Raw genomic sequence first — 229659 nt, forward strand, 5'->3', positions numbered from 1 at the left:
GAGCGCAAGTTCCGCGTGATGCTCGACTGGTTCTCCTCCCTCTTCGCGGGGCGCGACACCACCCCGCTGCAGGGCCTGGCGAACCCGCGCGCCGCCTTCGAGACGGCCGCACGCCCGGCGCCCAAGCCTGCAGCCCCGGCCTCGGTCGCGGCCCCGGCTGCTGCGTCCGACGGCGCCGGCGAGAAGGTTCCTGCCGGAGCCAAGTAGGCATTTCGCCGTCGAACTGTTCGGCGGTGACCCCGACGGCGGCCGTCTCCCAGCACGGGAGGCGGCCGCCGTCGTCGTGCATCACGGCCGCCACGGGCGGCGAGCCGCGGCCGGCCCGGCTCGGCGCTCCCGGAGCCGGTGGCCTCCGCGGAGCCAGTAGGCTGTGAGCACGCCCCAGTAGCCCAATCGGCAGAGGCAGCCGACTTAAAATCGGCACAGTCAGGGTTCGAATCCCTGCTGGGGCACCCCCGAATCGCCGTTCACCTACTTTTCAGTAGCCTTTCGGCGAGCTGTTACGAGTCTGTGACCGCAATCACTGTATTCCGGGTTAACCGTTCAATTAGCCTGTCTTGTAATCAGGAACACCTGGTTGTTCGCATCAGGGGTGCACACCATGCGCCTCGATGGAGGAGATTACGTATGATTCAACGTCACCAGTCGGCGCCCCGCGTGGCGAAGCTGGCTGCCCTCGGTGTCGGTGTCGCCCTTCTGGCGACTGCGTGCGGTGGCTCGTCCTCGACCCCGTCCGGGTCCAGCACCTCGAGCGCAGCGGCCGCCGGGATCTCGTGCCCGGCACCCTCGGGCAGCGCGAGCGCAAGTGCAGCGGCCGGGGGTACCACCGTCGCTCCGGCGGACGTCCCGAAGTCGCCCACCACGTCGGCAACGCCGCTCAAGCTCGGCTCGCTGCTCCCGCAGACCGGTGCCCTCGCCTTCCTCGGCCCGCCCGAAATCGCGGGTGTGAACCTCGCGGTCAAGCAGATCAATGACGCTGGCGGCGTGCTCAGCCATCCGATCGAGATCACCCACCGCGACTCGGGCGACACGACGACAGACATCGCGACCCAGTCGGTGACGAACCTCCTCGGGCAGGGCGTGAGCGCCGTCATCGGCGCGGCGTCCTCTGGTGTGTCCAAGACGGTGATCAACCAGATCACGGGCGCGGGCGTCATCCAGTTCTCCCCGGCCAACACCTCGCCGGACTTCTCGACGTGGGACTCGAAGGGCCTCTACTGGCGCACGGCTCCCTCGGACGTTCTCCAGGGCCGCGTGCTCGGCAACTACATGGCCTCCTGCGGCGCCCAGACGGTCGGCATGATCGTCCTGAACGACGCCTACGGCACGGGCCTGCGCGACAACGTCAATAAGGCGTTCGAGGGCGCTGGCGGCAAGGTCGTCGACGAGGAGCTGTTCAACGAGGGCGACTCGCAGTTCAGCTCGCAGGTGGACAAGGTCGTCGCGGCCAAGCCGGACGCGATCGCGGTCATCTCGTTCGATCAGGCCAAGCAGATCATCCCGCTCCTCGCGGCCAAGGGCGTCAAGCCCACCCAGATGTTCTTCGTGGACGGCAACACGTCCGACTACAGCAAGGACTTCGCGGCCGGCACGCTCACGGGCGCACAGGGCACCCAGCCGGGAACGTTCGCCAAGGACGAGTTCAAGACGCAGCTCAAGTCGATCGACGCGGGCCTCAAGGACTACAACTACGCCGGCGAGTCGTGGGACGCGACGAACCTCATCGCGCTCGCAGCCGAGAAGGCCAAGAGCACCAAGGGCGTCGACATCGCCGCGCAGTTCGTGGGCATCACGCACGGCAGCAACCAGTGCTATGACTTCCCGTCGTGTGTGACGCTCATCCGGCAGGGCAAGGACATCCACTACATGGGCAAGTCTGGTCCGGTGAGCTTCGCCAAGAACGGCGATCCTCAGGAGGCCTACATCGGCATCTACAAGTTCGATGACAAGAACGTGCCCCAGCCGCTCAAGGAGGAGTTCGGCAAGCTGAGCTAACCCGTTCAGCCTGACGTACTGCACCGTTCGAAGGCCCCGGCTCCCGAGAGGGAGTCGGGGCCTTCGCTTCGTTCGGTGGAGTTGGTGACCACGGACGACGGCGCCGCCCACCTGATGCGGTGGGCGGCGCCGTCGTGCGTGGAACAGGAGCGCTATGCCCCCTTGCCCTCGACGTCGTCCGCGAGCGTTCCGAGGTAGAGCTGGATGACCTTGGGGTCCTTGAGCAGGTCGCGCCCCGTGCCCGTGTAGGCATCGCGGCCCTGGTCAAGGACGTAGCCGCGATCGCAGATCTGCAGGCAGCGGCGGGCGTTCTGCTCGACCATGATCACGGACACGCCAGCGCGGTTGATCTCGTGGACCCTCAGGAACGTCTCGTCCTGCTTGACGGGGGAGAGGCCCGCGGAGGGCTCGTCGAGCAGCAGGACGGCAGGTTCCATCATGAGTGCCCGGCCCATCGCGACCATCTGCCGCTCGCCGCCCGAGAGGGAGCCGGCCCGCTGGGCGCGGCGCTTCCCGAGCTCGGGGAACAGCTCGGTCACGAAGTCCCAGCGCTGCTTGAAGTCCTTGGGGCGTTGGAACATGCCCATCTGCATGTTCTCCTCGATCGTGAGGGACGTGAACACGTTGTTCGTCTGGGGGACGAAGCCGATGCCCCGGCTCACGAGCTTGTTCGCCTTGAGCCCGGTCAGGTCCTGCCCGCGCACCACCACGGAGCCCGAGTGGACCTTCACGAGGCCGAACATGGCCTTCAGGAGCGTCGACTTTCCGGCGCCGTTGGGGCCGATGATGCCGATGAGCTCGCCCTTGCGGGCCACGATGCTGCAGCCGTTGAGGATGTTGACGCCGGGCAGGTACCCGGCGACGAGGTCGGTGACTGCCACGACGGCGTCTCCGTCCGACGGCGCACTGGTCGCCTCGGGCGTGGTCTGCTGGCTCATTCCGCCTCCTTGGAGGGCTTCTCGTGCTGGTCGACGGTGAGGGTCTCGGCGCCGTCCACGACGGATCCGGGGGCGAGGATGCCGGCATCCTCAGTGCCGACCACCGACTCCTCATCGGCGGCCAGTTCCTCCTCGAGCTCCTCGAGGCCGCCCGCTGCGCCCAGGTCGACGTCGTGGTGGGCGCCCAGGTAGGCGTCGATGACGGCCTGATCCCTCATGACGTCCCCAGGCGGCCCCTCCGCCACGATCTTGCCCTCGGCCATGACCACGACCCAGTCCGCGATGTGGCGGACCATGTGCATGTCGTGCTCGACGAAGAGGACTGTCATGCCCTCGGCCTTGAGGTTCTTGATGTGGTCGAGGAGGCTCTGCGTGAGTGCAGGGTTGACGCCGGCCATGGGCTCGTCGAGCATGACGAGCTTGGGGCTGACCATGAGCGCGCGTGCCATCTCGAGGAGCTTGCGCTGGCCACCCGAGAGCGAGGCGGCGTAGTCGTCCCGCTTGGTGTCGAGCTTGAACTTGGTCAGCAGGCCCTCGGCCTGCCCAGTGATGTCCTTCTCGCGCTTGCCCCAGATGCCGCGGAAGAGCGCGTTGCGCAGCTTCTCGCCGGGCTGCTCGGAGGCCCCGAGACGCATGTTCTCGATGACCGTGAGCTTGCCCATGACCTTGGTGAGCTGGAACGTGCGCACCATCCCGAGCCGGGCGACCTTGTAGGACGACATGCCCGCCAGATTGGTGCCTTCGAACTGCCACGAGCCCGTGTTCGGGGTGTCGAAGCCCGTGAGCAGGTTGAACAGCGTGGTCTTCCCGGCGCCGTTTGGGCCGATGAGGGCCGTGATCTTGTGGCGCGGGATCTCGAGGTGCTCGACATCGACGGCGTTGATGCCGCCGAATCGCCGGCTCACGTTGTCCGCGACGACGATCGGGTCCCTCTTCCTGCAGCCCGGGGCCCCGGGCCCCTCGGCGATCGGACGGGCGTCCGTCATGTAGTCGACGGTATCGACGGGAGCACCTGCGGTGCTGCTGGTCTCGCTCATGAGAACGCGAGCTCCTTCTTGTTGCCGAACACACCTTGTGGCCGGAAGATCATCAACAGCATGAGGGCCACACCCACGAGGATGTAGCGCAGCTGGCCTGCCTGCGTGGTGCTCAGGAACGGCAGGGCGCCGATCTGGATGAGCCCGTACAGCACGTTCTGGGTCAGCGAGAGCACGACCCAGAAGATCATCGCGCCGACGATCGGGCCGAGCACGGTGGCCATGCCGCCGAGCAGGAGGCAGGTCCAGAGGAAGAACGTGAATTCCGTGCCGTAGTTGGCGGGCTGGACCACGTCACGCGGGAGGGTGAACACGAGGCCCGCGAGGGAGCCGAAGATGCCGCCGAGGATGAGCGCCTGCATCTTGTACGCGTACACGTTCTTCCCAAGCGAGCGCACGGCCAGCTCGTCCTCGCGGATGCCCTTGAGCACGCGGCCCCACGGGCTGCGCATGAGCAGCCACACGACGATCCCGAGGATGACGACGAGGCCCCAGCCGAAGACACGGAAGAAGAAGTCGTTGCTGCTGTAGCCGAAGTAGACCGTGCCCTGGGGGAACGGGTTGAGCCGGAGGAAGTCCTGCCGGATGCCGGCGAGGCCATTGGCCGAGCCCGTGACATCGGTGAGCGTGTTCGTCGTGACGACATAACGGATGATCTCCGCTGCGGCGATGGTCACGATCGCGAGATAGTCGGCGCGCAGGCGGAGGGTCGGGATGCCCAGGATGAGGGCGAAGACCACCGAGGCGAGCACGGCCGCGATGAGGGCGAGCCAGAAGGGGAACTGGAGGTGAATCGTGGTCATGGCGAAGACGTACGCCCCGACCGCGATGAAGCCCGCCTGGCCGAAGTTGAGCAGGCCCGAGTAGCCGAAGTGCACGGCGAGGCCGAGGGCGGCTAGTGCGTAGGCGGCCGTCGTGGGGCTGAAGAGCTCCCCGACTGCCTCGCTGAGTATCTGTCCGAAATCCATGATGGCCTCCTCTAGCCCACACGCTCACGGCGGCCCAGGATGCCCTGGGGCCGGAACAGGAGGACGAGGATCATGACGACCAGCGCCCCGACGTACTTGAGATCAGATGTCAGACCGAACACGGTGGTCAGCTCGACGAAGACGCCCACGATGACGGAGCCCAGGAGTGCGCCGAACACCGTCCCGAGACCGCCCAGGGTGACGCCTGCGAAGATCATGAGCAGGATCTGCTGGCCCATGTTGAAGGAGACTCCGGGTCGGTAGTAGGCCCACAGTATGCCTCCGAGCGACGCGAGGAAGCCGCCCGTGATCCAGACGAGCCGGATCACGCGGTCGACGTCGATTCCGCTCGCCGCCGCGAGTGCTGGGTTGTCTGCGACCGCACGCGTCGCCTTGCCGAGGCGCGTCCGCAGGAGCGCGAACGCGATCAGGAGGATGACGACGAGCGAGATCAGCAGCGACCACAGGTTGTTGGGCGAGACGGAGATGGGTCCGAGCTCGATGTCCGTGGACTGCGAGTACGGCAGCTGCTGGGTCGCGCCGCCGAAGAAGAACAGGATGACGTAGCGGACGGCGAGTGCGAGACCAATGCTCACGATCATCATCGGCACGAGGCCCGTGCCGCGCTGGCGCAGCGGCTTCCACAGCCACGCGTCCTGAACGTAGCCGAAGGCGACACCGGCGGCGAGGCCCGCGATGATCGCAAGCCAGAAGGGCGCGCCGATGGCGCTGAGCGAGAAGACGACGACGGCGCCGAGTGTAACCATCTCGCCGTGGGCGAAGTTCGTCAGGCCCGTGGTGCCGAAGATGAGGGAGAGGCCGACGGCGGAGAGCGCGAGCAGCAGGCCGAAGCTCAGACCGGCGACGAGCCGGTTGGCCAGATTGGAGAAGAAGCTCTCCTGATGCACCTGGATGCCCGCGCCGAACGCGAAGATCGTGCTGGCGTTCGAGGTCTGGTTGAACGTCACGGTCCGGGGGTTGTCCTGGCCCTCGGCAAGCTTGATGCCATCCGGCAGCGTGGACTCGTCAAGGGTCACCTTGTAGCTGCCCTGGGTGGGCACGGAGATGGTCCACGCGCCCGACGCCCCCGAGGTCGTGCTGCCGGTGAAGCCTTCTCCCTCGGCGGTGATCTTGACGCCTTGGAGGGGCTGACCGGCGTTGCGCAGGAAGCCCGAGATGCTGTTCTGGAACTGGGTCTGGCTTGAGCTCGGACCGGGGCTGGGCGAGGTTGTCGCGTCAGCGGCTGGGGCGAGAGCCAGGAGCACTGCGAGGAAGGCGCCGATCAGGGCGCCAGCGGCCACCAGCACGCGTGGTACGCGTGGCCGGCGTATGGCCGGGGCTGTGCTTGTCACGTAGGAGCCTCCGTACTTTCCGGGGGGAGCGGCTGGCACGGCCAGCCGGAACGGTTGGTGCAACGGGTGCAGCCCATCGCACTGGGAACGCAAGCTCCGGAATGTGACGAATCTCACCCGTTGAGAGCAATGTTACCCGGGGGAAGCGTGGGGATTGCCGCGATGAGGCGCCGGTGCGCATCGCGATCGGATAACAACTGTGAAGGGACGCCTCCGTGTACTTTCAGTTCCAGTTAACTCTCGGCCCTCCCGATGGAATAGGCCTAAACCTTCGCCGCAGGCAGGCCAGAGGCTGTAGCGTCAGGGCAAGAAGCCCACCTCGGGGAACTTCCGGGCTTTCCTGTGCGTGGAACCGGCAGGGACCGCCGCAGCACCGGTGGTGGGCCATCGGGATCGAAACAGCCTCGACCCGCCGACGAACAAGGAGCCGACATGGCATTCGGGGGAAACCCTGTCTTCCGGGGGAAGACCTTCAAGGGAGCGGTCGCGACCGCTCAGCCGCCCGTTCCGCACGCCCAGGACCAGAGCCCCTACGTCAAAGGCCAGAACCCGTACGGCGCGAATCCGTACGGGCAGGGCACCTACGGCCAGACGCCCTACGGCCAGACCCCCTACGGCCAGGGCTTCCAGCAGCCGATGTCCGCCGACCAGCTGGATGCGCTCTACCGCTCGCCGGCGGCGAGCCCTGCCGAGACAGGGCGCATGACGTATGACGACGTCATCGTCAAGACGCTCGCCTGCCTCGGCTTCGTGGTGGTGGGTGCGGCGGTGACCCTTGCAGTACCCGCAGGTGCGGCGATGGGCCTCACCCTGCTCGGGGCCATCGGCGGATTCGTCCTCGCGATGGTGAATACCTTCAAGCGCGAGCCCGTGGCTGGCCTCATCCTCGCGTATGCGGGCCTCGAAGGGCTCTTCCTCGGCGGGCTCACGCGTCTCATCGATGCCCTCGCCCCGGGCGTGGGCCTCCAGGCGGTCCTCGGGACGCTGGTCGTCGCTGGCGTGACCCTGGGGCTGTACAAGAGTGGCAAGGTCCGCGCGACCCCGGGCCTCGCGAAGTTCCTGATGATCGCGCTCGTGAGCTACCTCGCGTTCAGCCTCGTGAACGTCGTCATCATGTTCGCCAACCCGAGCATGGGCGCGTGGGGCCTGCGCAGCAGTGTGCACCTGTTCGGCATCCCGCTGGGCGTGATCGTCGGCCTGTTCGCAGTCGTGCTCGCGGCCATCTCCCTCATCTTCGACTTCAACTCGGTCGAGCAGGGCGTCCGCGCCGGGGCACCGCGCGGCTACGCGTGGACGGCGGCCTTCGGACTGACCGTCACCCTCGTGTGGCTGTACACCGAGATCCTGCGCCTCCTGGCGATCTTCAACAGCAACGACTGAGCCAGGGACCCCGCAACGCCACGCCAGAGACCCCGCAACCGAAAGCAACGGTTGCGGGGTCTCTGGCGTCCGGTTGTGGGGTCTTTGGCGGGCTACAGGACCCGCCGTGCACCCTCGGCCGGGGACACGCTGAAGAGGTCCGGCGCCCTGTAGCCGGCACGGGAGAACGCTGCCGTGACCGCGTCGCCGACCGCTGCCGCGGCCTCGGCCGGAACGAGCGCGATGGCGGAGCCGCCGAATCCGCCCCCAGTCATCCGGGCGCCCACGGCCCCGGCGGCCCGGGCAGTCTCGACGGCGAGGTCGAGCTCCGGGCACGAGATCTCGAAGTCGTCACGCATCGAGGCGTGGCTTGCGTCCAGAAGGGGCCCGATCGCGGCGGGCCCTGCGGAACGGAGCACCTCGACCGTCTGGAGCACCCGCTCATCCTCGGTCACGATGTGCCGCACCCGTCGGAACGTGACCGGGTCGAGGAGCCCTTGGGCCTCGGCGAGGCCTGCAGTGTCCACGTCGCGCAGGGCATCGACGCCCAGCACCTCCGCACCGAGCTCGCACGCCGCCCGCCGGCTCGCGTAGCCGCCGTCGGAGTGGGAGTGCGCCACCTTGGTGTCGATGACCAGCACGGTGAGCCCGGCGGCGGATGCATCGAACGGAATGAGCTCGATGCTCTGGTCGCGGCAGTCGAGGAACACGGCGTGCCCTGCTGCGCCGCGCAGTGAGGCGGACTGGTCGAGGATCCCCGTCGGGGCGCCCACAAAGCCGTTCTCCGCCTGCTGCGTCAGCAGCACGAGGTCCTCGGCGCCGAGGCCCGCGCCCGCGAGCTCGGTCAGCGCGGTGGCGACGGCGCACTCGATCGCGTGCGACGACGAGAGGCCCGAGCCGGCAGGGACGCTCGAGTCGAGAGCGAGGTCGAAGCCCGGCACCGCGATGCCACGTCCCTGCAGCGCCCACACGACACCGGCCGGGTACACCGACCAGCCAACCGCGGATTCGCGGGTGAGGGCATCGAGGCCCAACTCGACCACGCCGCCGCCGTGCGTGGACACGAGCCGCACCGTCCGGTCGGGCCGGACGCGGACGGCCACCCGGGCGGCGAGGTCGATGGCGAACGGAAGGGCGAAGCCCTCGTTGTAGTCGGTGTGCTCCCCGATGAGGTTCACGCGGCCCGGCGCCTGCCACACGCCGTCGGGCGTCCCCCCGAACGCCGACGCGAAGGCGCGCAGCACCCCGGCGGTGGGACTGGGAGCGGGAGAGGGCGTGGTGCTCATGCGGAGGCCTTTCCGGCAGCGAGCACCTCGCGGAGCCGCTCGGCTACCTGCTCGGGGGTCGTGTCGTTGATGAAGGCGCCCATTGCGGCCTCGGATCCGGCGAGGAACTTGAGCTTGTCCGCGGCCCGGCGGGGCGATGTGAGCTGGAGGTGGAACCGGCTCGCGGGGCGCAGCACGGCGTCGAGAGGGGCCTGGTGCCACGCGGCGACGTAGGGCGTGGGTGTCGGGTACATCGCGTCCACGGCACCCAGGAGGGTGAGGTACGTGTGGGTGAGCTCGTCCTTCTCCTCCCCGGTAAGCTCGGTGAAGTCGGCGACGTGGCGATGGGGGACCAGATGCAGCTCGAGCGGCCAGCGCGCGGCGAACGGCACGAAGGCGGTGAAGTGATCGCCGTCGAGCACGACGCGTTCGCCCGAGTCCCGCTCGCGGTCCAGGAGCGAGCCGAGCAGCGTGGCGGTTCCTTCGGCGTCGTCGTAGAAGCGCCGGGCGGCGGCGCCGAGCTGCGCGGCCCGGGGGGCGACGTACGGGTAGGCGTAGATCTGCCCGTGCGGGTGGTGCAGGGTGACTCCGATGTCCGCGCCGCGGTTCTCGAACGGGAATACCTGCCGCACGCCGGGCAGGGCGCTCAGGGCCGCCGTGCGGTGGGCCCAGGCGTCGACCACGGTCCGCGCGCGCTCGTAGGGAAGCTCGCCGAAGGAGCCTGTGTGCTCCGGGGTGAAGGACACGACCTCGCAGCGGCCCACCGCGGGCACGGTGTGGCCCCAAGGCAGCGTTCGAGGCAGCTCGGTGAGATCCGGCCCGAGTGACGGGAAGCGGTTCTCGAACACGACCACGTCGTAGTCGGGATCGGGGATCTCGGAGGCGTTCCCCGGGGTGCTCGGGCACAGGGGACACTGGTCGGCGGGCGGCAGGTGGGTGCGGGACTGCCGATGGGCCGCCACGGCGACCCAGTCGCCTGAGAGCTCGTCGAAGCGCAGCTGTCCGTGGTCTGCGCGGCCGGGGAGCCCCCGCGCGTCGGCCAGGGGAGTGCGTGGTGCGGTGCCGGGATCGTCGAAGTAGAGCAGCTCGCGTCCGTCGGAGAGCCGCATCTGGGTGATCCGTGGGGTGGTCGGGGTCCCGGGGGCGATGGGTGCGTGGGTCATGAACGGCCGTCCTCGTGGTCGGTGCCATCCTCATCGACGGGTGCCACGATGAGGTCGGCGACATTCTGGCGGAGCTCTTCGAGTGCGCCGGTCGAGAGTCCGTCATCGGTGATGAGGGTGTCGACGGCGCTCAGGGGCAGGATTCGGGCGAGGCTTACAAGCCCGTACTTGCTGTGGTCGGCGAGGACCACGAGCCGGGCCGCGGACTCGGCGGCGGCGCGGTTGGTCTCGGCCTCGAGCATGTTGGGGGTCGTGAGGCCCCCGCGCGGGTGGAGTCCGTGGACGCCCATGAAGCACGTCTCGACGTGGAGCTGGCGCAGTGTGGACGTGGCGAGCGGACCCACGAGGGCCTCCGACGGCGTGCGCTCGCCTCCGGTGAGGATGGTGCGGATGCCGGGGTGGCCAGCGTCGCCCAACGCCTCTGCGACTTTGATGGAATTCGTCGCGACGGTGAGCTCCGGGATCCCCGCGAGGAGGCGGGCGAAGGCGAACGTGGTGGTGCCCGCCGTGACGAAGATCGTGGCGCCGGGCCGCACGAGTTCGACGGCGCGGGCGGCGATCGCGCTCTTCGCGTCCGGGCGGTGCGCACTCTTGACCGCGAAGCCGAGCTCGGTGAAGCCCACCTCGGTGGGCCGAGCGGCTCCCCCGTGGACGCGCCGCGCGAGCCCCTGCTCCTCGAGGTGCTCGATGTCCCGGCGGATGGTCATCTCCGAGACGCGCAGAGTGGAGGCGAGCTCCGTGACGCGCACGGCCTCGCGCCGCTCGAGCTCGGCGATGATATGTGCGTGGCGTTCTGCGGCCAGCATGCGATCCCCCTGACATTCTGCGGTGGGTGGACACCATAGTGAGAGCGAACAAACACAAACGAACAGATTTCTCACAAAATATAACATCAGTCCGAGAGTTCCCGCTAGCGTTAGCGCATGGCAATTTCTTCGGGCACATCGGGGACATCGGTTCCACCGGGACCATCGGGCGCCCGGCGCGCCGCAACCGGCCGCCAGCACGAGCTCCGGCACGGGGGTGCCGTCGCCGTGGTGACCGAGCTGGCAGCAGCGCTGCGCGCCTACTCGCGGGACGGCGTCGTGCTCACCGAGACGTTCGGCGACGACGAGATCCCGCCCGGGGCCACGGGGATCACGCTCGCCCCTTGGGCCAACCGCGTTGAAGACGGCCGCTGGATGCTGGACGGCGCCGTCCAGCAGCTCGACATCACTGAGCCCAAGCGGGGCCACGCGAGCCACGGGCTGCTGCGCAATGCCGGCTACGAGCTGCTGGGCCGGACGGAAGCCTCGGTCTCGCTCGAGGCCGTCGCCTTCCCCCAGCACGGCTACCCCTTCCTCGTGCGGCACCGCGTCGACTATGCGCTCGACGCCGAGGGCGGTCTGAGCGTGACCCAGACCCTCACGAACGATTCGTCCGCGCCTGCGCCGTATGTGCTCGGGGCCCACCCGTACCTCCGGCTCGGCGACACCCCGACCGAACAGCTCCTCCTCACGGTCCCGGCGGGCACCCGTCTCGTGGCCGACGACCGCCTCATCCCGCGGGCCTCTGAGCCTGTGGAGGGGGAGTGGGACCTGCGCGGCGGGCGGGCGGTGGGCGGGCTCTCGCTCGATTCCGCGTTCACGCAGCTGGACTTCGCGCACGACGGCGCTGGGGCGCCCGGCGTGTTCCGCGCGACGCTCTCCACGGAAGACGGACGCAGCGTCTGGCTGTGGCAGGATGACTCCTGCCCGTACGTGCACGTCTTCGTCACGGACACCTTCCCGGGGCGGCTCAAGGCCGTTGCGCTCGAGCCGATGACCGGTCCGGCAAATGCGTTCAACTCTGGAGACGGCCTCGGGTGGATCGCGCCGGGCGAGTCGGCCTCGATGCGCTGGGGGATCGGCTCAATCCTCTGAGGTCCGCGAGGGCCCGTGCCCACGGGCTGGCAATGGCAGGATGGGGGACATGGAGCCTGCCGATGAGGGACCCCAGCCCGACCATGTGACGCCGCTGCCTCCTGTTTCCAGGCCCATGAGGGCTGTGGGTGTCACGGATCTGCCGTTCGCACTCCGGATCTCGGCGGCCTGGTCGTGGCGCCTTGCGATCATCCTCGCGGTCGCGTGGGCGATTGCCTGGGCCCTCGCCCAGCTGAGCTTCATCGTGATCCCCGTCCTCGTCGCCGCCCTCCTCGCGGGGCTGCTCAGCCCGCTTGTCACGTGGCTGCGGCGAGTCGGGCTGCCGAGGGGCCTGGCCGTCGCTATCACCGAGCTGGGCTTCATCGCCGTCGTCGCCGGACTCCTGACGCTCGTGGGCCGCCAGATCTCCTCCGGCTTCTCACAGCTGTGGGGCGAGGCGCTCGCGGGGCTCGCCGAGGTCCAGAAGTGGCTCTCCGAGGGGCCGCTGCAGATCACCTCGTCCCAGCTGGACACCTACGTCAAGGACGCCCAGCAGATCCTGACCACCAACCAGGGCACGCTGGTCAACGGCGTCCTGAGCGTCGGCTCGTCCGCCGGGCACTTCATCACGGGCGCGCTCATCGCCCTGTTCGTGCTCGTCTTCTTCCTCCTCGAGGGCCAGCGGATCTGGGGCTTCCTCGTCGGGATGCTTCCGCGCCAGGCCCGGCCGGCGGCCGACGGTGCCGGCCGCAAGGGGTGGACATCCCTCGTGAGCTACGTCCGGGTCCAGGTGTTCGTCGCCGCGGTGGACGCCCTCGGGATCGGGGTGGGTGCGGCGATCCTCGGAGTCCCGCTCGCCCTGCCGCTTGGGATCCTCGTGTTCGTCTCCTCCTTCATCCCGGTGGTGGGCGCCCTGGTGAGCGGCGCCGTCGCCGTGCTCCTCGCCCTCGTGGCCAATGGCCTCACGAACGCCGTGGTCATGCTCATCATCGTCGTCGCAGTGCAGCAGCTCGAGTCGCACGTGCTCCAGCCGCTCGTGATGGGCCGTGCCGTGGCGCTGCATCCGGTCGCCGTGATCCTCGCGGTCGCGGCAGGCTCGTACATCGCGGGGATCGCGGGGGCGCTCTTCGCGGTCCCCACCCTCGCCGTCACGAACTCGGCGGTGCGCTACATCGCGTCCCGTTCGTGGGAGAACTCGTGGGAAACTGAAGGGGCGACCGCACCGGCTGATGCCGGGCGGACGCCCGTTTCCCCCGAAGCCCCCTAGGAGGCACAGAGCATGAATGCCCTCTCGACTCTCGCTGTGACGCTCGACGACGTTGTTGCCGCACAGGAGCTGCTCGAGGGCATTATTGCCAAGACGCCCATTGAGCAGTCCAGGGCGCTGGGGCAGATGGTGGGCGGCGACGTCTACTTCAAGTGCGAGAACCTGCAGCGCGCGGGGTCGTTCAAGGTCCGCGGCGCCTACGTCCGCATGGCGCGGCTCAGCGACGAGGAGAAGCGCGCCGGTGTCGTTGCGGCCTCCGCCGGCAACCACGCTCAGGGCGTGGCCTCTGCGGCCAAGCGTCTCGGCATCCGCGCGCGGATCTACATGCCGCTCGGCGTGGCCCTGCCCAAGCTCCAGGCCACCCGCTCGCACGGCGCCGAGGTCGTGCTCCACGGGCACAACGTCGACGAGGCGCTCGCCGAGGCCAAGAGGTACGCCGACGAGACGGGCGCCGTCTTCGTCCACCCCTTCGACAACGCAGACGTCGTTGCCGGCCAGGGCACGATCGGGCTCGAGATCCTCGAGCAGGTGCCCGAGGTGGACACGATCCTCATGGGGGTCGGAGGAGGCGGACTGCTCGCCGGCGTCAGCGTGGCGGTCAAGGCCAAGGCAGCCGAGCTCGGCCGGGAGATCCGCGTGATCGGCGTGCAGGCGGAGAACGCTGCCGCCTACCCGCCCTCGCTCGCCGCAGACGCAGTCGTGCCGCTGCCGAAGGTCGCCACCATGGCTGACGGCATCGCCGTGGGCCTCCCCGGCCAGATCCCGTTCAGCATCATCCGCGAGCTCGTCGACGACGTTGTGACCGTGAGCGAGGACTCCCTCGCCCGCGCGCTCATCTTCCTGCTCGAGCGCGCGAAGCTCGTGGTCGAGCCTGCCGGCGCGGTCGGCGTCGCCGCACTCATGGACGGCAAGCTCGCCGAGCTCGGCATCCACCCCAAGAAGACTGTCGTCATCCTCTCCGGCGGCAACATCGACCCGATGCTCATGCTCAAGGTCATCCAGCGTGGCCTCTCCGCGGCCGGGCGATTCCTCACGGTGCGCATGATGCTGGATGACCGTCCGGGCTCCCTCGCGACGATCTCGCGCATCATCGCCGAGAACGATGCGAACGTGACCGGTGTCGACCACACGCGCGTAGGCGGCTCGATCGCGATGGGGGACGTGGCGATCACGATCGACATGGAGACGAAGGGCCACGAGCACTCGGACCAGGTGCTCCGTGCCCTGCGGGCCGAGGGCTTCCAGCCGATCGTCATCCACGTCTGAGGACGCAGTGCCATGACGGCCGGCGCGCCGGGGACGAGGGGCCAGCTCGCTGGCCGAGCAAGGGCGGGACTCGCAACCATGACGGCCGTCACCGTGCTCCTGTACGTGATCGAGATCGTCAACATGGCCACGTTCGGCCTCCTGTCGCGCATGTTCGGCATCCGCCCGCGGGACGTCGGCAGCCTCCCCGACATCCTGACCTCGCCGCTCGTGCACGACTCGACCAGCTGGGCGCACCTGCTGGCGAACACCCTGCCGCTGTTCGTGTTCGGGCTCCTGGCTTTCCTCGCCGGGCTGAGGCAGTTCCTGACCGCCGTCGCGCTGTCCTGGGTGGCCTCGGGGATCGGCGTGTGGCTGTTCGGCGGGAGCGTTTTCGGCCACCCGGGCATCACCGTCGGTGCCTCGGGCGTGATCTTCGGGCTGTTCGGCTTCCTGCTGGTCCGCGGATTCTTCAATCGCAGCTGGTGGCAGATCCTGCTCGCCGTGGTCCTCTTCGCGGCCTATGGGAGCGTGCTCCTGGGCATCCTGCCTACGGTCGGGCGGGGAATCTCATGGCAGGCCCACCTCTTCGGCCTCGCGGGCGGCGTCATTGCCGCGGTCATGCTCCGTCCGCGCGGCCGAACCGCGAGCTGAGCCCTCACTTGGACCACGACGACGGCGCCGCCCACCTCGTGAGGTGGGCGGCGCCGTCGTGCGTGTGCGGGGTGCAGTCCGGGAAGGACCGATCAGCCGTTGTACGGGGTGGCCGAGATGATCTCGACCGCGATGTCCTTGCCGTTCGGGGCGGTGTAGGAGAGCTTGTCGCCCGCCTTGTGGCCCACGATCGCTGAACCCAGCGGAGACTTGTCGCTGAAAACGTCGATGTCGGTGCCGGCGTCGGCGATCTCGCGCGAACCGAGGAGGAAGTGCTCCTCTTCGCCGGCGATCTTGGCGACGACGAGCATTCCGGGCTCGACGACGCCGTCGTCAGCCGGCTTCTCGCCCACTTGGGCGTTGCGGAGCAGATCCGTGAGCTGGCGGATGCGGGCCTCGATCTTGCCCTGCTCCTCCTTGGCGGCGTGATAGCCGCCGTTCTCCTTGAGATCGCCTTCCTGCCGAGCTGCCTCGATCTTCTCGACGATCTCATGACGGCCGGGGCCCGAGAGGTGGTCAAGCTCGCCCTTGAGGCGGTCGTACGCCTCCTGGGTGAGCCAGGCGCCGCCCTGATGGGTCGTGGTGGACATGTCGTCTCCTTGTAGCGTCTTTCCAAGCAAAGACCCCGCCTGCGGCTGTCTCGTGAGGACTTCTCAGCCACCTGCGGGGCAATTGGTATTAGTACAGTCTAATGACTATGGGTCCGGATCCCAAGCCGGACGCAGGCCGTGTCGCTCTACGCCCCCTTGAGCCAGCACGAATCGACGACTCCGGAGACGGCCGCGGCCTCGGTGCGCAGCGGCACGCGCTGAAGGGTCGTCGTCATGCCCTTGGCGCCGTCCGTGGGGCCGATCTCGACCTCCTTGTAGCCGACGATCGCGAAGTCGTCCGCGAGGGCATGGACCGCGCAGACGGCGGTCGCGGACGCATCCTTGCTGATCTGGAAATCTATCTCGGCATGCCACGCGTCCGGTGTGGAGAAGCCGATGTCCTTCGAGTCGACGCCGCCGCCCGCGGCGTTGGAGGTGTAGGTGAGCCATCCGGCGATCGCGACGGCCACGACGAGTGCGGCAATGATGACGAGCCGGGCCGTGCGCCGGGTCAGGCGGCGCCGGGGGGCGCCGTAGCGGGCAGCGAGGGAATCGGTCACCCCACTATTCTAGGAGGCGTGTCAGCCAACGATTCCGCGCTCCGCCTCCTGGCCGTGCATGCCCATCCCGACGACGAGTCGAGCAAGGGCGCCCCGATGATGGCGAAATACCTCGCCGAGGGCGTCGATGTCATGGTCGTCTCGTGCACCGACGGCTCCCGGGGAGACATCCAGAACCCGACAATCCTCGATGCCCCGCACCCGCACCGGGACATGGCCGGCGCACGCCGCCTCGAGATGGCCGCTGCCCAGAAGGTGCTCGGCGTCCAGCACCGCTGGCTCGGCTTCACCGACTCGGGCCTGCCCGAAGGGGACCCGCTCCCGCCACTGCCGTGGGGCTCGTTCGCCTCGCTCCCGCTCGAGGAGGCCGCCGCGCCCCTCGTACGGCTGGTCCGCGACTTCCGACCCCATGTGGTCGTGGCGTACGACGAGAACGGGGGCTATCCCCATCCGGACCACATCATGGCCCACCGCGTGGCCGTCGAGGCGTTCCACGCCGCAGGGCGCGCGGAGGACTACCCGGACGCCGGCGAGCCGTGGGCTCCTGCGAAGCTCTACTACGACATCCCGTTCAATCCCGAGCGGACGCTGCGGATCCACGACGCGCTCATCGCCGCAGGGCTCGACTCGCCCTTCGCCGAATGGATCGCCCGGGCCACGGAGAACGACGCCGAGGGGCACCGCCCGTGGACGTCGCGCCATCCGGTGACAACGCACGTGGAGAGCGCCGAGTATTTCGGGGTCCGGGACCGCGCGCTCCTGGAGCACGCGACGCAGATCGATCCCGGCGGCTGGTTCTTCGCGGTTCCACTCGCCCTGCGCCAGCGCGAGTGGCCGTGGGAGGACTATGCCCTGATCGAGTCGACCGTGGGCTTCCCGGCCGAAGGGACGACCGAGACCGACCTCTTCGCCGGGCTACGATAGATCGGTGCAGAACCTCTTCGTTGCCCTCGCCCAGACACCACAGCCTTCCCCTGAGGGAACCCTGCGCCCCGGGCTGAGCGAGGACATGATCACCCCTGGAACGTGGGGGTTCATTGCGACCGCGTTCGTCGTGGTCCTCACGATCTTCCTCATCGTCGACATGGTGCGCCGCCTCCGCCGCCTGCGCTACAAGGCGCAGGTCGAGGAGGCCAGCGCCGCCACTGCAGCCCGCGGCGAGGCCGACACGCAGGCGGGTCCCGAGAAGGCCGCGGACGGAAATGCTGTCGACGCGACCGACGCCAGAGACCGCGAGACGGGCAGCAGCCGCTCCTAGCGCTGGTTCGTCGCCGGGACGCTGAGGCTCCCGTAGCGCTCCATCCGGTGCCAGCGGAGGTGGAGTCCCGCCATCGCGGTGAAGACGGACTGGATCACGACGAGGTACATGAGCTGGCGGTACACGAGCTGCTGGAGCGGCAGCGTCCACAGGGGGGCGAGCCTCTCCTTGTCGAGTCGGAATGCGTAGGCGGCCATAGCCAGCTGGGCCCCCATGAACGCGAGCCACAGGATCCCGATCCGCACCGGGTCAAGGAAGATGAGCCCGTAGACGGCGAAGACATCGACGATCGGCGCGAAGAGCGGCATGAGGACCTGCAGGACCAGCAGGTACCCGAGGCCTCTGCGCCCGAGCTTCCCGGCCTGGCCTCCCTGCACGACGGCGCCGCGGTGCTTCCACATGGCCTGCAGCGTCCCGTAGCACCACCGGTAGCGCTGCTTCCAGAGGGCGCCCAGGGTGGCCGGGGCCTCTGTCCAGGCCAGCGCGTCGTCCTTGTAGACGACCCTCCACCCCTCACGGCACAGGGACATCGTGAGGTCCGTGTCCTCGGCGAGGGTGTCGCTGCTGACTCCTCCGATGTAGAGGAGCGCGCCGCGCCGGAACGCGCCGATCGCGCCTGGCACGGTGGGCATGCACTCGGCCAGGTCGAACAGCCGCCGGTCGAGATTGAACCCGACCACGTACTCGATGTGCTGCCACGCCCCAAGGATTCCGCCGCGGTTCACCACCTTCGTGTTGCCGGAGACAGCGCCGACGCGTGGGTCGGCGAGCGGCTGGATGAGCGCGTGGACGGTGTGCGGCTCGAAGACCGTGTCACCGTCGACCATGACGACGATCTCGTAGGACGCCGCCCGCAGACCCGCGTTGAGTGCAGACGGCTTGCCGCCGTTCTCCTTCCGGATCACGAAGACGCCCGGGATCCCGAGCGACTCGACAAGGTCCGCCGTGCCGTCGCTCGAGCCGTCATCGACGACGATGATCTCCACCGGATGCGTCGAGGCGGCGATGGACCGGACCGCCGCCTCGATCCCTGCGGACTCGTTGTAGGCGGGCACAATGACGGTGACCGGTTCGGTGATCTCGGGCAGCAGCGGCACGTCGCGCCGCCGTCGGCCGCGCCGGGCCAGGCGGTGGTGGCGTGAGGCGACCGCGACCACGAGCACGGCGCGGATGAGCGTGACGATGCCACTGGCTGCGAGGAGCCACGAGATGACGTCGACGACGGTCCCGCTCGCACCCATGCCCCACACGAAGGCGGTGCCCAGGAGCTGTTCCGACTCGGGTGCCGGGCGCATGCTCGCGATCCCGACGGCGTCGCCGACAGTCGTCACCCGATAGCCCTTGCCCGCATCCTGCGTGAGCATCTCATCGAGGGCCTGGACGGTCTCGCTCCGGTCCCCGCCGCCGTCGTGCATGAGCAGGATCTGCCCGTGCGTCCCGCTGGGCGCGAGGTTCTGCTCGATCTGCGCGACCCCCGGCCGCGACCAGTCCCGGCTGTCCATGGTGCTGAGCACCGTGAGGTAGCCATCAGCGGCCGTCGACTGCATGGCGGCCCACGTGCCGGAGGTCACGGCGTCGTTCTCCGAGCTGTAGGGAGGGCGCAGGAGCGTGGCCGTCTCGCCGGTGATGCCCGCGAGGGCGCGCTGCGCGGTCTGGACCTCGAGCTGGCGGCGCCACTCGGGCGCTTTGCCCAGGTCCACGTGGGTGAGCGTGTGGAGGCCCACCTCGTGGCCCTCGGCGATCATGCGGCGAACGAGGTCGGGGTGGTCGATCGCGGCCGTGCCGACGACGAAGAATGTCGCGTGCACGTGGTGCGCTTCCAGCACGTCCAGGATGAGCGGAGTCCACACGGGGTCGGGGCCGTCGTCGAACGTCAGGGCTAGCGTGCGGTCCGCGGGCCGGGCCGTGTGCACGTCCGCGGTGCGGGCATCGACCACCGGCCCGCCGTTGAGGACGGATGCCGGGACGCCGGCCGCGCCGTCCCGCGAGGACGCGGAGTCGTCGCCGATCCCGGCGAGGTGCTGGGTGTAGCCCTGGACGGCGAGGGCGAGGGCGAGGGCGACGAGTAGCGCCGCGAGGACGATCCAGTGTGTGCGCACACGGCCCGGGAGGCGGGCGGCGCGGTGCGCCTTCGCCGGGGACGGGGCCATGGGCCGCCGTCCGGCCGTGCGTCGAGCCATCACGGGTGCGTGGGCTGCGTCGGGATGGTGCGCTTGTCCTGCCCAGGTGCCGAGGGGTTGCCCTGAGCCGAGATCGGGGTGGCCGTGGGCGCCGGTGCAGCGGTCGGTGCCGAGGCGGCCTGCGTCGACGCCCCGACAGGGACCCGTGCCGTCCCCGCCGGCGCCGTTGCCTGTGTGACATAGTTCGCGACGGTCAGCGGCGCCGATCCCGGGGCGTTGTCCGCCGCGCTCGGACTCGGAGTCGCGGCACTCGGGCGGCCGTCGGGGGTCTGCGCGGTGACAGTCGGGGAGGGAACGGCCGCAGCGGGGAGGAAGGGGGCCGCGGCGTTGGGGCCCCCGGTCATGAGGGCGATCCCGATGGTCACGAGGTAGCCCGCGACGAGGAGCAGTGCCACCCCGCCGATGAGGCGCATGAGGCGCAGCTTCCGGCCCGATGCGTCGACGAAGACAGGCCCGCCGTCCTCGTGTGCGGACGTGCCGGGACTGAGGGTGCCGCTGTCTGGGATGGCCATCGGTACCAGATTCTAGACGACGGGGCCTCGCGGCCGCACGCCAGGAGACGCCGGATGTCGCCGTCGCCGCCCGGTGCCGCAGTCGTGAGGGTGCAGACTCGGACTATGACGAACCGACTCGCGGGGCAGGCTTCGGCCTACCTGCGCCAGCACGCGGAGAACCCTGTCCACTGGCAGCCCTTCGGCGACGATGCGTTCGCGGAGGCGGCGCGGCGGGACGTCCCCGTCTTCATCTCGATCGGCTACGCGGCATGCCACTGGTGCCACGTCATGGCCCATGAGTCGTTCGAGGACCCAGCCACAGCCAGCCAGCTCAATGCCGGCTTCGTGAACGTCAAGGTGGACCGCGAAGAGCGGCCCGACGTCGACGGCGTCTACATGGCCGCCTGTCAGGCGATGACAGGTCAGGGCGGGTGGCCCCTGAGCGTCTTCGCTCTCCCGGACGGGCGCGCGTTCTACGCGGGCACGTACTTCCCGCCGGAGCCACGTCCGGGCCAGCCGAGCTTCAGACAGGTACTGACGTCCGTCGCGGCGGCCTGGGCAGATCGCCGCGACGCCGTCGAGCGCCAGGCCGACGCGCTCGCCGAGGCACTGGGAGGACTGTTCTCCGACCAGCTCCTGAGCGTCGGTCAGGCCCCGGAGTACGACGCCGGCGGGCTGGCCGCCGTGGCGAGCGGCGCCGTCGTGCGTCTGGGCCAGACTGAGGACCACGTCCACGGCGGGTTCGGCGGCGCGCCGAAGTTCCCGCCCTCGCCCGTGCTCGAGTTCCTCGTGCGTCATGCGGCCGGAGCGGGCGAGACGGCAGGCTACGCCCGGGCACTCGCCGGGCGCACGCTCGCCGCGATGTGCCGCTCGGCGCTCTTCGACATCCTCGGCGGCGGTTTCGCGCGGTATTCCGTCACGGCGGACTGGTCCCTGCCGCACTACGAGAAGATGCTCTACGACAACGCCCAGCTCCTGCGCGTCCTGGCCCACTGGACGCGGCTCGGCGGCTCTGCGGAGTTCCCCGCCGACGAGGCGCGCGATGCCGCTTCCCTCACCGCAGACTGGCTCGTCCGCGAGCTCGGGCTCCCCGGCGGCGGCTACGCGTCCTCGCTCGACGCGGACTCGGAGCGGGACGGGAGGCCGGTGGAGGGCGGCTACTACGTGTGGACGGGGACTGAGCTGGCCCGCGCCCTCGTGGACGCGCCGCACGACGGCGCCCGACTGGCGTCGTTGTTCGGCCTCCGGGTGGGGGAGCACGCCACCACGGCGGCGCCGCTGCACGCCGGGCGCCCCCTGGGAGCTGACGAGCGGGAGCTCCTCGAACGCCACCGCCCCGTTCTGCTCGGCGCCCGAGCGCGCAGGACACCGCCCGCGCGGGACGACAAGGTCGTGGCCGGGTGGAACGGACTGGCCATCGCAGCGCTCGCCGACGCCTCCGCCGTCTTGGACCGCGCGGACCTGCTCAACGCCGCCGAACGTGCGGCGGACCTCCTCGCTGGCGTCCATTGGGACGGAACCCGGCTCGCGAGGGTGTCCCACGACGGGAAGGCAACGGGTGTCGAGGGCGTGCTGGCCGACTATGCCGGGTGTGCCGAGGGGGCCTTCGCGCTGTACGCGGCAACCGGTGCGACCCGCTGGTATGCGTGGGCGATCGAGCTGGTCGACGCGGCGACCGGGAGATTCGTGGTCAGTGGGCTGCTCTCCGACGAGGCCCCTGCCACAGACGCCGGCAATGCCGGCAGCGCCGTGCGCACGGCCCGCGCGGGGGCCCGCACGCTCGATCCGCACGACAACGAGGCGCCGAGCGGCGCGTCGCTGCTCGCGGGTGCGCTCCTGACCGCGGCCGCGTACAGCGGTTCCTGGAAGCACCGCGCGCTGGCCGGATCGATCCTCGCGGGGCTCCCGAAGCTCCTGTCTCAGGGTCCGCGGCTTGCGGGCTGGCTCCTTGCGGTGGCCGAGGCCCGGCTGGCCGGACCGCTCGAGGCAGCGATCGTCGGGGCGCTGGACGGCACCCGGGCCCCCGAGACCTTGGCACTGCACCGCGAGGCGTTGCTTTCGCCGAGCCCTGGACTGGCCGTGGCCTTTGGCTCCACTCCGGGCACGCGCGGGTTGGCCCCGGCTGCGGGCGAGCCGAGCCGCGGGTCCGGCGGGCCGACTGCGGGTGGTGCGGAGTCCGGCGTCGTGCCCGTGACCGTGCCGCTGCTTCAGGACCGACCCGCGGCCGACGACGGCGGCCCGCTTGCCTACGTGTGCCGGGAGTTCACGTGCCGGCTGCCGGTCAATACCTTGGGCGCCCTGCGGGAGCAGCTCATGGGCGGGGGTTCGGCCCCAGCGGACGGGACCGGTGTGCAGTAGGCCCCGCAAGCCCTGCCGGCGGGCTGTTGCCGCCGGGGGGCCGTCGCCCCCGGCTCGTTCCCGAGGTGACAGTTACGCCGTCGGCGTGCCCAACACGGCGAACATGATGGCGATGTAGTGGGCCGCGAATGCCGCGACCGTGAACGCGTGGAAGAACTCGTGGAAGCCGAAGTGCCGGTACGAGAAGTTGGGGCGGCGGATCCCGTAGAAGACGGCGCCGGCAATGTACAGTGCCCCACCGACGCAGATGAGAATCGCCGCTGGGATGCTGGCCGCGAAGAACTGCGGCAGGAACAGCAGAGCCGCGCAGCCGAGGATCACGTAGATCGGCACGTAGAGCCATCGGGGCGCACCGACCCACAGGGTGCGGAACGCGACGCCAGCGAGCGCACCGGACCAGATGAGCGTGAGCAGGAGGATCGCAGTGGACCGCGGGAGCAGCACCCAGGACAGCGGCGTGTAGGTGCCCGCGATGACGAGCATGATGTTGGTGTGGTCGAGCCGCTTGAGGACGGCTTTGACCCGCGGGGTCCAGTTCCCGCGGTGGTAGATGGCACTCACCGAGAACAGCAGCAGCCCGGTGAAGGCATACACCGCCGAGGCGATCTTGCGGTCAGCTCCAGGGGCAAGGGCGATGAGCACGAGCCCGGCAGCCAGGGCCCAAGGGATGGCCGCGGCATGGATCCAGCCGCGCCACGACGGCTTGAGGGACAGGAGCTCGAGGCGGTCTGCCGCTTGGTGCTGCATGGACTGATTCTAACTTACGGTCCGGTAAGTTACTCCTGAGTAGCGGCTGTGAGGCTTGCGGTAGCCTAGAGGAAAAGCAGCGGTGTCGCCGTGTACGGGCATGGAATCGTACGGGCATGGAATCGACGGGCGGGAGGGGCATGGAGCTGCCCGTTTTCCTCTATGGCTTCTATGAGCGGCACCTCCAGCGTTCCCTGAGCCCGGACAGTATCCCCAAGCATGTCGGCGTCATGGTGGACGGCAATCGGCGCTGGGCCCGGCAGTTCAATGCACCCACGAGCCAGGGCCATCGCGCAGGCGCGGACAAGATCCACGAGTTCCTGGGCTGGTGCCGGGAGCTCGGCGTGCGGGTCGTGACGCTCTACATGCTCTCGACCGACAACCTGAACCGCTCGACCGAGGAGCTCGCCGAGCTCACGGCGATCATCGCGGACACCCTCGACCGTCTCGACAGCGACCCGGCTGTGTCCGTGCATGCCATGGGCGCCCCCGAGATGCTCCCGGACCACCTCGCCGAGCGGCTCGAGCGCCTCACCGCGAAGCCGAGCCCGTCGGAGCCGATCCACGTCAACGTCGCCGTCGGCTACGGCGGACGGCGCGAGATCGTCGATGCCGTCCGCGAACTCCTGCGCGACGCCCTGGCGCACGGCAAGGACATCGCCGAGCTCGCCGAGAACCTCGACGTCGATGACATCTCCCGCTACCTCTACACCGCCGGACAGCCCGATCCGGACCTCGTGATCCGTACCTCCGGCGAGCAGCGGCTCTCCGGGTTCCTCATGTGGCAGAGCGCCTACAGCGAGTTCTACTTCTGCGAGGCCCTCTGGCCTGCGTTCCGCAAAGTCGACTTCCTGCGGGCCCTGCGCGACTACGCAGGGCGCCAGCGCCGCTACGGGGCGTAGTGGCCGCAGGCCGCTGACGGCGGGGAGCCCTTCCGTGCACCCGTTTCCGCGCACGACGACGCCCGCCCGGCCCGGGCGTGCGCCCCGCCCCAGCCGCCACGCGCCGTCGTGAACTACACAGTTGTAGTTAACCGGACACTCCCCGCGATGTAACCCGCCCGTCATGTGACGCGGCGTACATTGGCCGCATCGGAGGCAACCCGCCTCCGGTGCGGGGAGGCCGAGTATGGGCGTTGCGTTGCAGCAGCTCCTGGAGGCCCGTCCCGGCCTCGCGGCCGAGCCGGACGTCAGGAGAATACCGGGGGAACCACCCGGGGGCTGGAGTCGACGTGACTAGCAACGAGGCCGCCAACGCTGCACTGCTCGAGGAGTCCGCAGGCGCACGCGCCACCGCCGATGGCGCACGCAGGACCTATGTTCTTGACACCTCCGTGCTGCTCTCCGATCCGCGGGCACTCCTGCGCTTCGCCGAGCATGAAGTGGTGATCCCCGTCGTCGTGATCACCGAACTCGAGGGCAAGCGGAACGATCCGGAACTGGGCTACTTCGCCCGCAAGGCGCTCCGGCTGCTCGACGACCTCCGTGTCCAGCACGGGAGCCTCAACCACCCCGTGCCGCTCGAGACCGACGGCGGCGCGCAGGGCGGGACGCTGCTTGTGGAGCTCAACCACATCTCGGCGGAGGTGCTCCCCGCGGGCTTCCGCAGCGGGGACAACGACGCCCGTATCCTGGCCGTCGCGAAGAACATGTCGAACGAGGGCCGCGCAGTGGTGCTCGTCTCGAAGGACGTCCCGATGCGCGTCAAGGCCTCGGCCATGGGCCTCGCAGCGGACGAGTACCGCAACGAGCAGATCGTCGACTCGGGCTGGACCGGCGTCGCCGAGGTCGAGGCGGATGATCAGCAGGTCGGCGCGCTGTACGGGCACGAAGCCGTCTTCATCCCCGAGGCCGCCGAGATGCCCGTCAACACGGGCCTCGTGGTCCTCTCGAATCGCGGCTCCGCGCTCGGCCGGGTGGGTGCGGACAAGCAGGTGCGGCTCGTCAGGGGCGACCGCGAGGTGTTCGGCCTCCACGGACGCTCGGCTGAGCAGCGGCTGGCCATCGACCTCCTCATGGACCCCGGGGTGGGGATCGTCTCGCTCGGCGGCAAGGCGGGCACCGGCAAGTCGGCGCTCGCGCTCTGCGCGGGGCTCGAGGCCGTCATGGAGCGGCGCGAGCACAAGAAGGTCGTCGTGTTCCGGCCGCTCTTCGCGGTCGGCGGGCAGGAGCTCGGCTACCTCCCCGGCACTGAGGCCGAGAAGATGAACCCGTGGGGCCAGGCGGTGTTCGACACTCTGGGGGCCCTCGTGAGCAAGGATGTCCTCGACCATGTTGTGGACGCCGGCATGCTCGAGGTGATGCCGCTGACGCACATCCGCGGGCGTTCGCTCCACGACTCCTTCGTCATCGTGGACGAGGCCCAGTCGCTCGAGAAGAATGTCCTCCTGACGGTCATGAGCCGCATGGGCCAGAACTCGAAGATCGTCCTGACGCATGACGTCGCGCAGCGGGACAACCTCCGGGTGGGCCGTCACGACGGTATCGCCGCCGTGGTCGAGACGCTCAAGGGACACCCGCTCTTCGGCCACGTGACGCTCACGCGGTCCGAGCGCTCGCCGATTGCCGCTCTCGTCACCGAACTGCTCGAGGGGGCCGAGATCTAGCCTGGATCGTCCCGGAGCGAGCCCAGCGTCATGCCGTCACGCTAGCGCACGCGTCGCGTCGGCGGAGGCAGCGTCCGATAGTGTCCAAGGGTGACGCACCGACTGCCCGAGCTCTGGGGAACGAGCCCGCTGGCCTTCTGGCTCGTTGTGGCCTGCCTGTGCTACTACGTGTGGATGGCCGCGCGGCTTGCCATGATCGACATCCGCAGCCACCTGCTGCCCAACCGGATCGTGCTGCCCAGCTACTGGGCTGCGGTTCCGCTCACGGTCGCCGCCGCGATCGCGGCAGGCGGATTCGATGTCGGGGCTGCGCTGCGCGTCCTCGGCGGCGGCGCTGTGCTGTGGCTCGTCTACTTCGTGCTGCGGATCGTTTACCCGGCAGGGATGGGTTTCGGTGATGTCAAGCTCGCCGGGGTGCTCGGCCTGTACCTCGGGTTCCTGAGCTGGTCGCACCTGTTCTGGGGGACCGCGGCCGCATTCCTGCTGGGCGGCCTCTTCGGCCTCGGGCTCATCGTCTCCCGCCGGGGCACAGCGAAGTCAGCCATACCGTTCGGGCCCTTCATGCTCGCGGGCACCGCACTGGCGCTCGCCCTCCCCGTCTGACCGGCTGGCGGTTCGCGCCGCACAACGCGGGGTCAGCCGACGTAGTGCGCCCGGCGCGCGGGATCCCGCGCCCACTCGATGGCGCGGCGGTGCAGCGGCGGCAGATCGGGCAGCGCATCGGCCTCGAACCAGCCGACCTCGAGGTTCTCGTCGTCGGCGACTCGCGCCTCGCCGCCGACATAGCGGCAGGCCATCACGACGTCGAGGTACTGCGCGTGGTCGCCATTGGGGTAGACCATCGGTGCTGTGGTCCCGACGCCAGCCAGATGGGTCACCTCGACCTCTACCCCGGTCTCCTCGAGCACTTCCCGCACGGCCGTTGCCGCGGGCTCCTCGCCGGGTTCCACGATCCCTGCCGGGACCGTCCACCGGCCGTTGTCGGCCCGTCGCACGAGAAGCAGCCGCGCGTCGTCGTCCGTCACGACCGCTTTGACCCCCGGGAGCCACAGGGGATGGACACCGATCTTCTCGCGGAGGGTCAGGATGAAGTCAGGCGTGGGCATGGAACCAGCCTAGGCGTTGCCGCGCGCGACGACGGCCGCCGCCTCGTGCGTGAGGCGACGGCCGTCGTAGTGCTCGTCCCACGTGACCCCGGGTCGCTGGGAGACGACCCCGGGTCGGGTGGGCCTACTTGTTGGGGCCCGTCATCGTGGTGACGTCGAGGGCGGCATCGAGCTGCTCCTCCGTGAGCTCGCCGCGCTCCACGTAGCCGAGCGCCACGGTCGCCTCGCGGATCGTGAGGCCTTCCTTGACGGCCTTCTTCGCGATGGCGGCGGCGTTCTCGTAGCCGATGAACTTGTTCAGCGGGGTCACGATCGAGGGCGAGGCCTCGGCGAGGAAGCGAGCACGCTCGACGTTCGCCTGGATGCCGTCGATCATCTTGTCCGCCATGACGCGCGCGGTGTTGGACAGGAGGCGGATGGACTCGAGCAGGTTCGCGGCCATGACCGGGATGCCGACGTTGAGCTCGAACGCGCCGTTGGTCGAGGACAGTGCGATCGTGGTGTCGTTGCCGATCACCTGGGCCGCGACCATGATCGCGGCCTCGCAGATCACGGGGTTGACCTTGCCCGGCATGATGGACGAGCCCGGCTGCAGGTCGGGGATCGCGATCTCGCCGAGGCCTGTGTTCGGGCCCGAGCCCATCCAGCGCAGGTCGTTGCTGATCTTCATGATCGAGTACGCGATGTTGCGCAGCTGGCCGGAGGCCTCGATGAGGCCGTCACGGTTCGCCTGGGCCTCGAAGTGGTTGCGCGCCTCGGTGATGGGCAGCGCCGTGTCCGCGGCGAGGAGGGTTATCACGCGCTGCGGGAAGCCGGCCGGGGTGTTGATGCCTGTGCCGACGGCGGTGCCGCCGAGGGGGACCTCGGCCACGCGGGGGAGCGAGGCCTCAATGCGTTCGATGCCGTAGCGGACCTGCGCCTCGTACCCGCCGAACTCCTGGCCGAGCGTCACGGGGGTGGCATCCATGAGGTGGGTGCGCCCCGACTTGACCACATCCTTAAACTCCTCGGCCTTGCGGCTCAGCGACGCTGCGAGGTACGTGAGGGCTGGGACGAGATCGTTCAGGAGCGCGTTCGTCGCGGCAACGTGGACGGACGTCGGGAACACGTCATTCGAGGACTGCGAGGCGTTGACGTGATCGTTCGGGTGGACGACCTTGTCGCTGCCCGCGTCCTTGAGCGCACGCGTTGCGAGCTCGGCGATGACCTCGTTCATGTTCATGTTCGAGGACGTGCCCGAGCCGGTCTGGAAGACGTCGATCGGGAACTGGCCGTCGAACTCGCCCTCGGCGACGCGGTCGGCGGCGTCGGCGATCGCGTCGGCGAGATCGGCGTCGATCACTCCGAGGTCCTCGTTGGCCCGCGCGGCGGCCTTCTTGACGCGCGCGAGTGCCTCGATGTGCTTGCGCTCAAGGGTCTTGCCCGAGATCGGGAAGTTCTCGACGGCGCGCTGCGTCTGGGCACGGTAGAGGGCCGACGCGGGAACGCGGACCTCTCCCATCGTGTCGTGTTCGATCCGGTATTCGACGGTGTTCGTTGCAGGGGCCTGCACTGCAGAGTCAGTCATGGCACCCAGATTAGACCCCTCGCGTGGGCCGATTCGAACCGAGACGGCGGCGTCCTGCGTCAGTGCATCTAGACGTCGCCGAGTCCCGAGACCAGCTCGGCCTTGCCCTCTGCAAGGTGGTAGCACACGCCGAGGACGGCCGTGCGGCCCTCCTGGACGGCCTTGGCGATGATCTGGGACGTCTCGAGGAGCCGGGCGCCGGTCTGCTTCACGTGCTCCACGACGGTGCTGTCGACGTCGGTCACCCCGTTGCGCTGGGCCGTGAGCACGCTCGGCATGATGCGCTCGACGAGGTCCCGGACGAAGCCCTGCGGCATGATGCCGGTCTCGTACGCATTGACGCTGGCCGTGACCGCGCCGCATGAGTCGTGGCCGAGGACCACGATGAGGGGGACGTTGAGGGGATCGATGGCGTACTCAAGCGAGCCGAGGACTGCCTCGTCGATCACGTGTCCCGCCGAGCGGACCACGAACGCGTCGCCGAGGCCCAGATCGAAGATGATCTCCGCCGCGAGGCGGGAGTCCGAGCAGCCGAAGATGACGCAGATCGGGTCCTGCTGGCTCACGAGCTCGGTACGGCGGGCGGCGTCCTGGTTCGGATGGCTGCTGCGGCCCTCCACGAAACGCTGGTTTCCTTCGCGCAGCTGCTGCCACGCCTGGGCCGGGGTAAGAGTCTGAGGCACGGGCCTAACTCTACGCACGCACGGCGCGCCGTCCAGTCGTGGGGCCTATTCGCGCGGGGCCTTGACGACGGCGTCCGCGACGGCGTCGAACTCGTCGAACCCCGCCGAGCCGCTCACCACCACGGTGGTTCGGCCGATCGTCGCCACGAGGCTCTTCTCGATCCCCGGCTTGTCATAGAGCGTCCAGTCCACCCCGGCCACCGTCCGCGTGCCGGTCGTCGGCGCCTTCTTGACCTGGTCGGCGAGCCACGTCGGGTTCGCGGTCGCCGTCTGCACGATCGAGACGAACTTTTGGGCAGGCGTGAGGTACCCGATGTCCCAGTGGGTCACGCCGTCCGTGGTTCCGGACACCCAGCGCGCGTAGTTGGGCGAGTAGCCAGACGGGAGCTGCGGGACAGCAGGTGTGAAATGCGCCACATCCTTGGCGTTGGCCGCGACGGCGGCGACGTCCACGTCGGGCCGGAAGGTGTCCGTCTTCTGCGACGCGTTCAGGAGCACGATGGGCACGATCGCGAGCACACTCACGAGCAGGGCCATGATCATCCCGATCACGGAGGCGTTGGCACGCTTGGCCGCCGCGGGGGTCAGGACGGGTTTGACGGCGGGCTCGGGGGCGTGGTCGGTGCTGCTCACCCGTCTATGGTCCCGCATGCGGACCCCCGAGGGCGAACGGACGTCATCGGAGCGGAGCGGAAGGCCCGGCAATACTAGGATGAGGGGGACAAGCCCGCTCGAAGAACCCGCTCGAAGAAGAGGTCCACAGTGTCCACTGCGCCCGAAGGCACCCAGTACTCGACCCTTTCCAGCTCGCTCCATGTCGGAGCTGATGAGCCTGACCGCAACCTTGCCCTCGAGCTCGTCCGCGTGACCGAGGCCGCGGCGATCGCCGGCGGCCACTGGGTCGGTTTCGGCGACAAGAACAAGGCCGACGGCGCCGCAGTCGACGCCATGCGCTCCTTCCTCCAGACCGTCCACTTCAACGGCGTCGTGGTCATCGGCGAGGGCGAGAAGGACGAGGCGCCCATGCTCTTCAACGGAGAGCGCGTCGGCGACGGAACGGGGCCCGAGGTCGACGTCGCGGTCGACCCGATCGACGGCACCCGCCTTACGGCACTGGGCATCAACAATGCGCTCGCCGTCCTCGCGGTGGCCGAGCGTGGCACGATGTTCGACCCGTCCGCGGTCTTCTACATGGAAAAGCTCGTCACCGGTCCCGAGGCTGCCGACATGGTGGACCTGCGCCTGCCGGTCAAGCAGAACCTCCACCTCATCGCGAAGGCCAAGGGCGTCAAGGTCAACCAGCTCAACGTCATGGTCCTGGACCGTGACCGCCACAAGCCTCTCATCGAGGAGATCCGTGAGGCTGGGGCACGCACCAAGATCATCTTGGACGGCGACGTAGCCGGTGCGATCGCGGCGGCCCGTTCTGGCACAGGCGTGGACGCCCTCATGGGCATCGGCGGCACCCCCGAGGGCATCGTCGCGGCCTGCGCGATCAAGTCTCTCGGCGGCGTGATCCAGGGCCGACTCTGGCCCACGAGCGATGACGAGAAGCAGAAGGCGCTCGACGCCGGCCACGACCTCGACCGCGTGCTGTCCACGAATGACCTCGTCACGAGCGACAACTGCTACTTCGCGGCGACGGGCATCACCGACGGCGACCTGCTCAAGGGCGTCCGCTACGAGAAGGACCGCGTCAAGACGCAGTCCATCGTGATGCGCTCCAAGTCCGGCACCGTCCGCTTCGTGGACGCCGAGCACCACGCGAGCAAGTGGGAGAGCTGGGCGCGCCGCTAGACTGGGCCGCGACCTGCCGCCGTACGACCCAGGAGGATCATGACCCCCGAGAGCCAGCTGGCCACGAATGAGCTGACGGTCCGTCCCTGCACTGACCGCACCGAGTGGGACGCACTGGTCAACAGCCAAGGGGGGCACCCGCTCCAGCTCTGGGGCTGGGGGCAGGTCAAGGCGGAGCACCATTGGCGGACGGAACGGCTGCTCGTCCAGGACGGCAGTAGGACGGTCGGCGGGGCGCAGGTGCTGTACCGCGCCCTGCCGTGGCCGCTCAAGTCGCTCGCGTACCTCTCCCGCGGGCCTGTGTGCGCCGTCGAGGACGCCGAACGGGTGCTCGGGGCCGTCGCGCGCTCCGTCCAGGCGTCCCACGGGTCCGTGGCCCTCGTGGCCGAGCCGGACTGGGATGCGGACTCGGAGGGCGAGCGCGGCCTCGCGGCTGCAGGATTCCGCCGCACGGACTCGACCATCCTCATCCCGCGGACCCTCATCCTCGATCTCGCGCAGAGCGAGGACGACCTCATGGCCGCGATGTCCCGCACCACGCGGGCCAACGTGCGCAAGAACCTCAAGGGCGAGCTCGTCTTCCGCAAAGTCGCGACGGACGGTGAGCTCGAGCAGGTGCTCACGATCTACCGGGAGACCGCTGCCCGCGCCGGCTTCGGCATCCACGAGGACGCCTACTACCGGGACATCTGGCGATTCCTCGGCGAGGATTCGCCCATCATCGCGGCGTTCGACGGCGAGAGTGTCGTCGCGTTCGTGTGGATCGCCAGGAGCGCGGGCACCGCGTTCGAGCTGTACGGAGGCGTCAACGAGGCCGGGCAGAAGGCCCGCGCCAACTATGGGGTCAAATGGGCGGCCTTCACGGCTATGAAGGCCGACGGCTGCACTCGGTACGATCTCAACGGACTCCTCAATGACGGGATCTCCGACTTCAAGAAGCAGTTCGCTCCGCATGAGAACCTTCTCGTGGGAACGTGGGAACTGCCGCTTTCGCCGTTCTTTTCCGTGTACGCCTCGGGAATGCCGCTCGCTCGCCGTACCCTTCAGCAGGGCCGCAGCGCCGCGAAGGCTGCAGTGCGCCGGATCAAGGGCGCGGCGGGCAAAGCCAAGGGGCTCGTGGGCCGCTAGCCCGACGCGGACTTAGCCCAGTCCGTTCAGCCCAGACCGGACTCCGGGCCGAGGCCGGTGGTCACCGCGAACGCGAGTACCCCCTCAGCACCAACATGGGCGAGCGCCGGAGCCTCGGCATCAGGGACGAACGCGCTCTCTCCGCGCGCAAGCGGGAGATCACCCTTGGGAGTGTCGAGTGTGAGCGAGCCCCGCACAACGAGCACGACGGCGGCCCCGGCCTGGGCGATGGGGACAGGCTCAGGTGTCGGGTCATCGACAGAACGTGCGACGTCGATGCGCTGGAGCTGGAACTCGGCGAACGGCGGGCGGTAGAGCTCCTGGCCGAGCTCGGACTCCTGAGGGGCAAGCAGCGGAACGCCAGCCGACTCGAAGACGACCGTGCGCAGCAGTTCGGGGATGTCGATGTGCTTGGGGGTCAGGCCGCCGCGGAGCACGTTGTCGGACGAGGCCATGACTTCGATGCCTAGGCCCTCGAGATACGCGTGGACGTTGCCTGCAGGGAGGTAGAGGGCCTCGCTCGGCGCGAGGCTCACGCGGTTGAGCATGAGGGAGATGAGGACCCCGGGATCCGAGGGGTAGGCCGCTGCGAGGTCGACGACGGTGGCGAGGGCTGCGTCCTGCTCCGGGCCCGGCCGGGCTGCCCTCCCAGCCGGACTGTGGGCGCTGATCGCGGCTGCCGAGGCGTCGACGCACTCGCGTACGTCCTGTCCGCCGGTGATGAGCCGCGCGAACGCCGCGCTGAGGGCCTCCGTCTCGTCTGGGACCCGCAAGAGCTCCGCGACCTGCTCCGTGACCTCCGCCGCATCGGACCCCGCCAGGAGCGCGGTCAGCCTCTCGAACAGAGCGGCGGCCGCGGCCGGTCGCCGGAAGCCCGAGAGTGCCTCGAAGCGGGTGAGCGCGAAGATCATCTCCGGCTTGTGGTTGTCATCCTTGTAGTTCCGATGCGGCGCAGAAGGGGCGACGCCGGCCGCCTCCTCCGCCCTGAATCCGGCCTTGGCCTGGTCGAGCCTCGGGTGGACCTGCAGGGACAGCGGAGAGGCCGCGGCAAGGACCTTGAGCAGGTACGGCAAGCGCGCCCCGAAGGACTCAATGCTCCGGGCTCCAAGCGCCCTGATCGGGTCCGCGGCGATGAGGGACGCGAGGTTCTCGCCGTCAGGTCCGTCGACAGGCTTGGACGACGCATCGGGGTGTGCGCCGATCCACATCTCGGCCTCGGGCCGTCCGCTCGGCTCATAGCCGAGAAGCCCGGCAATCGCGGTGGTTGAACCCCATGCGTAGTCGCGGACGGTGTTGCTGAGCAGGTACATGTGCGTCCTCGAAGGTGTCAGGTGCGGATGTCGGAGCTGTGCGTCAGCCTAGGGCGGTGGGTCGGCGTGACCGAACCGTCAGAGCGGTGTGCACTCCCCGTTGCCCGCCAGGATCTGGTTCAGCAGGTCGTTCTGACCCGTGCGGAACAGCGTATTGAGCCGGTCCGGGGTGACCTTGACGCCGTCCGGGCCGATGTCGTTGTATTGGCCCCTAGGCGTGAACTGGCGGGCCGGCCCGAACTGGCTGGCCGAGAGCACGGCGGCCACCGCGAGTCCCGCACCGCCAGCGAGCCCCGCGCCACCGGTGACCTCCGTCGCTGAGGCGAGCGGCGTCGTCGTGCGTCTCTGTGCCTGCGGCGATGGCGAGCTGGACGCCGAGCCGGTGGCGCTCTTGAGGACGTTCTGAACCTTGGCGTGGATGGCGCTGAAGTCCGGGTAGGTGGGGAAGGAGGCGTCGAAGTCCGGGGGTCCGATCACGAGGCGGCTCGTGGGCTGGCTCTTGCCCTTGAGGGCGAGATCGACGAAGCTGCCGAGCTGGGACGAGGAGATGTTCGACTCGACGACCTTGGTCCCCGCGTTGGCGATGTCCTGGAACTTGCTCAGGAGGGTCGCGGGGTTGAGCTGGTTGATCATCGCTTGCTCAATGCACTGCTGGCGTGCGATGCGGTCATAGTCGCTGACGAATTCGCGGCTGCGGCCGTACCAGAGGGCGTGGAAGCCGTCGAGCGTCTGCACGCCGGGCGCGATCCAGCCCACTGGCAGGGCATGCGTGCCGTTGTCATCGAGGGCCGCACCGCTCATGGGGACCCAGCCGCCGGCCTTGATCCGGATGCCGCCCATCGCGTCGATGAGCTGCTGGAAGCCAGCCATGTCGACCACTACGTAGGCCTGGACCTTGATGCCGAGCGTGCCAGAGGCGGCCTCGAGCGTTGCCTGCGCGCCGGGATCGTCCGCGCCGGGGTAGAGGTCACGGTACTTCTGGTTGACCTCGGTGTTGATCGCGTTGACGATGCACTGGTCGCCGCAGTTGTATCCGTCCGGGTAGACCTTGCGCATGGGCGAGTCCGCCGAGAACTGTGCGTTCTGGAGGTTGCGGGGGATCGAGATGAGCGCGGTCCGCCCGGTGTTCGCGTCGACGCTGACGATCGAGAGGCTGTCGGGGCGGCGGCCCACGCGATCGTCGCCCGCGTCGCCGCCCATGATCATGAAGTTGTAGCGCCCGTTGACTGGGCTGATCGCCGGTCCGCCGGCGAAGATCGAACCGATGGCTCCGCGGCCGACTCCGATGAGGTAGGCGGCGTAGGCCAGGCTCCCGCTCGAGAGGACCATGGAGACCACGAGCGCGAGGATGACGATCGGCCGCATCTTCTGGGCGAGCAGTGGCACGCGGATGAGCCTCAGGGTGTTGATGAAGAGCACCGCCCACCCGAGTGCGAGCGCAATCAGGACGATGATCAGCACGAGCGATATCACCGGATGGGTGACCATCGTCAGGATCGCGCCCCGGTTGATCAGGCCTACCACAAGGAGGATGAGAAGCAGTGCCCAGACCGTGATGGTCACGGCCAGGGCCCTGCGGGCCAGCCTCCGGTTGCCTGCGATCAGCTGGGCCGAGCCGGGCACGAGCAGGGTCAGGACCAGGAGGGTGAACGCCCGTCTGGTGCGCACCGACGAGGGGGCATCCTCGGGATGCCGGATCGGGTCAGTCTGGTGGCTGCGCTCGGGGGCGTGCAGTGCCATGGTCCTCCTTCGGCTCGCTGGTTGAGGTTGTGCCGGTCAGACCGCGCGCTGGTCGACGTGCTCTGACGCGAACACGCTGGCCGCCTTCGCGCGCAGCGCCTCGCCCTTGCGGGCCGCAGCGGCCTTGAGCTCGGACGCGAAGTCGGCAAGGCTCGCCGAGAGCCGACGGCCCAGATCGTCGTCGGCCGAGGCTAGCATCCTCACGGCAAGGAGCCCCGCGTTGCGGGCGCCGCCGATCGAGACGGTCGCGACCGGGACACCCGCCGGCATCTGGACGATTGAGAGGAGGGAATCCATGCCGTCCAGAGTCTTGAGCGGCACGGGGACTCCGATGACCGGCAGCGTCGTCACCGAGGCGAGCATGCCTGGCAGGTGCGCGGCACCGCCAGCCCCCGCGATGATGACGCGCAGGCCACGGGTGCGCGCGTCCTTCCCGTACGCGATCATCTCCTCCGGCATGCGGTGGGCGGAGACGACGTCGGCCTCGAAGGGGATGCCGAATTCTGCGAGGGCGTCGGCGGCCGCCTCCATGACGGGCCAGTCCGAGTCCGAGCCCATGACGAGGCCCACGAGGGGCTGCTGGGGTGCTGTCGTGCTCATGCGGTCTCCTGAGGCTTCTGAAGCGCGGACGCGGTCGTGCGGGCGGCGATGGGGGGAACTGGTACGCCGTCACGGACGAGGGCCGCGACACGAGAGGCGCGCTCGCGCAGGTCGACAGGGTCGGCGCCGGGGCCGCCCACGAGGTTCACGTGACCGATCTTGCGGCCCGGACGTACCGACTTGCCGTACGTGTGGACCTTGGCCGCCGGATCCGCCGCGAGTGCGGCCGGGAACGCGCTGTAGAGGTCCTGATTGGCGCCGCCGAGGTAGTTCTTCATGACCGCCCACTCACCGAGGACATCCGTGGCCCCGAGGGGGAGGTCCAGAACGGCGCGCAGATGCTGCTCGAACTGGCTCGTCACCGAACCGTCCTGGGTCCAGTGGCCGGTGTTGTGCGGCCGCATCGCGAGCTCGTTGATGAGGAAGCCCGGGCCGCGTCCCGGAGTCTCGAACAGCTCTGCGGCCATGACTCCCGTGACGCCGAGGCTCTCCGCGATCTGCAGTGCTGCGTCCTCGGCCGCCCGCGCAACGGCCGGGTCAAGCTCGGGCGCCGGTGCGATGACCTCGTCGCACACGCCCTTGACCTGGATGGTGTGGACCACGGGCCAGGCGCGCGATTCCCCACCGGGGGTCCGGGCGACGAGGGCCGAGAGCTCACGCGAGAACTCGACCATCTCCTCGGCCAGCAGCGGCGTCATGGTCCCGAACCAGTCGTCGGAATCGAGGGCATCCGTCGCGGAGCGGAGCACGCGCACGCCCTTGCCGTCATAGCCGCCGCGCGGGGTCTTCAGGACGATCGGCCAGCCGATCTCCGCGCCGAAGTCCGTGAGCTCCTCAACGTGGTGCACCGCGCGCCAGCGCGGGTTGGGCAGTCCGAGCGCGTCAACGGCAGCGCGCATCGCCAGCTTGTCCTGGGCATGGACCAGCGCCTCCGGGCCGGGCTGCACGTTGACTCCCTCGGCCATGAGCGCCAGAAGGTGCTCGGTCGGCACGTGCTCGTGGTCGAATGTCAGGACGTCAACCCCGCGGGCAAAGGCGCGCAGGTCGTCGAGGCTGCGGTAGTCGCCGATCGGGGCGAACGGGACCGCGGGCACGGCAGAGACGTCCTCAGCCTCGGCCAGAACCCGCAGCTCGAGGCCCAGGGCAGTTGCGGCAGGGGCCATCATGCGGGCAAGCTGGCCGCCTCCGACCACGCCGATTACAGGAAAACTCACTAGCCCAGCCTACAGAACACGGCAGTTGGCTCATTGGAGGCGGCCGCGTGGCCCCCTTCCAATCTGGTGCTGGGACGCCGCGCCCGGGCCGTACCCGGGCGCGGCGGTAGAATGTCCTGTGGCCTCGGCCGATTCTCAACGCCGAATCTCAACATATCCGTGGAGGAACATGATCTCGTCAATCTCCGACCGTCTGCACGGTCTGGCCTCGCTGTTCTGGCGTGAGGTCGCCAAGTTCGGGACGGTCGGCGGTGTGGCCTTTGTCATCGACAACGGCCTGACTTATCTGTTCATGCACACGATCATGTCCGACTCCGAGGCCAAGGCCCGGTTCTTCGGTGCGACCGTTGCCACGGTCTTCTCCTGGCTGGCCAACCGGTACTGGACGTTCCGGCACCGCAAGCAGGCCAACATCGTCCGCGAATTCGTCATGTTCGTCGTGATCAACGGCATCGGCATCGGGATCTCCACGGGATTCACGGCGATCGCGAAGTACTGGCTCAACGTCCAGGACAAGAATCTGCTCTTCCTCGCGGGCGTGGTGGGCATCCTCGTGGCCACGGTGGTCCGATTCTTCGCCTACCGCTTCTGGGTCTTCAACCAGGAGCTCGACACCGAACCCGGCTACGAGGAAGACCACGAGCTCTTCGACCACGAGCACGCCGGGCACCACCGGGACGGCGGCACCGCCGCATCCCCAGCGGTGCCGGGCACTCAGGCCAGCGAATTGAAAGCCGATCTGAAAGCCGATTTGAAAGCCGATCGGGAACAGTAGCCGCCCGCGCTAGCTGATCTCCTCCGCTGCGCTGGTCTTGTCCGCCGCACTGATCTTCTCCGCTGGACTGGTTTTCTCCGCTGCGCGGATTCTCTCGGTGTCCGTCTCCTCGACCGATTCGTGCACGAGCACCACCGAGCCGCCCGCTGCCCACGCGCCCAGCATTCGTGCGACGGCCCCGATGAGCCCCTGCCCCGCAGTGACGAGGATCCGGGCGCCATCTGCCTCAGCCGTTGCGAAGCGCCCGAGGAGGTCTGCCTGGGTGAGCGCGTTGTCCCCGGTCCTCAAGGCCTCGTCCTCCTGGACCGGCGGGTCGAACGGCTCGTACGAGTCCGCGAACTGCCGCACGAGCGCCGCGTAGTCGTAGGTCCCAGCGGCCAATGTGCCCGGGAATCTCATCTCAAGCGCCCCCAGCGCCACGGCGACGCGGGCGCCGGCGACCCCTGTGCCCGTGACCTCCCCGCCGGTGCTCTCCCCGCCGGTGGCGGGTGCGGCGTCGTGCGTTCCGTCCGGTCCGATGAACGTAATGTCCGCCGGGCCCTGGTCCGAACCCGCGAGCAGGACGGCACCCACCTGCCACGCCGCGAGGGCCACGACGGCGGACTTCCAGTGCGCGGGGAGCTCCAGGCGGATGCGCGTCCCCCGCTCGGCATCGAGCTCTTCGGAGAGGAAATTCGCGGTCTTCGCAACCCAGTTGTCGAGCACACGGCCGGACAGCTCGATGCGCTCTCCGCCCGGCCCGTACCAGGTCAGTCGGGGAGAGGAGGAGTGGTTGCCGCTGCGGAGCTGCTTGAGCAGGTCCGGGATCGTGGATGCCATGAGGTCATTGTCGCCGGTTCATGTTCGGTTTCTTCCCGCGGACCCGTGAATCACGTTCATGGAATTTGCTGCGCCGATATCGCGTCATGGACCGTCGGAGCCGGACTCATGGAAGGTGCAGGAGGGCGGCTGCCGCAGGAGGTCCGGCGCGGAAGGCCGCCCCGCTGCCGGGCGTGTCGTCCGCAGTCTGCTGGTGGAATTCTGGCTAGAATTTGCGGCCGCCGCTTGACTCGGAACGACTTACACGCATGTAATTAGGACTGGACAGTAACTGCGCCGGCGGACAGCGATGAACCGATCATCGCATGCCCGAGGGGAACCGGCACCGGGATTCTTCCTGGCGCTGGACTTCGCGGCTCGCCGCGCAGACACGACCCGAGGAGGAGCACCGTGGGACAGACGGAGCGTATCCAGTACGAGTCGACGGTCGCTGCGCATGCATCGACCCGTTATCGGTCGCGGGGGATTCCCTCCGACTGGTACGTCGACCCAGCGGACCCAGAGGCCCAAGAACGCTATGAGGCCCTGTCCGCAGAAGCCCTGGAGGATGCCGCCACGGCATTCCTCACGGCGCACGAGACGGAGGAGGCCGAGTCCGACTTCGACGACGAGCCCGCGGACGAGGCGATCGAGAGGGCGCTCGCGCTGCTCGCGAACCCCGCCCAGCACACGCCGAAGCCGGTTCTCATCGAGCTCGTCCAGCCGGGTGACCCCGAGGAAGGCGAGCTCGCGTGGCAGGCCGAGGCGCTGTGCGCCCAGACCGACCCCGAGGCGTTCTTCCCCGAGAAGGGCGGCTCGACGCGCGACGCGAAGAAGGTGTGCGGCTCGTGCACGGTGCGCGCCCAGTGCCTCGAGTACGCGCTCGCCAACGACGAGCGCTTCGGTATCTGGGGCGGCCTGTCGGAGCGTGAGCGCCGCCGGCTCCGCAAGCGGGCGGTCTGACCCTGGAGGCTGTACGCGTCACCGCAGTCGTCGTAGCGCACGACGGCGCCCCCTACTTGCCCGCGACGCTCGCCGGCCTCGCGGGCCAGACCAGGCCTGCCAACGTCGTGATGGGCGTCGACGCCGGCTCCCGGGACGACTCCGCCGAGTTGCTGCGTGGCGCCCTCGGCCCAGAGCATGTCACGGCGGTCCGGGCGCCCGGGGGATTCGGCGGCGCCGTGGCCCGAGGCCTGAGCGCCCTCTCGCCTGGCGAGGATTCGGGCGCCAGCGGGACCCAGGAGTGGCTCTGGCTCCTCCATGACGATTCCGCCCCCGCCCCGGACGCCCTCGCGGCGCTGCTCGAGGCCGTCGAAGCCGCCCCGAGGGTGGTGGTCGCCGGGTGCAAGCAGCTCGATGCCGAGTCGCCGCGGCGGCTGATCGATGTGGGGCTCTCCGTGAGCCGATGGTACGAGCGGCTCACCCTCGTCGACGTCGATGAGGTGGATCAGGGCCAGTACGACGCCCGCAGTGACATGTTCGCCGTCAACTCGGCCGGCATGCTCGTGCGGCGCGACATCTGGGAGAGGCTCGGCGGCTTCGACCCAGCGCTCCCCGCCACCGGCGACGACGTAGACTTCTGCCTCCGCGCCCGCCTGGCCGACAACCGCGTTGTCGTGGTCCCCGCCGCGCGGATGCTCCACACGATCCGGCCCGACGCCGCCGGGACGCCATTCGCCGCCCGCCGCGCCGAGGTCTACACACGACTCAAGCACACCCCTCTGGGGCTCCTGCCGTTCCACGCAGTCGGTGCCCTGCTCGGGGGGCTCTGGCAGTTCCTGCTCGGGATTGTCCTCAAAGAGCCCGCCCTCGGCGCGGCCAAGCTCGGCGCGAGCCTTTCAGCCCTGTCCTCGCCGGGCCGTCTCGTCAGCGGCCGGCGTTCTGCGCGCCGGACACGCAGGGTGTCTCGCTCCCTCCTCGGGACCCTGATCATTCCGCGGGCCGAGATCTGGGCGCACCGCCGCGCCCTCCTCGAGTCTGCCGAGCCGGACTCGGACGCCATTGTCGGCGACGGTACGGGCATCGCGGACGGGCCCAGCGAGCCGACCGGTGATTCCCAGCATGACTTCGCGGCCCTCGCCGTGGCGTCCCGGGGATGGATCGGTACGGGCGCGCTCGTCGTGACCGGCACCGCCCTCCTTGCCGCGCTCGTGGCCTTCGCGCCCCTGCTCGGGGCCGAGGCAGCCGTCGGCGGCGCACTCCTTCCCGTCTCGACGGCTCTCTCCGCGGTCTTCGCGCATGCGACCGGCTGGTGGACGGGCCTCGGCGCGGGCCAGCGCGGGCATGGCGATCCGTTCGACCTCGTCCTCTGGCTCTTCGGCCTGACGGGCTTCGGCGACACGAACCGTGCCGTCGTGGTGGTCCTCGTCCTCGCCGCGCCCATCGCCGGGATCGGGGCCTGGGCCCTTGCAGCGAACCTCACCGCACATCGCGCTCCGCGCACGCTTGCGGCCCTCGTGTGGGCCGCCGCGCCCTCGCTCATCCTCGCCCTCGCGCAGGGCCGTCTTGGCGCCGTCGTGGCCCACGCCGCCCTGCCGTGGGCTGCCCTCGGCATGCTGCGCGCCGTGGGAGCGGCCCGCGTCCGGGGGAGCGTTGGCCAGCATCACCAACCACGCAAGGGCTCGGGCGGCGCATCATCGTGGACCGCTGCCGCGGCGGGCGGGATCGCGCTTGCGTTCGCCGCTGCGGGGGCGCCCTCCCTTGTTCCGCTCGCGGGCGCCGTCGTCCTCGTGCTGACCGTGGCCCTGCGCGGCAGGGCCAGAACGCTGTGGTGGTCGCTCATCCCCACCGTGGTGCTCTTCCTCCCGCTCTGGGTCTCGGCGCCGAACAGCCCGCGGGCATGGATCACCGATCCGGGGGTGCCGCTTCCCGTGGACCCCGCCCCAGCCTGGCAGCTTGTCCTGGGCCAGCCGGTGGCGTTCGACGCCGCGGCGGGACTGGCGGCCATCCCGTTCCTCCCCGCGGGCGTGCCATGGTCCCTCGTGTCCGCGCTGCTCGTTGGCGCCCCCGTGCTGCTCGTCGCCGTGGCGGGAGCGGTCCTGCTGATCGGCCGCCGCGGCCTCGCGGCACGGCTCCTCCTCGTTCTGGGCATCGCGGGCCTTGCGTACGCCTGGGCCGTCTCACGGATCCCGACTGCCGTTGCCGGCGATGCCCTCGCGGCACCCTACGCCGGCCCGAGCGTGGCGGCGGCCTTCCTCGCCCTCCTCATCGTGGCCGTGCTTGCCGCGGACCGGCTTCTTGAGCATCGCCGGATCGCAGCGCATCGCCCGCCTCTCGAGGGGACGGCACCCCTTCAGGGCGCACGCCGGATCGCCTCTGGAGCGATCGTCGTCGCCTATGTGCTCCTCGCCGCGGGCCCTGTCGGAGTGCTCGCCCAGTGGGCAGCCTCAGGGTTCGCGCATGCCCCTGCGTCCGGCGGCCTGGGCGTCCAAGAGCTCGTGACGCCCGCGAGGGCGCGTGGCCTGCCAGCTACCGCGGCGGACCTTGGCGAAGGCGCCCAGCAGACGCGTACCCTCGTGCTCCGGGCTGCCGACGCAGGCGGGTTCACCGCGACCGTCATGCGTGGCTCCGGCACCACTCTGGACGCGCTGTCAGCGGTCGCCGCCTCGAGCCGCGTCGTGGGCGACTGGGGCAGCGAGCACGTCGCGGAGGACGACGCCGCCCTGGCCGCCGTCCGCCGGGCCGTCGCCACCGTCGGCGGTGGTGCCGCTGTCGACCCGGGCAGCGACCTCCGGGATCTCGGCATCGGATTCGTTGTGCTCCCAGACAGCGGTCCGGCCGACGACCTCACCGCGAGCCACATCGATGCCGTGCCGTCTCTCGTGGCCGTGGGCCATACAGACGCGGGCTGGCTGTGGCGAGTGACGCCTCAGAACGCCGCACCGGATGCAGGGTTCTCGATCAACCAGCGGGCCAGGATCGTCGACCCTGCGGGGGTGACGATCGCGGCAGTGCCCTCGGGACGCGAGAGCATCTCCGCCGACCTGCCCGCCGGACCCGACGGACGCAGGCTCGTCCTGGCGGAACGCAGCGACGCGGGCTGGGAGGCCACCCTCAACGGCGTGGCCCTCGCCTCCACCGCGCAGGACTGGGCACAGGCCTTCGACCTCCCGGCCACAGGCGGGCATGTGGAGGTCCGGTACGCCCATCCCGCAGCCATCCCGCTCGCAGTCGTGACGATCGTGGGGCTCGCCCTGACGCTTCTCCTGGCCATCCCTGCCGCCGCCCGCCAGACCGGCCGCACCGGGCGGGCCCGTTCTGCTCTACTGGTACCCGAGGGACTCGGCCGCCGCGAGCGCGGAACCGCCACTCGCACGGGACGGTCCCGGACCACCGAGGATCCGGACGCCCTCCCACCGCACGACGCCGGGTCCGAGGGACCTGCCGCACGAGAGGAGCCGGTGCATGACGAAGCCAGCCTCTGACAGCGCAGCCGGCACCCGTCGGCACCGCCTGCGCATCATCGCCGCCGCAGTGGCCGGAACGGCACTCACCGGCGTGTGGGCCGGGCTGACAGTTGTGGCCTCCACCGTGCCCGCGCCAGCGTCGCTCGGCACGAGGGAGGCGCAGTCCGTCAGGGTTCCGACCGGCGACGCCGTCCGTGCCTGCGCTGGGCCGGCGCGGCTGCTCGAGGGCTCCCCGGTGCAGGGCGACCCGCAGTTCAGCCCCGCGAGCAAGACTGCCCAGACGTCCGTGACCGGGATCGTGCTTTCGGACACGCAGGGCACCCTGCCTGACACGTCCCTCACCCCCCAGAGCGGATCGGCCCTGCGCACGCTGCCGGGGCAGCCGGCGCCGCCCGGTACGGTCGCGCAGCCGCGCGCGGCAGTGGTTGCGGGCCAGCGCGTCGACGGGCTGAGCGTCCTGACGGCGAAGCCCGTCTCCGGATCGGCGGCAGCGACCGGGGCCGCCGTGCGGTTCGAGGCGTCGGACGGCGACCTCCGCGGTCTGGCGGCCGCCACCTGCACCGCCCCGTCGAACGACCAGTGGCTCTCGGGCGGCGAGACGACCGTGGGACGTACCTCGGTCCTGACGCTTGCCAACTCGAGTGCGACGCCGGCGACGGTTGACCTCGAGTTCTTCGGCGACAAGCCGCTCACGCAGGCCCCGCCCTCGAGCCGCGGCCTGACGATCAAGCCCGGCAGCTCGGCGTCGTACGTCCTGAGCGGCTACATGCCCGGCCAGGCGAACGTCTCCGTGCATGTGCACAGCAGCGGCGGGCCCGTCGCAGCCGCCATCCAGCAGTCCACACTGCGCGGCCTCACGCCGGGCGGCGTCGAGCTGATCACACCGGCCGCGGCGCCGTCGTCGCGCCAGACGGTCTCCGGGATCGAGCTGCAGGAACCCGGCCAGGCGAACGCGCTCGCGGCGAAAGACGGGTTCGCCGATGCACGCGCTGCCGTGCAGATCACCGTGCCCGGAGCTGCCGACGCTGTGGTGCAGCTGCGCGTCTACGGCCGCAATGGTGCGGTGCAGCTGCCCAGCGGGGGAGTCGTGACGGCCAAGGCAGGCGCCGTCACCGAGGTCCCGCTCACAGGCCTGCCGGCGGGGACGTACAGCGTTTCGGCGTCTGCTGATGTCTCCTTCACCGCGAGCGCGCGCGTGCCGCGCGGGCTGTCGGCCAACGATCCACTCGACTTCGCGGTCGCCGCCGCCACACAGCGGATTGGGGACAACCACGTGGTGGCCATCGGATCCGGCGGATCGCGGCAGATGGTGTTCGGCGTTCCCGACGGGCGGGCGCAGATCCGCGCCGTGCCTGTCACGGATGACGGCGCCATGCACGCCCCAGTGACGCTCGACGTCGCTGGCGGCACCACCGCGGTCCTCGACGTCCCGGACAAGGTCGACGGTGCCCCACTCGCCGGCTACGTCCTCTCGGCGTCGGGCGATGCGGCCTTCGGGTCCATCCTGCTCAAGGGCGACGGCAACGCGATCGCCGCGGCGACGATCGTCCCCGCGGCCGCGGCGGCCCAGACCATGCCGGTGACGCTGGGCTATTAGCCCGGCGGCACTCCTGGCCCGGCACTCCTGACGCTGCGCTAGTAGCCGCGGTAGTAGGGATCGAGGGTCTCGGGGGCAACGCCGAGCATGAGGGCCGTGTATTCGACCACGATGTCGTGGACGAGGTCCTGGATCTCTGCGGGGGATCCCGCGCCCGTCTCGACGACCCGCCGGTAGACGGTGATCCGGGGTGCGCGGCCGCCCGCGCCCGGTGTGTAGTGGCCCTGCGGGGGACGGCCGCCGTCGCGGAGCATCTGCTCGAGCCCGGGAGGGATCTCCTCGACGGCGTACTCGACGCCGTCGAGCTTGGACCCGTTGAGGTCCTGGAGACGGTCCGCGGCCTCGAACACCCAGTCCTCGAAGCGCTCTGCGCGGGTCCGGCTTGCGGGCAGGACTGAGGGGAGGATCTCGCCCCGGAGCCCACGGCCGTGCCGATTCCTGCGGCGCGCACGGAAGGTCCTGTGACGGACGGCCTCCAGCTCATCCTGCGGCGGGACGGCCCGGATGCTGAGGGAGGGGCCGCCGGAATCCGGCGAATCCCCAACGATGGAACGATCCTGCATACATCGACTGTAGTCGTCGCCCCGGCGCGGTGCGAGCCACGCGGGCGGCACGGCACGGCCGCAGCGCAAGCAGTCAATGCCCCGGCACGGCATGTGCCGGGAGTAGGGTTCTGTGCCGTGGGTCCCCTACGCCATTGTTCTCGATCAGCCTGCCGCCAGGCCGCGGTGGCCACGCTGACGTATGTGTACGCCGAGTCGACCGCTGTCCTCGGTCCGCTCGCGACATACGCCGAGCCGCACAGCTATGACCTGTGCGCAAGCCATGCAGAGCGTCTCACCGTGCCGCGCGGCTGGGAGGTGCTCCGGCTGGCCCTGCCAGCAGCGCCGCCCCGCGGCTCAGATGACATCCTCGCCCTCGCCGATGCCGTCCGTGACCATGAGCAGCAGTCCGGACGGGCGCACGAGAGCGCGTCGCGCGACCGCGGAGGATCGAAGGCGCCGCTCGAGGCGCCTCCGGGAACGGACGCTGCCCCGCGGCGCCATCTGCGTCTCCTGCGCGAGCAGTCCTGACGTCGCGGACTCGGTACTCTTGAGGGCATGCCGAACCTCAGCCCCTCGCTGCTTGCGATCCTCAGGTGTCCCGTGACGGGATCCGCTCTCGTCCAGGACGGTGACACCCTCGTGGCGACCGTGCCGGGCCCGGACGGGACAGCACCCCGCTATCAGATCGAGGACGGCATTCCCGTTCTCCTCGCCCCGCAGACCTCTTCCAGCACGACGCCCGCGAACCAGGAGCACGCATGACCCTCGAGTACAAGGTGAAGGACATCTCCCTCCACGAGGCGGGCCGCCACCAGATCCGCCTCGCCGAGCACGAGATGCCTGGTCTCATGGCCCTGCGCTCGGAGTTCGGCGCTTCGCAGCCGCTCGCCGGCGCACGCATCGCCGGATCGCTGCACATGACGGTCCAGACGGCAGTCCTCATCGAGACCCTCGTGGCGCTCGGCGCCCAGGTCCGGTGGGCCTCGTGCAACATCTTCTCCACGCAGGACGAGGCGGCCGCGGCCGTCGTCGTCGGCGCGGGCACGCCCGAGAATCCGCAGGGCATCCCCGTCTTCGCGTGGAAGGGCGAGACCCTCGAGGAGTACTGGTGGACGGCTGAGCAGATCCTCACGTGGCCGGGCGCCGACCAGGACCCGTCCGTCGGTCCGAACATGATCCTCGACGACGGCGGTGACGCAACGCTCCTCGTGCACAAGGGTGTCGAGTTCGAGGCCGCCGGTGCGGTCCCGGCCGCGACTGATGAGGACTCGCACGAGTACAGGATCATCCTCGACGTCCTGCGCGCCGATCAGGCGGTCGACCCGCAGAAGTGGACGCGCATCGCGGGCGGCATCAAGGGTGTCTCCGAGGAGACGACGACGGGCGTGCACCGCCTCTACCAGCTTGCCGAGCAGGGCAAGCTCCTCTTCCCGGCCATCAACGTCAACGACGCCGTCACGAAGAGCAAGTTCGACAACAAGTACGGCATCCGCCACTCCCTTCCGGACGGCATCAACCGCGCCACCGACGTCCTCATCGGGGGCAAGGTCGCCGTCGTCTGCGGGTACGGCGATGTGGGCAAGGGCGCGGCCGAGGCCCTCCGCGGTCAGGGCGCGCGCGTCATCGTTACGGAGATCGACCCGATCTGCGCCCTCCAGGCCGCGATGGACGGGTACCAAGTGGCGCGCCTGGAGTCCGTGCTCCGCCAAGGCGACCTCTTCATCACGACGACCGGCGGCAAGGACATCATCCTCGCCGCACACATGGCGTCCATGAAGGACAAGGCCATCGTGGGCAACGTCGGCCACTTCGACAACGAGATCGACATGGCCGGTCTTGCCGCGGTCCCGGGCGTCCGCAAGGTCGAGATCAAGCCCCAGGTGCACGAGTGGGTGTTCCCGGCGTCCACCGGCGTCGACGGCGCCGTGCCCGAGCACTCAGTCATCGTGCTGTCCGAGGGCCGCCTGCTCAATCTCGGGAACGCCACGGGCCACCCGTCCTTCGTGATGAGCAACTCGTTCGCCAACCAGACGATCGCGCAGATCGAGCTGTGGACCAAACGGGACCAGATCGCTGGCGAGCGTGAGTACGAGAATCAGGTGTACGTGCTGCCGAAGATCCTCGACGAGAAGGTGGCCCGGCTCCACCTCGGTGCCCTCGGCGTAGAGCTCACGGAGCTGACCAAGGATCAGGCCGAGTACCTAGGCCTCGACGTGGCCGGACCGTATAAGGCGGACCACTACCGGTACTGACCGTACCGGCCTTGCACGTTGCGGCCGCCCCGATCGTTTCCCGATTGTGCTCGGGAAGTGATCGGGGCGGTTCGCGCCTGCCGGTAATCTTGAGAGAAGGCATTCGCGGCGAAGGGGGACTCATTCGTGTCTGAGCGGAAGAAACTCGGCAGGGGCGGGAAGATCGCCATTGTGGTGGCGGTCCTCACTGTTGCCGGGATCGGCGGCACGTTCGCTGCGGTCGGCCCGCTTGAGACAGCTCCTGTCGGCTCGGAGGCCGCCTCGCCTGTGCGCAGCCAGCCCGGAACCGCCTTCCCCGTCGTCAAGCCGGCCACGGCCGCGACGACTCCGTCTGCCGGTGCTAAGGAGGTCAATCCGGCCGTGCCGGTGAAGGTCACCGTGACGGACGGCACGATCGACAATGTGAGCCTGCGATCCTCGTCGGGGCAGGACGTCGAGGGTGCAGTCAGCGGCTCGCGCACGGAGTGGACGTCCAGCGGTCAGCTCGCTTTCAACAGCACGTACACCCTCAGCTACACGACGCTTGACCTGGCCGGCCGCACGTCGTCGGCGACGTCGACCTTCGCGACCGTCACGACGAAGAACGAGGCCGACGCCGCGATGTATCCGCTCGATTCCATGAGCGTCGGGGTCGCCCAGCCGATCCAGTTGACCTTCAGCGAGCCCGTGACCAACAAGAAGGCCGTCGAGAAGGCGATCACGATCACCTCGACCTCGGGCCAGACGGGCGCCTTCCACTGGTTCAGCGACACGATGGTGCGCTACCGGCCCGAGACCTTCTGGGCCGCGAACAGCACCATCACGGTCAAGATGGACCTGTTCGGCGTGGACCTCGGCAACGGACAGATCGGCAACTTCTCCAAGACGAACACCGTGCATATCGGCGACAAACGGACAGCCGTTGCCGATGCGCAGGCCCACACGTTCACCGCGTATATCAACGACAAGCCGGTGCAGACGTGGCCCGCGACCATGGGTGACACGCGCTTTCCGTCGGCCCGCGGATACCTCGTGCTCATGGAGAAGCAGCGGAAGGCTCACTTCGTTGCGGCGTCGATCGGGCTCAAGCCGGGTGACCCGGCCAACTACGGTGAGCTCGACGTCGAGTATGCGACCCGTCTCACGCCCAGTGGCGAGTTCATCCACCAAGCCACTGACAATGCCCTGCCCTACCTCGGTCAGATCAACCTTTCTCACGGGTGCATCGGGCTTGGGCCCGACGGCGCAGCCTGGGTGTTCAACAACATGACGGCCGGCGACGTCGTGCAGGTCATCAACACGGACGGCGACTACGCCAATTTCGATGACGGATTCGGAGACTGGAACATCCCGTGGGCCCAATACGCCAACGGGTGAGTCAGTCTGGCGGCCCCGCATAACGCTTCGGCCACATGAGGGCGCCGATGCCCCGACGCGGGGCAGGGCAACAGGTACCGTGGACGCTAGATCATGCAGACTTTCAGGCCCGCAGGGGCCGCTACTGGACGGTGACAGTGTTGACCGACAAGAGACCCGAGTCCGGCGAGGGCTTCGATGAGCTGCAGGACAGCGACGAGCCCGCCTTCGATTGGATGAAGCCCGCGGGGCCACGCCCCGACGCCGGGAAGCCGGCTTCGGAGGGCAAGGCGGCGATTGGCGAGAAGCGGGGTGCCGCGCCGGAGCCGGCGGCGGCCGAGACACGAGCGACGGAGCCGGCAGTGACTGAGACACGAGCGGCAGAACCGGCAGCGACCGAGACACGGGCGATGGAGCCGACGGCCGCCGGACCGGCAAGCCCCAGGCACACCGCCTCAGAGAAGGCTCCGGCCGCTTCTGAATCTGTGCAGACTGAATCTGCGGCGACCGCATCTTCGCCGACTGCATCGGCGACTGCTGAATCAGCGCCCACTGAGTCTGTGCCTGCGCCGCACACGGATCCTGCTCCGACCGGGGCGCTCAACGTGCGCCCGCCCGAGGCCGAGGTCCAGCGGCGCCGGAACCAGCGCGATGCGGTGGCACGGTCGAAGCCCGCAGGCCCGCGCTTCGTGCAGGTCCTCATGGCCATCCTCACGCCGTTCTTCCTGCTCATCGCCGCGGTACGGGTGGTAGCGAGCCCGGTGTTCCTCTGGATCGAGTACTACCGCCCTGGCTTCCCCGGGGACGGCTACGGGTTCAGCACCGACGATCGCCTCACCTACGGCTCCTACGCCGTTGACTACCTCGCCAACCTTGCGGGACCGCGGTATCTGGGCAGCCTGGTCCTCCCCTCCGGGGACCACCTGTTCAATGCCGGCGAGGTCAGCCACATGGCCGACGTCAAGGGGGTGGTCCTCTCGGCCTACGGGGCCGGGATCGTCCTGTTGCTCTTCTTCGTGTTCGCGTTCATCGGGCTGAGGAAGACCAAGGGCGCGTTCGTGCGGGGGGTGTTCGCCGGAGCCTTCGTCACGATCGGCATCATCATCGCCCTGGCCGTCCTCGCAGCGCTCGGCTGGGAGCAGTTCTTCACAGACTTCCACCGGATCTTCTTTGCCAACGGGACGTGGACGTTCCGCCTCGAGGACACCCTCATCCGCCTCTTCCCGGGCCAGTTCTGGGTGGACTCGGCGCTCGTGGTCGGCGTGCTCGTGATGCTCGTGGCGAGCCTCCTCGTCATCTTCTGCTGGCCCACGCCGCGGCGTGTTGCCCGACGCGAGGCCGTGCAGGCCGCCGTCGGGCCCGAGTAGGGACCATCCCGAACAGGGGGTCCCTCCGAGGAGGGGTTCAGCCCGACCGGGGAGTCAGTGGGAGTAGAGCTCCGGGAGCACCTCGGGGAACGAGTCGTTGAGCGACTGGCGCCGTAGCTTCAGTGATGGCGTCAGATCGCCGTCCTCGAGGGTGAGCTCCCTGGGCAGCACGATGAACTTGCGGATCGACTCGGCGCGGGAGACGGTGGCGTTCGCGGCGTCCACTGCGCGTTGGATCTCCGCGATGACCTCGGGATCGGATGCCGCTTCGGCGACGGTGAGCACGCGCCCGCGGCGACGCGCCCAGGAGCCGAGCTGATCGCCGTCGAGCCCCATGACGGCAGCGATGAAGGGCCGGCCCTCGCCGACCACGATCGCGTGTGCCACGAGCTCTGATTCGCGCAGTGCGTCCTCCAGCGGGCCCGGATGCACGTTCTTCCCGCCAGCCGTGACAATCACGTCCTTGAGCCGGCCCGTGATGGTCAGGAAACCGTCGTCGTCGAGCGCACCGAGGTCCCCGGTGGCGAAGTAGCCGTCCTCGTGGAAGGGCGAGGCCGGCACCGGGGTGCCGACCTGGTCCGCCGGATCTGAGCCGCCGTACCCGCGGATCACACCGATCCCCTTGACGAGCACCTCGCCGTTCTCCGCGATGCGGATCGAGGTGCCCGGCAGCGGCTGTCCCACACTGCCGACACGGGTGGCGGTGGGGGTGTTGACCGTACACGGTCCGGTGGTCTCTGTGAGCCCGTAGCCCTCGAGCACCGGTAGCCCTGCGCCGCGGAAGAAGTGTGCGAGCGAAGGACTCAGGGCGCTGCCTCCCGAGACGATCGAGGAGACGTGGCCGCCGAATGCCGCGCGGATCCGCCCGTAGACGAGCCGTTCGAACACGGCGTGCCGGACCCGCAGCCGGCGACCGGGGCGGTGACCTCGTCCGGCGGCCGCGTCGTCGAGTGCTTGGGAATACTCCCGCGCGGTTGCGGCCGCGCGCTCGAAGAGTGTCCCCCGGACACCCTCCGCAGCGCGCTCCTCGGCGGCCGCAAAGACCTTCTCGAAGACACGGGGGACCGCAAGGAGGAAAGTCGGCCGGAAGGTGGCGAGGTCCTCGAGCAGCGTGGACTGGCGTGAGTGCCCGATCACGACTCCGGCGGCCACACAGGTAATCTGGACGGCGCGGGCCAGGACGTGTGCCAGCGGCAGGAACATGAGCGTGCGCGCGCCCGGCCCCACGACCTCGGGCAGATGTGCGCGGAGGTTCACTGCGAGCAGCGCGAGGTTCCCGTGGGTGATCTCGCAGGCCTTGGGGCGTCCCGTGGTGCCGGAGGTGTAGACGAGCGTCGCGAGGGAGTCTAGGTTCGCGGCGGCGCGGTGCCGTTCGAGTTCCCGGGGAGACACCCCGAGGCCCGGACCCGTGAGGGACACGAGGTGCGAGCCTGAGCCGTCTTCGCTCATGAGCGTGACGGGGAGCCATGTGTTGGCCAGCTCCGGCGTCGAGCTGATGGCCTCCTGCACCGTGAGCGCAAGGTGTTCGTTCTCGACGAAGACGCGTCGCGCACGGGAGTCGGCGAGGATGTAGGCGATCTGCGACGTCGAGGACGTCTCGTAGATCGGCACTGGGACGCCGCCGGCGTACCACACCGCGAAGTCGACGAGGGCCCACGCGTAGCTTGACGACGAGAGGATCGCGACCCGTTCCCCGGCGTCGAGGCCGCTTGCGATGAGGCCCTGGGCGAGCAAGGTCACTTCGCGGCGGAACTGGTCCGCGCTCACTGGCTCCCAGCCCGTTTCGGTGCGCCGCGAGAAAAGCTCTGAGTCGGGGGCCTCGGCCACGCGTGCTTCGAGGAGATGAGTCACGTTGGCTTCGGGCGGGAGCAATTCGAGGAGCTCGGCGGACACCTCAGTCCGGGGTCGGCGCTGTCCCGGTGTGGGCCTCGCTTCGTCAGCCACGTGCTCTCCCTCTGTCCGCTCCGCGCTTCCCCCGGGACCCATCCTGCCATCTACCGCCGCATATCCCACGCGTCCGGAGTGCGGGATCCGGCTAGGTCCAGCTCGGCATCCACAGCCGCAGGCGCCACTCCAGGTAGGGGATGGGCTCCGCGGTCCAGAGGGGCATGAGGTAGGCGGACACCACGAGCGCGGCGAGCACGAAGACACCGACCGCGAGGAGGCCGGCCTGTCTGCGGCCGGGCGGGTCGGTAGGCCGGCCGAGCACCAACCCGAGGCCCATCGCGAGCGCGAGGATGAGGAACGGCTCAAAGGAGAGCGCGTAGAACGCGAACATCGTCCGGTCCGGGTACATGAACCACGGCAGGTAGCCGGCGGCGACCCCCGCGAGGACCGCGCCCGCCCGCCAGTCGCGCCGGCCGATCCACAGGAGGAGGACCACGAGGAGCGAGACGGTCCCGGCCCACCAGATCAGCGGGTTGCCCACGGACAGGACCGCGGAGGAGCAGTGCTCCACGCCGCATACCCCTGGCGGTTCGGTGTAGTAGAACGAGACCGGCCGGCCCTGGAGGAGCCAGCTCCAAGGGCTTGAGGCGTATGGATGCGGGGTCGAGAGGCTGTTGTGGAAGGAGTACGCCTCCTGGTGGTAATGCGCGAGCGAGCGCAGCGACGCCGGAACCCAGTTCCACGCGGGGTCGGGGTTCGCCTCCGCCCAGTGCCGGTAGAAGCCGTCGTCCGAGAGGAGCCACCCCGTCCACGAGGCCAGGTACACGGCCATTGCGGTCACGAGGATGCTCGCGGCGGCGAGGGGTGCATCGCGGAGAAGAGCCCCGGAGAACCACGCGCGCACCCCGGCCTGCCGCCGGGCCCCCACGTCCCAGAGGACCGTCATAAGGCCGAAGGCCACCACGAACGCGAGGCCCGACCACTTGACGCCAACCGCGAGGCCGAGGCACACCCCGGCGGCGATCCGCCACCACCGCACGCCGAGCCACGGTCCCGTGACGAGCGCCGTCGGACGTATCCTGCCGTCCGCTCCGGTGAGCCGCCCCAGGCGTGCTGCGAGGCGGCGGCGGCCGTCGTCGCGGTCGAGAAGGAGCGCGCAGAAGGCGGCGAGGAGCCAGAAGGACAGGAAGATGTCGAGGATGCCCGTGCGGGACATGACCAGATGGTGGCCGTCGATGGCGAGCAGCACACCGGCGGCGGCCGCGAGAATGTGCGAGCGGAACAGGCGGCGCGCGGCCCAGGCCGTCAGCATGACCGAGAGGGTGCCGACCGCCGCGGCGGAGAAACGCCACCCGAAGGAGCTTCCGGGCCCGAACAGCGCCATGCCGACGGCGATCATCCACTTGCCCACCGGAGGGTGGACCACGTACTCGGGCGAGGCGAGCAGGCCGGACATGTCGCCATTGACGAAGAGGTCGTTGGCGTTCTGGCTCCAGCTCCGCTCCACCCCCGAGAGCAGGTAGGAGTACGCGTCCTTGACGTAGTACGTCTCGTCGAAGACGAGGGCGTGGGGGCGGTCCAGCTGCCAGAACCGCAGGAGCCCGGCGATGAGGCCCACGACCGCGGGGATGAGCCAGACCAGGAGGCGGTCGCGGCTGACTGCCCGAGGCTCGACCCCACCCTCGGAGGCCGCGCGGGCGGGGTCGACGATGAGGGCGCGGGACGAGTTCCAGCTGCGAACCTGCGCACGGGTACGGGTCGGGGTGGCCATCCTGCCCCATGCTACCGGGGGTCGGCGGCCTGCTCTGGCGTAGGCTGGGGCGGTGCAGCATCCCGAGACCCCCGCCGATCCGGCAGACGAGCCCAGTGATCACGTCGGCGGGGCTGTGGTCCTGGCGGCGACGCCCATCGGCAACCTCGGCGATGCCAGCCGGAGGCTAGTTGAACTGCTCGGCGAAGCGGACGTGATCGCGGCCGAGGACACGCGGCGGCTCCAGCGCCTCGTGCACGGTTTGGGCGTGCAGCCGCGCGGGCGCGTGGTGAGCTACCACGAGCACAACGAGGCAGCGAAGACCCCCGAACTCCTGGACGCGGTGGCCGCCGGCGGGACCGTCCTGCTCGTCACGGATGCCGGGATGCCCGCGGTCTCGGACCCCGGCTACCGGCTCGTCGAGGCGGCAGTTGCGCAGGGGCTCGCGGTCACGGCGGTACCGGGGCCATCGGCTGTGCTGACGGCGCTGGCACTCTCGGGCCTGCCCACGGACCGATTCTGCTTCGAGGGCTTCCTGCCGCGCAAACAGGGGGAACGCGCCACCCGACTCGGGGAGCTGCGCACCGAGCGGCGCACGATGGTCTTCTTCGAGGCCCCGCACCGGCTCGCCGTGATGCTCAGGGCGCTAGCCGACGCGTTTGGGGCGGAGCGCCGCGTGGCCGTGTGCCGTGAGCTGACGAAGACGTACGAGGAAGTCCGCAGGGGCAGTGCCGACGAGCTTGCGGGGTGGGCCGAGGCGGGGGAGGTGCGGGGAGAGATCGCCATCGTGGTCGAGGGCGCCGCAGAGGCGCCGCCGGCTCGGACTGAGGATCTCGTCGAGCAGGTCCAGACCCTCGTCGCAGCGGGCACCCGCCTCAAGGATGCGGTGGCTGTGGTCGCCGAGGACGCGGGAGCCAGCAAGCGCGAGCTCTACGCCGCCGTCGTGGCTGCTCGCTGACCGCGGCAGACCCCGAAGCCCCGAAACCCGAAAACCCGAAAACCCGCAGAATCCCGCGGAAGCCAATTGTGCAAGTGCACAGGTGAAGTCCATCACAGCCGTGCTGGTCAGCATGGACACCCGGGCTCTCTGGGGCCTAGCGTGGAGGCAGTCCACCCCACGCTCGCCGTCGAGCGTGCCCACGAAGGAGTCGACGTGTCCGACAACATCGCTGTCACCCCCGAGCGCGAGCAGCAGCTGCTCGCGAAGGTTCCCACCGGCCTGCTGATCAATGGCGAGTGGCGCGAGGCCACGGGCGGGAAGAAGTTCGCGGTCGAGGACCCTGCGACGGGCAAGACCCTCCTCGAGATCGCGGACGGCACGAGCGAGGACGCCATGGCCGCGCTCGACGCCGCCGCCGCTGTCCAGGCCTCGTGGGCCCGCACCGCGCCGCGGGTGCGCGGCGAGATCCTGCGCCGCGCCTTCGACCTCGTGACCGAGCGCGCCGAGGATTTCGCGCTGCTCATGACCCTCGAGATGGGCAAGCCGCTTCCCGAGTCGCGCGGCGAGGTCACCTACGGTGCCGAGTTCCTGCGCTGGTTCTCAGAGGAAGCTGTGCGCGACTACGGCCGCTACCTCACGACGCCCGAGGGCAAGAACAAGATCCTCGTGACGCGCAAGCCCGTAGGCCCGGCGCTGCTCATCACGCCTTGGAACTTCCCGCTCGCCATGGCGACCCGCAAGGTGGGCCCGGCGCTCGCCGCGGGCTGCACGGTGATCATCAAGCCGGCCAAGTTCACGCCGCTGACCACGCAGCTGTTCGCCTCGGTGCTCGTCGAGGCGGGTGTGCCTGCAGGTGTGGTGAACGTCGTTTCGTCGTCTTCCGCGTCGAGCATCTCGGGCCCCCTCATGAAGGACCACCGTCTACGGAAGGTCTCCTTCACGGGCTCCACCCCGGTGGGCCGCAGGCTCATGGCGGACGCAGCCCAGAACGTGCTGCGCACGTCGATGGAGCTCGGCGGCAACGCGCCGTTCATCGTCTTCGAGGACGCGGACCTGGACAAGGCCGTCGAGGGTGCGATGGCCGCGAAGATGCGCAACATGGGCGAGGCCTGCACGGCCGCGAACCGCTTCCTGGTCCAAGACTCCGTTGCCGAGGAGTTCACCCAGAAGTTCGCCGCCGCGATGGCCGCACTCAAGCCGGGCCGTGGCACTGAGACGGCCTCGAACGTGGGACCGCTCATCGACGGTGGCGCCCGCAAGGACGTCCACGCGCTCGTGACGGAAGCTGTCGCCTCCGGTGCGACGCTCGCCACGGGCGGCGCGGTGGTCGACGGCGACGGCTACTTCTACCAGCCCACCGTGCTGGCCAACGTCCCCCACGACGCCGAGATCCTCCGCAACGAGATCTTCGGCCCGGTTGCCCCGGTCACGACGTTCGCGACCGAGGAGGACGCCATCCGCCTCGCCAACGCAAGCGAGTACGGCCTCGCCTCGTACCTGTACACGCGCGACTACGCCCGCATGTTCCGTGTGGCCGAGCAGATTGAGTTCGGCATGGTCGGCTTCAACGCCGGCGTCATCTCCAACGCGGCTGCGCCGTTCGGCGGCGTCAAGCAGTCCGGTCTGGGCCGCGAGGGCGGCTCCGAGGGCATTGCGGAGTACACGACGACGCAGTACATCGGCATCGCGGATCCTTACGCGGTCTGACGGCGATGCCCGACCCCGGCGGGCGGAGGGACAGCACCGCATCGCGGATCCCTACGCGGTCTGACGGCGATGCCCGACCCCGGCGGGCGGAGGGACAGCACCGCATCGCGGATCCCTACGCGGTCTGACGGGCGCTAGTCCCTCTTCCGCCGCCACGCGCGCCGCGCCATGGAGCGCACCCTGGCCCCCGCAGCCCTGGCCGCGGGGGCCAGTCGCGTCGCGGCACGCCGCAGCCAGGCGAAGGACGACGGCGGGAGCGCGGCGATGCGGGCGCGGTGCACGGGGCGCTGGGCGAGCCGCCCGGCGCGGTGCACCTCGGTGACGGCGGCGCGGGCTGCGTCCTCGTCGGCCTCATAGCCCGGGCGGCCGAACTCCTGCCGCTCGTATTCGGCGGTGAGGGTATCGAGCGCGCGATGCAGCCCGCCGTCGTCCGCGCCCCACGCACCGAGCCGGTGCGCATAGGTGCGCGGCGTGTCAGAAGGATCGGGAGCGAGGCCGTGGTCGAGCCCCACCGCCTCGAGCTCTTCCCAGATCCCCCTCAGGCCGCGGTTGAGCCGGCGCCGGCGCTGCGCTGCCCGGACGCCTGCCGGGAGCGCGACGACGATGGCCAGGGCCAGCACGCCCAGCGCCGCGTAGAGCGCGGGGATCCAGGGCGTGGGCTCGGCGGGACCGGACACGGCCGGCGGGGTCACGACGGGCGCGGGGGAGGACGTCTCGCCGTTCTGATTGGCGCGGAGACCGTCGTTGGGGTTGTCGAGATTGGTGCTTCCGCTGGCCCCGGCGGTGTCGGTGAAGGCGTACGAGGGGAGGACGCCGCGGGACGGGGTGGGTTCGAAGGGGACCCAGCCGAGCCCCTGGAAGTACAGTTCGGGCCACGCGTGCGCGTCGCGGCCGTCGACCTGGTACTCGGGGAGCGCCCCTTCTGACGGCACCGTGACGGTCTGGCCGGTGGGGTGCCCGGGGGCGAATCCCACGGCGATCCTGCTCGGGATGCCGACGACGCGGGCCATGACGGCCATCGCTGCGGCGAAGTGGATGCAGTACCCGGAGCGCTTCTGCAGGAACGTCTCGAGCACATCCATGCCTGTCCCGTCGTATCCGTCCTCGACGGGGGTCTTCTCGGAGTACTGGAAGGTGCGCAGCCATGTCTGGATCGCGAGCGCGCGCGCGTAGTTGGTCTGAGCCCCCTTGGTAACCTGCTCGGCGGCTGTCTGGACGCTCTGGGGGACGCCGCGGGGGACCTCGGCCGCGATGAGGTCGATGCCCCGCGGGCGCGTCGCTGCCGCACCGAGGGCCGCCGCCGTGAGCTGCGGCATGGCCGAGCGGACTGCGTAGAGCTGGTCTTGGCTGGACGCCGGCTGGCCCTTGACGCTCAGATCGCTCGGGTCCCACCCGAAGTCGCCGCGCACGCCGTCGAGCGCCTGCGGGGCGTAGGGGGCGGGCAGATAGGGGCTTGTGAAGTCGCCGGTGGTGATGACGGTGATCGTCGTGTTCGACGGCACGGTCGGGGCGGTCCCGTCCGTGATCTGAGTGATGGGCCGCTGGAGCTGGTCGTCGTGGTTCTCGGGTCCCCACGTGCTGCCGTTGAAGTCCTCCACCGTCACGGTGCGCAGGTACACCGGAGTCGGCGAATTGGTCGCGTACTTCAGGACGCCCAGGGCGTTGGAGCTGCGGAGGTCGCTGCCGAGGCTGATGAGGGGGTTCAGGCCCACGTTCTGGCCGATGCTGTGGAGCCGGGCACCTTCGGGGAACGTGCCTCGGTCAAACCCGGGGATGATCTGGGGGATGACGAGGGCGCCGGCCACCACTGCGGCGAGGAGCACGGCGAGGCGTCCGGGGGAGAGCGCGGCCGCGGTGCGCTCGCCCGTGCCTGCGCCACTGCCTGCGCTCTTCCCTGCAGGCTCTGCGGATCCCGCCGTGGCGAGGAGGCCGAGGTACCCCGCCGCGGACGCCGCGAACCCGACCGCCCCGACGCTCTCCGGCTTGAGGACCGCAGGGACCACGAGCACGGCGAGGATCGCCACCCCGGAGACCGCGGGCATGCGGCACGAGATGGCGATCGTCTCAGTGATGAGCGCAATGAGGCCGAGGGCACCGGCGGTGAGTGCAACGATGCCGATATTCGGAGACGCGGGAACGGCGTCGAACGCGACCGTGCGCCAGGCCTGGTCCAAGGCCTCCTTGACCGCCCCGAGCGTGTCCGCCGTCGGAATGACGCCGAGGAGGCTCGTATCCCGGAAGAACATCGAGTCCATGCCGACGGTCCAGCCCACGAGGCCGGCCAGAGCCACGAGCACAGGGTGCCAGCGGAGCGTGCGGGCCAGCGTCGTGCCGGCGAGGACCGCGCCCACTACCACGAGGACGGGGTACAGCCAGGTCCAGCCGCGCAGCACGCCGCCATATCCGACCGATCCGCCGCCGATCGCGACGGCAAGGAAGACCTCTGCCGGCACGTGCCGCCACTGGGCACCTCGGCGCCTCATGCCGAGCTCCTTTCTCCGCCGCCGTCCGTCATCCTTCCCTCGTTGGTCCGGCCCCGCGTCGGGGTGTCCCCGGTCAGAGCCGCCCAGACGCGGGCGGTCGACGAGCGGGGCGTCGCCTCGACGGCGAGCCATCCGCCGTCGCGCAACGCCTCGATGGATTCGCGGGAGGATCCTGTCCGTGGCGTGATGATGATAGCGAGAGCGCGTTCGGCAAAGCCGGCGGCCTGGACCAGCTGGAGTGCCTCGGCTCGCGTGGTCCGCCCCAGCACAGCCACGATCGGTCCGCGGTGCCGGTGTCCCTCGAGCCGGTCCAGGAGCCGGTCGCTGAATCCTTCCTCACCTGCGGACGCCTCGTGTGGGGTGAGGGCGGCGAGCCCCTCGGCGACCATAGCGAGGCCGTCGCGGCCGGAGTATTCGGGGAGGTCCGGTTCCGGCGCGGATGCCGAGCGGGCCAGGGCCAGCCCGCCGCTCGGCTCGAGGAGCCGCAGGGCATAGCCGAGGTCCGAGAGATGTGACGCTATGGACATGACAGCCGTCACCGCCCATTCGAACGCGGGGGAGTCTGGGCCCTCGAGGTCGTCGCGCCCCGGCTGGGGAAAGGCCGAGCGCCGCAGGTCGACGACGAGCGTCGCCTCGGGGGAGACGGCCGATTCCTCCTGCCGGACCATGAGCTCGCCCTGCCGGGCCGTGGCGGCCCAGTGGACGCGGCGCATGGGATCGCCGTGGCGGTATTCGCGGGTCATGACGTCGTCGTCGCTCGGCATCGACTGGATGCGGGCGGCAATGGGGCCCTCGGCGCCGCGCAGCCCCGCGAGGACGGACGTGGCGAGGGGCACGGCGGCGGGCGTGACGGTGAGCGGCGCCGTCGAACCGATCCGGCTGTGGCGCTCGGCAAGGCCGAACGGGTCGGTGTGCCGCGCCTCGACCGGGCCTAGGGCAAAGACGCCGCGGCGCGGGCACGCGAGCTCGTAGCGGTAGTGGCTCGATCCATCGCGGGCGATCGACCGCCCGGGGTAGACGAACGACGGGCCCGTTCCGAGGGAATCGGGCAGCTGCTCCGCCATCGACATCCGGCCGGACAGGAGGCCGCTGTGGGCCAGTCCCAGCACCACCTCGGCGAGCTGCCCGGCCTCGACGACCTCGGGGCGGGGCTCGCGCCGCACGGTCATCGACGGCCGGATCAGGAGGTTGGAGAGGAAGGCCGCGGTGGGGATGAGCGCGAGGAAGACAGCAAGGTGCAGGAGGTCCCGGCGGCCCATGATCTGGGCAGCTATGAGAGCCACGGCGGCCGCGGCCACGAAGCCCCAGCCGCGTGCAGTGAGGGTGCCCCGCCAATCGGTCCGGGGCGCCTCGCCCACGGTCCGCCCCTATCCTCGGCGGCGCACCGCGGGTGCCCCCGCGGCCGGGACTGGTACGGAATCCACGAGTGCCTTGAGGACCGCGGGGGCGGTGAGGCCGCTGCTGGCGGCACGCCGGTCCAGGACGAGGCGGTGGGTGAAGACCGCAGGTGCCATCGCGGCGACGTCGTCCGGCAGCACGAAGTCCCGCCCGGAGAGCGCAGCCCGGGCCTTGGCGGCGCGGAGCAGCTGGAGGACAGCGCGCGGGCTGGCTCCGAGACGGATGCGTTCACTTGAGCGTGTCGCCCTGCCCAGCGCCACCGTGTACTCCTTGACCGGGGCGGAGACGAAGACATCCTTGACGGTCGCCATCATCGAGCGGACTTCCGCGGCGTCGGCGACCGGCTCGACCTTGAGCAGAGGGGAGTCGGACTGGTGGTCCTCGAGCATCTCAGCCTCGGCGGCCGCGTCCGGATAGCCCATCGAGATGCGCGCCATGAAGCGGTCCCGCTGGGCTTCGGGGAGGGGGTAGGTGCCCTCCATCTCGATCGGATTCTGCGTGGCGACCACCATGAACGGCTCCCCGAGGGTGTAGGAGGTGCCGTCCACCGTCACCTGATGCTCCTCCATGCACTCGAGCAGCGCCGACTGGGTCTTCGCCGAGGCGCGGTTGATCTCGTCGCCGATTACGATGTTGGCGAACACGGCGCCGGGCCGGAATTCGAATTGCCGCGTGGCCTGGTTGTAGATCGACACGCCGGTGACGTCGCTCGGAAGCAGGTCCGGGGTGAACTGGATGCGGCTCACCGAGCAGTCGATCGAACGGGCCAAGGTCTTTGCGAGCAAGGTCTTGCCCACGCCGGGAACGTCCTCGACCAAGAGGTGGCCCTGGGCGAGGAGCACGGTCAGCGCGAGCCGAGCGGCCTCGGCCTGACCGTCGATGACGGTGCCGATCGATGCGAGGATCCGCTCGCACGTGGCTTTGAAGCGTGCCGCGTCCATGGGCTCGGGGCGACCAGCGGTGTGGAGCGCGCGGAGGGGGCTCACCGACGCCGTTGCCCGATCGGTGCCGTTCTCGTGACCATCCATGTGTCCCCTCCCGACCCGCCGGAATGTGCCCTTCGTCACGCCTAGCTCCACGTTACCCGCTGCCGCGGCTTCGCGGACGGGCGCACTAGAGTTGAGGCCATGTGTTCTGCCCATGCCCCTGCCGCCTACCGCTGGGCTGACGAGGCCGACGACGCCGCTGACGCTGCCGCCGGCCGCTCCGCCGAGGACAGCCCGGCCGGGCGCCGGGCGGCCACCGACGAGTCCGGACGCAGGCGGCGCCTCGAGTACCCGCCCGCGCCGGAGCCGCTGCCCGTGCCCGTCGTGGACAATCACACTCACCTGAACTTCCGGGATGGGCTCGTCGAGGTCGGCGTCAAGGAGGCGCTCGACGCCGCGGCCGCCGTGGGCGTGGACCGAGCCGTCCAGGTGGGCTGCGACCTTCCGTCCTCGCGCTTCACCGTCGAGGCGCTCGAGATCGACGCGAGGCTCCTGGGCGCCGTCGCCCTCCACCCCAACGACGCGCCGCTGTATGCCGCTCGCGGGGAGCTCGACGCGGCGTACGCCGAGATCGAGCAGCTCGCGCAGCACCCCCGCGTCCGGGCGATCGGCGAGACAGGCCTCGACTACTTCCGTTCAAAGGGCGATGCGCTCGCCGTCCAGGACAGCTCCTTCCGCTGGCACATCGACCTCGCGAAGCGGCTCGGCAAGACGCTCCAGATCCACGATCGCGACGCGCACGACGACGTGGTGCGCATCCTCACCGAGGAGGGCGCACCCGAGCAGGTCGTCTTGCACTGTTTCTCGGGGGACGAGGAGCTCGCGCGGACCTGCAACGAGAACGGCTGGTTCCTCTCCTTCGCGGGCACCTTCACGTTCAAGAACGCCGACAACCTCCGACGCGCCATCGCCATGGCAGAGCCGTCTCGGATCCTCGTCGAGACCGACTCGCCGTTCCTCACTCCGCACCCGTACCGTGGCCGGCCCAACGCGAGCTACATGGTTCCGTACACCGTGCGCTCGATGGCCGAGGTGCTCGGGGCCGACCTCGCCGAGCTGTGCTCGAGGCTCTCGGCGAACACCGAGGAGGCGTACGGGTCCTGGACCTGAGCCGGGAAGGCCGCGAGCGGGCCATCAACGTGGCCGATCCGTGATCCGATTGGCCGCTACATAACGTTTCGGTTACAGTGGATGTTCAATAGCCGGGGTCGGGGGATCCGCCGGACACATGCCCCTCCCCGGGCGAGGCAGAAGCAATGCCGCTGGTGCGCCGTCGTGCGCCCCAGCGGAGTCACGGCTGCCCGTGTCTGCGGCGATCCGTACCCGGACGGACCGACGATCGGACCCTTGTGAGCAGACACTCCGCGCGCCGCGCAGCACGCTTGGCCCCCACGCACCCGGCAGCCCGCCGCTCTCCCGTCCGCATCGCGGGCCAGGCAGCCGTCGTAGCGGCCCTCGCACTGGGGACCACGGCCTTTGTCGCGAATGGAAAGACCGTCACACTCACGGTGGACGGCCAGGCCAGCACGGTGACGACGTTCGCCTCGACCGTCGACCAGGTCGTGAAGAGCGCGTCCGTGGAGCTCGGAGGAGCAGACCAGATCTCGCCAGCGCTTGACGCCTCGGTCGACGACGGCGCGGTGGTGACCGTGAGCCGCGCCAAGCGCGTCACCGTGGACCTCGACGGCGCGCAGCGCATTGTGGACACGACCTCACCCGACGTCGCCGGACTCGTGAGCCAGCTCGGCGTCGCCTCCACGGCGCTCGTCTCCCTGGACCGCTCGGCCCATCTCGACTCCGACGGCGCCCGCATCGAGATCACAACCGCCAAGGACGTCACCGTGATCGTGGATGGCAACCCCGTCACGCGCACGACGACGGCCGCGACCGTCGCGGACCTCCTCGCCGAGCTGGGGATCACCCCGGGAACCGCGGACCGTGTCTCGGCCCCGCGCAGCGCGCCGATCGTCGCGAACATGGCCCTCAAGGTCACGCGCGTGGACACCTCCGGCGCGAGGACCGTCTCCGAGCCTCTCCCCTACAGCACCGAGAAGACCGACAGCGCCGACCTCACGGTGGGCGATACCAAGGTGGTCCAGGCGGGCGTAGACGGCACGGTCGACAAGACCTACCAGCTCGTGACCGTGGACGGCCGCGAGGCCCAGCGAACCCTCGTTTCCCAGACAACCACGAAGGCACCCATCACCGAGAAGGTCCTTGTCGGCACCAAGCCGAAGGCTGCCGGTGCAAACACGGGTGCGGCCGCCCCTGCCGTCATGAACGGCGCGATGTGGGACAAGATCGCCCAGTGCGAATCCGGCGGCAACTGGTCGATCAACAGTGGCAACGGCTACTACGGTGGCCTCCAGTTCGACATTTCCTCGTGGATGGCCAACGGTGGGGGCCAGTACGCCCCCAACGCCTCGCTCGCCTCGCGCGAGCAGCAGATCGCCGTGGCGAACACCTACTACGCCAAGGCTGGGCTCGCGCCCTGGGGCTGCCGGACCGCCGTCGGCGGCTGAGCACACGGTGTACCGGCGGATCCGGCCGGCCGCGACGGTAGGATGCTCGGGTGACTGACGCCCCCGGTTCCCGCCCGCTCTTCGGCGCTGCCGACATCCGTGCCCTCGCGGACGAACTCGGGATCCGGCCCACGAAGACCCTCGGCCAGAACTTCGTGATCGACGGCAACACGATCCGCCGCATCGTGGCCGCCGCGAAGATCGATCCGGACGAGACCGTCCTCGAGGTGGGGCCCGGGCTCGGCTCGCTCACGCTCGGCCTGCTGGACGCGGCCGCGCGCGTCGTTGCCGTCGAGATCGACCCCGTCCTGGCCGGCAGACTGCCGGCGACGGTCGCGCGGTGGCGACCGGACGCCGTCGGGCGCTTCGATCTCGTGCTCTCGGATGCGCTCAAGGTCACCGAGCTGCCCCGGGAGCCGAGCGCCGTCGTCGCGAATCTCCCGTACAACGTGGCCGTGCCGGTGGTCCTGCACCTGCTCGAGCATTTCCCGAGCCTCCGACATGGGCTCGTCATGGTCCAGGACGAGGTGGCGGACCGACTCGCGGCGCAGCCCGGGTCCAAGGTCTACGGCGTGCCGAGCGTCAAGGCCGCGTGGTACGGCACCATGCGCAAGGCCGGCGTGATCGGGATGAACGTCTTCTGGCCCGCCCCCAAGATCCACTCGGGGCTCGTGGGCTTCGTGCGGACCGAGCCGCCCGCCACGAGCGCGACCCGCCGCGAGGTCTTCGCGGTCATCGACGCGGCGTTCGCGCAGCGGCGGAAGACCCTGCGCGCGGCCCTCTCGGGATGGGCGGGCACTGGGGCGGAGGCCGAGCGCATCCTGCATGCCGCCGGCGTGGACCCGCAGGCGCGGGGCGAGGTGCTCGGCGTCGCCGACTTCGCGCGGATTGCTGAGCACAAGGACCCCGCGGCCGGGGCCGCGGAGACGGGCGCGGTCCGCTAGCGTGGGAGCCATGCGCACCCCTTCCGGCCCCGGCGGCCGTCCACGGTCCGTGAGGGTCCGGGCCCCGGGCAAGGTCAATGTCTCGCTCCAGGTCGGTCCGCTCCGCCCCGACGGATACCACTCGGTGGCGAGCGTGTACCTCGCGGTGTCGCTCTTCGAGGAGGTCACGGCCACGAGCACACCCGGGACGGGTGTCACGGTGAGCCTGAGCCCCGCCAGCACGCTCGACGTCGACGCGCTCGAGATACCCCTCGACGAGCGGAATCTGGCCGTCAAGGCCGCCCGTCTCATGGCCGAGATGACCGAGGACCCGACCGGCGTTCACCTGACGATCACCAAGCGTGTACCCGTCGCCGGGGGAATGGGTGGGGGATCGGCCGACGCCGCGGCGGCGCTCCTCGCGTGTGACGCACTGTGGGGCTCGGGCTTGTCCAAGGAGGAGCTCGCGCACGTTGCGGCCGAGCTCGGAGCGGACGTGCCGTTCGCACTCCTGGGCGGCGCCGCCGTCGGGCTCGGCGTGGGGGACCAGCTCTCGCCCGCGCTCGCGACGAGCCGGTTCGACTGGGTTCTCGTGCCCGCCGACTTCGGGCTCAGCACGCCGCGCGTGTTCGCCGAGCTGGACCGCCTCCGCGACGAGGAAGGGATCGCTGTGCCCGAGCCCATCGACGTCGAGCCCGCGATCCTCGCCGCCCTCCGCACCGGCGATGCGGGCGGACTCTCCCATCTGCTCGTGAACGACCTCCAGCGCGCCGCGATCGGCCTCGCGCCGCAGCTGCGCGACACGCTCGGCTGGGCGGACTCCCACGGTGCGCTCGCCTCGATCGTCTCGGGCTCCGGGCCCACCATCGCGCTGCTTGCGCCCGACGCCGCCTCCGCCGAGGATCTCGCCGCGGAGTTGGCGCATCGCGGCGTCGAGGCCGTGGCCGTCCACGGGCCGGTGCCGGGAGCCAGGATCGTGAGCGACACCGTCCTCTGATCGCAGCGGTAGGCTTCTGTAGTCCCAATTCCCGGTCTGCCGGTCTTCGCGGTGTGGCTGGGCCCCCTAAGTGAGGATCCTGATCCGTGGCACATCTCCTCGGCGGCGAGAGCCTGACCATCTCCTTCGGCACGCGGACCGTGCTCGACGGCGTCACGGTGGGCCTCGATGAGGGCGCCCGCATCGGGGTCGTCGGCCGCAACGGCGACGGCAAGTCCACCCTCATGCGCCTCCTCGCCCAGCGACTGACGCCCGACGCCGGGCGCGTCACCAAGCGCCGCGACGTCAACGTCGGCTTCCTCGACCAGGGCGACGTGCTCGACGGCGACCTCACGGTCGGCGCGGCGATCGTCGGGGACCGGGCCGACTACGAGTGGGCCTCCAACCCCAAGATCCGCGACATCATGGGCGGCCTCGTCGCTGATGTCGACTGGACCGCGCAGGTCTCGTCCCTCTCGGGCGGCCAGAAGCGGCGGGTGGCACTGGCCAAGCTGCTCATCGAGCCGCACGAGGTCATCATGCTCGACGAGCCGACGAACCACCTCGACGTCGAGGGGGTCGCGTGGCTCGCGCGGCACCTCAAGACCCGCTGGCGACCGACCGAGGGGGCCTTCCTCGTCGTCACCCACGACCGCTGGTTCCTCGACGAGGTCTGCACCGATACGTGGGAGGTCCATGACGGGATCGTCGATCCCTTCGAAGGCGGCTACGCGGCGTACGTCCTCGCACGCGCCGAGCGGGACCGGATGGCCGCCGTCGTCGAGGGGAAGCGCCAGAACCTCATGAAGAAGGAGCTCGCGTGGCTCCGCCGCGGCGCCCCGGCCCGTACCTCGAAGCCGAAGTTCCGCATCGACGCGGCGAACGAGCTCATCTCGGACGTCCCAGAGCCGCGGGACACCGTGGCCCTTTCGAAGATGGCCACCGCGCGCCTCGGCAAGGACGTCATCGATCTCGAGGGCGTCACCCTCGCGTTCGAGCCCGACGCGGCGGCCGGCGTTGCCGCGAAGCCTCTGCTCGACAACGTCACCCTCCGCCTCGCGCCAGGGGAGCGCGTGGGGATCGTGGGAGTCAACGGTGCCGGCAAGTCCACGCTGCTGCGGCTCCTCTCGGGGGACATCGCGCCGACGAGTGGCCGCGTCAAGCGCGGCAAGACCGTGGTGCCGGCAGTTCTGAGCCAGGACGTCAAGGAGCTCGACGACGTGTCTGACCTGCGCGTCATCGAGGTCATCCAGCGGGAGAAGCAGACCTTTGCCGTGGGGGGCAAGGAGCTCACGGCGGGCCAGCTCGTCGAGCAGCTCGGGTTCACGAACGAGAAGCAGTGGACGCGGGTGTCCGAACTCTCCGGCGGTGAGCGGCGCCGGCTCCAGCTGTTGCGGCTCCTCGTCGGCGAGCCCAACGTGCTCATGCTCGATGAGCCCACCAACGACCTCGACACCGACACCCTCGCCGCCGTCGAAGACGTGCTCGACGGCTGGCCCGGCACGCTCGTCGTCGTGAGCCACGACCGCTACCTGCTCGAGCGCGTCACCGACCACCAGCTCGCCCTCCTCGGCGACGGCAAGGTCCGCGGGCTGCCCGGCGGCGTCGACCAGTACCTCAAACTCCGCGAGGAGGCCCTTGCTGCCGACAGGCCGAGTGGTGGTTCGACAGGTCCTGCGGCTGGCGGCTCGGCGGCCGTGGGGGAGCCGGGTGCGGCGGCGGTGGGCGCGGCCGCGCCGGCTGCGGCTTCCTCCCCGCACACCGAGGCCGAGAAGCGCGAGGCGCGCAAGGAGCTCTCCCGGATCGAACGCCAGCTCGGCAAGCTGGCCGCGCAGGAGGAGAAGCTGCATGGCCAGATGGCCGCCTCCGCGGATGACTACGGCCGCGTCGGCGAGCTCAATACGCAGCTCCAGGACCTCCTTGGGCAGAAGGAGGAGCTCGAGATGGCGTGGCTTGAGGCCTCCGAGATCGTGGCGTAGGGGTGTTTCGGTCCTCCTGGGCCTACGGCCCAGGGGATCCGGGGAGTCCCGGCGGCGTCGACCGGTATCTGTGGCCGGTGGGCGTCCTCGTCTCTACCGTGTGATGCGTCTTCGAGGCGTCCCGTCTGGCGTTGCCCCGCGGACGCTCCCTCGTGGCAGCATGTGGACGCGGCCTGTACGCCTGCCCGTCAGCAATTCTCCTGCGTGTCTGCGGGCACGATGCGATCCAGGCCATTGACCGCATTGCAGGTGGCAATGCGCCCTCTACCCACACGCCGTGCTGCCTGAGGTCACCCGGTGTCTGGCTTTCCAGCGCCGGCGATGCGGGCGCGGGGCCAGACTCGACGACGCTTTGCTGCCAGCCCTGCGACTCCTTGGTCAGGTTGCAGAACGCACACAGGCACTGGCCGTTCTCGAGGGTCGTCGGGCCGCCCTCGGCGACGGGGACGACGTGGTCGAGGTGTCGTGCCTGCGCGTCGCAGAAGGACGTGCGGCACCGGTCATCGCGCAGCCTCAGGAATCGGCCCATTGGTGCCGGGAACAGGCGGGCTTTGGAGTCCATCGCGACGAGCTGGCCTGTCTCCGGGGCCGTGAAGAGGCGTTCGAGCCAGACTCGCTCGCGGGCCCTGAGCGGACGCTCGCCGGACGCGGCCGTAGGTTCTCCCAGCACACGGGCCACGAGTTCGCGCGCCCAGTCCGCGGGAACTGTGCCGTACCCCGGCAGAACGGCTGGCTCGGCGCCTCCGGCGAGGAGCGTGCGATCTGTCATGACCAGCCCAATCCGGAGCGGGATGCGGCCGCCATCGGCGAGGCCCGTGGCGCGCTCGATGAGCGTGTCAGCTGTCAACTGCCCCAGCGATCGATCGTCGCCTGCGGCCTTTGCCGTCTCTGCCGCGCTCACCAACGCTTCCCGGACTGCCATCGCCCCGGCGATGGGCAGGATCGCCGTGACCTTCGCCATGGCGTCTGGCAGCCGGCGGACTGAGATATGGCGGTCGGCCTCAGCACGCCGTATCCGCTCCGCCGCGGCCCCGCGGTCGACTTCCTCGACGACGCGCCGTGCCGCGTCTTCGACCGCCCGGTCTCCGAGATGAGCAAGTCGACCGGGCTCCGAGCAGAGCTTCCTGTCGACGTCGGCTCGGTCTTTGCTCGCGAGTCCGCGCGTTGCAGCCGCGATTGCGAAGGCGCGATGTTCTGTCAGCGAGCCCTCTGCCAAGGCATTCAGCGTCAGAGGCATCTCCCGGACGAGGATCTCCGACAACTCGACGATGCGCATTCCTTGGGAAGGCGCAGCCCTCCGGGCGAGGGCGATTTGGGCGCCCGTCGACCGCACGCGGGCGCGCCGATCGTGGTCGACCGTCTGGAGGTGGCGGCGGTCATCGTCACCGGAGTCCGCGCGACCGAGGCAGATATCGGAGAACTGCGCGGCGATCCGTACCTGTTCGGCAGCAAGCGCCGATGACAGGTGCTCAAGCAGCTGGGCCCGGTCGATAAGCGCAGAAGCGGTCAGCTGGGAGCTTCCGGTGAGGTTGGCCGAGACCACGATGGGCGCGGAAAGCCGCCGTGCCCATGCGCCGAGTTCTTCATTGCTCACCGGAGAAGGTGGTGCGTCCTCTGGTACTGCAAGACTGACCATGTCATCACCCGCTCCCGCTCGAGTCGAGGAACATTGCGCCGCGTGCCGGTTCAATGACCTGCTGGGTTCAACCCCTCACACGAGTCTATCGAAACTATGTTCGAATGACAATGGATTGTGTCGGGTTGGGCTAGAACAAAACTGTTAGGTATCCTGATTGTTTGCAGCAGGTTCCAGAAGCGTCCTCACAGCTATCCCGTCGGATGTTGACAGGGTTCGAGAGCACTTTGAGATCGTCGGCGCGGTCTATTGGCCTGGCTCCGATGCGCGCTCATCGGGCGTGCTGGCGGTGAGGCTCCCGATCTCGGCAATTACGGTTCTGCCGGAGGGGCACGTCCAGACTGGCCTGCCGTCGGCCACGCTGGCCGTGAGGGGGTGGTTCTGGAGGTGGAGCGGGCAGGGCGCCAATTAGTGGATCTGGTACCCCATAGCTGGTCGAACACCTACTCCTGCACCTGATCGCCTGTCCGGGCAATGAGGCACTCTTGTCGTTCAGCGGGGTCCAGGACGAACCCCTGTCCTGTCCCGTCCCGGGCGGTCAGGGTCACGGACCAGAGACCGGTCGAGCCGTAGCTGCTGAACCGCGTTGCTGGGATCGGTGCCCCGGTTGCTGCGATGTCCTTCAGCACTGGGCCGAGGACGTCCTCTGCTGTGATGCCCACACTGCCATTCTGTCGCGGTGCGTGAGCTGGGAGGCGGCCATGTGGACCGCCGGAATGTTCACGTGCGCTGGACGTCCGAGCCGAGCTGGGTGAAGTGCTCGTGCCGGTAGCCCAGGTCGGCGAGGCGGCGCAGCTGCGTCACCCCTCGGTGCGGATCATGGAGCCGAGCGCAATGACGCGCTGGCCAAAATCTCATCAGCGCCAGCATCCGGTCGGTTTGCCCGGGCTCGAGGCGCGCGCGCCCGATCCGGTTGTGGACCAGGTGCTCGGCACATGACGAGCCTCGGTCTACTCCCGGTAGCGCTCGGGGACCCCTAAGCCCATTGCCTTGAGGAAACTGGCGGTCTTCACTTCGACGAAGACGTCTTCTCCGTTGCCATGGTCGGGTTCATCCGTATCGGGTTCGGAGTCATCGGCGAGGTAGGTCCTCGCCTGCGTGCGAAGCTGGGCTTCGTCGCCGTCGACGTAGTCGGCGACCCAAGCTGCGAGCCCTTCCGTCTCCGCTTGAAGGTTCGTCGGAGCGGACGCCGATTCATCATCGAAGTACACGCGTGGCGTCATCCCGAGAAAGGCGATGCCGGTTCCGGCGCGGTTCGGCGCGTAGCGGATCGTGGCTATGTCGCTGTCGTAGATGTCCAGATGGAGCCATGGCCCGCTGCGGTCGAGAGGCGGCTCATCCGCTCGTGCCCACAAACCGTTCTCGAACAACCAAGATCCGAAGTAGCCCACGTCTGCAGTATTCACCGAAGGTGGGTGATCTTCCTTGAGGGGGAGCGGCGTGGGTCATCCCACGCGGAGGCCCCGATGACGCTTCCGAACAACAAGCCCTTAGCCCAGCGAAGAACATTCACCTCGCGGTCACCGTACGGGCACCGGCGGCCCCTAGGCTCGGGACCGTTGAGACCATGCCGACTGATCCAGATCGGCGCGCGGAAGGGGACACGCATGGGCGGCCGCAACGATGACTTCACACAGGTGGTGGCGGGGGACACCGTCACTGTCACCGCTCCGGGACGGCTCATGGTCACCGGCATAGTCGACGCCGTGGCGCCGGACGGCTCGGTGCTGTGGGTCATGGAGGACGGCGGCCAGGGACGCCACATGGTGCACCGCACCGACATAGCCCACGTCGAGCTGCACTGACCGGCGCCCCGCCGACTGGGCCGCGCCGGGCACCATCCACTCTGGCTGCTCCCAGACGCTGCGCCTACGATCGGCTAGGTGTCCTCTATCGTTGAATCCGTCCTGTCCATGCCGCCTCTGCTCGCGTACCTGTTCGTAGCAGCGCTGGTCTTTGCGGAGGACGCGATCTTCGTTGGCTTTGTGATCCCGGGCGAGACCGCGGCCGTGCTGGGCGGCGTGATCGCGAATCAGGGCAAGGCGGACATCTGGGTCATGGTGCCACTCGTCGTCGCCGCGGCGATCATCGGCGACACGGTCGGCTACGAGATCGGCAAGCACTTCGGGCCGCGGCTGCTCGGATTCAAGGTCTTCGATCGGCACCGCAAGCGGCTCGAGGACGCCCAGGCCTTCCTGCGCACGCGCGGCGGCTCCGCCGTGTTCTTGGGACGCTTTGTCGCATTCTTCCGCGCGATGATGCCGGCTCTGGCGGGTGCATCGCAGATGCGCTACCGCCGTTTCGTCACCTTCAATGCGCTTGGCGGCCTGGTATGGGGCACGGGTTTCACGCTCCTGGGCTACGCGGCGGGAGCCTCGTACCAGGCGGTTGCAGGGACGGTGGGCAAGGACGTTGCCGCCGTCGTGCTCGTCATCGCCGTGGTCGCCGTCGTCGTGTGGCGCCTCCGCAAGGGCCGCTCCGACCGGCGCGACGAGCGGGCGTTCAGGAGCCGATCAGCTCCGGATCCTTCTGAAGGCCAGTGAGCCCGTTCCACGGGAGGTTCACGAGGTGCGCGGCGAACGCCGATCGGCGCGTGCCATCCTCAGGTGGCTATCCGTGGCAGAATTGACCATTGTGCCGCGGCCCCAGGGCGACACGCGCGCACTCCGCCCTGGTGTAATGGCAGCACGCCGGCCTTTGGAGCCGTGCAGTCTAGGTTCGAATCCTAGGGGCGGAACGAGGCGTGGCTAGAATGGCCGTCAGCCCCACTCGCGCGAGCCGATCGATCAGGAGAGCCAGCGACAGTGAATGCGGATACCCCCGGACAGAGCGCACCATCACAGCACTTCCAGGAGCCGCAGGGGCCGGCAGCCGTCGTGGTCCTCGCGGCTGGTGCCGGGACGCGCATGAAGTCCCGGACGCCCAAGATCCTCCATCTCTTGGGCGGCCGCTCGATGGTCACCCATGCGCTCGACGCCGCGCGGGGCCTCGCCCCGGGCCGGCTCGCCGTCGTCGTGCGTCACGAACGCGACCGAGTGGCCGAGCACATCGTGGACCACGACCCGGCCGCCGTCATTGTGGACCAGGACGAGATTCCGGGGACGGGCCGCGCCGTCGAGGTCGCCCTTGAGGCCCTCGACGCCGATGCCACGGGCGGCAGTGTCAGCGGGACCGTCGTCGTGACCTACGGCGACGTTCCCCTGCTCACCACCGCGCTCCTGAAGGATCTCGTTGCCGAGCATGAGGCGGGCGGAAACGCCGCCACGGTGCTGACCGCAGTGCTCGACGACGCGACCGGCTACGGCCGCATCCTCCGCGACGAAGACGGTACGGTCGCCGGGATCCGCGAGCACAAGGACGCGACCGACGAGGAACGTACGATCCGCGAAGTCAACTCCGGGATCTACGCGTTCGACGCGGATGTGCTGCGCGACGCGCTCAAGCAGGTCACGACCGACAATGCCCAGGGCGAGAAGTACCTCACAGACGTCCTCGCGATCGCCCGCGGAGCCGGCGGGAAGGTGTCGGCTCTCGCGACGACCGACCGCTGGCAGGTCGAGGGCGCCAACGACCGGATCCAGCTCCAGGCACTCGCCGCCGAGCACAACCGCCGCACGGTCGAGGCGTGGATGCGGGCCGGCGTCACCGTGATCGACCCCGCGACCACATGGATCGACTCGACGGTGACGCTCGCGGAGGACGTCACGGTCAAGCCCAACACCCAGCTCCACGGCGCCACAGCCGTTGAGCGCGACGCGGTCGTCGGCCCCGATACGACCCTCACGGACTGCACGGTCGGCGAGGGCGCGACGGTCAAGCGCACCGACGGGACGAAGGCCGAGATCGGCGCCGGCGCGACCGTCGGACCGTTCACCTACCTGCGCCCGGGCACCAAGCTCGGACCCGAGGGCAAGATCGGCGCGTTCTACGAGACGAAGAACGCGGTGATCGGACGCGGCGCCAAGCTCTCGCACCTCGGGTACGCGGGCGACGCCGAGATCGGCGAGGGCGCCAACATCGGCTGCGGGAACATCACCGCCAACTACGACGGCGTCAACAAGCACCGAACGCAAATTGGCGCCCACGTGCGCACGGGCTCCAACACCGTGTTCGTGGCCCCAGTGACGGTGGGCGACGGTGCCTACACGGCCGCCGGCGCGATCGTTCGCAAGGACGTGCCTGCTGGGGCCTTGGCGCTCACGGTCGCCCCGCAGCGCAACGCCGAGGGCTGGACCGAGGCGAACCGCGCAGGCTCGCCCTCTGCAGCGGCAGCTGCAGAACACCGGGCCAGGGCGGCACAGACTCTCCCCGCAACCCCCACGGCTTCCTCCGCAACCCCCACCGAGAAAGAAGAGGGCAAGTAGATGTCCGAGATCACGGCCCACGGCGAGAAGCGACTGGTGCTCGCCTCCGGGCGAGCGCACCCTGAGCTCGCCCAGGAGATCGCCAAGGAGCTCGGCACCGAGCTGCTGCCAACCTCGGCCTACGACTTCGCCAACGGCGAGACGTACGTCCGCTTCGAGGACAGCGTCCGCGGCACCGACGCGTTCGTGATCCAAGCGCACCCCGCGCCGATCAACAACTGGATCATGGAGCAGCTCATCATGATCGATTCGCTCAAGCGCGCGAGCGCCAAGCGGATCACGGTCGTGTCCCCGTTCTACCCTTACGCCCGGCAGGACAAGAAGCACCGCGGACGCGAGCCCATCTCGGCGCGGCTCATGGCGGACCTCTACAAGACCGCGGGCGCGGACCGGCTCATGAGCGTGGACCTGCACACCGCGCAGATCCAGGGCTTCTTCGACGGCCCGGTGGACCACCTCATGGCGATCCCGCTGCTGGCCGACTACGTGCGGACGCGGGTCGACCTCAACAAGGTCACCGTCGTCTCGCCGGACACGGGCCGCGTACGGGTGGCCGAGCAGTGGGCTGATCGCCTCGGCGGCGCGCCGCTCGCGTTCGTCCACAAGTCGCGGGACGTCAACGTGCCGAACTCGGCTGTCTCCAAGACCGTGGTGGGCCAGATCGAGGACCGCGACTGCGTGCTCATCGACGACATGATCGACACGGGCGGCACCATCTCGGGCGCTGTCTCTGTGCTCAAGAACGCAGGCGCCCGTTCCGTGATCATCGCCGCGACCCATGCCGTGTTCTCGGATCCGGCCACGCAGCGGCTCGCTGAGTCAGGTGCCCGCGAGGTCGTCGTCACCAACACGCTTCCGATCCCCGCGGAGAAGCGCTTCGAGTCGCTCACGGTCCTCTCGATCGCGCCGCTCATCGCGCGCGCGATCCACGAGGTCTTCGACGATGGCTCGGTCACGAGCCTCTTCGACGGCCGCAGCTAGAACGCTGCGGGCGGCAGAACCAGCACGACGGCGCGTGCCCGCCTCAGGTGGGCACGCGCCGTCGTGCGTCATCACCTCTGATACGATGGATGGCGAACCTTGGCGAGGGAGCGCCCCCACCTCGGGCCCAAGACAGCGGCCGCCTCCGTTATCGACTGGGTCTGACAACTCCTTCGCAGCGCTCCAGCAGCCGGTCGGTGGAGGTCGTGCAGACCTCGCGCCAATGCACCGATACGAAGGAGACACCATGAGCGAGAAGCTCGCAGCAGAAGTCCGCACCGAGTTCGGCAAGGGCTACGCCCGCCGCACGCGCGTTGCCGGCAAGATCCCGGCCGTCATCTACGGGCACGGCGCCGATCCGATCCACGTGGCTCTCCCGGCCCGCGCGACGACGCTTGCCCTGCGTGTCGCCAACGCGCTCCTCACGCTCGACATCGCGGGCGAGGAGCACCTCGCGATTGTCAAGGACATCCAGCGCAACGCCGTGCGCCAGGAGATCGAGCATCTGGACCTCCTGACCGTCAAGCGCGGCGAGAAGGTCACCGTCGACGTCCCCGTCCACCTCACGGGTGAGGTCGCCGCGGGCGCCGTCGCGAACCAGGAGGCCATGACCGTCTCCATCGAGGCCGAGGCCACGCACCTGCCTACCGCGCTCGAGGTCAGCATCGAGGGCCGCGAGGCAGGGCAGCACGTCCACGCCTCCGACATCGAGCTCCCGAAGGGCTCCATCCTGCTGAGCGACCCCGAGACCCTCGTGGTCAACGTCTCCGAGCCGGTTGCCGAGGAGCCCGAGGCAGAGGCCGCCGAGGCTTCCACCGAGGCCCCCGCCGAGGCTCCTGCCGCAGAGTAATCCCCGCCGCAGAGTAGGCTCAGACGTCGAAGGGCGTGAGGCGGCCCGCCCCACCGGGGTGGGCCGCCTCTTCTCTGCGTTCCCTGCCTTCCCCGCCCGACGCCCCACCTGACTGAGGAGTGCATCCATGACTGAGACGTGGCTCATCGTGGGCCTGGGCAATCCGGGACCCGAGTACAGCGGCAACCGCCATAACGTCGGCCAAATGGTCCTCGACGAGCTGGCGTCCCGAATGGGAGCCAGGTTCGCCGCGCACAAGGGTGCACGCGCCGTCGTGCTCGAGGGTCGGCTCTGGGTCGGTGGGCCCCGTGCCGTGCTCGCCAAGCCGCTCACCTACATGAACGTCTCGGGCGGGCCGACGTCATCGCTGGCGAAGTACTACGGGGTCGACCCCGCGCACGTCGTCGCTGTGCATGACGAGCTCGACATCCCGTTCAACACGGTCAGGCTCAAGCTGGGCGGGGGAGAGGGCGGCCACAACGGCCTCCGGGACATCTCCAAAGCCCTCGGCACCAAGGACTACCTTCGCGTGCGGGCCGGGGTGGGCCGGCCGCCCGGCCGGATGGACGCCGCGGACTTCGTGCTCCGCGACTTCTCCGCCGCGGAGAAGAAGGACCTCCCCTTCCTTCTCGATGAGTCGGCCGACGCCGTCGAGGCGCTCGTGCGCGACGGCCTCGCCGCGGCGCAGCAGAAGTTCCATCCGGCCAAGGCGTAGTTGGCGCCCAGAATGTGACGTCGGCTCCTGCCCGGGCCCGTGGGACCGCGGTATCGTGTCCCCAGCAACGTTCCGAAGGAACGTACCGACGCATGGGGGCGAAGGTCATAGATGGGGATTCGATTGGGGCTGTCCGGGGACAGCCAGATCATCCACGACGCGCAGGCACGCCTCAGCGACAGGCTGGCGTGGGCCCGCGTAGTCCGTGCGAAGGAGATCGCCACGGCCGAACAGGCCTTGGCTGATCCGTCGACGTACGGCGTTGTGGTCACCGGCGACGCGAGCTTCGGCAAGTCGGCGGTGGCCTCTGTGCTGCTCAACGACCTCGAGGCAGTCGCCTACACCGTGCGCCTGCGGAGCACAATCATGGGCACCGAGACACCGTACGGGGCGCTCAACGTGCTCCTCGCGCGGCTCCCCGAAGACGCCCAGGACGATCCGGGCACGATCATGCGCGGGATCCTGCAGCTGCTCGCCTCGGATGCGCGCGGCCGCGAGGCGGTCATGTCGCTCGAGACCTCCCACAACCTCGACGAGCTGAGCACGGCGACGCTCGTGAACGTCATGGTCACCGGCACCGCGAAGCTCGTGATCGTCGCCGATCGGGCGAGCGAACTGCCCACCGACTTCCACTGGATGCTCTCCGAGGAGCGCTTGCGGGAAGTGCCTTTGGCTGCACTTGATCCCGAGGACACGCTGACTGGCGTGCGCGAGCTCCTCGGGGCGCTCGTGCCGCAGACGGTCGCGCTCCAGCTTCACGGCCTCTCGCGCGGCAATCCGCAAGTACTGCTGTTGACGGTCTCCGAGCTCCTCCAGCGGGGCGCGCTGACGGTGGCCGACGGCGTGTGGACGCTTCCGCCCGACACTGACACGAGCGGGATCCGGCAGCTCGACGACCTCGTGAGGGCCCGCTTCCAGCGTCATCCCGCGCAGATCCAGGAGATCATCGAGGCGCTCGCGTGCGCCCGGCGCATCCCGCTCGTGCGGCTCGCGTCCACGTTCCGGGGCGAGGACCTCGCCCAGATGGAACGCGACGGGCTCCTCGCCATCGATGAGGGAGGCCGCCAGTCTGTCTCCCTCGCCGACGCGCTCATGGGCGACGTCGTGCGCGGCTGGCTCTCGGTGCCGCGGCGGCGCGAGCTGCGCGCCCTCCTCATGGCTGACGGTGAGCCGCCGCTCGACACCATCACGAACCTCGAGCTGCTCGGACTCGCGGCGTGGGCCCGTGAGTGCCACGCGCTGCTGCCCACGGGCCACGCTATCGCGGCGGCGGCCGAGTCGCTGCGCCTCTATGACGCGAAGTTCGCCCTCGAATGCCTCGACGGGGTCGAGCGGGACCCGAGCACATGGCCCACCGTCCAACGGCTGAGGGCCAGGGCGTTCCTCGTGCTCCAGCTGCCCCGGCAGTCGCTCGCTTGCCTCGATCAGGTGTCCGCGGCCGAACTGGACGCCGAGGGGCCAGTCGAGATGGCCACGTTCGTGGCGATCAGAGCCGAGGCCCTGCGCTGGGTTCCGGAAGGTGCCCGGGCGACGCGGGACCTCCTCGCGGACGTGCGCGGTGAGCTCCTCATTCGTGCCGGGACGGGCGCCTCATCGGACGCGGAGAACGCCAGGGCCGCCGCACTGCTGGACCTCGCCGAGTTCGAGTACTGGGCCTTCCTCGGAGAGTTCGGGCGCATCGTGGGGCGCCTCGAGGCGACCGTGGCGGATCCCAACCCTGTCGACGAGGAGACTCGCCTGATGGCCGCCTCCATACTCATGGAGGCCCGCACCGTACTCGGACGGGAGCAGGAAGGCCTTGCCCTCCTGCACGAGCTCACTGCGCAGATCAACCTGGGCAGCGGGCCGCTGCGGATGCGCCGGGCGTTCGCGACGAGGGCTTTCGACGTGCTCCTCCTCAACGGACACTGGCGCCAGGCCCTCGCCCTGCTCAAGGCCGCACCGCAGTGGTCGCCCCACTACCTGAGTACGTCTGGGGCATCGGTCGAGCTGGCCGTGGGGCTGGCCTACGTCTACGCGGGCCGAGGGCACGAGGCGATCGGCTCGCTCCTGTCAGCGACCGCACTGTTCGAGCGGACGCCGGCGAGCAGATGGCTCGGCCTCGCGTGCGCAGCCACAGCCTTCGCCTATGCCCAGCAGGGTGATACGCCCTCGGCACGGAAATGGCTCAGCAGGCTCGAGGACTGTGAACCTGCCGCCGGGTATCGCACCGCTTCCTACATCGACTTCTGCTCCGCGATGGCCAGGCGGTGGATCGGCGAGCCACACGCTGCCGCGATGCTCGTCGAGTCCGCGCGCGAGGACATTGCCCACGGCCGCTGGAACCCGGCCGGAATCAAGCTCGTGGGCGCCACCGTGGAGGGCAGCGAGGACGACCTGCGCCTGCTTGAGGACGTCTGCGCCCATCGTCAAGGCCCGCTCGCCGAGATCGGTGAACGCCTCGCCCGCGGCACACGGACCGGAAGCCTCGATGACCTCGCTGCGGCCGCGGATCTTGCAGCCAGCCTCGAACTCGATGCCCTCGAATCGCGCTGCGCGGCGGTGGCCTTAGACGTGGCCCACGAAATCAACGAGGTCGTGGTGGCCCGATTCATGCAGGCACGCCTCGACACCCTCGCCGGTCGTGTCGTCATCCTGCCGGTCGTGCCCAGCCGGGCCCCGCGGGTACTCACGCAGCGGGAACGAGAGGTCGCCGCCCTTGCGGCGATGGGCGAGTCGAACAGGCGCATCGCGGAGGACCTCGGACTCTCGGTGCGCACGGTTGAGGGCCACCTCTACCAGGTGTTCAGCAAGCTCGCCGTCTCCACCCGCACCGAACTGGCGGAGTTCCTGTGACCATTGGCGACTGGGACCGCCCGTGAACGAGGAGCCTCCCGGGCCGCACGTGCTCCCTACCACCGCGCGCGTCGTCGAGCTCGTCCAGCGGCCAGGAACGGCTGCTGTGCTCGTCCTCGGCGAGATGGGCGCGGGCAAGTCCGCGGTGCTCGACGGCGCGGCGCGGCTCCTCGACGGCGCGATGGAACTTCTCCGCCTCCACGGCAGCCCCTCGCTCGCGAAGGTGCCCTACGGCGTGCTCGCGCCCTTCCTTGGCGCACTTCCTCCCGAGGGGGCCGGATCGCGCGTCGAGGTGCTACGGGCGTTCTGGCGCGCCGTCGAAGCCCTCCGGCGGGATCGCAGAAGAGACCTCCTGCTCGTGATCGACGATGCACACGAGCTCGACCCCGCGTCGAGCGAGGTGGTCGCCGAGCTCGTTTCGGCCCGATGGACCAAGGCATTCGTCGCGGCCCCCAGCGGTGCAGCGCTGCCCCGGCCGCTCATGGAGCTGTGGCTCGACGGCGGAGTCGAACGCGTGGACCTCGCTCCGCTGAGCGTCGACCAGGTCCGGGAGTTCATCGAGTCTGCCCTGGGCGGCCGCGTCCTGGCCTCGGTGCCGCGGCTCTTCTGGCAGGCATCGGAGGGCAATCCACTGGTGCTGGGCAGACTCGTCGATGAGGCCCGACGAGCCGGATCCCTCGCGCTGCGCGGGCAGACCTGGGTCATCACCGGCGAACTCCCGCATCAGGGCGTTGGACTGGTCGGCCTCGCACGGGCGCAGCTCGCGCGCCTGACGGCGCCCGAGCGGGAAGCGCTGAGCCTGATTGTCGTTGCCGAGCCGGCGCCGCTCGAATTGATCGAACGCGAATACGGCGCAGAGACCATCCAGCGTCTTGTCGCGACCCGCCTCGTTCGTCCGCCCGAGGGGCCCGATGGAGTGCTCCGCCTGCGGCATCCCGTGTATGGCAACGCCCTCCTCTCGCTCATCCCGCGCACCACGTCGCTCGAGCTGAGGCAGCATGCGACCGAGTACGTGGCCCACCAGACGTCGACAGCGGAGGGCCTGCTGCGCGCCACCACCTGGGCTCTGGACTGCGGCTTCACGATGGAGGACGCAACGCTCTTGGCCGCCGCCCAACTGGGGCTTCGCCTCTATGAGACCTCGCTCGCCGTGCGGGCTGCCCGCGCCGTCGGGGACCCCGAGCTGCGCCCCGCCGCCGATGAGGTGCTCGGCCAGGTCGCCTACAGTCGGGGCGAGTACGCTGAGGCCGCTGCGCTGCTAAGGCCGAGCGGAGGCCTCGACGGCAGGACCCACGCCTGCCTCACGGGAGGTCTCGTGTGGATCTTCGCCCGCACCGCGTTGGGCCACTCGGCTGGGGCCATCCGCGACGACGTCGACCGACTGGAGGATGGAGAGGTCAGGGAGGTCCTCGGCCTCGTGCTCGATTCACTCGTGGGTGACTCCGCGCGGGTCGCCGAGCGTCTGGCCCGGAGGCAGGCCGCGCGTGCGCACGACGCTCGCGCGGACGATCTGGCAGAGATCGTCGTCCAGTCTGTCCGGGCTGAGCTCCTCGTCGGCGCGGGCCACCCAATACAGGCGCTCGCTGCCGTGCGAGGCCGGCTCACCCGGGCCGTGGAGGGCAACATCGTGACGCCGTTCGTTCAGTCCTTCGCGACCGCACGGCTGCTCATCGCAGATCTCACTGCAGGGCAGTGGGACGCGGCCGACGCCGACGTCCAGCGATTCCTCATCGCCTCCAACGCCGGTCTGGTTGCAGACGGCGCCGCCGCTGAGACGGCGCGGGGCCTGAGCCTGCTGCGCAGGGGTATGTTCCGCGATGCCCTCGCCGCGCTCACTCCGGCCGTCGACGCGCTGCGGGGACGCGATCCCCAGCACGTCGTCGGCCTCGCGGCGTCGACCGCTGCCTACGCAGGTGTGCGACTCGGGGAGTACGACGTCGCGCGCGGGCTCCTCATCGACGTCGAGAATCCCGCGAATCCCGGAGTTTCCCTTCTCCGGCCCTTGGTCGACCTCTTCGCCGCGGCCGCGAGAGCCGGGCTCGCCGGACCGGGCGCACTGCCGGTCGCCGAGGCTGGCCGGGACCTCGAGGCAGTGCTGGAGCGGATGTCCGGCAGGGGTCGGCTCGACCTTGAGATCCAGGGCGAGATCCTCTGGCTCGAAGCCGGGCACCGTAGCCGGCTCGACCGGCTGCGGGACGTCGCGGAGAGGATCGAGGGGGCGTGGGCTGCGTCGGCTGCCCGCATGGCCTCGGCGCTCATCGACGGCTCCCCAGCGACGCTGCTTGAAGCAGCGGAGTCCCTCTTTGCGGCCGGTGCGGTGTGGAACTCACGGGAGTGCTTTGCGGATGCCTCGCGCGCCCTCGACAGGATGCTGCGCCGCGCCGACGCGCGCGAGGCCTGGGCGAGGAAGACGGACTGCGACGCCATCCTGGGGGACGAGGGCCCGGCGCTCGCCCCGCCGGAGGTGAAGCGCCTCACCCGCAGGGAACGCGAGGTCGTGGCCTTTGCCGTGTCCGGGCTCAGCGACCGGGAGATCGCTCAGAGGCTCACGGTATCGGTGAGAACGGTGGAGGGGCACCTCTACAGGGCCTATGCGAAGCTCGATGTGACGAGCCGCGAACAGCTCACGTCTGCCGTGGGCAGAACACGCCGGAGCACACCCTCGGCGCGCGCAATCGAGTACACCTCGAACGGGACCAAGTACTCTGTCTCCGACGGGGTACCGAAATACGAGTAGCGGCTACGCATGTGGCACTAAACGCCCAGTGCCACAGTTGAGATGTGGCCGGAGTCGACAAGACTCGTGGCCTCGTCGCCCCAAGGACTGGGTCGGCGGCGTCGGAACCTCCCCGAGACCAAGGTTCCTCCCCCCAGCCGCCGCCGACCCGACCTTGGGTCCCCTACCGGAGAATGGACCCCTGAGAGTCCTCCGGCGCTGCCTGCCCTCCCGGCGTGGAACAATAGATTCCGGCACGTCTTCGTGCCGTAATTCAGGTAGTCTGCGAAAGCAGCTTCGTTCCACCCCGAAGGAGCCCATCCCGTGGCCCTGGTCAAGACGCCGCCGACCCTCGTGCCCTCCCCAGCCGCGCTGGATGATGCCGAGGTGGAGCGCATCCGCAACGACTTCCCCGTGCTGGACCAGACGATCCACGGCCACCCGCTGGTCTACCTGGACTCGGGCGCCACGAGCCAGCACCCCCGGAGCGTGCTCGAGGCCGAGCAGGACTTCTACGAGCAGCGCAACGCCGCCGTGCACCGCGGAGCCCACGAGCTAGCTGTGAGGGCTACCGACGCGTACGAGGATGCGCGCGTTGCCGTGGCGCGGTTCGTCGGAGCGGCCCCGGACGAGATCGTCTGGACCTCCAATGCCACGGAGGCCATTAACCTGGTCGCCTACGCACTCGGCAACGCCTCCGCGTGGGCCGAGCGTGGCCGCGGCGGAGCCGGGATGCGGGAGCTCGCCGTCGGGCCCGGCGACGAGATCGTCGTCACTGAGCTTGAGCACCATGCGAACCTCATCCCGTGGCAGGAACTCGCCTTCCGGACAGGCGCGACGCTGAGGTGGATCCCCATCGACGACGCTGGCCGGCTCCGGATGGACGAGGCCGAGAAGATCATCGGGCCCCGGACGAGAGTGGTCGCGTTCGCGCATGCGTCCAACGTGCTCGGCTCCGTCGCGCCCGTCGAGGAGCTCGTCGGGCTCGCCCGCCGTGTGGGCGCACTCACGGTCCTCGACGCGTGCCAGTCCGCGCCGCACATGCCCCTCGACCTCGCCGGGCTCGGAGTCGACTTCGCGGCCTTCTCTGGCCACAAGATGCTCGCGCCCACCGGCATCGGCGCGCTCTACGGGCGCCGCGAGCTGCTCGACGCGCTTCCGCCCGTGCTCGTCGGAGGATCGATGATCACGACCGTGACCATGGAGCGGGCCGAGTATCTCCCGGCACCGCAGCGATTCGAGGCGGGCACCCAGCGCATCTCCCAGGCCGTGGCCTTCGCCGCGGCAGTCGACTACCTGAACCACGTGGGCATGGACCGCATCCACGCGTGGGAGGCGGGGCTGGGCGCGCGCCTCGCCGAAGGCATCGCCGCGGTTCCCGGCGTGCGGCTCCTGGGCCCGGCTCCCGGTGCGGAATGGCACGGCTCCGGCCGGATCGGTCTGGCAGCCTTCAACGTCGAGGGGGTACACGCGCACGACGTCGGGCAGTACCTCGACAGCGCGGGCATCGCCGTGCGCGTGGGCCACCACTGCGCCCAGCCGCTCCATCGGCGCCTCGGTCTGACCGCGTCGACCCGTGCGAGCGCCTACCTGTACACGACCACGGCGGAGGTCGAGGCCTTCCTCGGCGCCCTCGCCGAGGTCCGAGCCTATTTCGGAGTGGCCCGATGAGCCTTGATTCCCTGTACCAGCAGCTGATCCTCGAGCACGCCAAGGCCAAGCACGGCAGCGGCCTCGCGTGGAAACCGGGGGCCGAGCCGCTCCCTGCAGGGACGGGCCAGTCGCACCAGCTCAACCCGGTGTGCGGTGACGAAGTGACGGTCCGTGTTGAGGTGAGCGGCGGCGTCGTGAGCTCGGTGCGTTGGGACGGAGCCGGCTGCTCGATCTCGATGGCGTCCGCGTCGGTGCTGCACGACATGGCCGAGGGGCTCACGGTGGCCGAGTTCGGCGAGCTCGTCGGGGCCTTCCGCGAGATGCTGCGCTCTCGCGGCACCATCGAGGCCGATCCTGAAGTCCTCGGCGATGCCGCGGCCTTCTCTGGCGTGTCCCGCTATGCGGCACGGGTCAAGTGCGCCATGATTGCCTGGGTTGCCGCCGAGGACGCCGCGCGCCAGGCAGCATAGACACCCGGACTCGGTCAAAAGTCTCTATTCGAGGGCCGGGCCTCTGACGTACGCTAAGCCCTGATTTGGGCGGACGAGCTGTTGCCGCCTGGGCTGTGGGGTGACTTGGCATGCAGAGAGATACCGCTGCATCGATGACCTTCGTCCACGCTGACGATGCACCGGCTGGATCAGCGGAACGCCAGGCCGATCGGCTTACGTGGGCGATGCTCGTCCGTCAGGAGGAACTCGCGCACGGGGTCCACGCATTCAGGGACCCGGCCTCACTGGGGGCGGTCGTGACTGGCCCGCCCGGCGTGGGGAAGTCATTCCTTGCGAGCGCCGTCCTCTCTGCCCTCGGCGCCGGGGTGTACCCACTGCGGATCCGGACCCCTTCCGTGCCGTCGGATGTGCACTTCGCGTCCCTGGGGCCCCTTCTCGCCCGTCTCCCGAGAGGTCTGGCCGACTCGCCCACCAAGCTCTTGGTCGCCGTCCAGGAGATCCTCCGTGGGGATGCCGGCGGGCTGCCGGTCGTCCTCGTCGTCGAGTTCGGCGCCCCGCTGGATGAAGGCACCGTCGGAGTGCTCCTCCACCTTCTCCACGGAGGGATGGCGAGGCTGCTCGCGATCGCCCCGCGCACCACCGACCTGGCGGCCGACTTCCTGCGTCTCGTCCGCGACGGGAGGCTCAGCGAGGTCGCCCTGCGCGGCATCAGCATCCGCGAGACCCGAAAGCTCGTCTCCGCCCTCATGGGTGGGCGCGTTTCAGCCTCGGTGGTGGCCGAAGTCCATCAGGCCTGCGGAGGCAATCCCTCGACGGTCCAGGGCATCGTGCGGCGCGAGCATGCGTCCGGCAATCTCCATCGGAGAGGAGCGGTCTGGACCCTCGACGGTCCGGTCGAGGGCGAGGTCGGCGCGGGAACGGATGAGATCATCCGTGCGCGCTGGGCGCGCGAGCCCCAGGATGTCCGTGAGGTGATCGAGCATCTCGCAGCGGCCCGGCGAATCCCGATTTCAGGGCTCGCCGGGCTTTTTGGTACCGAGGTCCTGGTTGACATGGAGGAGCGGCACCTCCTGGCCGTCGACGGGACCCCGCGCCGGTGCGCGTACCTCCGGGAACCGCGGATGGCCGAGCTCGTGCGGGGGCGGCTTGGGCCCGACCGCCACCGGGAGCTCGCGTCGCTCGCGACGCGCAGCGGCGCCCCCGAGGAGGACGGGCTGGACGCGGAAGATCTCATCTCGTACGTCGAGTGGGCCTTCGCGAGCGGGGGATCCGTGGGCCCGGACCTCCTGACCCGCGCGGCACATGCCGCGATGGGACTCTTTGAACCGCAGCGGGCACTGGATCTCTTGGACCGCGGCGGGAGGCCGACTGGTCCTGCGGCCGTCGGGGAGACCCTCGCGAGGGCCGACGCGCTCTCGATCCTCGAACGGAGGGAGGAGGCGCTCGCGGTCATCACGCACTTGCCGCCGGCCGCGCTCGACGGGGTCGGAGCGGTCGAGCGCGCGCGCGTCGCGGCCACGGAAAGCGAGCTGCTCACGTGGCTCCCCGAGCATGGCGACCCGCTCGGCCCACTTCGCACCGAACGGGCAGCGCTCGCGGCCGAGAGCCACGCGGACCGGCACGTCCTGCGAGACGCGGCGGAAGTCCTCGACCTTGCCGAGTTCCGCGCCCAGGCGTTCCGGGGCGAGTTCGTCCCCGTCCTCGACACGCTTGAGGAGGCCGCGCGGCGGGCTGACGCGAGCGAGGGGTTCCGCCATGAGACTTCGCTCCTGCTCGCCCTCGCGTGGGCGGCCTGCGGACGGGAGCTGGATGCGGCCGCGCTCCTTGCCGCGGTCGAGTCGAGGGCGGCCCAGTGCTGCGAGGATGACTCCTTCATCTCCGCTGCCTGCTTCGTCTGGATTGTCAATGGCGACTGGAAGCGGTGCCTTGAGCGGCTCGAGACCTACATGGAGCGCGGTGGGCGGCGGCTCAGACTGCGCGGAGGTCTCCTCGAGCTCTGGGTGGGCCTCTCGCTCGTCATGGCGGGGCAGGGAGGACCTGCCCTCGAGCCGCTCCTGAACGCGCTGGCCCAACTCGAGGAATTCCCCGCCGCCAATGCGGAGCGGGCCGCGTCGGCTGCGACGGCGCTCGCGTACGCCCAGATCGGGGACTCGGGCGAGGCCGCGCTGTACCTCGAGCGGGCGGCTGCCGCGGCCGGGCATACCCCGTGGCGGCTCGAGTTCTTCGCCGATTTCTGCGAGCTCCTGGCCCGTCGCTGGCTCGGGGAGGGCGCGGCCACCGAGCGGCTTCTCGCCCACGCGGCCCTCGACGAGGAGGCGGGGCGTGTCGCAGCGGCTGGATTGAGGGTCTTCGCGGCGTCCGTGCCCGGCACCGATAGCGAGTTCCTGTGGATCGAAAGGCTCGGGCAGCAGCGGCAGGGACCTCTCGCGCACCTCATGACGTCGGTGGCCGCCGCATCCCGCTGCTGTGAAGCCGAGGCGCTGCTCGCGGCGGCCGAGGAGGCGCACGCGATGAGCCTCGACAGCGTCGAGGCCCGATGCGCCGCTCTCGCGCTCGATGCTGCGCGCGACCACGGCGACGCAGGGGCCGCAGGCCGCGCGCAGACTAGGCTCGACCGCCTTACCCGGATCCTCCCGGTCCTTCCCCTCGTCCCGCAGGTGCCCGCGCCAGTGCTGACGAGCCGCGAGCGCCAGATCGCGGACATGGCCGCATCGGGGTCGTCGAACCGGGATATCGCGGAGGCGATCGGCGTCTCGGTGCGCACCGTCGAGGGGCACCTCTACCAGGTGTTCATGAAGCTCGGGGTGTCCTCGCGCAGCGGCCTCGAGGGGCTGGTCTGAGGTGCGGGGAGGGCCTGAGGCTATGGGGGATCGGGGGTGACAGGGCAGGCGGAGCTCCGACGGGAGACTGCGGCCGCAGGTGGGCCCACACGTCAGGGGATCGCGTCCGCGGCCGCGGACCTGCTGCGCCGCGAGGGCCCGACCGCGGTGTTCATCGTCGGCGAGCTGGGATCAGGACGGTCGCATCTGCTCGACGCGATCCTGGCGGAGCTCGCGGGCGAAGTCACGCCGTTCCGCCTCTCGACGGGTCACAGTCTCCGCGACATCCCGTACGCCGCCCTCCTGGCGCGCCTCCCTCAGCTCACGGTCGACGACGTGCAGGACCGCGTCGGGGTCCTGCGCGCGCTGTGGTCCGAGCTGCGCCGCACGACGGGGGAGACCGGCCAGCCCGTCCTCGTGGTCGTCGACGACGCCCAGGACCTCGACGACGGATCGGCAGGCCTCATCGCGGAGGCGGTCGCGTCGTCGTGGGTACGGCTCCTCGCTGCAGGGACGGCGAGAAGCGGCCTCCCCGGCGACCTGCTCGAGATGTGGCATGACGGGATCGCTGAACGGATCGAGCTCCCGCCGCTGAGCCTTGCGGAAGCCAAAGGCCTCGTGGAAGGACGCCTCGGCGGCCGGCTGTCCGCCACCGCGGCCCGCGTGCTGCACAGCATCGCCGGCGGGAATCCGCTGCACCTCGTCTCCCTCCTGGACGAGGCGCTCGAGGGGAAGACGCTCGTGCGTCAGGACGGCCTCTGGCTCCTGACCGCACCCTTCCGCAGCCGCGGCGAAGCCCTCGCGGAATATGTGCGCAGCGGGATGGAGGCCCTCGCGCCCGCGGAGCGCGAGGCGGTCATGCTGGTCGCGCTCACTGAGCCGCTGCCCAGGGCAGCCGCACGCGCCCTCATCATGCGCGACGTGCTCGACCGCCTCCTGGAACTCGGCTGGCTCACCGAGACGGCGGGGGACGGGCTGCGTGTGCGGTCGAGACTCGAGGGCGATGCCGTTCGCCGGATGACGACGGCGACCCGCCGCCTCCACCTCTACCGGCGTGCCGAGGCCGCCGGCGACGACCTCCGGCAGCCCGCCAACGAACTCAGGCTCCTCGAACTGGCGCTCGGAACCGGCACGGTGCTGCCCGCAGCCGAGCTGCTCGCCCGCGCCTCGACGGCCGTGCGCCGCTTCGACAGCGAGCTCGGACTCAGGGCGGCGGCCATGATCGACGGCGACGCTGAGCGCTCCCTCGTCCGGGGCGTCGTCGCCCGAGCCCACCTCAATCTCGGGAGCCCGGAAGCGGCGCTCGCCGCCGTTGCCCGCGGCCCAGCAGATCCCAGCGATGCGGCCGATGTGCTCGCTGGCTCCCTCGTGAAGTTCATGGTGCGGCTCGCCCTCGGCGACCTCGAGCGCGTGGAGGAGGACGCCGTCGCGCTTGAGAAGGCGGCGGCGAACGTCTCGCATGGCGACGCCCGGGTGATCGGGCCAGGAGCCAAGGAGGCCGTCCTGCGGCGCGCGCGGCTCCTGCGGGCGCTCGCCTCGGCGGAGCGTGCTGACTTCGGCGCGGTCGCCGCCGCGCTTGAAGAGGACGGACGGTCGGCCCGTGCCTCTGCGGCGCCTGAGATCGAGAAGTACCTCTGGATCCTCCTCGACTCGGAGGTCCAGCTCGCGGCAGGGCGCTACGAGAGGGCCGCGCACTCGGCGGGCGTCGTGCTAGCAGGCAGAGTCATGGACGAGGAGCACTTCCCCCTCGCCGAGCACGGATTGGTGCGGTACTTGGCCGGGGCAGTGCTGGCGGGTGATTGGGAGGACATCGACGGTGTCCTTGGCTCCTCTGAGCGCGGACACCTGCGCCCGGTCGTGGTGTACGGGCCTTGCCTGGACTGCGCGCGCTCGTATGTCCTCCTGCGCCAGGGGCGGGCCGAGGAGGCCGACGCCGTCCTTGCCGACGTCGTGCAGAACCTCGAGCTCCTCGATCCGCTCCGGCTGCGGGGCCTCGCGTGGTCTTTCGCTGCGTGGTCCGCAGCGGCGATTGCGCACCCCGATGTAGCGCGTGCCCGACTGGCCCGCGCCGAGCAGACAGCCGGCGTGGGCAGCGCAGCGATGCGCCACCTCGCTGCGATGCACCGTGCGGGCGCCCTCGAGATGCTCGACGCCGGGGCCGGGCTCCCACTCCTGGCGGCCATGGCCGAGGAAGACCATGCGGCCTCTCGCCCGGGCTGGGAACTCGTGGCCCGCATCATCGGATTCGAACTCGGGGCCTCGGACGACGACGGGCGGGGCGCCGGGCTTGCCGCCGAGGCCGAGGGGTCCTGGGCAAGTGCCTGGGCTGCCTGGGCCAGCGCCCAGACGGCCGAGGGACCCGCAGGTGCCGCGAACCCCGGATCTGGTGGCGCGGCCGAAGGCTACCTGGCTGCGGGAGAGCTCTTCCGCAGCCTCGGCATGCTCCGGCGTGCCCGGGCCGCCTTCGCGCGGGCAGCCGCATGCTCCGACTCCGCCGGGGACCGCGCCGCCGCGCGTCGCGCCGCGGCCGCCGCGGGCACCTGTGAGGGCCTGCCCGGATCGGGAGAGGCGGGCGAGCGGGAGGAGGCCGTCCTTGCCTCGCTGCGCCTGAGCCGCCGCGAGCAGGACGTCGTCGACCTTGCCCTCGATGGCCTGAGCGACCGGCAGATCGCGGACAGGCTCCACCTGTCCGTGCGGACCGTCGAGGGCCACCTCCACCGCAGCTACGCGAAGCTGGGCATCCGAAGCCGCGAGGAGCTACGCGCCGCCGTGCTCGGCTGAACGGGCGCCGCTACGGCGGCCTTTCCGCCGCCCTGCCGCGGGCTTCATGGCGACCTCCCCGCCATCGACCCGAGTAGTCGCCTGCCTCGGTGCGCACGTACGTGGATCGGGACACGTAGGGGAAAGGTGCCTGCCTGCGTACCGGCCAAGGGTTCGCCCGTGGGAAGCCTTCTCCAGCTCGGGTACCCACTACTGGTGACCCCCACAGGGCGCTCGCGCTGTACTGGTGGAGGTGAAGGGCCCGGGTTCGATCGGGCCGCCATGGGGAAGCCGAGGAGCGTGTCATGTCCGTTGGCGCCGAGCAGCATCCAGCAGCACGCACGGCCGCGTTCCGCGGCGGCATGAGGGTCTTGTCCGACCTGCATGGCCGGTCCCAGACCCGGATCGCCCGGTCCCTGCGGGCGCAGGCGTGGCCACGGCGATACGCAGGCTACCTCCGCGTCGCGGATGCCCTCGTGGTCCTCGCCGCCGCGGCGAGCGGGATCGCGTTCATCGACGGCACCCCGCGATCCGTCGCCTCGATGGCGGTGCTGGCAGCCGTCTGGCCGGTCGCGCTGGGCGTCTACGGGAGCCGCGACCACTCGGTCCTGGGGATCGGCGTCGAGGAGTACCGTCGGCTCGTCGCTGCGAGCGTGCACCTGTTCGCGGCGGTCGCGATCGGCGTCGTGATCCTTGACGGATCGCTTCCGGCACGCGTCTTCGTGGCGGTCTTCGGCGCTGGAATCATGGGGCTCCTGGCCATGCGCTGGACCAGTCGCCGCTGGCTCAATCGGCGGCGGCAGGAGGGGCTGTACCTCACGCCGGCCGTCGTGGTGGGGGAGCCCGAGGACGTTCGCTACGTGGTTCGCCGGATCGCCGCGAGCGAGGGCGCGCCGTACGACGTCCTCGGTGCGATCCTCCCGGGCGGCCGACGTGGGCAGTCCCTCGCGGTGGACGATGAGCGGCTGCCGGTCCTGAGCTCGACGGACGACGTCGTCCGGACGGTCGCGCTCAAGAGGGCCGGTGCGGTGATCATCGCCGGCCCGGTCCCGGGTGGCAGTCAGTACCTGCGCGAGCTCGGCTGGAACCTCGAGGCGCATGACGCCGAGCTCGTCCTCGCGTCGTCCCTCACCAACGTTGCGGGTCCCCGCATCCACTGGCGGCCCGTTCAGGGGCTGCCCCTCATGGAAGTCGAGCTCCCGCACTACTCAGGTGCCAAGCACGTGGTCAAGCGGGCCATGGACCTGGTCCTCGCCGCGGCCGCGCTCGTGGTCCTCGCGCCGGTCCTCGGCGTGCTGGCGCTCATCGTTCGGCTTGACTCGCCCGGGCCCGTCTTCTTCCGGCAGGAGCGGATCGGCAAGGGCGGTGAGCCGTTCGCCATGCTCAAGTTCCGCTCGATGGTGCGGGACGCCGAGGCAGGGCTGAGCGTCCTCGCCTCGCTGAACGAGGGTGCGGGCGTCCTATTCAAGGTCAAAGACGATCCCCGCATCACCCGCTGCGGACGATGGATGCGTCGTTTCTCGCTCGACGAACTCCCGCAGTTCATCAATGTCCTCAAAGGCCAGATGAGCCTGGTCGGCCCGAGGCCACCACTTGCGAAGGAGGTCGGCGAGTATGAGCGGTACACGCGCCGTCGGATGCTCATCAAGCCCGGCATCACGGGACTCTGGCAGATCAGCGGACGTTCCGACCTCCCGTGGGACGACGCCGTCCGGCTGGACCTCTACTACGTGGAGAACTGGTCGATCACGGGTGACCTCATGATCCTCTGGCGGACGCTCCGCGCCGTCTTCTCGAGCACCGGCGCCTACTGACGCCGGGCCCGCCCACTCGTCACGCACCCAAGGAAGAAGGGCCACCAGGTGGATTCCCAGAACTCCATCGTCCGACTCAAGGACCGCACCCCGCGGCCGCTCGGCGTCGCCGTTGTCGGCGCCGGGTACTGGGGGCCGAATCTGGCCCGGAACTTCGCCACGGCCCCGGACTGGGACCTCAAGGCCATCTGTGACCTCGACACCGAACGGGCTGCGGTGCTCGCGGCCCGGTTCAGGGTTCCGGCCGTGGGTTCGCTCGACGAGGCGCTCGACACCTTCGACATCGACGCCGTCGCGATCGCGACTCCGGCACGTACCCACCACGGGATCGCGCTCACGGCGCTCGGCGCCGGCAAGCATGTGCTCGTCGAGAAGCCGCTCGCCGACCACTGGGACAGGGGGGTCGACATGGTGACAGCCGCCGAGTCGCGCGGGCTCGTCCTCATGGCCGACCACACATACTGCTACACCCCGGCCGTGCAGAAGATGCGCGAGGTGCTCCACGACGGCGATCTCGGCGAGGTCCTCTACATCGACTCCGTGCGCATCAACCTCGGCCTCGTCCAGCCGGACGTTGACGTCTTCTGGGATCTCGCGCCCCATGATCTGGCCATCCTGGACTACATCCTCCCCGAGGGGCTCGCCCCGGAAACGATCTCGGCCCACGGTGCGGATCCCCTCGGCACCGGCCGGGACTGCGTCGGCCACTTGTCCTTCGACCTTCCGCTGGGGGGCATGGCCCACATCCACGTCAACTGGCTCAGCCCGACCAAGATCCGCCAGATGGTGGTGGGAGGGACTAAGCGGACTCTCGTTTGGGATGACCTCAACCCGCAGCAGCGGCTCAGTGTGTACGACCGAGGCGTCCAGCTGCCTCCCCGCGGCGCGCGGCGGGCACTGGACCGCAGGGACGTCGCGATCTCGTACCGCCTCGGCGACACATGGTCGCCCGCCCTTCCCGAACGGGAGGCACTGGGCAGCATGGTGGCCGAGTTCGCGACGGCCATCCGCGACGCCCGCCCGTCGGTAACGAGCGGAGCGTCGGCGCTCCGCGTGCTCGGGGTCCTCGACGCGACGACGCGGAGCCTCCAGCTCGGGGGCGCCCAAGCCGCAGTCGCCGAGCCGCCCGTCGCGATCGCGACAGGCGGGTATGGACAGGAAACCGCAGGGGAGATCGGGATGGGCAGGGGGGCCGAGGCGTGAGCGTGCTGGCAGGGGCGTGCGCCCTCGTGACGGGCGGGGCTGGGACCATCGGATCGACGGTCGTCGACCAGCTGCTCGACGCCGGCGTCGACCACGTGGACGTTCTGGACAATCTCACGCGGGGTCGGCTCGCGAACCTCGACCATGCGCTCGCGACGGGTCGGGTGCGCCTCATCGACGGCGACCTCCGCGACCGCGACGTGGTCCACGATGCGACGGTTGGCAAGGACCTCGTGTTCCACGAGGCCGCGATCCGCATTACCCAGTGTGCCGAGCAACCTCGGCTCGCGCTCGAAGTGCTCGTCGACGGGACGTTCTCCGTCCTCGAAGCGGCAGCGCAGCACGGGGTGGACAAGGTGGTCCTCGCTTCGAGCGCGTCGGTGTACGGGGCAGCGGACGACTTCCCCACGGCGGAGCGCCACCACCACCACAACAACGACACGTTCTACGGCGCGGCAAAGAGCTTCAATGAGGGGATGGCGCGCAGCTTCCGCGCGATGCACGGGCTCGACTACGTGGCCCTGAGGTACTTCAACGTGTACGGGCCACGGATGGACGTCCACGGGCTCTACACCGAGGTGCTCGTCCGCTGGATGGAGCGCATCGCGGACGGGCGCCCACCGCTCGTCTATGGCAACGGCGAGCAGACGATGGACTTCGTCTACACCGCCGACGTCGCGCGGGCGAACATCCTCGCGGCCGAATCCTCGGTGCGGGAGGGCGTGTACAACGTTGCCAGCGGTTCGGAGACGAGCCTCCTCGCGCTCGCCGTAGCACTCCTGGAGGCCATGGACTCGAAGCTCTCGGTCGAGTTCGGTCCCGAGCGGACCGTCAACGCCGTGGCCCGTCGGCTCGCCGACACGACGGCCGCGGCGCGGGATCTCGGCTTCCGCGCGGAGATGCCGCTCGGGCTGGGGCTTCGCCGCCTGGTGTCGTGGTGGTCGCCGCTGCGCGAGCAGATCGCGGCCGCTCGGGTGGTGGCGGCGTCATGAGCCAGCAGGTGGAGCCCAGCGTGGAGACCGGCATGGAGCCGGGCGGCCGTCCCTCCGAAGACGGCGGGCGCATCAACGTCATGAAGCCGTGGGTGGGGGCGGAGGAGGCCCGCGCGGTCGCCGACGTAATCGCTTCCGGGTGGCTCGCGCAGGGGCCCCAGGTGGCGAATTTCGAGGACGCGTTCGCCGCGTCCCAGGGCGTGCGGCATGCCGTCGCGACGTCGAGTTGCACGACGGCGCTCCATCTTGCCCTGCTCGTCGCCGGGGTGCGAGCAGGGCAGGAGGTCGTCGTGCCGTCGCTGTCCTTCATCGCGACGGCGAATGCGCCGCGGTACGTGGGCGCGGACCCGGTCTTCGCGGATGTCGACCCCGTGACGGGGAACGTCACCGCCGAGACCGTGTCCGAGGTGCTGGGCCCACGGACCGCGGCCGTCGTCGTCGTCGATCAGGGCGGCCTGCCGGCCGACGTCGCACCCCTGCTGGCGGTGTGCCGCTCCCGGGGGATCCCACTCGTCGAGGACGCGGCCTGCGCCGCCGGGTCGACCTACCGCGGGCGACCCGTCGGGGCGGGTGCCGATATCGCGGCGTGGTCATTCCACCCGCGCAAGCTCCTGACCACGGGCGAGGGCGGAATGCTCACGACCTCCAACGCAGAGTGGGCCGAGCGGGCACGACGTCTTCGGCAGCACTCGGCGAGCGTCTCCGCGGCCGAACGGCACGAGGCCGTGCGGGCCCCCGCCGAGCAGTACCTCGAGCTCGGATTCAACTACCGGATGACGGATGTGCAGGCAGCGATCGGTCTCGTCCAGCTGGGGCGCCTGCCCGAGATGGTGGCGCGGCGCCGCGAGCTGGCCGCGGCCTACCGCGCCGCGCTCGACGACCTCCCCGGCTTTCGCCTCGTCGAAGACCCTCTCGACGGGACCACGAACTACCAGTCCCTGTGGGCCGAGATCGGCGACGAGTTCTACCTGGACCGGGACCGGCTGCTCGATGCGCTCGCTGCGGAGGGCATCTCGGCGCGGCCGGGGATCATGGCCGCGCACCTCGAGCCGGCGTTCGTCGGGACGGCGCGCGTCCCCCTGCCCGTCACCGAGCGGCTCACCCGGAGCACGATCATCTTGCCGCTGTACCACGAGCTGGGCCTCGATGGGGTGCAGCGCGTCGCCACCGCGATCCGTCGGGCGTCGGCTGACGCTGGCTCGTCCAGTGCGCGCTCAGGGGCCAGACATGGCTGAGCTGCTCCTCGTCGCCGCGAGCGGTCTGGCCCGCGAAGTGATGGCCCTCGTCCGCGCGAGCGACGACTTCGACGTCCTCGGCATCCTCGACGACGATCCGCTCCGCACGGGCAGCGTCCTGGACGGCGCACATGTCCTCGGCCCCCTCGCCGAGGTGCGCAGGCACCCGGGCGCCCGCGTCGTCGTGTGCGTGGGAAGCGGAGTGGTGCGCGCGGACATCGTGCGCAGGCTCGGGGCGATGGGTTTCCCTCCCGGCAGGTACGCCACCATCATGCATCCGAGCGTCCAGGTGCCCGAGGGGTGCAGCGTGGGGGAGGGGAGCATCCTGCTGGCGAACGTCGTCCTGACGGCCGCAGTGACCGTGGGGCGGCACGTCGTCGTGATGCCGGGCGCGGTGCTCACGCACGGAGACTTTGTGGACGACTACGCGACGTTCGCTGCGGGTGCAGCGCTCGGGGGGTCCGTCGTCGTCGGCCGGGCAGCCTATCTCGGGATGAACAGCAGCGTCCGGCAGCGCACCCGCGTCGGAGCGCGCGCGGTGATCGGCATGGGCGCGGCCGTGATCTGCGACATTCCCGACGGCCAGACCTGGGTGGGCGTTCCCGCCCGGCGCATGTCCCAGAGCACGGACGACGCCCCGGAGGAGGAGTCATGACTGCGGAGGTACAGGCCAACCGCCTGCAGGCGCCCCCGCTGCCGGTGCCGTTCGTGGACCTCGCGGCGCAGCAGGCGGAGATCAGCTCGGACGTTGTCCCCGAGGTGCTGCGGGCCCTCGAGACGGGCGACTTCATCGGCGGGGCGCACGTCGCGGCATTCGAGGCGGAGTACGCCGAATTCGTCGGCACCCGCTCGTGCGTCGGGGTCGCGAACGGGACGGACGCGCTCGAGCTCGCGTTGCGCACCGTAGGCGTCGGACCGGGCGGCGAGGTGATCCTGCCTGCGAACACCTTTGTCGCCACGGCCGAGGCGGTGGTTCGGGCCGGGGCGCGTCCGGTACTGGTCGACGTCGACCCCGAGTCCCTCCTCATCGACACGAGCTTGGTGGGCCGGGCGGTGGGTCCTAAGACGCAGGCCATCGTCCCGGTCCACCTATATGGCCAGACCGCGCCCGTGGAGGAGCTGTTGCCGATCGCGCTCGATGCCGGGGTCGCCGTGGTCGAGGACGCCGCCCAGGCGCAGGGCGCGCGCCGGTACGGCCGTGCCGCGGGGTCCCTCGGCGACATCGCCGCGACGAGCTTCTACCCGGGCAAGAACCTCGGTGCCGCAGGCGACGCCGGCGCTGTCACCACTGACGACTGCTCGCTCGCCGACCACGTGCGCCTTCTCGCGGCGCATGGGAGCCGGGTCAAGTACGTCCACGAGGTTGCCGGGTGGAACTCGCGGCTCGACGCCGTGCAGGCCGTGGTGCTGCGCGCCAAGCTTCGGCGTCTGGAGGTCTGGAACGCACGACGGCGCGCGGCGGCTTCGCTCTACGGCTCGCTTCTCGAAGGGGTGCGCGGTCTGGTGTTGCCGCGCTCCCTGGCCGGCAACGAGGACGTGTGGCACCTGTACGTGGTGAGGATCCTCGGAGCGGGGCGGCGTGATCGGGTGCAGTCGGCGCTCGCCGCCGCAGGGATCGGTTCGGGCATCCACTATCCGACGCCCGTTCACCTCACCCCAGCCTTCCGATTCCTCGGCTACCGGGCCGGCAATTTCCCGGTAGCCGAGGCCGCCGCCGGGCAGATCCTTTCGCTGCCGATGTTCCCGCACATCACGCCGGAGCAGGTGGCGCGGGTCGCGGACGCGCTGCAGGGGGCGGTGGGGTGATGGGGAGGAGGGTGAGGTGGAAGCAGCGGAGGACGAGCGTCAGCGTTGGTTCCGGAGCCGTGTGGAGCGGGTTGAACACCATCGTCATGAAGGCCTCCAACATTGCGGTCACCGTGGTCGTAGTCCGGCTCGTCTCACCCCATGACTTCGGTGTCTTCACCGCCGCGCTTGTCGCCGGCACGATAGCAACGGCGATCTGCGAGCTCGGCGTCGCGTCCACCCTCATCCGCCGGGATCTAGACCTCGGCCGACTTGCGCCGACCGTCGTGGCGATCGCGTGGGTTTGGGCTGTCCTCCTCGCCGTGGTCATGGCCTCCGCCGCCGAACCCATCGGGATCGTTCTGGGGAGTTCCGAGGCCGCCGAGCCCATCCGGGTGCTCGCGCTGGGCGTTGCGCTTTCCGGATTCTCAGCGGTGCCTGGTTCATTGCTCGCTCGTGGATTCAAGCAAGGGTCGCTGTTCCTCGCGAGTGCTCTGGCCTTCGTTCCGTCCAGCGCGCTCCTGCTCTTCCTCGCGTCGGGCGGCGCCGGGGCGATGGCCTTCGCATGGTCGAAAGTTGTCGGCGGCCTGGTCTCGGCGACAGCGATGGCCATCTTCGCGAGGAGATGGTTCTGGCCGAGATTCGACCGTGTCGCCTTCGCTGAAGTCCTGAGGATTGGAATCCCCTTGGCAGGAGCGAATCTCATCGGCTACGTGCTGCTGAACGCCGATTTCGCCTTGGTTGGACACAGCCTCGGGCCCGCTCAGCTGGGGATCTACTCGGTCGCCTTCACCGTCTCGTCGCTGTCCGTCTCCGTGCTGTCCTCGGTGCTCAACTCAGTGGCGATGCCCGCGTTCTCCGAGCACGCGGGGGACCCGGCCGGGATACGTTCAAGCGTTGGGAAGTGGCTTCACGCGGTGTTTCTCATGGGGGCGCCGGTGTGTGGCCTCACCATGGCCTTCTCACATGAGATCATCTCAGTCCTCTACGGCACTTCCTGGGCTCCTGCCGCAGCCGTTGTCGGCATCCTCGCTCTCTATGGGATCCCCATGCTTGTCGAGCTCATGATGTCGAACCTTCTCGTCGCCCTGGGGAAGACAGGGACCGTCCTGCTGGTCCAAGGGGTGTGGCTGGTGGTACTGGGCCTCGCGATGGCCGTCGGGCTGCAGCTCGTTGGTCTCACGGGAGTCGCGTGGGCACACGTGGCGGTTCTGCTGGGCGTTGTCCTCCCGCTTCAAGTGGGACTGCTGACGAGGGCCTTGCCCCGGGTGCTCGCAGGCCTGTGGAAGCTTGCCATCCGCCCGATGGTCGCCACTGTTGCCGCCGCAGCGATCGGGACAGCCCTCGCGATTCCGATGCCTACCGACGCGTCGAGGCTGTTCGTGGGCGGTGCAGCCGCTGCTCTGGTCTACGCCGGCGGCCTCCGCCGCGAGTGGGCGGTGTACCTTCCCGCGCTGCGTCCCGGGCGCTCCGCCCTTCGAGAGGAAGCCTGATGCAGAAACTGAGAGCGCGTCCGCTGAACGGCCGACCCGTCGTCTCCGTGGTCATACCCTGCTACAACTACGGCGCATTCTTGCCGATGGCCGTCGACAGCGTGCTCGGTCAACCCGGAGTAGACGTAGAAGTCATCGTTGTGGACGACGCATCCTCGGATGGAAGCGGAGAGGTGGCTCGCTCCCTGGCACGACACCGGCGACAGGTGACGGCGGTGGTCCATGAAGTCAATATGGGCCACATCGCCACCTACAACGACGGATTGGCACGCTGCACCGGTGACTATGTCGCGCTCCTCTCCGCTGACGATCTGCTCGCACCCGGATCATTGGCCCGCGCAGGTGCCGTGTTCGAGAGATTCCCCGGGGTGGGCCTCGTGTACGGCCATGCCCCGTCCTTCGAACGGGAACCGCCCCGGATGAGCGGGCGCGGCCCTGTCACGTGGTCGGTCTGGGCCGGGCACGAGTGGACATGGCGGGTATGCGCCGGGGGCGTCAACGTCATCAGCAACCCCGAGGCTGTCGTGAGACGGGCCGTGATCGAGGCGATCGGAGGATACGAACGATTGCTGCCGCATACGGCCGACCTCCACTTCTGGCTGCGCGCCGCATCCGTCTCTGACGTGGCCAGGGTGAACGGACGGCATCAGGGCTACTACAGGATCCACGGCCAGAATATGCATTTCGAGTCTGATGATGTCCAGGACCTCATGGAGCGGTCTTCCATGTTCGAGTTCCTGTATGCGCCACGGGACCCCGGAACGTCCCGGGCGGCGGAACTCTACGCGGCTTCGCGCCGAGCGATCGCGTCCGAGGCCCTCCTCCGGGCCGCGCGGGAGTACGATCACGGTCGGGGACATGGCATCGTCGCTGGACGTTTCTGCTCGCTCGCGGCCGATCAGGGAGTCGATCTGAGCGTCCTTCCCGCGTGGGAGGTCCTCCGGAAGGAGAAGAGGCGCACCGGTCTCGGCCCAGCTGGCCGCGTGCTCTCCCTCGCATCCCGCGCAGGACGCCGAGTGAAGTACCACGTTCAGTATGAGCGCTGGCGGCGTACAGGAGTGTGGTCCTCGTGATCTCGCAGCGGGCGGCCGGCGGTGATCTCGTGGTCCTGTCTGCTGCAAATCGTTGGGACGGCATCCGCTTGGCTGACCAGCAGTTGGCGGTCGGACTCTCAAAGCTGGTGCCGGTCATGTACGTTGATCCGCCGGAATCACCGGCCGTGAGGGTCCGATCCGGGGGCTGGCGCGCGATCGCCCGCCGAGAGCGAGTTCGATGGCTCAGCCCCACCCTCCTGCGCTTCACACCGGAGGGCATGCTCGGGGTGTCGAGGCCGAGGATAAGGGACGTGAATGCAGTATGGTCTGCGCACCAGGTTCGCCGCGTCGTCGCCGGCCTCGGGGCCAGGGTCGTCGCGTCCCTTGAAGCGAATGTCCTCAGTCCCATCTCGGGGCGGATCGGCGAGGAGCTCAGGGTCTACTGGGCCCAGGACGATTTCGCCGGCATCGCTGCCCTGATAGGCGGCAGCGCTGAAGCGTACGCGCGCGCAGATGCGAGCCTTGCACGGGCCGCCGACATCGTGATCGCCGCGAACCCGCATGTTGCGGGTGAGCATGAAGCCAAGGGCGCCCGGCCCCGGACGATCCCCTTCGGATGCGACGCAGATCACTTCGCTGCTGCCGCGGATTGCGCCCCGGCCCGGGACGTCATCCGACGTCGTCCGCTCGCAGTGTTCATGGGTCACCTAGGAGACCGGATCGACGTGACGCTTCTCGAACGCCTCGTGCACGATGGTGTCGGCCTGCTTCTGGTCGGGCCGCGGCACTTCCGCGCTGACTTTGCGCGGTTCGACGCCCTCCTCGCGCATCCGAGCGTTCAATGGGTCGGAGAGCAGGCGTTCGATTCTCTGCCAGGCTACCTAGCGTGTGCCGATGTCGGCCTGGTGCCCTACAACCACTCTCGCTTCAACATCGGCAGCTTCCCGCTCAAGACGCTCGAGTACCTCGCAGCGGGTCTGCCCGTCGTCTCGACGTCGCTGCCCGGTGTCGAGTGGATTGGCTCCGAGGACATCACCTTCGCCGATGACCCGCAGAGTTTCTCATCCGCCGTCCGGAGCGTGGCGTCGGCCGGCAGGAGTGCCGCAACCGACCGTCGTCGGCGTGAGCTTGCGGCCAGACACAGCTGGGATGCCAGAGCACGCGATTTCGCATGCGTCATGGGCATCACGCAAGCCGCTCGCCACGACAGGGGCGCACTGAGGAGCCCCCTCGGAAGGGTGGGAGAACCGTGAGGCTGAGAACCGTTCTAAGGGCTCTGCTGCGCAGATGGTATGCGGTCATTGCAGGGCTTCTGGGTGTGGCAGGTTTGTGCGCCTACCTCTACGGCGTGGTCCCTGCGGACTACAAGACCTCCGGATCCATGGTCCTCCTTCCCTCCTCCGAGGCGGTAGGTCCCGGCGGGAACCCGTACTTGTACCTCAACGGGCTCGGGCAGGCGATGGACGTGCTTACCCGCAGGCTTTCGGCACCTGATGCGGTTGAGCGCCTCACCCAAGGACATCCGACGGCGTCCTATGTTGCAGCAGCCGACATCACCTCAGGCAGCTCCATCCTTGTTGTTGCAGTCAAGAGCAGGTCGGCGAACGAAAGTGCCGATTTGGTTCAGGCCATCCTCGCTGACGTTCCGTCCGAGCTCGCCTCGATGCAGGACGAGCTCAGGGTCCCTACACAGTCCCGTATCTCCTCTATGAGAGTCGCGCCGCCGCCGGCTCCGGTGATCGATTCGAAAACACGGATCCAAGCCGTAGCCGCTGCGGGCGTGGGGAGTCTCCTTGCGCTTGTGCTCCTCATCGCGATGCTTGACAGTCTGCTGTTGCGGTATGCACGACGTCGGTCCGCACAGGCGCGCATCGAACCGACCGGCGCGGGCACGGGTGAGACGGTACCCCTCTCGACCGACGCCCTTGTGCTCGTTCCTGTGACGGCGGGCGAGGCCCGGATCGAGGAGGAGATGCGGGGCCTGGAACCCAATACTGCCCCGCGGAGGCGAGATCGGCGGGCATTCGGTGTCCAGCGCTGACGTTCTCATGTCTCTCAGGCGCCGCTGGTACGTAGCGCTCATTGGCCTCATGCTGACGACCGTGGGGTGGCTGGTGCTCTCACCAGGACAGCACGTCTACTCGGCGCGTGTCACTGTGACGTTCCTTCCGCCGGGTCAAGGGCCCGTCTCCCAGTCGGATGACTCCAAGATCCCCACCCTCGTCAACTTCGCCGCCATGGTGCGCCTGGCCTTGCCGTCAGACACGGGAAGCGCCGCGGACCGTGAATCCTTCGGGGGCTCGCTCGTCGGCGCAGGAGTCAGAAAGGGCTTCGCGGTTCTGCTTCCCAATGCAGGAGGCCAATGGTCCAAGTGGTACAACCAGCCTGTACTCAGCGTTGAGGCCGTCGATGCTACGCCGCAGGACGCCGAGAGCCAGGTGCGCCAGCTCACGGGCCAGATCGTCGAGGCCTCGGCTGATCTCCAGACGAGACTCCAGATCCCCCCCGCGTCGCGGGTGACAACCTCATTGAGTGCGGTCGAAGTGGTCGATGGCGGAGTGAGGCCGTCCACGCGGGCGCGGGGTGCCTCGGGCCTGATGGGGCTGGGGGCATTTCTCTCTGTTCTGGGCGCTGTGTCCGTCGACCGTTGTGCGCGGTGGGCGGCCATTCGCCGGCTCGCGAGATCACCGATCCCCTCGACCTCCAACCTCACGGGCGCGAGGCGATGAACATGCGCGGTTTCGCAGCACTGCGTCAGCACCTCGATGCGGTGAGCATGCTCACCCTGTTCCTCCTTGCGTGCGCCGTGCCCTCCTATCTGTCGTTCACCGTGATCGGGTCAGTCGGCAGGCCCAGCGTCCTCGTATGCCTGCTCATGTTCGCATGGTGGCTCGCCCATCAGCTTCAGCGGCCGTTTGCCGGCCACATCGAGCTGCAACCGGTGCGTTGGATGCTCCTGCCTTTCGTCGGTGTTGTCCTTGCAAGCTACATCGGCGCGATGTTCAGGGGCCTCCCGGAGGCGGAGGTGAGCCCTGCGGACAACGGGCTGCTCAGGGTCCTTGCGTGGTGTGGCCTCTTCCTCGTTGCCCATGATGGTCTGCGTACGTGGGAGCACATTGTCGTGTTGGTTCGGCGCGTCGCGTTGGCGGGTGGTCTGATGGCGCTCTTGGGCCTTCTGCAGTTTGGGACGAAGAGATCGCTCCTGTCGTGGCTGGTCATCCCGGGGATGAGCGGTGACTACGGTGGGGTCGATCAGCGGGCGGGATTCGTCCGCGCCGCAGGCACGGCTACGCACCCCTTAGAGTATGGTGCGGTTCTCTCCATCACCCTGCCGCTCGCGGTCGCGCTTGCTGTAGCGGATACAAAGCGCGGTCCCGTCCTGCGCTGGGGACCCGCCGTCCTCATCGCCAGCGCATCAATTCTCTCGGTGTCGCGCTCAGCGCTCATCGCCGTGGTCATTGCCACGGCGGTGCTCGCGGCGTCCTGGACGGCGAGGCAGCGTGTGATCGTTGCCGGAGCGGGAACAGTCCTCTTCGCTGCCGTCTATTTCCTGGTCCCGGGGATGGCCGGAACAATTGTCGGGATGTTCAGCGGTGCAGCCGACGACTCAAGCGTGGCATCGCGTGTCAATGGGTATGACGTCGCGTTCGGGATGGTCCAGCGGCTTCCACTCTTCGGGCGTGGGTTCGGCACCTTGATGCCGAGCTATGTGTACTTGGACAACCAGTACATCGGCGTCGTCGTGGAGCTGGGCCTCTTCGGCCTTGCAGCCGTGCTGGCCTTGTTCATCGCAGGAATTGTGACGCCGTGGCGGGCGCGGAGGTTCTCCCCCGATCGCCTCACGGAGCAGATTGGGGCGGGGGTTGTTGCCAGCGTTTCGGCGGGCGCGGTGACTTTGACTTTCTTTGACGGACTCGCCTTTCCATTGTCCTCTGGATTCCTCTTCCTCGTCCTGGGGGCGGCGGGGGCCTATCGCCGCATTTCACGGGCTGGCCGAGCGTGGCATGCGGTGGGCGGCTCTAAGGCAGCCGCCCACCCTGCGGAAGAGATGCCATGACTTGGCTCATTGACGTGATCGTCACCCATCCTGGAGGGTTGGGCTCTCCTGGCACGGCTCGCCGGGCGCGGGTCACGGGTGCTCGATGCGCGGCCGCTTAATACGGCGCCTCTTTGAAGGTATGCCGTTTCCGATCGGGTCCACGAATCCGCCTATACGCACACGACCTCGATGTGCCGTCGCCCGTGCTGGAGGACCAGCTTGCACTGCTGGGATCTGATGCGGACTGATGGGGGTTCGGGATCTCAGGGAAGGGATGCCTTCAGCCAGAAGATGTCGTTAGCCGGAACCGAAATGGCCAGGCCCCCGCCTCGCACGGACGGGATGGCCGCATGTGCCACGGCGGAGTCCGGGCCGAGAAGGGCCAGCTCGGCGCCGTGCAGCTGTGCGCCACCCGCCGCCACAACGAATCGCTGCGCCGACCGGGTGGGGTTTGCTCCCACGATGTTGACCTGTCCGCTCGGTTCGTCCAGGAATGCTTGGACTTCGAGTGCGGGTGCTCCACTCGCGCCCACATGCACCGTGCCTGATGGTAGTGCCCTGATGAACAGAGAGAGGACCGAGAAGGCGCTTCGGGGGGAATAGGTGCCCGAACCGGGATCATACTTCAGCGCACCCCAGTACCCCATCGCTCCGTGGTGCTCATAGTAGCCGTCCCAGGCGTCGTACATCTGCGCCCCGTTGACGCCCTGGCCGACGAGGCTCAGCAGCATGCGGGCCATGCCGAAGGCTTGGTCCCAGGTGTCGGCCGGCGCGGCACCCGAGTCGCAGCCGTCGCACCACGCGTTGAACTCAGTGGCCCACACGCCTGCACGTGCGGCGGCGCCTTTCGACACGGCGTCCGGGACTGATGCCGCATCGCCGGAATACGTATGGATGCCGATGCGCGCAATCTTGCCTGAGACGTACGCGTCTGCAACGAGCGCGGGGACATAATCGTCCCGCGCGCCTTGAGCGCTGGACGTGTCCGGGACCACGAACCGGACGTCTCCCATTCCGAGGGCATCGAGTCGGCGTCCGAGCTTCCCCAAGAGCTCCGTCATCTGGGCAGGCCCCACGTTGGGGCCTTCGATTCCGTTGGTATCGGGCTCGTTGAGAGGGCTCACGAGGGAGAGCGTGAGCCCTCTCTGCCTCCTCCCGTAGTCGAGGAGCGATGCAATCATGCGCACCCAGAAGTCCTCCTTCTCGGGGAGGACCTTTGTTCCACCCATCCACGGCGAGACGGCCCCCATGACACTCAGCGAAACCGTCTGGCCCTTGGAGGACTCGATATAGGCAATGGTGTCCCAGAGGTCTCTCATCTTCGGCGTCTCGTAGATCCGGCGGTAGTAGCTGTCATCGATCACGTCGGCAGGGCCGATTTCGGTCGGCTCCCAGTCGGCCTTCTCGATGATGACTCGCCAGACCATAGGTCCGAGTGCTGTGTACCGGTCGATCGCTGCTCTGAGCTGCCCGCCTTTCCAACTGTGGACGTTCGCGTCGACCCCGAGTCCAGTCAGAGGCTGGAGCTTCTGAGACAGATCAACGGTGAGCGGTTCCGTCGTGGACGGTTCACCGTCCTCGGCGGAGGAAGACGATGGCTGCACGGTGGGCAAGGTGTCGGTCGGGAGGACCTGCGGCGCCGTCGGAGGCGGCGACGCCGACGAGGGCGACTCCGGACCAGGCGCTGGTCCGTGACAGCTGCTCAGGAGGAGGAGCCCCAGTACCGCCACCGCGAGAGCATGCCGTCGCACGCTGCTGTGTGCGTTCCGAGTCATGGAGTGTTCAAGACCAGGTCGACCCAGTAGTTCGTCGCGTTGTAGCTGCTTGTCGGGAACCCGGACGTTCCGTACTTATACAGGCCGTTGAGGTGGCTCGCGGTGCTCGCAAGCCCGTGCAGTGGCGGCGCATCCGCCGATGTCGCGAAGAAGTTCCCAGTGGCCGAGTAGAAGCCGTTCGGTGCGTAGTACGAGACCACGTAGGCAGTGTTCGCCGAGATCGCGACCGGGCCTGAGAGCGTAGCGGTCTGCCAGCCGCTCGAGGTCTCGCCACTGAAGGTCACTGTTGCGAGCAGTGTGCCTCCCGCCGTCCAGAGGTGCCCGATGTGTGTCCCCGTATTCTGGGAGCCCTTGTAGAACTTGATAGCGGTGACCGACCCGGCGACATCGGATGTGAATTGTGTACCGAGCTCGACCGCATTCGTGTCGTTGACGTTGACCGTGGAGGGAAGGGACGAGGAACTGAAGATGCTGCATGGGCAGCTGTACACTATGGCTCCAGTCGTGAAGCTCCAGGAGTACGCGGACGTCATAGTCTGGCCGGTTGCGCTCTTCACCCCGGACACGGCGGCGGTGTAGGTCGTGTTCGCCGCGAGCGCTGCACTCGGGGTGAGGGTGTACGTCCCTGTGGCGGAGAGGTTGCCGGTGCTGCCCGCGACCGCGGTGCCGCCGGTGGGCGTGAGCGTGAACGAGGCGGACGATGTGTCGACGGCCTGGTCAAAGGTGGCTGAGACTGGGGAACCCGTCTGGACCCCGGTGACTCCCTGAGACGGTGCGGTGCTCAGGACGACGGGCGCGGCTGGGGAACCCGGATTGAGGACGGCGTCGACCCAGTAGTTGGTCGAGTTGTACGTCCCGTTCGGGAAGCTCGAGGCCGAGCCGTAGGCATAGACCCCGTTGCCGCCGCTCGAACCGCTGGCAAGTCCTACGATGGGCGTCGCCCCCAGCTGGGTAGAGAATCCGTTGCCGGTGTCGGAGTAGTTGCCGTTCGGGGCGTAGTACGAGACCTCGTAGGTCGTATTTGCTGTCACCGCAACCGGGGCGGAGAAATAGGCCTGCTGCCACCCTGATGCCGATTCATTCACGAAAGTCACGGTCGCGAGTTTTGTGCCGCCAGCTGACCAGAGGTTGCCGACGTGCGTTCCGGTGTTCTGGTTGCCCTTGTAGAAGCGGACGCCCGTGATCTGCCCATCGATCGTGGTCTGGAACTTCATGCCGAGCTCGACCCCGCTTGTGTCGCCGGAGTTCGCCGTGGCGGGCGTCGCGCTGGACGGGAACACGGTGCACGGGCAGCTGTATCCCGGAACAGTGGTGAAGCTCCAGCTGTAGGGAGACATGGTCTGGCCTGTCGAATTGGTTGCCCCGCTCACCGACGCCGTGTACTGGGTGTTGTTCGCGAGGGGAGCCGACGGGGTGAAGGTCGCCGTCGTCGTCGTGCTCGAGTAGGACATCGAGCCGGGGATGCTCGCTCCGGACGCGTCCTTGAGGACGAACTGGATCGAGGAGGACGATACATCCTGACTGAAGGTCGCGGTCACAGCCGACGTCACGGCGACGCCTGTTGCGCCGGGGGGCGGATTCGTCGAGGAGACACTTGGGGCTGGCGGCGCGCTGGCCGTCGTGAAGGTCCACGAGTATGGGCTGGCCATGGTCTGCCCCGTGGAGTTCGTTGCGCCGCTCACGGTCGCCGAGTAGGTCACGCTGTAGGCAAGTGCGGTGGACGGCGTGAAAGTCGCCGTGGTCCCATCACTGCTCAGCGCCGTTGTACCCGAAACCGAGGTCCCGCCGCCGTCTTTGAGGGTGAACGTCACCGAGGATGCTGTCACCGCCTGATTGAACGTCGCGCTCGGCGTGATGGCAACTGCGATGCCTGTCGCCCCCGACGCCGGCGCTGTCGACGTGACTGCGGGGGCAGGGGGCGGCGCCATGGTCGTGAAGGTCCAGGTATAGGGACTGGCCATGGCTTGTCCGGTCGAGTTGGTGGCTCCGCTCACGGTGGCGGTGTACTGGGTGCTGTACGAGAGGGCGGACGACGGCGTGAAGGTCGCTACGGTTCCGTTGCTCCCCAGCGCCGTAGTTCCAGAGACGGCTGCGCCGCCCGCGTCCTTGACCGTGAAGGTCACCGAGGACGCTGTGACGGCCTGATTGAACGTTGCGCTCGGCGCGGTACCGATCGCCACGTTGGTCGCACCCGCGGCCGGCGCGGTCTGCGTGATAGCCGGTGCTGCGGTCGCCGAAGGCGTGAAGACGGGGTCCACCCAGTAGTTCTCGGCATTGTAGATCTGGTTGGGGAAGCTCGAACTCGGGCCGTAGTTGTAGAACCCATTGGGCGATCCCGGGACGCTCCGGGTGAAATGCAAGGGTGCGGAGTCAACCGAGTCGCCACCAGCGGGCTGCGGAGACGGGTTGTTGTAGAACCAGCCCAAGTCCTCGGAGTAGTGGCCCTTGGGGGCGTAGTAGGACACGATGTAGCGCGTGCCAGCGGTGACTGTCACTGGCTTGGAGAACGTGACTGACTGCCAGCCGGAGGCCGTTTCTCCCGTGAAGGTCGCGCTGGCGAGGAGTGCCCCAGCCGTGGTCCACAGGTTGCCGACATGGGTCCCCGCGTTGGTGCCAGCCTTGTAGAACCGGACGCCGGTCACCGTGCCAGTGACGTCGGAGTAGAACTGCGAGCCGAGCTCCACCCCGCTCGGGTCGCCCGCGTCGGCGACTGCGGGCTTCATGCCAGTCCCAAGGATCGAGCAGGGGCACCCCACACTCACGGAGCGTCCCGACCCGGGCGTCTCGAGGTTGCCGCTGTCGTCCACTGCGCGCGTCTGGAGAGTGGTCGACGGGCTGCCGTGGGCTACCCACGAATAGGTCCAGTTCGTCGTGCCCGTGGCGGGGTGCCACGAGGTTCCGCCATCGGTAGACACTTCCACTCCCGCGACCACGCCGCCGCCCGTATCGCTGGCGGTTCCCGAGACGGTCACCGTGGTGCCGTCGGCCACGGAGGCGCCCGATGTCGGAGAAGTGATGGTCGATGTCGGCGCCGTTGCGTCCGTCGACCCCGCGGCGGCCTTGATGCCGGGCAGCGGGGTGACGGGCTGGGAAGCCATGTCCGCCAGCAGGTTCACCGTGGCCTGCTGCATATTGAGGTCGGTGTTTCCGTTGGTTGTGAAGTTGTCCAGCCCCCAGGACCATTGCACCGTTCCTGCCCCAAAGACGAGCGCGCCGCTCTTGGCCCGGTATTCCGTGAGGCTGTGGGTGGCGGTCTTTCCGGTAGCCGTTGTGCTTCCGTAGTCCGTGAAGACTTCCGCGTTGGTGTTGGTGGTCGAGGACAGCGCGAACAGGCCGGCTGGCCGGGAGCCGTTGTCGGCGTAGATGTCCCACTCGTATCCAAGCGTTCCGAGCCCAGATCCGAGGGTCGCGGTCTGGCTTCCGGTGAGTGATGAGATGGTTGTGTTGCGCCACATCCGCAGGCTGGCGTATTTGGCAGGGACCGTGATGTCGGTCGTCCCGGAATTCACGTTGTAGAACTGGCCCGTCAAGGCATTCTGGGGATTGCCCCCACCGCCTGAGGTTCCGAACCGGGGGTCAGCGTAGGTTCCGGTCCACGTCACAGGGTCTGTGGGCGCGTTGAAGTGGGTGTCCTTGTAGGTGACCAAGGTCCGCCCGGCCGTCGTGGTGCCGGCCTGGCTGGACTCCCATCGGGTGCGCCAGAACAGCTCGTTGCCCGAGAACATGGCCAGGTTGACGCCATGGTCTCGGGCCGCCTCGAGGTTGGTCCGCTGGTCGTACGAGACGTACTCATCGTGCCCAGAGGTGACAATCGTCTTGTGGTTGAGCAGAAGGGATCCGCGTGAGGCCGTGTCAATGCCCGCCATGTAGCTCATGTCGTAGCCATTGGCCTCAAGGAATCGGATCATCGGCAGTTCCGTATAGGTCAGCCAGCTACGTCCCTGATCGTCCAAGCCTGTGTGGAAAGGACGGTTGTACGAGACCTTGAACGCGGCCTTGTATGCAAGGGGGTTCCCGGGCGGGCAGGCGACATTGCACTGGTAGAGGCTGTTCCCGCCGTAGGTGTTGTAGGCCTGCCAAGTCTCATCCGAGGTCTGGAACGCGATAGCGGTGGTTGCCGCGTCGTTTCGTACGACGAACGTGATCCAACTGCTGCCACCAGTGTCATTTCGGATGAGATGGGCGATGTAGACGCCCGAAACAGCTGTGGTGGGAACGGTCCACGAGGCGGAGACGGCCCAGTTGCCGCAGTCGATGAGCCCGGTGTCGGAGAACGTCTGACAAGCGGGCTGGCTCTGCGGCAGTGTGGCGCTCGGGAGAAGGTTGGCGGCGACCTTGCGCGCGCCGTTTCCCTGATAGTAGCCGAGCCGGAGGACATCGAAGTGGTAGGCCTTGGCGTTGGTGTTCACCTTGAACTGCACGGTTTCACCCACGTTGACGCTCATCTGCGTCGCGTAGCCCTGGATGGTCGAGTCGCCCGCGCCGGAGATCATCCAGTCGCTCTGCGGCGTTCCACCCTGGGTGTTCTCGCAGGCGACGGCGCTGGCTACCGGGGCGGCGCACGGATTGGAGGCCGCCTGAGCTGTAGGTGCCGAGACGACCGGCTCAATCCCGACGAGCAGGGCAGAGATGAGCAGCGCGGGCACCCAGACGGCGGCAGCCCGATGCACGGTCCGCCACATGGGCCCCCGGAGCGTGCGGTGGTGTGAACGGACTGCTACTGGCTTGCCCACGGTGACTCCTCATAGGACCGGGTGGAGCTCTCTGACACATGGGGACTCGCGTCCGTGGAGCGAGCCAATCCGCGGGGACCCAGCACCCGCAGCCAAACGATGAACGCGAGCATGCCGATGAGGGCGCCCGTCGTGTTCGTAACGACATCCCGGACGTTGCCCGAGCGCTCGGGAAGGAAGAATGCCTGGACAGCCTCGATGGTTGCGGACACCCCGCAGCAGATCGCGACGGCAAGCCAGCGCCTCCCGCGTGGCAGGAGCTGCGCGACGAGGAAGCCACCGGGAACGAAGATGGCCACATTGGCCGCGGCATCGATGGCACCCGCATGCAGCCACCCAGGGAGCGGAACCCCCTTGAGGCTCGGCCCGACAGGGGCGAAGACGACCGCGGCGACGGCCAGACCGTACACCGCAAGCGCCCACCACGCCGTCCGCCGCCTCATCGCCGGCTGCTCTCGTCGCGCTCCCAGGCGCGCTCGCCGCGTGAGCCGATCGCGCCGGGCTGCCGCCGCCCGGCGAGGGCGAACATCGCGTACACAGCGGCATCGATGGCCGACGCCGGCCCCCGCACCGAGGCGAGGAGCCCACCCACGGTGCGCCCCGGCGTCGCCCGTCCCCCAGAGGCGGACGGCGCCCGGTAGACCCGATGCAGGGTGGAGACAAGCGAGCCCGCCGTGCGAGGGGGGCGCACCACGACGGGCTCGCAGCTGATGAAGGTCTTCTGATCGGGTTCGAACACGGTGTCGACGAAGTAGTCGTCCGCGGCGTCGTAAGGAAACGCGCCGAAGGCCGCATGCCCCGCCTCAGTCATCGCGTAGCAGCCGGCGCCCCAGAGCGCGGCACGGTTCGAGGGGACTCGGACCCGCGCACGGTAGTACGCGGCGACGAGCGGCCGGCATGCCGAGGTGTCGTACCGGAAGTCCGGACGACCGGCCAGGTACCGCCCGCGGCCCAGTTCGGTTAGCACGCTCTTCAGGGCCGCGGGCGGAATCTCGATGTCTGCGTCGAGGTAGACGCGGGGCCAGCGCGTTGCGATGGCATCGGCCGCGTTGAGGGCACGAGCCTTGCCAGGCTCGGGAAGATCGAGCACACGCACGGCGGGGAGGCCCCCAGCGATCTGTGCGGTCCGGTCCGTGCACGCGTTGCAGGCGACGATCACCTCGACCTGGCCGCTCGCGAGCGCGGGGCGGAGGCCTTCGAGCGTCCGCGCGATGACGCGCTCCTCGTTGTGCGCCGGGATGATGACGCACCCCTCTGGATGTCCACCGTCGGGCGGGCTCGGGTACGGCTCTGCGTGCGGCAGCCCGCTCCATCGGCCAGGCCGAAGGATGACGCCGAGCGTGTGCCGGTGCCCGGCGTCAGCGGCCCGGAGCGTCTCACGCATGACGACGGCGGCCGTCGCCAGGGCGGTGGGCACCCCTGGGTGGTTCTTGCGCATGTAGCGGATCCTGTTGACGGCCATGAGGTCGGCGAGTCCGCGCGACGAACCGCTTCCGGCCCCGGAGTGCATGACCCGCGCGCCCGGCTCGAACCAGACGTCGAAGCCGCGCTCGCGCAGCGCCCGGCAGTAGTCCGTCTCCTCCGAGTACATGAAGTACCGCTCGTCCCACGGCCCGACGGCGCGCGCGGCCTCCGCGGAGACCATGAGCGCCGCGCCGGTGGCCCAGTCCACCGTGTGGGCGTGGGCGTAGCTCTCCGGGTCGTAGTCGGTTTCAGCACTCCACTGCGGACGACGGGGGAGCCGGGCCCCGAAGAGCGCGTCGCCCCAGGCCCGTGCCGCGGTCGGTTCGCGGCGAAGCGACGGGTGGGGCGCGCCGTCGTCCCCCAGCATGAGCGGCACCACGGCGCCAGCCCCGGCCCGCAGCCGCGCAAGCATCGCATCGACGGCCCCGGGCAGGACGGTCGTGTCGGGGTTGAGTACGAGGTACCCCCCGGCGTCGCCTGCGGCGGCCATCGCGGCATTGATCCCGCCGGCGTAGCCGAGGTTGCCGCCGGTCTGGAACGCGACGACGTCCGTGAAGGCCTCGCTGCCGTGGGCGAGCGCGTCGAGCGTCTGGGAATCCGGGGAGTTGTCGGCGACGACCACGCGCAGCCGGACGCTGCGCGCCGCGCTGCGCAGAGAGTCCAGGAGCGGCCCGATTGAGTCGGCGTTATTGTAGGTCACGACGAGTGCGGCGACGTCGGCCGGCTCGTCTGCGGGGACGAATCTGCCGTCGGGAAGGGTCCGTGGGTGGAGGGGTTCGCGCCCGCGGCTGGCTGGATGGGCGGCCAGAGCCGCCGTGCGCGCAGCGGAAGCGCGTGCTGCGTCCGAGAGCGCGATTCGCGTGCCAGCAGCCGAGGCGCTGTTCCGCCGCAGTCGTGTGTAGGCTTCGGGCCCCTGGACGAGATACCGCTCCGAGAGCCGGCCCGGCTCGAGGGCGAGCCTCCACGCCCACTCGAGCCCGTGCTCCGCGACCCACGACGGCGCCCTCCGGACCCGCTCGGCCAGGAAGTCGACCACAGCTCCGAAGGCGAGCAGCACTCGCGCACCGGTCTCGCTGCCGTGCTCGGCGATCCAGAGCTCCTGGCGGGGCTTACCGAGACCCACCACGAGCAGGTCTGTCCTGGCGTCGGCGATCGATCGGGCGACGGCGCGTGACATCTCCGGGTCCTCGAGCTCGCCGCGGCTGGGGGTCCAGAAGCCTGCGACGCGCAGGGCCGGGCGGCGCTCGGCGAGGCGTCCGCGGAGGAGGATATGGGACTCCGGGCTCCCGCCGAGGAACCCGACCCTCAGCCTGTCCTCCTCAGCCCGGTCAAGGACGGGCCCGATGAGGTCGCTGCCGGCGAGCCGTGGCCACGGCCGCCCCGTGATCCGCTCAGCTTCAGCGGCGAGCGGCGCGCCGTCGAGCAGCGTGAGCCACTCGAGGTCAGTGGCGCCCTCAAGGCAGTGCTGCCAGCGCCCACCCGAGCCGAAGTGGTACACATGGTCAAGGTTGGCGGAGACGACTCCGAGGGGAACCCGCCGGTCGAGGCACCCTCCGAGGATCGCCTCGACGGCACCTTCGGCATCCAGGAGCGTCACCGTGGTGCCGCCGAGCACGACGGTCCCGCCGGGCACGACGGCGCGGTCCCCGTCTTGTGTGGTCCGGCCCGGCTGGACCTCCGCGCTCACGGCCCGACCCTCCGCAGGTGTCCGTCCGTCTCCTCATACCGGACCCCGGTGGCAGGGCACAGATAGGCCGAGCCGCGCTCGGTGGGGCCCTCCTCCTTGAGCCGCTGCCCTGCCTCGCCGACCCAGCCGATCCGGCGTGCCGGCACGCCCGCGACGAGCGCGTAGTCCGGGACGTCCTTCACGACGACGGCGCCCGCCGCCACCATGGCCCACGCACCAATCTGCACGGGAGCGACGCACACCGCCCGCGCGCCCACGGAAGCGCCCCGGCCGAGATGGACGCCCACCGACGTCCAGTCGTCGGTGTCCTTGAGCGTCCCGTCGGGGTTCACCGCGCGCGGGGTGAGGTCGTTGGTGAAGATCGCACCCGGCCCAAGGAACGCCCCGTCCTCGATCACTGCGGGCTCATAGACGAGTGCGTAGTTCTGGATCTTGCAGCGGTTTCCTATCCGAACGCACGGGCCCACGTAGACCCCGCGGCCCAGGATGCATTCGGCACCGACCTCGGCGGCCTCTCGGACGTGGGCGTACTGCCACACCACGGTGTCGTTGCCGATAGCAGCGGTCTCCGCGACCTCCGCCGTCGGGTGGATCCGGGCCATGGCGCCCCTCCAATGCCGGTCTGATGGGAGGTCTCTGCCCTCCCGTATCCACGGTCCGAGGCCGGAACCGGGGCGGACAAGGAGGTGCGGGCGAAACGCGTCCTTCCGGAGCGGGAATCGCGTGGTGGCGGCCCCCGGAACCCTGCACGGACAAGTAGGACGCGGTGCCTGTCCAAGTAGTCACGCGTAGCCGTGTGCGCTGCCCTGCGTACCGGAGGCGGAGGGCGCGACGGGGCGGGCCGAAGAAACCGTAGAGGTCATTCCAATTGCCCGTGGCGCCTCCTATCCTGATCGAGTCCCACATCGTGGCTCCGAAGTCGAGCCGCCGCGCGGAGGGGGTCGCTTGGTGACAGCTCGCGTCATTCAGACACCGGAACGTCGGATACAGCTCCGTTCAGCGTGGCCGGTCCTTATGGTCCTCGCTGCTGCGGCCGCTCTGCGGTTCTGGCAGCTGGGCAGCCAGCCGCTGTGGATGGATGAGATTGCCTCCCTGCGCAATGCCGAAGCACTGACGTCCTCGGGCCTATCTGGCTTCGCCGCACAGGACCACGTGGCTCCCCTCTCGGCTGTCCTCGACAGCGCCTCGATTGCTGTCGGTCGAACGGGGGAGTTCTGGATGCGGCTGCCGGCGGCAGTGGCCGGAACCTTGGCGGCGGGGGCGACATACGTTGTCTCGCGGCGGATCCTCGGGGACCTGGGCATCGCATTCGGGGCCGGATTGTTCGCCGCCGTCGCGCCCTTCGCCGTCTGGTTCGGTCAGGAGGCGCGCATGTACTCGCTGCTCCTGCTCATTGCCAATGCATATGTGTGGGCCTGCTGGGGGCTCATTGACGGAAACATCCGGCGCTGGGATTGGGCCCTGATGGCCCTTACCGCGGGCTTGGGCCTGTGGACCCATCACTACATGGCCCTGCTCATCACCGCATTCGGCGTGTTCGCCCTTGCGCGGCGGGGGTTCCGCAATCGAAGCCTTTGGATGTGGGCGGCGACCCAGGCCGTCGCTCTGGCCGCCTTCGTGCCATGGCTGGTACTCACCGGTGGCCAGGGCAACGCGACGGGCTTTGAGAAATCGGGACAGTTGTTCTGGTTGCCCTATACGCTCTTCTCGGACGTGGCGGGAATGAGCCTTGGCCCCTCGACGCGTGATCTGCGGCTCAGCAGCACGGCCCAAGTGATCATGCAGAACGCTCCGTCCATCGCGTTGGTGAGTGCCGCCCTTGCGGCGATTGCGGTTGCCGGCATGCCTGTCCTCTGGCGGCGCAGCAGGGCCGCGGCGGCCTGGATTCTCTGCTGGGGCCTGCTTCCGCCGACCGTTGCCATCGCGTTGACCTTCGTCGCTGACGTCAGCTACAACACCCGGTACGCCATCACCTCTTTCCCTGCAGTGGCCATTCTCGTTGGTGCCGCGGGCTCACGCCTTGCCACCGTCTGGTCTGCTCGGGTCGCGGTCGCGCTGACCGCCTGCGTCGTGGCCTGTTCGCTCTCGAACTGGTACACGGACCCCCACTATGCGAAGGACGATCTCCGATCACCGGCCGTGACGCTCGCACAGCAGATGGGGCCGAACGATGTCCTGGTGGTGGACAACATGCACGCCCTGCCCTCGCTCGAGTACTACGGCTGGCGCTGCAGGCCGTCGGATGTGGTGGTGAGCTCTCCCGAGGGCACGAAGGCGGCTGCCCGGGACCTGTCGACCCACATGGAGCCTCGCACTACATGGCTTCTGGTCTTCCGACCCTGGGAACTCGATCCTCAGGGGTCGCTGCTGGCTGCGCTGGGCGAGGGGCGAGGCGTCGTCGCCGGCGCGTGGCCGGGCAGCACTCTCATCCGGTACGCAGGGAGCGGCCCGGTGTCGGCGGCCAGCGGGGTAACCGTTGGTTGCCTTGACTGAAGGGATCCGAAGGGTGCGGCGCTCTCGACCCGCTGCTCCCGACCGGCCCCTTCGCCGGCGCTAGCCGCCCGGTTTCTGGATCGGCGTTAGCCGTCCGCCTCCCGCTCGAACGCATCCGGCACGCCGTCGCCGTCGGCGTCGCCGGCTTCGACCGACTCGAGCTGCTGGACGCTCCGGTAGTGCCGGTTGCGGGCGCGGAGCACGACGGCGGCGAGCAGCGCCGCGGTCAGGGAACCGGCGAGGATCGCGGCCTTGGCGTGTTCCCGGTGGGCCGACGCCTCGTCGAAGGAGAGCTCAGCGATGAGGAGCGAGACCGTGAAGCCGACGCCCGCGAGCAGGGCCAGCCCGAGCACATCGACCCAGGCTAGGTCGGGGTCCAGATCGGCGTGCCGCGTCTTGGTCACGAGCAAGGTCGAGCCGAACACCCCTACGGCCTTGCCGACCACGAGGGCCGACGTGATGCCGATCGCCACGGGGTCCCGCACGGCCGAGGCCACGCCGTCCCACCCCCCGAGGGCCACACCCGCGGAGAAGAACGCGAAGACTGGCACCGCAATGCCGGCGGAGAGCGGCCGCAGGCGTCTCTCGAGGTGCTCGGCGAGGCCGGGCCCGGCGTCGGGACCACCGGCCTTCTCGCTGCGCAGCACCGGTACCGTGAACGCGAGGAGCACCCCGGCCACGGTCGCGTGCACGCCGGAAGCATGCACGAGCCCCCACGTCGCGAGTGCGAGCGGCAGAAGCAGGTACCACGAGCGGATGCGCCGCTGGACGAGGACCGCGAACCCACCGAGTGGTACCAGCGCCAGCGCGAGGTAGAGGGGCTCGAGGCCGGAGGAGTAGAAGAAGGCGATGATGCCGATCGCGATGAGGTCGTCCACCACGGCGAGCGTGAGCAGGAACGTCCGCAGCGCCGCCGGCAGGTGGGTGCTGATCACCGCGAGCACGGCGAGTGCGAAGGCGATGTCCGTGGCGGTGGGGATGGCCCAGCCCCTGAGCCCGTCCAGTCCCTGCCCGGCTGCGCCGGCGCCCAGGCTGACGCCGATGTAGATGAGTGCGGGAACTGCCACGCCGCCGCACGCCGCGACGATCGGCACGATGGCCTTGGCTGGCCGCCGCAGGTCTCCGGCCACGAACTCCCGCTTGAGCTCGAGCCCTGCGACGAAGAAGAAGAGCGCGAGCAGTCCGTCCGCGGCCCAGGCGCCGAGGCTCAGGTCCAGATGCCATGGCGCGTAGCCGAAGCGCAGGTCCCGCACGGTCGCGTAGGCGCCGCCCGCCGGGGAATTGGCCCACACGAGCGCGGCGACGGTGGCGATGAGGAGGAGTGCACCGCCGACGGTCTCCTTCTGCAGGATCTCGGCGATGCGGCGGTACTCGGGGTAGCTTCCGCGGGTCAGTATGCGGGCGGACGGACGACGGCGCGCGGCCCGGTGGTTCATGCCTGGTCCCATCGGTCGGGGGTTTCCTCGCGGGGAGGACGAATCACACGCCGACCAGACTTCCCGGCACACCTGACAATGATTCTATCGCCAGATACGCAGGATGCTCCGGCCGCCGCACGCGGTGGCCGGAGCATCCTGTTCGCCTTCGGCATCGTCCCGGACGTCCCCCGCCCCGGAACAGCCGTCTCTCTCCGAGCAAACCCCTCAGGGTGGGTCAGGAGAAGAGCGTCCTGACGCCCACCACGGCCACCGCGACACCCAACGTCACGGAGACCGACACGAGCAGCAGGTGGACGGTCAGGAACCGCGTTGCGCGGCCCTGCTCATCCTTGGCCCGCGGATCCTTCATGATCCGGCGGAGGAACTGCGGCCACACCACAAGGTTCCACACGCCGGCCACGATGAGCAGCCAGGACAGGGCGACGGGGAGCTGCATCAGCCGATCTCCCCGGCGAGCCAGGCCTCGGCCTGCGTCGCCTGGAGGTTGAGGGCCTTGCCGACCATCGGCTCGGCCGCGGAGGCGATCTTGCCGCCGAGCAGCGGCACGGAGGAGGTCACGGTGCCGTTGAGCTCGATGCGGGTTGCCGCACCTTCGGCCGCGAGGCGCTGGACGGCGGCAACGTCGACCGGGGCGCCGGCGACCTTGACCTTGATGTCGGCCTGACGGGAACCGTCGGCCTCGGGTGCGCCCCAGGTCTCGGTCTGCGTGACGTTGAGGAACTCGCCGACCACCTTGCGGGCGATCTCGGGCAGGCGCTGGGTGGGGAGCTTGCGAACGACCGTCGCGGTGAACGCGCCGGCCACGTCGCCGTCGACCGAGAACGACTCGAGGCGGCCGCCCACGAGCTCGCTCACGTGGCGCTGGAATGCCTCGTCGGCGAACACCGCCGCAACGCGGTCGACGGAGAAGTTGAGGGTCTGGCTGGCTGACAGTGCCAAGGGGGTCCTTCCGTAGCATGGGGTGTTCCGGAGGTGATCCGGGGTGGGCGCGGGGGCGCGCCGAAGACCATCCTAGGGTGCCTAGCGCGCCCTCCCGGACCCCGTGACCGGCAGGGCCGGACCAGTGGCGGCTGCATTGGCTAAGCTGGAACCGCCCCCGCCACTCACGCCAGTGCCGTTCTCCCGTGGCGGGGTTGTCGTGTTGTCACCTGCGCGGACCGCATCCCGTGCGAGTTGAGGAGCCAAAGTGTCTGTTGACGTCGTGCGCCCAGCGAGCCGTGAGGGCGCGCCCATCCTCGAGGGGCTGCGGCGCGCCGTCGCCGAGGACCCGAGCATCGCGCGGCTGCAGGGGTACGCGTCGAAGCCCGGGGCGAGGCGGAGCCAGGACCTCCAGATCGTGGCTCCCACGGGTCTGCGGCCCGTGGTCCTGGCCGACGTGGTCGAGGCTGTCCCGGAGCCGGGCGCCGTCGTGCTCGCCGTGACGGCGACGGAGCGCGAGGCGGAGGATCTGGTCTCGGCCCTCGGCGCCTACCTGCCCGCGGGATCAGTCGCGCTGTTCCCGAGCTGGGAGACCCTTCCGCATGAGCGGCTCTCGCCGCGGTCCGACACGGTGGGCCGGCGGCTGGCCGTCCTGCGCCGCCTCGCGCATCCGGAAGACGACGCCGCGCACAGCACACCCCAGCAGCTCCGGGTTGTCGTTGCACCCGTGCGGGCGGTGCTCCAGCCGCTCGTCGCCGGCCTGGGCGACCTCGTGCCTGTCTCCCTCGCGGTGGGCCAGGAGGCACCGTTCGACGACGTGGTGCGCGCGCTCGCGGATGCTGCCTACGCCCGGGTCGACATGGTGAGCCACCGGGGCGAGTTCGCCGTGCGGGGCGGCATCATCGACGTCTTCCCACCCACCGAGGACCACCCGGTGCGCGTCGAATTCTTCGGCGACGAGGTCGAGCAGATGCGCCTCTTCGCTGTGGCGGACCAGCGCTCGCTGACAGGCCCGAACGTCCACCACCCCGCCGTCCTGTTCGCGCCACCGTGCCGCGAGCTGCTCATCACCCCGGCCGTCATGAGCCGTGCGGCGAAGCTCAAGGACCGCCTGCCCGCCGCGGCGGACATGCTCGAGAAGATCGCCGGCGGGATCGCCGTCGAGGGCATGGAGTCGCTCGCGCCGTTGCTCGTGGACCGCATGGTGCCGTTCATCGGCCAGCTCCCGGAGGGCTCGCTCGCGTTGGTCATGGAGCCCGAGAAGGTGCGTTCCCGCGCCCACGATCTCGCGGCGACCAACGAGGAGTTCCTGGCCGCGGCGTGGGCCACGGCGTCCGACGGCGGCGCCGCGCCCCTCGACGTGACGCTCGCCGCGGCGGCCGGGGACGGCCAGGACGCCGCCGAGCATGCCGGCCGACTCGAGGACGCAAGCTTCGCGACCCTGGGGGAAGTCCGGGCCGAGGCCCAGGAGCGCGGCGTCACGTGGTGGTCCCTGACGTCCCTCGGCGTCGATGCCGAGACGGTCCTCGATGTCGACGTGGTGACGGTGGCCGCCCGCGAGCCGCGCGGCTACCAGGGCGATGTGGCCGAGATGATGGACTTCATCGGCGGGCGTGTGCGGGACGAGTGGCGGACCGTCGTCGCGACCGACGGCCCCGGCCCGGCGCAGCGTCTCGCCGAGCTCTTCCACGATGCGGGCATCCCGTGCAGCCGCGTCGACGGCCTCGAGCGGGTCCCTGATCCGGGCATCATCGAGATCACGACGGCGCCTGCGGGCCACGGCTTCGTCCTCGACGGGCTCAAGCTCGGGCTGCTCACGGAGACGGACCTGCTCGGGCGGGCGAGCGCTGCGGGGACCCGCGACATGCGGAAGATGCCCTCCCGGCGGCGCAACGCCGTCGACCCCCTCTCGCTCCACACGGGCGACTTCGTGGTCCACGAGCAGCATGGGATCGGGAAGTTCGTGGAGCTCGTGCAGCGCAGGATAGCCGGCGGCGGGCACAGTGGCGGCCACAGCGGGGCAGCCGGCTCGAGCGCGACGCGCGACTACATGGTGCTCGAGTACGCCCCGTCCAAGCGCGGGGCGCCCGGCGACAGGCTCTTCGTCCCGACTGACCAGCTCGACCAGGTGACCCGCTACGTGGGCGGGGACACGCCGTCGCTCTCCAAGATGGGCGGAGCGGACTGGGCCTCGACCAAGTCCAAGGCCAAGAAGGCCGTCAAGCAGATTGCGGGGGAGCTCATTCGGCTCTACTCGGCGCGGATGGCGTCCAAGGGCCACGCCTTCGGGCCGGACACGCCGTGGCAGCGCGAGCTCGAGGAGGCATTCCCTTACGTCGAGACGCCGGACCAGCTCGTGACCATCAACGAGGTCAAGGCGGACATGGAGCGCGAGGTGCCCATGGACCGGCTCGTGTCCGGGGACGTGGGCTACGGCAAGACGGAGATCGCGGTGCGGGCCGCCTTCAAGGCCGTGCAGGACGGCAAGCAGGTGGCGGTCCTCGTGCCCACCACTCTGCTCGCGCAGCAGCACTTCGAGACGTTCTCGGAGCGCTTCTCGGGCTTCCCCGTGCGCGTCCGGGCGCTCTCCCGGTTCCAGAGCTCAGCGGAGTCGAAGGACACGCTCGAGGGGCTCAAGAGCGGCTCCGTGGACGTTGTGATCGGCACGCACCGACTGCTCTCCAAGGAGGTCCAGTTCAAGGACCTCGGCCTCGTGATCATCGATGAGGAGCAGCGGTTCGGGGTCGAGCACAAGGAGGAGCTCAAGAAGCTGCGCACCAACGTGGACGTCCTCGCGATGTCCGCAACGCCGATTCCGCGAACGCTCGAAATGTCCCTGACCGGGATCCGCGAGACCTCCACGCTCGCAACCCCTCCCGAAGAGCGCCATCCCGTCTTGACGTACGTGGGCCCGTACACCGACAGGCAGGTCTCGGCCGCGATCCGGCGCGAGCTCATGCGGGAGGGCCAGGTCTTCTTCGTCCACAACCGCGTCTCGACGATCGAGAAGCAGGCGGCCGACATCCGCGAGCTCGTGCCCGAGGCGCGTGTCGAAGTCGCGCACGGCCAGATGTCCGAGTCGCGGCTTGAGCAGATCATCGTGGACTTCTGGGAGAAGCGCTTCGATGTGCTCGTGTGCACCACGATCATCGAGACCGGCCTGGACATCTCCAACGCCAACACGCTCATCATCGACCGCGCTGACTCGTACGGACTCTCCCAGCTGCACCAGCTGCGCGGGCGCGTCGGCCGCGGCCGCGAGCGGGCCTACGCCTACTTCCTGTACCCGGCGGAGAAGCCGCTCGGCGAGGTGGCGCTCGAGCGGCTCAAAGCTGTCGCCGCGCACAACGAGCTCGGAGCGGGCATGCAGCTCGCGATGAAGGACCTCGAGATCCGCGGCGCAGGCAACCTGCTCGGCGGGGAGCAGTCGGGCCACATCCAGGGCGTCGGCTTCGACCTCTACATCCGGCTCGTGGGGGAGGCCGTGGCCGACTTCCGCGGCGAGGCCGAGGAGAAGGTGGCCGACATGAAGATCGAGCTGCCCGTCAACGCCCACCTCCCGCATGACTACGTCCCGGGGGAGAGGCTCCGGCTCGAGGCCTACCGCAAGCTCGCGGCCGCGACCGATGACGCCGGGATCGATGCGGTCATGGAGGAGCTCACGGACCGGTACGGCGAGCCGCCGGCGCCCGTGCAGAACCTCGCCGCCGTGGCCCGCTTCCGGGTCCGTGCCCGCGCGGCGGGCCTGACGGACGTCGCGCTCCAGGGCAACATGGTGCGCTTCGCGCCCGCCGATCTTCCGGAGTCGAGGCAGATGCGGCTCACCCGCATGTACAAGGGCGCGCAGTACAAGCCCACACTCAATGCGGTGCTCATCCCGAAGCCCAAGACCGCGCCTGTGGGCGGACGCGACCTGGTGGACGGCGACATCCTCGCGTGGGCGGATCAGGTCATGGAGGCGATCTTCGCCCCCACACCGGCCCCGGCCGCGTGACCCCGCTTCACTGAGGCCGGGTGAGATCGCACAGAAACGCCCGCCGGCCCCCTCACGGAGAGGAGGCCGGCGGGCGTCAGGCTGCGGCGGCGCCCGTCAGCGGCGGTGCTCGTCGCCCGCGTTGTTGTGGGCGAAGAACGTCATCGGGATGCCGAAGGTCGCGGCGAACAGGAAGATGAGCACAGCCATGGGCCACACCGTCGTGAAGTCGAGGAACTGCACCACGTACAGCCCGACCAGGAAGATGACCATGAAGATCACGAAGAGGATGATGCTGCCGCCCAGGGGGTTCGGCTCAAGAGGGCGGTTGTACTGTTCGTCGGACATGTCTCTCCTCAACGCTTTGTCTAGTAGCCGGCTGTCAGTATCCGGCTGCGCCGGAGCCACCGGTAACAATGGCCACCCCGGAGCTCGCGCCGATCCGGGTGGCACCTGCTGCAATCATAGCCCGCGCATCCTCGACGCTCCGCACCCCGCCGGAAGCCTTGACTCCGATGTCGGGACCCACCGTGGCACGCATGAGGGCGACGTCCTCGACGGTCGCCCCGCCCCCGTTGAACCCGGTCGATGTCTTGACGAAATCCGCGCCAGCCTCGACGGCTGCCTCGCAGGCGAGGACCTTCTGCTCATCGGTCAGGAGCGAGGTCTCGATGATGACCTTGAGGATCGAGGAACTGCCGTGCACGGCCTCGGCGACGGCCTGGATGTCTTCCACCAGCGTCCCGCGGTCGTTGGCCCGCGCGGCGGCGATGTTGATGACCATATCCACCTCGTCCGCGCCGTCGAGCGTGGCCCCGCGTGCCTCGAAGACCTTCACATCGGTCGGCGTCGCGCCCAGCGGGAAGCCCGCCACAGCACACGTGAGCACGCCCGAGCCGCGCAGGGCCTTGGCCACGGTCTTGACCCACACGGGGTTCACGCACACCGACTTGAACCCGTACTGCACGGCCTCGCTGCACACCGCAAGGATGTCCGCCTCGCTCGCCTCCGGCTTGAGGAGGGTGTGATCGATGTAGCCGGCAAGGTCCGCGGCAGGCAGTGCGGGCTCGGTAGACACGTCGGCGTCCTTTCGCTTGGGTCATCCCATACTGGCACATCCCCGCGCGCGGACCCCGGCGACATTCGCCCAGGACATGATTGCCACGCCTCAGGGAGTGTTGACCCGCAGACGATAGCCGCGCTTCACCACGGTCTGGATCAGGTCCGCCGACGGAAGAGCGCTGCGCAGCCGGTTGACGGCCATGTCGAGAGCGTGGTCGGACGCCGAACTGGACACGAGTCGGGCGAGCGTCTCCCTCGAGACGACCGCGCCCCCAGCATCGAACAGGGCTTTGAAGAGGAGCATCCCGGTGGGGGCGACCTGGAGGCTGCGCCCGTCGATCGCCATGGTGCGGCCCCGCAGCTCGACCACGCCCTCCGGGGTCTCGAGCCGCGCGACCTGCCGCAGGGAGAGATGATCGGTCACGAGCTTGATGAGGGCGCCCATGCGGAAGCGGTCAGGCACCCAGGGACGGAGGCCCGCGGCCACGAGGGGAGCGGCCGTGACTGGACCGACCGCTGCGGTCGCGACGCGCTGCCGGAGCGCGGTGATGAGCCGCGGATAGACTCCCAGCTCGTGCGCCGTGCTGAAGAAGGCGTCGACGGCGGGAGCGCTCGTGAACGTCACGACGTCCAGCTCGCCTTCGCATACGGCCTCGATGAGGCCCTGGAGCCGATCGGCACCCTCAGGCCGCACCCAGCGGTACGGCGTGACCGTGATGAGCTCGGCACCCGCGTCGCGCAGCCGGTCGAGCTGGACCTTGTCGGTGTAGCCGTGCAGCTGCATGACGACGCGCTTGCCTTCCAGGACGCGGCCCTCGAGCCCGCTGCCGTCACTTCCGCTGCCCTCGAGCCGCCCGCCCGCGTCGTGCAGCACGAGGTCCACGAGCTTCGCCGTCGTCTCGTCGGAGGAGATCCCGACATCCGTGAGCCCCGCCGCGCGCACGGCTCCGCGCGCCTTGGGCCCGCGCACATAGATGCGGGATGCGCCCAGCGCGTCCTGGAGGTCCTCGCCGAGGCCCGCCGCGTCGGCGACCTCGAGCCAGCGGCGCATGCCGTAGGCGGTCGTCACGATGGTCAGATCGGGCCGGGACGCGATCGTGAGGCGTGTGTCGTCGAGAACCGCGAGGTCCTGGCCGACCGGTGCGATCGTGAGGACCGGGGCATGCATCACCTCCGCACCACGGCGCTCGAGCGCCTCGATGAGGTCCTGCGAGCGCCGGTGGGACGTGACGCCCACGCGGAACCCCGCGAGCATCGTGCCGAGCTCGGGATCGGGTGACTGTGCCATGCGCGTTGCTTCCCTCGGAGGCGTAGACGTCAAGGGGTGACTCCCCCTGACTCCATCATGAACGCAGCCGCCATCCCGCGCAGCTGGCCGGCAGCTGCCTCGTCCGCCGTGCTTCCGCTCCCCGCGAGCCGGACCACCTCGCCGATCACGATGACGGCGGGGTTCGCGCACCCGGCCGTATCCGCCTCCGCGCTTCCGAGGGCGGTGACGGTGGTGCGCTGGCCCGCAAGGTGGCCGCGTTCGACGACGGCGAGCGGCATCTGCGCGGACAACCCGGACCGTCGCAGCCCGGCGGCGAGGTGGGGCAGGTTCGCAATGCCCATGAGCACGACGACGGTGCCTCCTTCCGCCGCAAGCCCGGCGAGGTGGAGGTGCTCCGCGTCGGTGAGCGGGGCGTGCCCCGAGATGACGGTGAAGGAGTGGCTCACGTTGCGGTGCGTCACCGGGATGCCGGCCGCCGCCGGGACCGCGATCGAGCTCGAGATCCCTGACACGATCCGCACGGGGACCCCGGCCTCGGCACACGCTGCCGCCTCCTCCGCCCCCCGGCCGAACACGAACGGGTCCCCGCCCTTGAGCCGCACCACATTGGCGGGGCGCCCGTTGATGCCGACCAAGGCATACTCGACGATGAGCCTGTTGATCTCCCCTTGCGGCACCTTGTGGTGGCCGGGGAGCTTGCCGACATCGACGAGGCGCGCTGTCGTGAGCTCCTCGAGTTCGCGCCACGGGGCGAGCCGGTCGAACAGGACGATGTCTGCGTCGCGCAGGGCCTCGACGGCGTCGACCGTGAGGAGGCCGAGCGAGCCGGGGCCGCCGCCCACGAGGGCAACGTGCCCGCGGAGGCCCGCGGGCGGTTCCGTGACGAGTGGCACCCCGAGCCTGCGGTAGTGGTCCAGCACGGTCGACCACGCGCCGTCGTGCGCGGCGTGGCTCCTGGGGGACCGGCCGACGACGGCGACGAGCGCGGGCCTCGGCGGGACTGCCGCTGAGCTCATGTAGGACTCGGGCGAGTCGAAGAACGTGATGTGTGCGCCGGCCTTCCGGTAGCGCGCGAGGACCTGGCGGGATTCGTCGGCGTCGCCGAGGACGACGACGGGAAGGCCCTCGAGTGACAGGGTGAGCTCCATGGTCAGACTCCTTCGCCGAGGGCCGCAGCGCGGACCGGGATCGTCGCGCCGAGGGATACCCGCGCGCCCTCCCTCTCTGCCTGCGTCGCGGGGCGGATCTGGTCGCGTTCGGGGACGTGGACGATCGAGTCGTCCTGTTCCTGCGGGGCGTTGACGAAGGAGCGGAACCGGCGCAGGCGCTCGGGGTCCGCCAGGGTCGCGGCCCACTCGTCCTCGTAGTGCTCCACATGCGTGGCCATCGCGGCCTCGAGTTCGGCGGCGATCCCGAGGGAGTCCTCGACGACGACCTGGCGCACATGCTCGAGTCCGCCATCGAGCTCTTCCTGCCAGCGTGCGGTGCGCTGGAGGCGGTCCGCGGTGCGGATGTAGTACATGAAGTAGCGGTCGATGTAGGCGATGAGCGTCTCGTCGTCCAGGTCCTTCGCGAGGAGCTGGGCGTGGGCCGGGGTCGCGCCGCCGTTTCCGCCCACGTACAGGTTCCAGCCGTCGGCAGTGGCGATGACGCCGACGTCCTTGCCCCGGGCCTCCGCGCACTCGCGGGCGCAGCCAGAGACGCCGAGCTTGAGCTTGTGGGGGCTGCGGAGGCCGCGGTAGCGCAGCTCGAGCTGGATCGCCATCCCCACGGAGTCCTGCTGGCCGTAGCGGCACCAGGTCGAGCCGACACAGCTCTTCACGGTGCGCAGGCTCTTGCCGTAGGCCTGCCCGGACTCCATGCCCGCGGCGATGAGCTCGGCCCAGATGTCGGGGAGCTGCTCGAGGCGCGCCCCGAACATGTCGATGCGCTGGCCACCCGTGATCTTCGTGTACAGGCCGTACTTCTGGGCAACGGCTGCGATCACGCCGAGCTTCTCCGGCGTGATCTCGCCGCCCGGAATGCGCGGGACCACGGAGTACGTGCCGTCCTTCTGCATGTTCGCGAGCGCGCGGTCGTTGGTGTCCTGGAGGGTGCCGCGGCCGGCGTCGAGCACGTAGGCCGAGGTCTGGGAGGCGAGGATCGAGGCGATGGTGGGCTTGCAGATGTCGCACCCGGCGCCAGTCCCGTAGCGGGACATGATGTCCTCGAACGAGGTCAGCTGCAGGACGCGGATCGCGTCGAACAGTTCCTGGCGCGAGAGGGCGATGTGCTCGCAGAGCGACTTGCTGACGGTCACGCCGGACTTGGTCAGCTCGGCCTCGAGGAGCTTCTTGATCATGGGCACACACGAGCCGCACTGGGTCCCGGCGCGGGTGCAGGCCTTGAGGCCCGCGACGTCCTGGACTGGATCCTTGCCTTCGCAGGTCCCGCAGGCGTTCACCGCGTCGCGCAGCGTCCCCGCGGCGACGTTGTTGCACGAGCAGAGGATGGCGTCGTCGGGGAGCTCGGTCTCGGGAGCCTCTCCGCCCCCAGCAGCGGAGAGGAAGGCGCCGGGCTCGGCCGGGAGCTCGCGGCCGAGGAGCGGGCGCAACGCCATGTAGGGGGAGGCGTCGCCGACGAAGATGCCGCCCAGGAGCGTGCGCGCGTCGTCGGTCGTGACGATCTTCTGGTACACGCCGCGGGCGGGATCCGCGTAGACGATCTCGAGGGCGCCCGGCTCCGCTGCGAACGCGTCACCGAAGCTCGCGACGTCCACGCCCGAGAGCTTGAGCTTCGTCGCCGTGTCGAAGCCAGGGAACGTCGCATCGCCGCCGTGGAGGCGGTCTGCCACGATCTCGGCCATCGTGTTCGCTGGGGCCACGAGGCCTAGGCACATGCCGCCGAAGCTCGCGACCTCGCCGATGGCCCACACATTCGGCGCCCCGGTGGCGCACGCCTCGTCGATCACGACGCCGCCGCGCGGGCCGAGCTCGAGGCCGGCGCTGCCGGTGCTGTTCGCGCGGCCCGCCTCGACGGACGCATCGACCGCTGCGCGGATGAGCTCGTCGCGGGGGCGGACGCCGATCGCGACGACGACGAGGTCAGCGTCAATGACGCGTTCGTCGGCCATGACGACGCCGGTGACCCGGCCGGCGTCGTCCGTCTGGACCTCGGAGGGGAACACGCCGCCGTGGATCGTGAAGCCCTTGGCCCCGATGAGGCGGGTGAGCGCCTGGCCTGCGCCCTCGTCGAGCTGCCTGTTCATGGGCCACGGCGAGCCGTCGATGATGATGGACTCGGCGCCCAGGGACTGCGCGCCCGCCGCGGCCTCGATGCCGAGGAGGCCTCCGCCGATCACGGCGACGACGGGCGTGCGGCCCAGATCCTCGGCCAGGCGGCCGATCTCGGCGCGGAGGAACCAGACGTCCTCGAGCGTGCGGTACACGTATGACTTGTCGGCGCCGGGGATCGGGAGCCGGGCCGCATTCGAGCCGGTCGCGAGCACGAGCTCGTCGTACGCGTGCCGGTCGGTCTGGCCGCGGCCGTCCTCCGTGTAGACGATGCGGGCGTCGGTGTCGATGCGCACGGCGCGGGCCCCGGTGCGGAGCGTCACGCCCGCCAGATCCCACATGGTGGGGTCGCCGAGCGTGAGGTCGACGTCGGCCGGGTCGCCGGTGAGGGCCTTGGAGAGCGCCACGCGGTCATAGGGGAGGTGCGCCTCGTCGGCGATCGCGGTGACCTCGAAGCCGTCGAGGCCGCGGGCGACCATCGCGTCGACGAAGCGGTGCGCGGCGGGACCGCCGCCGATCACGACGACGCGTCGCGGAGCTGGGCGTGCACCAGCCTCCGGGGCCGGGGATGGTGCGTTCTCGGGCTGAAGGGGAATGCTCACGTGCGGGGCCTTCCGTCGAAGTGGGCGCCGACAAGGCGCCGGCGAAACGATTTCCTCCAGCGTAGGAACCCGCAGTTTCGGACCAGTTGCCCGTGTGTAACGGCCGATTAACTTCGCTGTCACGAGGATGTTTCGGTCGGTGTGAGGGCGGTTTTACGTGGCTGTGACACAGACTCAACCCCGCCGAAATCGCCCACTCCGTAGCGTTGAGGCATGACGATCACCGCAGACTCACCAGCCCCCGCCGCCCCGACGGACGACGCCGCCCTCGCCCTTCCGGCGGGCGCGTGGCACAGCGTCTGCAACCTCACTGACCTTGAGCCCAACTGGGGCGAGGCGGCGCTCATCGGTGGACGGCAGATCGCCGTCTTCCGTCTCGCGACGGACGAGGTCTTCGCCGTCGAGCAGCGCGATCCCGCGACCGAGGCCCATGTCATGGCGCGCGGCATCGTGGGCTCGCGCGGCGAGCGCCGCACGATCGCCTCCCCACTGCACAAGCAGGTCTACGACCTGGCGACGGGGGAGCGGCTCGACGCGCCCGGCACGTCCATCGCTGCCTTCCCGACGCGCGTAGTCAACGGCATCGTGCAGATCGCGGCCTGAGTACTCCCAGTGCAAGCTGTTCCTGTCAGTTTGCATTGACACGGCCTACCTGTCAGTTTAGATTGACAGGTATGGAGGAACAGCAGATCTCACACTCCCTGCAATCCGAGGACCCCGCGGTGGGCCTGCGCGCCGTCGGCGCGCTCCATCGACTCGCCGAGTCCACGGAGACGCGCTACGTGGCCCTCGCCCGCGAGCGCGGCTGGACCTGGGAGCAGATCGGGGACGCCCTCGGGGTGTCCCGCCAGTCCGTCCATACCAAGCACGGCAAGGCCCGCTGAGGCGCGCCCTGCCCATCTGAAGGGCGGACGATATGTTCGAACGATTCGCAGCCGCGGCACGCACCACCGTGACCGAGGGGGTGCACGAGGCCGAGCGCCGGGGGGACCGGCGCATCGGCACGCAGCACCTCCTGCTCGGCCTCCTCCACGATCCCGACAGTGCCGCGATCCTCGGCACCGGACTCGAGGATGCACGCGCCGCCGAGGCGGCCCTCGACCGTGAGGCTCTCGCCGCCGTCGGCATCGATCCGGGGCCGGGACCGCTCGCCCAGGTCCCGGGGAGGGTGGGGCGCCTGCCCTTCGCGTCGGGGGCGAAGGGCGTCCTTTCCCGCTCTGTCGGGTACGCGGCTTCCGAGAAGTCCCGCACGATCACAGGGCGGCACCTGATCCTCGCGCTCCTGGACGCACCGGAGCCCGACCCCGCGGCCTCGCTCCTCGCGCGCTTGGGCGTTGACCCGCGCACGGTCCGCGCGCGGCTCGCTGCATGAACGCGTGGGTCGTTCATTTGCGGATGACCGCCCTTGGGCGAGATGACCCTCCCTGGGCGGCATAACCGTTGTTGCCGCGGGCCGGAGTGTCTTGCCCGCGAGCGACGGCGTGGGCGGGCCGGAGTGTTTGCCCGCGAGCGACGGCGTCCGCGAGCATAGCGCCGCCCGGTCAGAGCCCGAGGGCCTCGCGCACGTCGTCGATCGCCGCGTCCAGCGCGTGCCGCGCTGCCTGGCGTGCCTCGCCGAGCTCCGCCGAGTTGTCCACGGGACGGATCACCTCGAGATAGCACTTGAGCTTCGGCTCGGTGCCGCTCGGGCGGATGATGACTCTCGTCGCGTCCCGCGTCACCCATTGGAGCCCCTCGGTGGGAGGAAGCTCCTCGGAACCGGTCGAGAGGTCCAGGGCCGTCTCGACGGGGGAGTCGGCGAAGGACGCCGGCGGGTCGTGCCGCAGGCGCGTCATCATCGCGTCCAGCAGGCCGAGGTCGGCCACGCGTACGCTCAGCTGGTCAGTCAGATGCACGCCGTGCAGCACGTGCAGCGCATCGAGCCGGTCGAAGACGGTCTGGCCGTGGGCCTTCGCGTCCGCGGCCAGCTCGGCAACGAGCAGGGCCGCGGAGATGCCGTCCTTGTCCCTCACGAGACCGGGTGCGACGCAGTAGCCGAGGGCCTCCTCGTATCCGTACACGAGGCCCGGCACGCGGGAAATCCACTTGAAGCCGGTGAGGGTCTCGCGGTGGCCCAGACCGGCCGACGCCGCGATCCTGGCCAACAGTCGGGAGGAGACGATCGAGTTCGCGAAGACAGGCGCGGCTTCTGAGGCCGCGAGATCCCCGTCCGCCGCTGCCAGAGGATCGGCGGCGGGTGAGCCGTCGGCGGGCGGCAGGGGGACGTCGTCGTCCGTCAGGCCCTGGGCCCGCCCGAGGCGGCGCGCCACGTGCGAGCCCAGGAGTGCGCCTACCTCGTCGCCGCGCAGCATGCGCCACTCGCCGGTCGCCGGGTCCGGGGCGGCCACGGCGCAGCGGTCGGCGTCGGGATCATTGGCGATCACGAGGTCCGCGCCGGCGGACTTCGCGGCGTCGATGGCCAGGTCCAGAGCACCGGCCTCTTCGGGGTTCGGGAAGGCGACCGTCGGGAACGCGGGGTCGGGCTGCGCCTGCTCGGGGACGAGCGAGACGTCGGTGAATCCGGCCGCCGTCAGCACGCTGATGGCCGTCTCGCCGCCCACACCGTGCATGGGCGTGAGGACCACCCTGAGGTCCCGCGCGGGGAACATCTCCGGCTTGGCGAGACGCACGACGGCGCCGCGGTAGTCCGCGGCGATGCTCGCCGGGAGCACGGTCCAGCCGCTCTCGGCCAGGGCGATGTCCCCGACCGGACCGACGCTCCCGATGAGCTCGGAGATCTCCGCGTCGATCGGGGCGACGATCTGTGCGCCGCGCCCGGCCTCCTCCACAGCGCGGCCGCCGAGGTAGACCTTGTAGCCGTTGTCCTGCGGCGGGTTGTGGCTCGCGGTGACCATGACGCCGGCATCGCAGCCGAGAGCCCGCAGCGCGTACGCCAGAACGGGCGTGGGCAGCGCCGACGGCAGGAGGCAGGCGTCGATCCCGGCCGCGGTGAAGATCGCAGCTGTCTCGGCCGCGAAGACGTCGGAGTTGGTGCGCGCGTCGTAGCCGACGACCGCGCGCGGCGGGGCGCCGTCGTCGTCCGCCGCAGAGACCCGGCGCGTCAGGAAAGCCGCGATCCCGGCCGCGGCCCGGCGCACCGTGACACGGTTCATCCGGTTCGGCCCGGGCCCGAGCGCAGCCCGCAGGCCGGCGGTGCCGAACTGGAGCGTCCCCGAGAAGGCGTCCGAGAGCTCCTGGACGGCCGCATCGCGGGCGGGCGAGGGATCCGCCTCGGAGGCCCGCGCGAGGGTCTCGCGCAGCTGCGCGGCCGTCTCGGGGTCGGGGTCTGTTGCCGCCCAGGCCTCTGCCAGCGGGGCGAGTTCGGCGAGGTCGGGCGTTCCAGGGGGGAGCGTGCTCATGGGGTGCAGTCCTTCAGATCGCGGCGATGACGTCGGCGAGGAGGCGTGAGATGCGCGGTCCCGCGGCGCGGCCCGCCTCGAGGACTTCCTCGTGGCTCAGCGGTTCGGTGCCGATGCCTGCCGCGAGATTGGTCACAAGCGAGATTCCGAAGACCTCGAGCCCGGCATGGCGTGCGGCGATCGCCTCGAGTGCCGTGGACATGCCGACGAGGTCCGCTCCGATCCGCTTGGCGTACTGGACTTCCGCCGGCGTCTCGTAGTGCGGCCCGGTGAACTGGGCATAGACGCCCTCGGCGAGGCTCGGGTCCACGGAACGTGCCACGGCCCTCAGCCGCGCGGAGTACAGGTCCGTGAGGTCCACGAAGGTCGCGCCCTCGAGGGGGGAGGCGGCCGTGAGGTTGATGTGGTCGCTGATGAGCACTGGGGTGCCCGGCGCCCAGTCCGCATTGAGCCCGCCGCACCCGTTGGTCAGGACCACGACCCGGCAGCCGGCAGCCGCGGCCGTGCGCACACCGTGTGCGACCGCGCGCACGCCCTTGCCCTCGTAGTAGTGGGTCCGGGCTCCGAGGACGAGGGCGCGCTTGCCGTCCGGGGTGAGCGCCGAGCGGACGGTCGCTACGTGCCCCTCGACGGCCGGCGCCGAGAATCCGGGGATTTCGGACGCCTCGAGCGTTGCCGTGGTCTCGCCGACGAGATCCGCCGCGCCGCCCCAGCCGGAGCCGAGGACCAGCGCGATGTGGTGCTGCTGAACGCCGGTTGCCCGCGCAATGTGGTCTGCCGCGGCATGGGCCAGTTCGAAGGGACTGTCCATGATCGCCGTCCTCGCCGTTGTCGTCACAGGAAGAACCTACCAATCTGCACGACCCGGAGCACGCGCGCACGCGGGGCGGGAATGGCCCACAGCGCGCAGCCGGGGCAGAATGGGTGTCCGTGACGATGAATCCTGACTTCGCGGCTCCTCATATCGCAATCCTCGGCGGCGGCCCGGGCGGCTACGAGGCGGCATCGGTCGCGGCCTCGCTCGGCGCCAGGGTGACGATCGTCGAGCGTGCCGGCCTCGGCGGCTCGGCGGTGCTGACCGACGTGGTCCCCTCCAAGACCCTCATCGCCACCGCAGACCTCATGACCCGCGTCGAGGAGGCCTCTTCGGCGCTGGGCCTGCGCCTCGCTTCGGAGGGGGGCGGACCGCTCCAGCGCTCCGACCTCCACGCCGACCTCCGCATCGTCAATGACCGGCTGCTCGGGCTCGCGAGGCAGCAGTCCGAAGACATCCGGGCGGGGCTGGCGGCCCAGGGCGTGCGGATCGTCATGGGCTCCGGTCGGCTCGTCGACGGCAGCGTGATCGAGGCCACGACGGTGGACGGCGTCGAGCGCATCGAGTCCGATGCCGTGATCCTCGCCGTGGGCGCACACCCCCGGGAACTGCCTACGGCCCGCCCCGACGGCGAGCGCATCCTCAACTGGGCCCAGATCTACAGCCTCGAGGAGATCCCCGAGGAACTCATCGTGGTGGGCTCGGGCGTGACCGGCGCCGAGTTCGCCTCGGCGTACAACGGCCTCGGCTCCAACGTCACCCTCATCTCGTCCCGCGACCGGGTCCTCCCCGGCTCCGACACGAACGGGGCCGAGGTGCTCGAGAAGGTCTTCGCCCGCCGCGGCGTCCGCGTCCTGTCCCGGTCCCGCGCCGAGGCGGTCGAGCGGACCGGCGACGGCGTGGCCGTGACCCTCGGCGACGGCACCAAGGTGACGGGCACCCACTGCCTCCTGTGCGTGGGATCCATCCCCAACACCGACGGGATCGGCCTCGCGCAGGCCGGCGTTGCGGTCACCGAGAGCGGCCACATCAAGGTCGACGGCGTCTCCCGCACCACCGCGACCAACGTCTACGCCGCGGGGGACTGCACGGGTGTCCTCGCGCTGGCCTCGGTGGCCGCGATGCAGGGCCGCATCGCCGTCGCGCACATTCTCGGCGACCAGGTCACCCCGCTCAACCTCAACCACGTCGCGTCCAACATCTTCACCTCGCCCGAGATCGCCTCGGTGGGCGTCTCGGAGGAGGACGTCACGAGCGGTCGGGTCGCCGGAGACGTCGTGATGCTGCGGCTCAAGAGCAACCCCCGGGCCAAGATGCGCAACACGACAGACGGTTTCATCAAGGTCATCTCGCGCAAGGGCTCGGGGACGCTCATCGGCGCGGTGGTCATGGGCTCGAACGCCTCGGAGCTCATCTTCGGGCTCGCGATGGCCGTCGAGCAGAAGCTCCACGTGGACGACGTCGCGAACACCTATGCCGTGTACCCCTCCCTGACCGGGTCGATCGCCGAGGCCGCCCGCCGCCTGCACGTGCACATGTAGCAGGGGCCCTCCACGGAGGTCTTCGGGTCCGTGGTCCCTTGAGGACTGTCGGTGGTGCGCGGGACGATGGCGGCATGGCACACACCGATGATGGACACGCGCACTCCCACTCCCACTCCCACGCGCATTCGCACAGCGCGTTCGACAACGACAACGATGCCCTGGCAGCCATCGAGGAGCACCACACCCACATGCTGCACCGGGTGACGGCGCTGTCCGATGCCCTGATCGCCGCCGTCGCCGGGGGAGACGGCGGCACCGCGTACGACGAGCATGCCAACCTCGTTGCCTGGTGCGAGGACGAGCTCATTCCGCACGCCGTGGCCGAGGAAGGGCCGCTGTACGGCCCGGCGCGAGAGACGCCGGAGGGCCGGCTCCTGGTGGAGGGGATGCTCCTGGACCACCGGACGATCATCGGCCTCGTCGAGGAGCTCCGGCCCGCCGAGGGTGCGCGGGCTGCTGCGCTGGGCCTCGTGATCACCCGTGCGTTCGCGCTCCACCTCCGCAAGGAGAACGAGCTGCTCTTCCCCTACATCGCGCGGAACCCGGACCTCTCGCTCGCCAAGGCGGTGGCTGGGCTCGAGGAGGTCGTCGGGCAGTAGGCCCGTGGCCCCCTCGGATTGAGACGCACGGAGTTTCGGCCCATATCCGCCCTCTGAGCTACCGTGGCCTCCGTCACAGGCAAGGTCGCAGCGCGAGGAGGGACCATGACCAAGACCGCAGAGGAACTCGCCAGCGGCGAGGGCGCCGGCGTCGGTGGAGGCTCAGCGGCGGAGGGCACAGTGCGTCTGCGCGGGCAGGGGCTGCTTGCGGCGGCGTCGTTCTCTGCCGTCGCCGCCGGCTTCATCGCCGTGTCGATTTCGTACGCGGGGCCCATGGTCGTGGTCCTGCAGGCCGCCCAGGCCGCGCACCTCAGCGCCGAGCTGACCGCGTCGTGGGTGAGCTCGATTGCGATCGCGAGCGGGATCACGTGTGTCGTCCTGAGCCTGCTCACGCGGCAGCCCGTCGTCGTGGCCTGGTCCGTGCCGGGTGCGGCCCTCCTGCTCACTGCGCTCGGCCACTACTCGTACAGCGATGCCCTCGGCGCCTACATCGTCGCGGCGGCAATGGCGCTCGTACTCGGCGTGACCGGCCTGTTCGGGAAGATCCTTGATGCGGTCCCCAAGCCCGTGGTGGCGGCCGTGCTGGCGGGAGTCCTGCTGCCGTTCGTGCTCAAGGCGAGCGGCGCCGTCGTCGATGCTCCGCTCGTGGCCGGCGGGCTCGTCCTCGCGTTCCTCGCCGGGCGTCGGTTCGCGCCGCGCTACGCCGTCCTCGTGGCGCTCGCGGCCGGCGTCGTGCTTGCTTCGGCGACGGGCGGCATCGCTGCGCCGAGTGTCGCGTGGGACTTCGCCGGTCCCGTCTGGACCACCCCGACGTTCGGCGCGCCGGCCATTGTCGGCATCTCGGTGCCGCTGCTCGTCGTGACGATGGCCGGTCAGAATGCGCCGGGGCTGGCGATGATGCGCCAGCTCGGGTACAGCGCCGGGGACCGGCTCATGATCGGCGGCGCGTCCCTCGCCTGGCTCGTCTCGGCACCCTTCGGCTCGCACGGGATCAACCTCGCGGCCATCACGGCAGGGATCTGCGCGGGCCGCGAGGCGCACCGGGATCCCTCCCGGCGCTACGTGGCCGGCGTCTCGTGCGGGGTCTTCTACATCCTGTTCGGGCTGTTCAGCACGGCGGCCGTGGCGCTCGTCGCCGTGGTGCCGGCCGCGCTCCTGACCGTCTTGGCGGGCGTCGCCCTCCTCGGGGCGACCCAGGGCGCGATCATCGACGCCGTGACCCACTCGCGCGACGGCGCCGCGGGGCCCCACTCGATCGAGGCTGCGGTGATCACGCTCGTGGTCACGGCCTCAGGAGTCAGCGCGTTCGGCATTGTGGCGCCCTTCTGGGGGCTCCTGGCCGGGGCGGCAGCGTACGTCCTGCTCGGTGCACTCAGGCCGCGACGGCCGCGAAGTGCCGTTCGATGAGCTCGCGCACGTCGTCGCGGCAGCCGCCGCAGCCGGTTCCCGCACGCGTTGCGCCCGAGACCTCCTCGGTCGTGGCGCACCCTCCGGCAACGGCCTGCTCCACCGTCCCGCGGCTCACGCCCGCGCAGCGGCACAGCGTGGACTCCGGGCCCGCCGCGGCCGCGATGCCGGGCAGCCCGGCGCCCACCGTCGCCTCGGGGCCGTCCAGACGCAGGATCACCGAGCGGTCTGCCGGGAGCTCGGCCCCCGACTCGTACAGGAGCGTGAGCTCGGCGGCGGCGCGGGGCATGCCCAGTGCCACGAACCCCGCGAGGACGCCGGACCGGGTGGCCATCTTGACGTAGGCGCCGTGCTCGGGGTCGGACCACACTGAGACGCTCAGCGGCGCGGGGCCTCCCTCGCCGACCGCGTGGTCGAGCGCGAAGGCGTCGAGGGGATCGGCCATGACGTCCCCGGCAGTGGCCAGGTTCACCCCCCGGGCCTTGAGGAGGATGACGCTAGGCCCCTCGGCCGCGAGCGGGGCGGGCGCCGGCGCGCCGAGGAGTTCGTGGCGGAACCGGGCCGCGAGCCACTCGGCCTGGCGCCACCCGGGGCCGATGAGACCGCTCGGGGCGGTCTCGCCCGGCTGCGCGCAGTCGCCGATCGCGAACACGTGCTCGGTGTGCAGCGCACCGAGGCCTGCGTCGACGAGGACCCCGGGGCCGACGGCGAGTCCGGCGCCCTCGGCGAGCTCCGTCCGGGGCCTCGCCCCGCAGGCGAGGAGCAGCAGGTCCCCGTCGACCGCAGACCCATCCTCGAGCAGGAGGGCGCGGAACGATCCGTCCGGCCCGGTCTCGAGCCCCGTCGACCGGGCGTTGCCCGCCACGCGGATCCCCCGGCGGCGCAGGACCGCGGCAAGGGTTGCTCCGCCGAGCCCGTCGATCGAGCGGCCGAGCGGCCGGTCGCCGTGGTGGACCACCGTCACCGTGGCCCCCTCCTCGCTCGCAGCGAGTGCGGCCTCGAGGCCCAGGACACCGCCGCCGAGGACCACGATCCGCCCGCGCGCCTCGACCGCCGCAGCCAGCCGGGCGGCGTCGTGCGTGTCGCGGAGCGCCGTGACGCCCGGCGGAAGGACCGGGTGGAGCGGATCCGGGTTGAGGCCGGTCAGGTTGGGCACGACGGCGCGCGCACCCGTCGCGAGGACCACGCGGTCATACGGGATCGTCTCCCCGCTGGCCAGATGGACGAGCCTGCGGGAGCGGTCGAGGCGCACCGCGCGGGTTCCGACGAGGACGCGCACGTTCTCCGCCGCGAGCTGGTCCGCGTCGGCGAGGCCCATCAGGCCCAGATGCGTCCTGCCGACGCCGAGGTCCGCGACGAGGACCCGGTTGTAGGCGGCGTGCTCCTCGTCGCCGACCACGGTGACCTTGACGGCTCCCGTGGCCGCCGCGGGGAGCATCTCGTCCACGAACCGGGCGGCGACAGGTCCGAAGCCCACGACGACGATGCGCGGCGGCCGTCCCGTGGGCTCGGCGCTCTGGGGGAGCGGGCTGGTCACGGTGCCTCCTGGAGGTCGGGCGCTGCGGCGAGGGTGGGGCGCGCCGCGGGGACGAGGACGGGGCCGGGGACCGGCGCGCGCTCGACGATCACGTGGGTCGTCTTGAACTCGGGCATCCCGGAGATGGGGTCGGTGCGGGCCTCGGTGACGCGGTTGGCCGCGGCGGAGCCGGGGAAGTGGAACGGAAGGAAGACCGTGTCCGGCCGGACGCCGAGGGAGAGCTCGGCGCGGACCAGGACCGCAGGGCCCGCCGACGAAGCCCGCGCAGCCCCGGCCTCCCCGGAACGCCGGACCCGCACCCAGTCGCCGTCCGCGATCCCGAGCCCCGAGGCCGCTGCGGGATGCAGCGAGAGCCGGCCCTCGGGCTGGGCGGCCGAGAGGGAGGCGACCCTGCGGGTCTGCGTGCCGGACTGGTACTGCTCGAGCACTCGGCCGGTCGCGAGCACGAACTCGCCGCGCCCGGACGGACGCACGGGGGCGGCGGCACGGACGGCGACGAGCCGCGCACGGCCGTCGGCGTGTGCGAAGCGCTCTGCGAAGAGCCGGGGGGTCCCCGCCGACGGGAGCCCGTCCGGTCCCTGCGGGCACGGCCAGTGCAGCGCCTCGCCGGCGTCGAGCCGCCCATAGGTGATCCCCGAGTAGTCGGCGGGCCCACCCGCCGAGGCGGCGCGCAGCTCCTCGAACACCTCGCGTGGGTCTTCGGGGAAGCCTGACGGGGCGTCCAGGAGCGCCGCCAGCCGGTTGAGGATCCACAGCTCGGACCGGGCCCCGGCGGGAGGGCTGACGGCCTGCCGGCGCCGCAGCACGCGGCCCTCCAGATTCGTCACGGTGCCCTCCTCCTCGGCCCACTGCAGGACGGGCAGCACGAGGTCCGCCTCGAGGGCCGTTTCGGAGAGGAAGAAGTCGCTCACCACGAGGAAGTCGAGCGCCTGCAGCCCGCGGCGGACTGCGGTGGCGTCCGGGGCGGAGACCACGATGTTGGCACCGTGCACGAACAGGCACCGCACGCCGCCCGTCTGGCCCTCGGCCGCCGGCGCGCCCAGGGACGCGAGGAGCTCGACCGCCGGCAGCCCGGGGCCGGGGATGCTCGCCTCGGGGACGCCCCAGACGCGGGCGAGGTGCTCGCGCGCCGCGGGGTCGGTGATCTTGCGGTAGCCGGGGAGCTGGTCCGCCTTCTGCCCGTGCTCGCGGCCGCCCTGGCCGTTGCCCTGGCCCGTGAGCGTGCCGTAGCCGCCGCGCGTCGATCCGGGCAGGCCGAGCAGGAGGGCGAGGTTGATGGCAGCAGTCGCGGTGTCCGTACCGTCCGCGTGCTGCTCGATGCCGCGGCCCGTGAGGATGTAGCACGAGCCGGTGCGGGCCGAGTGCGCGAGGCGTGCGGCAGTCTCCCGGAGGAGGGCCGCGGGGACCCCGGTGGCCGCCTGCACGCGCTCGGGCCACCATGGCGCCACCGAGCGGATCAGGTCCTCCATGCCATCGGTGCGCTCGGTGAGGTAGCCGCGGGCGGCATAGCCGCCGTTGATGACCACGTGCGCGAGCCCGAGGAGCAGGATGAGGTCCGTGTGCGGGGCGGGCTGGAGGTGGAGCCCGGCGCCGTCGGCCGTGAGTGCCGCCGTCGCGGAGCGGCGGGGATCGACGACGATGAGGCCGCCGGCATCCCGCGCGCTGGCGAGGTGCTGCACGAACGGAGGCATGGTGTCCGCCACGTTGGAGCCCAGCAGGAGGACCGTGTCCGCACCGGCGAGGTCCGCGACGGGGAACGGCAGCCCGCGGTCGAGTCCGAACGCGCGGTTCGCTGCCGCCGCGGCGGAGGACATGCAGAACCGGCCGTTGTAGTCGATGCGCGAGGTGCCCAGCGCGACGCGGGCGAATTTGCCCAGCAGGTACGCCTTCTCGTTCGTGAGGCCCCCGCCTCCGAACACGCCGACCGCGTCCTTCCCGTACCGGTCCTGTGCCGTCCGCACCTCCGCGGCAATCCTCGTCAGTGCCACGTCCCAGCTCACGGGGCGGAGCTCGCCGTCGTCCGAACGGAGGAGCGGCTCGGTGAGGCGCTCGGGGTGGCCGAGCAGCTCGGCGGCCGTCCAGCCCTTGCGGCACAGCCCGCCGCGGTTGGTCGGGAACTCGCGTCCTGCCACCTCGGGTGCGGCCGCTGGCGGGCCCGTGGGTGGGCCCTGCGGCGCCGCCACCACGGACATCGCGCACTGGAGCGCACAGTAGGGGCAGTGCGTTGCCGTCACCGTCACACCCCTGCCCGTGCGGCGCGTGCGCCGCGGCGCAGGTAGCACGCCCACGAGACCGCGAGCATGAGCACGTACGCGCCCACGAACCCGAAGAAGGCGGGGACATAGGAGCCCGTCGAGCTGCTCGAGGCGCCCAGTACCTGCGGGATGACGAACCCGCCGTAGGCGCCGATCGCCGAGATGAGTCCGAGGGCGGCGGATGCGAGCCGGGCGGTGTACGACGGCGCGGTGCCGGCGCGCGCGGCGCGGCTGGAGGTCGCGAAGATGGCCGGAATCATGCGGTACGTCGAGCCGTTGCCGATGCCGCTTGCCGCGAAGAGCACCAGGAAGAGACCGAGGAAGAGCCAGAAGCTCTTGAGCGGCAGCGTGGCGATGACCGCGAGCGTCGTCAGCGCCATGGCCGCGAACGAGGCGACCGTGATCCGTGCGCCGCCGAAGCGGTCGGCGAGCCTGCCGCCGTAGGGCCGGGCGAGCGAGCCGACGAGCGGGCCGAGGAAGGCGAGCGAGAGGGCCACGGGGACGCTCGCTGCGTGGAGTGTGAAGGTCGAGTAGGCAGGGAAGATGTCGTGGATGAGCTTCGGGAAGACTCCGCCGAACCCGATGAATGAACCGAACGTGCCGACATACAGGAACGCGATGACCCACAGGTGCGGTTCCTTCAGCGCGGCGAGCGAGCCCGCGACGTCGCCCTTCGCATGGGAGAGGTTGTCCATGTTCCGCCACGCGCCGAAGGCCGCGACGAGGATCAGCGGGATCCACATGAGGCCCGCCACGGCGAGGGTTGCGCCGTGCGCACCGGTGAGGAGGGCTGCCGTGAGGCCCACTGCGACCGGGACGGCCAGCTGTGCGACCGCCGCCCCGAGGTTGCCGCCCGCCGCGTTGAGGCCGAGCGCCCACCCCTTCTCCTTCGCGGGGAAGAAGAACGTGATGTTGGCCATCGAGCTCGCGAAGTTGCCCCCGCCGAACCCGGCCAGGCCCGCGACCGCGAGCATGAGCCAGAACGGCGTTGAGGCGTTCGAGACGCAGGCCGCGAGGCCCATCGCGGGGATCAGCAGGAGCAGCGCGGAGACGATAGTCCAGTTGCGGCCGCCGAAGCGGGAGACCATGAACGTGTACGGGATGCGGAGCGTCGCGCCGACGAGGCTCGGCATCGACAGGAGCCAGAACGTCTGCGCGGTGTCGAAGGCGAAGCCCGCAGCCGGCAGCTGGACGACGACGATCGACCACAGCTGCCACACCACGAACCCCAGGAACTCCGCGAAGACCGACCACCGCAGGTTGCGCCGGGCCACGGTGCGGCCCTCGCGCTCCCACTGGTGGGTGTCCTCGGGATCCCAGTGCTCGATCCAACGGCCCTTGCGGACGTCGAGACGGAGCGAGGTTTCCCGGGTAGATGCGGGTGCGGCGTCGTGCGCCGTCTGGGATTCGGTGCTCACTGGTCCTCCTCGGGAGCGGGGTCTGTGCTTGCCTTCCACGGTAGGAACGTGGCGTTTCGCGGAGCCGCGCCAGCCGTAAACAGGTTGTGACATCCACCTCTCCGCGACCCGCGGGATCCCGTGAGGCGGGGGACCCCGCTGTTTCGCCGAGGTTTCGGCGTCTCACTATGCGGACAATTTGTCCGTTGCGTGGACGGGCCGGACGTAGGATGGCGTGTACTCAAACCCAGGGCCGAAAGTCAATCCTCGGTCCAGCATGTGAAAGCGAAATCATGTCCACCACTTCTGCGGTGACGGAGCCCTCGGCCGGCCAGGCGGCCAACACCAAGGGCCGGGTCATCTTCTCGAGCCTCATCGGCACGACCGTCGAGTTCTTCGACTTCTACGCGTACGCGACCGCCTCGGTCCTCGTGTTCCCGAAGCTCTTCTTCCCGAACGCGTCCGACATCAACGCGATCCTCTCCTCGTTCGCGATCTTCGGCGTGGCCTTCATCGCCCGGCCCGTCGGGTCGATCCTCTTCGGGCACTTCGGCGACAGGCTCGGCCGCAAGGGAACGCTCGTCGCGTCGCTGCTCACGATGGGCGTCGCGACGTTCCTCATCGGGCTCCTGCCGCCCGCGACGACGCCCGGCTGGATGGTCCTCGCCCCGTTGGTGCTCGTGGTCCTGCGGTTCCTCCAGGGCCTCGCACTCGGCGGCGAATGGTCCGGCGCGGCGCTTCTCGCCACCGAGAACGCACCCGCCAACAAGCGCGCCGTGTGGGGCACGTTCCCACAGCTCGGCGCCCCCATCGGGTTCATCATCGCCAACGTGATGTACGTGGTCATGAACTCGTTCCTGACCACGGCGCAGTTCGAGGCGTGGGGCTGGCGGATCCCGTTCCTGTTCAGCATCGTCATGGTCGCGATCGGCCTGTACGTGCGCCTCAAGCTCGTCGAGAGCACGTCCTTCAAGAAGGTCGTCGAGGAGGAGAAGGTCGCCAAGGTCCCGCTCGCGGCGACCTTCAAGTACCACTGGCGCGAGGTCATCGCCGGCACGTTCATCATGCTCGCGACCTATGTGCTCTTCTACCTCACCACGAGCTTCACCCTGACGTACGGCACGGCGACCGACAAGGTCGAGGTGGCCAAGGCCGCCGCCGAGAAGGCCGGGAAGACGTTCGACGCCGCCTCGTTCGTCCCGGGCCTCGGGATCGACCGCGGGCTGTTCCTCTGGATGCTCATCATCGGCGTCGTGTTCTTCGGCATCTTCACGGTGCTGTCGGGCCCGCTGGCCGAGAAGTACGGCCGTCGGAAGTTCCTGCTCTGGGTTACTGGGCTCATCTTCGTGTTCGGCCTCGCCTGGGGCCTCATGTTCGGCCCGGGCACCGGTGCCGCGATGGTCGGCCTCATCGTGGGCTTCACGCTCATGGGCTCCACGTTCGGCCCCATGGCCGCGATCCTGCCCGAGCTGTTCCCGGCGAACGTCCGCTACACGGGCTCAGCGATCGCCTACAACCTCTCGTCGGTGCTTGGCGCGGCTCCGGCGTCCTTCGTGGCGATCGCGCTCTGGCAGTTCGGCAAGGGCAGCACGGTGTGGGTCGGCGTGTACCTCGCGGCCGCTGCGGTCCTGACGTTCGTTGCGCTGCTGCTGACCAAGGAGACCCGCGACCGCAAGTTCGAGGACAACGTCTCGGCCTGACCCCGCACGGCTGAGAGCTGACCCCGCATCGGAATCTTCCGATGCGGGGTCACCTTTCGCGGTTGGGGCGTCAGTCCTCGATCGTGGCGATGACCGCGCCCGCAGCCACGGTCTGGCCCGCTTCGGCCGTCAGGCCCCGCACGGTGCCTGCCTTGTGCGCCGTGAGCGGCTGCTCCATCTTCATGGCCTCCAGCACGACGACGAGATCGCCTTCCGCGACCACGTCGCCGTCCGCAACAGCGACCTTGACGATCGTTCCCTGCATCGGGGCCGTGAGCGCATCGCCGCTCGCCGCCGCCGTCGCGGGACCGCGGGAGCTGCGGCCCTTCTTCTTCGCCTTGGGTCCCTTGGCCATGCCCAGCGACAGCCCGGCCGGGATCGTCACCTCGAGGCGCTTGCCGCCCACCTCGACGACGACGCTCTGCCGCGCCGCGTCGTCGTCCGCGTCCGTCCCGGCGGCGACCGCACCCGCGAAGGGCGGGATCTCGTTGACGAACTCCGTCTCGATCCACCGCGTGTGCACGCTGAAGGGCCCCTCGGCGGGGGCGAAGGCCGGATCGCGTACCACCGCGGCGTGGAACGGCACGACGGTCGGCATGCCGGTGATCTCGAGCTCGTCGAGGGCTCGGCGCGAGCGCTCCAGTGCCTGCTGTCGGGTGGCGCCGGAGACGACGAGCTTCGCGAGCATCGAGTCGAAGTTGCCCGAGATGACATCGCCGGCCACCACGCCGGAGTCGACGCGCACGCCGGGCCCGGTCGGGTAGACGAGCGTCTCGACCGTGCCGGGAGCCGGCATGAAGCCGCGGCCCGCGTCCTCGCCGTTGATGCGGAACTCGAATGAGTGCCCGCGGACCTCGGGGTCGCCGTACCCGAGCTCCTCGCCGCGCGCGAGGCGGAACTGCTCGCGCACGAGGTCGAGGCCTGTGACCTCCTCGGACACGCAGTGCTCGACCTGGAGGCGCGTGTTGACCTCGAGGAAGCTGATGGTGCCGTCCTGGCCGACGAGGAACTCGCACGTGCCCGCGCCGAGGTAGCCCGCCTCCTTCAGGATGGCCTTCGACGCCGCATACAGGCGGCGGTTCTGCTCTTCGGTGAGGAACGGGGCCGGGGCCTCCTCGACGAGCTTCTGGTTGCGGCGCTGGAGCGAGCAGTCGCGCGTGGAGACGACGACGACGTTGCCCGCCGCGTCGGCGAGGCACTGGGTCTCGACGTGGCGCGGAGCGTCGAGGAAGCGTTCGATGAAGCACTCGCCGCGGCCGAAAGCTGCAGTCGCCTCGCGCACCGCCGATTCGTACAGCTCGGGGATCTCCTCGAGCGTCCGGGCGACCTTGATCCCTCGGCCGCCACCGCCGTAGGCGGCCTTGATCGCCACGGGCAGCCCGAAGTCCTGCGCGAACGCGAGGACCTCGTCCGCCGATTGGACTGGATCAGCCGTCCCGGGCACGAGCGGCGCACCGACCTTCTCGGCGATGTGGCGGGCGCGGACCTTGTCGCCGAGTGCCGCGATGGCCTCGGGCGAGGGGCCGACCCACGTCAGACCGGCGTCGATGACGCGCTGGGCGAACTCGGCGTTCTCCGAGAGGAACCCGTAGCCCGGGTGGACGGCGTCGGCGCCCGAGCCGCGGGCGGCGTCGAGGATCTTGTCCATGACGAGATAGGACTCGGCCGCTGTTGTGCCGCCCAGCGCGAACGCCTCGTCGGCGAGGCGGACGTGGAGCGCGTCGCGGTCCGGCTCTGCATACACGGCGACCGAGGAGATGCCCTCGTCCCGTGCCGCTCGGATGACGCGGACGGCGATCTCTCCGCGGTTGGCGATGAGCACCTTCGTGATGGGACGGCCGGCGGATTCGTGGGCAGCGCTGAGGGACGCGGCATTGGGAGACAAGGGCAACTCCGTTCTGTACTCCGGGAAGCCTAGCGCCCCATTGGTGGGATCGCCCATATTGGTGGCGGATTCCGTGCGTAGACGGCCGATCCGTTGTAGGAGACCTACAAATCCGACTCTGCGCTGCGCGGTGAGGCGTTCAGTCCCCGACGGCGGCCGCCCACCAGTCCGTGAGCCGCACCCCGACTCCCGTCAGGAGCATGCGCAAGGTGGAGACGGACAGGCCCACGACGGCGTGCGGGTCGCCGTCGACGCGCGCAAGGAACGCGCCGCCGAGCCCGTCGATCGTGAACGAGCCCGCGCACTGGAGCGGTTCGCCCGTGGCGACATAGGCCGCGATCTCCCGTTCGCTCATGCTCGTGAACTCGACCGTCGCAGAGGCGACCTCTCCCGCGCCCGGCGCGCGCGCGGCGTCGTGCGCGCCGTTGTGCGAGGCGGCGCGCCGGTCAACGAGCCAGTGTCCGGTGTGCAGCACGCCGCCGCGCCCGCTCATGGCCGCGAGGCGCTCGCGGGCAACGTGCGGCGTGTAGGGCTTGCCGAGCGCCTGCCCGTCGAGCTCGAAGACCGAGTCGCAGCCGAGCACGAGCGCCCCCGCGGCTGCGGGCAGCGCGGCCACGGCCTCGGCCTTCGCCCGCGCGAGGAGCAGCGAGGTTTCGGCCGGGGTTGCGGTGGGGTGGGCCGCGGCGAGGGCCTCCTCGTCCACGTCGGAGACCAGGACGCGGTGCGGGATTCCGGCTTCCTCGAGCAGCTTGGTCCTCGCTGGCGACTTCGAGGCGAGGATGAGGCTGGGTGGGGTGGCAGGGGCGGTGTGCACGGTCACGCCGCCAAGCGTAGCCCGGGAGCGGGTGGAGGGGTCTCCCGCAGCCTCCGGCGATTCAGCCCCGGCCTAGGAATCGGTTCCAGATCCCGCGTCCTGGGTCGACGTGTGGATCCTTTCGGGCCGGGCTTCGGCCGCAGACCAGTGCCGCAGGATGAGCTGCGCCGTCTCCTCGGGCACCTCGAGCGGCAGCAGGTACGCGGCGTGGGGAAGGGCGACGGCCGTGCCGTGTGGAAGGAGGCGTGCCGCCTCCGCGGCCAGTTCCGGTGGCCACGAGTTGTGCTCAGTTCCGGTCGCGAAGACCGTTGGCGCAGTGATCCTCGGCAGGAGTCCCGTCAAGTCGGGACGACGCACCGCGAGTGACCGTATGGCCCGTCCGAGGAGCCTCGGGTCGGACGCGGTGAGGCATTCCTCGACGTACCCGACGGCCTCAGGATCGTGCGCGCGGGTCCGTTCCGAGAGGAGCACACTCACGATGGCCTGCCGCAGCCAGCCCGTCATTCCCATCAGCGCCCTTGCGGGCAGGATGGCCGCCTCTTGGAGGCGGAAGGGCAGCGTCGGAGCCTGGACAGGAGCCCCCAGCGTGATGAGCGACCGTATCCTCTCGGGATAGTGGGCGGCGGCGAGGATGCCCGCATGGCCCCCGAGCGCGTTGCCCACCCAGTCGGCTGGGCCCGGTGGGATGCGCTTTTCGGCGGCCAGACCGTCGAGGATGCCGAGAGCGGCCGCCGCGATCTCGTGGATCGAGTACGTCCGGCCAGGGTCCCCGCTTGGCCCGTGCCCGGGCGCCGTGATCGCCACGAGCGTCCGTTCTGAGGCGAGGCGGCCGCGGACCCGGTCCCATGACCGCGAATCGACAAAGAGACTGTGCATGAGGACGGCCGCGGGCCCCACGCCGTCAACCGAGACCTCGAGCCGGCCGATCGGGGTTTCCATCATTCGGGATTGCATCGTGGATCACGACCTTGACAGTGTCAACTGGGGGTGTGGGTAAGATGATCCTCTTGGGACTTGACAGTGTCAACCAGAGAGGATGGGCACCTCGATGCAACCTGATGCCAGCAGCGTCGGTGGGCTGGACTCCCGGCTCATCGGACTCGCCCTGACGGCGCTCGAGCACACCCCGCCCGATCGTCTCAGCATCCGCGAGATCGCACGTGCCGCCGGCGTGAGCCATCAGGCGCCGTATGTTCACCTTGGCGGCAAGCGCGGATTCCTTGCGGCCGTGGCCGGCGTCGGTCTGGAGGCCGCGGCCCAGCGCGCGCGGGCGGCGGTCGACGCCGCCGGGCCGGGCGCCGTCGAACGTCTCCATGCGCTCGTGGACGCCTACCACGGCTTCGCAACCGACGAGCCGAACCTTCACGACCTGGCCTTCGGGCCGCTCGTTGCCAAGTCCGACCATCCGGACCTGCAGCGCGCCGCGATCCACTATTGGCGAGTGATGCAGGAGGCCGTGTCCGCCTGCCAGCCGCCGGGGATCGATCCTGGCGAGCTCCTGAGGCGCTGCGCCGCCGCGTGGGGGCTCATCCACGGGCTGAGCCGGCTGAGCGCCGTGGGCCAGATCCCCGCGATTGTTCCGGGGGACCTGCACCGGCTGATGCACGACGGAATCGACACGATGCGGAGAGGCTGGACACCGTAAGGCACGCGCTGACCCCATCGGCTGCTCTACTGTCCCGGGACAGTACAGCAGCCGATGGGCGCGGTGCGGGTCAGCGCACGCTGTCCGCCGCAGGCTCCGGTTGGCCCCCGCCGTCGACATGCGCCCCATGAGGCGCCGCCGTCGCGCGCTCGAGCTTGGCGCCTTCGATGTCGAGGTCGGGCAGGATGCGGTCAAGCCAGCGCGGCAGCCACCACGCCGCCTTGCCGAAGAGGCGCATGATGGCGGGCACGAGCGTCATGCGCACCACGAAAGCGTCCAGGAGCACGCCTAGGGCCAGCCCGAAGCCGAGCGGCCGGACCATCGTGAGGTGGCTGAAGATGAAGCCCGCGAACACGCTCACCATGATGATGGCGGCGGCCGTGATGACCCGCGCCGCGTGGTGGAACCCGGTCCGGATGGCGAGGTGCGCCTCCTGGCCGTGCGCGTACGACTCCCGGATGCCCGAAGTGATGAACACCTGGTAGTCCATCGCGAGGCCGAACAGGATGCCTATGAGCAGGATCGGCATGAAGCTCAGGATCGGACCCGGATGGGTGATGTCGAAGACCGGGCCGAGCCAGCCCCACTGGTACACGGCGACGACTGAGCCGAACGCCGCGCCGAGCGAGAGCAGGAATCCAGCCGTGGCGAGAATCGGCACGAGAAGCGAACGGAACACGAGCAGCAGCAGGAGGAACGAGAGGCCGACGACGATCGCGAGGTAGACCGGGAGCGCGTCCGCGATCTTGGACGTCACGTCGACGTTGGCCGCGGTCTGGCCCGTGAGGCCGATCGAGACCCCGGTACGGGACTGGATCGCACTGCCCTGGGACCGCAGGTCGTGGACCACCTGGACGGTGCTCGCGCTGGCGGGGCCCTCAGTGGGGATCACGCGGAACACGGCTGTGTGATGGTCCGGGCTCAGCGCGAGCGGGACGGCGGCGACCACGCCCGGCACGGCGCGGAGCTGGTCCGCGACGTCGAGCTGCTTGACCTTCGCCGCCGCGTCGTCGAGGCCCGCCGGGAGTTCGCCGACCACGACGATGGGCCCCGTCATGCCTGCGCCGAAGTACTTGCCCGTGGCGTCGTAGGCCTTGAAGGACGTGGAGTCCACGGGGTCCGCGCCGCCATCCGGGAGCGCGAGGTGCAGCTGGGACGCCGGGAGCGTGAGCACGCCCAGCAGGATCACCGAGGCGACGACGGCGATCCACGGGTGCCGCGTGACCCACGCGCCCCAGCCGCGGTTGGACTTGGCGAGGTCCTCGCGCGCCTCCACGACCCCGTGCCCGGGCTGGGTGTTCTCCCGGGCAGCCTTGGCCCAGCGCCGCTTGGAGATGATGTGCTTCCCGACGAGGCTCAGGAGTGCTGGAAGCAGTGTGACGGCGATGATCACGGCCACTGCGACCGTCGCCGCGGCGGCCACGCCCATGACCGCGAGGAACGGCAGCCCGGGCACCACGAGGGCGACGAGTGCGATGACCACGGTGAGGCCGGCGAATACGACGGCAGTGCCGGACGTACCGATCGCGAGTGCGACGGACTGGCGGGGATCCATGCCGCCGAGCAGCTGGTTGCGGTGCCGGTTGAGGATGAACAGCGAATAGTCGATGCCAACGGCCAGGCCGAGCATGAGGCCCAGCATCGGCGTCACGGAGCTCATCTCGATCACGCCGGTGAGGGCTATGGTCCCGCCAACGCCAACTGCCACGCCGACGAGCGCCATGACGAGTGGCAGGCCGGCCGCGACGAACGCGCCGAGCATGACGACGAGCACGAGTGCCGCGACGGTCACGCCGATGGTCTCGCCTGCCCCGAAGATCTGGTTGATGTCCTGGGTGAGCTCCTTGCTCGCGTGCCCCTGCACTCCGTCAACGCTCGAGGCGATGTCCTGGATCTGCGTGCGGAGCGAGGTCGGGAGGCTGTCGGTGGACTTCGTGAACTGTACCGGGGCAATGGCCGCGCGATGATCGGAGGAGACGAACCTCAGGCCTGCCGAGGCATCCGCCTGACGCTGGCCGAGGGCAAGCTCCTGCTTCTTCTGGGCGATCGTCGCGGCACCGTCTGCCGCCTTCTTCGCGCCGGCGTCGTACTGGGCCTTGCCGGCGTCGTACTGGGCGCGCCCGGCATCGAGCTGTGCCTGCGCGGAGGCGGTCGCTTGGGCGATCGCGGCGGCCGACATTCCCTGGGCCGCGAGGGCCTGCTTCTGGGCGTCAAGCTGCGCCTGCCCGGCATCGAGCTGTGCCTTCGTCTGGTCGAGCTGGGCCTTGGCGGCATCGAGCTGGGGCTTGCCGGCGTCGAGCTGGGCCTGCGCCGCGGCGAGCTGCTTCTCGCCGTCGGCGATCTGCGCGCTGGCGCTGTCGAGCTGCGCCTGGGTCGCGAACGGGTCGGTGACGCTCTGTACGCCGTCGAGCCCCTTGATCTTCTCCAGCGCGGCGCTCAGTTGCTTCTTCTGCGCGTCCGTGAAGGGGGCATCGGGGGATTCGAAGACGAGCGTCGCGTTGCCGCCCGCGGCGGACGGCAGGTCCGCCTTGAGCTTGTCGAGCATCCGCTGCGTCTCGGTGCCGGGGATCTGGAACGTGTTGGTCGTGGTGCCGTGGAACGCGGCGGCAGAGCCTCCGACGGCCGCGATGATCACGAGCCAGAGGGCTATGACGAGCCACCTGCGGTCGTAGGCGAACCGCCCGAGGCGGTAGAGGAGCGAAGCCATGAGGGTCTCTCTCTGGGGTGGGACGGAAGGGCGGAAGGGGTGGGGACGGAAGGCTCAGCCGGTGCGGAACGGTTCAGCGGGCTCAGGGCATGGCGAAGCCGGCCCTGAGGTGGGTGATCGCTTCGCGGAGGAGGGTGCGGAGTCTGGCGAGGGACGACGGCGAGAGGTCGCCGGAGCGCTCGGCGAGCCAGACCTCGAGTGCGGATTTCCCGCACGCGATGACGCTTGCGGACAGGGCCGCGACGTACAGGTCGCCGAGCGCGGGTTCACGGGCGCGGATGGCAGCTGCGATCTTCTCGCCGCATTCGTCGAACGCCTGGAGCTGGTAGCGGGTCACCGGGTCGTGGCCCACGGCCAGGAGGAAGGACTGGGCCATGGGCGCGATGAGGTCGTTGTCCGCGAGGCCGGTGAGCACGTGCAGGGCCGAGTCGAGGAGTGCCTCGTCCGCCGGGCGGCTCGTCAGCTTGCCGAGCGCCGTGTCGAGGAAGCCGAAGGTGGGCGCGGCAATGGCCTCTTCGACGCTGCTGAAGTAGTTGAAGAAGGTGCGACGGGAGACGCCAGCCGCGTCGGCGAGTTCCTCGACCGTGAACCCGCCGAGCCCGCGCGCGGTTGCGAGCGAGAGCCCGGCTCCGATGATCGACTCCCGGGTGGCGGCCTTGTTCTGCTCACGGCGGGACGGGGTTTCTGTGGTCACGTATTTACACTAGGTGCAACTTTGCACTCAGGGCAAATTTTTGCGCGCGGTTTCTCTCAATCAGACAACGCCGCACCCGGACCTACCGCTGTCTCCGAGGGGAATGCGGCATGCCCAGGTGCGGCGTCATGAGTGGCTGCTGCGCGAACGAGGTGACCCCCGTCGGGGGCGGGTGGTCAGTGTGAGGCAGCCAGCTCGCCGTCGTGCGCGTGTCCCTCCGCCGAATCCGACCCAGTGGCCGAATCGTCGTTGAACGGGTCCCCGTGGCGCGGGGCGTTGTAGAGGTCCAGATCGAGGATGCCCTGGCGCTTGGCGACGATTGCCGGAACGAGTGCCTGGCCCGCGACGTTGACGGCCGTGCGGCCCATGTCCAGGATCGGGTCGATCGCGAGCAGCAGGCCCACGCCGGCCAGCGGGAGGCCGAGGGTCGAGAGCGTGAGGGTCAGCATGACGACGGCGCCCGTGGTGCCGGCCGTCGCGGCCGAGCCGAGGACTGAGACGAGCACGATCAGGAGGTACTGGCTGAAGTCCAGCGGGATGCCGAAGAACTGGGCCACGAAGATCGCTGCGACCGCGGGGTAGACCGCCGCGCAGCCGTCCATCTTGGTGGTCGCGCCGAGGGGCACGGCGAAGGACGCGTAGCCGGAGGGGACCCCGAGGTTGCGCTCGGTGACGCGCTGTGTGAGCGGCAGCGTTCCGATCGAGGAGCGGGAGACGAAGCCGAGCTGGACCGCGGGCCAGACCCCGGTGAAGTACTGCTTGACCGAGAGCCCGTGCGACTTGACGAGGATCGGGTAGACCACGAAGAGCACGAGGACGAGCCCGGCGTAGATCGCGACGGAGAACTTGCCCAAGGCGCCGATCGTGTCCCAGCCGTAGACGGCGACCGCGTTGCCGATGAGGCCGATGGTTCCCAGAGGGGCCAGGCGGATGATCCACCACAGCACCTTCTGGATGATCTCGAGGGCCGACCGGTTGAAGGTCAGGAAGGGCTCCGCCTTCGCACCGATCTTGAGGGCGGCGACCCCTACGGCGATGGCGATGACGAGGATCTGCAGCACGTTGAAGCTCACGCTCGTGGTGACGGTGCCGCCGTCGGCAACCGCGGAACTAGCCGACAGGCCGAGGAAGTTCTTCGGGAACAGGCCGACGAGGAACGCCCACCAGTCACCGGTCTTGCCGGCGTACGTGGCCTGCTGCGTGATGCCGGTGTTGGCACCCGGCTGGAAGAACACGCCGAGGCCGATGCCGATCATGACGGCGATGAACGCGGTGATCGCGAACCACAGGAGCGTGTTCCACGCGAGCTTCGCGGCGTTGGAGACCTGGCGCAGGTTGGCGATCGAGCTGACGACTGCTGTGAAGATGAGGGGGACCACAGCGGTCTGCAGGAGGCTCACATAGCTGCTGCCGATCATGGCGAGGGTCGCGCCGAGGCCGTTCGGATGCGCCTTCGTGCTGCCGGTGTACTTGGCGAGGAGGCCGAGGGCGAGGCCGATGACGAGGGCGGCGATGATCTGTGGGCCGAATGAGGTGGCCCACTTCGGAAGTCGGCGCTCTGCGCGCTGGGTGCTGGTAGAGGTGCTCACCGAGCTACCGTAGGGCGAAGGCTCCTAGCACAGATAGCTTGTGTTTCGCAGTGTGACGTTGAGTGTGACGGCGCGGATTCGAGGCTTAGGCCGATAATCCGCGCCGTCACGCCACTTTTGTTACGCTATTCCGCGCTCGTCTATGGGATATGTCACCCGCTCAGCCCACAAGGGCTCGCCGCAGCGTGTCCAGGCCTACGGAGCCGAGGTTCAGTGCCCGCATGTGGAACGCCTTGACGTCGAACTCGCGGCCCTCCGCCTCGGCCTCTGCCTTGAGCTCCGCGCGGATCTGCTCCCAGAGCCGCTGGCCGATCTTGTACGACGGCGCTTGGCCAGGCCAGCCGAGGTAACGGTGGTACTCGAAGTCGAGCTGCCCCTCGGAGATGTCGAGGTTCTGCTTCAGGAAGTCGTAGCCCTTCTCAGGCGTCCACGTCCCGGAGCCCCAGCGCTCGGGAATCTCGAGGCCGAGGTGCACTCCGATGTCGAAGACGACGCGTGCCGCGCGCATCCGCTGGCCGTCGAGCATGCCCATGCGGTCTCCCGGGTCGGAGAGGTAGCCGAGCTCGTCCATGAGACGCTCCGCGTAGAGGGCCCAGCCCTCGCCGTGGCCGGAGACCCAGCAGATGTTCCGGCGCCAGTTGTTGAGGAGCTCGCGGCGGTAGACCGCGGTGGCGCACTGGAGGTGATGGCCGGGGACTCCTTCGTGGTAGACGGTGCTGGTCTCGGCCCATGTGGTGAACGTGTCCTCGCCCTCGGGTACGGACCACCACATGCGGCCGGGCCGTGAGAAGTCGTCCGACGGCGCGGTGTAGTAGATGCCGCCGTCCTGGGTCGGAGCGATCATGCACTCGAGCTTGAGCATGGGCTCGGCGATCTCGAAGTGCGTGCCCGCGAGACCCGCCACGGCCCGGTCGGAGAGGCCCTGCATCCATGCCTTGAGAGCGTCGGTTCCCTTGAGCTGGCGCTCCGGGTCGGCGTTCAGGATCGCCTTGGCCTCGGCGATCGTGGCGCCGGGCTTGATCTGCTCGGCCACCGCCTCCTGCTCGGCGATGATGCGGTCCAGCTCGGCCACGCCCCACGCGTAGGTCTCCTCGAGGTCCACGGTGGCGCCGAGGAACCGGCGCGACGCGAGGATGTAGCGCTCGCGTCCCACGGCGTCCTGCTGAGGTGCCTGGGGGAGGAGCTCTTCCTCAAGGAAGTCGGCGAGCCTGAGGTAGGCGGCGGATGCTGCGGCGCAGCCGTCCGAGACGGCAGAGGCGACGTCGTCGGGGAGGGGAGCGCCGCCGTCGAGCTTCGCATCCTTGGCCAGCTGCGCGAAGAAGCCGCCCTCTTCGGCGCCGTACTTGCGGCACTGGCCGATCACTGCCTGCACCTGCCGCGCTGCCGCGACCTTGCCGTCCGCGGCGGCCGAGCGCAGCGAGGCGATGTAGCCCTCGATTGCGGCCGGCACGTTGGCCGCGCGGCCGGCAATATGGCCCCACTGCTCTGAGGTGTCGGTGGGCATGAGGTCGAAGGTCGCGCGGATGTGCTGGGCGGGGGAATCGATGTTGTTCAGCTCCGCCGCGACCCAGCCGCTCTCGTGACGCTCGACCTCGAGGCCGAGCCGCTCACGCATCGCGTCCACGGTGACCTCGTCGATCCCGTCTGTGGGAGTCGCCGACTCGAGCCCGGCGAGGGTGTCCCTGGCGAGCGACAGGAGCGCGTTGAGGCCGGCGGGGGAGTAGTCCGGGTACTCGGTCTCGTGGCCCGGGTAGCCGAGTTCGGTGGCGAGGGCCGGTTCGAGTTCGAGGAGCTTCGCGGTGAACTCGTTCGCGATCCCGTCGACGGCGGTGGGCTCGCGGTGGGTCGTGCTGGTCTGAGTGTTCTCGTCAGTGTTCTGCGTCACGTGACGAGCCTAGCGCGCAGCACCGACATCTGAAAGAACCCGTGCACATCCGTCCCGCGCAATAGCGTTGCGGAGTCATGTCTCACCGAAGAGGGGTCAGCTCTCTGGGATGCGGGGTCGCGTCTCTGGAAGAGGCATTCGCCACTCGAGACGGGTGACCCCGCATCGTGGGGAGATGACCCCACATTGGGCTTACTGCCGGCCGCGGCGCTGGGCGATCATGTGCCGCGGGCGCAGCGTCGCCTGGCGGATGCGCTCGCGGCGGGTCGGCGCGGCGGCCTCCTCCTGCGCCGGTGGCGCGCTGACCGCCGCGATCACTGCGGTCAGCGCGGCGAGCTCCTCCGGCGTCGGGTGCCCCTTCGTGACGGCGAAGAGCAGCGGAGCCTCCTCGCCGAGGGACGCCTCGGAAGCGGACGGCGCGGTGGGAACCGGACCAGTGCTCACAGCGGGATGTTCCCGTGCTTCTTGGCGGGCATCGACGCGTGCTTGTCGCGCAGAGCGCGGAGCCCGCGGAGCAGTTGGACCCGGGTCTCCGAGGGGGCGATGACGGCATCGATGTACCCGAGCTCGGCGGCCTGGTAGGGGTTGAGGAGCTCCTCCTCGTAGTCCCGGATGAGCTCGGCGCGCTTCGCATCGACGTCGCCGGCTGCTGCTCCGGGCTCGGCCGCGACCGCCGCCAGCTCGCGGCGGTACAGGATGTTCACGGCGCCCTGGGCTCCCATGACGCCGATCTGAGCGGTGGGCCACGCGAAGTTCAGATCCGCCCCGAGCTTCTTCGAGCCCATGACGATGTACGCGCCGCCGTAGGCCTTGCGGCAGATCACGGTGAGCTTGGGGACCGTGGCCTCGGCGTAGGCGTACAGGAGCTTGGCCCCGCGCCGGATGATCCCCTGGAACTCTTGGTCCTTGCCCGGCAGGAACCCCGGGACGTCCACGAGCGTGATGATCGGGATGTTGAACGCGTCGCAGTGGCGCACAAACCGCGCGGCCTTTTCCGAGGCCGCGATGTCCAGCGTCCCGGCGAACTGGATCGGCTGGTTCGCGACGATGCCCACGGTGTGGCCCTCCATGCGCCCGTAGCCGATCATGACGTTCGGCGCGTAGAGGGCCTGCATCTCGAGGAAGTTGCCGTCGTCGACGATCCCCGCAATCACGGCGCGCATGTCGTAGCCCTGCGTCGCTGAGTCCGGAACGAGCGCGTCGAGCGTAGCGTCGTCGTCGGTCTCCTCGAGCTCCTGGTCGGCATCCAGCACCGGCGCCTCGACCAGGTTGTTCGATGGGAGGAAGTCGAGGAGCTCGCGGACGAACTCGATGGCGTCCGACTCGTCGGAGGCGAGGTACGTCGCGGTGCCGGTCGTGGCGTTGTGCTGGCGCGCGCCGCCTAGCGTCTCCATATCCACCTCCTCGCCCGTGACGGTCTTGATGACGTCCGGACCGGTGATGAACATGTGGCTCGTCTTGTCCACCATCACGATGTAGTCGGTCAGGGCGGGGGAGTACGCCGCGCCCCCGGCGGACGGGCCCATGATGAGGGAGATCTGGGGTATGACGCCGGAGGCATGGACGTTGTTGCGGAAGATGTCCGCGAACATCGCCAAGGACGCGACGCCCTCCTGGATGCGCGCGCCGCCGCCGTCGAGGATGCCGACGACGGGGAAGCCGTTGCGGAGCGCGAACTCCTGGACCTTGACGATCTTCTCGCCGTTGACCTGGCTGAGCGAGCCGCCGTAGACGGAGAAGTCCTGGCTGTAGACGGCGACCGGGCGGCCGTCCACGGTGCCGTAGCCAGAGACCAGCCCATCCCCGAGCGGCTTCTTCTTCTCCATGCCGAACGCGGTGGAGCGATGCACGGCCAGCGCGTCGAGCTCGACGAACGAGCCCTCGTCGAGGAGCATGTCGATGCGCTCGCGGGCCGTGTTCTTGCCGCGGGCGTGCTGCTTCTCGATCGCCTCCTGCCCCGAGGGTGCGAGCGACGCCGCCCGCCGGTCGCGGAAGTCCGCGATCTTGCCTGCGGTCGTGGTCAGGTCGTGGGTCACACTCACTCCAGCTTGTCGGTCCGTGCTCACCCGTGGTGGCTTTCGTAGGTTCCGCACAATCGGCGGAGACGTCACCTCAGTCTAGTGAGGCAGGCGTGGCAGGCGTCTGTAGGAACCCTACAATTTCCGCCGGTGCTCAGGGGCGCGGTGCACGACGGCGCGTCGCGCGCCCGCCGTCGCGACCGCAAATTCTTGTCCTTCTTCATTTCCTTGGGACCGCCGGGACGTACAGCCCTGACCCGGCCGGGCGGCATCGGTACCATGCATCCATGGACGATCACGCGCAGCCAGAGCCCCGCGGCCCCCTCGACAGGACGGTTCTGGGCCCGGACCTGGTGCGAGAGGCCGGTCTGTCCCGGCTCGACGTCGTCGACGAGATCGACTCGACCAATGCCGAACTCGTGCGCCGGGCCACGACGGACCCCGCGGGCTGGGGCGACCTCTCCGTCCTCGTGGCGGAGCACCAGTCCGCAGGCCGAGGGCGCCTCCACCGTGCGTGGGACTCACCGGTGGGGGAGTCGGTTGCCGTCTCCATCGTGCTGCGGCCGCACAACCGCGACGGCCGGCCCCTGCCCACCCAGGGCTATTCGTGGTTTTCGCCCCTCGCCGCCCTCGCGCTCCGTGAGGCGCTCGCGGTGCTGGCCGGCATCGAGGCCTGCCTCAAATGGCCCAATGACGTGATCGTGCAGGGCCGGAAGATCTCCGGAATCCTCGCCCAGCTTGCGCCGGGAGCGAACGGCGCCCCGCCCGCCGTCGTCCTCGGAACGGGGATCAACGTGGCCCAGACCGAGGAGGAGCTGCCCGTGCCCACCGCGACGAGCATGCTGCTCGCGTGCGGCCGGGAGGTGCGGCGGGAGGACATCCTCACCGCGTACCTCTCCGCCTTCGCGCGGCGGTACCGGGAGTTCTGCGAGGCCGACGGCGACCCGGAAGTGCCTCTGTCGGGCGGCCGCGGTCTGTGGGGCCAGGTGGAGGACGCGACGATCACGCTCGGCAAGCGCGTCCGGGTCGAGCTGCCAGGCGGCCAGACGCTCGTGGGCCGCGCGACCGGGCTGGACAGCCACGGCGCCCTGCGCGTCGTCGAGGAGGACGGCTCGCGCCACTCGGTCGCAGCAGGGGATGTGGTCCACCTGCGCCCCGCCGACGGCGGCTATGCGTAGGGTCCTGTCCCCTGGGGAGCAGCTCATCGTCAGGACACGGCGGCACGGAAGGATGCTCCTGCTGCCCGCCGTCGTGCTCGTCGCCGTCAGCGGCGCGGGAGCCTTCGCGGCCGGCTGGCTCTCACGCGGCCACCTCGAGCAGGCGTTCCCCTGGCTCCCGCCCGCGTCGCGGGTGTGGTTCGAGCTCGCCCCGGCGGCCCTTGCTGTGTGGATCCTGCTTGGATACTGCCTGCGCGAGCTGTTCGTGTGGCGCTCCGTGAGCTACGTGCTCACGAGCCGGCGCGTGCTCAGGCGTGAGCGGGGCCTTACCCGCCAGGACCGCGAGATGCCGCTGTCCCTCGTGCGGGATGTCAACGTCCGCCAAGGTTTCGTGCAGGGGATGTTCAGGTCCGGAACGATAATCTTGACCTCGGGCCAGTCTGCGCAGCTCACGTTCGCCGATGTCCCGGAAGCGCGGCGCTTCAGCCAGTTTGTCCTCGACGCCATCGAGGAGCTGCCCGACGACGAGTGGGGGCCGGGCAATGAGATCACTGACGTCGGCGACGAGTCGCTTCCGTGGGAACTGAGGGAGGACTGATGGACGAGCCGATCGAGGATTCCGACGTGGAGTCCGCCGAGGATCTCTCCGACGAAGGTCCCGGCGCCCTCGCGGCCCCCGCGGCGGCGCTGGCCCCGGTGCCCGCCCGGCGTGGCTCGTCCAAGGACCTCGAGCTCCTCCTGCTCGGAGGCGACCGCACGCTCAAGCGCCGTGAGGTGGCCTCCGCGGTCGGCCTCTCCCTCTACTCGGCGCGCAAGCTGTGGCGCGCGCTGGGCATGCCGAACTTCACCGACGACGATCTCGCGTTCACCCGGACCGACCTCGAACACCTCAAGGTCATGCCGGCGCTCGTGCGCGAGGGCGTCCTCACCGAGGAGGCGGCCATCTCGGTCACGAGGGCCATCGGCCAGATGACCGACCGCATGGTCGTGTGGCAGGTCGAGGCGCTCGTCGAGGACATGATCTCCTCAGAGGGCATGACCGACGCCGAGGCACGCGTCGCCCTCCTGGACCGCATCCCGACCCTCATCGAGCCTCTTGAAGAGATGCTCGTGTACTCGTGGCGGCGGCAGCTGACCGCCGGCGTCCAGCGGCTTGCGCTGAGGGCCCGGGAGGGCCTCGAATCGAGCGCCGAGGGCCGCGACGGCACGGAGGACGACGCCCCGCTGCCGCTCGCGCGCGCCGTCGGCTTCGCGGACCTCGTCTCCTATACGTCGCTGTCCCGGCGGATGAACGAGCGGACGCTCGCCCAGCTGGTCCAGCGCTTCGAGAACCGGTGCTCGGAGATCATCACGGTGGGCGGCGGCCGGCTGGTCAAGACCATCGGCGACGAGGTGCTCTACATCGCCGAGACGCCGGCCGCGGGGGCGCAGATCTCGCTCGCCCTCGCGAAAGAGTTCGCGGACGACGAGATCCTCCCCGAGTGCCGTGTGGCCATGGTCTGGGGGCGGGTCCTCAGCCGGCTCGGCGACATCTACGGCCCCACCGTGAACCTTGCGGCACGCCTTACCTCGATCGCCGATCCCGGGCAGGTCCTCGTGGATGACATCACGGCCAAGGCCCTCGCAGGTGACGAGCGCTTTGTGCTCGAACCCCAGGAGCCCGAGATGGTCCGCGGTTTCGGGGAGATCCATCCCGTGTCGCTCAGCCACGGTGCAGGCCCGGGAATCGTGCTCGACTGACCCGGCCCGAGGCGGACGCGGGATGTCGCTGCCGGGTGCGCCGGGCGGAGGCCGTCGGTGTGTCACGATGGTCCGGCAGACGGCGAGGGGAGGGCTGGGACGATGGGCAAGGCACTGGATCGTGAGCGTGGGGTGCGGATCTCGGTGGGTTTTGGCACCGACCGGGGGCTGCGGCGTGAGCTCAACGAGGACTCGTTCTTGGCCCAGGATCCCGTGTTCATGGTCGCGGACGGCATGGGAGGCCACGAGGCGGGCGAGGTGGCGAGCGGGCTGTGCGTGCAGACGCTCATCGAATCTCCGGTCCTTGCCCCGGGCACGCACCACGCCACAGCCCAAGGCGTGCAGCAGGTCATCGAGCACGCCGACTGGCGGATCCGCAGGGCCACCGGCGCCCGCGCAGGGACCACTCTGACGGGGGCCGTGCTCATCGAGATCTCCTCGTCTCCCTATTGGCTCGTGGCCAATGTGGGGGACTCACGCACCTACCGCGTGTCCAGGGACGGCCAGCTCCTGCAGATCACCGTCGACCACTCCGAGGTGCGCGAGCTCGTCGACTCCGGGCAGATCACCCCTGAGGAAGCACTCGTCCATCCGCGGCGGCACGTGATCACGCGGGCGCTTGGTACCGGCGAGGACGCCGAGGCCGACTTCTGGCTCTTGCCTGTAGAGGATGGGGACCGGCTCCTCATCTGCTCGGACGGACTGACCTCCGAGCTCCGGGATCCGGAGATCGAGCTCCTGCTGGTGGGTCGGGAGGACCCGCAGGACGCCGTCGAGGCCCTCGTCGAGGCGGCCATTAGATCCGGCGGTCGGGACAACGTGACGGTCATCGTCGTCGACGCCCACGACGTCGGCCCTTCGTCGCCGTCGACCGGGATCGGCTGACCGACGCCACCGGCCGGATGACCCGGAAGGGGCTGTCGCCGGATGCCCCGACGTGCCGCCGGGGACCTGATGGAGTGTCGGAGCCATGGGGCAAGATAGACACCGTGAGCCCAGAACCAGCGAGCCCCCCAGCACAGCGCGTCGAGCCCGAGACGGCGATCCCGTCCGAGTCGCTCCGCGACGAGTACGAGGCACTCGCGGACGAGGTCCGCCGCCACCGCACGCTCTACTACAACCAGGACGCCCCCGAGATCTCGGACGCCGAGTACGACGTCCTGTTCCGGCAGCTCGAGGAGTTCGAGGCGCTCCACCCCGAGATGATTGCGAACGACTCTCCCACCCAGGAGGTCGGCGGCGAGGCCACCGCGGCCTTCGCGCCGGTCGAGCACCTCGCGCGGATGTACAGCCTCGAGGACGTCTTCTCGGTCTCGGAGCTTGAGGCGTGGATCCGGCGTGCTGAGGCGAATGTCGCCGCGCTCGGGCTGGTCCCGGCGAAGTGGCTCACCGAGCTCAAGATCGACGGCCTCGCCGTCAACCTGCTCTACCGCAACGGCGAGCTGGTCCGCGCCGCCACGCGCGGGGATGGGCGCACGGGCGAGGATGTCACGCACAACGTCCTGACCATCAAGGACGTCCCCCAGCGACTGTCCGGCGAGGGACATCCCGAGGAGGTCGAGATCCGGGGTGAGGTCTACATCCCGACCAAGGCATTCATCGAGTACAACGAGGCACTCATCGAGCGGGGCAAGGCCCCGCTCGCGAACCCCCGCAACGCCGCCGCTGGCTCGCTACGCCAGAAGGACCCCGGGGAGACCGCGAAGCGCCCGCTGAAGATGTTTGTCCACGGCATCGGCGCCCGCGAGGGGCTCACGGCGACGAGCCAGGCCGAGACCTATGACCTCCTCAAGGCCTGGGGTCTGCCCACGAGCCCGTACTACGAGGTCCTCGAAACCTACGAGGAGGTCTTGGCGTTCATCGAGCGCTATGGGCAGAAGCGGCACAGTCTCATCCACGAGATCGACGGAATCGTGGTCAAGGCCGACGATTTCGCGACCCAGCGCGCGCTCGGCCACACCTCCCGTGTTCCCCGCTGGGCCGTCGCCTTCAAGTACCCCCCGGAGGAGGTGCACACGAAGCTTCTCGACATTCTCGTCAACGTAGGGCGCACGGGGCGCGTGACCCCCTTCGGGGTCATGGAGCCGGTCAAGGTTGCCGGATCCACCGTCTCGATGGCCACCCTGCACAATCAGGACGTCGTCAAGGCCAAGGGCGTCATGATCGGCGACATCGTGGTGCTCCGCAAGGCGGGGGACGTCATCCCCGAGATCGTGGGCCCGGTGCTCGCCCTGAGGGACCAGCAGGACCCGCCCGTGCGCGACTTCGTCATGCCCACGGTCTGCCCCTCGTGCGGGACTCAGCTCGCGCCGTCGAAGGAGGGCGAGGTGGACATCCGCTGTCCCAACGCCCGCTCGTGCCCTTCGCAGCTGCGCGAGCGCGTGTTCCACCTTGCCGGGCGCGGGGCGTTCGATATCGAGGCCCTGGGCTGGGAGGCCGCGATCGCCCTGACCTCCGGGCCCGGCCCGGACCCGGCCACGATCGGCGGATACCCGCGGCCCGAGGGCCCAGGGGTCCTCGACGGCGAGGCCCAGATCTTCGAGCTCGCTGCGGACTGGCCGGATTCGAACCTGCGCGATCGTCTGGCCGACGTCGCCGTGTGGCGCGAGAAGCGCGTCAAGGGCGTTGGCACGGGGCAGTGGGACCTTGTGCCGTACTTCTGGACCAAGCCGACGGCCAGGAAGCCCTCGGTCCCGACCGCTTCGACGGAGAAGCTCTTCGCGGAGGTGCAGAAGGCCAAGACCCAGCCGCTGTGGCGTGTGCTCGTGGCGCTGTCGATCCGGCACGTGGGCCCGACGGCGTCGCGCGCCCTCGCCACGCGGTACGGGTCGATGACCGCCCTGCGGGAGGTCCTTGCGACCGAGAACGCGCGGGAGCAGCTCGCCGACGTCGACGGCGTTGGGCCGATCATCGCGGATGCGCTGATCGAGTGGTTCGCCGAGGACTGGCACCGCGAGATCGTTGCCCGCTGGGCCTCCGCCGGCGTGAAGATGGAGGACGAGCAGGACGCCTCGGTGGGCCGCTCGCTCGAGGGCCTCACCGTCGTCGTGACCGGGAGCCTCGAGAGGTTCAGCCGGGACGAGGCGAAGGAAGCGATCATCATCCGCGGAGGCAAGGCCTCCGGGAGCGTCTCGAAGAAGACCGATTATGTGGTGGCGGGCGAGAACGCAGGCTCCAAACTCGACAAGGCCGAGCAGTACGGCGTCCCGATCCTGGACGAAGATGCCTTCCGCAGGCTGTTGGAGAACGGTCCGGGAGAGTGGCGTCCCGCTGCGGGCGAGCAGCCCGAGTCCGGCCCCGAGGACGACGGCGGGGCCGCCCCGCCTGAACAGCTCGCTGCGGAGATTGGCGAGGCCGAGTCGGACGGAGACGAGAGATGAACGCCGCGGAGTACCCAGCTGAGTTCCTGACAACCCTCCTCGACACCGCCCGGCGCGCCGCGGCGGCGGGTGCCGCGGTCCTCGCGGGTCGCGATGCCGGGGTCCTGACGCGTTCGACCGGCCTCGCGGAGACGAAGAGCTCGGGGAGTGACTGGGTCACGGAGTTCGACCTCGCAGCCGAGAAGGCCGTGCGGGCCGTCCTCACGGCCGAGCGCCCGCACGACATCGTGACCGGCGAGGAGCAGGGCACGAGCCGCGTCACCGAGCCGAGCGGCTTCCGCTGGTCCATCGATCCGCTCGACGGGACCACGAACTTCATCCGCGACATCGTCTACTACGCGACGAGCGTGGCGGTGGCTGACGTCGACGGTGTGTGGCTCGCTGGCGTCGTGAGCGCACCTGCGCTGCGCCGCGAGTACTGGGCCGTTCGCGGCGGCGGCGCATGGCGCCTCGACGCCCCGCGTTCGGCCGGCGGCGAGGGCGCCCTCGAGGCCTGGCCCATGCGGCTCGAAGGTCCGGCACCTGGCCGGGCCGAGGCAGGATCCGCGCTCCTCGCGACCGGATTCAGCTATGACCCGGGCGTCCGCGCCGACCAGGCGGCCTTCCTGCCCGGTCTCATGGACGGCTTCGGCGACATGCGCCGCCTCGGATCCGCAGCCCTGGACCTGTGCCTCGTGGCGGACGGCACCCACGACGCGTACGGCGAGCGGGGTCTCAACGAGCACGACTTTGCCGCCGGCGCCCTCATCGCCGAGGAGGCAGGCTGCTGGGTCCGGCGGCCCGTGCTCACGAGCCCCCTCGACGGGGGTCCGAGCGACGCCGAGCGCCTCGGTGCGTGGACCTGTGCCGGCGGCATCGAGTTCTCGGGCAGGTTCCCGATCGTATGAGGCCCCCGGTCACGATCCGGGAGGCCACCCCGGAGGACTACCCGGACATCGCGCGCATCGTCGAAGCCGCCTACCTCGGCGCGGGCTACTTCGAGGGTCCGGAGCACCCCTATATGCGCCAGATCGCGGATGTCTCCTACCGGGCTGCGCGCGGCACGGTCCTCGTCGCGGAGCGGGACGGGCGCGTCATCGCGTCCGTGACGGTCATGGCGCACGGTGATGGCTTCGAGCAGGTCGCCGGCGCGGGCGAGTACGAGTTCCGGCTGCTCGTCGTAGACCCGGACGTGCAGCGCACGGGCGCGGCGTCCGCCCTCGTGGCCGACGTCGAGGCGAGGGCCCGGCGCGCGGGCGCGACCGCCGTCGTGCTCACCACGGGAGAGGGCTGGGAGGCGCCGAATGCGCTCTATCCCCGTCTCGGCTACGAGCGCGCGCCCGAGCGCGACTGGCCGATTCCGGAGACCGACATCATGCTGCCGGTGTACATCAAGCGGCTCTGACTCAACCCGCACCCTCTGGCCGTCCTGGAGGCGCTGTCCCGCCCCGGCACGCCGTAGCGGTGTTCGGGGCGCGACTAGACTGGACCGCGAACCTTATTCACCTTCACAGGGGAGATCCATGGCTGAGATCACTCGCGACGACGTTGCGCACCTCGCGCAGCTCGCGCGGATCGAGATGAGCGAGGCGGAGCTGGACAAGATGGCGGGCGAGCTCGCCCACATCGTCGACGCCGTCAAGAGCGTGAGCGAGGCCGCCGGGCCCGACGTCCCGGCCACATCGCACCCGATCCCGTTGCAGAACGTCTTCCGCGAGGACGTCGTGGGCCACGTGCTCACGCCCGCCGAGGCGCTCTCCGGGGCCCCCGATGCCGACGAGGGCCTCTTCAAGGTCCCTGCGATCCTGGGCGAGGAGTAACCCATGAGCGCCAATGAGAAGAACCTCAGCGAACTGATCACCTCCACCGCCTCGGCCCTCGCCGAGAAGCTCACCGCCAGGGAGGTCTCCTCCGAGGAGGTCGTCCAGGCGCACCTCGACCGGATCGCCGAGGTCGACGGCGGCGAGCGGGGAGTCCACGCGTTCCTGCACGTCAACACCCAGGAGGCGCTCGGCGTCGCCCGGGAGGTCGACTCGGCCCGCGCCGCCGGCGGGGATGACGCTGCGGCCCTCCATCCGCTCGCGGGCGTCCCGATCGCGATCAAGGACCTCATCGTCACGGTAGGCCAGCCCACGACGGCGGGCTCCCGCATCCTCGAGGGCTGGATGAGCCCCTACGACGCCACCGTCATCAAGAAGATCCGGGCCGCCAAGCTCCCGATCCTCGGCAAGACCAACCTCGACGAGTTCGCCATGGGTTCCTCGACCGAGCACTCGGCGTTCGGTCCCACCCGCAACCCGTGGGACCTCGACCGCATCCCGGGCGGCTCAGGTGGTGGCTCGGCTGCGGCCGTTGCGGCCTTCGAGGCGCCCCTCGCGCTCGGCACCGACACCGGCGGGTCCATCCGCCAGCCCGGCGCCGTCACCGGCACAGTCGGCGTCAAGCCCACCTACGGTGCGGTGTCCCGCTACGGCGCGATCGCGATGGCCTCGAGCCTGGACCAGATCGGCCCGGTCTCGCGGTCCGTGCTCGACGCCGCGCTCCTCCAGGAGCTCGTCGGCGGCCACGACCCGTTCGACTCCACCTCGCTCACCGACCGGTTCGACACCCTCGTCGCGGCGGCGAAGGCCGGCGCAGCCGGAGGGGCCCTCAAGGGGCTGCGCATCGGCGTCGTGAAGGAACTCGGCGGCGAGGGCTACCAGCCCGGCGTCGAGGCCCGCTTCCGCGAGGCGCTCACTCTGCTCGAGGGCGCCGGTGCGCAGATCGTCGAGGTCTCGTGCCCCAACTTCAAGTACGCGCTCGGCGCCTACTACCTCATCATGCCGAGCGAGGTCTCCAGCAACCTCGCGAAGTTCGACGGCGTCCGGTACGGACTGCGCGTCACGCCCCAGGACGGCCCGATGACGATCGAGCGCGTCATGGCCGCCACGCGCGCTGCGGGCTTCGGCGACGAGGCGAAGCGTCGCATCATCCTGGGCACCTACGCCCTTTCCGCCGGCTACTACGACGCCTACTACGGCTCGGCGCAGAAGGTCCGCACCCTCATCCAGCGCGACTTCGACGCCGCGTTCGCCCAAGCGGACGTGCTCATCTCGCCGACGGCACCCACCACGGCCTTCAGGCTCGGCGAGAAGCTCGATGACCCGCTGGCGATGTACCTCAACGACGTTGCGACCATCCCGGCCAACCTCGCAGGTGTCCCCGGACTCTCGCTCCCGAGCGGTCTTGCCGACGAGGACGGACTGCCCGCTGGCCTGCAGATCCTCGCCCCGGCCCGCGAGGACGCACGCCTGTACCGGGTGGGTGCGGCCCTCGAGGCCCTGCTCGAGGCGCAGTGGGGCGGCCCGCTGCTCGCCCAGGCCCCGGCACTCTAAGAAGGAGAGAGAAATGGCATCCACTGACGAGATCCTGTCCTTCGACGAGGCCATGGAGAAGTTCGACCCGGTCCTCGGCTTCGAGGTCCACGTCGAGCTCAACACCAAGACCAAGATGTTCTCCTCCGCCCCGAACGTGTTCGGCGACGAGCCGAACACGGACGTCAACGAAGTCGACCTCGGCATGCCCGGCGTCCTTCCCGTGGTGAACAAGGCCGCCGTGGAGTCGAGCATCAAGATCGGCCTCGCGCTCAACTGCAAGATCGCCGAATCCTGCCGGTTCGCCCGGAAGAACTACTTCTACCCGGACACGCCCAAGAACTTCCAGACCTCCCAGTACGACGAACCGATCGCCTACGACGGCTGGCTCGACATCGAACTCGAGGACGGGACGGTCTTCCATGTGGAGATCGAGCGTGCGCACATGGAGGAGGACGCAGGCAAGCTCACCCACCTCGGCGGCGCGACCGGCCGCATCCAGGGCGCCGACTACTCCCTCGTGGACTACAACCGTGCAGGCGTGCCGCTCGTCGAGATCGTCACGAAGCCGATCGTGGGCGCCGGCTCCCGCGCGCCCGAGCTCGCGAAGGCCTACGTCGCGGCAGTCCGCGAGATCGTGAAGAACCTCGGTGTCTCGGACGCCCGCATGGAGCGCGGCAACGTGCGCTGCGACGCGAACGTCTCGCTCATGCCCAAGGACGCCACGAAGTTCGGCACGCGTTCGGAGACGAAGAACGTCAACTCGCTCCGATCCGTCGAGCACGCGGTGCGCTTCGAGATCCAGCGCCACGCGGCCGTTCTCTCCGCGGGGGAGAAGGTCACCCAGGAGACGCGCCACTGGCACGAGGACACGCGCACGACGACGGCCGGTCGCCCCAAGAGCGACGCCGACGACTACCGGTACTTCCCGGAGCCGGACCTCGTGCCCGTGGTTCCGAGCCGCGAGTGGGTCGAGGAGATCCGCGCGACACTGCCCGAGCCCCCCGCCGAGCGGCGTAAGCGCCTCAAGGAGGCGTGGGGCTACGCGGACGCCGAGTTCCGCGACGTCGTCAACGCCGGCGTCATGGACTCCATCGAGGAGACCATCGCCGCGGGCACCACCGCGCAAGCCGCCCGCAAGTGGTGGATGGGCGAGATCGTGGGCCGCGCCAAGGTCGCCGACGTCGAGCCCGCTGACCTCGGCGTGACCCCGCAGGCGATCGTCGAGCTCAACGGCCTCGTCGAGGGCGGCAAGCTCAACAACAAGATGGCTGGCCAGGTGCTCGACGGCGTCATTGCCGGCGAGGGAACCCCGACCCAGGTCATGGAGGCCCGCGGACTCGTGCTCGTCTCCGACGACGGCCCTCTCCTCGAGGCCATCGACGCGGCGCTGGCCGCACAGCCCGATGTCGCGGACAAAATCCGCAGCGGCAAGGTCCAGGCGGCCGGCGCGATCGTGGGCGCGGTCATGAAGGCCACGCGCGGCCAGGCTGACGCGGGCCGCGTCAAGGAGCTCATCCTCGAGAGGCTGGGCGTCCAGGTCTAACGCGAGGGCACGCTCGCGAGCGTTACGGGCAGCCTGAAGCTCGCGAGTGTGGCCTCCTGGAAGTGCGTGATCCCGCGCAACCCATCGCGTCCCGGGGTGAGCACGATGACGCCGATCGACCGCCACAGCCCGGTGGTGTCGTCGTGCACGTAGGGCGCGATGGCAGGGTCCCCGTTCGCACGCGTGCGCACCACGGCGACCTGCCGCGCGGCCCGAGGCCGTATCGATGCGAAGAAGCGCTCGGCCGCCGCCGTCCCTTTGTACTCGAACGGCATGGGCGGCATCGATACTGTGGCGTCTTCGGTGAGGAGCGCGACGAGCCCGTCGACGTCGTGCACCGTGAACGCGTCCACGAACCGGTCCACCAGCGCCCGCTCGGCCGCCGATCCCGGCGCGGGCCGCTCCGCCTCGCCGCCTCGGCGGGAGGCGAGCGTGGCGCGCGCCCGCTTGAGGGCGCTCGTCACCGACTCCGCGCTCGTGCCCAGCATCCCCGCCACCTCGCGTGCCCTATAACCTAGGACGTCGCGCAGGATCAGCACCGCGCGCTGCCGCGGCGGCAGAAGCTGCAGTGCGGTGATGAATGCGAGCGCGATCGACTCCCGCGTGTTCAGGGCGGCCTCGGGTCCGGGCACAGCGGGGGCGGCCTCGAGGAGTGAGTCCGGGTACGGCTCGAGCCACGCCACTTCGCCGAGACTGCTGGGCTCGGGCGGTGTGGTGCCGCGGATCGTGGTGACCGCGGGCGGCCGACGCCGGGCGGCCCGCAGCGCGTCGAGGCAGCTGTTCGTGGCGATCCTGTAGAGCCACACCCGTACCGAGGAACGTGCCTCGAAGCGGGGCATGGCCCGCCACGCGGACAGCAGTGCCTCCTGGAGCGCATCCTCGGCATCGTGCACTGAGCCGAGCATCCGGTAGCAATGCGCGTGGAGTTCGCGCCGATGCGGGGCTACCAGCTCGTCGAACGCACTCTGGTCTCCGGCCTTGGCACGTCCAAGGACGTCGGGGTCTTCCTCCATGAGTTTCTCCTCCGACCGCCCACTTTAGGCACCGGCCGGCGTCTGCACCATTGGACGCGGATCCGTCGAGGGACCCGCCGCGGAAGACGGAGGATGCCATGACCACGCAGGTGAACTACTTCGAGATCGGAACCCAGGACCCCGAGGGCTCGAAGACGTTCTACAACGGCCTCTTCGGCTGGGGCTTCGGAGAGCCCTCGCCGGTCGGCTATCGGATGATCAATACGGACGCCGGCGGCATGTGGGACAGCGGGGCGGTGGGCGGGGGCCATTGGGCAGTGTTCTACGTCCAGGTGGACGATGTCGCGAGCTCGCTCGCCGAGGCCGAGCGGCTCGGGGCTACCGTCGTCATCCCGCTGACGAACAACGGTGCGATCGAGTTCGCGCACCTGGGCGATCCGGAAGGGAACCGGTTCGGAATCTGGCGGCCACTCGGGACGCCCCCCGAATGACGACGAGGCACCTCAGCGGGTCTGCTCGTCGACGAACCCCGAAAGGGGCCCACGGACATCTTCCGATGGTGGCTCCGAAGTGAATAGTGTGAGCGCATGGCGTCACTCATCCAGTACCACGCGACGGTCCTCGGAAGCCCCGAACCGCAGGCTGCGGCCCGCTTCTACTCCAATCTCCTCGGGTGGGAGCTCGGCGACGATGAGCAGGAGTGGGCCACCGTCCTCGACCCTGCGGGTGGCCGGCAGCTCTCGTTCCAGTTCGAGGAGGGCTACGAGCGTCCCGTCTGGCCGGAGCGGCCAGGGAAGCAGCAGATGATGATGCACCTCGACCTGCTCGTGACGGATCTCGCCAAGGCCGCGGAACACGCCGAGGACTGCGGCGCCCAGCGCTCGCCGCATCAGCCGCAGGAGGACGTCATGGTGTTATTCGACCCGGATGGCCATCCGTTCTGCCTCTTCGAGAACTGACCTCGCGGGTACCGGCCCCACGGGTGCGCGGATCTTAGGAGATTCTTAGACGGCGGTTCCTACGCTGGAGTCAGCTTCACGCGACCGATCCCCAGCAGGAGGAACTCCATGTCCGCACCGTCCCCTCACCGTTCCGGAACCCCGGCGCAGACCCTCATTGAGGGCACCCGCGCGGCACGGACGCTCGGGCTGGACTTCCCTCGCGGCGCCAACCAGCCGGCCCTGGGCCGCTGGGTGCTGGCCAGCCTCGTGGCGATCGCTGCCTCGGTGCTGGCGTGCGCCGTCCTCGCGGCCGCCGGCATCGCGGCGTTCCCGGACACGGCCGGCTACGAGCACTTCCAGTTCGCCGACTACTTCAAGCTCACCGTGGTCGGCGTGGGGCTGGCCTGCCTCGCCTGGCCAGCGGTCGCATGGATCTCCTCCCGCGCCTGGAAGCCCTTCCTGTGGCTCGCCGTCGCGGTCACCCTGGTCGGACTCGCCCCGGACGCGTGGATCCTGGCCAAAGGCCAGCCGCCGGCCGCCGTGGGGGTGCTCGTGCTCATGCACTTCGCCCTCGCGCTCATCACGTATCCGGCGCTGGTCTTCATCGCGCCCCAGCGGGCGGCGTCCCTCAGCCCCGGTCGCTGACGAGCTTCATCATTTCCCGTGAGAACGCGGCGATGTCCATGGGCCACCTCGACGTGACGAGATTGCCGTCGATCACCACGTCGGCATCTTCCCACTGGCCGCCTGCGGCAGTAATTTCCTCCGGCACGCCGTCGCCCCAATAGGAGGTGAGCCGCCGCCCCTCCACGACGCCTGCGGAGACGAGCAGATAGGGGCCGTGGCAGATCGCCGCCACCGGCTTGTCCTTGGCGAAGAAGGAACGTGCGATCTCCCGCGCGTGGCTGTTGTTCCTCACCGTGGTGGGCGCGCCATGGGGCTTTCCGCCGGGGATGACGAGGAGGTCGTACCCGTCCGGGTCGATCTCATCGATGCTCTTGTTGGCCATGATGTAGTACCAGTTGCTCTCGCCGGTGATCTTCCCCTTCTCGGGGGCGGCGATGTCCACGGTCCAACCGGCTTCGACGAGGCGGAAGACCGGCACATAGAGTTCCAGATCTTCGAAGGCGTCCGCGGAGAGGACAACGGCCCTCGGTGCCCTGTCATCGGCGGCCTGGGGAATGACGCCGTATTCGCGTGCTGCCATGGCCACAGTGTAGGTGCGGCGTCAAGGGCCGGTCTTCCTGCCCTCGGCCTCGGAGACGAGGTCTCCGACGAGGTCCCGCAGAGCGTCGGCGACTGTCTGCACCGACCGCCGCCGCGCATTCTCAGGGCGCACGAGCAGGTCGATGCTGCGTTCCGTGCCTATCCCCGCGAGCGGCCGCAGCACGACGCCGGTCGGCAGCCCGATCGCCGCGGTGTACCGGGGCAGGAGGCCGACCACCCCGCCGCCGGCCACGACCGCTGCCACTGTCGAGTAGTCGTTGATCCGGTGGGCGACCTCGGGAGACCGGCTCGCGACGGCTCCGATCGCAGAGAGCACGTCCGCGGGCGAGTAGCCCGGACGGCTCGAGACCCAGCGCTCTCCCGCGACGTCCGCGGGGGTGAGCACCGCGCTCGCCGCGAGCGGGTGTGCGGCGGGGAGCGCTACGTCGAACGGCTCGCGCACGAGCGGGACCACTACGAGCCGGTCCTCGGGCCACGATTCGCTGTGCGCGAGGCGGTGGGCGAGGACGATGTCATACCGGGCGGTGAGCGCCGGGAAGCCGTGCTGGGGGACGTCCTCGTCGGCGAGGAGCAGCCGCGGTGCCGGCTGCGCGGCGGCTTGAGTCGCGCCGTCGTGCGTCACGTCGTGATCGGGCCCCGCGAGGCGTGCCGTGAGCCGACCGAACAGCGCCTGCGCGGCCGAATGGAAGGCGCTCACGCTCACGATCCCCGCCGGGTCCTCGTGGTAGGCGCCGATCGCGGCGCGGGCGTCCGCCATCGCGCGGACGACGGCGCCCCCCGCCTCCGCGAGGACCCTCCCCGCGTCGGTGAGGACGAGGGTGCGGCCCTCCTTGCGGGTGAGCGGCACCCCCGCGCTGCGGGCCAGGAGTGCGAGCTGCTGCGAAACCGCGGACGGTGTGACCATGAGCTCCTCAGACACGGCCTTGACGCTTCCGAGCTCCCCGAGCTCGCGAAGGATCTGCAGCTGGCGGATATCCATTAGTCGATCCTAAACCGTCCGTTGAGAAACATCCGGTTGTTCTAAGCTGTTCGACAGCGTTGAATGAGCCTCATGAAGGCCCTGTACAAGCCCGGCCCGCAGGCCGGCTTCGAATTCACCGAGCGACCCGAGCCCGAGACCGGCGCCGCGGACGTCAAGATCCGCGTCCTCGCCACCGGCATCTGCGGCACCGACCTGCACCTGGAGTCGTGGGACGCGTCCGCCCAGGCGATGGCCACCGCCCCGTTCATCCCCGGCCACGAGTTCTACGGCGAGATCGTCGAGACCGGCGAGGACGTCAAGGTGGTCAAGGTCGGCGACCGCGTTTCGGGCGAAGGCCACATCGTGTGCGGCATGTGCCGCAACTGCCGCGCCGGCCGCCGGCAGATGTGCATCAACGTGGTCAGCGTCGGGGTGCAGCGCGACGGCGCGTTCGCCGAGTATGTCGTCATCCCCGAGGCCAACGTGTGGGTCCACCACGACCCGCTCATCACCCCCCAGCTGGGCGCGATCTTCGACCCGTTCGGCAACGCCGTCCACACCGCACTGAGCTTCCCCCTCGTCGGCGAGGACGTCCTCATCACCGGCGCGGGGCCGATCGGGCTCATGGCCATCTCCGTCGCGCGGCACGCGGGCGCCCGGAAGATCGCGATCACCGACGTCTCCGAGCGACGCCTCGAGCTCGCGCGGCAGATGGGCGCAGACCTCGCGGTGGACGTCTCGTCGATGAGCGTGCGCGAGGCGCAGCGTGAGCTCGGCATGGTCGAGGGCTTCGACATCGGCTTCGAGATGTCCGGACGCCCCGCGGCCCTCTCGGGGATGATCGAGAACATGAACCACGGCGGCCGCATCGCGCTGCTGGGGCTGCCGTCCGAGTCTGCCGAGATCGACTGGACCAAGATCGTCACCCACATGCTCACGCTCAAGGGAATCTACGGCCGCGAGATGTTCGAGACCTGGTACGCCATGAGCGCCATGCTGTCCTCCAATCCCGTGCTCCGCCGCAACGTCGCGTCCGTGGTGACCGACGTCCTCCCGGCCGAGCGCTGGGCGGAGGGGTTCGCCGTCGCCCGCTCTGGCAGCGTCGGCAAAGTGGTGCTGGACTGGTCGGAAGTCTGAGAGGAATCGCATGTTCACTGGTATCAAGGAGCAGCTCGCCGCCGAGCTCGAGGACATCCGCACCGCCGGGACGTTCAAGGAGGAGCGGCACATCGACTCGCCGCAGTCGGCGCACATCCAGGCGGGCCCCCTCGGCGCGCCCGCCCAGGAGGTGCTCAACTTCTGCGCCAACAACTACCTCGGGCTCGCCGACCATCCCGACCTGATCGCGGCGGCGAAGCGTGCCCTCGACGAGCGCGGCTTCGGCATGGCCTCGGTGCGCTTCATCTGCGGCACCCAGGACACCCATCTGGCCCTCGAGCGCCGCGTCTCCGAGTTCCTCGGCACCGAGGACACCATCCTGTTCTCCAGCTGCTTCGACGCGAACGGGGGCGTCTTCGAGGCGCTCCTGGGCCCTGAGGACGCCGTCATCTCGGACGCCCTCAACCACGCGTCCATCATCGATGGCATCCGGCTCTGCAAGGCCGCCCGCCTCCGGTACGCGAACCGGGACATGGGCGAGCTCGAGGCGCGCCTGCAGGAGGCGAAGGCGATGCACGACGGCGCGGGGGCGCGTCGTGTCCTCGTCGTCACCGACGGCGTCTTCTCGATGGACGGCTACCTCGCCCCCCTGCGCGAGATCTGCGACCTCGCGGACAAGTACGGTGCGATGGTCATGGTGGACGATTCGCACGCCGTCGGCTTCATGGGCGCGACGGGCGCGGGCACCCCGGAACATGCAGGGGTCTCGGACCGCGTGGACATCTATACCGGGACGTTCGGCAAAGCGCTCGGCGGCGCGTCCGGCGGGTACGTCTCGGGCCGTTCCGAGATCGTCGCGACGCTGCGACAGAAGGCCCGGCCGTACCTGTTCTCGAACTCGGTTGCGCCCTCCATCGTCGCCGCGACGATGCGCGCCCTCGACCTGGTCGCCGAGTCCGCCCAGCTGCGCGAGCGGCTCTTCGCGAACGCCGCCCGCTTCCGGGCACGGATGGCCGAGGAGGGCTTCGAGCTCCTGCCGGGCGAACACGCGATCGTCCCCGTCATGTTCGGCGACGCAGCGCTCGCGGGCCGTATCGCGGCCGAGATGCTCGCCCACGGTGTGTACGTGACGGCCTTCTCGTTCCCTGTGGTGCCTCGGGGCCTCGCACGGATCCGCGTGCAGCTCTCGGCAGCGCATTCAGCCGAGGACGTCGAGGTGGCGGTGCGGGCCTTCACCGCGGCGCGTGACGCAGTCGGAGGGAACGCAGTCGGGGGGGACGCCCTCGGGGCATGACTCCGCGGAGGTGGGCCTGCGGTAGGGGCGGAGTTCCCCTCCCCGCCCGCGCGCGGCGCGGGTAGGGTGGGGCCATGCCGGGCACCACGAACAGCACCCATGACGTCGACGTCCTCATTGTCGGAGGCGGTATCGCCGGCCTCTCGCTGGCCTCGCAGCTCGCCGGGAAGTGCCGGGTGGCACTGGTCGAGGCCGAGCCCTCGCTTGCCTACCACACGTCCGCCCGCTCGGCCCAGCAGCTCATCCCGAGCTATGGCCCCGAGCCCGTCCAGGACCTCACGCGGCGCACCCTCGCGGTGCTCGCGGATGCGGTGGACGCCGCCGGCCGCCGCCTCGCGTGGCCGAGCCGCTTCCTGCTCGTGGGCACCGCGGCGCAGGTCGAGGCCGAGGCCCACGCGGGCATGCGGCGCCTCACCCCGGACGAGGCCCGCACCCTCGCTCCGACTCTGCGCGCGGGCGCCTTCGAGGCGGCGGCGCTGGATACCGGGTCCGTCCGGACCGACGCCCTCGCGCTGCTCGCCGACCATGAGGCCAGAGCCCGGGCCGGCGGCGTCACGATCCATCCCGGCAGCCCGGTCCACACCGCCCAGCGGGTGGGGGAGGGCTGGCTTGTCGGGGCCGGAGCCGAGGGCTTCCACGCGACCAACGTGGTCAACGCGGCGGGCGCCTGGGCCGACGACCTCGCGATCCTCTTCGGCGTAGAGCGCCTCGGCCTCCAGCCCTACCGGCGCACGGCCGCGCTCGTCTCCCTCGCACAGCCGCTCGACCCCGATTCGCCCATGGTCTGCGCTGCCGACGACTCGTGGTACTTCCGGCCGGATGAGGCGGGCGCGCTCGTCTCGCCGTCGGAGTCCGAGCCGTCTCGCGCCGAGGACGCCGTGCCGCGGCCCGGGGACGTGGAGAGGACCATCGAGCTCATCCGCAGGGTCGCCGACCTGCCCGTGACCGGGATCGTCAGGGCGTGGACGGGGCTGCGGACCTCACCCCAGGACGGGCTGCCCATCATGGGGTACGACCCCGAGGCCCCGGGGTTCTTCTGGCTCGCAGGGCAGGGCGGCTACGGCTTCCAGACGTCCTCCGCCCTCGCCGAAGACGCCGCAGGCCAGCTCCTGGCGGGCCAGCAGGCGGTCCGAACAGGGGAACATCCGGTATCCGAGACAGCAAGGGCGCTTGATCCGCATAGATTGTCGGTGCGGCGGTAGAGGATAGCGCCATGAGCAAGCGTGGCCGAACCCTCCTCATCGACAACATCGGTGAACTGTCCACCCAGCATCTTCCGGACGGTGACGGCCAGGCTGTTCTTGGCGCGGGCGGTTCCGAGGCTGGCGTGATGCGGGACGCCGCCGTCGTGCTCGACGGCGAGAGGATCGCCTGGGTCGGCCCGTCGTCGTCCGCCCCGGAAGCCGACGAGCGATTCGACTCGGCTGGCCGCGCCGTGCTTCCCGGGTGGGTCGACTCGCACTCGCACCTCGTGTTCGCTGGCGACCGCACGGCGGAGTTCGAGGCGCGGATGGCCGGAGAGGCGTATGCCGCGGGCGGGATCGGCGTCACGATGGGCGCCACGCGGGCCGCGTCGGACGACGAGCTGCGCCGGCTGCTTGCTGCACGCGTTGCCGAGGCCGTCGCGGGGGGAACGACGTATCTCGAGACGAAGACGGGCTATGGGCTCGATGTCGCGAACGAGCTCCGCAGCGCCGCGTTGGCCGCCGAGTTCGTCGATGAGGTCACGTATCTGGGCGCGCACCTCGTGCCCGCCGGAGCGGACGCCGACGAGTACACGGCCCTGGTCTGCGGCGACATGCTCGCCGCCGTGCGGCCGCACGTGCGCTGGGCCGATGTGTTCTGCGAGACCGGCGCGTTCTCGGAGGAGCAGTCGCGCCGGGTGCTCCTCGCGTGCCGCGAGGCGGGCCTCGGAGTGCGCGTGCACGGCAACCAGCTCGGACCGGGCCCGGGCGTGCGGCTCGCCGTCGAGCTCGGCGCCGCGAGCGTGGACCATGTCAACTTCCTCGACGACGCCGACGTGGAGGCGCTTGCGGGAAGCTGGGCACGGTGGACGGGGCCGGCGTCGGCCGATTCCGCAGCCATGGCCGGAACCGTCGCGACCGTCCTGCCCGCGTGCGACCTCTCGACCCGCGCGCCGCTGGCGCCCGCGCGCCGTCTCATCGACGCTGGCGTCCAGATCGCGATCGCCTCGAACTGCAACCCCGGCACGAGCTACACGAGCTCGGTGGGCTTCTGTGTCACGACCGCGGTCCTGCAGATGGGGCTCTCCGTCCAGGAGGCCGTGCGCGCCGCGACGTTCGGAGGAGCGCTCGCGCTTCGCCGCCACGTGGGCAACGACGTGGACGGGCAGCGCGCGGTGGGCTCGATCGCCGTCGGGCATCGCGCCGACCTCCACATGCTCAACGCTCCGTCGGCCACGCACCTCGCGTATCGGCCCGGCATGCCGCTCACGCACGCCGTGTGGCGCGCGGGCCAGCGCGTGGTCTGATCGCAGTCTGGCCGCGCCGGCCCTAGAGCCGCTCCCGCATCGAGCTCAGGACCGTGTCCGTCGCGGTGCGCGGCGTCCACTGGGTGAACGGTGCGTCGAGCTCGTAGCGGCCGTCGGGCTGCCTCACGAGCGTGTGGATGCCTGCATTGTCCGGGTTGTTCAGCGACTCGAAGTACTCCACCGTCCAGTGGAACCACCGCATGCACAGCAGGCGCATCGTGAGGCCGTGCGTGACGAGGAGCGTGTTGGGGGCGTAGGCGGGCTTGTTCCAGTGCCGGTGGAGGGTCTCCATGAACGCCGAGACGCGGTCGTAGACGTCGCTGCCGGACTCGCCCTCGCGGAACCGGTAGAAGAAGTGCCCGTACGAGTTGCGCAGCGCGCGCTCCTTGCCGATCTCGTCGGCGTCCTGGAAATTGGCCCAGTCCTGCTCCCGCAGGCGGGGCTCCTCGATGACCCGTTCGGTGAGGTCCTCGATGCCCAGCGCCTCGAGGGTCTGGTACGCCCGGAGGTATGGGGATACATAGACGCAGACCTGCTCGCCCGCGAGCTGGGCGCGGATCTGGCGCCCGGACTCGCGGGCCTGGGCGATCCCCAGGTCCGTCAGCGGGATCCGGTAGTCCGGGACGCGGTCGTAGATGCTCGTGTCCAGGTTCGCGGCCGACTGGCCGTGCCGGACCAGGATGATCTGCCGCGGCGCGCTCATAGCTCCCCAGCGTAGAGCAGGCGTGCGGCCCCGGCGGCAGCGAGCACCGCCGCGAGGCGCACGGCATGATGGGAGGCATGCCCCAACCACGCGCCGTCGTCCGTCCCGTCTCCCACGCCCGCCGGCGGGCCCAGCTGCTCATCGTGCTGGGGCTCTCGCTGGGGCAGTCGGCGGTCTACTCCGTGGTGCAGCTGATCGACAAGGCCACCCAGGCGCCGCTGTCACAGGGGACCAGCACCCTCAACCGGTCACTCAACGCTCGCGAATACTTCGATCTCACGTATCAGCTGCTGGACATCGTGTTCGCGCTCGTCCCCGTCGCGCTCGCGCTGTACTTCGTGTGGGACGCTGTTGCGCGCACGAGCGGCGGCCCGGTGGAATGGACCGCGCCGTTCCGTCGCCTCGGGCTCGATCTCGCACGGCCCGGCCGGGACTGGCTCTGGGGTGTGGGGCTGTTCCTCGCGATAGGCATCCCCTCGCTCGGTCTGTACTGGGCTGGGCGCGCGCTCGGGATCACGACGGCGATCATCCCCAGTGGGCTCGACCAGCATTGGTGGACAGTGCCCGTGCTCATCGTGTCCGCCATGCGCCACGCCGTCCTCGAGGAGGTCATCGTCGTGGCGTTCATGTTGGGGTGGCTGCGGCGGCTCGGGTGGGCCGTTCCGGCCGCGGTGGCGGCGAGCGCGCTCTTGCGGGGGAGCTACCACCTGTACCAGGGGATCGGGCCGTTCGTCGGGAATGCCGTGATGGGGCTCGTGTTCGCCCTCGTCTACCGGAAGTACGGGCGGGTGATGCCGCTCGTGATCGCTCACGCGCTGCTCGACATCACGGCGTTCGTGGGCTTCAGCCTTGTGGGCAGGACGATAGGCCTGGGCTGACCCCGCAATGCCGAAAGGTGACCCCGCATCCAGATCTCCAGATGCGGGGTCACCTTTCGCGGATGCGGGGTCAGATGATGACCGCGCCGTTGGTCGTGTCGAACGTGACGGACATGATGCCCGGGGTGCCCTTCGGGGAGACCCACTCGACGTCTACGTCCTCGAGCGGCTTCTCGACCGGCTCGCCGAGCCACTCGGTGACGCGCTCCGCCGAGCCCGCGATCGTCAGCTTGCTCATGCGCACGGTGGCCGGGTAGGCGTTCGACGGGTGGAGCGACGGGTCGCCCTCCCACTTGAGCATGTACGGCACCTGGGGGTCGGCGATGAGCCCGAGGATGCCGATCTGCTTCCACACGAGCTCGCGGCCGTCGGGGAACTTGCGGTTGCCGGGCACGGCCTGGCGCCCGAGGCGCTCCTCGAACGGCGCGAGGTCATGGACCTCGACGCACCAGCCCATCCAGCCCCCGCCAGCGGCGCTGCGGGCGCGCACGGCCTGGCCGAAGGGCGCCTTGTCCGACGCCGGGTGGTCCAGGACCTCGACGACCTCAAGGTAGTGGTGGTCCGCGAGGGGGATGATCATGTTGCGGGTACCGAATCGCGGGTGGACCCCGCCCTTGACGGCCTCGACGCCGAGGGCCTGAGCGATCCGCTCCGTCGTGGCCAGCAGGCCGTCGGCTTCGCAGGCATAAGAAACATGGTCCATACGCATAAAAGTCATGGTGCCACTTTGTGATCGGGCACTCAGCTTAGGGTACCCTTACCGAGGTGGGATGACCGTCGCGGGGTCGCTTCCGCGAGCGGCAGCGTGACCTCCATGGTCGTCCCGCCCGCGCCGGTGGAGGCGATCCGCACGGCGCCGCCGTTGCGCACGGCGATGTCCCGCACGAGGGCCAGGCCGAGGCCGAAGCTGCGGCGCCCGGTGTGAGAAGCCGTCCCGCCACCGGCATACCGCTCGAACACGCGCTCCGGCGCCGGCCCCGCGATCCCGGGCCCGGTGTCCGCGACGGTGAGTACCGCCGTCGGGCTCCGCCTGTCGGTTCCTGTGCCGCCCGCGACGCGGACGCCCACGGTGACCCGCCCGCCGTCGGGCGTGTATTTGAGCGCGTTGTCGGCCAGCGCCACGATCACGCGGCGCAGGGGTGCGGGGTCTACCGCGACGGGGACGGGGATGGTCGGGGCGTCCGCGGCGAGCGAGATGCCGCGCTCGGCCGCGAGGACGGAGAGGTCGCGGACCACGTCGCGTGCGAGCGAGCCGAGGTCCGTGGGCGTTTCGGGGATGTCGGGTCCGCCCGAGACGGCGTGGAGGAGGTCCTCGATGACGGCGGCAAGCTTCGCCGAGTCGCCGCGAAGCTCGGCGAGGACGCCCGCCGCGTCGCTGTCCGGGCCGAGGCGCCGCTGGGCCAGCTGGATGCGCGTGTCGATGACGGTCAGCGGGGTGCGCAGCTCGTGGCTTGCATCCTGGACGAAGCTGCGCTGGAGCGCGAGCGACTCGCCCAGGGGGCGCACTGCCTGCCGGGCGACGAACACTCCAACAATCCCGGCGAGCACAATCCCGGCTAAGCCGCCCACGATGAGCGCTCCGAAGACGTCGATCGGGTCCAGGACGATCTGCGGCCCGCTGTGGGACAGGTGCGCGACGACCTCGGCCGGCTGCGACTTGACGGCAACGAAGATGGCCGCCGCCGCGATCATGAGCACGACGACGACCGCGACCGCCGCTGCGATCTGCACCCCGACGCGGACGGCAGCGCGCTGCAGCGCCGCCTCGTCCGAGTTCGCGGGGACACGCCGCATCCAGCGGAGGGCCGATTGGGACGGCCCGGTCATTCGAGGCCGCCGAGCTGGTACCCGACGCCGTGCACGGTCCTGATCACTGTCTTCTGCGTCTTCTTCCGGAGGTAGTGGACATACGTGTCGACGACGCCGGGCGTGTCGCCCGCGTCGAACACGGACTCGAGGAGCTCGGCCCGCGAGTGGACGCGGCCCGGATCCGCCGCGAGGCGCCCGAGGAGCGCGGACTCGGCCGCGGAGAGCTCGACCCTGTGCCCGTACGGAGAGGTGAGTACCCGGGCGGCCGGGTCGAGGTCCCAGGCACCAATGGGGAGCAGGCCGGGCTCGGAGGTGGCAGCAGCAGCGGATGTCCGGGTGAGCGCACGGAGCCGGGCCGCGAGCTCCTCTACGTCGAAGGGTTTGACGAGGTAGTCGTTGGCGCCTGCGTCGAGGCCCTCGACCTTGTCCGGCACGCTGCCGAGGGCCGTGAGGACGAGGATCGGCGTCATGAGCCCCTTCGCCCTGAACGACTTGACGAGGGACACACCGTCCAGCGACGGCAGCCCTCGGTCGACGACGAGCGCATCCCACTCCCGTGCCAGCGCGAGCCGGAGCCCCTCGCGGCCATCTGCGGCAAGGGAGACATCGAAGTCGTCACCGAGCAGCTCGGCCAGGAGTGGCCCCAGCTGACGGTCGTCCTCGACGAGCAGCACGCGGGGAGGCTGTGGGGTGTCCATGGCTGTCATTGTGTCAACCGGCGCGGGCATAGGCCCCGTTGCGTGGCCAGTTCCGCGGGTCCAGACCCCGTGGAAGCGGCCACGCACGGTGCGCGGTCAGCGCGAGTAGTCCTCGGCGTCGGCCGTCTCCTCGTCGTCCGCGGGCACGGTCACCCGGACGGGCATGGCCTGTGCGGCCTTGCGGCGCCGGCGGATGACCTCGATGCCGATCGGTATGACGGACGCGGCGACGATGAGCACGGACAGGATGTCGATGTTCTTCGCGATGAACTCGACGTGCCCGAGCCAGACGCCGAGCAGCGTGACTGAAATGGACCATGCCACGCCGCCGAGCACGTTCCAGCCGAGGAACTTGCGGTACGGGTAGTGGGCCATGCCGGCGGCGAGCGGCACGTAGGTGCGCACGATCGGCACGAACCGGGCCAGCACGAGGGCCCGGCCACCGTACCGGCCGAAGAACTCGTCGGCGCTGTCGAGATAGCTGAGCTTGAGGATCCTTGCGTCTTCGCGGAACCAGCGCTTGCCCACGAACCGTCCGATGAGGTAGCCGGCCTGATCGCCCGCGACGGCCGCGATCGCCACCACGAGCATGAGCACGGGAAGGCTCAGTCCGAGCTGGGCATGGAGGAGTCCTACGGTGAACAGGAGGGAGTCGCCCGGCAGGAACGGGAAGAGCAGGCCGGACTCGATGAACACGATGAGCGCGACGACGCCCAGGACCCAGGGTCCGGCGCCGACGAGGAGGGCAGTGGGATCAAGCATTGGGGGATCAGCGGCTCTCGAGTCGGGAAATGAAGGGAAGTCGGTTCAGGATGGGCGGGGCAATCCGGTTCCAGACGCCGGACCACAGGAAGACGCCCGCGATCGATGCCGGGAAGGAGGCCACGACGTCCATCGGGTAGTGGACACCGACATAGACCCGGGTCCAGGCGACGAAGGCCGATGCGATGAGGCCGACGACGAGGACCCACGTGCCCCACTTCGTATGGCGGAACAGGAAGTACAGCGCGATCGTGAGGGAGACGGCGAAGCACACATGGCCGCTCGGGAAGCTGTTCGGGTCCATGTCCGGCGAGAGGGGGTTGGCCAGCAGATTCGGGTCCGGGCGGTGCCGGTGGACCGCGTACTTGAAGATGAGGCTGTACACCCAGCCGAATCCGGTCACGGTAACCACGGCGATCGCGTCGACAGGTGTGCGGCGCACAAACCACAGGACAATGAGCAGGAGGACCAGGATCACGATGGCGCCCCGCGGGCCGAGGATCTGCTCGAGGGCGAGTGCCACGGCGTTCATCCAGCCCACGTGCTGAGTGCTCATCCACTGGTTGATCGCGAGCTCAGAGTTCTGGTACGAGGGCGTTGTGGACGCGAAGCCGAGTGCCAGGAGCACGATGCTCATGGCGATCGGCACGACGATCCAGTGCTTGATGGTTGGCAGCCGGAGGAGGCGGCTCCGGATGGGCAGCTGGGTCCACCCGCCGGCGGTCGTCTTCGCGTGGTCCGAGGCAGTCATGGTTCTATGGTGGACCCCGGAATCTAAGACAGTTCTAAGAAACTCGCGCAGACAGGCCATATTCTCGCGAAATAGGAACGTTCGTGCCGATCGGATGGCTCGGTCGTGCCTTGACTCACACTCCCTGCCAGCGCAAGCTGGGAAGCGGAACGTTCGTGCCGTTTCGGTGAGCGGTTCGGCGAGCGGGGAACCGAAGGCCGTCTCACCCGACTCCGGGAGGGGGGCGTGTGGAGCGCCTGAGCCGTGAGATTGCCGCCGGGGTGAGGGAGCGGCGTCGTGCGCTCGGGCTGACCCAGCAGGATCTGGCCGAGCTAGCCGGGGTGAGCGAGCGGTTTGTCCGCTTCGTCGAGCAGGGCAAATCCAGCGTCCAGCTCGACGCCCTCGGAGCGGTCCTCGATGCGCTCGGCCTCGAGCTGCGCGTCGCCACGCGAGGATCCGCGCGATGACCCGGCACCGCATCGCGGATGTCTACAAGGCCGGGGTCCTGGCCGCCCGCCTCGAGCGGTTCGAGGGCGGCACGCGCTTCACCTACCTCCCGTCCTATCTGGCCTCGGGCGTCGACGCGGTGGCGAGCACCCTCCCGCTCTCGTCCCGCCCCGTGGTGACGGGCGCCGGCGCCGTCCCGCCGTTCTTCACCGGGCTGCTGCCCGAGGGCCGCCGGCTCGCGTCCCTGCGCCGCGCCGTCAAGACGAGCGCGGACGACGAGCTCGGGCTCCTCATGGCCGCGGGCTCGGACCCCGTCGGCGACGTCCAGATCGTCCCCCACGGCGAGCCCCTCCCCAGCGAAGCCGCGCACCCGGGTGACGCCCACGCCGTCGTGCTCGATGCCCGCCGTACCCCCGATTTCGCGGCACTCCTGAACGATCCCGCCCTCGTGGACCCGAAGGCGCTCGCCGGGGTCCAGGACAAGGTCAGCGCCGGCATGATCTCCGTGCCGGCGGCGCAGTCCGGGCGGCGGTACATCCTCAAGCTCAACGCCCCCGAGTTCCCTCACGTGGTCGAGAACGAGCGCCTCATGTACCGGTATGCCGCCAAGCTGCGGATCCCGGTGAGCCCGGTCAGGCTCGTGCACGACGTCGCGGGGCGGGCGGGGCTGCTCGTCGAGCGGTTTGACCGCCCTCCCGACGAGGCGGGCGGGGGGACACGCCGACTCGCTGTCGAGGACGGCTCCCAACTGCTGGGCCTGTACCCCGCGGACAAGTACAACGTGACCTATGAGGAGTTGTGCCACGCCGTCGCCGCGCACTGCGCGGCGCCCCTCCCGGCGCTGCGGAGCCTCGCCCTCCAGGGCGCGTTCGCGTGGCTGACCGGCAACGGCGACCTCCACGCGAAGAACGTCTCCGTGGTCCGAGGACTCGCCGTGCCGGGGGAGTGGGCTGTCGCGCCGGTCTACGACATCCCGTCGACGGTTCCGTACGGCGACAAGACCCTCGCGCTGCCGATCGGCGGCAAGACCACGGGCGTCTCGCGGCGCCACTTCCTCGCGTGGGCGCTCGAGCTCGGCCTGCCCGCACGCGCGGCGGAGGGGGTGCTCGGCTCGGCTCTGCGGGCGGCCGGGCCGCTCCTGGAGGACCTGCAGGAGCACGACGGCGGTCCCTCGCCGTTCGCCGCCACCGTCACGCGGGCGTGGGTCAAGGAGCTGCGCCACCGGCGCCGGCTCATGGAGGGCTGAGGCCCCCACTTAACACACGGTCACATGCTTGGCCCAGTGATCAGTGTGCCGCCTACACTCCAGATAGGTCATGAGTGCCAGCGCCAAACCCCGGTTCGCTGGCCGGCAACCCTCCAGATGCGGCGGGGTGCCCCGGGTGAAGACCTGGGCCGGCGAGAGCCGTCGGTCAAGCGCAGCTGCAAAGGAGCTTGCTATGTCCAGCAACCCCGAATGGTCCTTCGAGACCCGCCAGATCCACGTCGGCCAGACTCCTGACTCCGAGACCGGAGCCCGGGCCCTCCCGATCTACCAGACCACCTCGTTCGTGTTCCCGAGCGCCGAGAGCGCCGCGGCCCGCTTCGCGCTCGCGGAGCTCTCACCGATCTACACGCGCATCGGCAACCCGACCCAGGACGCCGTCGAGCAGCGCCTCGCGAGCCTCGAGGGCGGGGTCGGAGCGCTGCTCCTCGCGTCGGGCCAGGCGGCGACGACCTACTCGATCCTCAACGTCGCCGAGTCCGGCGACCACGTCGTGGCGAGCGCGAGCCTCTACGGCGGCACGTACAACCTCCTCGCCCACACCTTCAAGAAGCTGGGCATCGAGGTCACATTCGTCACGGACCCGGACAGCCTTGACGAGTGGAAGGCCGCTGTGCGGCCGAACACCAAGGCGTTCTTCGCCGAGTCGATCTCCAACCCGCGCCAGAACGTCCTCGACATCGAGGCCGTCGCCGCTGCCGCGCACGGGGCCGGTGTGCCGCTCATCATCGACAACACCGTTGCGACCCCGTACCTCGTGCGTCCCCTCGAGCACGGCGCGGACGTCGTCGTGCACTCCGCCACGAAGTACCTCGGTGGCCACGGCACGGCCATCGCCGGCGTGATCATTGACGGCGGCACGTTCGACTACGCCAAGGATCCGGAGCGTTTCCCGGGCTTCAACACTCCGGACGAGACCTACAACGGCCTCGTCTTCGCCCGCGACCTCGGCGTCAACGGGATCCTCGGCGCAAACCTCGCGTACATCCTCAAGGCGCGCGTCCAGCTCCTGCGCGACCTCGGCTCCGCCGTCTCGCCGTTCAACGCCTTCCTCATCGCGCAGGGCATCGAGACTCTCTCGCTGCGGATCGAGCGGCACGTCGAGAACGCCCAGAAGGTTGCCCGGTGGCTCGAGGAGAGGGTCGACGTCGAGTCGGTCGCCTACGCGGGCCTGCCCTCGAGCCCGTGGTTCGAGCTCGGCAGGAAGTACGCACCGAAGGGCGCTGGTGCGATCGTCTCGTTCGAGCTGGCCGGCGGCACCGAAGTGGACGGCGCCGCCCAGGCCAAGGCTGGCGCAGCATTCGTGGATGCGCTGACCCTGCACTCGCACGTGGCGAACATCGGCGATGTGCGCTCGCTCGTGATCCACCCGGCGTCGACCACGCATGCCCAGCTCACCGCGGATCAGCAGCGCGCCGCCGGCGTCACCCCGGGCCTCGTGCGCCTGGCCGTCGGCCTCGAGAACATCGACGACATCCTCGCAGACCTCGAGGCCGGATTCGCCGCTGTCGCCTCATCCCTGCAGGATGCCGACGGGCAGGTCGACGACGTCGTCGCGGAGCCCGTGGCGTGACTCTCGTTGACGGCACCCCGGGAAGGACTGTGGTTGACGGCATCGCCCGAGAGAGGACGGCACGCGAACGCGCAGCAGGCGGGGCGCAGCGCACCACGCCGGTGCGGCAGGACGCTGCCGTCAGCGGTGTGCTCCGTACCGTCGCGGTCGGTGCGCTCCAGCTCGAAGCAGGCGGCGCGCTGCCCGAGGTCGAGCTCGCCTTCGAGACTTGGGGCACCCTCAACGCGGATGCGTCCAACGCGGTCCTCATCCAGCACGCCCTGACCGGAGACACCCACGTTGCCCAGGGCAGCGGGGACGAAGCCGGTTGGTGGGACGCGCTCGTGGGCCCGGGGAAGCCTGTGGATACGGACAAGTACTTCGTGGTCGCAGCGAACATGCTGGGCGGCTGTTACGGCTCGACCGGGCCGAGCAGCCTCGATCCCGAAGGCGTTCCGTGGGGATCCCGGTTCCCCTTCGTGACGATCCGTGATTCGGTCCGGGCCGAGGCGCGGCTTGCCGATCGGCTCGGCATCCGGCGGTGGCATGCTGTGGTCGGTGGCTCGCTGGGCGGCGCGCGGGCCCTCGAGTGGGGCGCCACGTACTCGGAGCGGGTTCGGCACTGCGTGGTCGTGGCGATCGGCGGCTATTCCACGGCCGAGCAGATCGCGCTCGCCCAGGCCCAGCTCCTCGCGATCCGGCAGGACCCGGCCTACAACGGCGGTGATTACTACGGCGGGCCGGCCCCCACGGCTGGGCTGGGCCTCGCCCGCCGCATAGCGCACATCTCGTACCGCTCTGAGCCGGAGCTCAACTTCCGGTTCGGCCGGCGGGGACAAGGCGCAGAGAACCCGCTCGAAGCGCCTGCGGGCGCCGCCGGGCGTGGGCGGTACCAGGTGGAGAGCTATCTGGACCACCAGGCGAACAAGCTCGTGGGCCGCTTCGATGCGAACAGCTATGTTGCGCTCACCGAGGCCCTCATGAGCCACGACGTGGGCCGTGGCCGCGGCGGGATGCAGCGTGCGCTCGCCACCGCCAAGGCCGAGTTCTTCCTTGCCTCGGTCAACTCGGACCGGCTGTACTTCCCCGAGCAGAGCGACGAGCTTGCGCGCGCGCTTCCCGGCGAGGTCCCCGTGTACACGATCGATGCGAAGATCGGCCACGACGGCTTCCTCACCGAGATCGGCCAGCTCGGGGGGGACCTGCGGCGGAGGGTCTTCACCCTATAGCGCATGGTTGCCGGGTGGACCGGCGGTCGCCCGACGGTGGTACGGCGCCGGTCCACCCGGCAAGGCACAGTCAGCGCACAGGATTCTCGGGTTGCAGCCACATCTGGATGCTCCATGCTGGAACAAAGACAGCAGAGGAGGCACGTGATGGCTGAGAGCATTCGCGAAACCGGGCGTCGGCGGGCACGGCTCACGGCAGTCGCCGTGGGCGCGACGAGCGTCTTCGGGGCCGGTGCGATCGCCGCGGCGGTCTACGCGCCGGCGGTCGTCCAGAACGTCTCGACGACCGGAACGAGCCAAGCGCCCGCCACCGGCTCGGACGGAGGCAGCCTGAACAGCGGCTCCCAGCGCCATCAGCGCGGCCAGCAGTACCAGGGCCTCCAGCCATCGCAGGGCGGCGGCGCCATGGGCACCTCGTCTGGATCGTGACGTGCCGGCCAGCGCAGACTTCGAGGCTTTCACGTGTGAGTGCCGTCTGGTGGTCAGCGACCCTGCCGCACTCGGTCCGGCGCTTGAGCTAGTCCGTGACCTCCTGCACCGGGTCGATGAGGCGGCGAGCCGCTTCAGACCGGACTCTGAGCTCAACCGGCTTGTCCAGGCTGGCGGCGGAACGGTCAGCCCCCTTCTCGCGGGCCTGCTCGATTGCGCGCTCGATACCGCCGAGCGCAGTCGCGGTGCCGTGGTGCCAACACTCGGACGGCCGTTGGCCGAACTCGGATTCGGTCCTGCGCCGGTTTCCGACGCGTCTGCCTCGCCTGTTGCCTCGGAAGTCGCCGGGACCTCGTCTGTCGTCCCCCGAATCGTGCCCGCCGAGAGCTGGCGGGACGTCCGACTCGACGGCAGCGTCCTCACGGTTCCCCCCGGCGTCGTGCTCGATCTCGGCGCGACCGCGAAGGCCGCGTCCGCTGATCTTGCCGCGCGCGAGGTGTTCGCGCGCTTCGAGACGTCCGTGCTCGTCTCGCTCGGAGGGGACATCGCGACCGCCGGCTCCGAATCATGGGAGGTCCTCGTACAGGATCTGCCCAGCGATCCTGTCACCCAGGTGCGTCTCGATGGGGGCTGGGCCATCGCGACGTCGAGCACCCAGAAGCGCCGCGCTCGGCAGTCCCACGCGCAGCACATCCTCGATCCGTGGACGTCCCTTCCGGCCCCCGAGCTCTGGCGCAGTGTCTCGGTCGCGGCCCCTGACTGCCTCAGCGCCAACATGGCGAGCACCGGTGCCGTGGTGCTGGGCACGCGGGGAGTCGCCTGGCTCCGTGAGCTCGGGTACCCCGCGCGGCTGGTGCGCAGTGACGGGGACGTCGTGGAGTTGAATGGGTGGCCTCCGACGCCCGCCGCCTTTGGCACGACCTTTGCCGCGACCGCGGCAGCCGGCGCCGTGGGGGAGATTCTGCAGTGAACGAGGTCATGTGGGCCTTCGGCAGGGCGAGCGGCATCGTGTCGCTGGGCCTCTTCACCCTTGTGCTCGTCTTCGGCGTGGTGAGCCGATCCGGGCGCCCGCTCCTGGGCCTGCCCCGCTTCTCGGTGGCGCTCGTCCATCGGAGTACGTCTCTCATCGCACTCGTGTTCCTCGTCCTCCACGTGGGCACGCTTATGCTCGATCCCCACGCGAAGCTCGCGCTGCAGGACGCGGTCGTGCCGTTCATCTCCGGCTGGAACCCGTTGTGGGTCGGGCTCGGCACGGTGGCGTTCGACCTCGTGATCGCGCTCGTCGTCACGGGACTGCTGCGGAACCGCATCGGCCAGCGCACGTTCCGGGCCATCCACTGGGCCGCCTACGCCATGTGGCCGTTGGCGTTCGCCCACGCCCTGGGGTCCGGGACCAACGCCGGTGATCTCCTGTTCGAGGCCTTTGCCTGGGCCTGCGCAGGCGCAGCCGTCTGCGCGGTGATCTGGCGCCTCAGCCGCGGCTTCGCCGAGACGTCCGCTGCCCGACTCGGGCGCGTCTGAGCCCGGGAACGAGAGCGATGATGAGCACGACGACTGGCGACATGGTGCACGTGCCGGCTCTCGGCACAGGCCGGCTGTTCGCTGCAGCCGCGCCGAGCCTCGCTGCCCACGAGGCCGCGTATGGGAAGCGCGCCTTGGACTGGACTCGCGAGAGCCTGCTGGCTGAGCTTGAGGCCTCCGGACTGGCCGGCCGTGGCGGCGCGGGTTTCCCCGCCTGGCGCAAACTCTCGTCCGTGACTGGACGGCGCCCCGTGGTCATCGCCAACGGGGCCGAGGGCGAACCACTCAGCCGCAAGGATGCCGCGCTGCTGAGGGGAGCCCCCCACCTCGTCCTGGACGGTCTCCTGACGGCGGGGGAGGCGCTCGGCGCCGCGCAGCTGTTCCTGTATGCGCCCGCGGACTCGCTTGCGATCGTGGGGCGGGCGGTGTCCGAACGGCGCGATGCCCGGAGGGTCAAGCTCGTCGAGGCCCCCGGGACGTTCATCGCGGGCGAGGCGAGCGCGGTCGTCAACGCACTCGAGACCGGGAATGCGGTCCCGAGGGACACGACCGCACGCCTGAGCGTCTCCGGCTTCCGCGGCCTGCCGACCCTCCTGCACAACATCGAGACGCTCGCCCACCTCGCGCTGGTGGCCCGCTACGGCGCTACGTGGTTCCGGAAGGCCGGCACGGCCGAGGATCCCGGGACGCGGCTCGTGAGCGTGTCCGGCGACGTCCCGGGCGATGCGGTCATCGAGGTCGAGGGCGGGGCGCGGTTGCGGGACATCCTCACTGCGGCCGGAGCGGGCGCGGGTTCGACGGCCGCAGTCCTCGTGGGAGGGTTCCACGGTGCGTGGGTGCCACGTGACGGCTTCGACCGGCCCATGACTGCGGCGGGTCTGGCCCGCTACGCTGCCCGCCCCGGGGCTGGCATCGTGTACGCCGTCGCGGAGGGCCGGTGCGGGCTGGCGGCGGCCGCGCCCATCGCGAGGTACCTCGCCGACAGCTCGGCACAGCAGTGCGGGCCGTGCATGTTCGGGCTGCCTGCCATGGCCACAGTCCTGGAGCGGATCGCGGCGGGGGAGCGTACCCCGTGGCTCGCCTCGGAGGCAGAGCGCCTTGCCGGCGTCGTGTCCGGGCGAGGAGCGTGCAGGCATCCCGACGGGACGGCGGGGTTCGTCAGGAGCACGCTCTCGGTGTTCCGGAACGAGGTGCAGGCGCACCTCGGCGGCGTCTGCAGTGCCGGGCCGAGGGGGGACCGATGAGCCGCACCCAGCTCGAGCTGCACATCGACTTCACAGTCTGCGAGGGCCGGGGCCTGTGCACGGAGCTGCTGCCGGAGGTCCTCGTGCGTGACGACTGGGGCTACCCGATGGGCCGCGGCGGGCGCGACGTGCCGGTGCCGGGCTCGCTCGCGGATGCCGCCCAGGATGCCGTGGACCTGTGCCCCGTGCGGGCGCTCATGCTGAGGCGAGTCAGCCGCGCATGACCTCGTTGCGCGCTTTCATGTACTCCTCCAGGGAGATCTTCTGGTCGGAGAACTGCCGGTCCAGTTCGGCGAGCTTCTTGGCGCGGTAGCCGTCGGGCGCCTCGCCGGGGATGGCGGGCGCGTCCGACGGCGCGGGGGCCGGCTGCGCCTGCCGGGGAGCCTCATGCTGGGGCTGCTGATTCTGAGGCATGGGCTGCGGCGCGGGCTGCGGCGCGGACTGCCCCTGCGGGGCTGGCTGGCCGGGAAATCCGGGGGGGAGTGGCTGCTGCCACCACGGGGTCTGCGCACCCTGCGGCCCCGCCCCCTGTCCCCCGGGCAGCGGTGCCGGCGGAGGCTGCGGCCCGGGATACCGACCCTGCGGGTACTGCCCCGGGATCTGGCCATACTGGTCGCGCGGCGGATACGGGCCCTGCTGGTACGGCGGGCGGCCCCCGCGCGGCCCGGGCTGGCCGAGCCTCCGCATGATGAACGGAACGATCCAGCTCAGCGCGATCACCCAGAAGATCCAGCTCATGGTCCCAGCCTACGCGCGGAGGCTGGGTGTCAGCTCGGTTCGCCCGAGCCCATCGGGACGCCCGCGCCGAAGACGGGTTCCGCCGTCGGCCGCTTCGCCAGGACGCCGTCGCCGCTCGATCTGTGCCGGATCCGTCGCACCACCCAGGGAACGAAGAACTCGCGCGCCCACACGAGGTCTTCGGAGCGCGCCGTCCGCCAGGTGCGCACCGGCATGGGGCTGGGTTCCATGGGCTCGAGCCCATGCACGACGTTGAGTGCGTCGAGCGCCATGATGGCGATCGTGTGGTGCCCGAGCGGGGAGAAATGCAGCCGGTCCGCGTCCCACATGCGCGGGTCCGAGAGCTGGCGCAGGCCCCACATGTCCGCGACCACCGCGTCGTGCCGTGCCGCGACCACGCGCACGTTCTCGTTGTAGATGGCGACTTTGCCCCGGATTGCCGAGAGCACGGGGGTCGAGCCGATGTCCGGGCCGTTGAACAGCAGGACGGTCGCTCCCGCGTCGGAGAGGCGCCCGACGGCGTCGTCGAGCCTGAGCGCCAGGGCGTCGGGGTCGCTTCCCGGGCGCAGCAGGTCGTTGCCGCCAGCTGAAAGGGACACGAGGTCCGGGTGGAGGACGAGGGTGGGTTCGACCTGCTCCTCGAGGATCCGGCCCAGAAGGCGGCCCCGGATCGCGAGGTTGGCGTAGGCGAAGTCCTCGGAGCCGCGTGCGAGCTCTTCGGCCAGCCGGTCCGCCCAGCCGCGATGGCGGCCTGGATTGTGGGGATCCGGGTCGCCGATGCCCTCCGTGAACGAGTCGCCGATCGCAACATACCGGTGCCACGGGTGGCGCGGGCTGTTTGGCGACTCGATCTCCTGACGATCGTTCTCATGCATCTCGGTCACCGGACCATTATGCGCTGATTGGCATATCACTTGCTACTTGCGGGTAACATGACTGGCGGCTCGGGCCCCATCGACTTGTTCGATGCTGTGCTCCAGTCATACCGCGGGGTGATGAAGTCCATATAGTTGATGTTTCAACTATATGGAACAATAGAGTCATGACTGACGCCACCGCCGACGCCCGGCGCGCCAACTTCCCTGCCCACTACCCCGCGCACGTCGCGCTCTGGAGCCGCCCCGAGGGCGAGCGTGCCGGGTCCCCGCTGATCGTGCTGTTCCACGGCTATGGGTCCAATGAGGCCGATCTCATGGGCCTGGCCGGGTACCTGCCGGAGGAGTTCACCGTCGTTTCGCTGCGGGCGCCGCAGACGCTTGCCCCCGGTGCGTACCAGTGGTTCCCGCTCATGGCCGCGCAGGACTTCACGATGGACTCCGTTGAGGCGGCGACCGAGTACGTGCTCGCGTGGCTCGACGGGGTGCGCGAGCAGCACACCTCGGTGACCCTGCTCGGGTTCTCGATGGGCGTGGCGATGGCGACCTCGCTCGTGCGCCGCCGGCCCGACGACTTCGCCGCCGTGGTGGGACTCTCGGGCTTCGCGATCGATCCGGCCGCCGCCGGCGAGAAGGACTACGAGTACTTCCGCGATACCGAGCTCGACGGGACCGTGCCCATGTTCTGGGGGCGCGACCAGGCGGATCCGGTCATCACGGCGGACAAGGTCGAGTACACGATGGGATGGGTCCGCAGCCACGTGGCCCTCACGAAGGTCACCTATCCCGGGAGCGGGCACGGCATCAGCGGACCCGAGCTCGCGCACGTCAAGGAGTTCCTCGAGCTCTCCGTGCTCAAGGGCTGACGCGCGCCGGCCGTCAGCCGCGGGGAACGAGCCGAACGCGCTGGCCGTTGACCTCGACCACGTCGCCGACCGTGAGCTGCCGTCCTCGGCGGTCCTCGATGTCCCCGTTGACCTTGACGAGGCCGTTGCGGATGAGATCGGCCGCCTCAACGCCGTCATCGACGAGCGAGGCGAGCTTGAGCAGCTGCCCGAGCCGGATCGTGCCCTCGCGGACTTCGACCTCCTCGGCACCTTGGGCGTAGGGAGGGAGCGCGGCGGAGGATTCTCGGTCAGGCATGCTGCAACTCTAGGCCAGGTGCGTGCCTCGCAGCCCCGGCGGCGGGCGGGCTCCGCCGCCCGCCGGTACTCTTAGAAGCGCACACTTGACGGACCGCACCCAGCGGCCTGACGCTACGGAGGAACCGCTTTGGCACCCAAGACCGCACTGGACTCGATCGTCTCCCTGGCCAAGCGCCGCGGATTCGTCTACCAGGCCGGTGAGATCTACGGAGGCTCCCGGTCTGCGTGGGACTACGGTCCGCTCGGCGTCGAGCTCAAGGAGAACATCAAGGAACAGTGGTGGCAGACCTTCGTCCGCGGGCGTGAGGACATGGTGGGGCTCGACTCTTCGGTGATCCTGCCCAAGCAGGTCTGGGAGGCCTCTGGCCACGTTGCGACGTTCACGGATCCGCTCGTCGAGTGCCTCCAGTGCCACCACCGCTTCCGCCAGGACCACCTGATCGAGGCGTATGAGGCCAAGAAGGGCCGGGCGCCGGAGAACGGCATGGAGTCGATCTCGTGCCCGAACTGCGGCACCACCGGGGAGTGGACCGAGCCACAGATGTTCTCGGGCCTCATGAAGACGTTCCTCGGCGCCGTGGACAACGCCGAGGGCCTGCACTACCTGCGCCCGGAGACGGCCCAGGGCATCTTCGTGAACTTCAACAACGTGGTCACGACCTCCCGCAAGAAGCCGCCGTTCGGTATCGGCCAGATCGGCAAGGCGTTCCGCAACGAGATCACCCCCGGCAACTTCATCTTCCGCACGCGCGAGTTCGAGCAGATGGAGATCGAGTTCTTCACAGCCCCCGCCGAGGCGGACGAGTGGTTCAAGCATTGGGTCGACGCATGCTGGAACTGGTTCACCGATCTGGGGATCAACCCGGACAACATGCGCAAGTTCGACGTCCCCGAGGACGAGCGCGCCCACTACTCCGCCGGGACGATCGACATCGAGTACAAGTTCGGCTTCCAGGGCAACGCGTGGGGCGAGCTCATGGGCGTCGCGAACCGCACCGACTACGATCTCGGCAGCCACTCGAAGGCCTCCGGCCACGAGCTGGCCTACTTCAACCAGGCCACGAACGAGCGATATATCCCCTACGTCATCGAGCCGTCATTCGGCCTGACCCGGTCGATGATGGCGTTCCTCGTCGACGCGTACACCGAGGACGAGGCCCCCAACACGAAGGGCGGTGTGGACAAGCGCACCGTCCTGCGCCTGGACCCGCGGCTCGCCCCGGTCAAGGCCGCCGTCCTGCCCCTGAGCCGCAATGAGGACCTCTCGCCCAAGGCCCGCGACCTGAGCGCGGAACTGCGCAGGAACTGGAACATCGAGTTCGACGACGCCGGAGCCATCGGCCGCCGGTACCGCCGCCAGGACGAGATCGGCACGCCGTTCTGCATCACCGTGGACTTCGACACCCTCGAGGACCACGCGGTGACGATCCGCGAGCGCGACACGATGTCCCAGGACCGCGTTGCCCTGGATAAGGTCTCCGCCTACCTGTTCGAGCGGCTCGGGAAGTAAGGGCGAGGGACGAGGGAGGATACGTCGTGGCGCAGCTGACCTACCGTCCTTGGCGCGAGGGCGACGACCGGGCCCTCCTCGAGCTCTGGGGAGACGCCGAGGGCGCCGCTGCCGAGCAGTTCCGCGGTGCCTTGGCGCCGGACTCTGACGGGGCCCGGGGCGACGTTGAGTCCAGGGCGATGCACGACGGCGCGTCCTCGCCGTCCGCCGTCGGCCCCCGGGCCGCAACGCCGCCCGCCCTGTGGCGCCGATGCCTCGTGGCCGAGGACCAGGGCATCCCGGTCGCGGCCGGCGTCGTGTACGAGGCGGCCCTTCACCCTGCGAGGCTGTGGGCCTACGTCGAGGTCGCGCGCGACCACCGGCGAGCCGGTGTCGCGACCGAGATCCTCGGCCGCCTGCGGGAGGCGGCCGCCGGGGCGACAACGGTGCACGCTGCGGACGCCCCGTTAGGCGCGGCGAAGCTGCGGACCAAGGTGACCGCGGGCACGTCAGGGGCGGCGTTCGCCGAAGCATCCGGCTTCACCGTGCTCCAGCGCTCGCGCGAGGTCCTTGTGCGCCCGGGCACCCTCAAACTGCCTGTCTTCGGCGACGGCACGGAGGCGGGGGACTCCTCGCCGCTCGTCGAGGATCTGGCGACTGGCTCGGTCGAGCTCAGCGACGCCGTCGGCCGGTACTACGCCGAAGTGCATGCGTGGGATCCGCCCGCACCGATCAGCGTAGGGCGGGCCCAGCAGCTCTTCCTCTCCGATGCGGCGGGCGCCCACGGCGCCGTGGTGCTCCGCGCCCCGGCGGCGAGTGCATTCGGTGCGGGCGTGGCCCCCGCGAAGAAGAAGGGCCGCCTGCGGGCCTTCGCGGTGAGCTACGCAGGCCCAGCGAGTGCGGTCGCCGAGCAGCCGAGCGAGGTGCTCCTCGGGCACGAGGTGCGGCTCGACCCCGCAGACGCGGCGGACGCCGTGCGTGGACTTCTCGCCCTCATCGCCTACCAGCACCCCGTGCAGCTCGAGGTAGACGACTCGATGGCGGCTGTCCGGGCTGCCGTCGACCCCCTGCTCGCGGCGGGGGCGGTGGAGCAGATTGGCCCCGAGACACTGACACTCGGCGACTGAGCGCCGCCTAGCCTGTTGAGGGGTCGTGGACCGGCAGGGGCCCGACCACTCAACGCGGGCGGCTCACATCTTGTCCCGGTCGGGGCGCAGTCCGTTCACAGCGTCGCGGGCATCCCAGATGTCCCGTTCGGCCTCGGTCGGCGCCCCGCCGCCGAACTTCGCGGGCACCCACCACGCACGCGCCGGAAGGCCGAGCGCGAAGTCGCGCGCCGCGACGTCGGCCGCGTCCTGCATCGCGGCCTGGAGACGCCGCGCAGCGTCGTCGGCGTCGGCCGAGCCGGAGAGGTCCACGGGGTTGCCGAAGTGGATGCGGATCGGGGCCCTCAAGAGGCCGGCGAGCGAGCCGCCGCCGCGCTTCGACATCACGTCGTGGCCGCGGGTCATAATGCGATGCCCGCCCCACACGCCGACGGGAATGAGTGGGACGCCGGTCTCGCGCGCCATGCGGACCGCTCCTGTGTGGCACCGGCGGACCGTGAAGCTCCGGCTCACGCCTGCCTCGGGGAAGAGGGCGATGCTCCAGCCTGCGTCGAGAGCGGCCAGTGACGCGCTGAGGCTCGCATGGCCCGGCTGGCCGACGACCGCGAGCCCGCCGCACGCCGTGATCACGGCACCGAAGAGGCGGCTGCGGTAGGGGCGGGGACCCACGAGGAACCGCAGGCGGTCACGGCGCTGTTCCCACCACGTCAGGGCCACGGGCACGAAGTCGAGGTAGCCGAAGTGGGTGATGGCGAGCACCACTTGGCCGTGGGGGACGGCGTCGAGGCCAGAGGTGATCACGTCCACCCGGAAGAGGCCCTGCAGTCCCGTGAACGCCCGGCGCGCAGTGTCGTACAGCCACAGGCTGCCCGGCTGGAGTGCCCGCGGCCGTCGCAGCCTGTTCGCGGTCGAGGCGGTGCGGGCGTCGCGGGGTGTCGCCATGCCGCCCACAGTACCCTCACGCCCGGAAGGGACGGCCCTCGTGAGCAGGCCTCGCATGACATCTGTCATGCGGCATCCCTGACGGATGTGTGGGGGACCAGATGCCCGCGCGGATGACCATGGACGCATGAGTTCACAGGGAACGCTCTGGGCCGTTGAGGCCACAGGGCTTGAGAAGACCTTCGGAGCTGTCCATGCGGTTGCAGGGGTCTCCCTCGCAATCCGCCCCGGAGAGGTCGTGGCCTTCCTCGGCCCGAACGGGGCTGGCAAGACGACCACGATCGACATGCTGCTCGGTCTTGCGGTGCCGACCACCGGCTCCGCGGAGCTGTTCGGGCTTGAGCCGCGCCGGGCCGTCGACCGCGGACTCGTCTCCGCCGTGCTCCAAACCGGGGGGCTGCTCAAGGACCTCTCGGTCCGCGAGACGGTCGAGCTGACCGGGTCGCTGTTCAGCCACACGCGGGGTGTCCAGGAGTGCCTCGACCGTGCCGGAATTGCCGGGATCGCGGGGCGGAGGGTCAACAAGTGCTCGGGCGGGCAGCAGCAGCGGCTGCGCTTTGCGATGGCGCTCATTTCTGATCCATCGCTCATCGTCTTCGACGAGCCCACGACCGGCATGGACGTCACGGGGCGCCGGGACTTCTGGGCCGCGATCCGCGAGGACGCTGCTGGCGGTTGCACGGTCCTGTTCGCGACCCACTACCTCGAGGAGGCCGAGCGGTACGCGGACCGGGTGATCCTCATGGACGCGGGCCGGATCGTCGCCGACGGCACGCCCGGGGAGCTCCGGGCCATGGCGGCGGGACGCATGGTGCGAGCAACTTGGCCCGGCGCGACGGACGCGGACCTCGCCGCAGTCCCCGCGCACGACGGCGCGCAGCGGCAGGGCGACCAGGTCGCCTTCCGTGCGCTGGACAGCGACGCCGTGGCGAGACACCTGCTCACGGCGACGTCTGCGCGGGACCTCGCGATCACGTCGCACGGGCTTGAGGACGCCTTTATGGCACTCACCGCAGGAGACGCAGGCACCGCACGGGAACCCGGCCGAGCATTCAGCAAGGAAGGAAGCACGCGATGACCACCGCAGCCGCACACCCGGACCAGACTAGGGCCGGGGGACCGGCCCCCGGGGTCCCGCGCCTTGGCGGGCTCAACCCGACGCTCGTGAGGATCGAAGTCCTGCGGGTGGCGCGGAACGCGCGCACGCTCGCGTTCGCCGTCGTCATGCCGGTGGCGATCTACTTCGCGTTCGGCGGCTCGGGCGGCCTGGGCCGCCAGGCTGTGGGCCGCGGGAACGTGGCCGCGTACTCGATGATCTCGATGGCCCTGTACGGGGCGATGACTGTGGCCGTCATGACGGCGGCGAGCGTCTCCGTGGAACGGGCCCAGGGCTGGTCGAGGCAACTACGACTCACCCCGCTCCGCCCTCAGGCGTACGTCGCCGTCAAGGCCTTCACGGCCCTACTCACGAGCCTCCTTCCAGTGGTGGCCGTCAACGCCGTGGGCCTGCTCAGCGGCGCAACGATGCCGTCGGACGTCTGGGTGCTCTCGATGCTCCTCGAGTGGTTCGGCGCGGCGGTCCTTGCGGCATTCGGCCTGTTCATGGGGTACCTGCTGCCCACAGAGAACTCGATGCAATTCCTTGGGCTCGGCCTCGCGCTCATGGCCTTCGCAGGGGGGGTGTTCTACCCGTTCTACCTCATGGACCCGATCCTCCAGGAGGTCGCGAGGTTCACGCCCATGTGGGGCCCGAGTATGGTGGCGCACGCTGTGCTGCTCGGCGATGCGTTCGACTGGGTATGGGCGCTGAACATCTGCGCATGGCTCGCAGTGTTCGCGACCGGGGCGGGGCTCATGTTCCGCCGGGACACCCGCAGGGTCTAGGCGGTCCGTGGCACAGTGGTGTCCATGATCAGCTTCCTCAGGGGTGCCGCCAATCGCGGCGCGACCCCTGACGACGAGGACGGCCGCACGGACCGCATGTCAAGGCTCTTAGGGGTGTTCGTTGCGTCGATCTGGCTCGTCTGGCTCATCTCGCCGCTCGTTCACGCCGCGGAGCTCCTTGGGAAGCCGCAGGGGGACGTCGGCTTCGCGGCGGTGCTCGGGTTCGCCGTCGTGTACGTGTGGCAGTTCTCGCGGCGTGGCTACGTCATGGGCGGGGCCGACGTTGTTGCGAGCCCGTCCGCCCGCCTCCAGGGCTGGCTCGGGTACGTCGCCATGGCGGCGCTCGCCGTGGTCTGCCTCGCAATGCTGGGCCAGTCGGGGACCACGCCGTTCGTGTTCCTCGCGATCGCCGGCATGTGGACTATGCCCATGGTGTGGGCGTTCGCCGTCGCCGTGGCGCTCGCCGTCGCCTATGCAGCCGCCTGGACAGTGGTTCCTGGCTGGACCGAGGATCTCGGGACGCTCACCGGAATGGCGATGGGCGTCGTCGCGGTCGGGGTTGCCGTGATCTCCGCCCGGCGCCAGCGGGCGCTCGGGCGGGCTAGGCGCGAGAACGCGCGGCTCATGGTCGAAGAGGAGCGCACCCGGTTCGCCCGCGACCTCCACGACATTCTCGGCCACTCGCTCACTGTCATCACGGTCAAGGCCGAGCTGGCCAGGAGGGTCATGGACGCCGACCCGGGGCGGGCCAGGTCCGAGCTCGAGGATCTCGAGCGACTCTCCCGCGACGCCCTCGCGGACGTTCGCCGCGCCGTCGACGGGTACCGCGAGATATCCCTCCCCGGCGAGCTCGCGCGCGCCCGGGCCGCGCTCGCGGCCACGGGAATTGAGGCGGACATCCCCCGGGCCACGGACGAGGTCCCGAGCGCCGCGCGCGAGCTGTTTGCCTGGACCGTCCGAGAGGGCGTCACGAACGTCCTAAGGCACTCGCAGGCGCGTCGGTGCGAGATCCTGCTCGGCCCCACGTCGGTGACGATCGCAGACGACGGCGGCGGGGACGCGCCGTCGGCCGCATCGCCGCCCCAGACGGCGGGTGGCACGACGGCAGGCGTCGTGGCCGGGGGCGCCTCGCCAGTCGCTGCCCCGACGGCGGGCGACGGGCACGGGCTCAGGGGCTTGCGCGAGCGCGCGAGGGCCCTCGGCGCTACGGTCGAGACCGGCCCCGGACCGCTTGACGGCTTTGCCGTGACGGTGCGCCTGAGCCCCCGTACGGCCGGACGGGCAGGGGCAGCCCAGTGAGCATCCGGGTTGTCCTCGCCGACGACCAGGCACTGGTCCGCGGTGCCCTGGCGGCGCTGCTGGACCTCGAACCGGACATCGACGTGGTGGGGGAGGCAGGCGACGGCGCCGAGGCGGTCTCGCTGGCTGCGCGCGCCGCCCCGGACGTGGTCCTCCTCGACGTCGACATGCCCGTCAAGGACGGGATCACTGCGTGCGCCGAGATCACTGCGGGCATTCCGGGAGTCCGGGTTCTCATGGTCACGACCTTCGGGCGCCCGGGATACCTGAGACACGCCATGCAGGCCGGGGCCTCAGGGTTCGTGGTCAAGGACACGCCCGCGCGGCAGCTCGCCGAGGCGGTGCGACGCGTCGCCTCAGGGCTGCGCGTGGTTGATCCCGCACTCGCGGCCGAGTCGCTCACAGCGGGTGAGAGCCCCCTCACCGAGCGCGAGACCGACGTGCTGCGGGAAGCTGCCGGCGGCGGCACGGTGGCAAGCATCGCGAGGACGCTGTTCCTCTCCGAGGGCACCGTGCGCAACTACCTCTCGAGCGCGATCGGCAAGACTGGGGCCGCGACGCGGGCCGAGGCGGCGCGAATCGCCGAGGAGAACGGCTGGCTCCTCTGAACTGACAGATGTCATGCCGAACGGGTGACACGCGTGTGGGGCCGGGGTGCCGAGCGGGCTGAACCATGGAATCAGCCGCACGAAGCGGCACCATCCAGACTAGGAGCCCGATCCCCGATGACGTCCACCCTCACCCTTAGCCTCGCCACCGCAGTCCTCGCCGCAGCCGTTCTCGCGTGGGCCGTTGTACGCCAATTCCAGACCCGGCCGGTGGAGCAGTTCAAGGCCCGTTTGTTTCTGATCCTCGGGGCGATCGGCGTCTGGCAGGTTGCGCGGCTCGCCGATGCTGGCGGGATGCAAGCGGCGGACGCCGTGGCGCTCACCGCATCCCTCCTGCTCGCCGCCGTGTTCGGCTGGCTCCGCGGGTGGGCTGCGACGGTGTGGGCGCACAACGGCGCGGCCTACCGTCGGGGCGGGTGGCCCGTCCTCGGACTGTGGGCGGCCGGGCTGGCCATCCACGTCATTGTCGACGTGCTGGCCGCGGTGGCTGACGGCCACCACGGTCTGGGCCCCGTGGGCTCCGCCTCGATCATGCTCTACCTCGCCGCGACGCTCGGGCTCCAGAGCTGGATCATTCAGCGCCGCGCCGATGAGGTGCTTCGTCCCGCGCCGGCCGCGGAGGCTGTTTGCGCCTGAGTTATACACATACACCCCCGGCGGGGTCCCGCCGGGGGTTGTCGGTGCGTAGCGTCAGGAACGGGCCCCGAATTCGGCGCCCGAGCCACGTGAGCAGGGGGTCCGGAATGGGCAAGGCGCAGCGCAATCGGTTGGATCGAGCGGGTCAGGTAGGCGGCATCGCGCGTGTCGCAGGCGCCGCGGGAGACGCAACAGGCGCCGACGCCCCGGACCGCCACCTGCCAGAGTTCAGCGTCCGTCAGGCGGACGCCCTGCGACGCCATTGCAGCGACGCTGTGCGGGGCCTCGGGTTCAGGGCAAAGGACCTCGGAACCCACATTGTTGTGATGGGCGGCCCGTTCACCGGTGCCGGTGCACAGCTTGGGTTCGGGACGATCGCACGGGAGGCCCTCCTCCTCCCCGAGTCGGAGTGGCCGGTGATGGTCGAGGCGATCGTGCGGCAGCTCATCGGTGCAGGAGTCCAGGGAAGCGCCGTCCGGGGGAGCCTGGGCTACGCCGGACCAGCCCTGCGGGAGAGGCTCTTTCCACGGTTCGTCGCCCCGGAGCGCATGCCCCCGGACGCCTGGACCGAGGAGTACACCTACGCCCGACGCGTGGGAGGCCTTCCGCTCATCATGGCCATCCGGCGCGAACAGACCTCGATGTACGTCGCGGACCGCCACCTTGCCAAGGCCGGAGGACTCGAGTCCGCCTGGGAGGCCGCCGAAGAGAATCTCTTCTCGGCCGACCTCGGACGTCCGGAGGCCTTCGTGAAGGACGGTTCCGCCGTCTTCCTGCTCGATTCCGACCACCCGCGCCAGGCCTCGTGGCTCGCGTACCCGGAACGGCTCATGGAGCGACTCGGAATGGACCCCGGTCCGCTCGGCGTCTTCTTCAGTGTCCCAGCGCTGAGGATGATCACGTTCAGCGAAGTGAGTGAGGAGACGACGGTGGAAGGGGTCATCTCGATGCTCGAGGTCAACGCCATTCTCGCCAAGGGTGAGGTCGCACCCCTGAGTCGGCACCTCTACTGGTGGCGCCCCGGCGGGGAGGTCATGGCCGCTACGGAGTTCGAGCACGGACAGCCCGTGCTCACCCTGCCGAAGAGCGTCATGGAGGCCATCGCCGGGCACGGCAGCGGAGCCGAGCAGGTGGCGTGAAGGCGCCGGGCGGTGACCGGCTGCCTGGCGATTTGCGCCACTTTGACACAATGGACGAGTGACTGCTGTGCCAACCGTTCTCCCTGACAACCCCTCTGCGGATGCGTCCGCAGGTGGAGTGCGCCTCGAACTGCCGCCCCTGAAGCTGGGCCGCCTCACGATCGACACGCCCGTGGTGCTCGCCCCGATGGCAGGCATCACCAACACGGCATTCCGGCGGCTGTGCCGCGAGTTCGGCGGTGGCCTGTACGTTGCGGAGATGGTCACGACCCGCGCCCTGGTCGAGCGCCACCCCGGTTCGCTCCGGATCATCAAACACGATGACGACGAGGCGGTCCGGTCCGTCCAGCTCTACGGCGTCGACCCGGTCACCGTGGGGCAGGCCGTGAGGATGCTCGTCGAGGAAGACCGCGCGGACCATATCGACCTCAACTTCGGCTGCCCCGTGCCCAAGGTCACCAAGCGCGGCGGCGGATCGGCCCTGCCGTGGAAGACCGACCTCTTCACCCAGATCGTGCAGACGGCCGTCCGCGAGGCGGACAAGGGCAACGTTCCGCTGACCATCAAGATGCGCAAGGGCATCGACGAGGACCACCTCACCTATCTCGAGGCAGGCCGGATCGCGCGGGACGCCGGCGTCGCGGCGGTTGCCCTCCACGGGCGCACTGCGGCGCAGTTCTACTCGGGAACGGCCGACTGGAGCGCGATCGCACGGCTCCGCGAGGCCCTGCCCGACGTTCCCGTCCTGGGCAATGGGGACATCTGGAGTGCTGAGGATGCGGTGCGGATGGTGCGCGAAACGGGGGTTGACGGCGTCGTCGTCGGGCGTGGATGCCAGGGGCGGCCATGGCTCTTCGGTGACCTTCAGGCGGCCTTCGAGGGTCGTGCGGACCGCATCCGCCCGGGCCTCAAGGACGTCGGCGAGGCCTTCTTCCGCCATGCAGAGCTGCTCGTCGAGTACTTCGAGGAGGAGGGGCGGGCGCTCCGGGACATCCGCAAGCACGTGGCCTGGTACTTCAAGGGCTACGCCGTGGGCGGCGAGCTGCGCGCCCAGCTCGCACAGGTCAACACCCTCGAGGAGCTGCGCGGGCGCCTCGACACCCTCGATGCCGAGGCGCCCTACCCCGGCGTCGACGCCGAGGGCCCGCGCGGCAGGGCCGGTTCGCCCAAGCGCCCGGCGCTCCCGCATCGCTGGCTCGAGAGCCGCACGATGGATGCCGACCAGTCCCGGGATGTCGCCGCCGCCGAACTGGACGTGTCCGGTGGCTGAGGCGGTCGCCGAGGGCACCCGCGGATACTCGAAGCAGGACTCAAGCCGCTGGGTCGAGGAGCCCCGCAAGAAGAGCTACCGCAGTGACTTCGAGCGGGACAGGGCGCGCGTCCTCCATTCCTCGGCGCTGCGCCGACTCGGGGCGAAGACCCAGGTCGTCGCCCCTGACACCGACGACTTCGTCCGCACGCGCCTGACCCACTCCCTCGAGGTGGCCCAGGTGGGCCGCGAGCTCGGACGTGTGCTTGGCTGCGACCCGGACGTCGTCGACACCGCATGCCTGAGCCACGATCTGGGCCATCCTCCGTTCGGCCACAACGGCGAGAGCGCCTTGAATGACATCGCCCATGCGATTGGCGGCTTCGAGGGCAATGCCCAGACCCTACGCCTGCTCACGCGCCTCGAGCCGAAGGTCCTCGACCGTGACGGCCAGCCGGCGGGGCTCAACCTCACCCGGGCGAGCCTCGACGCCTCGTGCAAGTACCCCTGGACGGCGGTGGACGCCCCGCTCATCCACGGGCACCGGACCAGCAAGTTCGGCGCGTACGAGGACGATCTGCCGATCTTCTCGTGGGTCCGTGAAGACGCCCCTGCGGGTCGGTCCTGCATCGAGGCCCAGGTCATGGACCTCTCGGACGACATCGCCTATTCGGTCCACGACGTCGAGGACGCGATCGTGGCGGGGAAGTTCCAGCTGCGCTGGATGGAGAACCCTGACCACCGCGCCCGCGTGATCGGCTACACCCAGCAGTGGTACCTCCCGCACAGCGAGCCGGCCGAGATCGACGCCGCGCTTGCGCGGCTCGAGGCCACACCCGTGTGGGTTCGGGAGGCAGACGGCTCGCGGCGGTCGATGGCCGCCCTGAAGAACATGACCAGCCAGCTCATCGGCCGGTTCTGCGACAGCGCCCTCTCTCTGACGCGTGCCGCGTACGGCGCGGCCCCGCTCACGCGGTACGCCGGCGAGGTCATGGTGCCGGATGAGACGGTCACCGAGATCGCCGTCATGAAGGGCCTCGCCACCACCTTCGTCATGACGACCGACCACCGCCAGCCCATCTATGAGCGCCAGCGTGAGGTCCTGCACGCCCTCGTGACGGCGCTCAGCGCCACCGGGGACCGGCATCTGGAGCCGATGTTCGCCGCGGACTGGCGCGCGGCGCAGGACGACGCGGGCCGGCTGCGCGTCGTCGTCGACCAGGTCGCCTCCCTCACGGATGGCTCGGGCCTCGCATGGTATGAGCGGCTCGTCGGCAGCCTGCCGAGCCTGTGGTGACGGTGACCGGGACTAAGGTGGACCAGTGGCCGGCCTGATCAAACCCGAGGACATCGCGGAGGTCCGTGCGCGCACGGACATCAAGGAGGTCGTCGAGGGCTACGTGACCCTCAAGGGTGCAGGCATCGGCTCCTGGAAGGGCCTGTGCCCGTTCCACGACGAGCGTTCGCCCTCATTCCACGTCCGCCCCCACGTGGGCACTTACCACTGCTTCGGCTGCGGCGAGAGCGGCGACGTCATCAGCTTCGTCATGAAGCTGGACCACACAGCATTCGCCGAGACGGTCGAGAAGCTCGCGGCCCGCATCGGCTACGAGCTGCACTACGAGGACGGCGCGGGACCACGGCGCGAAGAGGTCGGCCGCCGCCAGCGCCTGCTCGACGCGCACAAGATCGCCGCAGAGTTCTTCCAGGCCCAGCTCCTCAGCCCTGCCGCCGCAGCGGGACGCCAGTTCCTCTTCGAGCGCGGATTCGAGCGCAACGTCGCCGAGCAGTTCGGTGTGGGCTTCGCCCCGCAGGGATGGGACGCGCTCCTCAAGCATCTGCGGGGCAAAGGGTTCACGGACGACGAGCTGAGGCTCACGGGCATGTTCTCTGAGGGCAACCGCGGCCTGTATGACCGTTTCCGTGGCCGCCTCATCTGGCCCATCCGGGACATCACGGGGGAGGTGATCGGCTTCGGCGCCCGGCGCCTGTTCGACGATGACCAGGGCCCCAAGTACCTCAACACCCCAGAGACCGCGCTCTACAAGAAGTCCCAGGTCCTCTACGGGATCGACATGGCCAAGCGCAACATTGCCAAGAAACGCCAGCTCGTCGTCGTCGAGGGCTACACCGACGTCATGGCGTGCCATCTCGCGGGCGTCGACACCGCCGTCGCCTCCTGCGGAACGGCGTTCGGCGGCGAGCACATCAAGATCGCTCGCCGGCTCCTCTCGGACGACGGGACCGGGGGAGAGGTCGTCTTCACGTTCGACGGCGATGCCGCGGGCCAGAAGGCCGCACTCAGGGCCTTCGAGGAGGATCAGCGCTTCGTGGCCCAGACCTACGTGTCGGTCGAGCCGAGCGGCATGGACCCGTGCGAGCTGCGCCAGCACCGCGGAGATGCCGCCGTGCGGCAGCTCATCGAGGCGCGCCGACCCCTCTTCGAGTTCGCGATCCAGGCCACCCTGCGCAAGCACAACCTCGAATCGGTCGAGGGCCGCGTCGCGGCACTGCGCGAGGCCGCACCGGTCGTTGCGCAGATCCGAGACCAGGCCATCCGGCCGGCCTATGCCCGCGAGCTCGCGAAGTGGCTCGGGGTGCCGCTCGAGGAGGTCACGCGGGCGGTCACGTCGGCCGGAAGGCACCTCACAGCGTCGGGCGCGTCTCGCGGGCCCCAGCAGGGCGTCAACCGGCCCGGTGCGGCGCACGACGCCGCGGGGCCGAGTGCCGCCGTTGCCGCGCCTGCCGTCTGGCTCCCGGACCCGCGGGACCCGGTGGCGGTCATGGAGCGGCAGTCCCTCGAAGTGGTCCTCCAGCAGCCCCAGATGCTGCTCGATGTCTCATGGGCGGAATTCGCCTCGGCACGCTTTGCGGCGCCAGCGTACGCCGCCCTGCACTCCGCGATCGTCGCTGCCGGACGTCCGGCGGAGCAGGAGGCCACGGCCGGCTGGATAGAGCGTGTGCGCCACGAGCTGGCAGAGCCCCTGCGCCCGCTTCTGGCAGAGCTTGCGGTGACACCCCTCCCGGCTACGACTGAGGAGTCGCTTGAGCGCTACTGCCGGGACATCCTCGCGGGCCTCGCCGAGCTGCAGATCACAGCCCAGAAGGCCGAGATGATCGGGCAGCTGCAGCGTCTGGACCCGGCCGGTGCGCCGGAAGCGTTCCAACGCCTCAACCGCCGCCTCATGGAGCTCGAGCTGCGTCGTCGTGCCCTCCGCTCCGCCGACTGAGCCTGGCCACGGGGCCGGGCCGGCGCCGATTTCACCTCAGGGCTCAGGCCCTGCTAGGGTAGGACCCGCTGCGATCCCCCGTAGCTCAATTGGCAGAGCATTCGACTGTTAATCGAAGGGTTACTGGTTCGAGTCCAGTCGGGGGAGCCATTTGCAGTGTCAGTCCCCCGTAGCTCAATTGGCAGAGCATTCGACTGTTAATCGAAGGGTTACTGGTTCGAGTCCAGTCGGGGGAGCACCTTCACGCAGCGCCTGCAGTCAGCGGGCCCGCGACAGGCATTTCGCCCCGCTCTGTCGGGGCGTTTGTCGTCTTATCATGATCCTATGTCCGAGTCGTCGGCCCCCCTTCCCCCTGGGTGGACGCGCTACGAGGGTCCGCTCCTGACCATCTGGCGGGCCCGATTCGAGGGCGCCTACGGCGAGGGCACCGCGAACGGCTTCAACGACGGGATGTTCGTGCGCGATCAGCGCCGCCCGATCGCCCAATGGGTCAACTTCGCGCTCCGCTCCGCGGTGCTCGTAGCGCCCGAGACGCCAGGCGGGTGGCCCGTCCAGAGGTTCGCCATCTACTACGCCCCGCCGCGTGAGGGCTTCTGCACGATCCGGACGGAGCGGCATGAGTGGATGCCCCGCGGTCCCCGGGGTTCGACGACCGATGCGGATGCGTTCACTGCGGCCGTCCTAGCTGCGGAGCAGTTCCTGCAGGTCGAGGCCACCTTCGGCGCCCTCGACACCGGAAGCCCGCGGACTCCCTGAGCTGCGCGGCGGCGGGCCCCCAGCGGCAACTGGGTGGTAGTTTGGTCACGGATTGCGCCTCGCGCGTTCTTGACCGACAGGAAAGGACCCGACGACGATGAGTGGACGCCACAGTACGCCGGCAGGCCGGCGGCCGAAGCTGGCCGCTCTGCCGGACCTTGTAGGCCAAGCCGCGCGGCTCGCGCCGCGCCAGTTGAACGACGAACTCGCCCTCGCCAAGATCGAGCTCAAGAACCGGGGCGTCAAGGCAGGAGTCGGGGCTGGACTGTTCGTCGTGGCGCTCCTGTTCCTCGGACTCCTCGTGATCGCGCTCGTGGTGGCGGCAATCCTCGGCCTCGCCACCGTCATGCCCGGGTGGCTGGCGGCCCTGATCGTCGGGGCCGCGTTCCTTGTGATCATCGCGATTGCGGTGCTCATCGGCATGGCGTGGGTGAAGAAGGCCATGCCGCTTGTCCCGGCCGACGCGATCCGCGGCGTGCGCTACGACCTCGGCATCGTGACGGAGGGCCGCAACTTCGATCCGCGCCTGCTCGATCCGTCGACAATCCAGTACAAGCGCGCGCAGGCCACGAAGGAAGCCGAGAAGGCCAAGGCCAAGATGGAGAAGGAGGCGCAGGAGCGGGCCCACGGCAAGGTCAAGCTCCCCGCACCGACTGAAGCCGAGCTTCGCGAGCGCCTCGAGAAGCGCCGCGCACACCTTCTGGACGTCCGCGACGGCCTCGTTGCCGAGATGGACGTCAAGCGCCAGGCCGGCTACCTCGCCGACGACGTCAAGGCCAGGTTCGCCGGTGGATCAAGCCGCGCCCCTTTCGCCACGACGGGCACGACGGCGCGGGGTGGCCCGGGCGCGCAGGGCACCAGCCGCGCGGCAGACACCGCGGAGGCGCTCAAGGGACGCTGGGCGCCGCTCGCGGTGTTCACCGTCTCGGCCACCGCCTTCGTGGTCTTCCTGCGCAAGCTGGTGAAGAACTGAGCGGCCGGGGGCCCTCAGTGCACAGCAGTACCTTGATCACGGGGGAACCGCCGCTGGTCCCGCCCCACGGGTGGGCGGTGCGGAAACGGTGAGGTTCTTCGACGCGGGCACACGGCCGGGGGCCGAGCAGGTCGAGACCGACCGCCTCTTCACCCTGCCGAACATCATCACGATCCTGAGGTTCTTCGGCGTGCCGCTCTTCATGTGGCTCGTCCTCGCCGAGCGGGAGTACGGCTGGGCCGTAGTGGTGCTCGCAGTCATGGGGAGCACGGACTGGGTGGACGGCTACGTGGCGCGGCGCCTCGGCCAGGTCTCGCTGCTCGGGAAGGTACTCGACCCGGCGGCGGACCGCCTCGCGCTTCTTGCTGTCGCGCTGACCCTCGTGCTCGCCGACGTGGTGCAGTGGTGGTACCTCGCCGCTCTGCTCGTGCCCGACCTCGCACTGGGCACGGCCTCGCTCTTCTACTTCCACAGCCATCCTGACCTCCCGGTGTCGAAGATCGGGAAGCTCCGCACGGCATTCCTTCTCGTGGGTACGCCGCTGCTCGTTCTGTCCAAACTGTCCGTCCCCGGGGCGGTTGCCTACGCAGTGGTGGCCTGGGTCCTGCTCCTCCTTGGCCTCATCGGGCACTGGATTGCAGCGTTCAACTACTTCCGCGCAATCGTGGCCAAGGGTCGGCCGGTGCGCGAGAGCAGGCTTGAGGACAACGGCTGGGAAGGCGGTCGTTGATGGTGTGGTTCGCCGTCGTGCTCGCCGTGCTCGGCGCCTTCTTCCTCGCGTTCGGCGCGCAGCGGCAGGGGAGTGCCGTCAAGGCGGACATGGGCGGCCTCGCCCTGAGCTCCCGCAGCTTCGTCCGGCTCCTGCGGAATCCCCGGTGGATTCTCGGACTGACACTCCTCGGCGCTGGCATGCTGTGCAACATGGTCGCCCTTGTCTCGGCACCTCTGACAGTGATCCAGCCGATCGGTGCCATCGCGCTCGTCATCACGACGATTGTCAACTCCAAGGACCAGGGCATCACGATCAATCGGCCCACCGTCGTCGCCATCACCGCCTGCGTGACCGGATCGGCGCTCTTCGTCCTGCTTGCCGTGAACGCGACGGTCGAGAACCATCATGTGGGTGCCGACGCGGAACTGGCCATCGTGCTGCTGCTCGCCCTCGCCGTCGGGGTGCTCGGTGGTCTCGCGACCATGTTCCGGCACCGGCTGAGCGCGTTCGTCTACATCCTCGGAGCGGGGGTGCTGTTCGGCTTCGTGGCCGTCCTGACCCGGATCATCGGTCGGGACCTCCTCTCCGCCAACGGGCAGTTCCTCCTGAACGTGCAGTGGTATTCGGTCGTCGCGATCGTGGCTGCGGGAGGTCTCGGCTCCTGGTTCGTCCAGAACGCCTATTCGTCCGGGCCGCCCGACCTCGTGATCGCCGGCCTGACGGTCATCGATCCGATTGTCGGCATTGCGATCGGCATCACCATCCTCGGTGAGCTGCGTCCTGACGTGCCCGCCGTCGTTGCGGTTGCCATGGTGGTGGCCGCCCTCATTGCTATCGTGGGAGTCATTGCCCTGTCCCGGCACCATCCGGAGGTCGCGAAGCGGAAGAAGGACTCCGCGCGCGAGCTTCGGGGAGGATCCGGGCCCGATGCACGTTCCCACACCGGCGGCTGATCCGTATCTGGAGGCCCGCCGGGAACGCGGACCGGAACCGCCGGCCCGCCCGACCAGGAGAGCTTGTGACCACGCCTGAACCCGAGACGGACCTGACCAGCAAGCCGCTGACGATTCTGATTGGCGCAGACACCTATCCACCCCATGTCAACGGCGCCGCGCAGTTCGGGTATCGGCTTGCCAAAGGCATGACGGCGCGCGGACACCACGTGCACGTCGCCGCCGTGCGCTCCGACAGGGGAAAGAGCTTCACCGAGGTGCGCCCGGAGGCAACCGTCCACCGTCTCCGTTCCCACTCGGTGCCGACCCACGAATACTGGCGCGTCGTGTTCCCCTGGGAGGTCAAGAAGGAGATCGCGCTCCTCTTCGACCATGTCAAGCCCGATGTGGTCCACATCCAGAGCCATTACATGATCGGCGAGCACGTCCTCTACGAGGCGGTGAAGCGTGGCATTCGCGTGGTCGCGACCAATCACTTCATGCCGGAGAACCTCAACCCGTTCCTTCCCTTCCCGCAGTGGTTCCTGAACATCGTGGGCCGCCAGTCGTGGAAGGACATGGGCAAGGTCATGGGGCAGGCCGATGTGGTCACGACGCCAACGCCGCTCGCCGCGAAGGCCATGCGTGACCATGCGTTCCTGACGGAGGTGCTGCCCCTCTCGAACGGCATCGACATCGCCGCCTACGAGCCGCGGCCCGGCGAGGTGGTCGTGAAGAACCCGTATCCCACTGTTCTCTTCGCCGGGCGGCTCGCGGAGGAGAAGCATATCGACGTGCTCGTCGAGGCCGTCGCCAAGACCCCGCCCGAGCTCAATGTGCACCTTGAGATCGTGGGCGGCGGAGAGGTGCGCCCGTCCCTTGAGCATCTCGTGGACCGCCTGGGCGTGAGGAGCCGGGTCCGCTTCCTTGGCCTTGCACCCGACGACGAGCTCCGGCTCGCCTACCTCCGCGCAGACCTCTTCTGCATGTCGGGGACCGCGGAACTCCAGTCCCTCGCGACGCTCGAGGCCATGAGCGCCTCCACCCCGGTGGTGCTGGCGAACGCGATGGCCTTGCCGCACCTCGTGGTCGACGGTGAGAACGGGTATCTCTTCCGCCCCAACGACGTCGACGACCTTGCTGCCAAGATCACCGCCGTGCTGAGCCTTCCCCCGGCGGAACGGGCCCGGATGGGCGCGGAGAGTTACCGCATGGTCCAGAAGCACGGACTCAAGGCCACACTGGACACGTTCGAGGCCCTGTACCGCGGCACCGACGTCGGCGGCGACCTGGCCTAGGATGGAAAGGTCCCCAGCACTTGGGGCGTGGGGCCTTAGCTCAGCCGGTTAGAGCAGGGGACTCATAATCCCTTGGTCGTGGGTTCAAGTCCCACAGGCCCTACGGTCAGGCCCGGAGCCATGCGCAGCGTGGTTCCGGGCCTTTTTGCGTCCACCGGTCCGGCCGGGTTGTCGAGACCGCCGGGGAAGCGTATGTTACTTGTGAGTAACTACTCATGAGTAACAACTGACCCTGGAGAGCACCATGACGCAGCCGCGCACCGCCGCCGCCGATCTGCCGTACGCCGACGGCGACTTCTATGCCTTCGAGGCCCTTCTCTCCGACAAAGAGAGGGACCGCCTCCACGAGGTGCGTGAGTGGCTGGCACGCGAAGTGGCCCCCATTGCCATCGACTGCTGGAACCGTGCCGAGTTCCCGCATGAGATCGTGCCCAAGGTTGCCGAGCTCGACGTCATGAGCCCGGTCCGTCGCCAGGGTCACTCGAACCTGCTCGCGGGACTCCTCCACGCCGAGTTCACCCGCGCCGACGCCTCGATCGCCACCTTCATGGGCGTCCACGACGGCCTGTTCGCAGGGTCGATCGAGCTGCTCGCCTCCGAGGAGCAGAAGGCTGCCTGGCTGCCCGAGATCTATTCGCTGGACAAGATCGGGGCCTTCGGCCTGACCGAGCCGCTCGGCGGCTCCGATGTCGCCGGCGGGACCCGGACCACTGCGCGCCGCGACGGTGGCGACTGGATCCTCAAGGGTGCCAAGCGCTGGATCGGCAACGCGACGTTCTCCGACTGGGTCGTGGTCTTCGCGCGGGACGAGGCCGATAACCAGGTCAAGGGCTTCCTCGTGGACACCAACCTGCCCGGGTACAGCGCCACGCGGATCGAGAACAAGATCGCGCTGCGCACGGTGCAGAACGCGGACATCACGCTCGATGACGTCCGAGTCCCGGCCGAGTTCAAGCTCGCCCACGCCAACAGCTTCAGGGATACGAACAAGGTGCTCAAAGCCACACGGCTCTCCGTGGCGTGGCAGGCCGTCGGGCAGCAGCTGGCCGCCTTCGACGTGGCGCGGCGGTACACGGTCGAGCGTGAGCAGTTCGGCCGCCCGATCGCCTCCTTCCAGCTGGTCCAGGACCAGCTCGTCACGATGCTCGGCAACGTGGTGAGCTCGCTGGGCATGATGGTCCGCCTCGCGCAGCTCGAGGATGCCGGCCGGGCCCGCGATGAGCAGTCTGCGCTCGCGAAGGCCTTCACGACCGCCCGCATGCGCGAGAGCGTCGCGATCGGCCGCAGCCTGCTCGGCGGCAACGGCATCGTGACGGACTACGGGATGGCCAAGGTGTTCGCAGACGCGGAGGCCATCTACTCGTATGAGGGCACGCACGAGATCAACTCTCTCGTGGTGGGCCGGTCGATCACGGGCATCTCAGCCATCGTCTGACCTGCTCAGCCCCAGGGCAGCAGGACCGAGGGCCGGCGGTCCTCGATGAATGCCAGGGGGTCCACGTACTCGTCGCCCCGGCGTACGCCCCAATGCAGGCAGTCGTCGGGGCCGCAGTGGCCGGCCTCGCCCGGAGCGAGGGCCCCGACCGGTTCGCCCCTGGCGATCGCGGCACCCACGGTAGCCGTGCCCACGACGGGTTCGAAGCTGCTCCGCAGTCCGTCGCCGTGGTCGATGGTCACCACGGGCCGGTCCACCACCCAACCGCTGAACACCACCGTCCCGGCCTGCGGCGAGCGGACTTCGGCGCCCCGCACCGCACCGAGGTCCGCCCCCCGGTGGCCTGACAGCCACGGGCGCCTCGGGGGATCGAACTGGCGCACGACGGCGGGCCGCGGCTCGAGCGGCCATGCCCACCCGTAACCTGAAGGCTGTGCTCCGGCGGGCCTGGGGAGCGTGGGCGATGCGCCTACGGGCTGGGCGAGGGCGACCTGTGCGGCAGGCGGTGCCTGCGCCGCGGCGGGGCCGCCCACAGCCGCGGAGAGCGCCAGAGCGCAGACGCTCGGCACTGCCGTGAGGATTCTGAGCGGCTCTCGGCCGGTAAGGGGCATCCGAGGTGTCATGACGCCCAGCCTTGCGGTGTGGCGAGACCATCGGCAAGGGCAACGGTCCCGCATGTGGACAATGCGGCGTCGTCCGCAGCGATGACGCCCTGATGCCGACGCCTTGATGCCGACGCCGGATGCGGCCTGGCCGCCGCTGCGCCGCCCGCCCTGACACCGCCCGCTGTAGTACACTTGGGACCGCGGCTTTCCGAGCCTCTTTTGCTGTGCCAGAATCCATGGTCCGCCATGCCTGCGCTTCAGAAGGGTGAAGGAAGCCGACTCCGCGCATCCAGCGCTCGTCATGAGCACTGTCCGCCCATCGGTCCGTGCAAACGGTAGGGGCGGGGAGGGGATGCCAGGGACACGCGGCCACCCGGCCGTCGTTGTCAACAACCGTCAACTATGGCAGGGGCAAGGGCCACCGCGTGCGCCCTCGAATGAAGACCTGCCGGAAGGAGCGTCGGCATGCCCGTCGTTACCATGCGCCAGCTGCTCGACAGCGGTGTCCACTTCGGCCACCAGACCCGCCGTTGGAACCCGAAGATGAAGCGCTTCATCCTCACCGAGCGCAACGGCATCTACATCATCGACCTCCAGCAGTCGCTGTCGTTCATCGACCGCGCCTTCGAGTTCGTCAAGGCCACGGTTGCCCACGGCGGCACCGTGCTCTTCGTCGGCACCAAGAAGCAGGCGCAGGAGGCCATCGCGGAGCAGGCCACGCGCGTCGGCCAGCCCTACGTCAACCAGCGTTGGCTGGGCGGCATGCTGACCAACTTCTCGACGGTTGCCAAGCGCATCCAGCGCCTCAAGGAGCTTGAGGAGATCGACTTCGAGGATGTGGCCGGTTCGGGCCGCACCAAGAAGGAGCTCCTCATCCTGCAGCGCGAGAAGGACAAGCTCGAGAAGACCCTCGGCGGCATCCGCAACCTGACCCGCACCCCGTCGGCGCTCTGGATCGTTGACACGAAGAAGGAGCACCTCGCGGTCGACGAGGCCAAGAAGCTCGGCATCCCCGTCGTGGCGATCCTCGACACGAACTGCGATCCGGACGAGGTCGATTTCCCGATCCCGGGCAACGACGACGCCATCCGCTCCGTGAACCTCCTCACCCGCGTTGTCGCTGACTCCGTGGCCGAGGGCCTCATTGCCCGCCAGAACCGCGGTTCCGGCACCGAGGGCGCGCAGGCGGAGCCGCTGGCCGAGTGGGAGCGCGAGCTCCTCGAGGGCCAGAAGGCCGAGGACGCCGCTGCGGCTCCGGCCGAGGCTGCTGCTGAGGCGCCCGCCGAGACTGCCGCTGCTGAGGCCCCCGCCGAGGCTACTGCTGAGGCTCCGGCCGAGGCCGAGTCCGCCGAGGGCACCAACTAACTCGATCAAAGACCCTCTCCGGGACCCACCAGGCTCCGGGGACTGCCGGCAGATGGCCGCACCTTCTACGGGAGCGGCCATCTGTGCTGGCCGGAAGACAGCAGAACACACGAGACGAGGGGTTCACATGGCGAACTACACCGCCGCTGACATCAAGGCCCTGCGCGAGCGCACGGGCGCAGGCATGATGGACGTCAAGAAGGCTCTCGACGAGGCCAACGGCGATGCCGAGAAGGCCGTCGAGATCATCCGTATCAAGGGCCTCAAGGGCGCTACCAAGCGCGAGGGCCGCTCGACTGCCGAGGGCCTCGTGGCCGCGAAGGTCGAGAACGGCGTCGGCGTCATGGTCGAGGTCAACTGCGAGACCGACTTCGTGGCCAAGTCTGCCAAGTTCATCGAGCTCGCCGACAAGGTCCTCAACGCGGCTGTCGCCTCCGGCGCCGCCGACCTCGAGGCCCTTCTGGCCGCTGACGTCGAAGGCAAGCCGCTGAGCGAGTTCGTCGTCGAAGAGGGCGCAGTGCTCGGCGAGAAGATCGTCGTCCGCCGCCTCGCCCGCATCGAGGGCGCGACCGTCGACGCCTACCTCCACAAGACGTCCAAGGACCTCCCGGCGCAGGTCGGCGTGCTGTTCGCCGTCAGCGGCGAGGGCGACGCTGCCCAGACCGCTGCGCACGACGTCGCCGTGCACGTGGCCGCGATGGCACCGAACTACCTCCGCCGCGAGGACGTCCCGGCCGATCTCGTCGAGTCGGAGCGTCGGATCGCGGAGGAGACCGCCAAGGCCGAGGGCAAGCCTGAGGCTGCCCTGACGAAGATCGTCGAAGGCCGAGTCACCGGCTTCTACAAGGGCGAGGTGCTCCTCGACCAGGCGTTCGCCAAGGACGCCAAGAAGTCCGTCGGCCAGGTCCTCACCGAGGCAGGAGTCGAGGGGACCGCGTTCGCGCGGTTCCGCGTCGGCGCCTAGCACGACCACAAGGGGGCGGCCACTTCGGTGGCCGCCCCCTTTGCCATGACCGGCGGCAGGTGCCGCTACGCTAGACGCAGGCTCCCAGACAGACGTTTTACCCGAGGGGACACATCCATGGAATCCGTATCGACCGCAGACACGACTGTGCCCTCCGCCCCGCTGGCAGACACAGCCAACCCAGCCGCCGGCATCGCCGAAGACCCGGCCGCCGGCATCGCCGCAGAGTCTGCCACGGAGGCGTCCACCGCGCTCGACGGCGAGCCGCGCCACCGGCGTCGAGTCCTCCTGAAGCTCTCGGGTGAGGTGTTCGGCGGCGGCAAGCTCGGCGTCGACACGGCGACCGTGCGGGGCATCGCGGAGCAGATCGCCGCCGCTGTGGACGACGTCGAGATCGCCATAGTGGTCGGTGGCGGCAACTTCTTCCGCGGAGCCGAGCTCTCGGTCTCGGGCATGGACCGCTCGCGCGCCGACTATATGGGCATGCTCGGCACGGTCATGAACTGCCTCGCCCTGCAGGACTTCCTCGAGCAGGCCGGCGTCGAGACGCGTGTCCAGAGCGCGATCACGATGGGCCAGGTCGCCGAAGCCTACATCCCGCGTCGCGCCATCAGGCACATGGAGAAGGGCCGCGTCGTGATCTTCGGCGCAGGGGCTGGACTGCCCTACTTCTCGACCGACACCGTTGCCGCGCAGCGCGCGCTCGAGGTGCACGCCGACGTCGTGCTCATGGCCAAGAGCGGAGTCGACGGCGTCTACACAGCCGACCCGAAGAAGGACCCCAGCGCCGTCAAGCTCGAGCACCTCACCTACGACGAGGCGCTGCGCCGCGATATCCGCGTCATGGACCAGACGGCCATGACGATGTGCAAGGACAACCGCCTCGAGATGGTCGTGTTCGGCATGGAGGGCAGGGGAAACGTCACCAAGGCGATCCGCGGCGACCATCTCGGCACGCGGGTGACCGTCTGAGCCACTCCCTCTGGTGCGGCTAGGATGTTCCTAGTCCCGCGGAGCCGGGCGGCCGCCTCCGCCATGCGGTCCCGGCGGTCGGCCGGGAAGTACACAGCTGCAACGAAGTCCTCAAGGAGTGCGACGTGATCGAAGAGACCCTGCTCGAAGCCACCGACAAGATGGAGAAGGCCGTCGAGGTGGCCAAGGAGGACTTCGCGTCGATCCGGACCGGCCGTGCCAACCCCGCGCTGTACGCGAAGGTCATGGTGGACTACTACGGGACCCCGACGCCGCTCCAGCAGCTGGCCTCCTTCCAGGTCTCGGACGCCCGCACGATCCTCATCACGCCGTACGACAAGAGCGCCCTGCGCGACGTCGAGAAGGCCCTCAGCGACTCCGAGGTCGGCGCCAACCCGTCCAACGACGGCAGCGTGATCCGGGTGGTCCTGCCCGAGCTCACGCAGGAGCGCCGCAAGGAGTACGTCAAGGTCGTCAAGGGCAAGGGTGAAGACGCCAAGGTCTCGATCCGCAGCATCCGCCGCAAGGCGAAGGAGACCCTCGACAAGCTCGTCAAGGACGGCGAGGTCGGCGAGGACGACGGCGTGCGCGGTGAGAAGGACCTCGACTCGCTGACCAAGAAGCACGTGGACGCCGTCGACGAGCTGGTCAAGCGCAAGGAAGCCGAGCTCCTCGAGGTCTGATGAGCACGCCCCAGCCCGACGTGCCGCATGAGGGACCCGACTCGTCGGGCAACCCAATGCCGGAGGCAGCCGCCCTCGGCGAGCGCCGGGCCCGCAAGTCCCAGAAGGCTTCGCGGGCAGGGCGAAACCTGCCCGCAGCCATCGCCGTGGGCCTGACCCTGCTTGCAGCGCTGCTCGCGGGGCTGTTCCTGTGGCCGATGGGGTTCGTCCTCATCGCCGTCTCGGCGGCCCTTCTGGGCGTCTGGGAGGTCTTCCGGGCGTTCGAGGCCCACGGCACGCGGGTCCCGATCGTGCCCATCATGGCTGCGGCGGTGGCCATCCCGGTGACGGCGTATTTCGGGGGGCAGGAGGCGCAGTTGTTCGCGCTCCTGGCCAGTTGTGCAGCGGTGCTCGTCTGGCAGAGCCTCGAGCATCCCGACGGCGCCACGCGTGGCGTCTTCGCCGGGGTGTTCATCGTCCTGTGGATCCCCTTCCTCATCGGCTACGCACTCCTGCCGCTGCATGCGGCAACACCGCCGCCGGGCTTCGGACTGTGGCAGGGCGGCGCGGTGCCGCCCTCGACGCTTCAGCTCGCGGTCACGCTCCTCCTGGTGGTGGCCAACGACACGTTCGGGTACATTGTGGGCGCGAGCCTGGGGAAGCACCCGATGGCGCCGAAGATCAGCCCCAAGAAGTCGTGGGAGGGCTTTGCGGGATCCGCGGCGGGGGCGCTCGTGATCGGCGTGCTGGGTGCGGTGCTCCTGCTCGGGCGGCCGTGGTGGGTCGGGGCCGTGCTCGCCATCGTCATGGTCGGTGCGGCCACAGCAGGCGACCTCGCCGAATCGATGGTCAAGCGCGAGCTCGGCATCAAGGACATGAGCAGCATCCTCCCGGGGCACGGGGGGATGATGGACCGGCTGGACTCGATCCTGTTCGGGGTGCCGGCCGCCTACCTCGTATTCAGCCTCCTGCAGGGCATCTAGGCTCGGGGACCTCACATGATCGACTTTCCAACGAACGAGAGGACGCGTACACGTGGCGCACACTGAGGACAGCGCGGCGGCAGGATTCGACCGGGTCGGGCGGGGCGACCTCGGTTACAGTCCCAAGCAGGTGGAGAAGTTCCTGGACGCGGCGCGCGCGTACCTCGAGGATCGCGCGGCTGCGGCCGTGACGAGCCACGATGTCCGCACCGTCTCGTTCGACGCCGTCCGCGGCGGCTACGACGCCAATGAGGTCGACGCCGCGCTGGACCGGCTCGAGGATGCGTTCGCACGCCGCGAGCGCGACGATCTCATCCAGGAAGCGGGCCAGGAGGCCTGGCTGCGCGAGATCGGGCAGCTGGCCGGGCTGCTCCGCGGCCGGCTCATGAGGTCCGACGGCGAGCGGTTCCGCCGCCCAGCCAGCGTCAAGGCCCCCAGCTATCACGTCGACGACGTGGACATCCTGTGCACGCGTCTGCTCGCATACCTCGAGCAGGGCTCCCCGATGAGCGCCGACGAGGTGCGCACCGCCGTCTTCCGCACCGTGTCCGGCAGGGAAGGCTACGAGGAGACCCAAGTGGACGCGTTCCTCGACCGTGTCGTGGAGCTCATGGCCGCGATCGACTGAGCCTCGGTTCAGCCGGGCGGCTCGGGTGAGTGCAGCCGTACGAGGAAGCGGTCGGCGTCGTGGGGGACCGTCCGGCCGCTCACGCGCGAGACGATCACCATGACGGCGAACGCGAGCGGGATCGTCCACGCGGCGGGCTGAGCGCACACCACGGCAACGACGGAGTGCTGCGCATCCTCGCCGAGCAGGCCAGTGCCGATGACCCCGGACGCTGTCAGCGCGCCCCCGCACGCCACCGCACCCGTGACCATGCCCGCAATCGCTCCTGCGGGGGTGAGCCGGCGCCACCAGATCCCCAGGAGAAGCAGCGGGCAGATGGTGGATGCCGTGAACGCGAAGACCAGGCCAACGCTTCCCGCCAGCGCCTGGGGACTGACGCCGAGGGCCATCGCGAACGGTACGAGCGCGGACAGGGCCGCGGCGGTCCGGAAGCCGCGGACGCTCCCGCCGAACAGTTCCTGGCTGATGACGCCGGCCACCGAGACGAGCAGCCCCGACGTCGTCGAGAGGAACGCTGCCATGGCCCCCGCCAGCACGAGGGCCGAGAGGGCGGTGCCGAGTGGCCCTGACAGGAGTCGTTCGGGCAGGAGGATGGCGACGGCGTCCCCCTCGCCCGCGAGGTCCGGCGCGAGGAGACGGCCCATCGCCCCGAACGCGGTGGGGAAGAGGTAGAAGACGGACAGCAGTCCCAGCACGATCACGGTGGTCCGGCGCGCAGAGCGGCCGTCCGGATTCGTGTAGAACCGGACGAGCACGTGGGGCAGCCCGAGTGTGCCGAAGAGCAGGGCGAGCAGGATCGAGAAGGTGCGGTACCCGCCGTCGAGCGTCGTGAACGAGCCAGACGGAGCTTCCGCTTGGGTGCTTGCGGCGATGCTGCCTGCCGCGTCGGGCAGGCTGGGTGCACCGCGGCCGGCCAGGAGCAGGATGAGGAAGAGTGCCGGGACTGCGAGGGCTGCAAGCTTGAGCCAGAACTGGAAGGCCTGGACGAACGTGATGGAGCGCATGCCGCCGAGCATGACCGCGAGGACTACGACGGCGACGACTGCGGCCGAGCCCGCCCACCCCGGCAGGCCCGTGGTGATCCGGACCGCGAGGGCCGCGCCCTGGAGCTGGGGGATGATGTAGAGCCAGCCGATGAGGACGACGAGGACGCTCGTGGTCCGCCGTGCCGAGAGGGATCCGAGCCGCGCGGCGGTGAAGTCGGGAACCGTGTAGGCGCCGGAGCGCCGCAGGGGCGCGGCGACGAACAGCAGCAGCATGAGGAAGCCCGCTGTGTAGCCCACGGGGTACCACAGCGCGTTGGAGCCGCTGACCATGATGAGGCCGGCCACCCCGAGGAAACTGGCCGCGGAGAGATACTCGCCGCCGATGGCGGACGCGTTCCACCAGGGCCTGACGGTGCGCGAGGCCACGTAGAAGTCGCTCGTCGTGCGGGAGATCCGAAGCCCGTAGAACCCCACGAGAACCGTCGCAACTGCCACGATGCCGAGTGCGGCAAGGCCGATCAACGGATTCACGGGCGGTCCTCGAGGAGCTCGGCATAGCGCTGCTCGTTCCGGGTCGAGGCACGGTAGTACGCGATGCCGGCAAGCACGACGGCGGGATAGGGGAGCGCCCCGATGAGCAGCCATTCGAGCGTGAGGCCGGGGAGCCACGGGATGTTCCTGCCGAGCTCTGAGACGGCCCAGAGGGATCCCACCGCTACGAGGAAGGCTCCCGCCACGAGAAGGGCCAGGCGCAGCTGGGAGCGCAGGAGCGAACGCAGCACCACGGTACCCAGCTCTGACTGCTCCGCGACTTCCCGAGAAAGGGACGGGGTGCGCGGCGCGCGGGCCGCGTTCGAGAGGGGAGCGGTCACGCGCACCCGCTTCGAACGGTCGATCCGGCGTTCGCCGTCGGGGCCCGTCACTGCGTGGTGCCCGTCATGAGAGCGGTCGGATGCGGGTGGCGGCGAGGCGCTCGCGCAGACCGGGCAAGAGCCTGCGGCTCACGGGGAGCTCGGTGCCGGCCGCGAGGACGGAGGGCTGCGATCCGCCGAGCCGCAGCTGCTGGACCGCCTCCATCGCCACGAGGTAGGAGCGGTGGATGCGCACGAACCCCGCCGGCCCCCATTGGCGCTCGAGGTCGCTCAGGGGGACCCGGACGAGGTACGAGCCCTCCGAGGTGTGCAGCCGCGCATAGTCGCCCTGGGCCTGGACGAAGGCGACATCGTCCCGTCGGATCACGCGGGTCACGCCCCCCTGCTCGACCGTGATGGCCTCGGAACCCGCATCGGCGGGGACGGGCCGCGTTCCCTCGCGCTGGTCTGCGATCCGCCCCACGCAGCGCTCGAGGCGTTCCGGCCGGACGGGCTTGAGCAGGTAGTCGACGGCGGCGAGGTCGAATGCCGCGAGCGCGTGCTCCTCGTCCGCGGTGACGAAGACGACGGCGGGCGGCGCCGCGAAGCGGGCGATCACTCGGGCGAGCTCGAGGCCGCTCAGCCCGGGCATGTGGATGTCCAGGAAGATCGCGTCCACGTCCTCGCGCTCGAGGATCCTGAGGGCCTCGGTCCCAGAGGTCGCCGTGTGGACGGCGCCGATACGGTCGTCCCGGCCCAGGAGGTAGGACAGCTCTTGGACTGCGGGAAGCTCGTCGTCGACGACGAGGGCAGTGATCATGGCGCTCAGTTTACTGGGGGCCGCGCCTCGTGCTGGGGCTGGGACTTGGGGATGCGCAGGGTGATGAGCGTGCCCTGTCCCGGCGCGGTCTCGACGACGAGGCCATGGTCGTCTCCGTAGACCTGGCGCATCCGGGCGTCGACGTTCCGCAGGCCCACGTGGATGCCGCCGACGTGCCCTGCGAGGACCTCGCGCAGCCGCTCGGGGTCCATCCCGGCGCCGTCGTCTTCGATCTGCACGACGGCGTCGAGCGGCGTGTCCTCGGCCGTGATGCTGATGTGGCCCACCCCCTCGCGTGCCTCGAGCCCATGCCGCACCGCATTCTCGACGAGCGGCTGGAGGCTCAGGAAGGGGATCAGGATGCCCAGGACTTCCGGCGCGATGCGGAGGCTGACCTGGAGGCGCTCGCCGAACCGGGCCCGCTCGAGGAGCAGGTACTGGTCGATGCTCTTGAGCTCCTCGGCGAGGGTCGTGAAGTCACCGTGCCGCCGGAAGGAGTAGCGCGTGAAGTCCGCGAACTCAACCACGAGTTCCCTCGCCCGGGCGGGGTCGGTGAGGATGTAGGAGGCGATCGCCGTGAGCGAGTTGTAGATGAAGTGCGGGCTGATCTGCGCGCGCAGGGCGCGCACCTCGGCCTCCATGAGGAGGGTCCGGGAACGGTCCAGTTCGGCGAGCTCGGCCTGTGTTGCGACCCAGTCGGCCACCTCGCCGGTTGCCCGCACGAGGCCGGCGCCGGCCGACGGCGAGAACGTCACCACGGTGCCGATCACCCGTGAGCCTGCCCGCACCGGAGCCACGACGGCGCTGCGGAGCCGGCACTCCGGATCGGTGCAGCCGGCGGCCGCGCAGTCCAGCTCGGCGTCCCCGGGCACGCGCGTGCGTCCCTGGGCGAGGGTCTTCGCCGCGAGCGCCATGACCGTGCCGGCGTGTGCAGGACTCTCACCGTCCCACGCGAGGAGCCGGGCCTCGTCCGTGAGCGCGAGCGCGGGCGCCCCCAGCATTGAGCGGAGATGGCGGGCCGCCTTTGCCGCTCCCTCGGGCTCGAGGCCGCCGCGCAGGTACCGCCCAGCCTGGGCCGCCGAGTGCAGGATCGTATAGCTGGCCCGCTCGACGTCGCTCCCGAGATCCCGGCGGGCGCTCCAGAGGCGCCAGGCCACCGCCCCCACTGCCGCGCCCGCCACGAGCACGATCACGAGGACCGCGAGGGTGAGTGCATCGGGGGACATGCAGCAAGGCTAACCGCCCCGCGAACCGCCCGCCGTTGGGCGTGGGCCACGCACCGTTCGGCGCACGCAGACGGCCGTTCAGCGATATGGTCCTCGGGCAGCTGGCGCCACACCGCCCCAGCCATCGAGAGTGATGTGCATCACTCATCCGCCGGGCAGGAGTCCGGCACGTCGAGGAGGATCCATGGGCAACGACGCCTCCCGGGACGCGGCGGGAACCACCGCTGTGCAACCGGACTTCCAGCTGGTCCAGGCCAGCCCCGAGTTCCGCCAGCTTCGCAAGCACCACCGCAGCTTCGTGTTCCCAGTCGCCGGAGCGTTCCTGCTCTGGTACTTCCTGTACGTCCTGCTGGCCGACTACGCACACGACTTCATGTCCATCAAGGTCGCCGGCAACATCAACCTCGGCCTCGTGCTCGGTTTGCTCCAGTTCGTGACCACGTTCGGCATCACGGCGTGGTACGTGAGCCACGCGAACAAGAAGCTCGACCCGGCGGCGGAGGCCATCCGCAACGAGATCGAACACCACGACTTCGACGCCGACGCCGCCACCGACGGGAGCTCCCGATGAATCTCGCCTCGAATCTGCAGAACAGCTCATGGCTCAACATGGCGATCTTCGCCGTGTTCGTGGGCATCACGATCGTGATCGTGCTACGCGCCAGCAAGAGCAACAAGACCGCCGCGGACTACTACGCGGGCGGCCGTTCCTTCACCGGCGGCCAGAACGGCACCGCGATCGCGGGCGACTACCTCTCGGCCGCCTCGTTCCTCGGCATCACGGGCGCGATTGCCGTCAACGGCTACGACGGCTTCCTCTACTCGATCGGATTCCTCGTCGCGTGGCTCGTCGCGCTCCTCCTCGTGGCCGAGCTCCTGCGGAACACCGGGAAGTTCACGATGGCGGACGTCCTGGCGTTCCGCCTCAAGGAGCGGCCCGTCCGCATCGCCGCCGCGATCTCGACCCTTGCCGTGTGCTTCTTCTACCTCTTGGCCCAGATGGCCGGTGCCGGCGGGCTCATTGCCCTGCTCCTGGGGATCTCGGACTGGGCCGGCCAGTCGGTCGTGATCACCGTGGTCGGTGCGCTCATGATCATGTACGTCCTGATCGGCGGCATGAAGGGCACCACGTGGGTGCAGATCATCAAGGCGGTCCTGCTCGTCATCGGCGCCTTCGTCATGACGATCTGGGTCCTGGCCCTCAACGGCTTCGACCTGTCCGCGCTCCTCGGCAAGGCTGCCGAGGCCGGCGGCCAGAAGCTCCTCAACCCGGGCCTCGCCTACGGCAAGAACGACACGTCCAAGCTTGATTTCGTCTCCCTCGGCCTCGCGCTCGTCCTCGGAACCGCGGCCCTGCCGCACGTGCTCATGCGCTTCTACACGGTCCCGACGGCCAAGGAGGCCCGCAAGTCGGTCGTCTGGGCCATCTGGCTCATCGGCGCGTTCTACATCTTCACGCTCGTCCTCGGCTACGGCGCGGCGGCCCTCATCGGCGCCGACGCGATCAAGGCCGCCCCCGGCGGTGTGAACTCGGCGGCCCCGCTGCTTGCCTTCCAGCTGGGCGGCCCGCTCCTGCTCGGCTTCATCTCCGCGGTGGCCTTCGCGACGATCCTGGCGGTCGTGGCCGGCCTGACCATCACCGCGGCAGCCTCGTTCGCCCATGACATCTACGCGAACGTCATCGCCAAGGGCAAGACCACGCCGGCCTCCGAGGTCAAGGTTGCCCGCCGCACCGTCGTGGTGATCGGCATCTTCGCGATCATCGGCGGTATCTTCGCCAACGGTCAGAACGTCGCCTTCCTCGTGGCCCTCGCCTTCGCTGTCGCGGCCTCGGCAAACCTGCCCACCATCCTCTACTCGCTGTTCTGGAAGAAGTTCACCACCCAGGGCGCCCTGTGGAGCATGTACGGCGGGCTCTCCTCCGCGATCCTGCTCATCTTCTTCTCGCCGGTGGTCTCGGGCACCAAGACCTCGATGATCCAGGGCGCGAACTTCGCGTGGTTCCCGCTGAGCAACCCGGGCATCATCTCGATCCCGCTCGCGTTTGTCCTCGGGTGGCTCGGCACGGTGTTGGACAAGCGGCGCGAGGATACCGCGAAGCAGGCCGAGATGGAGGTGCGTTCCCTCACCGGTATCGGAGCCGAGAAGGCGGTCTCGCACTAGCACCGCCAGATCGAGCGTCGGATCACGGCGCAGGACGGCGGGCGGCGGCTTCGGGAACGAAGTCACCGCCCGCCGCTGTGCTGCCCGGACGGTCAGACGCACGCGAGGCGAAGCGCGCACGAGGCGAATCGGACGCATGGTGCGCCGGATGCCGACGGTGAGGACGCGCCGTCGTGCGTCTACGCCGGCGGCCGTGGTCCTCGGGCGAGGAGCGGGTCCATTCTGAACGGTATGAGGTCCCCCATGGCCAGCGCGGTGTCGGTCCGCTCGACGCCGTCGACCGCGAGGATCTTGCCGTTGATCCGGAAGAGATCCTCGGCGTCTACCGCTGCGACCCTCAGCAGCAGGTCCGCCGTGCCGGTGAGCCCGTGCCCCTCGAGGACCTCGGGAATCTCTGCGATGTGCGCCGTGATCTCGGCCAGCTTGCGCTGCTGGACATGCACGGTGATGAAGGCCAGGAGCGGATAGCCGAGGGAGGTGGGACTGATGCGGCGGTCGAAGCCGAGGAAGACGTGGCCCGCCTCGAGGCGCGCGAGCCGTGCCTGCACCGTGTTGCGGGACAGGCCCAGCTCTTGCGCGAGCGCGACCACCGTGCGCCGCGGGTCCTGGGCGAGGGCCCGCAGAATCCGGGAGTCGGTGGCATCGACAACGTGCATGCTGCGCAGGTTAGCACGGTGAGCTGCTGGCTATTTGGGCATCCCGCCCACTTTCAACGTGATTGGTTGTACCTCCTGTCTGTTGTGAGTATGGTCACATTAACCCCGGTGGCCCACAGGCCTCCCGAGACCAGAGAGGGATGCGAACCACAGTGTCCACTTACCAGATGTTGACCGGCGACGACGGTGCGCCGGTCCAGCTTCTCTCACCAGACGGGCAGCGGCGCCCCCACGAGCGGTACGACCGGCTCCTCGCCGACCTCGATTCCGATGACTCGAATGCGCTCCTGGCGCTCTACGGGGACATGATCGTCACGCGCCGCATCGACGCCGAGGGCACGGCCCTCCAGCGGCAGGGCCAGCTGGCACTGTGGCCCCCGTTCCTCGGCCAGGAGGCAGCCCAGGTGGGCTCGGCGCATGCCATCAACCGCGATGACTTCATCTTCGCCAGCTACCGCGAGATCGCGGTCGCGTACGTTCGTGGCATCGCCCTGCCAGACCTCATGAAGCAGTGGCGCGGCACCCAGAACGCGGGCTGGAACCCGTTCGAGTCCAATATGGCGCCCACCCAGGTGGTCATCGGCGCGCAGCCCCTGCATGCGGTGGGCTACGCGATGGGTGTCCAGTTCGATGGCGCGGAGAGTGCCGTCATCACCTACTTCGGCGATGGCGCCACGAGCCAGGGAGACGTCAACGAGTCGATGGTCTTCGCGGCGAGCTTCCAGGCTCCCGTCGTCTTCTTCTGCCAGAACAACCACTGGGCCATCTCCGAGCCGGTGGGCATCCAGGCGCACGTCCCGATCGGACTCAGGGCGCCCGGCTTCGGGATTCCGAGCGTCCGTGTGGACGGCAATGACATCCTGGCGTGCCTCGCCGTGACGCGCGAGGCGCTCGAACACGCGCGTGCGGGCCACGGCCCCTCCTACATCGAGGCCGTCACGTACCGCATGGGCGCCCACACGACGGCGGACGACCCGACCCGCTACCGGGACGCCAACGAACTCGAGGACTGGAAGGGCCGCGACCCGATTGCCCGCTTCGAGGCGTACCTCACGGGTGCCGGCATCCTCGACGACGCAGGGCGCTCTCAGGTGGCAGAGAAGGCCGACGCGGTCGCCGCGGCCATCCGCGAGGCGACGATCCACATGCCGGATCCCGAGCCGGAGGAGCTGTTCGAGCACGTCTACGCCGGTCCGCACGCGGTCCTCGAGCGGCAGCGGGACCACTTCGAGCGCTACCGCGCCGGATTCGCCGAGCACTCCAACCACGCCCCGCACGCTGCGCTCACCGAGGGAGGCCACTGATGTCCGCGATGACATTCGGCAAGGCGATCAACACGGGACTTCGCAGGGCCATGGAGCAGGACCCGAAGGTCGTGCTCATGGGCGAGGACATTGGGCGCCTCGGCGGTGTGTTCCGCATCACCGACGGCCTCCAGAAGGACTTCGGTCCCCACCGCGTGATCGATACGCCGCTGGCCGAGTCCGGGATCATGGGGACGGCGATCGGCATGGCGTACCGCGGCTACCGGCCCGTCGTCGAGATCCAGTTCGACGGCTTCGTGTATCCGGCCTTCGACCAGATTGTCGCCCAGATGGCCAAGCTCCACTACCGCACGCGCGGGATGGTCAAGGTGCCGATCACCCTCCGGCTCCCGTTCGGCGGGGGCATCGGCTCGCCGGAACACCACTCCGAGTCGCCCGAGGCCTACTTCGCCCACACCGCCGGGCTGCGGGTGGTCGCGCCCTCCAATCCGCAGGACGCCTTCACGATGATCCAGGAGGCCATTGCGAGCGATGACCCCGTGGTGTTCCTCGAGCCCAAGCGCAGGTACCACGACAAGGGCGACGTCGACGAGTCCCTCGCCCCGGGTGCCGCTCTGGACATGGGGTCGGCGCGCGTCGCCGTCGAGGGTTCGGACGTCACGCTTGTCGCGTACGGGCCGATGGTCAAGACGTGCCTCGACGCCGCCGTCGCGGCCTCCGACGAGGGCGTGTCGGTCGAGGTCATCGACCTCCGGTCCCTCTCGCCGGTCGACTACGGGCCGCTCGTGGGATCCGTGAAGAAGACCGGGCGCCTCGTCGTCGCGCATGAGGCGTCCCGGACCCTCGGACTCGGCGCGGAGCTCGCTGCCGAGATCACCGAGCGCTGCTTCTACCACCTCGAGCACGCTCCGGTGCGGGTGACAGGGTTCGACGTTCCCTACCCGCCGTCCAAGCTCGAGTTCCACCATCTTCCGGATCTCGATCGGATCCTGGACGGTGTGGACCGTGCGCTCGGCCGCACGAACTCCCTCAGCGGCACCGAGGAGGAGGCATGAGCGCGGCGGCCGTCGATCCGACGCCCGGCACCGTGACCCGGGCGCTTCTCCTGCCCGACCTCGGAGAGGGCCTCACCGAGTCCGAGATCGTGGCATGGCGCGTCTCGGTCGGTGAGAGCGTCAAGCTCAATCAGATCATCGGCGAGGTGGAGACCGCCAAGGCTGTCGTCGAGCTCCCGAGCCCGTACGCGGGGAAGGTCTCGGCGCTGCTCGCCGAGCCCGGGGACGTGGTGGCGGTGGGCGCGCCGATCGCGGAATTCGAGGTCGCGGCCGACGCCGTCCGCACGCCCTCCGCCGCCGGCTCGCCTTCCGGCGGCCCCCTGGCCTCCGAGGACGCGGCTCCCAGGCGGCAGGCGACCCTCGTCGGGTACGGGGCGATGCCGGACACCGGCGCGCGCCCCGCGAGGCGCGGCCGTCGGCTCACGGTGGTTGAGCGGAGCGAACCTGAGTCGAAACCTGTGGCTCCCGTGGTCGGGTCTGCGGTGGTCGAGCCCCTGGTGGTTGAGCCGAGCGAAGCGGGGCCGATGGCCGCTGCCGAGCGGCCGCGCTCGACCCCGCCGGTGCGCAAGCTCGCCAAGGACCTCGGGGTCGACCTCGTGGCTCTCAACGGTTCCGGTCCTCGCGGACTGATCACGCGCGATGACGTGCTCGCCTCGATCGGCACTCCGTCCGAACCGGAGGCGGCCCCGGCGGCCGGCGCGCCGGTCCCGGTGGCCGGGGGCGGCGTCGTGCGGGAGACGCGAACGCCGATCAAGGGCGTGCGGAAACTCACCGCTGCAGCGATGGTGTCGAGCGCGTTCACGGCACCCCATGCAAGCGAGTTCCTCACGGTCGACGTGACGCCGGCGATGGAGCTCATCGCGCGGCTCAAGGCCAGCCGATCCTTCGCGGATCTCAAGGTCACGCCGCTCACGCTGGTGGCCAAGGCGGTTCTCATCGCCCTCACGCGCAATCCCACGCTCAACTCGCGGTGGGACGAGGCCGCGCAGGAGATCGTGCAGTACCACTACGTGAATCTGGGCATTGCGGCCGCGACGCCGCGCGGCCTGATCGTGCCGAACATCAAGGACGCGCAGTCCCTCTCCCTCGCAGGCCTCGCGGAGTCGATCGCGAAGCTCGCCCAGACGGCGAAGGACGGTCGTTCCGGACCAGCCGAGCTATCCGGTGGAACGATGTCGATCACGAACATCGGAGTCTTCGGGATTGATGCCGGGACCCCGATCCTGAATCCCGGCGAGGCCGCGATCCTCGCCATGGGCCAGGTGCGGCGACTCCCTTGGGAGTACCGGGGGGAGATCGCGCTGAGGCAGGTCATGACGCTCTCGCTCTCGTTCGACCACCGCCTCGTGGACGGCGAGCAGGGCTCCCGGTTCCTCGCGGACGTCGGGGCGATCCTCGCCGATCCCGGGATGGTCCTCACGATGGTCTAGGCCGGTCTGGGCCGGTCTGGGGGTGTCCCCATCCCCGCGATGCGGAGTCACCTTTCAGCATTGGGGAGTCCCCTCTCAACGATGCGAAGTCATCTTTCAGCGTTGCCGGGTCAAATTTCTAGTAATGGCATTCGCGACTCTAGAGAGGTGACTCCGCATCGTGGGGAGGTGACTCCGCAACGTGGGTTCCGGATGTGGGGTCTCTGGCGGCCGGTTGCGGGGTCTCTGGTCAGACTCGCGCGGTCAGGGCCGCGAGGGCCATGGAGGCGAGCGTCGTCCCGGCGGAGGAGGTCGCCACTTGCCCTCCGTGGCGTCTGACCGATCGCGGGGTCGAGTTGATGAGGCCGAACACGGCCTGGGCGCGCATCCGGAGGTCGGCCGCTCCGGCGTCTGGGTGGAATGGCCGCAGGGCGTCGACCCACACGTCGACATAGGCAAGCTGGAGCGCCCGCACCCGTTCCCTGTCCCCCTCGGCGAGCGAAGGGAAGTCCCGGTCCTGGACGCGAATGACGTCGGGCTGGCTCAGGGCGAAGTCGACGTGGAAGGTGACGAGCGCGCGGAGGCGGCCGACGTCGTCGTGCGTCTCGCCGGACACGCGCTGCCCGCCCGCGAGCAGCTCCTCGCTGACCCCGACGAGGAGCGCGCCGAGGACCGCCTGCTTGCCCGCGAAGTGCCGGTAGATCGCCGGCCCGCTCACTCCCGCCGCCGCGCCGAGGTCCTCGAGGGATGCACCCGCGAAGCCCTGCGCTGCGAACAGGCCCGCGGCGGCGCCGAGGATCGCCTGGCGCCGCTCGGCCTTGGCCAGGACTCGCGGGCTCGATGAGTCGCTCATTCCCCTCCTGTGCTTTACATCTCAGTTAATCCAGATTAACTTAGATCTCAGTTAGCCACCACTAACTGAGTGAGTTCTGGACCCGCACCCCCGGAGGTTCGATGGAGACCCTGACCAGCCGGATCGACCCGGCCGGCACCGCGTTCGCCGCGAACAACGCCGCCCAGCGCGCCCTTGCCGCCGAGTTGAGGGAGCGCCTCGAGAGCGCCGCGCTCGGCGGCCCCGAACGCTCCCGCGAACGGCACATCGCCCGCGGCAAGCTGCTGCCGCGCGAGCGCATCGACGTCCTGCTCGACGAGGGCTCGCCGTTCCTGGAGATCTCACCGCTCGCGGCGGACGGGATGTACGACGGCGAGTGCCCGGCGGCGGGCGTGATCGCCGGGATCGGCCTCGTGCACGGCAGGCACGTCATGGTCGTCTCGAACGATGCGACGGTCAAGGGCGGCACCTACTACCCGATGACCGTGAAGAAGCACCTGCGGGCGCAGGAGATCGCGTTCGAGAACCGCCTTCCGTGCATCTACCTCGTCGACTCGGGCGGGGCGTTCCTGCCCAAGCAGGATGAGGTCTTCCCCGACCGCGAGCACTTCGGCCGGATCTTCTACAACCAGGCACGCCTCTCGGCGGCCAAGGTCCCGCAGATCGCGGCCGTCCTCGGCTCGTGCACGGCGGGCGGCGCATACGTTCCCTCGATGAGTGACGAGA

200 protein-coding genes, 5 tRNA genes and 1 riboswitch (2 of these 206 running past the window's edge) are annotated in these 229659 nt (G+C 69.7%); of the genes, 127 read left to right on the top strand and 78 right to left on the bottom strand.

Annotated features, from left to right (window positions below; translation table 11 throughout):
• The 3 genes from RBS60_RS08655 to RBS60_RS08665 form a co-directional block, all read left to right on the top strand.
• Positions 1-207, top strand: partial view of an FAD-dependent oxidoreductase gene (locus RBS60_RS08655; protein WP_307957150.1) — the final stretch only. 1248 nt of this gene lie to the left of the window's left edge; only the last 207 of its 1455 coding nucleotides appear in the window; the start codon falls outside the window, past its left edge; its stop codon occupies positions 205-207.
• Between the two features lie 171 nt (positions 208-378).
• A tRNA-Leu gene (locus RBS60_RS08660) sits at positions 379-452 on the top strand.
• Positions 453-627: 175 nt separating this feature from the next.
• Complete coding sequence (locus tag RBS60_RS08665) at positions 628-1995, top strand: ABC transporter substrate-binding protein (protein WP_307957151.1); 1368 nt, start codon at positions 628-630, stop codon at positions 1993-1995.
• Between the two features lie 152 nt (positions 1996-2147).
• Here the strand turns inward: RBS60_RS08665 and RBS60_RS08670 are convergent, their stop codons facing one another.
• From RBS60_RS08670 to RBS60_RS08685, 4 genes are read right to left on the bottom strand one after another with little or no spacing between them, the layout of a single operon-like run.
• On the bottom strand, positions 2148-2933 hold the full coding sequence (locus RBS60_RS08670) for an ABC transporter ATP-binding protein (protein WP_307957152.1): 786 nt from the start codon (positions 2931-2933) through the stop codon (positions 2148-2150).
• Positions 2930-3970: an ABC transporter ATP-binding protein gene (locus tag RBS60_RS08675; protein ID WP_307957153.1), complete on the bottom strand. Its 1041-nt coding sequence runs from the start codon at positions 3968-3970 to the stop codon at positions 2930-2932. Before RBS60_RS08675 ends, RBS60_RS08670 begins: the two co-directional genes overlap by 4 nt.
• A complete protein-coding gene (locus RBS60_RS08680; protein ID WP_307957154.1) occupies positions 3967-4938 on the bottom strand; it encodes a branched-chain amino acid ABC transporter permease in 972 nt (323 codons plus the stop codon). Before RBS60_RS08680 ends, RBS60_RS08675 begins: the two co-directional genes overlap by 4 nt.
• An 11-nt stretch (positions 4939-4949) precedes the next feature.
• Positions 4950-6245: a branched-chain amino acid ABC transporter permease gene (locus RBS60_RS08685; protein WP_374049257.1), complete on the bottom strand. Its 1296-nt coding sequence runs from the start codon at positions 6243-6245 to the stop codon at positions 4950-4952.
• A gap of 477 nt (positions 6246-6722) precedes the next feature.
• On the opposite strand from RBS60_RS08685, the gene RBS60_RS08690 reads away from it, so the two are divergent.
• Positions 6723-7670: a Bax inhibitor-1/YccA family protein gene (locus RBS60_RS08690; RefSeq protein WP_307957156.1), complete on the top strand. Its 948-nt coding sequence runs from the start codon at positions 6723-6725 to the stop codon at positions 7668-7670.
• 92 nt (positions 7671-7762) lie between these two features.
• On the opposite strand, the gene galK is transcribed toward RBS60_RS08690, so the two are convergent.
• The 3 genes from galK to RBS60_RS08705 are packed head-to-tail and all read right to left on the bottom strand — an operon-like array spanning position 7763 to position 10883.
• Positions 7763-8935, bottom strand: coding sequence for a galactokinase (gene galK, locus RBS60_RS08695; protein WP_307957157.1), 1173 nt, complete (start codon positions 8933-8935; stop codon positions 7763-7765).
• Entirely contained in the window at positions 8932-10077 is a 1146-nt protein-coding gene (galT, locus tag RBS60_RS08700) for a galactose-1-phosphate uridylyltransferase (RefSeq protein ID WP_307957158.1), read from the bottom strand. The genes galK and galT overlap by 4 nt, the downstream gene beginning before the upstream one ends.
• The gene (locus RBS60_RS08705; protein ID WP_307957159.1) at positions 10074-10883 is read right to left on the bottom strand and encodes a DeoR/GlpR family DNA-binding transcription regulator; all 810 of its coding nucleotides are present in this window, start codon (positions 10881-10883) and stop codon (positions 10074-10076) included. The genes galT and RBS60_RS08705 overlap by 4 nt, the downstream gene beginning before the upstream one ends.
• A 117-nt stretch (positions 10884-11000) precedes the next feature.
• On the opposite strand from RBS60_RS08705, the gene RBS60_RS08710 reads away from it, so the two are divergent.
• Genes RBS60_RS08710 through RBS60_RS08725 form a run of 4 tightly spaced genes read left to right on the top strand, consistent with a single transcriptional unit; the run spans position 11001 to position 15123 of the window.
• Positions 11001-11978, top strand: coding sequence for an aldose 1-epimerase family protein (locus RBS60_RS08710; protein WP_307957160.1), 978 nt, complete (start codon positions 11001-11003; stop codon positions 11976-11978).
• 49 nt (positions 11979-12027) lie between these two features.
• Positions 12028-13224, top strand: a complete 1197-nt coding sequence (locus RBS60_RS08715) for an AI-2E family transporter (RefSeq protein WP_374049253.1) — start codon at positions 12028-12030, stop codon at positions 13222-13224.
• Between the two features lie 12 nt (positions 13225-13236).
• The gene (ilvA, locus tag RBS60_RS08720; protein WP_307957161.1) at positions 13237-14490 is read left to right on the top strand and encodes a threonine ammonia-lyase; all 1254 of its coding nucleotides are present in this window, start codon (positions 13237-13239) and stop codon (positions 14488-14490) included.
• Between the two features lie 12 nt (positions 14491-14502).
• On the top strand, positions 14503-15123 hold the full coding sequence (locus tag RBS60_RS08725) for a rhomboid family intramembrane serine protease (RefSeq protein WP_307957162.1): 621 nt from the start codon (positions 14503-14505) through the stop codon (positions 15121-15123).
• A gap of 92 nt (positions 15124-15215) precedes the next feature.
• Here the strand turns inward: RBS60_RS08725 and greA are convergent, their stop codons facing one another.
• Positions 15216-15713, bottom strand: a complete 498-nt coding sequence (gene greA / locus RBS60_RS08730) for a transcription elongation factor GreA (RefSeq protein WP_307957163.1) — start codon at positions 15711-15713, stop codon at positions 15216-15218.
• Positions 15714-15859: 146 nt separating this feature from the next.
• On the bottom strand, positions 15860-16273 hold the full coding sequence (locus RBS60_RS08735) for a DUF4307 domain-containing protein (RefSeq protein ID WP_307957164.1): 414 nt from the start codon (positions 16271-16273) through the stop codon (positions 15860-15862).
• Between the two features lie 18 nt (positions 16274-16291).
• Between RBS60_RS08735 and mca the strand changes: the two genes are divergently transcribed.
• Both mca and RBS60_RS08745 read left to right on the top strand, forming a co-directional pair.
• Entirely contained in the window at positions 16292-17197 is a 906-nt protein-coding gene (gene mca / locus RBS60_RS08740) for a mycothiol conjugate amidase Mca (protein ID WP_307957165.1), read from the top strand.
• Positions 17198-17201: 4 nt separating this feature from the next.
• On the top strand, positions 17202-17531 hold the full coding sequence (locus tag RBS60_RS08745; RefSeq protein WP_307957166.1) for a hypothetical protein: 330 nt from the start codon (positions 17202-17204) through the stop codon (positions 17529-17531).
• On the opposite strand, the gene RBS60_RS08750 is transcribed toward RBS60_RS08745, so the two are convergent.
• The gene (locus RBS60_RS08750) at positions 17528-19711 is read right to left on the bottom strand and encodes a bifunctional polysaccharide deacetylase/glycosyltransferase family 2 protein (protein ID WP_307957167.1); all 2184 of its coding nucleotides are present in this window, start codon (positions 19709-19711) and stop codon (positions 17528-17530) included. The two genes, RBS60_RS08745 and RBS60_RS08750, sit on opposite strands and share 4 nt — an antisense overlap.
• Entirely contained in the window at positions 19711-20223 is a 513-nt protein-coding gene (locus RBS60_RS08755; protein WP_307957168.1) for a hypothetical protein, read from the bottom strand. Before RBS60_RS08755 ends, RBS60_RS08750 begins: the two co-directional genes overlap by 1 nt.
• Before the next feature lie 105 nt (positions 20224-20328).
• Here RBS60_RS08755 and RBS60_RS08760 point away from each other — a divergent pair, with 105 nt between their 5' ends.
• Positions 20329-22563, top strand: a complete 2235-nt coding sequence (locus tag RBS60_RS08760) for a thioredoxin domain-containing protein (RefSeq protein ID WP_307957169.1) — start codon at positions 20329-20331, stop codon at positions 22561-22563.
• A 72-nt stretch (positions 22564-22635) separates the two neighbouring features.
• On the opposite strand, the gene RBS60_RS08765 is transcribed toward RBS60_RS08760, so the two are convergent.
• On the bottom strand, positions 22636-23310 hold the full coding sequence (locus tag RBS60_RS08765) for a hemolysin III family protein (protein WP_307957170.1): 675 nt from the start codon (positions 23308-23310) through the stop codon (positions 22636-22638).
• Positions 23311-23450: 140 nt separating this feature from the next.
• Between RBS60_RS08765 and RBS60_RS08770 the strand changes: the two genes are divergently transcribed.
• The 3 genes from RBS60_RS08770 to RBS60_RS08780 all read left to right on the top strand — a co-directional run bounded on the left by RBS60_RS08770 (position 23451) and on the right by RBS60_RS08780 (position 26518).
• Positions 23451-24212: an isoprenyl transferase gene (locus tag RBS60_RS08770; protein WP_307957171.1), complete on the top strand. Its 762-nt coding sequence runs from the start codon at positions 23451-23453 to the stop codon at positions 24210-24212.
• Positions 24213-24571: 359 nt separating this feature from the next.
• Positions 24572-25915 (top strand): PhoH family protein, encoded by a 1344-nt coding sequence (locus tag RBS60_RS08775; RefSeq protein ID WP_307957370.1) that lies wholly within the window; start codon positions 24572-24574, stop codon positions 25913-25915.
• A 90-nt stretch (positions 25916-26005) separates the two neighbouring features.
• Positions 26006-26518, top strand: coding sequence for an A24 family peptidase (locus RBS60_RS08780; RefSeq protein WP_307957172.1), 513 nt, complete (start codon positions 26006-26008; stop codon positions 26516-26518).
• A 32-nt stretch (positions 26519-26550) separates the two neighbouring features.
• On the opposite strand, the gene RBS60_RS08785 is transcribed toward RBS60_RS08780, so the two are convergent.
• The 4 genes from RBS60_RS08785 to RBS60_RS08800 form a co-directional block, all read right to left on the bottom strand.
• The gene (locus RBS60_RS08785) at positions 26551-27021 is read right to left on the bottom strand and encodes an NUDIX domain-containing protein (protein WP_307957173.1); all 471 of its coding nucleotides are present in this window, start codon (positions 27019-27021) and stop codon (positions 26551-26553) included.
• A gap of 124 nt (positions 27022-27145) precedes the next feature.
• Positions 27146-28588 carry a class II fumarate hydratase gene (locus RBS60_RS08790; RefSeq protein ID WP_307957174.1) on the bottom strand — a complete coding sequence of 481 codons (1443 nt, stop codon included), beginning with the start codon at positions 28586-28588 and terminating at the stop codon, positions 27146-27148.
• A 68-nt stretch (positions 28589-28656) separates the two neighbouring features.
• Positions 28657-29271, bottom strand: a complete 615-nt coding sequence (locus RBS60_RS08795) for a carbonic anhydrase (RefSeq protein ID WP_307957175.1) — start codon at positions 29269-29271, stop codon at positions 28657-28659.
• A gap of 45 nt (positions 29272-29316) precedes the next feature.
• On the bottom strand, positions 29317-29904 hold the full coding sequence (locus tag RBS60_RS08800) for a DUF4245 domain-containing protein (protein ID WP_307957176.1): 588 nt from the start codon (positions 29902-29904) through the stop codon (positions 29317-29319).
• A 129-nt stretch (positions 29905-30033) separates the two neighbouring features.
• Between RBS60_RS08800 and glpX the strand changes: the two genes are divergently transcribed.
• Both glpX and RBS60_RS08810 read left to right on the top strand, forming a co-directional pair.
• The gene (gene glpX / locus RBS60_RS08805) at positions 30034-31068 is read left to right on the top strand and encodes a class II fructose-bisphosphatase (protein ID WP_307957177.1); all 1035 of its coding nucleotides are present in this window, start codon (positions 30034-30036) and stop codon (positions 31066-31068) included.
• Between the two features lie 39 nt (positions 31069-31107).
• Positions 31108-32196: a peptidoglycan bridge formation glycyltransferase FemA/FemB family protein gene (locus tag RBS60_RS08810; protein ID WP_307957178.1), complete on the top strand. Its 1089-nt coding sequence runs from the start codon at positions 31108-31110 to the stop codon at positions 32194-32196.
• A 26-nt stretch (positions 32197-32222) separates the two neighbouring features.
• Here RBS60_RS08810 and manA read toward each other — a convergent pair whose 3' ends face one another.
• The 4 genes from manA to RBS60_RS08830 all read right to left on the bottom strand — a co-directional run bounded on the left by manA (position 32223) and on the right by RBS60_RS08830 (position 37060).
• A complete protein-coding gene (manA, locus tag RBS60_RS08815; RefSeq protein WP_307957179.1) occupies positions 32223-33506 on the bottom strand; it encodes a mannose-6-phosphate isomerase, class I in 1284 nt (427 codons plus the stop codon).
• Between the two features lie 78 nt (positions 33507-33584).
• Entirely contained in the window at positions 33585-35246 is a 1662-nt protein-coding gene (locus tag RBS60_RS08820) for an LCP family protein (RefSeq protein ID WP_307957180.1), read from the bottom strand.
• 36 nt (positions 35247-35282) lie between these two features.
• The gene (purE, locus tag RBS60_RS08825) at positions 35283-35846 is read right to left on the bottom strand and encodes a 5-(carboxyamino)imidazole ribonucleotide mutase (RefSeq protein WP_307957181.1); all 564 of its coding nucleotides are present in this window, start codon (positions 35844-35846) and stop codon (positions 35283-35285) included.
• Positions 35843-37060 carry a 5-(carboxyamino)imidazole ribonucleotide synthase gene (locus RBS60_RS08830; RefSeq protein WP_307957182.1) on the bottom strand — a complete coding sequence of 406 codons (1218 nt, stop codon included), beginning with the start codon at positions 37058-37060 and terminating at the stop codon, positions 35843-35845. The genes purE and RBS60_RS08830 overlap by 4 nt, the downstream gene beginning before the upstream one ends.
• 169 nt (positions 37061-37229) lie before the next feature.
• On the opposite strand from RBS60_RS08830, the gene RBS60_RS08835 reads away from it, so the two are divergent.
• On the top strand, positions 37230-37835 hold the full coding sequence (locus RBS60_RS08835; RefSeq protein WP_307957183.1) for a GtrA family protein: 606 nt from the start codon (positions 37230-37232) through the stop codon (positions 37833-37835).
• Positions 37836-37844: 9 nt separating this feature from the next.
• Here the strand turns inward: RBS60_RS08835 and RBS60_RS08840 are convergent, their stop codons facing one another.
• A complete protein-coding gene (locus RBS60_RS08840) occupies positions 37845-38654 on the bottom strand; it encodes a TIGR03089 family protein (protein ID WP_307957184.1) in 810 nt (269 codons plus the stop codon).
• 390 nt (positions 38655-39044) lie between these two features.
• Between RBS60_RS08840 and RBS60_RS08845 the strand changes: the two genes are divergently transcribed.
• From RBS60_RS08845 to RBS60_RS08855, 3 genes are read left to right on the top strand one after another with little or no spacing between them, the layout of a single operon-like run.
• The gene (locus tag RBS60_RS08845) at positions 39045-39596 is read left to right on the top strand and encodes a WhiB family transcriptional regulator (protein WP_307957185.1); all 552 of its coding nucleotides are present in this window, start codon (positions 39045-39047) and stop codon (positions 39594-39596) included.
• Positions 39597-39598: 2 nt separating this feature from the next.
• A complete protein-coding gene (locus tag RBS60_RS08850) occupies positions 39599-43057 on the top strand; it encodes a glycosyltransferase family 2 protein (RefSeq protein ID WP_307957371.1) in 3459 nt (1152 codons plus the stop codon).
• Entirely contained in the window at positions 43038-44636 is a 1599-nt protein-coding gene (locus RBS60_RS08855) for a DUF5719 family protein (protein ID WP_307957186.1), read from the top strand. Before RBS60_RS08850 ends, RBS60_RS08855 begins: the two co-directional genes overlap by 20 nt.
• Before the next feature lie 38 nt (positions 44637-44674).
• Here RBS60_RS08855 and RBS60_RS08860 read toward each other — a convergent pair whose 3' ends face one another.
• Positions 44675-45199 (bottom strand): metallopeptidase family protein, encoded by a 525-nt coding sequence (locus RBS60_RS08860; protein ID WP_307957187.1) that lies wholly within the window; start codon positions 45197-45199, stop codon positions 44675-44677.
• A 117-nt stretch (positions 45200-45316) separates the two neighbouring features.
• Between RBS60_RS08860 and RBS60_RS08865 the strand changes: the two genes are divergently transcribed.
• The 5 genes from RBS60_RS08865 (at position 45317) to RBS60_RS08885 (ending at position 50135) form a co-directional block, all read left to right on the top strand.
• Positions 45317-45709: a DUF3499 domain-containing protein gene (locus RBS60_RS08865; protein ID WP_307957188.1), complete on the top strand. Its 393-nt coding sequence runs from the start codon at positions 45317-45319 to the stop codon at positions 45707-45709.
• 27 nt (positions 45710-45736) lie between these two features.
• A complete protein-coding gene (locus tag RBS60_RS08870) occupies positions 45737-45943 on the top strand; it encodes a hypothetical protein (RefSeq protein ID WP_307957189.1) in 207 nt (68 codons plus the stop codon).
• Positions 45940-47433, top strand: a complete 1494-nt coding sequence (ahcY, locus tag RBS60_RS08875) for an adenosylhomocysteinase (protein ID WP_307957190.1) — start codon at positions 45940-45942, stop codon at positions 47431-47433. The genes RBS60_RS08870 and ahcY overlap by 4 nt, the downstream gene beginning before the upstream one ends.
• A 126-nt stretch (positions 47434-47559) precedes the next feature.
• Complete coding sequence (locus RBS60_RS08880; protein ID WP_307957191.1) at positions 47560-48789, top strand: Ig-like domain-containing protein; 1230 nt, start codon at positions 47560-47562, stop codon at positions 48787-48789.
• Between the two features lie 539 nt (positions 48790-49328).
• Positions 49329-50135: a TIGR01906 family membrane protein gene (locus RBS60_RS08885; RefSeq protein ID WP_307957192.1), complete on the top strand. Its 807-nt coding sequence runs from the start codon at positions 49329-49331 to the stop codon at positions 50133-50135.
• A 54-nt stretch (positions 50136-50189) separates the two neighbouring features.
• Here the strand turns inward: RBS60_RS08885 and RBS60_RS08890 are convergent, their stop codons facing one another.
• Positions 50190-52079, bottom strand: coding sequence for an AMP-dependent synthetase/ligase (locus RBS60_RS08890; RefSeq protein WP_307957193.1), 1890 nt, complete (start codon positions 52077-52079; stop codon positions 50190-50192).
• A gap of 91 nt (positions 52080-52170) precedes the next feature.
• Positions 52171-53793 (bottom strand): phospholipid carrier-dependent glycosyltransferase, encoded by a 1623-nt coding sequence (locus tag RBS60_RS08895; protein ID WP_307957194.1) that lies wholly within the window; start codon positions 53791-53793, stop codon positions 52171-52173.
• 52 nt (positions 53794-53845) lie between these two features.
• On the opposite strand from RBS60_RS08895, the gene rsmI reads away from it, so the two are divergent.
• Together rsmI and RBS60_RS08905 are read left to right on the top strand one after the other, a co-directional pair.
• Positions 53846-54730 (top strand): 16S rRNA (cytidine(1402)-2'-O)-methyltransferase, encoded by an 885-nt coding sequence (gene rsmI / locus RBS60_RS08900; RefSeq protein ID WP_307957195.1) that lies wholly within the window; start codon positions 53846-53848, stop codon positions 54728-54730.
• 207 nt (positions 54731-54937) lie between these two features.
• Positions 54938-56419 (top strand): NAD-dependent succinate-semialdehyde dehydrogenase, encoded by a 1482-nt coding sequence (locus RBS60_RS08905; protein ID WP_307957372.1) that lies wholly within the window; start codon positions 54938-54940, stop codon positions 56417-56419.
• A gap of 134 nt (positions 56420-56553) precedes the next feature.
• Here RBS60_RS08905 and RBS60_RS08910 read toward each other — a convergent pair whose 3' ends face one another.
• The 3 genes from RBS60_RS08910 to RBS60_RS08920 are packed head-to-tail and all read right to left on the bottom strand — an operon-like array spanning position 56554 to position 61328.
• Positions 56554-58902, bottom strand: a complete 2349-nt coding sequence (locus RBS60_RS08910) for a transglutaminaseTgpA domain-containing protein (RefSeq protein ID WP_307957196.1) — start codon at positions 58900-58902, stop codon at positions 56554-56556.
• Positions 58899-60260, bottom strand: coding sequence for a DUF58 domain-containing protein (locus tag RBS60_RS08915; RefSeq protein WP_307957197.1), 1362 nt, complete (start codon positions 60258-60260; stop codon positions 58899-58901). The genes RBS60_RS08910 and RBS60_RS08915 overlap by 4 nt, the downstream gene beginning before the upstream one ends.
• A 9-nt stretch (positions 60261-60269) precedes the next feature.
• Positions 60270-61328: a MoxR family ATPase gene (locus RBS60_RS08920; RefSeq protein ID WP_307957198.1), complete on the bottom strand. Its 1059-nt coding sequence runs from the start codon at positions 61326-61328 to the stop codon at positions 60270-60272.
• 99 nt (positions 61329-61427) lie between these two features.
• On the opposite strand from RBS60_RS08920, the gene RBS60_RS08925 reads away from it, so the two are divergent.
• The 5 genes from RBS60_RS08925 to RBS60_RS08945 all read left to right on the top strand — a co-directional run bounded on the left by RBS60_RS08925 (position 61428) and on the right by RBS60_RS08945 (position 67686).
• On the top strand, positions 61428-62396 hold the full coding sequence (locus RBS60_RS08925) for a TatD family hydrolase (RefSeq protein WP_307957199.1): 969 nt from the start codon (positions 61428-61430) through the stop codon (positions 62394-62396).
• Positions 62397-62635: 239 nt separating this feature from the next.
• Positions 62636-63808 (top strand): transglycosylase family protein, encoded by a 1173-nt coding sequence (locus RBS60_RS08930; RefSeq protein WP_307957200.1) that lies wholly within the window; start codon positions 62636-62638, stop codon positions 63806-63808.
• Between the two features lie 50 nt (positions 63809-63858).
• The gene (gene rsmA / locus RBS60_RS08935) at positions 63859-64752 is read left to right on the top strand and encodes a 16S rRNA (adenine(1518)-N(6)/adenine(1519)-N(6))-dimethyltransferase RsmA (RefSeq protein WP_307957201.1); all 894 of its coding nucleotides are present in this window, start codon (positions 63859-63861) and stop codon (positions 64750-64752) included.
• A 10-nt stretch (positions 64753-64762) separates the two neighbouring features.
• Positions 64763-65728 carry a 4-(cytidine 5'-diphospho)-2-C-methyl-D-erythritol kinase gene (locus tag RBS60_RS08940; protein WP_307957202.1) on the top strand — a complete coding sequence of 322 codons (966 nt, stop codon included), beginning with the start codon at positions 64763-64765 and terminating at the stop codon, positions 65726-65728.
• Between the two features lie 86 nt (positions 65729-65814).
• Positions 65815-67686 (top strand): ABC-F family ATP-binding cassette domain-containing protein, encoded by a 1872-nt coding sequence (locus RBS60_RS08945; RefSeq protein WP_307957203.1) that lies wholly within the window; start codon positions 65815-65817, stop codon positions 67684-67686.
• A 22-nt stretch (positions 67687-67708) separates the two neighbouring features.
• Here the strand turns inward: RBS60_RS08945 and RBS60_RS08950 are convergent, their stop codons facing one another.
• The 4 genes from RBS60_RS08950 to RBS60_RS08965 all read right to left on the bottom strand — a co-directional run bounded on the left by RBS60_RS08950 (position 67709) and on the right by RBS60_RS08965 (position 70713).
• The gene (locus RBS60_RS08950) at positions 67709-69280 is read right to left on the bottom strand and encodes an HNH endonuclease (protein WP_307957204.1); all 1572 of its coding nucleotides are present in this window, start codon (positions 69278-69280) and stop codon (positions 67709-67711) included.
• 485 nt (positions 69281-69765) lie between these two features.
• A complete protein-coding gene (locus RBS60_RS08955; RefSeq protein ID WP_307957205.1) occupies positions 69766-69984 on the bottom strand; it encodes a hypothetical protein in 219 nt (72 codons plus the stop codon).
• A gap of 58 nt (positions 69985-70042) precedes the next feature.
• Entirely contained in the window at positions 70043-70180 is a 138-nt protein-coding gene (locus RBS60_RS08960) for a hypothetical protein (RefSeq protein WP_307957206.1), read from the bottom strand.
• A gap of 92 nt (positions 70181-70272) precedes the next feature.
• Positions 70273-70713, bottom strand: coding sequence for a hypothetical protein (locus RBS60_RS08965; RefSeq protein WP_307957207.1), 441 nt, complete (start codon positions 70711-70713; stop codon positions 70273-70275).
• Between the two features lie 216 nt (positions 70714-70929).
• Here RBS60_RS08965 and RBS60_RS08970 point away from each other — a divergent pair, with 216 nt between their 5' ends.
• From RBS60_RS08970 to RBS60_RS09090, 25 genes are all read left to right on the top strand, one after another.
• Positions 70930-71127 (top strand): hypothetical protein, encoded by a 198-nt coding sequence (locus RBS60_RS08970; protein ID WP_307957208.1) that lies wholly within the window; start codon positions 70930-70932, stop codon positions 71125-71127.
• A gap of 78 nt (positions 71128-71205) precedes the next feature.
• Positions 71206-71865 (top strand): DedA family protein, encoded by a 660-nt coding sequence (locus RBS60_RS08975; RefSeq protein WP_307957209.1) that lies wholly within the window; start codon positions 71206-71208, stop codon positions 71863-71865.
• A gap of 122 nt (positions 71866-71987) precedes the next feature.
• Positions 71988-72059 (top strand) — tRNA-Gln (locus RBS60_RS08980).
• 67 nt (positions 72060-72126) lie between these two features.
• Complete coding sequence (gene glmU, locus RBS60_RS08985) at positions 72127-73686, top strand: bifunctional UDP-N-acetylglucosamine diphosphorylase/glucosamine-1-phosphate N-acetyltransferase GlmU (RefSeq protein ID WP_307957210.1); 1560 nt, start codon at positions 72127-72129, stop codon at positions 73684-73686.
• The gene (locus tag RBS60_RS08990) at positions 73687-74667 is read left to right on the top strand and encodes a ribose-phosphate diphosphokinase (RefSeq protein WP_307957211.1); all 981 of its coding nucleotides are present in this window, start codon (positions 73687-73689) and stop codon (positions 74665-74667) included.
• A 247-nt stretch (positions 74668-74914) separates the two neighbouring features.
• Complete coding sequence (locus RBS60_RS08995) at positions 74915-75517, top strand: 50S ribosomal protein L25/general stress protein Ctc (RefSeq protein WP_307957212.1); 603 nt, start codon at positions 74915-74917, stop codon at positions 75515-75517.
• A gap of 127 nt (positions 75518-75644) precedes the next feature.
• Entirely contained in the window at positions 75645-76232 is a 588-nt protein-coding gene (gene pth, locus RBS60_RS09000; RefSeq protein WP_307957213.1) for an aminoacyl-tRNA hydrolase, read from the top strand.
• A gap of 111 nt (positions 76233-76343) precedes the next feature.
• Entirely contained in the window at positions 76344-79067 is a 2724-nt protein-coding gene (locus RBS60_RS09005) for a helix-turn-helix transcriptional regulator (protein ID WP_307957214.1), read from the top strand.
• A gap of 22 nt (positions 79068-79089) precedes the next feature.
• The gene (locus RBS60_RS09010; RefSeq protein ID WP_307957215.1) at positions 79090-81804 is read left to right on the top strand and encodes a LuxR C-terminal-related transcriptional regulator; all 2715 of its coding nucleotides are present in this window, start codon (positions 79090-79092) and stop codon (positions 81802-81804) included.
• Between the two features lie 303 nt (positions 81805-82107).
• Complete coding sequence (locus tag RBS60_RS09015; RefSeq protein WP_307957216.1) at positions 82108-83454, top strand: SufS family cysteine desulfurase; 1347 nt, start codon at positions 82108-82110, stop codon at positions 83452-83454.
• Positions 83451-83906: a Fe-S cluster assembly sulfur transfer protein SufU gene (gene sufU / locus RBS60_RS09020; protein WP_307957217.1), complete on the top strand. Its 456-nt coding sequence runs from the start codon at positions 83451-83453 to the stop codon at positions 83904-83906. Before RBS60_RS09015 ends, sufU begins: the two co-directional genes overlap by 4 nt.
• A 110-nt stretch (positions 83907-84016) precedes the next feature.
• Entirely contained in the window at positions 84017-86728 is a 2712-nt protein-coding gene (locus tag RBS60_RS09025) for a LuxR family transcriptional regulator (RefSeq protein WP_307957218.1), read from the top strand.
• A 36-nt stretch (positions 86729-86764) separates the two neighbouring features.
• Positions 86765-89488 (top strand): LuxR C-terminal-related transcriptional regulator, encoded by a 2724-nt coding sequence (locus RBS60_RS09030; protein ID WP_307957219.1) that lies wholly within the window; start codon positions 86765-86767, stop codon positions 89486-89488.
• A 284-nt stretch (positions 89489-89772) separates the two neighbouring features.
• Entirely contained in the window at positions 89773-91281 is a 1509-nt protein-coding gene (locus RBS60_RS09035) for a sugar transferase (protein ID WP_307957220.1), read from the top strand.
• A 48-nt stretch (positions 91282-91329) separates the two neighbouring features.
• Positions 91330-92484, top strand: a complete 1155-nt coding sequence (locus tag RBS60_RS09040; protein ID WP_307957221.1) for a Gfo/Idh/MocA family oxidoreductase — start codon at positions 91330-91332, stop codon at positions 92482-92484.
• A complete protein-coding gene (locus RBS60_RS09045) occupies positions 92481-93476 on the top strand; it encodes an NAD-dependent epimerase/dehydratase family protein (RefSeq protein ID WP_307957222.1) in 996 nt (331 codons plus the stop codon). The genes RBS60_RS09040 and RBS60_RS09045 overlap by 4 nt, the downstream gene beginning before the upstream one ends.
• An 80-nt stretch (positions 93477-93556) precedes the next feature.
• Positions 93557-94711: a DegT/DnrJ/EryC1/StrS family aminotransferase gene (locus tag RBS60_RS09050; protein ID WP_307957373.1), complete on the top strand. Its 1155-nt coding sequence runs from the start codon at positions 93557-93559 to the stop codon at positions 94709-94711.
• Positions 94704-95366 carry a NeuD/PglB/VioB family sugar acetyltransferase gene (locus RBS60_RS09055; RefSeq protein WP_307957223.1) on the top strand — a complete coding sequence of 221 codons (663 nt, stop codon included), beginning with the start codon at positions 94704-94706 and terminating at the stop codon, positions 95364-95366. The genes RBS60_RS09050 and RBS60_RS09055 overlap by 8 nt, the downstream gene beginning before the upstream one ends.
• On the top strand, positions 95363-96517 hold the full coding sequence (locus tag RBS60_RS09060; protein ID WP_307957224.1) for a DegT/DnrJ/EryC1/StrS family aminotransferase: 1155 nt from the start codon (positions 95363-95365) through the stop codon (positions 96515-96517). The genes RBS60_RS09055 and RBS60_RS09060 overlap by 4 nt, the downstream gene beginning before the upstream one ends.
• Positions 96517-97989, top strand: a complete 1473-nt coding sequence (locus RBS60_RS09065) for an oligosaccharide flippase family protein (RefSeq protein WP_307957225.1) — start codon at positions 96517-96519, stop codon at positions 97987-97989. The genes RBS60_RS09060 and RBS60_RS09065 overlap by 1 nt, the downstream gene beginning before the upstream one ends.
• On the top strand, positions 97989-99062 hold the full coding sequence (locus RBS60_RS09070; RefSeq protein WP_307957226.1) for a glycosyltransferase: 1074 nt from the start codon (positions 97989-97991) through the stop codon (positions 99060-99062). The genes RBS60_RS09065 and RBS60_RS09070 overlap by 1 nt, the downstream gene beginning before the upstream one ends.
• 272 nt (positions 99063-99334) lie before the next feature.
• Positions 99335-100276, top strand: coding sequence for a glycosyltransferase (locus tag RBS60_RS09075; RefSeq protein ID WP_307957227.1), 942 nt, complete (start codon positions 99335-99337; stop codon positions 100274-100276).
• Entirely contained in the window at positions 100273-101064 is a 792-nt protein-coding gene (locus tag RBS60_RS09080) for a hypothetical protein (RefSeq protein ID WP_307957228.1), read from the top strand. The genes RBS60_RS09075 and RBS60_RS09080 overlap by 4 nt, the downstream gene beginning before the upstream one ends.
• 7 nt (positions 101065-101071) lie before the next feature.
• A complete protein-coding gene (locus tag RBS60_RS09085) occupies positions 101072-101752 on the top strand; it encodes a hypothetical protein (protein WP_307957229.1) in 681 nt (226 codons plus the stop codon).
• Positions 101753-101754: 2 nt separating this feature from the next.
• A complete protein-coding gene (locus RBS60_RS09090) occupies positions 101755-103080 on the top strand; it encodes an O-antigen ligase family protein (protein WP_307957230.1) in 1326 nt (441 codons plus the stop codon).
• 245 nt (positions 103081-103325) lie between these two features.
• Here the strand turns inward: RBS60_RS09090 and RBS60_RS09095 are convergent, their stop codons facing one another.
• The 5 genes from RBS60_RS09095 to RBS60_RS09115 form a co-directional block, all read right to left on the bottom strand.
• Positions 103326-104666, bottom strand: a complete 1341-nt coding sequence (locus RBS60_RS09095; protein WP_307957231.1) for a hypothetical protein — start codon at positions 104664-104666, stop codon at positions 103326-103328.
• A 167-nt stretch (positions 104667-104833) separates the two neighbouring features.
• The gene (locus RBS60_RS09100) at positions 104834-109570 is read right to left on the bottom strand and encodes a DUF4082 domain-containing protein (RefSeq protein ID WP_307957232.1); all 4737 of its coding nucleotides are present in this window, start codon (positions 109568-109570) and stop codon (positions 104834-104836) included.
• A complete protein-coding gene (locus RBS60_RS09105; RefSeq protein WP_307957233.1) occupies positions 109555-110013 on the bottom strand; it encodes a VanZ family protein in 459 nt (152 codons plus the stop codon). The genes RBS60_RS09100 and RBS60_RS09105 overlap by 16 nt, the downstream gene beginning before the upstream one ends.
• Positions 110010-112721 (bottom strand): WecB/TagA/CpsF family glycosyltransferase, encoded by a 2712-nt coding sequence (locus RBS60_RS09110; protein WP_307957234.1) that lies wholly within the window; start codon positions 112719-112721, stop codon positions 110010-110012. Before RBS60_RS09110 ends, RBS60_RS09105 begins: the two co-directional genes overlap by 4 nt.
• The gene (locus tag RBS60_RS09115) at positions 112718-113323 is read right to left on the bottom strand and encodes a DapH/DapD/GlmU-related protein (protein WP_307957235.1); all 606 of its coding nucleotides are present in this window, start codon (positions 113321-113323) and stop codon (positions 112718-112720) included. Before RBS60_RS09115 ends, RBS60_RS09110 begins: the two co-directional genes overlap by 4 nt.
• A 472-nt stretch (positions 113324-113795) precedes the next feature.
• Between RBS60_RS09115 and RBS60_RS09120 the strand changes: the two genes are divergently transcribed.
• Entirely contained in the window at positions 113796-115214 is a 1419-nt protein-coding gene (locus tag RBS60_RS09120; protein WP_307957236.1) for a glycosyltransferase family 39 protein, read from the top strand.
• A gap of 86 nt (positions 115215-115300) precedes the next feature.
• On the opposite strand, the gene nhaA is transcribed toward RBS60_RS09120, so the two are convergent.
• From nhaA to RBS60_RS09135, 3 genes are all read right to left on the bottom strand, one after another.
• Positions 115301-116650 (bottom strand): Na+/H+ antiporter NhaA, encoded by a 1350-nt coding sequence (gene nhaA, locus RBS60_RS09125; RefSeq protein ID WP_307957237.1) that lies wholly within the window; start codon positions 116648-116650, stop codon positions 115301-115303.
• A 217-nt stretch (positions 116651-116867) separates the two neighbouring features.
• Entirely contained in the window at positions 116868-117089 is a 222-nt protein-coding gene (locus RBS60_RS09130) for an SCO4848 family membrane protein (RefSeq protein ID WP_307957238.1), read from the bottom strand.
• Positions 117089-117592, bottom strand: coding sequence for a DUF2505 domain-containing protein (locus RBS60_RS09135; RefSeq protein WP_307957239.1), 504 nt, complete (start codon positions 117590-117592; stop codon positions 117089-117091). The genes RBS60_RS09130 and RBS60_RS09135 overlap by 1 nt, the downstream gene beginning before the upstream one ends.
• 247 nt (positions 117593-117839) lie before the next feature.
• Between RBS60_RS09135 and mfd the strand changes: the two genes are divergently transcribed.
• Positions 117840-121565, top strand: a complete 3726-nt coding sequence (gene mfd / locus RBS60_RS09140) for a transcription-repair coupling factor (RefSeq protein ID WP_307957240.1) — start codon at positions 117840-117842, stop codon at positions 121563-121565.
• A 96-nt stretch (positions 121566-121661) separates the two neighbouring features.
• Here mfd and RBS60_RS09145 read toward each other — a convergent pair whose 3' ends face one another.
• The 5 genes from RBS60_RS09145 to nirB form a co-directional block, all read right to left on the bottom strand.
• Positions 121662-121892 (bottom strand): hypothetical protein, encoded by a 231-nt coding sequence (locus RBS60_RS09145; RefSeq protein WP_307957241.1) that lies wholly within the window; start codon positions 121890-121892, stop codon positions 121662-121664.
• 34 nt (positions 121893-121926) lie between these two features.
• Positions 121927-122622, bottom strand: coding sequence for a deoxyribose-phosphate aldolase (gene deoC, locus RBS60_RS09150; protein WP_307957242.1), 696 nt, complete (start codon positions 122620-122622; stop codon positions 121927-121929).
• Between the two features lie 90 nt (positions 122623-122712).
• A complete protein-coding gene (locus RBS60_RS09155) occupies positions 122713-123894 on the bottom strand; it encodes a uroporphyrinogen-III synthase (protein WP_307957243.1) in 1182 nt (393 codons plus the stop codon).
• Between the two features lie 29 nt (positions 123895-123923).
• On the bottom strand, positions 123924-125024 hold the full coding sequence (gene cobA / locus RBS60_RS09160; protein ID WP_307957244.1) for a uroporphyrinogen-III C-methyltransferase: 1101 nt from the start codon (positions 125022-125024) through the stop codon (positions 123924-123926).
• Positions 125025-125026: 2 nt separating this feature from the next.
• Complete coding sequence (nirB, locus tag RBS60_RS09165) at positions 125027-127627, bottom strand: nitrite reductase large subunit NirB (RefSeq protein WP_374049258.1); 2601 nt, start codon at positions 127625-127627, stop codon at positions 125027-125029.
• Positions 127628-127963: 336 nt separating this feature from the next.
• Between nirB and nirD the strand changes: the two genes are divergently transcribed.
• The 3 genes from nirD to RBS60_RS09180 all read left to right on the top strand — a co-directional run bounded on the left by nirD (position 127964) and on the right by RBS60_RS09180 (position 129122).
• Positions 127964-128353: a nitrite reductase small subunit NirD gene (gene nirD, locus RBS60_RS09170; RefSeq protein WP_307957245.1), complete on the top strand. Its 390-nt coding sequence runs from the start codon at positions 127964-127966 to the stop codon at positions 128351-128353.
• A gap of 71 nt (positions 128354-128424) precedes the next feature.
• Complete coding sequence (locus RBS60_RS09175) at positions 128425-128634, top strand: helix-turn-helix domain-containing protein (protein ID WP_307957246.1); 210 nt, start codon at positions 128425-128427, stop codon at positions 128632-128634.
• A gap of 32 nt (positions 128635-128666) precedes the next feature.
• Positions 128667-129122, top strand: coding sequence for a Clp protease N-terminal domain-containing protein (locus RBS60_RS09180; protein WP_307957247.1), 456 nt, complete (start codon positions 128667-128669; stop codon positions 129120-129122).
• A 169-nt stretch (positions 129123-129291) separates the two neighbouring features.
• Here RBS60_RS09180 and RBS60_RS09185 read toward each other — a convergent pair whose 3' ends face one another.
• Entirely contained in the window at positions 129292-131148 is a 1857-nt protein-coding gene (locus RBS60_RS09185; RefSeq protein WP_307957248.1) for a phospho-sugar mutase, read from the bottom strand.
• Positions 131149-131161: 13 nt separating this feature from the next.
• Complete coding sequence (locus RBS60_RS09190; RefSeq protein ID WP_307957249.1) at positions 131162-131959, bottom strand: purine-nucleoside phosphorylase; 798 nt, start codon at positions 131957-131959, stop codon at positions 131162-131164.
• A 119-nt stretch (positions 131960-132078) separates the two neighbouring features.
• Between RBS60_RS09190 and RBS60_RS09195 the strand changes: the two genes are divergently transcribed.
• From RBS60_RS09195 to RBS60_RS09205, 3 genes are all read left to right on the top strand, one after another.
• Positions 132079-133503: an NAD(P)H-quinone dehydrogenase gene (locus RBS60_RS09195; protein ID WP_307957250.1), complete on the top strand. Its 1425-nt coding sequence runs from the start codon at positions 132079-132081 to the stop codon at positions 133501-133503.
• Between the two features lie 74 nt (positions 133504-133577).
• Positions 133578-134105 (top strand): hemerythrin domain-containing protein, encoded by a 528-nt coding sequence (locus RBS60_RS09200; RefSeq protein ID WP_307957251.1) that lies wholly within the window; start codon positions 133578-133580, stop codon positions 134103-134105.
• Positions 134106-134210: 105 nt separating this feature from the next.
• Complete coding sequence (locus tag RBS60_RS09205; RefSeq protein ID WP_307957252.1) at positions 134211-135512, top strand: benzoate/H(+) symporter BenE family transporter; 1302 nt, start codon at positions 134211-134213, stop codon at positions 135510-135512.
• Here the strand turns inward: RBS60_RS09205 and RBS60_RS09210 are convergent.
• From RBS60_RS09210 to RBS60_RS09220, 3 genes are read right to left on the bottom strand one after another with little or no spacing between them, the layout of a single operon-like run.
• Positions 135478-137049: an FAD-dependent oxidoreductase gene (locus RBS60_RS09210; RefSeq protein ID WP_307957253.1), complete on the bottom strand. Its 1572-nt coding sequence runs from the start codon at positions 137047-137049 to the stop codon at positions 135478-135480. The two genes, RBS60_RS09205 and RBS60_RS09210, sit on opposite strands and share 35 nt — an antisense overlap.
• Positions 137046-139289 carry a molybdopterin oxidoreductase family protein gene (locus tag RBS60_RS09215; RefSeq protein WP_307957254.1) on the bottom strand — a complete coding sequence of 748 codons (2244 nt, stop codon included), beginning with the start codon at positions 139287-139289 and terminating at the stop codon, positions 137046-137048. Before RBS60_RS09215 ends, RBS60_RS09210 begins: the two co-directional genes overlap by 4 nt.
• Positions 139286-140815 carry an MFS transporter gene (locus tag RBS60_RS09220; RefSeq protein ID WP_374049254.1) on the bottom strand — a complete coding sequence of 510 codons (1530 nt, stop codon included), beginning with the start codon at positions 140813-140815 and terminating at the stop codon, positions 139286-139288. The genes RBS60_RS09215 and RBS60_RS09220 overlap by 4 nt, the downstream gene beginning before the upstream one ends.
• Before the next feature lie 179 nt (positions 140816-140994).
• Between RBS60_RS09220 and RBS60_RS09225 the strand changes: the two genes are divergently transcribed.
• Positions 140995-142401, top strand: coding sequence for an MFS transporter (locus tag RBS60_RS09225; RefSeq protein WP_307957256.1), 1407 nt, complete (start codon positions 140995-140997; stop codon positions 142399-142401).
• Positions 142402-142471: 70 nt separating this feature from the next.
• Here RBS60_RS09225 and RBS60_RS09230 read toward each other — a convergent pair whose 3' ends face one another.
• The 3 genes from RBS60_RS09230 to RBS60_RS09240 all read right to left on the bottom strand — a co-directional run bounded on the left by RBS60_RS09230 (position 142472) and on the right by RBS60_RS09240 (position 146039).
• On the bottom strand, positions 142472-144286 hold the full coding sequence (locus tag RBS60_RS09230; protein ID WP_307957257.1) for a biotin carboxylase N-terminal domain-containing protein: 1815 nt from the start codon (positions 144284-144286) through the stop codon (positions 142472-142474).
• A gap of 139 nt (positions 144287-144425) precedes the next feature.
• Positions 144426-145106 (bottom strand): Maf family protein, encoded by a 681-nt coding sequence (locus RBS60_RS09235; RefSeq protein WP_307957258.1) that lies wholly within the window; start codon positions 145104-145106, stop codon positions 144426-144428.
• Between the two features lie 66 nt (positions 145107-145172).
• Positions 145173-146039, bottom strand: coding sequence for an alpha/beta hydrolase (locus RBS60_RS09240; RefSeq protein WP_307957259.1), 867 nt, complete (start codon positions 146037-146039; stop codon positions 145173-145175).
• Between the two features lie 109 nt (positions 146040-146148).
• Here RBS60_RS09240 and RBS60_RS09245 point away from each other — a divergent pair, with 109 nt between their 5' ends.
• The gene (locus tag RBS60_RS09245) at positions 146149-146745 is read left to right on the top strand and encodes a TetR/AcrR family transcriptional regulator (RefSeq protein WP_307957260.1); all 597 of its coding nucleotides are present in this window, start codon (positions 146149-146151) and stop codon (positions 146743-146745) included.
• A 70-nt stretch (positions 146746-146815) separates the two neighbouring features.
• Here the strand turns inward: RBS60_RS09245 and RBS60_RS09250 are convergent, their stop codons facing one another.
• The 6 genes from RBS60_RS09250 to RBS60_RS09275 all read right to left on the bottom strand — a co-directional run bounded on the left by RBS60_RS09250 (position 146816) and on the right by RBS60_RS09275 (position 155656).
• On the bottom strand, positions 146816-149452 hold the full coding sequence (locus tag RBS60_RS09250) for an MMPL family transporter (protein WP_307957261.1): 2637 nt from the start codon (positions 149450-149452) through the stop codon (positions 146816-146818).
• A gap of 82 nt (positions 149453-149534) precedes the next feature.
• Positions 149535-150146: a TetR/AcrR family transcriptional regulator gene (locus tag RBS60_RS09255; protein ID WP_307957262.1), complete on the bottom strand. Its 612-nt coding sequence runs from the start codon at positions 150144-150146 to the stop codon at positions 149535-149537.
• A gap of 176 nt (positions 150147-150322) precedes the next feature.
• Positions 150323-151735, bottom strand: a complete 1413-nt coding sequence (locus RBS60_RS09260) for a dicarboxylate/amino acid:cation symporter (protein ID WP_307957263.1) — start codon at positions 151733-151735, stop codon at positions 150323-150325.
• A 160-nt stretch (positions 151736-151895) separates the two neighbouring features.
• Positions 151896-153551 (bottom strand): DUF885 domain-containing protein, encoded by a 1656-nt coding sequence (locus RBS60_RS09265; protein WP_374049259.1) that lies wholly within the window; start codon positions 153549-153551, stop codon positions 151896-151898.
• A 261-nt stretch (positions 153552-153812) separates the two neighbouring features.
• Positions 153813-154064, bottom strand: coding sequence for an acyl-CoA carboxylase subunit epsilon (locus RBS60_RS09270; protein ID WP_307957265.1), 252 nt, complete (start codon positions 154062-154064; stop codon positions 153813-153815).
• Positions 154061-155656 carry an acyl-CoA carboxylase subunit beta gene (locus RBS60_RS09275; protein ID WP_307957266.1) on the bottom strand — a complete coding sequence of 532 codons (1596 nt, stop codon included), beginning with the start codon at positions 155654-155656 and terminating at the stop codon, positions 154061-154063. The genes RBS60_RS09270 and RBS60_RS09275 overlap by 4 nt, the downstream gene beginning before the upstream one ends.
• A gap of 269 nt (positions 155657-155925) precedes the next feature.
• On the opposite strand from RBS60_RS09275, the gene RBS60_RS09280 reads away from it, so the two are divergent.
• The 10 genes from RBS60_RS09280 to gatB all read left to right on the top strand — a co-directional run bounded on the left by RBS60_RS09280 (position 155926) and on the right by gatB (position 166793).
• The gene (locus RBS60_RS09280; protein WP_307957267.1) at positions 155926-156816 is read left to right on the top strand and encodes a biotin--[acetyl-CoA-carboxylase] ligase; all 891 of its coding nucleotides are present in this window, start codon (positions 155926-155928) and stop codon (positions 156814-156816) included.
• A gap of 52 nt (positions 156817-156868) precedes the next feature.
• A complete protein-coding gene (locus tag RBS60_RS09285) occupies positions 156869-157393 on the top strand; it encodes a PH domain-containing protein (protein WP_307957268.1) in 525 nt (174 codons plus the stop codon).
• Positions 157393-158535: an adenylate/guanylate cyclase domain-containing protein gene (locus RBS60_RS09290; protein ID WP_307957269.1), complete on the top strand. Its 1143-nt coding sequence runs from the start codon at positions 157393-157395 to the stop codon at positions 158533-158535. The genes RBS60_RS09285 and RBS60_RS09290 overlap by 1 nt, the downstream gene beginning before the upstream one ends.
• Positions 158536-158637: 102 nt before the next feature.
• Entirely contained in the window at positions 158638-159420 is a 783-nt protein-coding gene (locus RBS60_RS09295) for a protein phosphatase 2C domain-containing protein (RefSeq protein WP_307957270.1), read from the top strand.
• Between the two features lie 104 nt (positions 159421-159524).
• Entirely contained in the window at positions 159525-161915 is a 2391-nt protein-coding gene (gene ligA / locus RBS60_RS09300) for an NAD-dependent DNA ligase LigA (protein ID WP_407073430.1), read from the top strand.
• Positions 161912-162802, top strand: a complete 891-nt coding sequence (locus tag RBS60_RS09305; RefSeq protein WP_307957272.1) for an inositol monophosphatase family protein — start codon at positions 161912-161914, stop codon at positions 162800-162802. The genes ligA and RBS60_RS09305 overlap by 4 nt, the downstream gene beginning before the upstream one ends.
• Complete coding sequence (locus RBS60_RS09310; RefSeq protein ID WP_307957273.1) at positions 162799-163299, top strand: GNAT family N-acetyltransferase; 501 nt, start codon at positions 162799-162801, stop codon at positions 163297-163299. Before RBS60_RS09305 ends, RBS60_RS09310 begins: the two co-directional genes overlap by 4 nt.
• Positions 163300-163417: 118 nt before the next feature.
• Positions 163418-163714 carry an Asp-tRNA(Asn)/Glu-tRNA(Gln) amidotransferase subunit GatC gene (gene gatC, locus RBS60_RS09315; RefSeq protein ID WP_307957274.1) on the top strand — a complete coding sequence of 99 codons (297 nt, stop codon included), beginning with the start codon at positions 163418-163420 and terminating at the stop codon, positions 163712-163714.
• 3 nt (positions 163715-163717) lie between these two features.
• Complete coding sequence (gene gatA, locus RBS60_RS09320) at positions 163718-165268, top strand: Asp-tRNA(Asn)/Glu-tRNA(Gln) amidotransferase subunit GatA (protein WP_307957275.1); 1551 nt, start codon at positions 163718-163720, stop codon at positions 165266-165268.
• A gap of 13 nt (positions 165269-165281) precedes the next feature.
• Positions 165282-166793 (top strand): Asp-tRNA(Asn)/Glu-tRNA(Gln) amidotransferase subunit GatB, encoded by a 1512-nt coding sequence (gene gatB / locus RBS60_RS09325; RefSeq protein ID WP_307957276.1) that lies wholly within the window; start codon positions 165282-165284, stop codon positions 166791-166793.
• Here gatB and RBS60_RS09330 read toward each other — a convergent pair.
• Complete coding sequence (locus RBS60_RS09330; protein WP_307957277.1) at positions 166790-167806, bottom strand: RNA polymerase subunit sigma-70; 1017 nt, start codon at positions 167804-167806, stop codon at positions 166790-166792. The genes gatB and RBS60_RS09330 overlap by 4 nt on opposite strands.
• 98 nt (positions 167807-167904) lie before the next feature.
• Here RBS60_RS09330 and RBS60_RS09335 point away from each other — a divergent pair, with 98 nt between their 5' ends.
• The 3 genes from RBS60_RS09335 to RBS60_RS09345 all read left to right on the top strand — a co-directional run bounded on the left by RBS60_RS09335 (position 167905) and on the right by RBS60_RS09345 (position 169353).
• A complete protein-coding gene (locus RBS60_RS09335) occupies positions 167905-168258 on the top strand; it encodes a VOC family protein (RefSeq protein ID WP_307957278.1) in 354 nt (117 codons plus the stop codon).
• 96 nt (positions 168259-168354) lie between these two features.
• Positions 168355-168726, top strand: a complete 372-nt coding sequence (locus RBS60_RS09340; RefSeq protein WP_307957279.1) for a VOC family protein — start codon at positions 168355-168357, stop codon at positions 168724-168726.
• A 108-nt stretch (positions 168727-168834) separates the two neighbouring features.
• A complete protein-coding gene (locus tag RBS60_RS09345) occupies positions 168835-169353 on the top strand; it encodes a DUF6069 family protein (RefSeq protein ID WP_307957280.1) in 519 nt (172 codons plus the stop codon).
• Here the strand turns inward: RBS60_RS09345 and RBS60_RS09350 are convergent.
• A complete protein-coding gene (locus RBS60_RS09350) occupies positions 169337-169915 on the bottom strand; it encodes a type 1 glutamine amidotransferase domain-containing protein (RefSeq protein WP_307957281.1) in 579 nt (192 codons plus the stop codon). The genes RBS60_RS09345 and RBS60_RS09350 overlap by 17 nt on opposite strands.
• A 21-nt stretch (positions 169916-169936) precedes the next feature.
• Positions 169937-170914 (bottom strand): LysR family transcriptional regulator, encoded by a 978-nt coding sequence (locus RBS60_RS09355; protein WP_307957282.1) that lies wholly within the window; start codon positions 170912-170914, stop codon positions 169937-169939.
• Positions 170915-170986: 72 nt separating this feature from the next.
• On the opposite strand from RBS60_RS09355, the gene tdh reads away from it, so the two are divergent.
• The 4 genes from tdh (at position 170987) to hutI (ending at position 175779) form a co-directional block, all read left to right on the top strand.
• Positions 170987-172033, top strand: a complete 1047-nt coding sequence (gene tdh, locus RBS60_RS09360) for an L-threonine 3-dehydrogenase (protein WP_307957375.1) — start codon at positions 170987-170989, stop codon at positions 172031-172033.
• Positions 172034-172043: 10 nt separating this feature from the next.
• A complete protein-coding gene (locus tag RBS60_RS09365) occupies positions 172044-173288 on the top strand; it encodes a glycine C-acetyltransferase (RefSeq protein WP_307957283.1) in 1245 nt (414 codons plus the stop codon).
• Between the two features lie 74 nt (positions 173289-173362).
• Entirely contained in the window at positions 173363-174490 is a 1128-nt protein-coding gene (locus RBS60_RS09370) for an FAD-dependent oxidoreductase (RefSeq protein ID WP_307957284.1), read from the top strand.
• An 11-nt stretch (positions 174491-174501) separates the two neighbouring features.
• Positions 174502-175779: an imidazolonepropionase gene (hutI, locus tag RBS60_RS09375; RefSeq protein ID WP_307957285.1), complete on the top strand. Its 1278-nt coding sequence runs from the start codon at positions 174502-174504 to the stop codon at positions 175777-175779.
• Positions 175780-175801: 22 nt separating this feature from the next.
• Here hutI and RBS60_RS09380 read toward each other — a convergent pair whose 3' ends face one another.
• Entirely contained in the window at positions 175802-176482 is a 681-nt protein-coding gene (locus tag RBS60_RS09380; RefSeq protein ID WP_307957286.1) for a histidine phosphatase family protein, read from the bottom strand.
• Positions 176483-176559: 77 nt separating this feature from the next.
• Here RBS60_RS09380 and RBS60_RS09385 point away from each other — a divergent pair, with 77 nt between their 5' ends.
• On the top strand, positions 176560-177360 hold the full coding sequence (locus RBS60_RS09385; RefSeq protein ID WP_307957287.1) for a CPBP family intramembrane glutamic endopeptidase: 801 nt from the start codon (positions 176560-176562) through the stop codon (positions 177358-177360).
• A 70-nt stretch (positions 177361-177430) separates the two neighbouring features.
• On the opposite strand, the gene RBS60_RS09390 is transcribed toward RBS60_RS09385, so the two are convergent.
• The 5 genes from RBS60_RS09390 to RBS60_RS09410 all read right to left on the bottom strand — a co-directional run bounded on the left by RBS60_RS09390 (position 177431) and on the right by RBS60_RS09410 (position 181380).
• Entirely contained in the window at positions 177431-178069 is a 639-nt protein-coding gene (locus RBS60_RS09390; RefSeq protein WP_307957376.1) for a VOC family protein, read from the bottom strand.
• A 32-nt stretch (positions 178070-178101) separates the two neighbouring features.
• Positions 178102-179187 carry a HAMP domain-containing sensor histidine kinase gene (locus RBS60_RS09395; protein WP_307957288.1) on the bottom strand — a complete coding sequence of 362 codons (1086 nt, stop codon included), beginning with the start codon at positions 179185-179187 and terminating at the stop codon, positions 178102-178104.
• Complete coding sequence (locus tag RBS60_RS09400) at positions 179184-179867, bottom strand: response regulator transcription factor (protein WP_307957289.1); 684 nt, start codon at positions 179865-179867, stop codon at positions 179184-179186. The genes RBS60_RS09395 and RBS60_RS09400 overlap by 4 nt, the downstream gene beginning before the upstream one ends.
• A 96-nt stretch (positions 179868-179963) precedes the next feature.
• Positions 179964-180629 (bottom strand): VTT domain-containing protein, encoded by a 666-nt coding sequence (locus RBS60_RS09405; RefSeq protein WP_307957290.1) that lies wholly within the window; start codon positions 180627-180629, stop codon positions 179964-179966.
• A 7-nt stretch (positions 180630-180636) separates the two neighbouring features.
• Positions 180637-181380: a phosphatase PAP2 family protein gene (locus tag RBS60_RS09410; protein ID WP_307957291.1), complete on the bottom strand. Its 744-nt coding sequence runs from the start codon at positions 181378-181380 to the stop codon at positions 180637-180639.
• A gap of 227 nt (positions 181381-181607) precedes the next feature.
• Here RBS60_RS09410 and RBS60_RS09415 point away from each other — a divergent pair, with 227 nt between their 5' ends.
• The 9 genes from RBS60_RS09415 (at position 181608) to RBS60_RS09455 (ending at position 189269) form a co-directional block, all read left to right on the top strand.
• Complete coding sequence (locus tag RBS60_RS09415; RefSeq protein ID WP_307957292.1) at positions 181608-181826, top strand: helix-turn-helix transcriptional regulator; 219 nt, start codon at positions 181608-181610, stop codon at positions 181824-181826.
• The gene (locus tag RBS60_RS09420) at positions 181823-183052 is read left to right on the top strand and encodes a type II toxin-antitoxin system HipA family toxin (RefSeq protein WP_307957293.1); all 1230 of its coding nucleotides are present in this window, start codon (positions 181823-181825) and stop codon (positions 183050-183052) included. Before RBS60_RS09415 ends, RBS60_RS09420 begins: the two co-directional genes overlap by 4 nt.
• A gap of 66 nt (positions 183053-183118) precedes the next feature.
• Positions 183119-183231: riboswitch (SAM riboswitch) on the top strand.
• A gap of 14 nt (positions 183232-183245) precedes the next feature.
• Entirely contained in the window at positions 183246-184643 is a 1398-nt protein-coding gene (locus tag RBS60_RS09425) for a bifunctional o-acetylhomoserine/o-acetylserine sulfhydrylase (RefSeq protein WP_307957294.1), read from the top strand.
• Between the two features lie 101 nt (positions 184644-184744).
• On the top strand, positions 184745-185851 hold the full coding sequence (locus tag RBS60_RS09430; protein WP_307957377.1) for a homoserine O-acetyltransferase: 1107 nt from the start codon (positions 184745-184747) through the stop codon (positions 185849-185851).
• 147 nt (positions 185852-185998) lie between these two features.
• Positions 185999-186280, top strand: a complete 282-nt coding sequence (locus tag RBS60_RS09435; protein ID WP_307957295.1) for a hypothetical protein — start codon at positions 185999-186001, stop codon at positions 186278-186280.
• Position 186281: 1 nt separating this feature from the next.
• On the top strand, positions 186282-187250 hold the full coding sequence (locus RBS60_RS09440; RefSeq protein WP_307957296.1) for an FAD:protein FMN transferase: 969 nt from the start codon (positions 186282-186284) through the stop codon (positions 187248-187250).
• A complete protein-coding gene (locus tag RBS60_RS09445; protein ID WP_307957297.1) occupies positions 187247-187801 on the top strand; it encodes a ferric reductase-like transmembrane domain-containing protein in 555 nt (184 codons plus the stop codon). Before RBS60_RS09440 ends, RBS60_RS09445 begins: the two co-directional genes overlap by 4 nt.
• A 20-nt stretch (positions 187802-187821) precedes the next feature.
• Positions 187822-189045 (top strand): NADH-ubiquinone oxidoreductase-F iron-sulfur binding region domain-containing protein, encoded by a 1224-nt coding sequence (locus RBS60_RS09450; RefSeq protein ID WP_307957298.1) that lies wholly within the window; start codon positions 187822-187824, stop codon positions 189043-189045.
• On the top strand, positions 189042-189269 hold the full coding sequence (locus RBS60_RS09455; RefSeq protein ID WP_307957299.1) for a ferredoxin: 228 nt from the start codon (positions 189042-189044) through the stop codon (positions 189267-189269). The genes RBS60_RS09450 and RBS60_RS09455 overlap by 4 nt, the downstream gene beginning before the upstream one ends.
• Here RBS60_RS09455 and RBS60_RS09460 read toward each other — a convergent pair.
• On the bottom strand, positions 189256-189783 hold the full coding sequence (locus RBS60_RS09460; RefSeq protein WP_307957300.1) for a hypothetical protein: 528 nt from the start codon (positions 189781-189783) through the stop codon (positions 189256-189258). The genes RBS60_RS09455 and RBS60_RS09460 overlap by 14 nt on opposite strands.
• 29 nt (positions 189784-189812) lie before the next feature.
• Complete coding sequence (locus tag RBS60_RS09465) at positions 189813-190658, bottom strand: SGNH/GDSL hydrolase family protein (RefSeq protein ID WP_307957378.1); 846 nt, start codon at positions 190656-190658, stop codon at positions 189813-189815.
• Between the two features lie 167 nt (positions 190659-190825).
• On the opposite strand from RBS60_RS09465, the gene RBS60_RS09470 reads away from it, so the two are divergent.
• The gene (locus RBS60_RS09470; RefSeq protein ID WP_307957301.1) at positions 190826-191524 is read left to right on the top strand and encodes a dienelactone hydrolase family protein; all 699 of its coding nucleotides are present in this window, start codon (positions 190826-190828) and stop codon (positions 191522-191524) included.
• A 13-nt stretch (positions 191525-191537) separates the two neighbouring features.
• Here the strand turns inward: RBS60_RS09470 and RBS60_RS09475 are convergent, their stop codons facing one another.
• The gene (locus RBS60_RS09475) at positions 191538-191801 is read right to left on the bottom strand and encodes an RNA-binding S4 domain-containing protein (RefSeq protein WP_307957302.1); all 264 of its coding nucleotides are present in this window, start codon (positions 191799-191801) and stop codon (positions 191538-191540) included.
• A gap of 129 nt (positions 191802-191930) precedes the next feature.
• On the opposite strand from RBS60_RS09475, the gene RBS60_RS09480 reads away from it, so the two are divergent.
• Together RBS60_RS09480 and RBS60_RS09485 are read left to right on the top strand one after the other, a co-directional pair.
• Entirely contained in the window at positions 191931-193313 is a 1383-nt protein-coding gene (locus tag RBS60_RS09480; protein ID WP_307957303.1) for a glycine--tRNA ligase, read from the top strand.
• A gap of 26 nt (positions 193314-193339) precedes the next feature.
• Positions 193340-194419 carry a GNAT family N-acetyltransferase gene (locus RBS60_RS09485; RefSeq protein WP_307957304.1) on the top strand — a complete coding sequence of 360 codons (1080 nt, stop codon included), beginning with the start codon at positions 193340-193342 and terminating at the stop codon, positions 194417-194419.
• Between the two features lie 63 nt (positions 194420-194482).
• Here the strand turns inward: RBS60_RS09485 and RBS60_RS09490 are convergent, their stop codons facing one another.
• The gene (locus tag RBS60_RS09490) at positions 194483-195340 is read right to left on the bottom strand and encodes a lysophospholipid acyltransferase family protein (RefSeq protein ID WP_307957305.1); all 858 of its coding nucleotides are present in this window, start codon (positions 195338-195340) and stop codon (positions 194483-194485) included.
• A 127-nt stretch (positions 195341-195467) separates the two neighbouring features.
• On the opposite strand from RBS60_RS09490, the gene RBS60_RS09495 reads away from it, so the two are divergent.
• The 18 genes from RBS60_RS09495 (at position 195468) to RBS60_RS09580 (ending at position 211491) form a co-directional block, all read left to right on the top strand.
• Positions 195468-196418 (top strand): ABC transporter ATP-binding protein, encoded by a 951-nt coding sequence (locus RBS60_RS09495; protein WP_307957306.1) that lies wholly within the window; start codon positions 195468-195470, stop codon positions 196416-196418.
• Positions 196415-197224 carry an ABC transporter permease gene (locus tag RBS60_RS09500; RefSeq protein WP_307957307.1) on the top strand — a complete coding sequence of 270 codons (810 nt, stop codon included), beginning with the start codon at positions 196415-196417 and terminating at the stop codon, positions 197222-197224. The genes RBS60_RS09495 and RBS60_RS09500 overlap by 4 nt, the downstream gene beginning before the upstream one ends.
• A 24-nt stretch (positions 197225-197248) precedes the next feature.
• Entirely contained in the window at positions 197249-198523 is a 1275-nt protein-coding gene (locus tag RBS60_RS09505; protein WP_307957308.1) for a histidine kinase, read from the top strand.
• Complete coding sequence (locus tag RBS60_RS09510; protein ID WP_307957309.1) at positions 198520-199131, top strand: response regulator transcription factor; 612 nt, start codon at positions 198520-198522, stop codon at positions 199129-199131. Before RBS60_RS09505 ends, RBS60_RS09510 begins: the two co-directional genes overlap by 4 nt.
• A 117-nt stretch (positions 199132-199248) precedes the next feature.
• The gene (locus RBS60_RS09515; RefSeq protein ID WP_307957310.1) at positions 199249-199767 is read left to right on the top strand and encodes a hypothetical protein; all 519 of its coding nucleotides are present in this window, start codon (positions 199249-199251) and stop codon (positions 199765-199767) included.
• Positions 199768-200093: 326 nt separating this feature from the next.
• Positions 200094-200906 (top strand): hypothetical protein, encoded by an 813-nt coding sequence (locus RBS60_RS09520; protein WP_307957311.1) that lies wholly within the window; start codon positions 200094-200096, stop codon positions 200904-200906.
• 67 nt (positions 200907-200973) lie between these two features.
• Positions 200974-202176, top strand: coding sequence for a tRNA dihydrouridine synthase DusB (gene dusB / locus RBS60_RS09525; RefSeq protein WP_374049260.1), 1203 nt, complete (start codon positions 200974-200976; stop codon positions 202174-202176).
• The gene (locus RBS60_RS09530) at positions 202139-203452 is read left to right on the top strand and encodes a deoxyguanosinetriphosphate triphosphohydrolase (protein WP_307957312.1); all 1314 of its coding nucleotides are present in this window, start codon (positions 202139-202141) and stop codon (positions 203450-203452) included. The genes dusB and RBS60_RS09530 overlap by 38 nt, the downstream gene beginning before the upstream one ends.
• Before the next feature lie 25 nt (positions 203453-203477).
• Positions 203478-205385, top strand: coding sequence for a DNA primase (gene dnaG / locus RBS60_RS09535; protein WP_307957313.1), 1908 nt, complete (start codon positions 203478-203480; stop codon positions 205383-205385).
• Positions 205386-205459: 74 nt separating this feature from the next.
• Positions 205460-205535, top strand: a tRNA-Asn gene (locus RBS60_RS09540).
• A gap of 13 nt (positions 205536-205548) precedes the next feature.
• Positions 205549-205621 (top strand) — tRNA-Asn (locus RBS60_RS09545).
• Positions 205622-205709: 88 nt separating this feature from the next.
• On the top strand, positions 205710-206141 hold the full coding sequence (locus RBS60_RS09550; RefSeq protein WP_307957314.1) for a hypothetical protein: 432 nt from the start codon (positions 205710-205712) through the stop codon (positions 206139-206141).
• A gap of 97 nt (positions 206142-206238) precedes the next feature.
• The gene (locus RBS60_RS09555) at positions 206239-207114 is read left to right on the top strand and encodes a phage holin family protein (RefSeq protein WP_307957315.1); all 876 of its coding nucleotides are present in this window, start codon (positions 206239-206241) and stop codon (positions 207112-207114) included.
• Between the two features lie 88 nt (positions 207115-207202).
• Positions 207203-207844, top strand: a complete 642-nt coding sequence (locus RBS60_RS09560) for a CDP-alcohol phosphatidyltransferase family protein (protein ID WP_307957316.1) — start codon at positions 207203-207205, stop codon at positions 207842-207844.
• Positions 207844-208779 (top strand): DMT family transporter, encoded by a 936-nt coding sequence (locus RBS60_RS09565; protein WP_307957317.1) that lies wholly within the window; start codon positions 207844-207846, stop codon positions 208777-208779. Before RBS60_RS09560 ends, RBS60_RS09565 begins: the two co-directional genes overlap by 1 nt.
• Positions 208780-208844: 65 nt before the next feature.
• On the top strand, positions 208845-210056 hold the full coding sequence (locus RBS60_RS09570; RefSeq protein ID WP_307957318.1) for a glycosyltransferase: 1212 nt from the start codon (positions 208845-208847) through the stop codon (positions 210054-210056).
• Positions 210057-210085: 29 nt separating this feature from the next.
• A tRNA-Ile gene (locus RBS60_RS09575) sits at positions 210086-210159 on the top strand.
• A 141-nt stretch (positions 210160-210300) separates the two neighbouring features.
• Positions 210301-211491, top strand: a complete 1191-nt coding sequence (locus RBS60_RS09580; RefSeq protein ID WP_307957319.1) for an acyl-CoA dehydrogenase family protein — start codon at positions 210301-210303, stop codon at positions 211489-211491.
• A gap of 5 nt (positions 211492-211496) precedes the next feature.
• Here the strand turns inward: RBS60_RS09580 and RBS60_RS09585 are convergent, their stop codons facing one another.
• Positions 211497-212114 (bottom strand): M23 family metallopeptidase, encoded by a 618-nt coding sequence (locus RBS60_RS09585; protein WP_307957320.1) that lies wholly within the window; start codon positions 212112-212114, stop codon positions 211497-211499.
• A 447-nt stretch (positions 212115-212561) separates the two neighbouring features.
• Between RBS60_RS09585 and rpsB the strand changes: the two genes are divergently transcribed.
• From rpsB to RBS60_RS09615, 6 genes are all read left to right on the top strand, one after another.
• The gene (rpsB, locus tag RBS60_RS09590; protein WP_307957321.1) at positions 212562-213461 is read left to right on the top strand and encodes a 30S ribosomal protein S2; all 900 of its coding nucleotides are present in this window, start codon (positions 212562-212564) and stop codon (positions 213459-213461) included.
• A 127-nt stretch (positions 213462-213588) separates the two neighbouring features.
• The gene (gene tsf / locus RBS60_RS09595) at positions 213589-214425 is read left to right on the top strand and encodes a translation elongation factor Ts (protein WP_307957322.1); all 837 of its coding nucleotides are present in this window, start codon (positions 213589-213591) and stop codon (positions 214423-214425) included.
• Positions 214426-214542: 117 nt separating this feature from the next.
• On the top strand, positions 214543-215397 hold the full coding sequence (pyrH, locus tag RBS60_RS09600; RefSeq protein ID WP_307957323.1) for a UMP kinase: 855 nt from the start codon (positions 214543-214545) through the stop codon (positions 215395-215397).
• Between the two features lie 125 nt (positions 215398-215522).
• On the top strand, positions 215523-216080 hold the full coding sequence (frr, locus tag RBS60_RS09605) for a ribosome recycling factor (protein ID WP_307957324.1): 558 nt from the start codon (positions 215523-215525) through the stop codon (positions 216078-216080).
• Positions 216080-217042 (top strand): phosphatidate cytidylyltransferase, encoded by a 963-nt coding sequence (locus tag RBS60_RS09610; RefSeq protein WP_374049255.1) that lies wholly within the window; start codon positions 216080-216082, stop codon positions 217040-217042. Before frr ends, RBS60_RS09610 begins: the two co-directional genes overlap by 1 nt.
• 52 nt (positions 217043-217094) lie before the next feature.
• Complete coding sequence (locus RBS60_RS09615) at positions 217095-217670, top strand: DivIVA domain-containing protein (RefSeq protein ID WP_307957325.1); 576 nt, start codon at positions 217095-217097, stop codon at positions 217668-217670.
• Positions 217671-217678: 8 nt separating this feature from the next.
• Here RBS60_RS09615 and RBS60_RS09620 read toward each other — a convergent pair whose 3' ends face one another.
• From RBS60_RS09620 to RBS60_RS09635, 4 genes are all read right to left on the bottom strand, one after another.
• Complete coding sequence (locus tag RBS60_RS09620) at positions 217679-219187, bottom strand: cation acetate symporter (protein ID WP_307957326.1); 1509 nt, start codon at positions 219185-219187, stop codon at positions 217679-217681.
• Positions 219184-219528 carry a hypothetical protein gene (locus tag RBS60_RS09625; RefSeq protein ID WP_307957327.1) on the bottom strand — a complete coding sequence of 115 codons (345 nt, stop codon included), beginning with the start codon at positions 219526-219528 and terminating at the stop codon, positions 219184-219186. Before RBS60_RS09625 ends, RBS60_RS09620 begins: the two co-directional genes overlap by 4 nt.
• Positions 219529-219592: 64 nt before the next feature.
• Complete coding sequence (locus tag RBS60_RS09630) at positions 219593-220327, bottom strand: LytTR family DNA-binding domain-containing protein (RefSeq protein ID WP_307957328.1); 735 nt, start codon at positions 220325-220327, stop codon at positions 219593-219595.
• Between the two features lie 5 nt (positions 220328-220332).
• Complete coding sequence (locus RBS60_RS09635; protein ID WP_307957329.1) at positions 220333-221553, bottom strand: histidine kinase; 1221 nt, start codon at positions 221551-221553, stop codon at positions 220333-220335.
• Between the two features lie 184 nt (positions 221554-221737).
• Between RBS60_RS09635 and RBS60_RS09640 the strand changes: the two genes are divergently transcribed.
• A complete protein-coding gene (locus RBS60_RS09640; protein ID WP_307957331.1) occupies positions 221738-222124 on the top strand; it encodes a DUF485 domain-containing protein in 387 nt (128 codons plus the stop codon).
• A complete protein-coding gene (locus RBS60_RS09645; RefSeq protein WP_307957332.1) occupies positions 222121-223716 on the top strand; it encodes a sodium:solute symporter family transporter in 1596 nt (531 codons plus the stop codon). Before RBS60_RS09640 ends, RBS60_RS09645 begins: the two co-directional genes overlap by 4 nt.
• A 179-nt stretch (positions 223717-223895) precedes the next feature.
• Here RBS60_RS09645 and RBS60_RS09650 read toward each other — a convergent pair whose 3' ends face one another.
• Positions 223896-224372: an Lrp/AsnC family transcriptional regulator gene (locus RBS60_RS09650; protein ID WP_307957333.1), complete on the bottom strand. Its 477-nt coding sequence runs from the start codon at positions 224370-224372 to the stop codon at positions 223896-223898.
• A 140-nt stretch (positions 224373-224512) separates the two neighbouring features.
• On the opposite strand from RBS60_RS09650, the gene pdhA reads away from it, so the two are divergent.
• From pdhA to RBS60_RS09665, 3 genes are read left to right on the top strand one after another with little or no spacing between them, the layout of a single operon-like run.
• On the top strand, positions 224513-225676 hold the full coding sequence (gene pdhA, locus RBS60_RS09655) for a pyruvate dehydrogenase (acetyl-transferring) E1 component subunit alpha (protein ID WP_374049256.1): 1164 nt from the start codon (positions 224513-224515) through the stop codon (positions 225674-225676).
• The gene (locus RBS60_RS09660) at positions 225676-226692 is read left to right on the top strand and encodes an alpha-ketoacid dehydrogenase subunit beta (RefSeq protein ID WP_307957334.1); all 1017 of its coding nucleotides are present in this window, start codon (positions 225676-225678) and stop codon (positions 226690-226692) included. Before pdhA ends, RBS60_RS09660 begins: the two co-directional genes overlap by 1 nt.
• Positions 226689-228122, top strand: a complete 1434-nt coding sequence (locus RBS60_RS09665; RefSeq protein WP_307957335.1) for a dihydrolipoamide acetyltransferase family protein — start codon at positions 226689-226691, stop codon at positions 228120-228122. Before RBS60_RS09660 ends, RBS60_RS09665 begins: the two co-directional genes overlap by 4 nt.
• Positions 228123-228351: 229 nt before the next feature.
• On the opposite strand, the gene RBS60_RS09670 is transcribed toward RBS60_RS09665, so the two are convergent.
• Positions 228352-228954 carry a TetR family transcriptional regulator gene (locus RBS60_RS09670; RefSeq protein ID WP_307957337.1) on the bottom strand — a complete coding sequence of 201 codons (603 nt, stop codon included), beginning with the start codon at positions 228952-228954 and terminating at the stop codon, positions 228352-228354.
• 101 nt (positions 228955-229055) lie between these two features.
• Between RBS60_RS09670 and RBS60_RS09675 the strand changes: the two genes are divergently transcribed.
• A protein-coding gene (locus RBS60_RS09675) for a carboxyl transferase domain-containing protein (RefSeq protein ID WP_307957338.1) crosses the window boundary here: on the top strand, positions 229056-229659 show its 5' portion. The gene runs 1004 nt beyond the window's last position; 604 of the gene's 1608 nt are visible here — the first part of the coding sequence; it begins with the start codon at positions 229056-229058; the stop codon falls past the right edge of the window.

This window comes from Sinomonas sp. ASV486 (assembly GCF_030908215.1).
Taxonomy (GTDB): Bacteria; Actinomycetota; Actinomycetes; order Actinomycetales; family Micrococcaceae; genus Sinomonas; species Sinomonas puerhi.

Bases quoted from the DNA above. Each gene is read 5' to 3' on its own strand.
- RBS60_RS09185 (WP_307957248.1), bottom strand. From the start codon at position 131,148: ATGAGCACGCTCCCCCCTGGAACGCCCGACCTCGCCGAACTCGCCCCG.
- RBS60_RS09365 (WP_307957283.1), top strand. From the start codon at position 172,044: ATGTTCACTGGTATCAAGGAGCAGCTCGCCGCCGAGCTCGAGGACATC.
- RBS60_RS09335 (WP_307957278.1), top strand. From the start codon at position 167,905: ATGACCACGCAGGTGAACTACTTCGAGATCGGAACCCAGGACCCCGAG.
- RBS60_RS08675 (WP_307957153.1), bottom strand. From the start codon at position 3,970: ATGAGCGAGACCAGCAGCACCGCAGGTGCTCCCGTCGATACCGTCGAC.
- RBS60_RS09465 (WP_307957378.1), bottom strand. From the start codon at position 190,658: ATGCATGAGAACGATCGTCAGGAGATCGAGTCGCCAAACAGCCCGCGC.
- RBS60_RS08670 (WP_307957152.1), bottom strand. From the start codon at position 2,933: ATGAGCCAGCAGACCACGCCCGAGGCGACCAGTGCGCCGTCGGACGGA.
- sufU (WP_307957217.1), top strand. From the start codon at position 83,451: ATGAGCCTTGATTCCCTGTACCAGCAGCTGATCCTCGAGCACGCCAAG.
- rpsB (WP_307957321.1), top strand. From the start codon at position 212,562: ATGCCCGTCGTTACCATGCGCCAGCTGCTCGACAGCGGTGTCCACTTC.
- RBS60_RS09115 (WP_307957235.1), bottom strand. From the start codon at position 113,323: ATGGCCCGGATCCACCCGACGGCGGAGGTCGCGGAGACCGCTGCTATC.
- RBS60_RS08710 (WP_307957160.1), top strand. From the start codon at position 11,001: ATGGCAATTTCTTCGGGCACATCGGGGACATCGGTTCCACCGGGACCA.
- RBS60_RS09410 (WP_307957291.1), bottom strand. From the start codon at position 181,380: ATGACTGCCTCGGACCACGCGAAGACGACCGCCGGCGGGTGGACCCAG.
- RBS60_RS09145 (WP_307957241.1), bottom strand. From the start codon at position 121,892: ATGTCCGACGAACAGTACAACCGCCCTCTTGAGCCGAACCCCCTGGGC.
- RBS60_RS09180 (WP_307957247.1), top strand. From the start codon at position 128,667: ATGTTCGAACGATTCGCAGCCGCGGCACGCACCACCGTGACCGAGGGG.
- RBS60_RS09155 (WP_307957243.1), bottom strand. From the start codon at position 123,894: ATGGCACAGTCACCCGATCCCGAGCTCGGCACGATGCTCGCGGGGTTC.
- pth (WP_307957213.1), top strand. From the start codon at position 75,645: ATGACTGAGACGTGGCTCATCGTGGGCCTGGGCAATCCGGGACCCGAG.
- RBS60_RS08940 (WP_307957202.1), top strand. From the start codon at position 64,763: ATGCGCACCCCTTCCGGCCCCGGCGGCCGTCCACGGTCCGTGAGGGTC.
- RBS60_RS09085 (WP_307957229.1), top strand. From the start codon at position 101,072: ATGTCTCTCAGGCGCCGCTGGTACGTAGCGCTCATTGGCCTCATGCTG.
- RBS60_RS09280 (WP_307957267.1), top strand. From the start codon at position 155,926: ATGGACGATCACGCGCAGCCAGAGCCCCGCGGCCCCCTCGACAGGACG.
- RBS60_RS09460 (WP_307957300.1), bottom strand. From the start codon at position 189,783: ATGAGCTGGATCTTCTGGGTGATCGCGCTGAGCTGGATCGTTCCGTTC.
- RBS60_RS09200 (WP_307957251.1), top strand. From the start codon at position 133,578: ATGGCACACACCGATGATGGACACGCGCACTCCCACTCCCACTCCCAC.
- RBS60_RS09475 (WP_307957302.1), bottom strand. From the start codon at position 191,801: ATGCCTGACCGAGAATCCTCCGCCGCGCTCCCTCCCTACGCCCAAGGT.
- RBS60_RS08925 (WP_307957199.1), top strand. From the start codon at position 61,428: ATGTGTTCTGCCCATGCCCCTGCCGCCTACCGCTGGGCTGACGAGGCC.
- RBS60_RS09175 (WP_307957246.1), top strand. From the start codon at position 128,425: ATGGAGGAACAGCAGATCTCACACTCCCTGCAATCCGAGGACCCCGCG.
- RBS60_RS09220 (WP_374049254.1), bottom strand. From the start codon at position 140,815: ATGTCACAACCTGTTTACGGCTGGCGCGGCTCCGCGAAACGCCACGTT.
- RBS60_RS09355 (WP_307957282.1), bottom strand. From the start codon at position 170,914: ATGGATATCCGCCAGCTGCAGATCCTTCGCGAGCTCGGGGAGCTCGGA.
- RBS60_RS09470 (WP_307957301.1), top strand. From the start codon at position 190,826: ATGACTGACGCCACCGCCGACGCCCGGCGCGCCAACTTCCCTGCCCAC.
- RBS60_RS09060 (WP_307957224.1), top strand. From the start codon at position 95,363: ATGACTGCGGAGGTACAGGCCAACCGCCTGCAGGCGCCCCCGCTGCCG.
- RBS60_RS09050 (WP_307957373.1), top strand. From the start codon at position 93,557: ATGAAGCCGTGGGTGGGGGCGGAGGAGGCCCGCGCGGTCGCCGACGTA.
- RBS60_RS09025 (WP_307957218.1), top strand. From the start codon at position 84,017: ATGCAGAGAGATACCGCTGCATCGATGACCTTCGTCCACGCTGACGAT.
- RBS60_RS09425 (WP_307957294.1), top strand. From the start codon at position 183,246: ATGTCCAGCAACCCCGAATGGTCCTTCGAGACCCGCCAGATCCACGTC.
- RBS60_RS09070 (WP_307957226.1), top strand. From the start codon at position 97,989: ATGCAGAAACTGAGAGCGCGTCCGCTGAACGGCCGACCCGTCGTCTCC.
- RBS60_RS08765 (WP_307957170.1), bottom strand. From the start codon at position 23,310: ATGCAGCACCAAGCGGCAGACCGCCTCGAGCTCCTGTCCCTCAAGCCG.
- galK (WP_307957157.1), bottom strand. From the start codon at position 8,935: ATGAGCACCACGCCCTCTCCCGCTCCCAGTCCCACCGCCGGGGTGCTG.
- RBS60_RS08785 (WP_307957173.1), bottom strand. From the start codon at position 27,021: ATGCCCACGCCTGACTTCATCCTGACCCTCCGCGAGAAGATCGGTGTC.
- RBS60_RS09350 (WP_307957281.1), bottom strand. From the start codon at position 169,915: ATGGCAGCACGCGAATACGGCGTCATTCCCCAGGCCGCCGATGACAGG.
- RBS60_RS09670 (WP_307957337.1), bottom strand. From the start codon at position 228,954: ATGAGCGACTCATCGAGCCCGCGAGTCCTGGCCAAGGCCGAGCGGCGC.
- RBS60_RS09055 (WP_307957223.1), top strand. From the start codon at position 94,704: ATGGCTGAGCTGCTCCTCGTCGCCGCGAGCGGTCTGGCCCGCGAAGTG.
- RBS60_RS09340 (WP_307957279.1), top strand. From the start codon at position 168,355: ATGGCGTCACTCATCCAGTACCACGCGACGGTCCTCGGAAGCCCCGAA.
- RBS60_RS09645 (WP_307957332.1), top strand. From the start codon at position 222,121: ATGAATCTCGCCTCGAATCTGCAGAACAGCTCATGGCTCAACATGGCG.
- RBS60_RS09035 (WP_307957220.1), top strand. From the start codon at position 89,773: ATGTCCGTTGGCGCCGAGCAGCATCCAGCAGCACGCACGGCCGCGTTC.
- RBS60_RS08705 (WP_307957159.1), bottom strand. From the start codon at position 10,883: ATGCTGGCCGCAGAACGCCACGCACATATCATCGCCGAGCTCGAGCGG.
- RBS60_RS09635 (WP_307957329.1), bottom strand. From the start codon at position 221,553: ATGTCCCCCGATGCACTCACCCTCGCGGTCCTCGTGATCGTGCTCGTG.
- RBS60_RS09385 (WP_307957287.1), top strand. From the start codon at position 176,560: ATGCCCCAACCACGCGCCGTCGTCCGTCCCGTCTCCCACGCCCGCCGG.
- pdhA (WP_374049256.1), top strand. From the start codon at position 224,513: ATGCGAACCACAGTGTCCACTTACCAGATGTTGACCGGCGACGACGGT.
- RBS60_RS09285 (WP_307957268.1), top strand. From the start codon at position 156,869: ATGCTCCTGCTGCCCGCCGTCGTGCTCGTCGCCGTCAGCGGCGCGGGA.
- RBS60_RS09390 (WP_307957376.1), bottom strand. From the start codon at position 178,069: ATGCGTATGGACCATGTTTCTTATGCCTGCGAAGCCGACGGCCTGCTG.
- ilvA (WP_307957161.1), top strand. From the start codon at position 13,237: ATGAATGCCCTCTCGACTCTCGCTGTGACGCTCGACGACGTTGTTGCC.
- RBS60_RS08960 (WP_307957206.1), bottom strand. From the start codon at position 70,180: ATGAGATTTTGGCCAGCGCGTCATTGCGCTCGGCTCCATGATCCGCAC.
- RBS60_RS09630 (WP_307957328.1), bottom strand. From the start codon at position 220,327: ATGATCACTGCCCTCGTCGTCGACGACGAGCTTCCCGCAGTCCAAGAG.
- RBS60_RS09225 (WP_307957256.1), top strand. From the start codon at position 140,995: ATGTCCACCACTTCTGCGGTGACGGAGCCCTCGGCCGGCCAGGCGGCC.
- RBS60_RS08970 (WP_307957208.1), top strand. From the start codon at position 70,930: ATGGGCGGCCGCAACGATGACTTCACACAGGTGGTGGCGGGGGACACC.
- RBS60_RS09380 (WP_307957286.1), bottom strand. From the start codon at position 176,482: ATGAGCGCGCCGCGGCAGATCATCCTGGTCCGGCACGGCCAGTCGGCC.
- RBS60_RS09665 (WP_307957335.1), top strand. From the start codon at position 226,689: ATGAGCGCGGCGGCCGTCGATCCGACGCCCGGCACCGTGACCCGGGCG.
- RBS60_RS09610 (WP_374049255.1), top strand. From the start codon at position 216,080: ATGAGCACGCCCCAGCCCGACGTGCCGCATGAGGGACCCGACTCGTCG.
- nhaA (WP_307957237.1), bottom strand. From the start codon at position 116,650: ATGAACCACCGGGCCGCGCGCCGTCGTCCGTCCGCCCGCATACTGACC.
- RBS60_RS09565 (WP_307957317.1), top strand. From the start codon at position 207,844: ATGGTGTGGTTCGCCGTCGTGCTCGCCGTGCTCGGCGCCTTCTTCCTC.
- RBS60_RS09550 (WP_307957314.1), top strand. From the start codon at position 205,710: ATGTCCGAGTCGTCGGCCCCCCTTCCCCCTGGGTGGACGCGCTACGAG.
- RBS60_RS09190 (WP_307957249.1), bottom strand. From the start codon at position 131,959: ATGGACAGTCCCTTCGAACTGGCCCATGCCGCGGCAGACCACATTGCG.
- greA (WP_307957163.1), bottom strand. From the start codon at position 15,713: ATGTCCACCACGACCCATCAGGGCGGCGCCTGGCTCACCCAGGAGGCG.
- galT (WP_307957158.1), bottom strand. From the start codon at position 10,077: ATGACCCACGCACCCATCGCCCCCGGGACCCCGACCACCCCACGGATC.
- RBS60_RS09310 (WP_307957273.1), top strand. From the start codon at position 162,799: ATGAGGCCCCCGGTCACGATCCGGGAGGCCACCCCGGAGGACTACCCG.
- RBS60_RS09435 (WP_307957295.1), top strand. From the start codon at position 185,999: ATGGCTGAGAGCATTCGCGAAACCGGGCGTCGGCGGGCACGGCTCACG.
- RBS60_RS08755 (WP_307957168.1), bottom strand. From the start codon at position 20,223: ATGGCCATCCCAGACAGCGGCACCCTCAGTCCCGGCACGTCCGCACAC.
- RBS60_RS09490 (WP_307957305.1), bottom strand. From the start codon at position 195,340: ATGGCGACACCCCGCGACGCCCGCACCGCCTCGACCGCGAACAGGCTG.
- RBS60_RS09580 (WP_307957319.1), top strand. From the start codon at position 210,301: ATGACGCAGCCGCGCACCGCCGCCGCCGATCTGCCGTACGCCGACGGC.
- RBS60_RS09295 (WP_307957270.1), top strand. From the start codon at position 158,638: ATGGGCAAGGCACTGGATCGTGAGCGTGGGGTGCGGATCTCGGTGGGT.
- hutI (WP_307957285.1), top strand. From the start codon at position 174,502: ATGAGCAAGCGTGGCCGAACCCTCCTCATCGACAACATCGGTGAACTG.
- RBS60_RS08855 (WP_307957186.1), top strand. From the start codon at position 43,038: ATGACGAAGCCAGCCTCTGACAGCGCAGCCGGCACCCGTCGGCACCGC.
- manA (WP_307957179.1), bottom strand. From the start codon at position 33,506: ATGTACCTGCTCAGCAACACCGTCCGCGACTACGCATGGGGTTCAACC.
- RBS60_RS08690 (WP_307957156.1), top strand. From the start codon at position 6,723: ATGGCATTCGGGGGAAACCCTGTCTTCCGGGGGAAGACCTTCAAGGGA.
- RBS60_RS09305 (WP_307957272.1), top strand. From the start codon at position 161,912: ATGAACGCCGCGGAGTACCCAGCTGAGTTCCTGACAACCCTCCTCGAC.
- RBS60_RS09505 (WP_307957308.1), top strand. From the start codon at position 197,249: ATGATCAGCTTCCTCAGGGGTGCCGCCAATCGCGGCGCGACCCCTGAC.
- pyrH (WP_307957323.1), top strand. From the start codon at position 214,543: ATGGAATCCGTATCGACCGCAGACACGACTGTGCCCTCCGCCCCGCTG.
- RBS60_RS08715 (WP_374049253.1), top strand. From the start codon at position 12,028: ATGGAGCCTGCCGATGAGGGACCCCAGCCCGACCATGTGACGCCGCTG.
- RBS60_RS09400 (WP_307957289.1), bottom strand. From the start codon at position 179,867: ATGGACACCCCACAGCCTCCCCGCGTGCTGCTCGTCGAGGACGACCGT.
- RBS60_RS09205 (WP_307957252.1), top strand. From the start codon at position 134,211: ATGACCAAGACCGCAGAGGAACTCGCCAGCGGCGAGGGCGCCGGCGTC.
- gatA (WP_307957275.1), top strand. From the start codon at position 163,718: ATGAGCGCCAATGAGAAGAACCTCAGCGAACTGATCACCTCCACCGCC.
- RBS60_RS08760 (WP_307957169.1), top strand. From the start codon at position 20,329: ATGACGAACCGACTCGCGGGGCAGGCTTCGGCCTACCTGCGCCAGCAC.
- RBS60_RS09290 (WP_307957269.1), top strand. From the start codon at position 157,393: ATGGACGAGCCGATCGAGGATTCCGACGTGGAGTCCGCCGAGGATCTC.
- RBS60_RS08895 (WP_307957194.1), bottom strand. From the start codon at position 53,793: ATGGCCACCCCGACCCGTACCCGTGCGCAGGTTCGCAGCTGGAACTCG.
- RBS60_RS09585 (WP_307957320.1), bottom strand. From the start codon at position 212,114: ATGACACCTCGGATGCCCCTTACCGGCCGAGAGCCGCTCAGAATCCTC.
- RBS60_RS09405 (WP_307957290.1), bottom strand. From the start codon at position 180,629: ATGCTTGATCCCACTGCCCTCCTCGTCGGCGCCGGACCCTGGGTCCTG.
- RBS60_RS08665 (WP_307957151.1), top strand. From the start codon at position 628: ATGATTCAACGTCACCAGTCGGCGCCCCGCGTGGCGAAGCTGGCTGCC.
- tsf (WP_307957322.1), top strand. From the start codon at position 213,589: ATGGCGAACTACACCGCCGCTGACATCAAGGCCCTGCGCGAGCGCACG.
- RBS60_RS09455 (WP_307957299.1), top strand. From the start codon at position 189,042: ATGAGCCGCACCCAGCTCGAGCTGCACATCGACTTCACAGTCTGCGAG.
- RBS60_RS08995 (WP_307957212.1), top strand. From the start codon at position 74,915: ATGAGCGAGAAGCTCGCAGCAGAAGTCCGCACCGAGTTCGGCAAGGGC.
- RBS60_RS09555 (WP_307957315.1), top strand. From the start codon at position 206,239: ATGAGTGGACGCCACAGTACGCCGGCAGGCCGGCGGCCGAAGCTGGCC.
- RBS60_RS09640 (WP_307957331.1), top strand. From the start codon at position 221,738: ATGGGCAACGACGCCTCCCGGGACGCGGCGGGAACCACCGCTGTGCAA.
- RBS60_RS09245 (WP_307957260.1), top strand. From the start codon at position 146,149: ATGCAACCTGATGCCAGCAGCGTCGGTGGGCTGGACTCCCGGCTCATC.
- tdh (WP_307957375.1), top strand. From the start codon at position 170,987: ATGAAGGCCCTGTACAAGCCCGGCCCGCAGGCCGGCTTCGAATTCACC.
- RBS60_RS08990 (WP_307957211.1), top strand. From the start codon at position 73,687: ATGTCCGAGATCACGGCCCACGGCGAGAAGCGACTGGTGCTCGCCTCC.
- cobA (WP_307957244.1), bottom strand. From the start codon at position 125,024: ATGGAGCTCACCCTGTCACTCGAGGGCCTTCCCGTCGTCGTCCTCGGC.
- RBS60_RS09120 (WP_307957236.1), top strand. From the start codon at position 113,796: ATGGATGAGATTGCCTCCCTGCGCAATGCCGAAGCACTGACGTCCTCG.
- ahcY (WP_307957190.1), top strand. From the start codon at position 45,940: ATGACCCTCGAGTACAAGGTGAAGGACATCTCCCTCCACGAGGCGGGC.
- RBS60_RS09090 (WP_307957230.1), top strand. From the start codon at position 101,755: ATGCGCGGTTTCGCAGCACTGCGTCAGCACCTCGATGCGGTGAGCATG.
- RBS60_RS09345 (WP_307957280.1), top strand. From the start codon at position 168,835: ATGTCCGCACCGTCCCCTCACCGTTCCGGAACCCCGGCGCAGACCCTC.
- RBS60_RS09370 (WP_307957284.1), top strand. From the start codon at position 173,363: ATGCCGGGCACCACGAACAGCACCCATGACGTCGACGTCCTCATTGTC.
- RBS60_RS09500 (WP_307957307.1), top strand. From the start codon at position 196,415: ATGACCACCGCAGCCGCACACCCGGACCAGACTAGGGCCGGGGGACCG.
- nirD (WP_307957245.1), top strand. From the start codon at position 127,964: ATGACGATCACCGCAGACTCACCAGCCCCCGCCGCCCCGACGGACGAC.
- RBS60_RS09250 (WP_307957261.1), bottom strand. From the start codon at position 149,452: ATGGCTTCGCTCCTCTACCGCCTCGGGCGGTTCGCCTACGACCGCAGG.
- RBS60_RS08840 (WP_307957184.1), bottom strand. From the start codon at position 38,654: ATGGCATCCACGATCCCGGACCTGCTCAAGCAGCTCCGCAGCGGCAAC.
- RBS60_RS09240 (WP_307957259.1), bottom strand. From the start codon at position 146,039: ATGGAAACCCCGATCGGCCGGCTCGAGGTCTCGGTTGACGGCGTGGGG.
- RBS60_RS09530 (WP_307957312.1), top strand. From the start codon at position 202,139: ATGTCGCCGCCGCCGAACTGGACGTGTCCGGTGGCTGAGGCGGTCGCC.
- RBS60_RS09520 (WP_307957311.1), top strand. From the start codon at position 200,094: ATGGGCGGCCCGTTCACCGGTGCCGGTGCACAGCTTGGGTTCGGGACG.
- nirB (WP_374049258.1), bottom strand. From the start codon at position 127,627: ATGGTCGCCCGCGGCCTCGACGGCTTCGAGGTCACCGCGATCGCCGAC.
- RBS60_RS08870 (WP_307957189.1), top strand. From the start codon at position 45,737: ATGCCGAACCTCAGCCCCTCGCTGCTTGCGATCCTCAGGTGTCCCGTG.
- RBS60_RS08835 (WP_307957183.1), top strand. From the start codon at position 37,230: ATGATCTCGTCAATCTCCGACCGTCTGCACGGTCTGGCCTCGCTGTTC.
- RBS60_RS08770 (WP_307957171.1), top strand. From the start codon at position 23,451: ATGGAGCTGCCCGTTTTCCTCTATGGCTTCTATGAGCGGCACCTCCAG.
- RBS60_RS09515 (WP_307957310.1), top strand. From the start codon at position 199,249: ATGACGTCCACCCTCACCCTTAGCCTCGCCACCGCAGTCCTCGCCGCA.
- RBS60_RS09660 (WP_307957334.1), top strand. From the start codon at position 225,676: ATGTCCGCGATGACATTCGGCAAGGCGATCAACACGGGACTTCGCAGG.
- RBS60_RS09130 (WP_307957238.1), bottom strand. From the start codon at position 117,089: ATGCAGCTCCCCGTCGCCCTGTCCTGGCTGCTCATCGTGGCCGGCGTG.
- RBS60_RS08910 (WP_307957196.1), bottom strand. From the start codon at position 58,902: ATGAGGCGCCGAGGTGCCCAGTGGCGGCACGTGCCGGCAGAGGTCTTC.
- RBS60_RS09005 (WP_307957214.1), top strand. From the start codon at position 76,344: ATGGGGATTCGATTGGGGCTGTCCGGGGACAGCCAGATCATCCACGAC.
- RBS60_RS08810 (WP_307957178.1), top strand. From the start codon at position 31,108: ATGACCCCCGAGAGCCAGCTGGCCACGAATGAGCTGACGGTCCGTCCC.
- RBS60_RS08725 (WP_307957162.1), top strand. From the start codon at position 14,503: ATGACGGCCGGCGCGCCGGGGACGAGGGGCCAGCTCGCTGGCCGAGCA.
- RBS60_RS08790 (WP_307957174.1), bottom strand. From the start codon at position 28,588: ATGACTGACTCTGCAGTGCAGGCCCCTGCAACGAACACCGTCGAATAC.
- RBS60_RS08860 (WP_307957187.1), bottom strand. From the start codon at position 45,199: ATGCAGGATCGTTCCATCGTTGGGGATTCGCCGGATTCCGGCGGCCCC.
- gatB (WP_307957276.1), top strand. From the start codon at position 165,282: ATGGCATCCACTGACGAGATCCTGTCCTTCGACGAGGCCATGGAGAAG.
- gatC (WP_307957274.1), top strand. From the start codon at position 163,418: ATGGCTGAGATCACTCGCGACGACGTTGCGCACCTCGCGCAGCTCGCG.
- RBS60_RS09420 (WP_307957293.1), top strand. From the start codon at position 181,823: ATGACCCGGCACCGCATCGCGGATGTCTACAAGGCCGGGGTCCTGGCC.
- RBS60_RS08820 (WP_307957180.1), bottom strand. From the start codon at position 35,246: ATGGCACTGCACGCCCCCGAGCGCAGCCACCAGACTGACCCGATCCGG.
- RBS60_RS08920 (WP_307957198.1), bottom strand. From the start codon at position 61,328: ATGGATGGTCACGAGAACGGCACCGATCGGGCAACGGCGTCGGTGAGC.
- RBS60_RS08750 (WP_307957167.1), bottom strand. From the start codon at position 19,711: ATGGCTCGACGCACGGCCGGACGGCGGCCCATGGCCCCGTCCCCGGCG.
- RBS60_RS08680 (WP_307957154.1), bottom strand. From the start codon at position 4,938: ATGGATTTCGGACAGATACTCAGCGAGGCAGTCGGGGAGCTCTTCAGC.
- RBS60_RS09105 (WP_307957233.1), bottom strand. From the start codon at position 110,013: ATGAGGCGGCGGACGGCGTGGTGGGCGCTTGCGGTGTACGGTCTGGCC.
- RBS60_RS09495 (WP_307957306.1), top strand. From the start codon at position 195,468: ATGAGTTCACAGGGAACGCTCTGGGCCGTTGAGGCCACAGGGCTTGAG.
- RBS60_RS09650 (WP_307957333.1), bottom strand. From the start codon at position 224,372: ATGCACGTTGTCGATGCCACCGACTCCCGGATTCTGCGGGCCCTCGCC.
- RBS60_RS09450 (WP_307957298.1), top strand. From the start codon at position 187,822: ATGAGCACGACGACTGGCGACATGGTGCACGTGCCGGCTCTCGGCACA.
- RBS60_RS09065 (WP_307957225.1), top strand. From the start codon at position 96,517: ATGGGGAGGAGGGTGAGGTGGAAGCAGCGGAGGACGAGCGTCAGCGTT.
- RBS60_RS09330 (WP_307957277.1), bottom strand. From the start codon at position 167,806: ATGGAGGAAGACCCCGACGTCCTTGGACGTGCCAAGGCCGGAGACCAG.
- purE (WP_307957181.1), bottom strand. From the start codon at position 35,846: ATGAGCACGACAGCACCCCAGCAGCCCCTCGTGGGCCTCGTCATGGGC.
- RBS60_RS09395 (WP_307957288.1), bottom strand. From the start codon at position 179,187: ATGACCGGGCCGTCCCAATCGGCCCTCCGCTGGATGCGGCGTGTCCCC.